Raw genomic sequence first — 228,478 nt, forward strand, 5'->3', positions numbered from 1 at the left:
TCTAAAGATCGATCTGATTCCCCACGCCACCCGATTCCCTTCCTGCGGCGGCTGCCAAAAACCTTGTTCAACCACTCATGAGTATTGCGAGCGAACCGTTCGTGATCTGCCCATTCTCGGTCGCGCGGTGCGCCTCAGCATTTTGCTCAGGCGTGTTGGCTGCCGCGACTGTGGAAAACGCATGGAGGCCGTCAGTTGGCTGGATCGCTATGCCCGCATGACGCGCCGCTTGGCCGAGGCGGTCATTCAGGCCTGCGAGCGCCTTCCCACCCTGCACGTGGCCCAGATGTTTGGACTGCATTGGGACACTGTTCGGTTGCTGGAGCGTCGAGCCTTGCAGGCGGTGTTGAGTGAGTTGCCGAAGGCGCAACCACGACGCCTGATCATGGACGAGTTCGCGTTATTCAAAGGTCATCGTTACGCCAGCGTTGTGCTGGATGCCGATACACGACGAGTGCTGTGGATCGGTGAAGGCCGTAGCCGAGCGGCAGTCAGGCCGTTCTTCGAGGAGCTGGGGCCGGAGGGCTGCGCTCGAATCGAAGCGGTGGCGATGGACATGAATACTGCTTTTGATCTGGAGGTTCGCCAGCATTGCCCGAAAGCGCGAGTGGTCTACGACCTTTTCCATGTGGTGGCCAAATATGGCCGAGAGGTGATTGATCGGGTCCGCGTCGACGAAGCTAATCGGCTGCGTCATAACAAGCCGGCTCGCAAGGTCATCAAGCAGGCACGATGGCTGTTGCTGCGTAACCCACAGAACCTGAAAACGCCGGAACAACAGGTCCATTTGCAGGATTTATTGGAGGCCAACCAATCGCTGATGACAGTTTATTTGATGAAGGCTGAACTCAAAACGCTCTGGACACCGAGCACTGCCTGGACCTGGAGATCGGCCTGGAAGCAATGGCTGCGCCATGCATATGAAAGTGAAATACCGGCTCTGATCCAGTTTGCCAAACGGCTAAAGGGTTATTGGCGGGGCATCGTCAGTCGGGTTCGCTGGCCGATGCACACCGGTCAGTTGGAAGGAATAAACAATCGAATAAAGGTCATCAAACGGATGGCGTACGGTTACCGGGATAGCGAATTCTTCTTCATGAAGATCAAGAGCGTCTTTCCCGGTAATCCGTGATGAACCAAAAAAAAGGGCGACCGAAGTCGCCCAAAATGCCTTGCGTGCTCATGTAACCCGGAAAGACCTAAGGTTTTTTACGCTTGTTCGCGTCTTTCCAGATAAAAAATCCAAACCCTACAAAAAACAGCACCATGAGGCTTACAGTCAGCACTCCGGCGAATACCACATTATCGATAAACATGACCGGCCTCCTGCACTTGCCTTGTTGCGATAGGGCTAAGTTAATGGAGAAGGCGGATTGAAAAATTGACGGGGATCAATGTCGCCCGCGACGGGGCGTAAAGAAGGGTAATAACTGACCTGCATCAATAGATGCAGGCCGTTTTAACGCTTTTTGGGTTTGTTCTTTGATTTTTTCTTGGCTTTGCCTAAAGGCATCGCCTGTTCAAACGCCTGGCGCACTTCATTCAGGCGCTTGTCATTCAGGTCATGCACGCGCTTGGCACGTTCGGCGTTCAGGTCGATCAGCTTGTCGTCATCACTCATGGCTTGGCTTACGTCGTGGCGAGTAAGGCTCAATAATGCGGACTCCTGCGCCCGACGGCAAATCAACCGGCGACAAAAGGCCGACCGACGCCCAAAATCGGCACTTTCCAACCACTCAAGGAGGCCCATTCAGGTGGCACTGCATAAGGATCTTCCGCCGCTGCTGGCCCTGCGCGCCTTTGAAGCCGTGGCCCGGCACTTGAGCTTTATCAAGGCAGCGCGGGAATTGTCGGTAACCCAGAGTGCCCTGAGCCATCAGGTACAAAAGCTCGAACAGCACCTGGGTAAATCGCTGTTTATCCGACGCACCCGCGCGATTGATCTGACCGCAGACGGCCAGCAGTATTACACTGAAATCCGCCCAGCTCTTGACGCCATCGCCGTCGCAACCCGCGCCCAACGGCTGGTACCCAGCGCCACGGTGTTACGTGTCGGCCTGCTGGCGTCTTTCGCCACCCTGTGGTTGGCGCCGCGCCTGGCCGGTTTTCTCAACCGCTATCCGCATATTCAGGTGGAGTTGCTGCCGGCGATTCAACTGGCCAACGTCGCCGCTGCTGAAGTCGACCTGGCTATTCGCTACGGCAAAGGCGATTGGCCCGACGTGCAGGCCACGCGACTGATGCCGGAGGTGATCTCACCGGTGTGCAGCCCGGCATTCAAGGCCAGCCAAGTGCACAACGCTGCGCTGTTGATGGCCACTTCGCACCGGCCTTTTGAGTGGACGGACTGGTCTGGGCATTATCAAGTCGACCTCAAGCACCACCCGCGCGTCATGCTCCACGACTACAACATCGTGGTCGAAGCCGCAGTGGCCGGCCAGGGCATTGCCATGGGCCGTCATCGCTTGATCCAACGCAGGCTGGATGATGGCAGCCTGGTAGAAGCCTTCGATTGGCCGCCCTATCACAGTGAAATAGGCTACTGGTTGATTGCAGCGCAAGGCCCTGCCAGCGACGCCGCGCGGTGTTTCAGCGAGTGGTTGAAGGACATCTGCCGCGACACGTGAGTTATTTCGATACGTCGAATGAGATCTATCCGTTTGTCGACACTCCCCCCTGCCCCACATGCTGAAACCTCCTGACCCCAGAGGATTCACCATGAGCGACTCCCTCCGCCACCGCGTGCAAGCCCTCGGCCTGACGCTGCCATCACCCAGCCAGCCGATTGCCAACTACATCAACCATGTGGTCAGCCAGAACCAGCTGTTTATCTCTGGGCAAATCCCGCTGATAGACGGCAAGCCTGCCTACGTGGGCCGCCTGGGCGAATCCCTCAGCGAGAAAGAAGGTGTCCAGGCCGCGGAACTGGCTGCACTGGGCTTGCTCGCGCAATTGAGCGACGCCCTGGGCGATGACCTGTCGCGCCTGGTGCGCATCCTGCGCCTGGGGGTGTTTATCGCCAGCAGCAGCGACTTCCAGCACCAGGGCGCCGTGGCCAATGGTGCGTCCAACCTGCTGGTGAATGCCCTCGGCGAAAAGGGCCGGCATGTGCGCACGGCAGTGGGTGTTTGCAGCCTGCCGGCCGGCGTGGCGGTGGAGGTTGACGGGATTTTCGAGTTGCAGCCGTGAGCCCGCTTGAGGTCCAACACCTGCGCGATGGCACTCCCGGCTGCCAGTCGGGCACCGTGCACTTCAACCCTGCCGGCGCCTCCTTGCCGAGCCAGGCGACCCTCGATGCCATCATCGGCCAACTGCAACGCGAAGCCCGCGACGGCCCGATGGAAGCCGGCGAACAGGGTGCCGTGCTGGTGGAGAAAGCTCGCCGCGCTGCCGCGCAGTTGCTCAACGCGCCCATCCCATCGATTGCCTTTGCCAGCAGCGGCTCGACCGCCTGGAGCATGGCGTTCCAGGCCTTGGGCCCGTGGCAGCCGGGCGACCGCATTCTGGTAGGACGCCACGAATGGGGCGGCAACCTGGCGAGCATGCAGTTGGCGGTGCAAGCCGGCGCGCGGGTGGACGTCATCCCCTGCGATGCCAACGGCGCGGTGTGCCCCGTGGCGTTGGAAGCCATGCTCGATTCAAGCGTAAAGCTCATCGACCTCACCTGGCTCCCCGCCAACGGCGGCCTGATCAACCCCGCCCAGGCCATCGGCGAAGTGGCCAGGCGTCATGCCATCGCCTACTTTATCGATGCCGGCCAAGCCGTCGGCCAGGTGCCGGTGGATGTGCAGGCGTTGCAGTGCGATGTGCTCAAGGCGGCCGGGCGCAAGCACCTGCGCGGGCCACGGGGGACGGCGCTGCTGTATGTGCGGCCGGATTTCCTCCCGAACTTGAACCCCGCCCAGCGCGACGTGTTTTCCGCCCCCTGGAGCGCCGACGGTTTCGACCTGCGCAACGACGCCCGGCGCTTTGAGACCAGCGAGGTGTCCTTTGCCCTGTTGGCAGGCCTGGGCAATGCACTGCAGGAGATGAATCAGCTGGGGATCGAGCGTGTGTGGGAAAAGGTCACGCACACCAGCAGGCGAATCCGCGAAGCATTGCGCGGGATTCCGGGTATTTCCCTGCATGACCTGGGCACGCTTCAATCGGGCTTGATCGCCTTCAACCTCGCCGGCTGGGACGCCTTCGAACTCAAACGGCAATTGGGATTGAAGCGGATCAACATCGGCGCCAACGGTGTGGCCTACACCCCGTTGGATATGCAGGCCCGGGGCCTGACCAGCATTGCGCGGATCTCCGTCAGCCCGCTCAACAACGATCACGACATCGAATTGCTGATGACCGCACTGCGGGAACTGCGGGGCTAAACCTCGACGTCCACCCACAAGCCCTGGCGCGGCGCGTCTTCGATCAGCGGCACAACCGGTACGGTGTTGTCGGCATTGAGCAGGTCGCCCGGGATCGCCAAGTGCTGATCCGGGTCCTCATCGGCTTCGCGCCGGCGTTTCTGCTGTTCCTGCTGGCGGCGTTGTTCCTCGCGCAGCAAAAAAGTCGACTGCTCGGCATCGCCCTTTTTCAGGTCGATGGTGCTTTCGTTGGAGCCCGCTTGCACAGGGACCACGGGCGGAATATCGGGTTTCTGGCGGACCGGGTCGAGTTGCGACGTAACCGGTACGACGCTGACGGGCAGCATAGGTGGAAGCATGATAGTTGTTCTCCTGTCAGCAGGCTGTCGGCGGGCCGCGCGACGACTTGAGCGCAGGTTCGCCAACCTGTGACCCAGTCGACACTCACAAGTGCCCTCCACCCGTCGATTGCGTGCTCACCCGGCCGCCCAAACGGAGTAGTTTTTGTCAGAGCCCTTGGGCGTGGGGCCTTGTTCCGTTAACATAGTCGGCTTTTTCACGGCGGGAGTCAGGCAGCATGGCGCAGCAGTATCAACCGGGGCAACGCTGGATTAGTGACAGCGAAGCAGAGCTGGGGTTAGGCACCGTTCTGGCACAGGACGGCCGCTTGTTGACCGTGCTCTATCCGGCCACTGGCGACACCCGCCAGTATGCGCTACGGAATGCGCCCCTCACCCGTGTGAGGTTCTCGCCGGGTGACTCCATCACCCATTTCGAAGGCTGGAAAATGACTGTGCAGGAAGTCGACGACGTCGACGGCCTACTGGTCTACCACGGCCTCAATGGGCAGAACGAGCAGGTCACCCTGCCGGAAACCCAGCTCTCCAACTTTATCCAGTTCCGCCTGGCCAGCGACCGTCTGTTCGCCGGGCAGATCGACCCGCTGGCCTGGTTCTCGCTGCGCTATCACACCCTTGAACACACCAGCCGCCAATTGCAATCCTCGCTGTGGGGCCTGGGTGGCGTGCGTGCGCAACCTATTGCCCACCAATTGCATATCGCCCGTGAAGTCGCTGACCGTATCGCACCACGGGTCTTGCTGGCGGACGAAGTGGGCCTGGGCAAGACCATCGAAGCGGGCCTGGTGATCCATCGCCAACTGCTGTCGGGCCGCGCCAACCGCGTACTGATCCTGGTACCGGAAAACCTGCAGCACCAGTGGCTGGTTGAAATGCGCCGCCGCTTCAACCTGCAAGTGGCGCTGTTCGATGAAGAACGCTTTATCGAAAGCGATGCCGCCAACCCGTTCGAAGACACCCAGCTGGCCCTGGTCGCGCTGGAGTGGCTGGTGGACGATGAGAAGGCCCAGGACGCACTGTTCGCCGCCGGCTGGGACCTGATGGTGGTCGACGAAGCCCACCACCTGGTCTGGCATGAAGACAAAGCCAGCCCGGAATACAGCCTGGTCGAACAACTGGCCGAGGTCATCCCGGGCGTGCTGCTGCTCACCGCCACTCCGGAACAGCTGGGCCAGGACAGCCACTTCGCGCGCCTGCGCCTGCTGGACCCGAACCGTTTCCACGACCTGCACGCCTTCCGTGCCGAAAGCGAGAACTATCGCCCGGTGGCCGAAGCCGTGCAGGAGCTGCTCGACAAGGGCCGCCTGTCGCCTGCCGCGCACAAGACTATCCAGGGTTTCCTCGGCAACGAAGGCGAAGCGCTGCTGACCGCCGTCAATGATGGCGACGCCGAAGCCAGTGCGCGCCTGGTGCGTGAACTGCTCGACCGCCACGGCACCGGCCGCGTGCTGTTCCGTAACACCCGTGCCGCCGTGCAGGGCTTCCCGGAGCGTAAGCTGCACGCCTACCCGCTGCCAAACCCGGACGAATACCTCGAGTTGCCCCTGGGCGAACACGCCGAACTGTACCCGGAAGTCAGCTTCCAGTCGCAACCGGACATCGACGAAGAAAACCGCTGGTGGCGCTTCGACCCGCGCGTCGAATGGCTGATCGACCAGTTGAAAATGCTCAAGCGCACCAAGGTCCTGGTGATCTGCGCCCACGCCGAAACCGCCATGGACCTGGAAGACGCCCTGCGCGTGCGCTCCGGCATCCCGGCCACGGTATTCCACGAGGGCATGAACATCCTCGAGCGTGACCGCGCCGCTGCTTACTTCGCCGATGAGGAATTCGGCGCCCAGGTGCTGATCTGCTCGGAAATCGGCAGTGAAGGCCGCAACTTCCAGTTCTCCCACCACCTGGTGCTGTTCGACCTGCCGTCCCACCCCGACCTGCTGGAACAGCGGATCGGCCGTCTGGACCGGATCGGCCAGAAGCATGTGATCGAACTGCACGTGCCCTACCTGGAAACCAGCCCGCAACAGCGCCTGTTCCAGTGGTACCACGAAGCCTTGAACGCGTTCCTCAACACCTGCCCGACAGGCAACGCCTTGCAGCATCAGTTCGGCCCGCGCCTGCTGCCGCTGCTGGAAAACGCCGACGACAGCGAGTGGCAAGCCCTGATCGACGAGGCCCGTGCCGAGCGCGAGCGCCTGGAGCAGGAACTGCACACCGGCCGCGACCGCCTGCTGGAACTCAACTCCGGCGGTGCCGGTGAAGGCGATGCGCTGGTGGAGGACATCCTCGAGCAAGACGACCAGTTCGCCCTGCCGATCTACATGGAAACCCTGTTCGACGCCTTTGGCATCGACAGCGAAGATCATTCGGAAAACGCGCTGATCCTCAAGCCCAGCGAGAAGATGCTTGACGCCAGCTTCCCCCTGGGCGACGACGAAGGTGTGACCATCACCTACGACCGTAACCAGGCGCTGTCCCGTGAAGACATGCAGTTCATCACCTGGGAACACCCGATGGTGCAGGGCGGCATGGACCTGGTGCTGTCCGGCTCCATGGGCAACACCGCCGTGGCGCTGATCAAGAACAAGGCGCTCAAGCCAGGCACCGTGTTGCTGGAACTGCTCTACGTCAGCGAAGTGGTCGCGCCGCGCGCACTGCAACTGGGCCGCTACCTGCCGCCGGCGGCGCTGCGCTGCCTGCTGGATGCCAATGGCAACGACCTGTCTGGCCGTGTCTCGTTCGAAACCTTGAACGACCAGCTGGAAAGCGTGCCACGGGCCAGCGCCAACAAGTTCGTGCAGGCCCAGCGCGATCAACTCACACCGCGGATCAACGCCGGTGAAGAGAAGATCACACCGCGTCATGCCGAACGTGTGGCCGAAGCCAAGCGTCGCCTGGCGGCAGACACCGACGAAGAACTGGCGCGCCTGACGGCCTTGCAAGCGGTCAACCCGACCGTCCGTGACAGCGAATTGGTTGCCCTGCGTAACCAACGCGAGCAAGGCCTGGCCATGCTCGACAAGGCGGCGCTGCGACTGGAAGCCATTCGGGTGTTGGTAGCGGGTTGATTACCGCCCTGCCCTGTTGAATAGAGGCCCGCGCAATGCGGGCCTTTTTTATTCACTTGAGAACAGCGTTGGCGTTGCGGGCCTCATCGGGGGCAAGCCCCCTCCCACAGTTGACCGCGTTGTCATGTCGGTCACCGATCAATGTGGGAGGGGGCTTGCTCCCGATGGAGTCACCGCAATTTCAAGCCGTCGCCGCCCCAGCCGGCACCTCAACAGCCACCAACCCCTCCTTCATCCGCTTGGCATCACGCACAAAACTGCGTGACGCCTGGAACAGGAACAACATGGTCAAGAACAACGCCACCGGAATCAGGTACATGGCGTCATGCAAGCCCACCGCCTTGTAAGCCTCGGTCATCTGCTCGGCCCCCGCCGCATACATCGCCGCATGGGCAAAGTGATCGGACAACCCGCCCACCACAATCGGCCCCATGCCTCCGCCCAGTAAGTACAAGCCGGCAAAGAACAACGCCATCGCCGTGGCCCGCAGGCGCGGCTCGACCACGTCCTGGATCGCCGTGTACACACAGGTGTAGAAGTTATACGCAAACAACCAGCCCACACTGAACAGCGCCACAAACACGCCGATCTCGATGCGCCCGACATGCAGGGCCCAGGCTGTAGTGACGGTGGAGATGATCAGGCTGCACGCCGCAAACAGCAGTCGGCCATTGGCAACACGTTGATGGATCTTGTCGGCAATCCAGCCCCCCAAGGTCAGGCCCACCAGGCCGGTCAACCCGACGATGACGCCGGTGGCGACCGCCGCGTCCTGCAATGGCATGAGGAAATAGCGTTGCAGCATCGGCACCAGGAACGAGTTGCACGCGTAGGTGGCGAAGTTGAAGCACAACCCGGCCAGCACCAGCCACAGGAAGGTCGGTACGGCAAGCACGCGGCGAATCGGGCGATCAACACGCTCCTGGGAGACTTGTACGGCTTCGGCGGCGCCGCGCTTGGGTTCCTTGATATAGAACATGAACACCGCAAGGATCAGCCCCGGCACGGCGGCGATAAAGAACGGCGCGCGCCAGCTGTCGAACGCCTTGACCATCCAGCCGATGGTGAAGAACGCCAGCAACAGGCCCAAGGGCAGGCCCAGCATGAAAATCCCCATTGCCCGGGCGCGACGGTGCGCCGGGAACAGGTCGCCAATCAGCGAGTTGGCAGCCGGCGCATAGCTGGCTTCACCGATACCGATGCCCATGCGCACCAGCAAAAACGTCCAGAAACTGCCAACCAGGCCGTTGACCGCTGTCAACCCGCTCCACGCGAACAGGCCCCAGCCCATCAGTTTGCTGCGCGAGCCGGTATCGGCCAGACGCCCCAGCGGCAGGCCGGCAATGGCATAAACGATGGTGAAGGCGGTGCCGATGATGCCGAGCTGGAAGTCGCTCAGGTGCCATTCCATGCGGATCGGTTCGATGATGATCGCCGGAATGGTGCGGTCGAAGAAGTTGAACAGGTTGGCGAGGAACAGCAGGAACAGAATGCGCCAGGCATTCGCCGCTTGGGTCGAGTTCTGCATGGGTCCGTCTCTTTTATTGTTATGAGAGCTGCGATGCCCGATGCATCCCGCCCGGTACCTGCAACATAGTCAGGCGAGCCGTGGTTGTCTGTAATGATTCGTAAAGCTGATAGGGCATGATTTCACCCGACAACACGGGACTTTGCCGACAAAAATATAAGTGCCTGCCCCCCTTCCCAACGGCCATGACCCGATTAGAATGGCGAGCCTTCCAGTAGTACCCCACTCTACTTTTCTTATCGATGACGCCCATGTCCGAAGCCAGTCCGTGTCTGAGTTGCGGTGCCTGCTGTTCACACTTTCGTGTGTCTTTCTTCTGGGGTGAGTGCGCCTCCTCGGGGGGGACGGTGCCTGATGACCTGGTGGTGCAGATCAACCCGACCCGCGTGGCAATGATCGGCACCGACCAGAAGCCCGCGCGCTGCTGCAGCCTTGAAGGCGAAGTCGGCAAAGGTACGAGCTGCTCGATTTATGAGCAGCGCTCAAGCCCCTGCCGAGAATTCGAAGCTTCATGGAGCCAGGGCGAGCAGAATGTCGATTGCGACGCTGCCCGTGCTGCGTTCGGCCTGCCGCCGTTACAAGCCCCGTTCGAGTTGGAATTGCCCATCAGTGCTTAGCACTAATTGCTATGCACGGCATGCCAAAATCATTCAGAGCAAAGTGCCATTATCGCTGGAAAATCCCGCCAGGCTTCTATACTCGACCTCATAGGTCATCGCCGTAGGCTGTGACGTGACGCTATGACGGGACATGCTATGGAATGGCTAGGTCTGCACTTTTTTACCGACCTCCCCGCAAACGGGCACTTATTACTCAATTGCAGTCATAACCCTTTTCTGGTGCTGCTGGCCTATCTGGTCGCCTGTGCGGCGGGTTTCGGCACCCTGGACATGGCCGAACGGGTTGGCCATGTCGAAGACCCTACCGCTCGCCGCCATTGGCGTTGGCTGGGTGCCGGTTGCCTGGCAGGTGGTATCTGGTCCACTCATTTCATCAGCATGCTGGCCTTCCAGGCCCCAATCGCGATTCACTACGACCTGCTCATGACGTTCGCCTCGCTGGTCATCGCCCTGATCGCCTCGTTGTTCGCCATGCAAACCCTAGGTCACACCAGACTGCGGTTTAACCAATACCTGCTGGCATCGCTGTGGATGGGCATCGGCATCGCCCTGATGCATTACGTCGGCATGTCGGCCATGCGTTCCCAGGCCCGGGCGTATTTCGAACCGGGGCTGCTCCTCGCCTCGGTGGGCATCGCCATTGGCGCCAGCCTGGCCGCATTGTTGCTGTCGAGCTACCTGCGCACCGGTGCCGGCGTCTTCCATCAACTGCTCAAATACGCCGCCAGCCTGATGTTGGGCGCAGGCATTATCAGCATGCACTTTACCGGCATGGCCGCCATGCAACTGATCGTCCCCACGGGGGCCGACCTCTCATTAGCGCTGGATAACAACCCCATCCAACTGGGCCTGTCGGTCGCCGTGATCACCCTGCTGGTGATCGGCAGCAGCATCAGCGCCGCGCTGGCGGATAAGAAGCTGCAGCACAAGGAGCGCGACCTGCGTCGGGTCAACGCGCTGCTCAGCGAACTGGACCAGGCCCGCGCCTCCCTGCAACAGGTGGCTCATTACGATGCGCTGACCGGCCTGCTTAATCGGCGCGGCTTCAATCAGATTTTCGCGGAAAAAATCGCCGAAAAAACGGCTTCAAACGGCATGATGGCGGTTATTTTCCTCGATATTGATCACTTCAAACGCATCAACGACAGCCTCGGCCATGACGCAGGGGATCAGTTGCTCAGTGTTCTCGCCAGCCATATCAAAGGCTCCGTGCGCAGCCATGCGGACGTGGTCGCACGGTTTGGCGGCGATGAGTTCTGCATCCTGATCAGCGTTCACCACCGCGACGAAGCGCGACACCTGGCCCAGCGCATCATGCAGAAGATGAAGGACCCGGTCGAACTCGCCGGCCGTCGTATGGTGATGACCACCAGCATCGGCATCAGCCTGTTTCCCGAGGATGGCCTGACCTGCGAAGAGCTGCTCAAAAACGCCGACCTGGCGCTGTACCAGTCCAAGGACATGGGACGCAATGGCCTGAACTTCTTCAGCTCCAACCTGAAGACCCGTGCCTTCCTCGAACTGCAATTGGAAGAAGAGCTACGCAGCGCCCTGCGCGCCCAGAACCAGTTAGTACTGTTCTACCAACCGATCTTTGACATGAAGCTGGGCAAAGTCACACGCCTGGAGGCCTTGGTGCGCTGGCAGCATCCGCAACACGGGCTGCTGACCCCAGACCGGTTTATCGGAATTGCCGAAAGCAACGGGCTGATCGCCGAACTCGACCACTGGGTCTTGCGCCAGGCCTGTCATGACTTGAGCCTGCTCTCCGACCGAGGCTATACCGAACTGACCATGACAGTGAATTGCTCGGCCCTGAACCTGGCCCGCGATGAGCTGGCGGATGAGATCGAAGATGCGCTGCGCTTCAGCGGGATCAGCGCCAACCGCCTGGAGCTGGAAGTGACCGAAAATGCCTTGATGGGCAATATCAGCAGCACCCTGGCCCTGCTGCGGCAAATCCGCGCGCTGGGCGTGTCGCTGGCCATCGACGACTTTGGCACCGGCTACTCCTCCCTCGCCTACCTCAAGCGCCTGCCGCTCAACACCCTGAAGATCGATCGCTCGTTTATCCAGGACATTCCCAAGTCGACCGCCGACATCGAGATCGTCCAGGCGATTATCGGCATGGCTCACACCCTGCACCTGCAGGTAGTGACCGAGGGAGTGGAAACCCAGGCTCAGTTCGAACTGCTGCTCAAACACGGCTGTGATTTCGTCCAGGGCTACCTGTTGAGCCCGGCGGTGGCCGCCAGTGAAATAATTGGCGCAATGCAAGATATCGACATACGCAATCCGCTCTACCCATTCAGCGTGGCGGGCACCAAGGACACTCGCCCGGCGAAAGAGTCCTCCCCAGGCCGCTCCGGATCGACCTCCATCGTCAGGCCAATTCGCTGACGTCGAATCTTTGGCATTTCGCCATCATTTACCTAAAGATCGCCGACAAACGGCCGATTCATCAGAGTCCGGCCAGGTTTTTCCTGAGCACACAGGGTCAGCCTGAGCGTTCCGGACAAGGACGCACTGTAAAGTCGCGAACTCCCATTCCGTGATGGCCATTTGATACTTTTCAGCCATCCTCCCAGGCACATGGCGCACAATGACTTCTAAAAATAACCCAGCCACCGTGGTATCCGATGTGTTGCTCCCAGCTCCTGCGGACAAGCCCTCAGGTTCAAAGTCATTGAGCACCGCCCGCCCGCTGGCTACCCAGCAATACCTGTACTTCACCGAAACCAATACCGACCGCATCCTCGATAACCTCGACGGCCTGCGCGACATGGTGTTCCCGCGCCCGCCTCACCTGGAAGGCGACAGCGAGCAGCACAGCGAGCAGGAATTCCCCTCGGTGTGCCTGATCGGCCTGGGCCGCTGCGGTTCGAACATCGCGCTGGACGTGGCGGAGCTGGTGTACAACGCGCGCAAGTTCTACCTCAACGAATTCAGCACCGAAGACAAATCCTTGGATAAGGGTTACAGCCCGGCCCAGTGGATTCGCAACAACCTGCGCCTGGGCGGCGGCAAGGCCAGCAAGCCGGTGTTCCTGGTGGAACCGCTGGTGATGCTCGGCGACCTGGACAAGGACATCGCCGGGCGTATCCGTTTCTCGCGCAAGGGCGAAAAAAGCGGCTTTCTGCGCGACTACAGCAAGATGAAAATCATGGACCTTTCCGAAGTCCATGCCGGTGGCGCCGGTAACGCGCCGATCCTCGGCCAGTACCTGGCCAAGATCATCCTCAACAAAGACACCCAGCGCTTTTCCAGCCCCGACTGGAAGATGATCCACTCGTACCTGATCGACTCCTGCGGCATCAAGGCCAACCAGTCGCGCCTGTACTTCTCGATCTTCAGCGCCGGCGGCGGTACCGGTTCGGGCATGGCCTCGGAATTCGGCCTGGCGCAGCAGCATTCGTACATGAACAAGACGTTCGACACCAAGCCCGCCGACGAGCACGACAGCAAGAGCGGTCACGCCTTCGTGTTCGAGCCGATCTTCACCAGCGGTATTTGCGTGCTGCCGAACATCTCCGACCACCGCAGCGAAATGTCCGAGGCGCTGCACATCAACGCCGGGCGACTGCTGTGCAAGTACCTGTCGGAAGAATGGGACTTCTCGTACAACTTCGACAATGAAGACAGCAGCGAAGCCAGCGTAAAGGGGCGTATCCGGCCGTGGAACGCGATGATGCTGATCTCCAACGACATCATGCGTTACGCCGAAGAGAGCGATGACGGCAATATCCAGAACATTGACGTCAATGCCATGGAAAAACACGCCAACCAGTACATTTCCCAGCAGATCTTCAACATCCTCACCGCCCAGGCCGTGACCACCGACTACGACCAGAACTACTTCCGTCGCGCCGGCATCGACATCGGCGAAACCATCCGCCTGGACGCCAATGATCTGTTCATGAGCCTGGCCGGGCCGGTGGCGATTGCCTACGCCGAATCCGTCGTACCGGAAACCCCGGCGCCGTCCAATGACAAGTTCAAAGTCTTCGAGAAAGAGCCCCAGCGCCTGAACATCGACGACCTGTTCTTCCGCTCCATCGACCTGCCGCATTTCAACAAGGTCACCCAGGCCATCGAAGGCATCAGCCTGTTGCCGATCGAGTCCAAGCGCTACAAGGCGTCCCTGGAGCAATACAAGAACTCCGGCTACGATGCTGCGGCGCTGCATGACCTGCACTTCTTCAAGAACTGCTCGTCGGTGGTGTCGATCGTCTCGCTGCCCAAGGACTACAAGCTGTCCTACATGGACCTGAACCGGCTCAAGACGCACCTCAACAGCCTGTTCCCCAACACCACCCTCAAGCGCTATGCCCTGGTGATCGGCGCGTCGGCCAACCTGTCGCTGACCACCCTGATCGCCAAGAGCCCGTGCCTGTCGGATGACTTCCTGACGCTGATCGTGGCTTTCATCAAGCGTTGCTTTGCGCGTAACCCGTACCGCTTCGACGACACCCTGGATAACTCGATCCTGGATTTCATCATCCACGAGGACTTCGACGAAGACCGCATCGACGAGCTGCTCAACGAGTTTGAAAACCCGGCGAAGATCCTCGATACCAACTGGTACGCGATCAAGCCGATGTATGAGAAGAAGTACCGCGAGTTGATCAACGACAAAGAGAAGTTCGTGTCGATCAATGACATTCGCCTGTCACGGGATTGTGTGAAGAAGGCGATCAAGTACCTGCGCGAGATTTATCGTCACAGGATCGGCAAGACCAAGGTTATCTCGTTGAACAACCATACCGGCAAGACCGGCTGACTTGAGGGGATGCCATCGCGGGCAGGCCCGCGATGGCGCTTTCAGTGACGACCAGATTCCACCTCATTGGCACACCCGGAAACAATTCCCCAGGCTTTCGGCGCGGCCTGAAACTGTTCCCGTGACGTGCACGTCACCCTTGGCTGTGACCTTTCTCCACGGCAAGATGCCATCACGCTGACAGCGGTTACTCCACTACACACTTCTTCGCGCGAAAAACACGCACCTTTTTCGTGCAGGCTTTTCTTACCCTGCCCTTTCCTGGATCAGAATCCACGGGGAAACCACCACCGCCCATAAGCTCGGATCGCGCTCCACCAGGTCCAATGCCCGCGGTGCAGACACTTCGCCAAGGCTGCCCGCGGCCAGCCAGGCAGCGACTTTGTCGCGATTGTCCTCGGCCATTCCCTCGGCGGCTTCGATCAAATCCAGGCTTGGGTCGACCCACAATAGGGCACCTTTGGCAAAGAACGGTTCAAGCTCTTTCCAGGAGATTTCGGCGGTTTCACCGAGCAGCTTGGCATAGAGGGTGCTAGGTTCTTGCGTCATGGGAGTTCACCTGAAGAAAAAATCGGCGCAATCATAACGTCACGCCTCAGGCAGAAAAACCCAGTTGCAAATGCGTTATCGATTGAAAGGGTCAGGAAAGCCAAGGAATGCGCGAGAGTCAGGCATTACCCCCGCCGCAATTCTGTCTTTTTCTTTCATTTAAGCGACACCCCCGGGGTTTGCCCCCGGCAGCCAGCTTTTCAAGCGATCAACCGGCGCTCTACACTGTACCGGTACAGTTGCCAGGCGGTTGCCGGGGGGATATCCGAGATATCCGATCCGGTTCAGCAGCTCACAAGGCCGCCAGAACTATAAAAAATACAACAGTAAGAGTGGAGCACTATGAATAAGGCTACTAAGCAGATTTCCAAACTGTTTGCCGCTATGGTCCTGGCTGGGGTTGCCGGCCATTCGTTCGCAGCCGACACCATCAAGATCGGCATCGCCGGTCCAAAGACTGGTCCTGTAACGCAATACGGCGACATGCAATTCATGGGTGCCAAGCAGGCCATCGCCGACATCAACGCCAAGGGCGGCGTCGACGGCAAGATGCTCGAAGCCAAGGAATACGACGACGCCTGCGATCCTAAACAAGCCGTGGCCGTAGCCAACAAAGTGGTCAACGACGGCGTCAAGTTCGTGGTCGGTCACCTCTGCTCCAGCTCCACTCAGCCAGCGTCCGACATTTATGAAGACGAAGGCGTGATCATGATTACCCCGGCAGCCACCAGCCCGGAAATCACCGCCCGTGGCTACAAGCTGATCTTCCGCACCATCGGCCTGGACAGCGCCCAGGGCCCGGCAGCCGGCAACTACATCGCTGACCACGTGAAGCCGAAAATCGTTGCCGTCCTGCATGACAAGCAGCAATACGGCGAAGGCATCGCCACCGCCGTCAAACAGACCCTAGAGAAGAAAGGCACCAAGGTTGCCGTCTTCGAAGGCCTGAACGCCGGCGACAAAGACTTCTCCTCGATCATCCAGAAGCTCAAGCAAGCCAACGTCGACTTCGTCTACTACGGCGGCTACCACCCGGAGCTGGGCCTGATCCTGCGCCAAGCCAAGGAAAAAGGCCTGAACGCCAAGTTCATGGGTCCGGAAGGTGTCGGCAACGACTCCATTTCGCAAATCGCCCAGGGCGCTTCCGAAGGCCTGCTGGTGACCTTGCCTAAATCCTTCGATACCGACCCGGCCAACAAGGCCATCGTTGAAGAGTTCGCCAAGAACAAGCAGGACCCAACCGGTCCGTTCGTGTTCCCGGCCTACTCGGCCATTGAAGTCATCGCCGGCGGCATCAAGGCCGCCAAGAGCGAAGACACCGCAAAAGTGGCCGAAGCCATCCACGCGGGCACCTTCAAGACCCCTACAGGCGAGCTGAGCTTCGACGCCAAGGGCGACCTGAAGGACTTCAAGTTCGTGGTCTACGAATGGCACTTCGGCAAACCAAAAACCGAAGTTTCCCCTCAGTAAGCCAGGCGTTACTGGTCCAACAAGCCCACTGTGAGAGCAGTGGGCTTTGTTTTACGAGGTTTATGGGCCTGTCACCCGCGATCCGGGCGCTGGCTCACCTGAAAATCTTAAAACCGTCACCAGCGGTTCGCTGGCAAACGCTTTGTGCAGATGTGCTCACAGAACACAGCACGGGGCCGGAACATGACTCCACCAGTGAAATGCGTATCGGGTTTTTAGGAGCGCTGTAATGCCTGAGATCTATCATTTTTTCCAACAGCTGGTTAATGGGCTGACCATTGGCAGCACCTATGCCTTGATAGCCATTGGCTACACAATGGTTTACGGCATCATTGGAATGATCAACTTCGCCCATGGCGAGGTATACATGATTGGTTCCTACGTGGCTTTCATTGCCCTCGCCGGGCTGGCCATGATGGGTATCCACTCCCTGCCGCTGTTGATGACCGCCGCGTTCCTGGCGTCGATCGTCGTAACCAGTGCCTATGGCTACAGTATCGAGCGCGTTGCCTACCGTCCCTTGCGTGGCAGCAACCGTTTGATCCCGCTGATTTCCGCCATCGGCATGTCGATTTTCCTGCAGAACACCGTATTGCTGTCCCAGGATTCCAAGGATAAATCCATCCCCAACCTGATCCCGGGGAGCTTCTCCTTCGGTCCGGGCGGTGCGGAAGAAGTGCTGATTTCCTACATGCAGATCCTGGTCTTCGTCGTCACCCTGGTGGCCATGCTGGGCCTTACCCTGTTCATCTCCCGCTCCCGTCTGGGGCGCGCCTGCCGGGCCTGCGCCGAAGACATCAAGATGGCCAACCTGTTGGGCATCAATACCAACAACATCATCGCCCTGACCTTCGTGATCGGTGCCGCGCTGGCAGCCGTCGCGGCGGTACTGCTGAGCATGCAGTACGGCGTGATCAACCCCAACGCCGGTTTCCTGGTAGGCCTCAAGGCCTTTACCGCAGCGGTATTGGGCGGCATCGGCAGTATCCCGGGCGCGATGCTCGGCGGCCTGGTGCTGGGGGTGGCCGAAGCGTTTGGTGCCGATATTTTCGGCGACCAATACAAGGACGTCGTCGCGTTCGGCCTGTTGGTCCTGGTGCTGTTGTTCCGTCCGACCGGCATCCTGGGCCGTCCGGAGGTTGAGAAAGTATGAGCAGATATCTTAAATCGGCGTTTTTCAGCGCCTTGCTGGTGTGGGCGGTGGCCTTCCCGGTACTCGGTCTCAAGCTGAGCATTGTCGGCATCAACCTGGAAGTGCATGGCACCGGCCCCGTGACGCTGACCATCATCGCCCTGTGTTCGGTGCTGATGTTCCTGCGCGTGCTGTTCACCCAGCAGGTCGGCGCCCTGTTCAAGCGCAACCGTGGCCCGCTGGTCTCGCCCAAGGTCAGCCAATTCCTGACCCTGCCACGCACTCAGCGCTACATCATCATCGGCCTGATCGTGGCCGCGTTGATCTGGCCATTCTTCGGCTCGCGCGGTGCGGTCGACATTGCCACCCTGATCCTGATCTACGTGTTGCTGGGCCTGGGCCTGAACATCGTGGTGGGCCTGGCCGGCCTGCTCGACCTGGGTTATGTGGGCTTCTACGCCGTGGGTGCCTACACCTACGCGCTGCTGTCGCACTACCTGGGCTGGAGCTTCTGGATCTGCCTGCCGCTGGCCGGCATGGCGGCGGCCACGTTCGGCTTCCTGCTGGGCTTCCCGGTATTGCGCCTGCGTGGTGACTACCTGGCCATCGTGACCCTGGGCTTCGGGGAAATCATCCGTCTGTTCCTGCGTAACCTGACCGACATCACCGGTGGCCCCAACGGCATCAGCAGCATCCCCAAGCCGACGTTCTTCGGGCTGTCGTTCGACCGCACCGCTGCCGAAGGCATGCAGACGTTCCACGAGTACTTCGGGATCGACTACAACCCGGTGAGCAAAGTGGTGTTCCTGTACCTGGTGGCGCTGTTGCTGGCGCTGGCGGCACTGTTCGTGATCAACCGCTTGCTGCGCATGCCTATCGGCCGTGCCTGGGAAGCGTTGCGCGAAGATGAAATCGCCTGCCGTGCCCTGGGCCTGAACCCGACCATCATCAAGCTCTCCGCCTTCACCCTGGGTGCCGCGTTCGCCGGTTTTGCCGGCAGCTTCTTCGCCGCTCGCCAAGGCCTGGTGACCCCGGAGTCGTTCACCTTCATCGAGTCGGCGATCATCCTCGCCATCGTGGTGTTGGGTGGCATGGGCTCGCAGCTGGGCGTGATCCTGGCGGCGATCGTGATGATCCTGCTGCCGGAAATGATGCGTGAGTTCAGCGAATACCGCATGTTGATGTTCGGCGCCATGATGGTGCTGATGATGATCTGGCGACCTCAAGGCCTGCTGCCCATGCAACGTCCACACATGGAGCTGCGCAAATGAGCCGCGAGATCCTGAAAGTCGAAAACTTGAGCATGCGCTTCGGCGGCTTGCTGGCGGTCAACGGCGTCGCCCTGACCGTGAAAGAGAAACAGGTGGTTGCGCTGATCGGCCCCAACGGCGCCGGCAAGACCACGGTGTTCAACTGCCTCACCGGTTTCTACAAGCCGAGTGGCGGCAGCATCCTGCTGGACGGCCAGCCGATCCAGGGCCTGGCCGGTCACGAGATCGCCCGCAAGGGCGTGGTGCGCACCTTCCAGAACGTACGGCTGTTCAAGGACATGACGGCGGTCGAGAACCTGCTGATCGCCCAGCATCGTCACCTGAACACCAACTTCTTTGCGGGCCTGTTCAAGACCCCGGCGTTCCGCAAGAGCGAGCGCGAGGCCATGGAGTACGCTGCGTACTGGCTGGACAAGGTCAACCTCACCGAGTTCGCCAACCGCCCTGCCGGCACCCTGGCCTATGGTCAGCAACGTCGCCTGGAAATCGCCCGCTGCATGATGACCCGCCCGCGGATCCTGATGCTCGACGAACCGGCCGCCGGCCTGAACCCCAAGGAAACCGAAGACCTCAAGGCGCTGATCGGCGTGTTGCGTGAGGAAAACAACGCCACGGTGCTGTTGATCGAACACGACATGAAACTGGTCATGAGCATTTCCGACCATATCGTGGTGATCAACCAGGGCACGCCGCTGGCGGACGGGACGCCGGAGCAGATCCGTGACAATCCTGAAGTGATCAAAGCCTATCTGGGGGAAGCGTAAAATGCTGCAATTCGAAAACGTTTCCACTTTCTACGGCAAGATCCAGGCCCTGCACAGCGTCAACGTGGAAGTGCGCCAGGGTGAGATCGTCACGCTGATCGGCGCCAACGGCGCCGGCAAGTCGACCTTGCTGATGACCTTGTGCGGCTCGCCGCAGGCCCACAGCGGCAGCATCCGCTACATGGGTGAAGAGCTGGTGGGCCAGCAGTCGTCGCACATCATGCGCAAGAGCATTGCCGTGGTGCCGGAAGGCCGGCGGGTATTCTCGCGCCTGACCGTGGAAGAAAACCTGGCCATGGGCGGGTTCTTCACCGACAAGGGCGACTACCAGGAGCAAATGGACAAGGTGCTGCACCTGTTCCCTCGCCTCAAGGAGCGCTTCAGCCAGCGCGGCGGCACCATGTCCGGCGGCGAGCAGCAAATGCTCGCCATCGGCCGGGCGCTGATGAGCAAGCCCAAGCTGTTGCTGTTGGACGAACCCTCCCTGGGCCTGGCACCGATCATCATCCAGCAGATCTTCGACATCATCGAACAGCTGCGCAAGGACGGTGTAACGGTGTTCCTCGTGGAGCAGAACGCCAACCAGGCGCTGAAGATCGCTGACCGTGCCTATGTGCTGGAAAACGGCCGGGTGGTGATGCAGGGCACTGGCGAGCAGCTGCTGACCGATCCGAAGGTACGTGAGGCGTACCTGGGCGGCTAAGAGACGGTTGCTGGATAAGCCGGATCTCATGTGGGAGGAAGCAAGTTCCCTCCCACATTTTTTTGCATTGTTTGAAATTATTTCGTCTGACCTTGTAACGAACATCCCCCTCCCGCCTCTAGTGGTGCAAGCAGGCATTCAAGCCTGCTCTTCAACCTACTGCTGGAGATCCACCATGACCACCAAACTGTCCGCCGCTAGCCTCGTCCTCGCCCTGAGTTCGGCCTTGAGCCTGTCCGCCCTGACCACCACCGCCCACGCTGCCGACGACATGCAGAAATGCTTCGGCGTCGCTGAAGCCGGCAAGAACGATTGCGCCGCCGGTGCCGGCACGTCCTGCGCCGGCACCTCGAAGACCAAGGATCAGGCCAACGCCTGGAAACTGGTCCCGGCCGGCACCTGCACCCAAACCCCAAGTTCCACCTCGCCGACCGGCTTCGGCCAGGAAGCCGCCTTCACCGCCAAGTCCTGACCCCTGCCTGGCCTGAGTACGGATGATGACGCTTTCACTCCTACCCGCAGTCTCACCGATTCAGATGCCCGGGCTCCCCTATCGGACCGGGCTGGGGCTGAAGCACGAGCACTTCAATGAAGTGCTCGATACTTCGCCCGACATCGGTTTTTTTGAAGTGCACGCCGAAAACTACATGGTGGCCGGCGGCCCGTTTCATCACTACCTGGGGTTGATTCGCGAACGTTACCCCCTGTCGTTGCACGGCGTGGGCCTGTCCATCGGTGGCGAAGGCCCGCTCAACCGTGAGCACCTGGGACGCTTGGCCGCACTGATCGAACGCTACCAACCCCACTCATTTTCGGAACACCTGGCCTGGTCCAGCCACGGCCCGGTGTTCCTCAACGACCTGCTGCCCCTGGCTTATGACGCCACCACCTTGAGTCGAGTGTGCGAGCACGTCGACCAGGTACAGAGCACCCTCAAGCGGCCGATGCTGCTGGAGAATCCATCGACCTACCTGCAGTTCCAGCGCTCGACCCTGGACGAGACCGACTTCATCAGCGAGATCATCCGCCGCACCGGCTGCGGCCTGCTGCTGGACGTGAACAACGTCTACGTGTCGTGCATCAACCACCAGCGCGACCCTCTGGCCTACATCCACGCCCTACCATTGCGCGCCGTGGGTGAGATTCATCTGGCCGGCTTCGCCGAAGACACCGACAGCCTGGGCGATCGCCTGTTGATCGATGACCACGGCGCGCCCATCGATAACGCAGTGTGGCTGCTGTACGAACACGTACTCGCGCTGACGGGCCCGGTCGCAACCCTGATCGAGCGCGACAACCAAGTGCCGGCCTTCAGCGTGCTATGCGCAGAAGCCCAGCAGGCTGAACGGTACTTATCGCAGGTCCACCCATGAGCCTTCACGACGCCTTTTCCAGCGCCTTGCTAGCGCCCGGCCAACCTTGCCCCGACGGCCTGTTCAGCAGCAACGGGGCCGACCCGGCCAGTCGTTTTGCGGTGTATCGCAACAATGTTCACAGTTCGTTGATCAATGTGCTGGCAACGGCTTTTCCCGTAACGGCGCAATTGGTCGGCGATGAATTTTTCCGCGCCATGGCCGGCATTTTCGTCCAGGCATCCCCGCCCGCCAGCCCGCTGATCAGCGAGTACGGCGGCACATTCGCCGACTTTATCCAAGGTTTTGAACCGGCCGCCAGCGTGCCCTACCTGGCCGATGTCGCCCGGTTGGAACGCTTGCGGGTTCGCGCTTATCACGCAGCTGATACAGCCGTGGTGGATCCGCAAGCCGTTCTGCAGCAACTGCAAGCCCACACGAAGCCGGGGGCGCTGCATCTGCAACTGCACCCGTGCGTTGGCACATTGAACTCCGCCTACGCAGTGGTTGCGGTATGGGCGGCCCACCAGACCGAGGGCGCCCTGGTCACTCTCGATCCCTGGCATGCCCAAGGCGCGCTGGTGTTGCGCCAAGGGTTGAGCGTCAAGGTCTTCGCCATCGACGGCGGCTCGGTCGCCTTTATCAATAGCCTGAAACAAGGCTCGGCACTGGAAATGGCCGTCGCCAATGCCCTCGAGGCCAGCGCCGAGTTCGACCTGTACCAATGCCTCACGCTGCTGATCAACCACGAAGCACTCACTCATCTGCTCCCAGAACAACAGGTATCACCATGAACACTTCCGCTTCGTGTCTGATCAAGCAGGCCATCGCGCTTTTCGAGAAAATTCCTTACAGCCTGATCGCGTTTATTGCGCGCTTCTCCATTGCGGCAGTGTTCTGGAAGTCCGGGCAAACCAAGGTCGAAGGCCTTGCCATTGACCTGATCAACGGCACGTTCGAATTCGGTACCCCCAAACTCGCCGCCTCGACATTGCCGCTGTTTCGCAGTGAATACCACGTGCCGTTGCTGTCGCCGGAAGTCGCCGCGCACATGGCGGCGTTTGCCGAGCACTTTTTCCCGGTGCTGATCCTGGTGGGCCTGGCCACGCGCTTCTCAGCCCTGGCCTTGATCGGCATGACCCTGGTCATTCAGTTGTTCGTGTACCCGGACGCCTACCCCACCCACGGCACCTGGATGGCGCTGCTGTTGCTGTTGGTCGCCAAAGGCCCGGGCAGCCTGTCCATCGATCACCTGATCGCGCGCCGCTACCGTTAAAGCCGATCCAGTGCCTCGCCGCTGCGCTTGAACCAGTCCACCAGGTAGTCGGCCAATACTTGGGTACGTCTCGGCAGGCCGCCTTGATAAGGATGGACCAGGTACATCGGCATACTCCGCGTCTGGTAATCACGCAGTAGCCAACACAATCGGCCGTCAGCCAATTCCGTCGGCAGCACGTAGGACGGCAAGCGGGCGATACCGGCACCGACCAGGGCAGCCTTCTTCAGCAAGTTGTAATGGTTGGAGGCAAAGGTGCCGCTCACCCTCACCCGCAACAACTCGTGCTGCTGGTGATACAGCCATTCCTCGCGACCGCTGTAGTGGCTGTTGAGTAAACAGGTGTGCGCCGCAAGATCCCCAGGGGTCAGTGGCTCGCCATGTTGCTCCAGGTAAGCGGGACTGGCACAGGTCATCTCGTGCCAGGCCAGCAGCGGCCTGGCCACCAGACGCTCGTTTTCAATCGACCCCGAACGCACCCCCAGGTCAAAGCCGTCTCGCGCCAGGTCTCGGTAGCTGTTGTTGAGCTCCAGCTCGATCTGCACCTGGGGATACTGCTTGGAAAACTCCAGCAACAAACCATCGAAGAAGGTTTCCCCTAATGAAACCGGAACTGTCATGCGCACCGGCCCGGCCAAATCGTCCTTGAGACGCGCCAATGCCTGACGGGCGCGATCCACCTGCACCACCAGCGCTTGCGCCTGGGGCAACAGCGCCGCACCGGCGGCGGTCAGGCTGAGCCTGCGTGTGGTGCGGTGCAGCAAGACCACGCTGAACTGTGCCTCCAAATGGCTGATGCGCTTGGACAGCTGGCCCTTGCTGCAACCCAGTTGCTCGGCCGCCACGGTAAAACTGCCGGCTTCAATCAGTACGGCAAAGGCCGCCAGGTCATCCATCTCGCTCATGGACTGTTTCCATTTGAAAACCAAAGGTTGCCTATTAGCACGTTTATCCGCTTAAAAAGCCACTCTAGACTTGATGCCTACCCCCCTACTGTAGGAGCGAGCTTGCTCGCGAAAATCGTCAACGATAACGCGCTCAGCCTGGTACACAGCGGCGCTTTTGCGTTTTTCGCGGGCAAGCCCGCTCCTACAGTTCCTGAGAAACCCAGAGGAACAGCACCATGAAAATCCTATTGATTGGCGCCAGTGGCACCGTCGGCTCGGCAGTCAAGGCCGAACTGGCCCAGCGTCACGAAGTGATCAGCATTGGCCGCAGCAGCGGCGACTTCCAGGTGGATATCAGCGACAGCACCTCGATCCGCAACCTGTTCGAGCAGACCGGCAAATTCGATGCACTTGTCTGCACTGCAGGCAACGTGAATTTCGTGGCGCTGGGGGATATGGGCGAAAGCGACTTTGAACTGGGCCTGCGTGACAAGCTGATGGGCCAGGTCAACCTACTGTTGATCGGCCGCGAGTATGCCAACGACGGCGCGTCGTTCACCTTCACCAGTGGCATTCTCAACCGTGACCCGATCCGTACTGGCGCTTCGGCTGCGCTGGTCAATGGCGCACTCGACGCGTTCATCAAAGCCGCGGCAATCGAATTGCCACGGGGGCTGCGCATCAACTCCGTGAGCCCGACCGTGCTGGTGGAGGCCATGGGCAGCTACGCACCGTACTTCCGTGGCTATAAACCGGTTCCGGGGGCCGATGTGGCATTGGCCTATGCAAAAAGCGTGGAAGGCTTACAGACCGGCCAGACATTTATTGTTGGCTGAATGTAACCATTGTAAGAATTGCCTGAAGCAGGGCTGCGGGGTTGTGATGCAACGCCAGCCTGCGTAACGTGGCGGCACTTGTCTGGAGACCCGATCATGCGTGCCGCCCGTACCCTCGCCCTGTTTGCCTTGCTTCCTGTGTTCGCCGCTTGCCAGATGTTCGAAAACGAGCCGACCAAGCCGTCTACCGCCGGGTTGACCCGCATGCAGGGCGAACTCACGGCGGTAGGTAGCAAGCTGCTGTTCCAGCCGTGCGACGATAAACGCAACTATGTCGTCAACGACACCAGTGGCACCAGCATCCTGCAGGAAGCGGCGTCCCTGGCCGGCCAGCAAGGGGCATTGTTTGCCGATTTGCGTGGCAAGTTCTCGGGCGTCGCCAGCGGCACCCAGGGCAGCGTCGACCTGCAACAACTCTATCGCGTAGAGCGCTCGACCTCTGCCTGCACCGACCCGGACTTCAAGCGCATGACCCTGCGGGCCAACGGCCACAAGCCAGCCTGGGCCATGAACGTCACCGCCAAGGGCATGGTGCTCGAGCGTGAAGGCCAGCCGCCACTGGCGGTGCCTTATGTCGAAGAGCAGATCGGCGACGGCCGCTTCAACCTGATGACCGAAGCCAACAACCAGCACATCGAACTGTGGGTCGCGCCGCAGCGCTGCATCGACAGTGTCAGCGGCAGCCTGCAACACATGACGGCGGAGTTGCGCGTCAACGGCCAGGTACAGCGCGGTTGCGCCGCGTTTGGTGGTTCCCGGGACGACTGATTCAGCGCTGCGCTGTTTTAACCTGACGGAAAACCGCCATTGGGGCTTATAATCGCCGGTTTGCAAAACAGCCGGCCTCTTTGTCCGCCGCCTACCGGATCCCGTCATGTTACGAATCACCGAACTCAAGCTGCCCATCGACCATCCCGAAGAAGACCTGCGGCCTGCCATTGTGCAGCGCCTGGGCATCGCCAGTGATGACCTGCTCGATTTCACCCTGTTCAAACGCAGCTACGACGCGCGCAAGAAGTCGTCGGAGCTGTGCTTCATCTACACCATCGACCTCAATGTGAAGGGTGAGGCCGCCCTGCTGCTCAAGTTCGCCGATGACCGCAACGTCAACCCCGCGCCGGACGTCAGCTACAAGGTCGTGGGCCAGGCCCCGGAAGGCTTGGTCGAACGGCCTGTGGTCGTCGGTTTTGGCCCGTGCGGTATCTTCGCCGGACTGTTGCTGGCGCAGATGGGCTTCAAGCCGATCATCCTCGAACGCGGTAAGGAAGTACGCCAGCGCACCAAGGACACCTGGGGCCTGTGGCGCAAAAGCGTGCTCAACCCCGAGTCCAACGTGCAGTTCGGTGAAGGCGGCGCCGGGACCTTCTCCGACGGCAAGCTCTACAGTCAGATCAAGGACCCGAAATTCCACGGCCGCAAAGTCCTGCACGAGTTCGTCAAGGCCGGCGCGCCGGAAGAAATCCTCTACGTCAGCAAACCCCACATCGGTACCTTCCGCCTGACCGGCGTGGTGGAAAACATGCGCGAGCAGATCATCGCCCTGGGCGGTGAAGTGCGTTTCGAGCAACGGGTGACCGACGTGCTGATCGAAGACGGCCAGTTGAATGGCGTGGTCATCGACGGTGGTGAGCAGATCCTCTCCAGGCATGTGATCCTGGCCCTCGGCCACAGCGCCCGCGACACCTTCCGCATGCTCCACGGCCGTGGCGTCTACATGGAAGCCAAACCGTTCTCGGTGGGGTTCCGGATCGAACACCCGCAATCGCTGATCGACGCCGCGCGCCTGGGCAAATATGCCGGGCACCCGAAGCTGGGCGCCGCCGACTACAAGCTGGTGCACCACGCCAAGAACGGCCGTTCGGTCTACAGCTTCTGCATGTGCCCGGGTGGCACCGTGGTGGCAGCGACCTCCGAGCCGAACCGTGTGGTGACCAACGGCATGAGCCAGTACTCGCGTAACGAGCGCAATGCCAACTCCGGCATCGTCGTCGGCATCACGCCGGAAGTGGATTACCCAGGCGGCCCGCTGGCGGGTATCGAGTTGCAGGAGCGCCTGGAGTCCCACGCCTACATCCTCGGCGGCAGCAACTACGAGGCTCCGGCACAGTTGGTCGGCGACTTTATCGCTGGCAAGCCGTCCACGGCGATCGGCAGTGTGGAACCGTCCTACAAGCCAGGGGTGGCCCTGGGTGACCTGGCCCTGGCCTTGCCGGACTTCGCCATCGAAGCGATCCGCGAAGCACTGCCGGCGTTCGAGAAGCAGATCAAGGGCTATTCGCTGCACGATGCCGTATTGACCGGTATCGAGACGCGCACCTCGTCGCCGCTGCGGATTACCCGTGACGAATCGATGCAGAGCCTGAACGTGAAAGGCCTGTTCCCGGCCGGTGAAGGCGCTGGGTATGCGGGTGGGATTCTGTCGGCCGGTGTCGACGGGATTCGGATTGCCGAGGCGTTGGCGCGGGATATGCTCGGCATCGAGGCCTGAGAACAGCGCAAATTAAATGTGGGAGGCGGCTTGCCCCCTCCCACATTTGGTTTGCATCGGATCAGATATTTGCGCGCAGGATGCTGGCGGGTAATGGCTCGCCCTGCTCCACACTGGCCGCCACGGCCGCGATCAACCCCTCGAGCGCATAGCCCTGCCCCGCCAACCACGCCTGGTCGTAATAGGTCGTTGCATACCGCTCGCCCCCATCACACAAGATCGCCACGATCGAACCTGAATCCCCCATCGCTTTCATCTGCTGCGCCGCCATTAATGCGCCAATCAGGTTGGTCCCGCTGGAACCGCCGACTCGCCGCCCCAGGCGCTCAGCCAGGTAATGCATGGCCGCCAGCGACAGCGCATCCGGCACCTTGACCATCGCATCAATCACCTTGGGCAAAAACGACGCCTCGACCCGTGGCCGGCCAATGCCTTCGATCCGCGAACCACAGTCCAGGCGCAGGCTGGCGTCACCGCTCTGGTAGAAATCGAAAAACACCGAGCGCTCGGCATCGGCACACAACACGCGGGTACAGTGCTGGCGATAACGCACATAACGACCCAGGGTGGCGGTGGTGCCGCCGGTACCGGGGCTGGAAATCAACCAGCTCGGTTCCGGGTGCCGCTCAAAGCGCATCTGCTGGAAGATCGACTCGGCGATGTTGTTGTTCGCCCGCCAGTCGGTGGCACGCTCGGCATAAGTGAACTGATCCATGAAATGACCGCCGCTTTCCTGGGCCAGGCGTTCGGACTCGGCGTAGATCTGCGTGGGATCCTGTACCAGATGGCTTTTGCCGCCGTAGAAGGCAATCTGCGCGATCTTTTCCTGGGACGTCGTGGCGGGCATCACCGCAATGAACGGCAGCCCGAGCAGCCGGGCAAAATACGCTTCGGAAATCGCCGTCGAGCCGCTGGATGCTTCAATCACCGGCGCGCCTGGCTTGAGCCAGCCATTGCACAGCGCATACAGGAACAGCGAACGGGCCAGCCGATGTTTCAGGCTGCCGGTGGGGTGGCTGGATTCATCCTTGAAGTACAACTCGATGCCCGGCAGGCCCGGCAGCGGTAACGGAATCAGATGCGTGTCAGCACTGCGCTGGAAGTCCGCTTCGATGATGCGAATGGCTTCGCGGGCCCAGGGACGGTGGTCGCTCATAAGGAAGAACTCTAAGGATTTCAGCACCGATCTTAGGATGTTTCCTACACTGCACACAGATACAGTGACGACTCAATTGGACACACAATTGCTAGGCTTTGGCGCTACGCCACCCTACACCATCTCTTATAACAAATAAGAATATAACTTTTGTTTTAACAACTAACGGTACGGGTTAGGGTACCCACCTATTGAACCTGGATTGGAGAGCATCCCTTGCCTCTGCGTAGCACTTTTACCCGTTTCTTCCAGCTGGAAGCCGCCAGCGGCCTGTTGTTGATCGCCGCTGCCGCCTTGGCGCTGATCATCAACAACTCTCCGTTGTCGCACCTGTATGGCGCGTTTCTCGACGTGCCGGTGGTGGCCCAGATTGGCGCGCTGCAAATCGCCAAGCCCGCACTGCTGTGGATCAACGATGGCCTGATGGCCCTGTTCTTCCTGCTGATCGGCCTGGAGGTCAAGCGCGAGCTGCTTGACGGCCACCTGTCCAAGCCTTCGCAAGTGGTGCTGCCAGGCGCAGCCGCCATCGGCGGCATGGTCGTGCCGGCGCTGATCTACTGGGCAATCAACAAGGACTACCCCGCCGCCCTCTCCGGCTGGGCAATCCCGATGGCCACCGACATCGCCTTCGCGTTGGGCGTCCTGGCACTGCTGGGCAAGCGGGTGCCGGTGTCGTTGAAGCTGTTCCTGATGACCCTGGCCATCATCGACGACCTGGGCGCGATCATTGTTATTGCAGTGTTCTATTCCGCCGACCTGTCCGGTGCGGCCCTGGCCGGCGCGGGCGCCTGCCTGGTTGCCTTGATTGCAATGAACCGCCTGGGCGTGATCAAGCTCGGGCCCTACCTGATCATCGGCCTGATCCTGTGGGTGTGCGTACTCAAGAGCGGCGTGCACGCCACCCTGGCCGGCGTGACCCTGGCGTTCTGCATCCCGATGCGCACCAGGAATGCCGAGCCCTCGCCGCTGCTTACACTGGAACACGCCCTGCATCCATGGGTGGCCTACGGCATCCTGCCGCTGTTCGCCTTCGCCAACGCCGGGGTGTCACTCACCGGGGTCAGCCTGGAAAGCTTCACCCACCACGTGCCGATGGGCATTGCCGCCGGCCTGCTGATCGGCAAGACCGTCGGCGTGTTCGGCCTCACTTGGCTGGCCATCAAGACCGGCCTCGCAGCACTGCCCAGCGGCGCCAACTGGGGCCAGGTCTTCGGCGTGGCGATCCTGTGCGGCATCGGCTTCACCATGAGCCTGTTCGTCGGCTCCCTGGCGTTTGTGCCGGGTGCCAGCGAGTTTGCCGGGGAGGATCGAATGGGGATTCTGACCGGATCGATACTTGCGGCGTGTATCGGGTACGTGGTGACGGCGATGGCGAGTCGCAAAAAAGCCTGAGCCGACTGAAACGCAGCCCATAAAAAACCCCAACCGGTCACCCGGTTGGGGTTTTCTTTTGCCTGCTGCTTACCGGTCAGCGAGTAACGCGGCTGGTGCCATCAACGGTCATGATGCGGACGCGATCACCGATGCGGAAGATTTCATTTTCCTGCACGGCTTGCACGTAGGCACGCATGCTGCCGTCGTCTTCGCGAACGGTGATTTCCACGCCCTGGGTGCGGGTCAGGCCTTCTTCGGTGGCCGAGCCCAGCAGGCCGCCGGCAACGGCGCCGATCACGGCAGTCACGATACTGCCACGGCCACCGCCGATGGCGCTGCCGCCCACACCACCGATGACCGCGCCGGCAGCGCCGCCGATTGGGGTCTTGGTGCCTTCGATTTTTACCGGACGCAGGGATTCAATGGTGCCCATGCGAACGGTCTGTACACGACGCGCTTCGTCACGGGAGTACGAGTCGCCGGTCAGACTCGAGGCGCAGCCACCCAGCAGCAACGACAGCGTGGTAAAGCAGGCAACCAGTAAAACGGACTTACGCATAGCATCAACTCCAAAGGACAGGTATTCATTAGACGCTGCAGCTTGACGCCTGTCACGACAAGCCCGGCAGGAAATTGCTTTCATTCAGCCTCAGTACAGACTGCCCGTAGCCAAAATACCGACCAACGGTAGCACTCTCATCGTAACCAGGAACTTCATGGACTATTTCATCATTGTAGTCACTACCGTCGCCGGCCTGTACTTCCATGGTTGGTTGTACCTGCGTATCCGACGCTGGATAGACCGCGACCTGGCACTGTCCCTGGCGGGAGACGACCTGCACAAGCGTGCCTTTATGCTGCAACAACTGGAGCAGGCGCGGATCTCGAAGATCAAGCGAAGCGAGTTGCCGCAGTGGCTGACGAACGCCGCACAACAGTACACAGCCGAAACCTCTTCAACAGAGACTTCGGCGTGATCGACATCATTCCAGTGGGGTGACGAAAGGTGCCGCTCAGGGCGCCAGGCGCTCGCGGGTCCATTCGGTCCCTTGCAGGCGGTAGTTCAGGCGGTCATGCAGGCGGCTGGCGCGGCCTTGCCAGAACTCGATGCGCTCCGGCAGCAGGCGATAGCCACCCCAATGCTCGGGGCAGTCGGGCTGGGTATCGCTGAAACGCTGTTCGGTGGCCTTGAGCAGGTCCTGCAGTTCTTCACGGTCACGAATGACCTGGCTCTGCGGGGAAGCCCAGGCGCCTAAACGACTGCCCAGGGGGCGGACCTGATAATAAGCGTCGGACTCCTCAGGGGTGACCTTGACCACCCTTCCTTCAATACGCACCTGGCGCTCCAGGGTCGGCCAGAAGAACGTCATGGCCGCAAACGGCCGCGCCGCGAGCTGTTCGCCCTTGGCGCTCTGATAGTTGGTGAAGAAGGTAAAGCCCTGCGCATCCAGGCCCTTGAGCAGCAGGATGCGGCAGTGCGGGCGACCGTCCTGGTCGACCGTAGCCAGGGTCATGGCATTGGCTTCCACCGGTGGCTGCTCGGTTTTCACCGCATCGGCAAACCACTGGTGGAACAACGCAAACGGCTCGTTCGGGGCTTGGGCCTCGCTCAAACCGTCCCGTGTGTAGTCACGGCGCATATCGGCCAGTGCCTGGGTCATGCGGCTTTATCCTTGTGGTTCAGCGGATCAGTTTTTCGCCTGGTCATTCGCAGCCGGTGCAGCAGCCTTGGCTTTGGCCGGGGCCGGTTTCTTCGCAGCGGGCTTGGCCGGGGCTTTTTTAGCCGCTGGCTTGGCAGCAGCCTTTTTAGCTGCGGGTGCCTTTTTAGCCGGTGCCTTGGCGGCCGGGGCCGGGGCTGGAACGTTCTGCACCGCAACCATTTCGGCTACAGGCGGGGTCTTGCCCGATTGATACTTGCTCAACAGCGCCAGCATGGTCGTGCGCTGGGTGAACATGATTTCCATGCGGCGGTTCAGCGCGCGGCCCTGGGTGCTGTCGTTGGCGGCACGTGGCATCAGGTCACCCATGCCACGCAGCATCAGGCGGTCCTGTTTCAGGCCGCTGAGGCTGAAGATCGAGGCGATGGACTGCGCACGCTCCTTGGTCAACGCCTGGCTGGCAGGCGCGGTACCGGTGGCATCCACGTGACCCAGCACCAGCACGGCGGTTTTTGGATCGGCTTCCACCGCCTTGGCGACGCGAGTGAACGGCCCCAGGGTAACCGGCAGCAGCATCGCCGGGCGTTTCGGGTTGTAGGAGCCGTCTACCGGAGCAATCACCACGAGTACGTTATCGCGACGTTCCAGCTGCAGGTTGCTGTCCTTGATGGCGGCGCGCAGGCGCGGCTCATAGTCGTCCAACCAGGCCTGGGTGATTTTCGGGTCAGGCATCGGCACATTGGTCACGTCGACCTTGGCCAATGGCTTGGGTTTGCTTTCGAACGGCCACCACCAGTGAGTTTCGCTGTCGGTCTTGGCGACGGCAGGCGCGGCGTCTGGAGCCGGGGTCGCGGCCTTGAGGTCGGCTTTCAGGTCAGCCTTGGCATCAGCGGCCTTCTCGTCGGCGCTCTTGGAGGAGAACGGCCACCAGCTGGAACCGGTGTCAGCCTTGGCGGCCGGCGCTGGCGCGGAGGCGACAGGCGCAGCAGCAGCAGCAGCAGCGGCTACAGGTGCGGCAGGCTTGGCGCCGGCAGCGGGCTTGGCGTCCGGCTTGGCGTCGGTTTGGGTCACTGCGTCCTTGGTCGTGGCCTTATCCGATCCAAATGACCACCAATGCCCACCCTCGGCATCATTTTGTGGAGTTTGTGCGCAACCGGTAATAGTGAGGCAAAGCGCCAGTGCCAAGGACTTGTTCGATAACATGAGATATCCACAAAATGAGAAAAGAAACGGGGGTCTCGATGACCCGTTAAACAGACGCTTACAGAACATTAAAGTTACATCATTTCGTTCAGCGCCTTCTTATAGTTGCCTTTGTAACAAAAAAATGTGAAACAGCAAGGGGTTTACAGACAACCGGCCAATATTCCGACCAACTTCTGTGCCCGTGGGTCCATAAGTACATAAGGCCCCAATGTATTAGTCACGAAACCAAACGCTACATCATGCTCAGGATCGGCAAAACCCACCGAGCCGCCGGCGCCTGGATGCCCGAACGCACGGGCGCCAAGGCCAAATGTAGCATTGGGCAACTGTGGTTGATCCAACATGCAGCCCAGCCCGAAGCGGGTTTGTGTCAATAATGTTTTATCCGGCCCGATACTGTGTTCACGGGTCAATTCTTCGAGCATGTCGGCTTCCAACAAACTACCGTCCAACAAACCACTATAAAAACCCGCCAGACTACGCGCATTACCGTGACCATTTGCCGCCGGCTGCTGCATGCGTCGCCATTCAGGTTTATTAGTACTGGTGAGAATAGACGGCGGGTTGGCAAATGCCCGCGTCGTCATGGCGGTGGGCTCGCGCATCATTACTTGCAGTAAACGCTGCGCGGCTTCATCGCCCATATTGCCTTTGCTGCGCGCTATATGTGCAACACGATAAAACTCTTCGTCGGCCAGGCCCACGTGGAAGTCCAGCCCCAGCGGCCGTGCCACCCGCGCCACAATGGACTCACCCGGCCCACGCCCATCGGCGCGGCGCAGCAATTCGCCGACCAGCCAGCCGTAGGTGATCGCCTCGTAGCCATGGCCCTGGCCCGGCGTCCACCACGGGGCTTCGGCTGCCAGGGTGTCGACCATCAATTGCCAGTCGTACAAGGCTTCGGTGGGCAGCATCTCGCGGATTGCCGGCAACCCGGCCTGATGGCAGAGCAATTGGCGCAGCGTAATGTTTTCCTTGCCGGCAGCAGCGAACTCAGGCCAGTACCTGGCCACTGGCGCGTCCAATTGCAACTTGCCCTCGGCCACCAGTTGCAGGGCCGTGACAGCGGTGAAGGTCTTGGTGCAGGAAAACAGGTTGACGAGGGTGTCGCTGTGCCAGGCCTCGGTACCGTCCTTGTCGGCGGTACCGGCCCACAGGTCAACGACGGTTTCGCCGCCGACCTGGATGCAGAGCCCGGCGCCACGCTCCTGCGGGTCATCGAACAACGCGGCGAACGCTTCACGCACCGCTTCGAACTGGAGCTCGTAATGACCCTGAACCTGCACCTAAGCCCCCTAGGAAAACACCGTAAAAAGTGGCCGACATTGTTCCAGCCATTGTGGGATTTGTGAACCCGTCAACAATGAATCAATGACCATTTCCCGAATGCCCACCGGCGTGTCCGGCGCCCTGTCCCGGGCCTTTGCCCTCACGTCCAGGTTTGCTGCCTTCGCTTTCATGAACCGTGCTGGCGGCCTTGGCCTTTTCCGCTTCCTTGCCCAGTTGATCCACCGCCGCCAGGTTGCTTCTACGCACACTGTCGACGAACCCCTGGAACGGTACGTCAGTGATGCCCACCAGGCCGAAGTGGCCGTTTTCACCGTCCAGCAAACGGCCGGTCACCGGCTGGTCCAGGTACTGGAACCAATGCACGCCGACAATGGACGGCTCGGCCATGGCTTGCTTGAGGAAGTTGGCATATGCCACGCCACGCTCTTCTTCCCTAGGCAACTGGGTCACGCCGCCCCAGAACGGGCCACGGTCCGCAGAGCCGAAGTTGAATTCAGTGATCAACACCGGTTTGTCCAGGGCGCGCAGCGCGGCAAAGTCATAGCCGTCCTGGGGTTTGAGCGTGTACATGTTGAAGCTCAGCACATCGCAATACTGCGCGCACGACGCCACGGCTTCAGGCGTACTCACCGCATAACGCCCGCCCAGCAGCAGTTGGTTGGGTGCGTGCCATTTCAGCGAGTCGGAGATGGTCTTGAAGTAGGCATCGGCGAAGGTCTTCTGGAAGTATTTGAAGTCAGCTTCGATTTCCGGGTGCTCAGGGTTGGGCATCGGCGGTTCGAAGCCCGGGTCTTCCATCAGCTCCCACCCCGCCAACTCGATGCCCCAGGCTTTCGACAGGCCTTGCTCGTTGCGATACTTGTCACGCAATTGCTTGAGGAACGCGCGCTTGGCCGGTACGTCGGTGGTCATGCGCAAGGTGCCGTAGGCCAGGGCGTAGCGGGATTTCGGATCATCGCCGGGGCCGGCCCAGGCCAGTTCGTTATCGGCAAAGAAGCCGATCAGCCAGGGGTCGTCGCGGTGGTCGCGGGCGGCAATGGCCACCGCGCGCTCGGTCGCCATGGCGAAACGCGGATCGAACGGATCGGGCATGCCGCCCCACCAGTCGGTGCCGGTGCTGATACTGGCGTAGTCGCCGACGATCGACAGCGGCAAGGTGTACGGCACACGATCGGCAGTGGCCAACGCGCCGTCGCTCCAGTTGCCGACGGTATTGAAACCCCAGGCTTGCAGGCGATCAAGGGTATGGGTCACCCAGCGTTTCTGGTCAAATCCTTCGCCGCCATAAGTACGCTGCAGGTTGGCGCCGTAGAAATCGTACCAACGCCCGGCAGCAAAGCCACGACCTTCACCCGCACCATTGCCGGTGCGGTTATCGCCGCTGCCGTAGTACTTGTCGAAGGGTTCACCGGCCTTTGGCAGCGCCGCGAACATCCACTCACGACCGGCCACGTAGGTCTGGCTGTTGTCCGGGGCCACGGTATTGACACCCAGGGAATAGAACGGATGGCCTTCCGGAGTCACCAGGTACCAGCGACCGTCACGCTTTTCGGTGCGGAAAAAGCCACTGGCCTTGAACGCCGGCCCTTTGTTCCAGCCGCCGAACGTGTCCAATGCGGATTTATCACGCGCGGCCAGCCAGCCCTGCAGTTGGGTTTGCTCCTTTGCCGCGGCCGCCTTGAGCTGTTCGTCGCTGCTGATCTTTTCCGGCCAGCGCGCGCGGGTGGACTGGCCATAGGTATCCACCAGTTCGCTGTAGGCCGCCTTCAGCACCGGCTCGCTGTCCTGCACACCAAAGCGTTCCAGCAGGATGCTTTGCGCGGCGTTGGGCTTGATCATCGACAGGGTCACCGAGACCACCTGGCTACGGTCGATCTCGCCGGCGCTGCTGGCCAGCAACACGCGCTGGCCATCCACGCTGATCGGCATCGGCGGGCCGGCCTTCATGCCCTGGCTCAACGGCGAGTTGGCTTGCAGCGGGACCAGCAAGGTCTGGGCGGGGCCGGCCGGCAGGTCGATGCGGCTGACCAGGGTCTTGCCATCGCTGCTCTGCACCTTGACGTAGAGGGTCAGCGCCCAGTCCATGGCACTCTGGATACGCAGGCTCATGGCGCCGGACTGCGACCAATCCCAGGCACCGGCCTGTGGGCTGAGCACCAGGCTCGGCTCGGCGGCCGGGTTGAAGGTGATGCGACGCAACACCTCGCCTTCGGGGGTTTGTTCGGCGTTGTATTGCGGCAGGCTGGCGTCCTGGGTCGCCACCTTGACCACATCGGCAGGCCGGACGAAGTTGAACAATGTCTGTTGCCCTGCGGGCGCGGCCATCAACGGCGCAGTGAACAGCAGGGCAAAAAGGGCGGGCAGCGTGCGAATCATACGAACAAGGTTCTCCCAAACGGCCGGTAAATAGCCTGATGACATAAATCGATAGCAGTGAGATAGACCACGAAGTGGGCGAATTCGCCCACGATGGCTTAAGAAATTTCGCGCCGGAAGGGCGGCAACGCATTCAGGATCGCCTTGCCGTAGCGCTGGGTCACCAGGCGGCGGTCGAGCAAGGTGATGGTGCCCCGGTCTTCCTCGGTACGCAGCAAGCGACCGCAGGCCTGCACCAGCTTCAAGGAAGCATCCGGCACCGAGATCTCCATGAACGGGTTACCGCCCCGCGCTTCGATCCATTCGGCCAATGCGGCCTCGACCGGATCATCCGGCACCGAGAACGGGATCTTGGCGATCACCACGTGTTCGCAGTAGGCGCCGGGCAAGTCCACGCCTTCGGCGAAACTCGCCAGGCCGAACAGCACGCTGGAATCCCCGCCATCGACACGCGCCTTGTGCTTGTTCAGGGTTTCCTGCTTGGACAGGTTGCCCTGGATAAACACCTGCTTGCGCCAGTCGCGGTCGAGGCCGTCGAACACGTCCTGCATCTGTTTGCGCGACGAGAACAACACCAGGGTGCCGCGCGAACCTTCCACCAGGGAGGGCAGGTCGCGGATGATCGCAGCGGTGTGCGCCGGCGCATCCCGTGGATCGGCCTTGAGATCGGGCACCCGCAGCACACCGGCGTCGGCATGATGGAACGGGCTTGGCACCACCGCCGTGACGGCCTTTTTCGGCAGCCCCGCGCGCATGCGGAAGCGGTCGAAGGTGCCCAGGGCGGTCAGCGTGGCGGAGGTCACCAGGCAGCCATACGCCACGTTCCACAGGTTGCGGCGTAGCATCTCGGCGGCAAGGATCGGGCTGGCGTTGACCTCGATATCAAACAACGCACCGCTTTCCGACAGGGTCAGCCAGCGGGCCATGGGCGGGTTGTCTTCGGGGTCTTCGACGGTAAAGGCCGTCCACAGCTCCCAGTTGCCCTGGGAACGGGACAACAGACTGCCGAACAGCGGATACCATTCCTCGGCCTGGTTGCTGGCGATGCCGATGTTGACCTCACCGTCCATGCCTTCCTTGAGCAAGTCAGTCAGGCGGGTGAACAGGTCGGTAAGACGGGAAAAGCCTTTCTTCAGCTCGATGCCCATTTCGCGCATATGCTCGGGGATCATCCCACCGACAAAACGGTGGCGCGGGCGCTCACGGCCTTCCACATCTTCGCCGGGCTTGAAGTCGGCCACCTGTTCGCAGGCGCTGAACATGAACTGTTGCTGGGTCTTGATCTCCCGCGCCAGCTCCGGCACCTGTTCGATCAGCTTGCCCAAATCGCCGGGCAGCGGGTGCTGGGCGAGCAATTTGGTGAGATTCTTCGCGGTGGTTTCCAGCCAATCGGCGGTGGAGCGCAGGCGCGTGTAGTGGGCGAAGTGGCCGATAGCCTTGTCGGGCAGGTGATGGCCTTCGTCGAACACGTAAAGGGTGTCACGCGGGTCCGGCAACACGGCACCGCCGCCCAGGGCCAGGTCGGCCAGGACCATATCGTGGTTGGTAACGATCACGTCGACCTTGCCCATGCCTTCGCGGGCCTTGTAGAAGGCGCACTGGCCAAAGTTGGGGCAATGGCGGTTGGTGCACTGGCTGTGGTCGGTGGTCAGGCGTGCCCAGTCGGCATCTTCGAGGGCGGTGGGCCAGCTGTCGCGGTCGCCGTCCCATTTATTGCCGGCCAGTTTCTCGATCATGCTGGTAAACAGCTTCTGGCTGACCTCATCCACTTCGATCTTGAAGCCTTCTTCCTCGAACAGCGACGCCGTGGCGGTTTGCGCGTGGCCTTCCTGCAGCAGCACGTCGAGCTTGGACAGGCACATGTAGCGGCCACGGCCCTTGGCCAGGGCGAAGGTGAAGTTCAGGCCGCTGTTGCGCATCAGGTCGGGCAGGTCTTTGTAGACGATCTGCTCCTGCAGGGCGACAGTGGCAGTGGCGATCACCAGGCGCTTGCCGGCGGCCTTCGCGGTCGGGATCGCAGCCAGGCTATAGGCCACGGTCTTGCCGGTACCGGTGCCGGCTTCGACGGCCACGACGGCGGGCTCACCTTCGCGGCGGCCTTCGTCATCGGTGTCGATATCCCCGAGGACCTTGGCCACTTCGGCGATCATCAGGCGTTGGCCGTAGCGCGGTTTCAAGCTCTTGGCTTCGAGAAAACGCGTGTAGGCGCCCTGGATCGTGGTTTTGAGTTCAGTGCTGATCATGGATAGTCGGGCGCAAAAAACGCTGGATAAATTTTCAGTGGTTCGGATCGGCAGCTATCATACCCCGCTAATTAATCCCGCGCAGAACGGAGTACCACAATGACCGCGTTTAGCCTCGTTTACACCCTGCATGTATTGGCCGCCCTGATCTGGGTCGGCGGCATGTTTTTCGCCTGGATGATCCTGCGCCCCGCCGCTATGGCGGCCCTTGAGGGCCCTGCCCGACTCAAGCTGTGGGCCAATGTGTTTCAACGTTTTTTCGTGTGGGTATGGGTGGCAGTGCTGGTTTTGCCGATCAGCGGCGTCGGCCTGCTGCACCTACGGTTCAGCGGGTTTGAAAGCGCACCGCGCTATGTGCAGGTGATGATGGGTTTGTATCTGGTGATGACGGCGTTGTTTATCCGCATCCAGGCGCTGAAGTTTCCGCAGCTGAAGGCGGCGGTGACGGCTGAGGATTGGCCGGCGGGTGCGGCTGCACTGGGGCAGATTCGCAAGCTGGTGGGGATCAACCTGATCGTGGGGTTGGTGGTGGTGGCGATTGCATCGGCTCGGCCGATGTTTTGAGTACAGCCACAAGCTGCAAGCTTGAAGCTTGAAGCTTGCAGCTCTTTAGAACTTAGAGCCGCTGAATAGTCACGGTACCCGCAGGCCCAGCTGGCCCCGGCTGCCCTTCCAACCCTGGGCGGCCCTTCTCGCCACCATCGGCGCGGTACACCAGGCAGCCTTTGGACTCCCCGCCTTTGCCCGGCTTGCCGGCCGTACCGGCCAAACCGCCAGCACCGCCATCCACCCAGACCTTGATGTGTTCCGCCGGGAAGTCCTTCGGCAATTCCACGCGAACCTGTGCACCCGCCCCACCCGGCAGGCCATCGCCGCCGTTATCGCCATTGAAACCGCGCCCCGCCGAGCCCCAGGTACACCCAGGATCCACGCCATTGGCGCCATCCAGCCCGGCATACCCTTGGGCACCGGCGCCGCCACGGGCATCCACCGAGAGTTCTTCAGCCGTCAGCGCGTTGATGCGCAAGGTCAGGTCACGCCCGGCCTTGGCCGGTTTTTCATGGGTACCGGGGGCACCGCGCGAGGTGATCTGGCTGCCATGCTCAAGGTGCGCATGCCGCACCTGCAATTGCAGCGCGGTATTGCCAGGAACAATCGCGATGCGTGCGTCGCGGCCCAGGTGCAGTTCATCCACCGTGACCTGGCTGATGGTGGCCGGAATCAGCAACGTGCCGTAGTCCGCCACGTCCAGGCGCTCCAGTTGCAACACACTGGTGCTGGAGGGAAGGCGCATCAATGAGTTCGTTTCGACACTGACGCTCTGGGCCAGGGCAACGGGGCTGACCAACAGGGCCAACAGAAAAACCTTACGCATCATGGGGCTCCTGAGTGTTTTCAAATTTTTCTTTGGACGCACAGTAACGACTTCTACAGGCGATTTGCCAGTGAAGGTTCAAAAAACTTGAGAGGGAGCGGTTCAAGCGAGGGTGGCCGGCAATGCCCCTGTGGATCCCACAGGGGCAAGGGCTGTCAGCGGTTGATCTGGATTTCCGTACGGCGGTTCAGGGCGCGGCCTTCAGCGGTCTTGTTGTCGGCGACCGGATGGCTTTCGCCCGCCCCGGTGACAGACACAAAGGCACTGCGGGGCACCCCGGCGCCGATCAGGTAATCGGTGACCGAATGGGCACGTTTTTCCGAGAGTTTCTGGTTGTAGGCGTCTTTACCGACGCTGTCGGTGTGACCACTGACCCGTAGCTGGGCGCTCGGGGCTTCCTGTTTCAGGCGCGTGGCAATGGTGTCGAGTTTGGTTTTATCCGCTGCCGTCAACTTGGCCGAGTCGAACTGGAAGTGCACATCGCGGATCACGATGGTTTCTTCCTTGACCACGACCACCTCCTCGACCACCGCCGCTGGCGGCGCCGGAGGGCAACCATTGGCGTCGACCTGCACACCTTTCGGGGTGCCCGGGCACTTGTCGCGGCTGTCCGGCACGCCATCGCCATCTTCGTCGCCATCGCCGTGCACCCAGCAATAGGCGCCGGCCATACCGCCGACCAGCAACGCGCCATAGCCTGCGTAGGCCGAGCTTTCAGTCGCACCGATCGCCGCACCGGTCACACCGCCAACAGCGGCACAGGTAGGCCAATCGGTTTTTTGCAAGCCTGCGCAACCTGTCAATACTCCGGTTAGCAGAACCAAGGGTAGAGCTGTCCGCATGATGCTCATCTGACTTTCTCCTGAGGGGATCGGCGAGGGCCGATGGGTGGAGTAAAGACCGCTCTTTTCAACTGCGCCACTACGCCAAGCCCCCGTATTCATTGGGGATCGCCGCCCACGTAGGACTTTTCGCAGCCACCCGCTCTAGGCCCGCACGCTCAGCCGCGCTAGTCTCTATGGTCCTGATGTGAGGATCTCTGATGACCGCTGGTATTTCTGCCCGTACTCCCCAGCAAGCGCTGGCCGCCTTGCTCGATCTGCACCAGCCCAAACGCCTGTTGCTGTTGGGTGCCAGCCAGTTCCCGGCGCTGGACGCCTTTAAGGACGCGCACCCTGACACCCAGGTGTTCTGCGCCGCGCCAGGGCCATTGCCGCAAGCGCTGGCGGCCCAGCGTTTTGACCTGGCGCTGGTGGTCGATTGCCTCGAGTACCTGCCAAAACCCCAAGGCCTGACCTTGCTCGGCGGCATCCGCAACCTCAACGCCAGCCGCATTGCGGTGCTGGTGGACCTGGGCGCCTGCGGCTGGAAGGAAACCGACTTTTTCTCCCTGGCCCTCCAGGCCGGCGAGCGTTTCCAGCGCGACGAGCAGGTGCTGACGCTGTTTACCTACGATCTGCTTGACTATAAACAGGTGCCGGACTGGCTCAACGCCCGTTTCTGGGCCAACCCGGAAAACTTCGGAAAGTATTGGTGGTAACCCGATGAGTACATCCATTTGCCCCTGCGGCAGTGGCAACCTGCTGGATGCCTGCTGCGGTCATTATCACGCCGGGCACCCGGCCCCCTGCGCCAGCGCCCTGATGCGTTCACGCTACAGCGCCTATGTGCTGGGCCTGGTGGATTATCTGGTCGCAACCACGTTGCCCGCGCAACAGGCCGGCCTGGACCGTGAGGCCATCGCCGCCTGGAGCGCCCAGAGCACCTGGCTCGGCCTGGAAGTTGAAAGTTCCGAGGTGTTCGGCGGCCAGCCGGAACACGCCTTCGTGACCTTCACCGCACGCTGGCATGACAGCACTGGCGAACATAGCCACCGCGAGCAGTCTTCTTTCGTACAGAATGAAGGGCGCTGGTACTTCATCGACCCCACGGTGGAAGTGAAAACCGGACGCAACGATGCGTGCCTTTGCGGCAGTGGGCAAAAATTCAAGAAGTGTTGTTCCAGCTATCTCTAACCACCACAGGACTCACGCCATGCTTCGGATCTGCAGCTTGATGCTGGCGTTAACCTTCGGCATGACCGGTTGCGCCTCCTGGTTCGAAGACGATTCGCCCCCGCCGCACGTTTCCCTGGTGAAAGTCGAAGTGGTGCGGGCCAAGCTGCTGGAGCAGAAATTCAAGCTGTACTTTCGCGTGGATAACCGCGACGACTCGGACCTGACCGTGCGTGGGCTGATCTACAAGGTCACCCTGGATGATTTTGTGCTCACCGAAGGCGAGTCCAATGAATGGCTGACGGTACCGCCCAAGGGCCATGCATTTTTCAAGGTGTCGGTGCGCACCAACCTCTGGCCGCAGATCCGCGATGTGGTGCAGATGCTGAAAAAACCCGACCAGCCTGTGCCGTATCGTCTGGAGGGTGAACTGAAAACCGGATTATTCATCGGTTATGACGTGCAGGTGAACCACAATGGCGAGATAATCCCCGGCGATTTTATTCCGGAGCGACATCGATGACTCAGCAACCCCATGTCCATGGTCCTGACTGCAACCACGATCACGATCACCATGATCACGACCACGGCCATGTCCACGGCCCGAACTGCGGCCACGCTCACCAGGAGCCGGTGCGCAATGCATTGAAGGACGTTGGTCGCAACGATCCTTGCCCGTGCGGCAGTGAGAAAAAATTCAAGAAGTGCCACGGGGCGTAAATCGCTCTGAAGGCCCCTGTGTGAGGGAGTTCGCTCCCTTCCACAGCTGCATCGCATTCCAAATCGAAAGCGTCTAAGGGTAGGCGCAAATGTTTGATTGAATTTTCCCCCTCCCACCTTTACCTATACCTACAGGCATTCGCTCAAGCATCACCACTTTTGGAGAGCTTCATGATCGACCTGTATTACTGGACCACCCCCAACGGTCACAAAGTATCGCTGTTCCTGGAAGAAGCCGGCCTGCCCTACAAAGTGCACCCGATCAACATTGGCCAGGGCGACCAGTTCAAGCCAGACTTCCTGAAGATTGCCCCCAACAACCGCATCCCGGCCATCGTCGATCAGAACCCGAGCGACGGCGGCGCGCCGATTTCGCTGTTTGAATCCGGCGCGATCCTACTGTACCTCGCGGAGAAAACCGGCCAGTTCATTCCAAAAAACCTGCGCAGTCGCCAGGAAGCGCTGCAATGGTTGTTCTGGCAAATGGGTGGTCTCGGGCCGATGGCGGGCCAGAACCATCATTTCAGCCAGTTTGCCCCGGAGAAAATCCCCTACGCGATCAAGCGCTACGTAGATGAAACCGCCCGTCTATACGGTGTGCTGGACCGACGTCTGGCGGACCGTGCGTTCGTGGCGGGTGAGGACTACAGCATTGCCGATATGGCGATCTATCCGTGGATCGTTTCCCACAAGTGGCAGAGCCAGCGCCTGGAAGATTTCCCACACGTTCAGCGCTGGTTCAATAGCATCAAGGAACGGCCAGCGACGGTTCGGGCGTATGAATTAGTCCAAAAGGTCAATCCGCCTAAATCCTGACCTGAAGTCGTACGCGGTCAACAGGTGAGAGAGGCGATGCGACTCAAGATCTAACGGTTTACCCAAACTCCTGCTTGCGTCGTTTCACCGCGCTCACTAACGTAGCGCCTTTACTGACGCTACCCCCCGCAGGAGCTTTGCCATGGCCTCGCCAGCCCTCTCACATTTTCTTCCCCGGTTCGGCGTTGCCGCGGCAGTGGCCAGTGCATTAAGCCTGGCCGGTTGCCAGCTCCAGAGCACCCAGGACACCCTGCCGCCAGTGGCCGGCGTGCAGCCGATCAAGGGCCTCGCACAGAATGTTTCGATACGCCGCAACGCCCAAGGCATGCCGCTGATCGAAAGCAATACCTTCCACGACGCACTGTTCAGCCTGGGTTATGTGCACGCCAGTGACCGCATCACCCAGATGGTCACCCTGCGCCTGCTGGCCCAGGGCCGCCTGGCTGAAATGTCCGGCCCTGAGGTGCTGGATGTGGACCGCTTCATGCGCGCGGTCAACCTGAAGAAAAGCGCCGGCGAGCTGTATAACGCCTCGTCGCCGCGCCTCAAGCGCTTCTTCGAAGTGTATGCCCGTGGCGTCAACGCCTACCTGTTCCGCTACCGCGACAAGCTGCCGCCGGATCTGGCCCAGACCGGCTACAAGCCTGAGTACTGGAAGCCGGAGGATTCGGCGCTGCTGTTCTGCCTGCTGAATTTCAGCGAGTCGGCCAACCTGCAGGAAGAGCTGGCGTCGTTGCTGCTGGCGCAAAAGGTCGGCGTGGACAAACTCGCCTGGCTGACACCGAGTGCGCCGGATGAGCCGATCCCCCTGGCCGAAGCCGAGAAACTCAAGGGCGTGAACCTCAGCCAGATCACCGGCCTGGCCGGGCTGGACACGGTCAGCCAGCAATTGAGCAGCCTCAACTCGCTGGCGGTTACCACGTCGAGCAACTGGGCCATCGGCCCGCAACGCAGTCGCAGCGGCAAGAGCCTGCTGGCAGGCGACCTCGCCGCCCAGCCGCAAGCACCGTCGCCGTGGAACTACGTGCAGATTCGCGCACCGAAATACCAGGCCGTCGGCGCCTCGATTGCCGGCCTGCCGACCCTGTTGTCCGGTTTCAACGGCAACGTGGCGTGGAGCATGAGCACGGTCAAGGGCGATACCCAGGACCTGTTCCTGGAGAAGGTCAAACGCCAGGGCAGCGCGCTGTACTACGAGAACAACGGAAAATGGCTGCCGGCAGCGGTGCGTAATGAAACCTTCTTCGTAAAGGGTCAACGCTCGATTCGCGAAGTGGTGTACGAAACCCGCCACGGCGCCCTGCTCAACAGCAGCCAGGCCCTGACCAGCGGTTTTGGCCTGGCCCTGCAAACCGCCGACTTCAAGGATGACAAGAGCCTCGACGCGTTCTTCGACCTGTCCCGCGCGCAAAACGCCGGCAAGGCCTCGGACGCAACCCGGAACATTCGCGCCATTGCCTTGAACATGGTCTTCGCTGACGCCGGCAGCATTGGCTGGCAGGTCACCGGCCGCTTCCCCAACCGCCGCGAAGGCGAAGGCCTGCTGCCCTCGCCCGGCTGGGATACGCGCTTTGACTGGGACGGTTACGCCGACGCGATGCTGCACCCCTATGACCAGGACCCGGCCCAAGGCTGGATCGGCACCGCCAACCAACGCACCGCGCCGCGCGGCTACGGCATGCAGCTGTCCAACTCCTGGGATGCGCCGGAGCGCAGCGAGCGCCTGGCGCAACTGGCCAATGCGGGCAAGCACGACAGCCGCAGCATGATCGCCATGCAATACGACCAGACCACCACCTTTGCCGCCAAGCTCAAGACCATGTTCCAGGCGCCGGGTATGGCCCAGCCATTGAAGCAGGCGATTGATGCGTTGCCGGCGGCCGACCAGGCCAAGGCACGGGAAGCACTGACGCGCCTGATGGCCTTCGACGGCCGCCTGGTGTCGACGTCCGCCGACGCGGCGCTCTACGAACTGTTTCTGCAGGAAAGCACCCGGCAGATATTCCTCGACGAACTGGGGCCGGAAAACAGCGCCAGTTGGAAAGCCTTTGTCAGCAACGCCAACCTGTCCTATGCCGCCCAGGCCGACCACCTGCTGGGCCGCGAAGACAGCCCGTTCTGGGACGACGTGCGCACCGCGCAGAAAGAAGACAAACCCGCCATCCTCGCCCGCAGCCTGGCCGCCGCGATCAGCGCTGGCGAGAGCCAACTGGGTGCTGACCACAAGACCTGGCAGTGGGGCAAGCTGCACAGCACCACCTGGAAAAACACCAGTGGCCAAGTGATTCGCGGCCCACTGGCGTCCGGTGGCGACCACAACACCTTGAACCCGGCACCGTACAGCTGGGGCCTGGACTTCAACACCACCCAGGTGCCGGCGCTGCGCATGATCGTCGACTTCGGCCAGGTGGAGCCGATGATGGGCCAGGGTGGCATCGGCCAGTCCGGCAACCCGGCAAGCCCGAACTACGCCAACGGCATCGACCCGTCGCTCAAGGCGCAATACCTGAGCTTCCCGATGCAGCCGCAGAACTTCGAGAAGGTATATGGGAAGGCCAGGTTGACCCTGACCCCAGGCAAGTGACCTGACTTCAACCTGACAAAACCTGATCCAAATGTGGGAGGGGCGGTGCGACGATTCGACTTGCCCCCTCCCACATTTGGCCCACATGCATTCAGATAGAACTTCTGCGCTCGCCCCCGCCTCATACCTGATAAGCCCATCGCCCCGGTCAGCCCATGGACCTTGTCATCGCCCGGCCCGAAGGCCTCTACTGCCCCGCCGGAGATTTCTACATCGATCCTTGGCGCCCGGTGGAACGCTCCGTCATCACCCACGCCCACGGCGACCACGCCCGCACGGGCAATCAACACTACCTGGCTGCCGCCCCTGGCGAAGGCATCCTGCGCTCGCGTCTGGGCCAGGACATCAACCTGCAAACCCTGGCCTATGGCGAAAAACTCGTCCACCACGGCGTGACCCTGAGTTTTCACCCGGCCGGGCATGTACTCGGCTCGGCCCAGGTGCGCCTCGAGTACCAGGGCGAAGTCTGGGTGGCGTCCGGCGATTACAAAGTGGAACCGGACGGCACCTGCGCGCCTTTCGAACCGGTGCGTTGCCATACCTTTATCACCGAATCCACCTTCGGCCTGCCGATCTACCGCTGGCAGCCCCAGGCGCAGATCTTCGCCGGGATCAACGACTGGTGGCAGGCCAATATCGCCGCCGGCAAAGCCAGCGTGTTGTTCTGTTATTCCTTCGGCAAAGCCCAGCGCATCCTGCATGGCATCGACGCCAGCATCGGGCCGATCCTCAGCCATGGCGCGGTCGAGCCGCTGAACCGGGTTTATCGCGAGGCCGGCAATTATATCCCCGAAACCCTCTACGCCGGCGATTTCAAAAAGACCGACCCATTGCTGCGCCAGGCCCTGATCATCGCGCCGCCTTCCGCCGGTGGCAGCAGTTGGATCAAGCGCTTCGGCGACTACAGCGATGCCTTCGCCAGCGGCTGGATGCGCCTGCGCGGTACGCGGCGGCGACGCGGAGTGGACCGGGGCTTTGTGCTGTCGGATCATGCGGACTGGCCCGGGCTGCTGTGGGCGATCGAACAAACCAGCGCCGAACGGGTGATGGTCACCCACGGCTCCGTCGGCGTATTGGTACGCCACCTGCGGGAAAAAGGCCTGGATGCCCAGGGCTTCACCACCGAATACGGTGATGACGAAGAGGAGGCCACGGCATGAAAGCCTTCGCCGAGCTGTACGCCAACCTCGACGCCACCACCTCCAGCAATGCCAAGCTCGCGGCCCTGCAAGCCTACTTCCTGCAAGCGCCGCCTGAAGACGCTGCGTGGGCGGTGTATTTCCTGTCCGGCGGACGACCGCGGCAATTGGTACCGACGCGTCTACTGCGGGACATGGCCACCGAAGCATCCGGCATCGAGCCGTGGCTGTTCGAAGAGAGCTACCAATCAGTAGGCGACCTGGCCGAGACGATTTCCCTGCTCCTGCCGGAATCCACCTACACCTCCGAGGACGGTCTCGCCGTATGGCTGGAAGAAAAACTCCTGCCGCTGCGTGGCCTGTCGCCCCTGGACCTGGCCGAACGGTTACCAGCGTTATGGGCGCAACTGGACCAGCCGAGTCTGATGGTGTGCATCAAGTTGATCACCGGCAGCTTTCGCGTCGGCGTGTCCAAATTGCTGGTCACCCGCGCACTCGCGGCCATGGCCGACCTCGACAGCAAGCGCGTCGCGCAGCGATTGGTAGGCTACACCGATTTATCCAACCGACCGACAGCCGAAGGCTACCTCAAGCTGATCGCCGCCGAATCATCCGACGAGCATGCGCAACGGGGCGGACAGCCTTATCCGTTTTTTCTCGCCCACGGGCTGGCGCAACCGGTGGAGCAATTCGACGCCTTGCTCGGTTCCCCCGCCAACTGGCAGGTGGAATGGAAGTGGGACGGCATTCGCGCGCAGTTGGTCAAGCGCGAAGGCCGGCTGTGGATCTGGTCGCGGGGCGAAGAGCTGGTGACAGAACGCTTCCCCGAACTGCACAGCCTGGTCAGTGGTTTGCCCGATGGCACGGTGATCGATGGCGAGATCGTGGTGTGGAAGGACTCGGTACAACCCTTTGCCCTTTTGCAGCAGCGCATTGGTCGCAAGACCCTGAGCAAAAAAGTGCTCGACGATGCCCCGGTTGCGCTCCTCGCCTACGACCTGCTGGAACATCAGGGCGACGACTGGCGCAACCACCCCCAGGCCGAACGTCGCGCCCAACTGGAACAGGTGATTGCCCAGTGCAACCACCCCTTGTTGCAGCCCTCGCCCCTGCTGACGGGCGCCACATGGCAGGACCTGGCACAGCAACGCGAAGCCTCCCGCAGCCTCGGCGTGGAGGGCATGATGGTCAAGGCTCGCGACGGCCTGTACGGCGTGGGCCGCACCAAGGACATGGGCCTGTGGTGGAAGTGGAAAGTCGACCCCTTCAGTGTCGATGCGGTGTTGATCTACGCCCAACGCGGCCATGGCCGGCGCGCCAGCCTCTACAGCGACTACACCTTTGCCGTATGGGATGGCCCACCCGGCAGTGAACGCACGCTGGTGCCCTTCGCCAAGGCCTATTCAGGGCTGACCGACGAAGAAATGCGCAAGGTCGACGCCATCGTGCGCAAGACCACCGTGGAGAAGTTCGGCCCGGTCAGCAGCGTGACGCCCAGCATGGTGTTCGAGCTGGGGTTTGAAGGCATTGCCCTGTCCAAGCGGCACAAGAGCGGGATTGCGGTGCGCTTTCCGCGGATGTTGCGTTGGCGCCAGGACAAGGCGGTGGATGAGGCGGATAACCTTGCCACCCTGCAGGACTTACTGGCCTGACCCAGAACACCGCCCCTCCACAATGGATCTCCAAATGTTCCGAAATAGTGCGTTCGATTTTCAATGCCCATTTTCGGGCATCTCCTACACTCATGACTCCCTTGTCCCACCTTTTAAAACGCTCATTCGGAACTATGGTGCAGAAATTGCTACTCGTGATCCGTCTGACACCGTTCAGTAACAGTCCTAAAACGCGCCACAAGCGCTTATCTTGGTTTCCAGGGATTAAATAATGAAAAAAGCATTGCTGACCCTTTCTGCACTGGCTCTGTGCATGGCCGCCGGTACCGCGTTGGCCAAGGAATACAAGGAACTGCGTTTTGGTGTCGATCCGTCCTACGCGCCGTTCGAATCCAAGGCGGCCGATGGCAGCCTGGTAGGCTTCGATATCGACCTGGGCAATGCGATCTGCGCCGAACTGAAAGTGAAGTGCAAGTGGGTCGAGAGTGACTTTGACGGCATGATTCCAGGCCTCAAAGCCAACAAGTTCGACGGAGTGATTTCGTCCATGACCGTAACCCCGGTGCGCGAGAAAGCCATCGACTTCTCCAGCGAACTATTCTCCGGCCCGACCTCGCTGGTGTTCAAGAAAGGCGCGGGGTACTCGACCCCAGAGTCCCTCAAGGGCAAATCCGTGGGCTACGAGCAAGGCACCATCCAGGAAGCCTACGCCAAGGCGGTACTGGATAAAGCCGGCGTGACCACCAAGGCCTACGCCAACCAGGACCAGGTTTACGCCGACCTGACTTCCGGTCGTCTCGACGCTTCCGTGCAGGACATGCTGCAAGCCGAACTGGGCTTCCTGAAGTCCCCGGCCGGTGCCGACTATGAAGTCAGCGCCGCCATCGATGACCCATTGCTGCCATCGAAAACCGCCATCGGTATCAAAAAAGGTAACACTGAACTGAAGGCCCTTTTGGATAAAGGTATCAAAGCGTTACACGATGATGGCACCTACGCCACCATCCAGAAGAAACACTTTGGCGATCTGAACCTGTACAGCGGCAAATAATGCCTGGGGCGCCCCTTCTCTCAAGGGGCGCTTTTTTATCGCCATAGGTCCTGATTTATGTTCGAAGAACTGTTGCAAACCCTCGGGCTGAGCGCACTCAGCCTGAAGGGTTTCGGCCCGTTGTTGCTGCAAGGCACCTGGATGACCATCAAGTTGTCGGTGCTGTCCCTGGTCGTCAGCGTATTGCTGGGCCTGCTCGGCGCCAGCGCCAAACTTTCCAGCCTGCCCTTCCTGCGCATCCCCGCCCAGCTCTACACCACCCTGATTCGCGGTGTACCCGACCTGGTGCTGATGCTGCTGATTTTCTACAGCCTGCAAACCTGGCTCACCGGCCTGACCGACTTCATGGAATGGGAATACATCGAGATCGACCCATTCAGCGCCGGGGTGATCACCCTGGGCTTTATCTACGGTGCTTATTTCACCGAGACGTTTCGCGGCGCGATCCTCGCCGTCCCCCGTGGCCAGCTGGAAGCCGCCACGGCCTATGGCCTCAAGCGCGGGCAACGCTTTCGCTACGTGACCTTCCCGCAGATGATGCGCTTTGCCCTGCCGGGTATCGGCAACAACTGGATGGTGATGCTCAAGGCCACGGCCCTGGTGTCGATCATCGGCCTGGCGGACCTGGTCAAGGCCGCCCAGGATGCCGGCAAAAGCACCTACCAACTGTTCTACTTCCTGGTACTCGCCGCGCTGATCTACCTGTTGATCACCAGCGCGTCCAACTTCGTCCTGCGTCGTCTTGAACGTCGCTACTCCGCAGGCTCACGGGAGGCGGTGCGATGATCGAACTCTTGCAGGAATACTGGCGCCCCTTCCTCTATAGCGACGGCCAGCACATCACCGGCCTGGCCATGACCCTGTGGTTGCTCAGCGCCGCCCTGGTCATCGGCTTTGTGGTGTCGATCCCGCTGTCCATCGCCCGTGTATCGCGCAACCCGCTGGTACGCTGGCCGGTGCAGTTCTACACCTACCTGTTTCGTGGCACGCCTCTCTATATCCAGTTGCTGATCTGCTATACCGGCATCTACAGCATCGCCGCCGTACGCGAACAACCGCTGCTGGATGCGTTCTTTCGCGATGCCATGAACTGCACGATCCTGGCATTCGCCCTCAACACCTGCGCCTACACCACGGAGATTTTCGCCGGGGCCATCCGCAGCATGGCCCACGGCGAAGTCGAGGCGGCCAAGGCCTACGGTTTAAGCGGCTGGAAGCTGTACGCCTACGTGATCATGCCCTCGGCGTTGCGCCGCTCGTTGCCCTACTACAGCAACGAAGTGATCTTGATGCTGCACTCGACCACGGTAGCGTTTACCGCGACGATCCCGGACATCCTCAAGGTGGCGCGGGACGCCAACTCGGCCACGTTCATGACGTTCCAATCATTCGGTATCGCCGCGCTGATCTACCTGACCGTGACCTTCGCCCTGGTCGGTCTGTTTCGTCTGGCGGAGCGCCGCTGGCTGGCGTTTCTCGGACCAAGCCATTAAGGAGCCTTCATGCGTCATCAGGTACACGATCTGATCGCACCGGTGCCAGGCACGGCGCGGCAGATTCACAGTTTCCACTTCGGCCCCGAACATGCCGAAGGCAAGGTCTATATCCAGTCATCGCTGCATGCCGATGAACTGCCGGGCATGCTGGTGGCCTGGCACCTGAAAGTGCGCCTGGCCGAGCTGGCGGCAGCCGGGCGGTTACTGAGCGAGATCGTGCTGGTGCCCATCGCCAATCCGGCAGGCCTGGAACAGGTGTTAATGGACACCCCGCTGGGCCGCTACGAGTTGGAAAGCGGGCAGAACTTCAATCGCCTGTTTGTCGACCTCAGCGATACCGTCGGCGATCAGGTCGAGGGCTCGCTCGGCGATAACCCGCAACAAAACGTCGAACTGATCCGCGCCGCCTTGAGCGCTGCCCTGGCCGTGCAAATCGCCGAGACCCAGTTGCACTCCCAACGCCTGGTGTTGCAACGCCTGGCCTGCGATGCCGACATGGTGCTGGACCTGCATTGCGACTTCGAAGCCGTGGCGCACCTGTACACCACGCCCGAAGCCTGGCCGCAGGTGGAGCCGCTGGCACGCTATATCGGCTCGGAGGCCAACCTGCTGGCTACCGACTCCGGCGGGCAGTCCTTCGATGAGTGTTTCACCCTGGTGTGGTGGCAGTTGCAGCAACGCTTTGGCGCGCGCTTCCCGATCCCCATGGGCAGTTTTTCGGTGACCGTCGAACTGCGTGGCCAGGGCGACGTCAACCATGGGTTGGCCGCCCTCGACTGCCAGGCAATCATCGACTACCTGATTCACTTCGGCGCGATTGCCGGCGACGCCGCACCGCTGCCCGAGCTGCCCTACCCCGCCACGCCGCTGGCGGGCGTCGAACCCGTGGCAACGCCGGTGGGCGGCCTGCTGGTGTTCAGCGCCCTGCCCGGTGAATACCTGGAAGCCGGGCAACTGATCGCCGAAATCATCGACCCCATTACCGACCGCGTAACGCCCGTGCACTGCCAGAAGGCCGGCCTGCTTTACGCCCGTTCGCTGCGCCGCATGGCCACTGCCGGGATGGTCGTCGGCCATGTCGCAGGCACCGAGGCCTACCGCAGCGGCTACCTACTTTCGCCTTGAGGATGCACGCCCCATGTACAAATTGACCGTTGAAGGCCTGCATAAAAGCTATGGCGACAATGAGGTGCTCAAAGGTGTCTCGCTCAAGGCCAGGACCGGTGATGTGATCAGCCTGATCGGCGCCAGCGGCTCGGGCAAAAGCACCTTTTTGCGTTGCATCAACTTCCTGGAAACCCCCAACGACGGCGCCATGACCCTCGACGGCCAGCCGATCCGCATGGTCAGCGACCGCCACGGCATGCGCGTGGCCGACGATGCCGAACTGCAACGCCTGCGCACACGACTGGCGATGGTGTTCCAGCATTTCAACCTGTGGAGCCATATGAGCGTGCTGGAAAACATCACCATGGCCCCGCGCCGGGTGCTGGGTTGCAGCAAAAAGGACGCCGAAGACCGCGCCCGTCGCTACCTGGACAAGGTGGGTTTACCGGCACGGGTAGCGGACCAATACCCGGCGTTCCTGTCCGGTGGCCAGCAGCAACGGGTGGCCATCGCCCGCGCCCTGGCCATGGAGCCGGAAGTGATGCTGTTCGACGAACCCACCTCGGCCCTTGACCCGGAGCTGGTGGGTGAAGTGTTGAAGGTGATCCAGGGCCTGGCCGAGGAAGGCCGCACCATGATCATGGTGACCCACGAAATGAGCTTTGCACGCAAGGTATCCAGCCAGGTGCTGTTCCTGCACAAGGGCCTGGTGGAAGAGCAAGGCGCGCCGGAGGATGTGCTGGGCAATCCGAAGAGCGAGCGCCTGCAACAGTTCCTGAGCGGCAATTTGAAGTAAACCTTTGCAACGCCTGGAGGGTCTGTGGAATAGACCCTCCAGAGCGTTCGCGGCCCCATGGCAAAACCCCTCGACTTCGCCAAAACGTGGTTTGCCGCCAAAGGCTGGAAGCCGTTCGCCTTCCAGAAAGACGTATGGACGGCGGTCAAGGACGGCCGCTCGGGCTTGCTGCACGCCAGCACCGGCGCCGGCAAAACCTACGCCCTGTGGTTTGCCGCCCTCAATCGTTTCGCGATCACCCGCCCGCCCGCCACCGGTAAACGCAAACCGCCGGCTGAGCCACTGACCGTGCTGTGGATCACGCCCATGCGCGCGTTGGCCGCCGACACCGCACGCGCCCTCGAAGCGCCGCTCGAGGCCTTGCAGATTCCCTGGAGCGTCGGCCTGCGCACCGGCGATACCAGCAGCAGCGAGCGTGCCCGGCAAACCCGACGCCAGCCCACCGCGCTGGTCACCACCCCGGAAAGCCTGACCCTGATGCTCGCCCGCGCCGACAGCGAAACGAGCCTGGCGCACCTACGCATGGTGGTGGTGGATGAATGGCATGAGCTGATCGGCAACAAGCGCGGCGTGCAGTTGCAACTGGCGTTGGCGCGGCTGCGGCGCTGGCATCCTGAACTGATGGTCTGGGGCATTTCGGCCACCCTCGGTAACCAGTCCCACGCCTTGGAAGTGCTGATCCCACAAGGGGACGGGATTAATGTGCAGGGACAAACGGTCAAGCAGTTGCACGTCGACACCTTGCTGCCGCCCATCGCCGAGCGGTTTCCGTGGGCCGGGCATATCGGCTTGAAGATGCTGCCGCAGGTGGTCGCCGAGGTCGACGCCAGCAGCAGTTGCCTGGTGTTTACCAACACGCGGGCGCAGTCGGAAATCTGGTATCAGGCGCTGCTCGAGGCCCGACCGGATTGGGCCGGGGTGATTGCCCTGCACCATGGTTCTCTGTCCCGCGAGACCCGCGACTGGGTGGAGCGGGCGTTGAAAGACGGTCAGCTCAAGGCGGTGGTGTGCACCTCCAGCCTGGACCTGGGGGTGGATTTTTTGCCGGTGGAGCGCGTGCTGCAAATCGGCTCGGCCAAAGGCGTGGCGCGCCTGATGCAACGCGCCGGGCGCTCCGGCCATGCACCCGGACGGCCGTCGCGGGTGACCCTGGTGCCGACCCACAGCCTGGAACTGGTGGAAGCCGCTGCGGCCCAGGACGCCATTGCAGCGCGGCGTATCGAAGCCCGCGAATCGCCCCACAAGCCGTTGGATGTGCTCGTACAACATTTGGTGAGCATGGCCCTCGGCGGTGGCTTTACGCCGCAGGCGCTGCTGGCGGAGGTCCGTGGCGCCTGGGCCTATCGTGACCTCACCGAGGCCGATTGGGCCTGGGCCCTGGGCTTTGTACGGCATGGCGGCTTATCGCTGACCGCTTACCCGGATTACCGCCGCGTGGAGCCGGACGCGCACGGCATTTGGCGCGTCCCCGATGCCCGGCTTGCGCGTCGCCATCGCATGAGCGTGGGCACCATTGTCAGCGACGCCAGCATCCAGCTGAAATTCTGGAGCAAGGGCGGCGGTGGCAAGAACCTGGGCAGTGTTGAAGAAGGCTTTATTGCACGCCTCAAGCCGGGTGATGGCTTCTTGTTTGCCGGGCGCCTGCTGGAATTGGTGCGGGTGGAAAACATGACCGCCTATGTGCGCCGTAGCAGCGCCAAAAAAGCTGCAGTACCGCGCTGGAATGGCGGGCGCATGCCCCTTTCCAATGAGCTGGCCCAAGCCGTGGTGGAGCGCTTCGATGCGGCCGCGCACGGGGTCTACGAGGGGCCGGAAATGCGGGCTGTGCAAACCCTGCTGCAGACACAGTTGCGCTGGTCCGGCCTGCCGACGCGCGAGCACTTGCTGGCCGAAGCCTTGAAATCGCGGGAGGGCTGGCACCTGTTCCTCTACCCGTTTGCCGGCCGCCAGGTGCACCTGGGACTGGCGAGTCTGCTGGCGTGGCGGGTCAGCCAGCAGCAGCCTGTGACCTTCTCGATTGCCGTCAACGATTACGGCTTGGAGTTGCTCAGCGCCACCGAGGTGGATTGGCCACGCTTACTGAATGGGGCGCTGCTGCGCCCGAAGCAGTTGCTGGCAGACGTGGCGGCCAGCCTGAACGCCGGGGAACTCGCCCTGCGCCGCTTTCGCGAGATTGCACGTATCGCCGGACTGGTGTTTGCCGGTTACCCCGGCGCGCCGAAAAGCACGCGCCAGGTGCAGGCATCCAGCGGGTTGTTCTTTGAAGTGTTCAAGCAATATGACCCGCAAAACCTGTTGCTGGCCCAGGCGGGGGAAGAAGTCCTGCGTGATGAATTAGATATTCGTCGGCTGGAAGAGACCTTGCTTCGCCTCTCGGCGCTGACACTGGACGTGCATATGATCGAACGTCCTACGCCCCTGGCCTTCCCACTGCTGGTGGAACGGATGCGCGAAAGCATGAGTTCGGAAAAACTCTCCGAGCGCATTGCGCGGATGGTCAAGGACTTGGAAAAAGTCGCCGATAACGGCAAACGCTGATGGTGTGCTCAGTGACGCTGGAGAGCGAAGAGCTGTGGCTGTTGGCGGATAAGGCGCTCTACTGGCCCGCGCGCCAGTGCCTGCTGATCGCCGATGCACACTTTGGCAAGGCATCGGCCTATCGCAGCCTGGGCCAGCCGGTACCGCAAGGCACCACCACCGAAAACCTGCAGCGCCTGGATCGGCTGTTGGCGGCCGTACCGTGCGCCCAGGTGATCTTTCTCGGCGACTTCCTCCACGGGCCCGGCTCCCACGCCAGCGGCACCCTCAGCGCCTTGAGGGCCTGGCGAGCACGTCATTGCGACCTGTCGATGACCTTGATTCGCGGTAATCACGATAAACGCGCGGGCGACCCACCGGCTGACTTGAGGATCGATGTGGTTCCGGAGCCACTGCTGATGGGCCCTTTCGCCCTGCAACACGAACCGCACGCCCATGCCAGCCACCATGTGCTGGCGGGGCATGTGCACCCGGTGTATCGCTTGCGCGGCAAGGGCCGGCAGAGCCTGCGCCTGCCGTGTTTCCAGTTCGGCACGCGCGTCAGCCTGCTGCCGGCGTTTGGGGCGTTTACCGGGGGGCATACGGTGGAGCAGGACAATGACCGCCGAATCTTTGTTATCGGCGATCACCAGGTGTGGCAGGTTCGCTGACCGGCCTTGCGGGTATCAGGCGACCGGTGCGGGAGGCGGCTCGTCCGGAAGGGTCGGCTCACCGGGTTCGGTGGGCTGCTGTGGCCAATCTTCATCCGGTTGGCCGGGGATGCCGCCTGCATAGGCGGGATCAGCCATCAGGGACCAGGCCAGAACGCCAATCTGGTTGGGTTCAAGCCGGGCAAGTTCTGCGCTGATTCGCGGGTCAATCTTCATAAGGCACTCCTCAAGCGTGGCTCGGTGCGTTTTGCACGCACCGAGGCAGTACACCCAATAGAGTCACTTTCTGCGGACTAATTCCCTTTACGCGTAGGACCTTTCGATCAAGCGCGTGGCAAGGTGACGCCGCGCTGGCCCTGGTACTTGCCGGCGCGGTCTTTGTAGGACACTTCACAGGCCTCGTCAGACTGCAAGAACAGCATCTGCGCCACGCCTTCGTTGGCGTAGATTTTCGCCGGCAGGGTGGTGGTGTTGGAGAATTCCAGGGTCACGTGGCCTTCCCACTCAGGCTCAAGTGGCGTCACGTTGACGATAATGCCGCAGCGCGCGTAGGTGCTTTTACCCAGGCAGATGGTCAGCACGTCGCGGGGAATACGGAAGAATTCCACGGTGCGTGCCAGGGCAAAGGAGTTCGGCGGGATAATGCACACGTCGCTTTTCACATCGACGAAGCTCTTTTCGTCGAAGTTCTTCGGATCCACGATCGCCGAGTTGATGTTGGTGAACACCTTGAACTCGTCGGCGCAGCGCACATCGTAGCCGTAGCTGGAAACGCCGTACGAGATCACGCGGTCATCGCCTTCACCACGAATCTGACGCTCGACGAACGGTTCGATCATGCCGTGCTCTTGCGCCATGCGGCGAATCCACTTGTCCGATTTGATGCTCATGGCGGGTGTCCTGAATAGCGAGGTGGAAAAATTCTGTGGGGCATCTTACCGGGGCCGGCGTTGGGGTTCAAAGGGCGTCGGGCTTTTCTTGATGAACGCACCGGCTGCCATAAGGCGCGGCCAGCGGGGCCGGGCCCCGTATTGCCGCAACCGGTGTGTGTAAATACCACCGCCAGTCACGAAAATAGAGAAACCTTCGGAAATACCATTGGCACGTTCCGGAAAAAGGGTTAAGGTGGCGCCACTGTGCTGCTTGTGTCACTGAGAATCTCTACACGATATGTTGAATTTCGATCCAACCATCTCCAAGAATTTTTCCTGCTCTTTGCACTCAGTCTCGGCCAGGGCTTTTCCTGAGTCGCAGTTAACTTTGTCCAAGGAGATACACCATGTCTAATCGCCAAACTGGTACCGTTAAGTGGTTCAACGATGAAAAAGGCTTCGGCTTCATCACTCCACAATCCGGTGACGACCTGTTCGTTCACTTCAAAGCTATCCAATCCGACGGCTTCAAAAGCCTGAAAGAAGGCCAACAGGTTTCTTTCATCGCTACCCGCGGTCAGAAAGGCATGCAAGCTGAAGAAGTTCAAGTTATCTAACTTGTACTGACTCAGTCGAAAAGACCCCGCCCTTAAAAGCGGGGTTTTTTTATGCCTGGGATTTGGGCATACATGAATAAAATGTCGTGCGCAAAAAATGTGGGAGGGGGCTTGCTCCCGATAGCGGCGTGTCAGTCGATACATCCAGTGACTGAACTACCGCTATCGGGAGCAAGCCCCCTCCCACATTCAAGCATTCAAGCGGCGTCGTTATTGAAACAACGACTCACTCGACAAGCCATTCTTCTCCAGGATCTCGCGCAAGCGCTTGAGCCCTTCCACCTGGATCTGCCGCACCCGCTCACGGGTCAGGCCAATCTCCAGGCCTACGTCCTCCAGCGTGCTGCTCTCATGGCCACGCAGGCCGAAGCGGCGAATCACCACCTCACGCTGCTTGTCCGTGAGCTCCGACAGCCACTGGTCAATGCTTTGGGAAAGATCATCGTCCTGCAGCAGCTCGCAGGGATCCGTAGGACGATCATCCGTCAGGGTGTCCAGCAGGGTTTTATCCGAGTCCGGACCCAGCGAGACGTCGACCGAAGACACACGCTCGTTAAGACCCAGCATGCGCTTGACCTCCCCTACCGGTTTTTCCAGCAGGTTGGCGATTTCTTCGGGCGAGGGTTCATGATCGAGTTTTTGAGTGAGCTCACGTGCCGCCCGGAGGTAGACGTTGAGTTCCTTGACCACATGAATCGGCAACCGGATCGTGCGGGTCTGATTCATGATCGCCCGTTCGATGGTCTGGCGAATCCACCAGGTGGCATAGGTCGAGAAGCGGAAGCCCCGCTCAGGATCGAACTTCTCCACCGCCCGGATCAAGCCCAGGTTGCCCTCCTCGATCAGGTCCAACAAGGACAGCCCACGATTGACGTAGCGTCGGGCGATTTTCACCACCAGGCGCAGGTTGCTTTCAATCATGCGCTTGCGCCCAGCCGGATCACCCTTTTGCGACAAGCGCGCAAAATGGACTTCTTCTTCGGGAGTCAGCAGAGGGGAAAAGCCGATTTCATTGAGGTACAACTGGGTCGCATCGAGCGCCCGCGTGTAATCAATGTATTTGTGTTGCTTTAACGCGGTGGAGTTCTTGGATTTGGTGCGAACTGAAGGTACAGCAGGTCCCTCATTCGACATCGATTCCGTAGCGATGCCGGTCTCCATAAGGAGAACCTCATCGTCGATGTCAAACTCCGGCGCTTCTTTACTGAGAGCCATTGTTATAGTCCTTTGGTGAGTTCGACCTCAAGCTCAAGCGACGCCTTTATCCTTGGCAACGCTGGAGCCTGTTCCTTCTACGTGAGGAACAGGCTGTGCAACATATCAACGACGGGGTAGGAATTGCAGTGGATCTACAGGCTTCCCTTGACGGCGAATCTCAAAGTGCAGTTTCACCCGGTCCGTACCAGTTGACCCCATTTCGGCAATTGTCTGTCCGACTTTGACCTGCTGCCCCTCCCGAACCAACAGCCTACGGTTGTGGCCGTAAGCACTGACGTAGGTATCGCTGTGTTTGATGATGACCAGTTCGCCGTAGCCCCGCAAACCACTCCCGGCGTACACCACCGTCCCATCAGACGCAGCTAAAACAGGCTGTCCCAAATCCCCGGCAATATCAATGCCTTTATTCAAACTGCCGTTTGAAGAGAATTTTCCAATTAACACTCCATTTGAGGGCCATCCCCAACCGGTCGGCGCAGGCCCTGCGGGGGGCAACGGCGCGGGTGCCGGCTTGTTCGCAGCACTCGGCGCAGCGGTACCCGCAGGCCGGGTAATGATGGTGGTTTTGCTCGAAGACGACGGCGAAGATCCGGTGTTTGTCACAACTGCCGTAGGGGTAGAACCGGTGCGACCGTCAAAGCGAATCGTCTGACCCGGATGTATCGTGTAGGGCACAGGAATATTGTTACGGGCTGCGAGGGCCTTGTAGTCCCAGCCATAACGGAAGGCAATCGAGAACAAGGTGTCGCCCTTGCGCACGACATACTGCCCGGTGGTCACCGTCGGCTTTTGTGGTGCAGCGTTATTGCGGTCAACCACCCGTGCACCGCTGCTTGGCGAGCTGGAACACCCTACCAGAAGGGAACCAAAGACAAGGCCAAGCACCAGTCGCTGAAAACTTGTTCTACTCATACGCTGCGCAAGACCTGTGAGACTCACCCGCCGCTCCCTTTGTGGTGGCTGAACATGAATGCCTGTATCAGGCTTGAAATATGACGCAAGTATAACTGGGCATTGAAGTTTTACCGTCACGCGACTGAAACGAATCATTCAGCGCGTTGAATCGCCCCGCCCATCATGTTGACTTGATAGACCCCGCCGTAAGACACATCCTCACCAACAGAATTCACTGCCCGCGAAAAATGATCAGGCCAGCGGGCCATTGAGCAACGGCACAAAACGCACGGCGCCGAGTACATGCCGGGAAAAACCATCGTCTTCACGGACAATAAGCATCAATTGTTGCACTTCACCTGACCCCACCGGAATGACCAGCCGCCCTCCCGGGGCCAGTTGATCGAGCAGTGCCTGCGGCACATCGGTGGCCACGGCAGTGACGATAATCCCGTTGTAGGGCGCCAGCGCCGGCCAGCCTTCCCAACCATCGCCCCAGCGGAATACCACGTTGCGCAGGTTCAGCTCCACCAGGCGTTCCTTGGCGCGGTCCTGCAGCACCTTGATGCGCTCCACCGAGAACACCCGCTCCACCAGTTGCGACAGCACCGCCGTCTGGTAGCCGGAACCGGTGCCAATCTCCAGCACCTTGTCCAACGGCCCCGCCGCCAGCAGCAGCTCGCTCATGCGCGCAACCATATAAGGCTGGGAGATGGTCTGGTTATGGCCGATGGGCAATGCCGTGTCTTCGTAGGCACGATGGGCCAAGGCTTCATCGACAAAGAGGTGCCGAGGCGTACGCCGGATCACTTCCAACACCTGGGCGTTGGAAAGCCCCTCTTCGTACAGGCGCTGGATCAAACGCTCACGGGTGCGCTGGGAGGTCATCCCGATGCCCCGGCGCAGCAGGTCGTCTTGTTCACGAGCCATCAGCGCAGCCCCTCCAGCCAGCCATCGAGACCACTGAAGGCATCACTGAAGGTGCGATCAAGTTGCAACGGGGTAATCGACACATAGCCTTGCATCACCGCGTGAAAGTCCGTGCCTGGGCCACCGTCTTCGGCATCGCCCGCTGCCGCGATCCAGTAGCCTTCCTTGCCACGCGGGTCGACGACCTTCAACGGCGCTGCCGCGCGGGCGCGATGGCCCAGGCGTGTAAGCTGGATACCGCGAATGTGGTCGAGGGGCAAATTGGGAATGTTGACGTTGAGCACCGTGCGCGGCGGCAGGTCCAGGGCGCCATGGGCCTCCACCAGCTTGCGCGCGAAATAGGCCGCGGTGGGCAGGTTGTCCAGTTGACGCGATGCCAACGAAAACGCAAACGAGGTCCGGCCGAGGAAGCGTCCTTCAAGCGCCGCCGCCACCGTGCCGGAATACAGCACGTCGTCGCCAAGGTTGGCGCCGAGGTTGATGCCCGACACCACCAGGTCCGGCTCCTGGTCCAACAAACTGTTGATCGCCAGGTGCACGCAGTCGGTGGGGGTGCCGTTCACACTGATGAAGCCATTGGCCAGAACCTGCGGGTGCAGCGGACGGTCGAGCGTCAGCGAACTGCTGGCGCCGCTCTTGTCCTGGTCGGGGGCAACCACCACGCACTCGGCGTAATCCTGCAGCGCAGCATAGAGCGCGGCAAGACCGGGTGCGGTGGCACCGTCATCGTTTGATATCAGAATACGCATGGGCTGTCCGTCTGCCCCACCGGCACCAGATCAACAAGCTCGCGCACCAAGACAGTGGCGAAGCATCCGGCCGGCAGGACGAATTCCAATTGCAGAATGTCAGGCCCGGGATAATGCCACGTCAACCCGCCAATGGGCAGTCGCAGAATGCGACGTTCCTGGCTCATGCCGGCACTCACCAGCCAATCACGCAGGTCGGCTTCACCGGCGGCAACCGCCTGCTCCAACTCAAACGTGGCGCCTGTCGCCGGAGAATCGCCCTCGCCCCACTGCGGCCCGGTGGGGTGCAGGTCCAGGATCGCCAGGCGCGGGTCGCTGCACTCAGCCTCCCCCGCCGGAAAAAAGCTGCGGCTGTCGGTAAACGCCAGCAGATCACCCACTTGCGCGCGCTGCCAGGAACCGTCGGCGACACGTGCCGCCAACACTTTGTTGAAGAGGAAGCTACGCGCGGTGGACAACAACCGCGAACGCACATTGCGTTGCTCCGGCAGGGCCTTGCGCGCGGCCCATTCGCGGGCGTCGACGACATTGCCACCGTTGTGGCCAAAACGCTGGGTGCCGAAATAGTTGGGAATGCCGTACTGGGCAATCAATTGCAGCCGCGCGTCGATGGCGGCGGTATCACCGGCCAATTGGGTCAGGCGCAAGGTAAAGCCGTTGGCCGAGTGCGCGCCACGTTGCAGCTTGCGCTTGTGGCGGGCGGTTTTCAGGATCCTGAAGGTGTCGTTTTCCGCAGCACCCATGTCCGGATCGGCCTTGCCCGGCAGTTGTACGCTGAACCACTGGCGGGTCAACGCCTGACGGTCCTTGAGCCCGGCATAGCTGACGGTGCGCAACGGCACGCCAGCCGCCTTGGCGATACGCCGCGCGGCTTCCTCAGTATTGAGCCCGCGCTTCTCAACCCACAACCACAGGTGCTCGCCTTCGCCGGTAAGCGGAATATCGAGCACTTCGTCGACCTGGAAATCTTCAGCCGTGGCCTTCAGGACCGCGCTGCCCAGGGCCTCGCCATAGGCACGCGGGCCCAGCAGTTGCAGGTCGTTCATGCGCGCAGCAACAAGGCGACGGAGTGCACCGCGATGCCCTCTTCACGACCGGTGAACCCGAGTTTTTCGGTGGTGGTGGCTTTCACGTTGACTTGATCCAATTCAATTTGCAGGTCTGCGGCAATCAGTGCGCGCATGGATTCGATGTGCGGGGCCATTTTCGGCGCCTGGGCCACGATGGTGTTATCGACATTGCCGACCTTCCAGCCCTTGGCATGGATCAGGCCGACCACATGGCGCAGCAGGACACGGCTGTCCGCGCCCTTGAAGGTGGGATCGGTATCCGGAAAGTGCTTGCCGATATCGCCCAGTGCCGCCGCGCCGAGCAAGGCGTCGCTCAAGGCATGCAGGACAACGTCGCCGTCGGAATGAGCCAGCAACCCATGGTGGTGCGCAATGCGCACGCCGCCCAGGGTGATGAAATCGCCTTCAGCGAAACGGTGCACATCGTAGCCGTGGCCAATACGCATAAAAAAACGCCCCGATTTAATTCAGGGCGTGATTCTACCTACTTTTGCCTCACATTAACCGAGCAAAGCACGACCATGATGTCGCAAATGGTCTTCGATGAAGCTGGCGATAAAGAAGTAGCTGTGGTCGTAGCCAGGCTGCAGGCGCAGTTCCAGCGGATGGCTGGCCGCCTTGGCCGCTTGCTGCAAGGCTTCGGGCTTGAGCTGCACGGCAAGGAAATCGTCGCGGTCGCCCTGGTCCACCAGCAACGGCAGCTTTTCCGAGGCTTCGCCGATCAGCACACAGGCATCCCATTCACGCCATTTGGCGCGCTCTTCACCCAGATAACGGGAGAAAGCTTTCTGGCCCCACGGGCAATCCATCGGATTATTGATCGGCGAAAACGCCGACACCGACAGGTAACGCCCAGGGTTGCGCAGGGCACACACCAACGCACCGTGGCCGCCCATGGAGTGGCCGCTGATACCCCGTTTGTCCGAAGCCGGGAAATGCGCTTCAACCAATGCCGGCAATTCCTGCACCACGTAGTCATGCATCCTGTAGTGCTTGGCCCAAGGTTCCTGGGTGGCATTCAGGTAGAAGCCGGCACCCAGGCCAAAATCCCAGGCGTTGTCCGGGTCGCCCGGCACACCGGCGCCACGGGGGCTGGTGTCGGGCGCGACAATGATAAGCCCCAGTTCTGCAGCCATGCGCTGAGCACCGGCTTTCTGCATGAAGTTCTCATCGGTGCAGGTCAAGCCGGACAGCCAGTACAGCACCGGCAATTTGCTGCCCTGCTCCGCTTGCGGCGGCAGGTAGACGGCGAAAGTCATGTCGCAGCCGAGCACGTGGGAACTGTGTTTGTAGCGTTTGTGCCAGCCGCCAAAACTCTTCTGGCAGGAGATATTTTCCAGGGTCATGGGAGTGCTCCCAGCTGCAAGTTGCAAGCCTCAAGCGGCAAGTAAGGCGTACACCCACTTGCTGCTGATAGCTTGCCGCTTGCCGCTGCTTCAAAAGTGAATGACGGTACGAATGCTCTTGCCTTCATGCATCAGGTCAAACGCTTTGTTGATGTCTTCCAGGCCCATGGTGTGGGTGATGAAAGTGTCCAGCGGAATCTCGCCGGTCTGGGCCATTTCCACGTAGCTTGGCAATTCAGTACGGCCGCGTACGCCACCGAACGCCGAGCCACGCCAGACACGACCGGTCACCAGCTGGAATGGGCGGGTGGAGATTTCCTGGCCGGCACCGGCAACCCCGATGATCACCGATTCACCCCACCCCTTGTGGCAGCACTCGAGCGCGGCACGCATCAGTTGCACGTTGCCGATGCACTCGAAGGAAAAGTCCACGCCGCCGTCAGTCAAATCGACAATCACGTCCTGGATCGGACGGTCATAGTCTTTCGGGTTGATGCAGTCGGTGGCGCCCAGTTGCTTGGCGATCTCGAACTTGGCCGGGTTGATGTCAATCGCAATGATACGGCCGGCCTTAGCCTTGACCGCACCGATCACGGCCGACAGGCCAATACCGCCAAGACCGAAGATCGCCACGGTGTCGCCCGGCTTGACCTTGGCGGTGTTGAGCACCGCACCGATGCCGGTGGTGACGCCACAGCCGAGCAGGCAGACCTTCTCCAGCGGCGCTTCTTTAGGAATCTTGGCGACGGAAATTTCCGGCAGCACGGTGTACTCGGAGAACGTCGAAGTCCCCATGTAGTGGAAAATCGGCTGCCCCTTGTAGGAAAAGCGCGTGGTGCCATCCGGCATCAGGCCTTTGCCTTGGGTGGAACGAATGGCCTGGCACAGGTTGGTCTTACCCGACAGGCAGAACTTGCACTTGCCGCACTCCGGGGTGTACAGCGGGATCACATGGTCGCCCACCGCCACCGAAGTCACGCCCTCGCCGATGGCTTCGACCACCGCACCGCCTTCATGGCCAAGGATGGACGGGAAGATGCCTTCCGGGTCGGCGCCGGAGAGGGTGTAGGCGTCGGTATGGCAAACCCCGGAGGCGACCACACGCAACAGCACTTCGCCCGCCTTGGGCATGGCCACATCGACTTCCACGATCTCGAGGGGTTTCTTGGCTTCAAAGGCAACGGCAGCGCGGGACTTGATCATCCAGGTTTCTCCAGGGCGTTAAAAATGATGGAGAGAGTGTAAAACATGGCTCCATGATTAATAATCCAGGCAAAAGCAAAACTTTATTGCTGTACAGGGATAATCGCCATGCTGGAGAACCGCTGGGAAGGCATCGATGAATTCGTTGCCGTCGCCGAATGCAGCCAATTTACGGCGGCTGCCGAGCGGCTGGGTGTGTCTTCGTCCCACATCAGCCGCCAGGTGGCACGCCTGGAAGAGCGCCTGCAAACGCGGTTGCTGTATCGCAGTACCCGTAAGGTGACGCTGACTGAAGCGGGTCAGACCTTTCTGCAACATTGCCAGCGCCTACAGGACGGCCGCGAAGAAGCCCTGCGCGCCGTGGGTGACCTGACCAGCGAACCGAAAGGCATGTTGCGCATGACCTGCGCGGTGGCCTATGGCGAGCGGTTTATCGTGCCACTGGTGACGCGGTTCATGGGCCTGTACCCACAATTGCGGGTGGACATCGAACTGAGCAACCGTCAATTGGATCTGGTGCACGAAGGACTCGACCTGGCGATTCGCCTGGGGCGATTGCAGGATTCGCGCATGGTCGCCAGCCGCCTCGCGCCTCGGCGCATGTACCTGTGCGCGTCGCCGTCCTACCTGGCCCGGTATGGTCGGCCACATAGTTTGTCGGAATTGAGTCGGCATAATTGCCTGATCGGCAGCTCGGACATTTGGCAACTGGCCCAGGACGGGAGGGAATTTTCCCAGCGAGTGCAAGGCAACTGGCGCTGCAACAGTGGGCAAGCGGTGTTGGATGCGGCGTTGCAAGGGGTGGGATTGTGCCAACTGCCGGACTATTACGTACTGGAGCATCTGCACAGCGGCGCGCTGGTGTCGCTGCTGGAGGCGCATCAGCCACCGAATACGGCGGTGTGGGGGCTGTATCCGCAACAACGGCACTTGTCGCCGAAGGTCAGGAAGTTGGTGGATTTCTTGAAAGAGGGCTTGGCCGAGCGGCCGGAGTACAGCGGTTGATTAACGACGATTCGCCCACCGCAACCGCAGCCACTCCAGGTCTTCCGGCCGGGTCACCTTGATATTGTCCGAGCGCCCTTCGATCAAGCGCGGCGCCTGCCCGGACCACTCCATGGCCGAGGCTTCATCGGTGATCACTGCATCGGCCACCAGGCTATCAGCCAATGCGCGGTGCAAGGCCCCGAGGCGGAACATCTGCGGTGTATAGGCTTGCCAGATCAAGCTGCGGTCGACGGTTTCCACCACCCGCCCCTGCTTGTCGACGCGCTTGAGGGTATCGCGGGCCGGCACGGCCAGCAGACCGCCGACCGGGTCGTTCGCCAGTTCGGTGAGCAACTTATCCAGATCATCGCGACTCAGATTCGGCCGCGCCGCATCGTGGACCAGTACCCAATCGTCATCGCTGGCGCCCAGGGCATTGAGTTGCAGCAACGCATTGAGCACCGAGCCAGAACGCTCCGAACCACCGTCCGCACGCACGATACGCGGGTCAGCGGCACATGCCAGGCTTGGCCAATACGGGTCATCAGCAGCAAGACTGACCACCAACCCCTTGAGGTTGGGATGATCGAGAAAACAGCCAAGGCTGTGTTCGAGAATAGTGCGCCCGCCCAACTGCAAGTATTGCTTGGGACGGTCCGCGGCCATACGGGCACCGACGCCCGCGGCAGGTATCACGGCCCAGAAGGCCGGCAAACGGTAACTCATTGGGCCAACTGGTAGAGGGTTTCGCCCTCCTTGACCATGCCCAACTCATGACGGGCCCGTTCTTCAACGGTCTCGGTACCCTTTTTCAGCTCAAGCACTTCGGCATCGAGGACGCGGTTGCGCTCCAGCAGGCGTTCGTTCTCGGCGTGCTGGTCGGCAATTTGCTGGGTCAGGTCTTTTACCTGCGCAAAGCTGCCATTACCTACCCATAGGCGGTACTGCAGGCCAGCCAGCAACAAGAGCAAGACGAGGAACAACCAATTGGGACTGCGCATCGAATATCGGGTATCCAGTGGAAAAACACGCCATGCAAAACTTTTACAGCAACTGATAGCACGAAGCCTGGAAGAACCAGGCTTGTGCTTGATCGCCATCAGATTAGCGTCGAAACTCGCACCTTCGTGATCTTTCCGACGCAATCCACCGACTTTTTACCACTTACCGATCAGCCGCGAAACTCGCCGCGACCGTTGTACTTGGCTTTGCCGGCCAGTTGCTCTTCGATACGCAGCAATTGGTTGTACTTGGACACACGGTCAGAGCGGCACAGGGAGCCGGTCTTGATCTGGCCCGCCGAAGTGCCCACGGCCAGGTCGGCGATGGTCGAATCTTCGGTTTCGCCGGAGCGGTGCGAGATCACGGCAGTGTAGCCCGCAGCCTTGGCCATCTGGATAGCTTCCAGGGTTTCGGTCAGGGTGCCGATCTGGTTGAACTTGATCAGGATCGAGTTGGCGATCTTTTTGTCGATGCCTTCTTTCAGGATCTTGGTGTTGGTCACGAACAGGTCGTCACCCACCAGCTGGACTTTTTCGCCGATCTTGTCGGTGAGGATCTTCCAGCCATCCCAGTCGGACTCGTCCAGGCCGTCTTCGATCGAGATGATCGGGTAGCGCTGGGTCAGGCCCTTCAGGTAGTCGGCAAAGCCTTCGGAGTTGAACACCTGGCCTTCACCGGACAGGTTGTATTTGCCATCTTCGTAGAACTCGCTGGCAGCGCAGTCCAGGGCCAGGGTCACGTCGGTGCCCAGTGTGTAGCCGGCGTTGGCCACGGCTTCGGAGATCACTTTCAGTGCATCTTCGTTGGACGCCAGGTTCGGTGCGAAACCACCTTCGTCACCCACGGCAGTGCTCAGGCCACGAGCTTTCAGCACAGCTTTGAGGTGATGGAAAATCTCGGTGCCCATGCGCAGGCCTTCGGAGAAGGTCTTGGCGCCGACCGGCTGCACCATGAATTCCTGGATGTCGACGTTGTTATCGGCATGCTCGCCACCGTTGATGATGTTCATCATCGGAACCGGCATCGAGTAGACACCCGGCGTACCGTTCAGGTTGGCGATGTGGGCGTAAAGCGGCAGGTCCTGGTCCTGGGCGGCGGCCTTGGCAGCAGCCAGGGACACGGCGAGGATGGCGTTGGCGCCGAGGCTGCCTTTGTTTTCAGTGCCGTCGAGCTTGATCATCGCGTGGTCCAGGGCTTTCTGGTCCAGCGGGTCCTTGCCCAGCAGCAGGTCACGGATCGGGCCGTTGATGTTGGCTACAGCCTTGAGGACACCCTTGCCCAGGTAACGGCTCTTGTCGCCATCACGCAGTTCCAGCGCTTCGCGCGAACCTGTGGAGGCACCGGACGGCGCGCAGGCGCTGCCGATGATGCCGTTATCGAGAAGCACGTCGGCTTCGACGGTGGGGTTACCACGGGAGTCGAGAACTTCACGACCTTTGATGTCGACGATTTTTGCCATTGTTGTAAACACTCCAAAGTTGACGAAAACGACGCAGCTGAAGGAAATCTTTTGACCGACCGCAAGGGTGGAACAACGGGGCAGGCTTGCAGGCGACAAGGCTCAGGCCCGTAGGCCTGAGCGTAAAGCGTGGGAAAGTCTACCGGAGAATCAACGCTTACGCGGTCTCTACCGTCGGAAAACTCTTGACCAGTTCGTCCAACTGCTTGAGCTGGGCCAGGAACGGCTCCAGCTTGTCCAGGCGCAGGGCGCATGGGCCGTCGCATTTGGCGTTGTCCGGGTCCGGGTGGGCTTCGAGGAACAGGCCCGCCAGGGACTGGCTGATGCCGGCCTTGGCCAGGTCCAGTACCTGGGCACGGCGCCCACCGGCGGAATCGGCACGACCACCGGGCATTTGCAGCGCGTGGGTCACGTCGAAGAACACCGGGTATTCGAACTGCTTCATGATGCCGAAACCGAGCATGTCCACCACGAGGTTGTTGTAGCCGAAGCTAGAACCACGCTCGCAGAGGATCAACTGGTCGTTACCCGCTTCCACGCACTTGTTCAGGATGTGTTTCATCTCCTGGGGCGCGAGGAACTGGGCTTTCTTGATATTGATCACCGCACCGGTCCTGGCCATCGCGACCACGAGGTCGGTCTGGCGCGACAGGAAGGCCGGCAGCTGGATGATGTCGCACACCTCGGCGACCACGGCAGCCTGTTCAGGCTCGTGGACGTCGGTGATGATCGGCACGCCGAAGGCTTGCTTGATGTCCTGGAAGATCCGCATGCCTTCTTCAAGGCCCGGGCCGCGATAGGAGGTCACGGACGAACGGTTGGCCTTGTCGAAGCTGGCCTTGAACACGTAGGGGATACCCAGTTTCTCGGTAACCTTGACGTACTCTTCACAGACCTGCATCGCCATGTCACGGCTTTCCAGCACGTTCATGCCGCCGAACAGCACCATGGGCTTGTCGTTGGCAATTTCGATGTCGCCTACGCGAATGATCTTCTGGGCCATCAGGTTTACGCCTTCTTCTGGTGTTGCGTCAGTGCAGCCTTGACGAAACCGCTGAACAACGGGTGACCGTCGCGCGGTGTCGAGGTGAACTCAGGGTGGAACTGGCAAGCGACGAACCATGGATGATCCGGGGCCTCGACCACTTCAACCAGCGCGCCATCACCGGAGCGACCGGAGATTTTCAGGCCAGCCTCTTTGATCTGCGGCAGCAGGTTGTTGTTCACTTCGTAGCGGTGACGGTGACGTTCGACGATCACGTCCTTGCCATAGCAGTCGTGAACCAGGGAACCCGGCTCCAGCAGGCAGTCTTGCGCGCCAAGGCGCATGGTACCGCCCAGGTCGGAGCTTTCGGTACGGGTTTCGACGGCGCCGGTGGCGTCTTCCCACTCGGTGATCAGGCCCACGACCGGGTGGCCGCTCTTGCTATCGAACTCGGTGGAGTTGGCGTCTTTCCAGCCCATCACGTTACGGGCGAACTCGATAACGGCCACTTGCATGCCCAGGCAGATGCCCAGGTACGGCACCTTGTTCTCGCGAGCGTACTGCACGGCAGTGATCTTGCCTTCCACGCCACGCAGGCCGAAACCGCCTGGAACGAGGATCGCATCGACACCTTCGAGCAGCGCGGTGCCCTGGTTCTCGATGTCTTCGGAATCGATGTAGCGCAGGTTGACCTTGGTACGGTTGCTGATACCCGCGTGGCTCATCGCTTCGATCAGCGACTTGTACGCGTCCAGCAGTTCCATGTACTTGCCGACCATGGCGATGGTGACTTCGTGCTCAGGGTTGAGCTTGGCGTCAACCACGGCTTCCCACTCGGACAGATCCGCGCCGTTGCACTGCAGGCCGAAACGCTCGACCACAAAATCATCCAGGCCTTGCGAATGCAGGATGCCCGGGATCTTGTAGATGGTGTCGGCGTCTTCCAGGGCGATCACTGCACGTTCTTCAACGTTGGTGAACTGCGCGATCTTGCGACGCGAGGAAATATCGATTGGGTGGTCGGAGCGGCACACCAGCACGTCCGGCTGCAGGCCGATGGAACGCAGTTCCTTGACCGAGTGCTGGGTAGGCTTGGTTTTGGTTTCGCCGGCGGTGGCGATGTAAGGCACCAACGTGAGGTGCATCAGCATCGCGCGCTTGGCGCCGACTTCGAAGCGCAGCTGGCGGATGGCTTCGAGGAACGGCTGGGATTCGATGTCACCCACGGTGCCACCGATCTCGACCATCGCCACGTCGGCATCGCCTGCACCCTTGATGATACGGCGCTTGATTTCGTCGGTGATGTGCGGGATCACCTGGATGGTTGCACCCAGGTAGTCACCACGGCGCTCTTTGCGCAGCACGTGCTCGTAGACGCGGCCAGTGGTGAAGTTGTTGTTCTGGGTCATGGTCGTGCGGATGAACCGCTCGTAGTGGCCCAGGTCCAGGTCGGTCTCGGCGCCGTCGTGTGTGACGAACACTTCACCGTGCTGGAACGGGCTCATGGTGCCCGGGTCGACGTTGATGTACGGGTCCAGCTTGAGCATGGTGACTTTAAGCCCCCGCGCCTCCAGGATGGCCGCCAATGAAGCGGAGGCAATGCCTTTCCCCAATGAAGAAACAACACCGCCCGTGACGAATATGTAGCGCGTCATGAAAAACCCTAGAAGTCTGCGTTAAAGCGGTCCGAGCCGCCGGGGAAAGCGAAGAGAGGCCGAAGCCCCCGATCACCTGCATTAATCACAGTGCACCTTTCAAAAAAACCGCCGCGTTGTGACAGACCAGCAGTGAAACTGCCGGTACGTTGATCGCTACACATTTTTTGGAATCGCCCAGCAAAGACTGCTTGGTAATCGGCAACTGCTGCGATTCAGGCGAATCCACAGAAGTTGTATCAAGAAGGGAGCGTAGTCTACCGGAAAGGCGCTATCAGCTCAAACCTTGATCGCAGCTCCGTGGCATCCAATGTAATTGCCAAGCTTCACTCGGTGCGGCCCAGAGTCCAGCGAGGAGGGGCACACCGAGCAATTGCTCGCCCTGATACAGCAGCGGCAATCTGCCACGGATGAAGCCCGGCACCCCCTGTTCATTAAGCAGGCGCTTCAAGTCACGCCGGCCTCGGCCTGGTAGTTCAAGCATTTCGCCGCCCTGGCGATAACGGACCTCCAGCGGGCCTTCCGGCACCTCGCCGCTCATTTCCAGCAGGCCATTACCGGGTAACTCTAGTGGCTTTTGCGGATCAGGCCAGCTCACCGATGCGTGGGAAAACTCCGACCAGCCGCGAGGCAACCACCAGATGCGTGCGCCACAACGTTGCAAATCTCCATCAGCCAGACGCCATAAGGGCTGTGCGTCGCCCTTGGCGTCGCGCAGGGAATACCAGCCGGCCCAATGGTCGCTGTCGGGTAACCGGGTCAACGGCGCCAGCCAATGTCGCAGGACATTGCGCTGACGAGCATCGGAAAGTTCGCGCAGTGGACCAAGGACCAATGATGGCACCGCCAGCCAAGGAAACCGCGAAGGCTGATCGGCGGCTTGCAGGTCCATGCAGGCCAATTCACCCAGCAGCGCCTGGGCGTCACCGAGGTGGTCGGCAGTCCGGGCCAGACTGGAGATGGCTTGGGGCCAACGCGCCGTCAGCGTCGGGATCACGCGGTGACGCAGGTAATTACGGGAGAAACGTGGATCGGTGTTGGAAGGATCTTCAATCCACTTGAGTTGATGCTCATCGCCGTAGGCTTCCAGCTCGGCGCGCGAGAGCTCCAGCAACGGCCGCACCAGGAAACCACCTGCCAACGGGCGATGCGCAGGCATTGCGGCGAGCCCTCGCACTCCGGCACCGCGCAGCAGACGGAATAGCAGCGTTTCGGCTTGATCATCGCGATGCTGGCCGGTGAGTAACACTTCCCCTGCCCCGATCACCTCGGTAAACGCCCGGTAACGCGCATCACGCGCTGCACGCTCAAGACTGGCGCCGGGCTGCACGTGCACGCGCATGACCCGCAAGGGGACGCCCAGGCTGTCGCACACCGACTGGCAATGACCTGGCCAGGCGTCGGCGACAGCCTGCAGGCCATGATGGACATGGACAGCGCTTAGAGGCGGAAGGGCTTCGGCGTTGGCCAGGAGATGCAGCAGGACAGTGGAATCAAGACCACCAGAGAAGGCGATATGCCAAGCCGGGGCGTTGCGCCAGGGGGCCAGGGCGTGCAGGAGCTTGGCGGATAAAGTCGGTTTCATCACAGGTTACCGCCGCAAATCTGGAATACCCAAGCCAAGCATACACAAAGCAAATGTGGGAGGGGGCTTGCCCCCCGATAGCGGTGCACCAGCCAGTGAATACAGTGACTGACACTCAGCAATCGGGGGCAAGCCCCCTCCCACATTAGTGCTGCTGCGACCTTAGAGACCGTAGCTCATCAGGCGCTCGTAGCGACGGGCCAGCAGCGCTTCGTTATCCAGCTTTTTGAGCATCGCCAGTTGCGAACCCAGTTCGGCACGGATAGTGGCAGCGGCGGCGGCCGGATCGCGGTGGGCGCCGCCCAATGGCTCGGCGATCACTTTGTCGACGATACCCAGGCCCTTGAGGCGATCGGCAGTGATGCCCATGGCTTCGGCAGCGTCCGGCGCCTTTTCTGCGGTTTTCCACAGGATCGAGGCGCAACCTTCCGGCGAGATCACCGCGTAGGTCGAATATTGCAGCATGTTCAACTGATCGCAGACGCCAATGGCCAGTGCACCGCCGGAACCACCTTCACCAATCACGGTAGCGATGATCGGGGTTTTCAGGCGGGCCATCACTCGCAGGTTCCAGGCAATCGCTTCGCTCTGGTTGCGCTCTTCGGCATCGATACCCGGGTAAGCACCCGGGGTGTCGATGAAAGTCAGGATCGGCATCTTGAAGCGCTCGGCCATTTCCATCAGGCGGCACGCCTTGCGGTAGCCTTCCGGACGCGGCATGCCGAAGTTGCGGCGTACTTTCTCGCGCACTTCACGGCCTTTCTGGTGACCGATGACCATGACCGGCTGGTCGTCCAGGCGAGCGATACCGCCCACGATGGCCGCGTCGTCGGAGAAATGGCGGTCGCCGTGCAGCTCGTCGAACTCGGTGAAGATGTGCTGAATGTAGTCCAGGGTATACGGACGGCGCGGGTGGCGAGCCAGGCGCGCGATCTGCCAGCTGGTCAGCTTGCCGAAGATGTCTTCGGTGAGCGTGCTGCTCTTGTCTTGCAGGCGAGCGATCTCATCGCCGATATTCAGCGAATTGTCATTGCCGACCAGGCGCAGCTCTTCGATCTTGGCTTGCAGGTCAGCGATCGGCTGTTCGAAATCAAGAAAATTCGGGTTCATAAGCGTCCGTCTTGGGTCGACGGCCAAGGGTTGCCTGGCCAGCCGGTTGTCTATTCGCGCCCTACCTTAAGGGAGAGGCGCGTTTAGGTCGAGATTAAATGTTCAGCCGAGGTCAGGCGTTCTGACCGTCAACGGTATTGGAGGAAGACGTTGTCACGGCCGAACTGGTCACGCAAAGCTTGAATCAAGCCGTCAGCGGGATCAATTCGCCACGTCTCGCCAAACTGCAACATGGCCTTGGCGTCGTTGCCGGTGTACTCCATGGTCACCGGGCAGGCGCCACGATGACGCTTGAGCAGGTCACCCAACCAGCGTAGCTGATCGCCCTTGAGGGCTTCGGTCTTCACCTTCAGGCGCAGGCTTTCGGCCAGGTTGGTGCGCGCATCTTCCATACTCATCACCCGCTTGATCCGCAGGCGCAAGCCGCCGGAGAAGTCATCGTTGCTGACCTCCCCTTCCACCACCACCATGGCGTCGGTTTGCAGCAGCGATTGCGCAGAGTGAAAGGCGTCGGCAAACAGCGACGCCTCGATCCGGCCCGAGCGGTCGTCGAGGGTGATAAAGCCCATCTTGTCGCCCTTTTTGTTTTTCATCACCCGCAGGGCGATGATCATGCCGGCGACGGTCTGGGTATCCCGCGCCGGTTTCAGGTCGATGATGCGTTGACGAGCGAAACGACGGATCTCGCCTTCATATTCGTCAATCGGGTGACCGGTGAGGTACAGGCCCAAGGTGTCTTTCTCACCCTTGAGGCGCTCCTTGAGGGTCAGTTCCTTGGCCTTGCGGTGGTTGGCGTACACATCCGCATCTTCTTCGACGAACAACCCGCCAAACAGGTCGGCGTGGCCGCTGTCGTGGGTGCGGGCGGTCTGTTCGGCGGCCTTGATCGCTTCTTCCATGGCGGTGAGCAGCACCGCGCGATTGCGATCGATATTCGCCTGATACGCCTTCGGCTCATCGTGGAAATACGGCCCGAGACGGTCGAGCGCACCGCTGCGGATCAGGCCATCGAGGGTACGTTTGTTGATGCGCTTGAGGTCAACCCGTGCGCAGAAGTCGAACAGATCCTTGAACGGCCCGTCCTGGCGCGCTTCGGTGATGGCTTCCACCGGGCCTTCGCCCACGCCCTTGATCGCGCCCAGGCCATAGATGATGCGACCTTCGTCGTTCACCGTGAACTTGAACTCCGAGGCGTTCACGTCCGGTGCGTCGAGGCGCAGCTTCATGGTGCGCACTTCCTCGATCAAGGTCACGACCTTGTCGGTGTTGTGCATATCCGCCGAGAGTACCGCAGCCATGAACGGCGCCGGGTAGTGGGCTTTCAGCCAGGCCGTCTGGTACGACACCAGGCCGTAGGCGGCGGAGTGGGATTTGTTGAAGCCATAACCGGCGAATTTTTCCACCAGGTCGAAAATGTTACCGGCCAGGTCGGCGTCGATATTGTTGGTGGCGCACCCTTCAATGAAACCGCCGCGTTGCTTGGCCATTTCCTCGGGCTTTTTCTTACCCATGGCCCGCCGCAGCATGTCCGCGCCACCGAGGGTGTAGCCGGCCATCACCTGGGCGATCTGCATCACCTGTTCCTGGTACAGGATGATGCCGTAGGTCGGCGCCAATACAGGCTTGAGGCCTTCGTACTGGTAATCGGAGTGCGGGTACGCCAACTCGGCGCGGCCGTGCTTACGGTTGATGAAGTCATCCACCATGCCCGATTGCAGCGGGCCCGGACGGAACAGGGCCACCAGTGCGATCAAGTCTTCCAGGCAGTCGGGCTTGAGCTTTTTGATCAGCTCTTTCATGCCGCGGGATTCAAGCTGGAACACCGCCGTGGTTTCGGCTTTTTGCAGCAAGGTGTAGGTCGGCTTGTCGTCCAGCGGGATGAAGGCGATATCCAGCGGTTCTTCGTTGACCTTGGCGCGGTCGCGGTTGATGGTCTTGAGCGCCCAGTCGATGATCGTCAGGGTGCGCAGGCCGAGGAAGTCGAACTTCACCAGGCCGGCCGCCTCCACATCGTCCTTGTCGAACTGGGTGACCAGGCCGCCGCCCTCTTCATCGCAATAGATAGGCGAAAAATCAGTCAGCTTGGTCGGCGCGATCACCACGCCACCGGCGTGCTTACCGACGTTACGCACAACGCCCTCGAGCTTGCGCGCCATCTCCCAGATTTCGGCGGCCTCTTCATCGACCTTGATGAAGTCGCGCAGGATCTCTTCCTGCTCGTAGGCTTTTTCCAGGGTCATGCCGACTTCGAACGGGATCATCTTCGACAGGCGGTCCGCCAGGCCGTAGGACTTTCCCTGCACCCGCGCTACGTCACGGATAACCGCCTTGGCCGCCATGGAACCGAAGGTGATGATCTGGCTCACGGCGTTGCGGCCGTATTTCTCGGCCACGTATTCGATCACACGGTCGCGGCCGTCCATGCAGAAGTCGACGTCGAAGTCGGGCATGGAGACCCGTTCCGGGTTCAGGAACCGTTCGAACAGCAGGTCATATTCCAGGGGGTCGAGGTCGGTGATCTTCTGTACATAGGCGACCAGCGAGCCGGCACCCGACCCCCGGCCCGGACCTACCGGCACGCCGTTGCTCTTGGCCCACTGGATAAAGTCCATCACGATCAGGAAGTAACCGGGGAACCCCATCTGGATGATGATATCCAGCTCGAAATTCAGCCGATCGACATAGACCTGGCGCTTGGCCTCGTAATCTTCGGTGGTGTCCTTGGGCAGCAGGACGGAGAGACGCTCCTCCAGACCATCAAACGACACCTTGCGGAAATACTCGTCGATGGTCATGCCATCGGGAATCGGGAAGTTGGGCAAAAAGTGCTTGCCCAGCTTCACTTCGATATTGCAGCGCTTGGCAATCTCGACGGAGTTTTCCAGGGCCTCGGGCAGGTCGCTGAACAGCTCGGCCATTTCGTCCGCGCTCTTGAGGTACTGCTCTTCGCTGTAGTTCTTGGAACGACGCGGGTCATCCAGGGCCCGGCCTTCACCGATGCACACGCGGGTTTCGTGGGCCTCGAAATCTTCCTTCTTGATAAAGCGCACATCGTTGGTCGCCACCAAGGGCGCGCCCAGCTTGTCGGCCAGGGCTACGGCGGCGTGCAGATGCTCTTCATCGTTGGGGCGGTTGGTGCGCTGGACTTCCAGGTAGAAACGGTCGGGGAAGACCTGCATCCACTCCCTCGCCAGCACTTCGGCTTCATGGGGATTGCCACCCAGCAGTGCGATACCGATCTCGCCCTCCTTGGCGGCCGACAGCATGATCAGGCCTTCGCTGGCCTCGGCGACCCATTCGCGCTCGATGATGATCGAGCCGTTGCGCTGGCCGTCGATAAAGCCACGGGAAATCAATTCGGTGAGGTTGCGATAACCCACGCCATTCATCGCCAGCAGGCTGATGCGGCTCAGGGGGTTATCCGGGTCTTTGTTGGACAGCCACAGGTCGGCGCCGCAGATCGGCTTGATGCCGGCGCCCATGGCGTTCTTGTAGAACTTGACCAGGGAGCACATGTTGTTCTGATCGGTAACCGCGACCGCAGGCATGTTCATGCCCACCAGGGTCTTGACCAGCGGTTTGATCCGTACAAGGCCGTCGACCAGGGAGTATTCAGTGTGCAGGCGCAGGTGAACGAATGAAGCCGGCATAGTGATCCTGTCCAGAAACTTAGAAACAACAAGGCCCGGGATTGTACCGGGCCTTGGCAAAAACATCAGCCTTGCGACTAAACCTCGCTGAGGTTCTCGCGCAGCTCATAAGCCTGGCGCACCGGGGCAAACGAGCGCCGATGGATCGGCGTTGGGCCGAGACGGGCCAGGGCTTCCAGATGAACGGGCGTCGGATAGCCTTTATGGCCCCCGATGCCGTAGCCGGGGTAAATCAATTCGAAGGCAGCCATTTCACGGTCTCGGCTGACCTTGGCCAGGATCGACGCGGCGGCAATGGCTGGAACCTTGCTATCGCCCTTGACCACCGCCTCAGCCGGCATCGCCAGCTTCGGGCAACGGTTGCCGTCGATCATCGCCAGTTTTGGCGTGATATGCAGGCCTTCAACGGCACGCTGCATGGCCAGCATCGTGGCGTGCAGGATGTTCAATTCGTCGATTTCTTCGACTTCGGCCCGAGCGATATGCCAGCTCAAGGCCTTTTCACAGATTTCGTCGTAGAGTTTTTCACGACGCGCTTCGGTGAGTTTTTTCGAGTCGTTGAGGCCCAGGATCGGGCGGTTCGGATCCAGGATCACGGCCGCCGTCACCACCGCGCCACACAGCGGGCCGCGCCCCACTTCGTCAACGCCGGCCACAAGTTCGTGGGTTTGGGCAACCAGGCTGAAATCCAGGCCTATTTGCGTGCTCATAAAGCTTCCTGTTTTTGGCCGATCAAGGTCAATACGGCGTCGGCCGCCTGGTTCGATGCATCACGGCGCAGGGTGCGGTGAATGTCGTCAAAACCGCGGGTCTGTTCTTCGCCGCCGTCGATCAAGGGTAGTAGGGTTTGCGCGAGGGCTTCGGGCGTTGCATCGTCCTGCAACAACTCCGGCACCAACAGACGCTGGGCCAGCAAGTTGGGCAAGGAGATGTAGGGACTTTTGACCATGCGCTTGAGAATCCAGAAAGTCAGTGGCGCCAGGCGATAGGCCACGACCATCGGGCGCTTGTAGAGCAGGGCCTCCAAGGTCGCGGTACCTGAAGCGATCAGCACCGCATCACAGGCCGCCAGGGCCAGGTGCGACCGACCGTCGAGCAGGGTCAATGGCAGATTGCGACCGACCAGCAGTGTCTCGATTTGTGCACGCCGTTGCGGGCTGGCGCAGGGCAACACGAACCGTACCCCGGGCTTCAAGGCTTGAAGGCGCTCGGCAGCATCGAAAAACACGCTGGCAAGACGGCCCACTTCGCCGCCTCGACTGCCAGGCATCAGCGCAACGAGCGGGCCTTCGGGCAACCCCAGTTCGGCACGCGCGGCTGCGCGGTCAGCCTGCAAAGGAATGCTGTCGGCCAGGGTATGCCCGACAAACCTTACCGGCACGCCCTTCTCCTCGTAGAACCTGGCTTCGAACGGCAACAGGGTCAACATCAGGTCGCAGCCTTCGCGGATCTTCAACACACGCTTCTGCCGCCACGCCCACACAGAGGGGCTGACGTAGTGCACGGTCTTGATCCCGGCCTGACGCAACTTGAGTTCGATATTGAGGGTGAAGTCCGGCGCATCGATGCCGATAAAGACATCGGGCTTTTCTTCGATCAACGTCTGGATCAGCAGCTTGCGACGAGCCAGGAGCTCACGCAGGCGACCCAGCACCTCGACCAGGCCCATGACCGACAGACGCTCCATAGGGAAGTACGACGTCAGGCCTTCGGCCTGCATCAGCGGGCCGCCGACGCCGATAAACTCCACCGCAGGGTGCCGGGCCTTGAGAGCCCGCATCAGACCTGCGCCCAAAATGTCGCCGGAAGCTTCTCCGGCCACCAGCGCGATACGCAGAGTAGCCATGATCAGCGGGTGATGCCGCGGGTCGACGCCTGGATCGAGTCACGGAACACCGCGACTTCCGGAAACAACGCTGCCGGCTCGGCCAGTTGGATCAACGCCTGGTCCACCGTCAGCCCCTGACGGTAGACCACCTTGTAGGCGCGGCGCAGGGCGTGGATCGCCTCTTCGCTGAAGCCACGACGGCGCATGCCTTCGAAGTTCATGCTGCGGGCTTCGGCCGGGTTGCCGAACACCGTGACGAACGCCGGAACGTCCTTGCCGATGGCAGTGCCCATGCCGGAAAAGCTGTGGGCGCCGATATGGCAATACTGATGCACCAGGGTAAAACCGGACAGGATCGCCCAATCGTCAACGTGTACATGGCCAGCCAACGCGGTGTTGTTGACCAGGATGCAGTGGTTGCCGATCACGCTGTCATGACCGATATGGGCATAGGCCATGACCAGGTTGTGATCACCCAGCGTGGTCTCGGCACGATCCTGCACGGTGCCACGGTGAATGGTCACGCCTTCACGGATGATGTTGTGATCACCGATTACCAGGCGGGTTTCTTCACCCTTGTACTTCATGTCCGGGGTGTCTTCGCCTACCGAGGAAAACTGGTAGATGCGGTTATGTTTGCCAATGCGGGTCGGACCCTTGAGGATCACGTGCGGCCCGATGACAGTCCCCTCGCCGATTTCCACACCTGCGCCGATGATCGACCAGGGGCCGACCTCAACGTCGGCGGCCAGTACGGCCGACGGATCGATGATTGCGCGAGGGTCAATCAAACTCATAGTTTGCGTTCCGCACAGATGATCTCGGCAGAGCAAACCGGCTTGCCATCTACCGAGGCCTGGCATTCGAACTTCCAGATCTGGCGCTTGCAGCTGATGAACTTGGCTTCCAGGATCAACTGGTCACCCGGGGTAACCGGGTTGCGAAAGCGCAACTTGTCGGAGCCGACGAAATAGTAAAGCGTGCCGTCGGCAGGCTTGAGGTCGAGCATTTTGAAACCAAGGATACCGGCAGCCTGGGCCATTGCTTCGATGATCAATACGCCCGGCATGATGGGATGCGCGGGAAAGTGACCGTTGAAGAACGGTTCGTTGATGCTGACATTCTTGTAGGCACGAATGCGCTTTTCCTCAACATTGAGGTCCACTACACGGTCCACCAGCAGGAACGGGTAACGGTGAGGCAGGTATTCGCGAATCTCGTTGATGTCCATCATTTCGGGGGGAAGCCTGTAATAAAGATTGGGGGCGGGCGACTAAACGCACGCCCCGCTAGCAAATCAAGGAGGCAGTCTAGCGGCTGTGCACACTTGATATGGAAATGGTATCAGCCTTCTGATGAAGCATTACCGCCAGGGGTCACGTCCCCAACACGCTTTTCCAGCTGTTTGAGACGTCGAGCCATGTCGTCGAGCTGCCTCAAACGTGCTGCGCTCTTGCGCCATTCAGCTGCGGGCTGCATGGCGGTACCAGATGAGTAGGCCCCCGGTTCGGTAATCGAGTGGGTCACCATGGTCATACCGGTGATGAAAACGTTGTCGCAAATATCGATATGCCCCACCAGCCCTACGCCACCGGCGAGCATGCAATGCTTGCCGATCCGGGTGCTGCCGGAAATGCCTACACACGCGGCCATGGCGGTGTGATCGCCAATCTGCACGTTGTGGGCGATCTGGATCTGGTTGTCGAGCTTCACGCCGTTACCGATCACGGTATCGGCCAGGGCTCCGCGATCGACAGCCGTGTTGACACCGATTTCCACGTCGTCGCCGATCAATACACCGCCGACCTGGGCAATCTTGTGCCAGACGCCCTTGGCGTTGGCAAAACCGAAGCCTTCACCACCGATCACGGCACCCGACTGAATGACCACACGTTCACCGATGCGCACGTCGTGGTACAGGGTCACGCGAGGTGCCAGCCAACCGTCGGCGCCGATTACACAGCGAGCGCCGATAAAGCAATGCGCACCGACCGTTACACCGGCCGCGATGCGTGCACCGCTCTCGATCACCGCAAACGCACCGATGCTGGCCGCAGGGTCAACCTGGGCATCATCGGCGATAACCGCAGACGAATGAACACCACCTGCTGCCTTGGGCTTCGGGTCGAACAGATGCGACGCCTTTGCGTACGACAGGTAGGGGTCAGCCACTACCAGGGCATCCCCGGCATAACTCTCGGCGTCAGCGGCCTTCAGCAACACGGCTGCGGCCTGGCAGTCGACCAGGTATTTACGGTATTGGGGGTTTGCGAGGAAGCTCAACTGAGCTGGGCCAGCCTCCTGCAAGGTGGCTAGCCCAGTAATTTCCTTCTCCGGGGAACCACGCAAGGTGGCTCCCAGGAACTCGGCCAACTCGCCGAGCTTGATAGTCGCGGTCATGGCTTACTTCAGCTGGTTCATGCGCTCGATCACCTGACGGGTGATGTCGTATTGAGGCTTGACGTCAATCACTGCGCCACGCTCGAACACCAGGTCAAAGGCACCTTTCTTGATGACTTCTTCCACGGCGCTGTCGAGTTTAGGCTTCAGCTGTTTCAGCATTTCACGGTCGGCAACAGCCTTGGCTTCGTTCAGCTCCTTGGATTGGAACTGGTAGTCACGGGCCTTTTGCTTGAACTCAAGCTCCAGACGCTCGCGCTCGCCTTGCTGCATCTTGTCGCCACCCGCTACCAGACGGTCCTGGATACCCTTGGCGCTGCTTTCCAACGTCTTGAGCTTGGTCAGTTGCGGACCGAATTTTTTCTCGGCATCCACGGCGTATTTCTTGGCCGCATCGGATTCCAGCAGGGCCATCTGATAGTTCAGGACGGCGATTTTCATTTCGGCGAAGGCCGGGGTGGCTACCAGCACGGTGGCCAGCAGAACCAATTGAGTCAACTTACGCACGATGTACTCCTACAGAATCCGTTGTCGTTATCTTGGGTCAGACGCTTAGAACGTCTGGCCGAGGGAGAATTGGAAAATCTGGGTTTCAGCGTTATCCGGTTTCTTGATCGGCATGGCCAGAGCAAAGCTCAACGGGCCAAGCGCAGTCACCCAGGTCACACCGACACCCACCGAGCTCGCCAGGTTGCTGAGGCTCACGTCGTTGCACTCAGTCCGTGACTTCACGCCGCTTGGGTTGGTGATCTGTTCGCACTTGGAGTCGAAAACGTTACCCACATCCCAGAAGACCGAAGTACGCAGGGACCGCTGATCCTTGACGAACGGCAGCGGGAACAGGATTTCCGCACCACCCTGGATCAACACGTTACCACCGAATGGCAGCGGGTCGTTGTCGGAGTCAGCTACGGTGCCCTGGTTACCGGTCACACCAACGCCACGGCTCGGTGTACCACGTGGACCCAGGGTGCTGTCCTTGAAGCCCCGCACGGAGTTGAAGCCACCCGCGTAGTAGTTCTCGTAGAACGGCAGCCCATTGGTGGAACCATAACCGTCGCCATAACCCAGCTCGGTGTGCAGGCGCATGGTGTAGTTATCGCTCAGCGGCTGGAACAACTGGCCACGGTAATCGAGCTTGAAGAACGACAGGTCGCTGCCCGGCGTCGTTGCTTCCAGCGTCAGGCTCTGGGAATGGCCACGGGTGGCAAGCACGCCTTTGTTCAGGGTCGACTCGGACCAGCCGGCGGACGCCTTGAAGTTCAGGAACTTGTCGCCTTCCTTGCGAGTGAAGTCGAAGATCTCGTCCACGGTGTACACACCGGTCTTGATCTCATCCTGTTGCGCAGTCAGGCCGAAGGTCAGGCGCGAGGTCTCGCTGATCGGGTAACCGATGTTGGCGCCTACGCCCAGGCTGTCGATTGCATAGCTGGCTACGTCGACGTCAAGGTCTTTGTAGTCGGTGGTGCGATAGAAGGCGTTGTAGCCCAGGCTGACACCGTCCGCGGTCCAGTAGGGGTCGACATAACCGAAGTTATAACGGCTCTGGTATTCGCTTCGGGTCAGGCCGATGGACACCTTGTTACCGGTACCCAGGAAGTTGTTCTGGGTGATGGAACCACCGAGGATCAGGCCGGCACTCTGTGCGAAACCGACACTGGCGGTGATCGAACCCGACGCTTGCTCTTCCACGGCGTAGTTCACGTCAACCTGGTCATCCACACCCGGTACGGCTGGCGTTTCGACGTTCACTTCCTTGAAGAAGCCCAGGCGCTCAAGACGGGTCTTGGACTGGTCGATCAGGTAAGTCGATGCCCAGCCACCTTCCATCTGGCGCATTTCGCGGCGCAGCACTTCGTCCGCGGACTTGGTGTTGCCACGGAAGTTGATGCGGTTCACGTAGGCACGCTTGCCTGGGTCGACGACAAAGGTGATGTCCACGGTGTGGTCTTCATCGTGGGGGGTAGGCACGCCGTTGACGTTGGCGAAGGTATAGCCTTCGTTACCCAGGCGACGGGTGATCAGTTCGGACGTGGTGGTCATCAGCTTGCGCGAGAACACCTGGTCTTTCTGCACCAGCAACAGGGCCTTGACCTGGTCTTCAGGCACTTTCAAGTCGCCGCTGAGCTTCACGTCACGAACCTTGTACTTCTCGCCTTCGTTGACGTTGACAGTAATGTAGACGTGCTTCTTGTCCGGGGTGATGGACACCTGGGTCGAAGCGATATCCATGTTGATATAGCCACGGTCCAGGTAGTAGGAACGCAGGCGTTCCAGGTCACCGGAGAGTTTTTCGCGGGCGTACTTGTCATCGTTCTTGAAGAACGACAACCAGTTGGTGGTCTTGAGCTCGAACAGGTCGATCAGGTCTTCATCAGCGAACTTGGTGTTGCCCACCACGTTGATGTGCTGAATGGCCGCCACGGTACCTTCGTTGATGTTGACCTTGAGGCCGACACGGTTACGAGGCTGCGGCACGACTTCCGTTTCCACGGTCGCGGAGTAGCGACCCTGGGCAACGTACTGGCGCTGCAGTTCGTTACGCACACCTTCAAGGGTGGCGCGCTGGAAGATCTCGCCCTCGGCCAGGCCGGATTGCTTCAAGCCTTTCATCAGGTCTTCAGTGGAGATCGCCTTGTTGCCTTCGATCTCGATACTGGCGACGGAAGGTCGCTCGACGACGGTGATGACCAGGACGTTACCTTCGCGACCCAGTTGGATGTCTTGAAAGAACCCGGTTTTGAACAGCGCACGAGTGGATTCCACCAGGCGACGGTCATCAGCCTGTTCCCCGACGTTCAACGGCAAGGCACCAAAGACACTACCCGCGGAAACCCGCTGGAGGCCGTTGACGCGAATATCGGAGATGGTGAAGGACTCGGCGTGAACTTCGGCGATCATCAATACGGTGAGAACCGCAGTTAGCAGCAGACGTTTCATGAAGTCCTTTCTTATTCCAACTGGCAATAAACAAACTGCCGCAAAATGCGGCAGATTCGCAATTCAGCGAAGCGTTACAGTCGACCCAGATCGTTGACCAAGGCTAATAACATCACCCCGACCACCAAGCTGATACCGATCTGTATCCCCCAACCCTGCACCCGATCCGACAAGGGGCGACCACGCACCCACTCGACCAGATAAAACAACAGATGCCCCCCATCCAATACTGGAATGGGCAGCAAATTCAGAACACCCAGGCTGATACTCAGATAAGCCAGGAAATTCAGGAAATCCGCGACACCCGACTGGGCAGAAGCGCCCGCCACTTTAGCAATGGTTATCGGTCCACTCAAGTTTTTTACCGAGAGCTCGCCGAACAACATTTTCTTGAGGGATTCGAGGGTCAGCACACTCATGGTCCAGGTGCGTTTTGCACCCTCGCCAATGGCCGCCAGCGGCCCGAAACTGACCTCACGCACCATCGAGGGCGGCCACTCCGGACTCTTGACGCCTGCACCCAGGTAACCCCCGGCCGCCTTGGCTTCCCCACGTACCGCCAGGGTCACGGGGACGTCAATTTGAGCACCGTCACGCTCAATTTTCAGCACAATCCTTGTATCAGGGCGTACGCGCACCAGGTCGACTACCTGCTGCCACTCACCCAACGCCTGGCCATCGAGGGCCAGCAAGCGATCGCCGGTTTTCAGACCCGCGGCCTGGGCCGGACCCTTCGGATCCAGCTCGGCAAGCACTGGCGGCAGCGCAGGACGCCATGGACGGATGCCCAGGGACTTGATCGGATCAGGCTCGTCAGCGCCCTTGAGCCAATGGTCCAAGGCCAACGTGCGCGGGGTCTCGGCACTGGAATCCTGCTCACGCACCACGACGTTGACGGTGCCGCTTTCACCCAAACGACGTACCAGCTGCAAATTGACCGCGCCCCAACCCGTCGTCGGCTCACCATCAATGGAAACAATTTCCTGCCCTGCGACCAGACCTGCCTTGGCGGCGATACTGTCCGCCTCGACCGCGCCGATGACAGGACGCACCTGCTCGCTGCCGAGCATGGCCAGGACCCAGAAAAACAGCATCGCCAGGAGGAAGTTGGCGATCGGACCGGCCGCAACAATGGCGATACGCTGACGAACGGTCTTGCGATTGAAGGATTGGTCCACCTGATCGGCCGGCACTTCGCCTTCACGCTCATCGAGCATCTTGACATAGCCACCCAACGGGATGGCCGCGATCACGAACTCGGTGCCGTGCCGGTCGTGCCAGCGAACCAGCGGCATGCCGAAGCCGACGGAAAAGCGCAGTACCTTGACGCCGCAACGACGTGCCACCCAGAAGTGGCCGAATTCGTGGAAGGTAACCAGCACACCCAGAGCAACCAGGGTGCCGACAATCATGTAAAGCGCACTCATCTAATTTCTCCGCATTCCAATCCAGTGCCCCAAGGCTCAATCGCGCCCACAAGACTAACGCGCGTTGCGGTCCAACCATTGCTCGGCCAAGGCGCGCGCCTTGGTGTCCGCCTCGAATACCGCGCCGAGGTCGTTCACCGCGACCACGGGCTCAAGACTCAGGACGTCCTCGATGATACTCGCGATCTGCGGAAAGCGGATGCGCCGTTCGAGAAACGCCGCCACGGCCACTTCATTCGCCGCATTGAGCATCGCCGGCGCGCTGTTACCCGCCTCCGCGGCCTCACGTGCCAGACGCAGGCACGGAAAACGTTGCTCGTCCGGCGCCTCGAAGTCCAAGCGGGCAATGGCAAACAGATCCAGTGGCGCCACGCCGGAATCAATTCGCTCCGGCCAGGCCAGGGCATTGGCGATCGGGGTGCGCATATCCGGATTGCCCAATTGGGCCAATACCGAGCCATCCACGTAGTCGACCAGTGAATGAATCACACTTTGCGGGTGAATCACCACCTCGACCTGATCCGGTCGCGCATCGAACAACCAGCAGGCTTCGATCAACTCCAGGCCTTTATTCATCATGCTTGCCGAGTCCACGGAGATCTTGCGCCCCATCGACCAGTTAGGATGAGCGCACGCCTGGTCCGGAGACACCTGCTCCAACTCCCCCAAGGGAGTTTGCCGGAAAGGACCACCCGACGCGGTCAGCAGAATCCGACGCACACCCACCTGTCCCAGGCCGCGAGCAAAGTCGCCGGGCATGCATTGGAAGATCGCATTGTGTTCACTGTCGAGGGGCAGCAGTACGGCGCCGCTCTTGCGCACCGCCTGCATGAAGAGCGCGCCGGACATCACCAGCGCTTCTTTGTTGGCCAGCAGGATCTTCTTGCCCGCATCCACGGCAGCCAAGGTCGGACGCAAGCCGGCGGCACCGACGATAGCGGCCACCACCGTATCCACCTCGGCATCGGCCGAGACCTGGCACAACCCCTCCTCCCCCACCAGCACCTGAGTGGCCAGCCCGGCAGCCCGCAGATCATCCTGCAGGCTCCGTGCCGCCGAACGCCCGGGCACCACGGCAAAGCGCGGCACGTGACGCACGCACAGTGCCAGCAGTTCGCTGAGGCGGGTGAACCCGGTCAGGGCAAACACTTGATAGCGGTCAGGATGACGAGCGATCACATCCAGGGTGCTCAACCCTACCGAGCCGGTTGCACCCAGCACGGTCACTTGTTGCAGGCGGCTCACGAAGCGGTCATCCACAACAGCACGGCAAAGATCGGGATGGCTGCGGTAAGGCTATCGATACGATCCAGCACCCCGCCATGACCCGGCAGCAGGTTGCTGCTGTCCTTGATCCCGGCCTGGCGCTTGAACATGCTTTCGGTGAGATCACCGACCACCGAGATAAATACGACGATGGCCGTGCCCAGCAGGGCCAGGAAGATTTCCTTCGCCGACCAGTCGCGCACCAGACCCACCACAAGCGTGATCACCAGCGTCAACGCCAGGCCGCCATACACGCCTTCCCAACTCTTGCCCGGACTGACTGACGGCGCCAGCTTGCGCTTGCCGAATGCCCGGCCAGAGAAGTAGGCGCCGATGTCTGCCCCCCAGACCAGCACCATCACCGCCATGATCAGCCAGTTACCCATCGGCGAATTCTTGATCTCCACCAGCCCTTGCCAGGCAGGCAACAGAATCAACAAGCCAATCACCAGCTTGCTGGCGACACTGGACCACTGGCCACTGCTGCGCGGAAAAGTCAGCACCAGGTAGGTCGCAAGCGCCCACCACAGCACCGCTGCCCCCAACACCCAGGGCACGATAATGCTCGACAGGGTATGCATCAGAAACAGCAGTACCGCCACCACGAGGGCATACGCCACACGCGGCAGCTGCGCATTGAAACCTGCCAATCGCGCCCATTCCCAGGCACCCAGGGTGACCACCAGGCCGATAAACAGCGCAAAGCCGGAGCCATCCAGCAGGAAAAACCCGCACAAGGCAATCGGCAACAGTATCAGTGCTGTGATGATTCGTTGTTTAAGCATTTAAACCCGGGCTCCAGCTTCGATCTGCTCACTCGTTTTACCGAAGCGACGCTGACGGGAAGCGAAATCGGCCAGCGCAGTGCGCATGGCATCGTGTTTGAAGTCCGGCCAGAACAGGTCGGAGAAGTACAGCTCGGTATAGGCCAATTGCCATAAGAGGAAATTGCTGATGCGATGCTCACCACCGGTACGGATACACAAGTCAGGCAACGGCAGGTCGCCGGTCACCAGGCAGGTCTGTAACAGTTCAGGCGTGATGTCGTCCGGCCGCAGATGACCGGCCTGCACTTCGCGGGCCAGTCGCTGCGCAGCCTGGGCAATGTCCCACTGGCCACCGTAATTGGCGGCGATTTGCAGCACAAAGCGGTCAGTGCCGGCAGTGATCGCCTCGGCTTCACGCATGGCCGCCTGCAGTTCCGGGTGAAAGCGCGAGCGGTCGCCGATGATGCGCAGGCTGATGTTGTTGTCATTCAGGCGCTTGGCCTCACGACGCAGGGCCTTGAAGAACAGATCCATCAAGGCACTGACTTCTTCGGCGGGCCGCTGCCAGTTTTCACTGGAGAACGCGAACAGGGTCAATACCTCGACCTTGGCCTCGGCACACACCTCGATCACGGCCCGTACCGCATCGACACCCGCCTTATGCCCGGCAACACCCGGCATAAAACGCTTCTTCGCCCAGCGATTATTCCCATCCATGATGATCGCGACATGGCGCGGCACCACGGAGGGCACAGTCTGCTTGGTCTTTTCCATGAAGGCGTCCTGACCCCTTATACGGCCATCAGGTCCTTTTCTTTTTCTTCGGTTGCCTGGGTGATCTTCGCCTCGGCTTCCTTGGTCAGCTTGTCGATATCGGCGACGGCACGACGCTCTTCGTCTTCGCTGATTTCCTTGTCCTTGACCAACTTCTTCAGCTCGCCCAAGGCATCACGACGAATGTTACGCACTGCAACACGCGCATCTTCAGCCGCGCTGCGGGCCTGCTTGGTGAAGCCCTTGCGGGTTTCTTCAGTCAGGGCCGGCATGGAGATCAACAGCAACTCACCCAGGTTGGTCGGGTTGAGGTTCAGGCCGGCGCTCTGGATGGCCTTGTCGACTGCAGCGAGCATGTTGCGCTCGAAAGCCACGACCTGCAGGGTGCGCGAATCCTTTACGGTAACGTTGGCCACGCCGCTCAGCGGGGTATCAGCGCCGTAATAAGGCACCATCACGCTGCCCAGGATGCTCGGGTGCGCCTTGCCGGTACGAATCTGGCCAAATGCGTGGCTCAGAGACTCCAGGGATTTCTGCATACGCGCTTGGGCGTCTTTCTTGATTTCGTTGATCATTGTTGGCCTTCCTCGATCAGAGTCCCTTCCGCGCCGCCGTGTACGATATTCAGCAGGGCACCGGGCTTGTTCATGTTAAATACGCGCAGCGGCATCTTGTGGTCGCGGCACAGGCAAATAGCCGTCAGGTCCATCACGCCCAGCTTGCGATCCAGCACTTCATCGTAGGTCAGATGATCGAACTTCTCGGCATGCGGGTCTTTGAATGGGTCTGCGGTGTACACGCCATCTACCTTGGTCGCCTTGAGCACCACGTCGGCATCGATCTCGATGGCGCGCAGGCAAGCAGCCGAGTCCGTGGTGAAGAACGGGTTGCCGGTACCGGCAGCGAAGATCACCACCTCTTTGGCGTTCAGGTGGCGCATGGCTTTGCGACGATCATAGTGATCGGTCACACCCACCATGGAAATAGCCGACATCACGATAGCCGAGATATTGGCACGCTCCAGGGCGTCACGCATGGCCAGGGCGTTCATCACAGTGGCCAGCATGCCCATGTGGTCGCCGGTGACCCGATCCATGCCGGCCGCACTCAGTGCTGCGCCGCGGAACAGGTTACCGCCACCGATCACCAGGCCGACCTGTACGCCGATGCCGACCAACTGGCCGACTTCCAGCGCCATGCGGTCGAGTACCTTGGGGTCGATCCCGAACTCTTCCGAGCCCATCAGGGCCTCGCCGCTAAGCTTGAGTAGAATGCGTTTATAGCGAGCCTGATAACCACTGCCCTGCTGAGCCATTGCGAATCTCTCCTGCGGCGTATTTTTAAAAAATTCTTGGCGAGCCGTTTACGGCTTGCGTTCACTCTAGCTGGACGCTCTCACAGCGCCATCGGAACACGGCTTTGTAAGCCAGTTCCGAGGGTAAGCCAAATTAAATCGGCCTGCCCATTTGAAAAGAGGCTGCGCGCGTGAGCGGGCAGCCTCTTTCGGGCGACAGTTAAAAACTGTCTTATTGCTTGGCGGCAGCCAGCTGGGCAGCAACTTCTTCAGCGAAGTTGTCGACCGGCTTCTCGATGCCTTCGCCTACCTTGAAGTAAGTGAAGGAAACGATTTCAGCACCGGCTTTCTTGGCCAGTTCGCCAACCTTGACTTCAGGGTTCTTGACGAACGCCTGCTCAACCAGGCTTGCTTCGGCCAGGAACTTGCTGATACGGCCCTTGACCATGTTCTCAACAATGTTTTCTGGCTTGCCTTTGATTTTTTCTTCGTTCAGCTGCAGGAACACAGCTTTTTCACGCTCGATCGCTTCGGCAGAAACTTCCGAAGGCAGCAGGAACTCAGGGTTGCTGGCCGCTACGTGCATAGCGATGTCTTTGGCCAGCTCAACGTTGCCGCCCTTCAGGACCACTGCAACGCCGATCTTGTTGCCGTGCAGGTAACCACCGACAACATCACCTTCAACGCGTACCAGGCGACGGATGTTGACGTTTTCGCCAACCTTGCCGACCAGTACCAGGCGATCAGCTTCTTGAGCGGCGATCAGCGGAGCGACGTCAGTCAGCTTGTCGGCGAACGCTTTTTCAACGCTGGCAGCAACGAATGCCTTGAAGTCGTCCTGCAGGGCCAGGAAGTCGGTCTGGGAGTTCACTTCCAGCAGAACAGCAGATTTGCCGTCTTCTTTCAGAGCGATAGCGCCTTCAGCAGCCACGTTGCCTGCTTTCTTGGCAGCCTTGATGGCGCCGGAAGCACGCATGTCATCAATGGCTTTTTCGATGTCGCCGTCAGCCTTTTCCAGGGCTTTCTTGCAATCCATCATGCCTTCGCCGGTACGCTCACGCAGTTCTTTAACCAACGCTGCAGTAATTGCTGCCATTTTCAAATTCCTCTTGGATAGGTTTTCAACCATTCCACCCGATCGAACGGGGGATCAATTCTTCCCGAACCACCCTTGTTAGCCGCTGCACGTTACAGGTGATGTAGCTGCGCTGCTGACAAATGGTTTTCGAGGTGGCAAAAAGGGGGCCAAGCCCCCTTTTTGCTTACTGAGTCAACGCCAGGGCGTCAATTACTCAGCTGCGGCTACCGGAGCTTCTTCAACGAACTGCTCGGTGCCACCAGCAACGTGGTTGCGACCACGGATGACAGCGTCAGCCATCGAACCCATGTACAGCTGGATGGCGCGGATGGCGTCATCGTTGCCTGGGATGATGTAGTCAACGCCTTCCGGGCTGCTGTTGGTATCGACTACGCCGATAACAGGAATGCCCAGCTTGTTGGCTTCGGTGATCGCGATGCGCTCGTGATCAACGTCGATAACGAACAGTGCGTCAGGCAGACCGCCCATGTCCTTGATACCACCCAGGGAACGATCGAGCTTTTCCAGGTCACGAGTGCGCATCAGCGCTTCTTTCTTGGTCAGCTTGGCGAAAGTACCGTCTTCGGCCTGCACTTCAAGGTCACGCAGACGCTTGATGGAAGCACGGATGGTTTTGAAGTTGGTCAGCATGCCGCCCAACCAGCGGTGATCGACGTACGGCGAACCGCAACGTGCTGCTTCTTCAGCAACGATCTTGCCAGCGGAACGCTTGGTGCCGACGAACAGGATCTTGTTTTTGCCCTGGGCCAGGCGCTCTACGAAAGTCAGAGCTTCGTTGAACATTGGCAAGGTTTTTTCAAGGTTGATGATGTGGATCTTGTTACGCGCGCCGAAAATGTACTTACCCATTTTCGGGTTCCAGTAACGGGTCTGGTGACCGAAGTGCACACCGGCCTTCAGCATATCGCGCATGTTGACTTGGGACATGATAGTTCCTTAATAAGTCGGGTTTGGCCTCCACGTATCCCAATGACCAACCAGCGGCATCAAGGCCTCCGGCACCCAGGTCATCGTGTCGACACGTGTGTGGATTTAAGCTTTTCGGGGTATCCCCGGAAAGCGGCGCATTTTATACCACACGAAGGGCGAAAACGAAACACGCAATCACATTTGGCGTGGGCGACGTGTACGCAACCCTTTGAATAGAGCCGATATAACCCCATTTGATAGAGAGAAGCGATCGTCGGGGGCTCATGATTTGCCGCCCGCGTCTGTTAGAATCGCGTTTTTTGGCGCTTGTGCGAACTCTGCAACCTTTTGTCGCACGCCCGTAAACCGTATTGATTTCAGCGCATCGCGCTAGAGAGAGCCTGTATGACCGTTAGTTTGAAAACCGCCGAAGACATCGCCGGCATGCGCATTGCCGGCAAACTGGCTGCCGACGTGCTGGAAATGATCGCCGAGCACGTCAAGCCCGGCGTTACCACGGAAACCCTGAACCAGATCTGCCACGACTATATAGTCAATGTGCAGGGCGCCATTCCTGCGCCGCTGAACTACAAGGGCTTCCCCAAGTCGATCTGTACTTCGGTCAATCACGTGGTCTGCCACGGGATTCCGGGCGACAAGCCGTTGAAGGACGGCGACACCCTGAACATCGACGTCACCGTGATCAAGGACCGCTACTTCGGCGACACCAGCCGCATGTTCCACGTCGGCACCGTGCCGGTGTGGGCCGAGCGCCTGTCCCAGGTCACCCAGGAATGCATGTACAAGGCCATCGAGATCGTCAAGCCTGGCTGCCGCCTGGGCGACATCGGTGAAGTGATCCAGAAGCACGCCGAAAAGAACGGTTTCTCGGTGGTGCGCGAATTCTGCGGCCACGGTATCGGCACGGTCTTCCACGAAGAACCGCAGATCCTTCACTACGGCCGCGCCGGCACCGGCATGGAGCTCAAGGCAGGCATGACCTTTACCATCGAGCCGATGATCAACCAGGGCAAGGCCGACACCAAGGTGCTGGGCGACGGCTGGACCGCCATCACCAAGGACCGCAAGCTCTCGGCCCAGTGGGAACACACCCTGCTGGTCACCGAGACCGGCTACGAGATCTTCACCCTGCGCGCCGACGACACGATCCCACGCGTTTCGGCGTGAAGGGCTGCCAAGGTTTTCCCAAACTGTGTTGTGACTGACTGATAGATAGAAAGGAAAGCCGATCAATGCCCCAGGTGGATCCCGAACTCTTCGACCGTGGCCAGTTCCAGGCCGAGCTGGCACTGAAAGCGAGCCCCATCGCCGCATTCAAAAAGGCGATCCGCCAGGCCCGCGAGGTGCTCGACGAGCGCTTTCGCAGCGGCCGGGACATCCGCCGGCTGATCGAAGACCGCGCCTGGTTCGTCGATAACATCCTGCAAAAAGCCTGGGAACAGTTCAGTTGGAGCGAAGACGCCGATATTGCCCTGGTGGCGGTCGGCGGCTACGGTCGTGGCGAGCTGCACCCGTACTCCGACATCGACCTGCTGATCCTGCTGGACAGCGCCGACCATGAGATCTTTCGCGACTCCATCGAGCGCTTTCTGACACTGCTGTGGGACATCGGCCTGGAAGTCGGCCAGAGCGTGCGCTCGGTGGATGAGTGCGCCGAAGAGGCCCGCGCCGACCTGACCGTCATCACCAACCTGATGGAAAGCCGCACCATCGCCGGCCCCGAGCGCCTGCGCCAGCGCATGCTCGAAGTCACCAGCACCGCGCACATGTGGCCGAGCAAGGATTTCTTCCTGGCCAAGCGTGCCGAGCAGAAGGCCCGGCACCACAAGTACAACGACACCGAATACAACCTCGAACCCAACGTCAAAGGCTCGCCGGGCGGGTTGCGCGACATCCAGACGATTCTGTGGGTCGCACGTCGCCAATACGGCACCCTGAACCTGCGCGCCCTGGCCGGCGAAGGCTTCCTGGTAGAGAGCGAAAATGCCCTGCTGGCGTCGTCCCAGGAATTCCTGTGGAAAGTGCGCTACGCCCTGCACATGCTCGCCGGGCGCTCCGAAGATCGCCTGCTGTTCGACCACCAGCGCTCCATCGCCACCCTGCTGGGGTTTGAAGGCGAAGACGCGAAGACCAGCATCGAAAGCTTCATGCAGCAGTACTACCGGGTGGTCATGAGCATTGCCCAGCTCAGCGACCTGATCATCCAGCATTTCGAAGAAGTGATCCTCGCTCCGGAAGACGAAGCACCGCCGCAGCCGATCAATTCGCGCTTCCAACTGCACGACGGCTATATCGAGGCACGCAACGACAACGTGTTCCGCCGCACTCCGTTCGCCATGCTGGAAATCTTCGTGCTGATGGCCCAGCAGCCGGAAATCAAGGGCGTACGCGCCGACACCATCCGCCTGCTGCGGGAAAACCGTCACCTGATCGACGACGACTTTCGCAACGACATTCGCAACACCAGCCTGTTTATCGAGCTGTTCAAGTGCAAGATCGGCATCCATCGCAACCTGCGGCGCATGAACCGCTATGGCATCCTCGGGCGTTACCTGCCGGAGTTCGGGTTTATCGTCGGGCAGATGCAGCACGACCTGTTCCACATCTACACCGTGGACGCCCACACCCTCAACCTGATCAAGCACTTGCGCAAGTTGCAGTACACCCAGGTATCAGAGAAATTCCCGCTGGCCAGCAAGCTCATGGCCAAGCTGCCCAAGCCGGAGTTGATCTACCTCGCCGGCCTGTACCACGACATCGGCAAGGGCCGGCATGGCGACCACTCGGAAATCGGCGCGGTGGATGCCGAGGCGTTCTGCCAGCGCCACCAGTTGCCACTGTGGGACAGCCGCCTGATCGTGTGGCTGGTGCAGAACCACCTGGTGATGTCGACCACTGCCCAGCGCAAGGACTTGTCCGACCCGCAGGTGATCCACGACTTCGCCGGGATCGTCGGCGATGAAACCCGCCTCGACTACCTGTACGTGCTGACCGTCTCCGACATCAACGCCACCAACCCGACCCTGTGGAACTCCTGGCGCGCCAGCCTGTTGCGCCAGCTCTACACCGAGACCAAGCGCGCGCTGCGCCGTGGCCTGGAAAACCCGGTGGACCGCGAAGAGCAGATCCGCCGCACCCAAAGCGCCGCCCTGGACATCCTGGTGCGCGGCGGCAACGACCCGGACGACGTCGAGCAGTTGTGGTCGCAATTGGGGGACGATTACTTCCTGCGCCACACCGCCGGCGATGTCGCCTGGCACAGTGACGCGATCCTGCAGCAGCCGGCCGATGGCGGCCCGCTGGTGTTGATCAAGGAAACCACCCAGCGCGAATTCGAAGGCGGCACGCAGATCTTCATCTATGCACCCGACCAGCACGACTTCTTCGCCGTGACCGTGGCGGCCATGGACCAGCTCAACCTGAATATCCATGACGCCCGGGTCATCACCTCCAGCAGCCAGTTCACCCTCGACACCTATATCGTGCTCGACACCGAAGGCGAGTCCATCGGCGATAACCCGGCGCGGGTGAAAAAGATCCGCGAAGGCCTGACCGAAGCCCTGCGTAACCCCGACGACTACCCGACGATCATCCAGCGCCGGGTACCGCGTCAGCTCAAGCACTTTGCCTTTGCGCCCCAGGTGACCATTTCCAACGATGCACAGCGCCCGGTGACCGTACTGGAACTCAGCGCGCCGGACCGGCCAGGCCTGCTGGCGCGGATCGGCGGCATTTTCCTGGAATTCGATTTGTCACTGCAGAACGCCAAGATTGCGACCCTCGGCGAGCGGGTGGAGGACGTGTTCTTTATTACCGATGCCGATAACCAGCCGCTGTCCGACCCGGAGCTGTGCCTGCGCTTGCAGGCGGCGATCGTGCAGCAGTTGAGCGTGCCCCAGGAACCCGGTGTCGAGCTGACGCGCCTGACGATTTGATACCAGGAGCGGCCCACCGCTCCCTCCCAGTTTTTAACGCCTTGCACGAGATCCACCGATGAACAACGCCCTGAACCAGCTCCAGCCCTACCCGTTCGAAAAGCTGCGCGCCCTGCTGGGCAGCGTCACGCCGAACCCGGACAAGCGCCCGATCGCTTTGTCCATCGGCGAACCCAAGCACAAATCGCCGCAGTTCGTTGCCGATGCCCTGGCTAACAACCTCGACCAGATGGCGGTCTACCCCACCACCCTGGGCATCCCGGCCTTGCGCGAGGCCATCGGTGGCTGGTGCGAACGCCGCTTCGACGTCCCCAAGGGCTGGCTGGATCCGGCGCGCACTATCCTGCCGGTCAACGGCACCCGTGAAGCGTTGTTCGCCTTCACCCAGACCGTGGTCAACCGGGGCGATGACGCGCTGGTGGTCAGCCCGAACCCCTTCTACCAGATCTACGAAGGCGCCGCGTTCCTGGCCGGGGCCAAGCCGCACTACCTGCCATGCCTGGATGAAAACGGCTTCAACCCGGATTTCGACGCGGTATCGCCAGACATCTGGAAACGCTGCCAGATCCTGTTCCTCTGCTCCCCCGGCAACCCGACCGGTGCACTGATCCCGGTCGACACCCTGAAAAAACTCATCGCCCTGGCCGACGAATATGACTTCGTTATCGCCGCCGACGAATGCTACAGCGAACTGTACTTCGACGAACAAACCCCGCCACCGGGCCTGCTCAGCGCGTGCGTCGAGCTGGGCCGCCAGGACTTCAAGCGTTGCGTGGTGTTCCACAGCCTGTCCAAGCGCTCCAACCTGCCAGGCCTGCGCTCCGGTTTTGTTGCTGGCGACGCCGAGATCCTCAAGGGTTTCCTGCTGTACCGCACTTACCATGGCTGTGCGATGCCGGTGCAAACCCAGCTGGCAAGCATCGCGGCCTGGCAGGACGAGGCCCATGTGCAGGCCAACCGCGACCTGTACCGCGAGAAGTTTGATGCCGTGCTGGCGATCCTCAAGCCGGTGCTGGACGTACAGGCCCCGGACGGCGGCTTCTACCTGTGGCCGAATGTGCAAGGCGATGATGCCGCGTTCTGCCGCGATTTGTTCGTGGAGGAACACGTGACCGTGGTGCCGGGTTCGTACCTCTCCCGGGAAGTGGATGGCGTGAACCCCGGCGCCGGGCGCGTACGCCTGGCGTTGGTTGCGCCGCTGGCCGAATGTGTGGAAGCGGCTGAGCGTATTCGGGACTTCATTCAGCGTCGTCGATAGGCAACCGGGTCATTTCATCTGGCCCAGATTCGCCTCACTCATATCCAGCTCCGCCAACACTTCCCTCAAAACGTCATCACCAATTTGGTGATGACGGCTCAAGCTGTACAACTCCAAGCGTTGCGCACGCAGGGCCTTGAGCCGCAGTTTTCGCTCAAGCAGGTCCATCTGCATCGCGAGCGCCTGGGCTTCGGCCGAGTCGTTGAACACTTCCAACTGATGGCGGTATTCCGACATCAACCGTGCCTTTAGCTCCGTAGCCAGCGCCGCCTGGGCGGCGTCGGACGTTTCCGAGTCTAAGGGCTCTTCCGCCTCCAGTGCGTGAATCGCTGCCACGGCGGTTTTTTTCCAGGCCTCGCGCACTTCGTTATGGCGCTTTTCATCCGGACTCTTTTCAACGCCCCGCAAGAGCAGCGGCAGGGCGATGCAGGCGGCGATCAGTGACAGCAGGATCACACCGGCCGCGATAAAGATCAGCAGGTCGCGCTCGGGGAAATCCTGGCCTGGCACCAGCAGCAATGGCACCGACATTACACCGGCCAGGGTCACCGCACCGCGCACACCGCCCACGGTCAACAGCCAGCAGGAACGCGCAGTGGGCACCAGGGTCAACTCACTTTTCCCACGCAGCCGCCGGAGCAAACCCGATAGGCGCCAGATGCTCTGCACCCAGATAAAACGCAGCACCACCAACACCAGGAAAATCGCAGTCACATCCAGGCAGCGATACAACAAGGTGGGCCACAGCGTCGGCTCATGACTGGCCACGGCCTTGATGATGTCCGGCAATTGCAGGCCCAGCAGCAGGAAGATCAGGCCATTGAAGGCAAATTCCAGCAATGACCAGACACTGCGATTGAGCAGGCGCGTACTGGTCTGGCGAGGCAGCAGGTCGAGCCAGCTTTGCATCATGCCCGCCGCGACCGCCGACAAGATGCCCGAGGCGCCGAGCCGTTCGGCCAACACGTAGGCCGCAAACGGCAACAGCAACATGAACACCACATGCGTTGCCGGGTCGTCCCAGCCCCGGGCAATCATCCAGGCACGCAGGCGGCCGACCAGCCAACTCAGCGCCACCCCCACCGCCAGGCCGCCCAAGGCCACCAAGACAAAGGTCAGGCTGGCATCGGCCAACGAGAACACACCGGTCAACGCGGCCGCCAAGGCGAACTTGAAGGTCACCAGGCCCGAGGCGTCATTCATCAACGCTTCGCCCTGAAGCATATGCATCAGCGGCGTCGGCAAGCGGTTCTGGGCAATTGCCGACACGGCCACGGCATCTGTCGGCGACAACACGGCCGCGAGGGCGAAGGCCACCGGCAGCGGGATCGTCGGCAATAGCCAATGAATGAAGTAGCCAGCACCGACCACGGTGAACAGCACCAACCCGACGGCCAGCGTCAGGATCGGCCCACGCAGGCGCCACAATTCGCGCTTGGGCATGCGCCAGCCATCGGAGAACAGCAGCGGTGGCAGGAACAGAAACAGGAACAACTCCGGGTCCAGCGCCACGTGCAGCCCCAGCGTGGGCCAGGCCAGCAAGGCGCCGGCGGCAATCTGCACCAGGGGTAACGGCAGAGGGATGACACGCCCGACCAGACGCGAAACGCTGACCAGCATCAGCAGGATAAGAACGGTGTAGGCGGTTTGCATAACGCGGGTTTCCCGGACGATCGGCTTGCAACGACACACATCAGGCAACAACTGGCCGTTGAAGTGCCATATTACCCGGCTATCTTACCGGCCTATGCTGCGCGCTGGCTTTTGCACAAAAGTCGCACGCTGCTGACGAGCGGCACCCAAAATCTCTGGGCGTGGCATAATCCGTGACCTTTCATTTTCATTGGCACTTGCATCAGTAAAGCAGGGGGGGCAATTCCTTGACCGCTTCAAGCAAAACGTTGCACCTTTTCGGCATCAAAGCCTGCGACACCATGAAAAAGGCGCGCACCTGGCTCGATGAGCACGCGGTGAGCTATGCGTTCCACGACTACAAAACGGCCGGTATCGACCGCGAACACTTGACCCAATGGTGCAACGAGCACGGTTGGCAGGTGGTTTTGAACCGTGCGGGCACCACCTTTCGCAAACTCGAAGACGAACGCAAAGCCGATCTCGATCAGTCGAAAGCCATTGAATTGATGCTCGCGCAACCTTCGATGATCAAGCGCCCGGTGCTTGATCTCGGTAACAGAACCCTGATTGGCTTCAAGCCAGATAGTTATTCGGCGGCCCTCAAGTAGGCCAGCCCTTCCATTTTTGTAGAGGTAACAGCATGTCCAATTCCCTGTTCAGCCTGGGCTTCGGCGTCGGCACTCAGAACCGCCAAGGTGCTTGGCTGGAAGTGTTTTACGCACAACCCTTGCTCAATCCATCGGCTGAAATCGTTGCCGCCATCGCGCCGATCCTCGGCTACAGCGAAGGCAACCAGGCGATCACCTTCACCGTCGCCCAGGCCCTGCAACTGGCCGACGCGCTCAAAGGCGTCGACGCCACCCAAGCCGCCCTGCTGAGCCGCCTGGCTGAAAGCCACACACCGCTGGTCGCCACCTTGCTGGCCGAAGACGCCGCACTGACGTCCACCCCAGAGGCCTACCTCAAGCTGCACCTGCTGTCCCATCGCCTGGTCAAGCCACACGGCCTGAGCCTCGCCGGTGTGTTCCCGCAACTGCCGAACGTGGCCTGGACCAGCCAGGGCGCAATCGACATCAATGAGCTGGCCGAACGCCAACTGGAAGCCCGCCTGCGTGGCGAGTTGCTGGAAGTGTTCTCGGTGGACAAGTTCCCGAAAATGACCGACTACGTGGTACCGAACGGCGTGCGTATCGCTGATGCCGCGCGTATCCGCCTCGGCGCCTATGTGGGCGAAGGCACCACCGTGATGCACGAAGGTTTCGTCAACTTCAACGCCGGCACCGAAGGCCCGGGCATGATCGAAGGCCGTGTATCGGCTGGCGTGTTCGTCGGCAAGGGTTCGGACTTGGGCGGCGGTTGCTCGACCATGGGCACCCTGTCGGGCGGCGGCAACATCGTGATCAAGGTCGGCGAAGGCTGCCTGATCGGCGCCAACGCCGGTATCGGTATCCCATTGGGCGACCGCAACACCGTGGAATCGGGCCTGTACGTCACCGCCGGCACCAAGGTTGCGCTGCTGGACGAGTCGAACCAACTGGTCAAGGTGGTCAAGGCGCGTGAGCTGGCCGGCCAACCGGACCTGCTGTTCCGCCGTAACTCCGAGACCGGTGCCGTGGAGTGCAAAACCCACAAATCGGCCATCGAACTGAACGAAGCGCTGCACGCTCACAACTAAGCAGCCACTCGATGCCACTAGCGGGCCCCGACCCTGGGGCTCGCTTATACGAGTCTTGAACACCATGCTTGTGCCCTCCCCCTGGCGCGCCGACTTTCCGGCCATCGCCACCCTGCAACGGCAAGACCAGACCTACCTGGACAACGCCGCGACGACGCAAAAACCCCAGGCCCTGCTGGATGCCATCAGCCATTACTACGCCAATGGCGCCGCCAATGTGCACCGTGCCCAGCATTTGCCGGGCGCCCATGCGACCCAGGCCTTCGAGGACAGTCGCAGCAAGGTTGCGCAGTGGTTGAATGCAGGTGACAGCGGGCAAATCGTGTTCACCCACGGCGCGACGTCAGCGCTGAACCTCCTGGCTTATGGCCTTGAGCACTTATTCAATGCGGGCGATGAGATTGTCATCAGCGCCCTGGAACACCACGCCAACCTGTTGCCGTGGCAGCAACTGGCCAAGCGTCGCGCGCTCACCCTGGTGGTATTGCCTCTCGACGATGACGGCGTGACCGACCTGCAAGCCGCCGCCGAGTTGATCGGCCCGCGTACGCGCCTGCTGGCGGTGAGCCAACTGTCCAACGTGCTTGGCACCTGGCAGCCGCTGCCGGCCTTGCTGGCGCTGGCCCAGGCCCACGGCGCCCTGACCGTGGTCGATGGCGCCCAAGGCATCGTCCACGGCCGCCACGACGTGCAGGCCCTGGGCTGCGATTTCTATGTATTTTCCAGCCATAAGCTGTACGGCCCGGACGGCGTCGGCGTGCTGTACGGCAGCCACGCAGCCCTGCATCACCTGCGCCATTGGCAATTCGGTGGCGAGATGGTGCAACAGGCCGACTACCACAGCACCAGCTTCCGCCCGGCACCGCTGGGGTTCGAAGCCGGCACCCCGCCGATTGCCGGCGTGATCGGCCTGGGCGCGACCCTGGACTATCTGAGTTCGCTGGACCCACAGGCGATTCTCACCCATGAAGCGGCCCTGCATGACTACCTGTTGCGCGGGCTGAACGCGCGCAATGGCGTCCGTGTGTTGGGGTCGCCGCAGGCGGCGCTGGTCAGTTTCGTGGTCGAAGGCGTGCACAACGCCGACCTCGCGCACCTGCTGACCGAACAAGGCATTGCCGTACGTGCCGGCCATCATTGCGCGATGCCGCTGCTCAAGGCGATGCACTTGTCGGGGGCGATCCGCGTCTCCCTGGCGCTGTATAACGATTCCGATGACCTGGAACGCTTCTTTGAAGCGCTGGACCGGGCGCTGGATATGCTGCGATGAGCCTGCCGGTGGTTGCAATTGCTGCGCTAGAAGCCTTCCAGTCAGTAGGCAGCTGGGAGCAACGCGCTCGAATGCTGATGCAGTGGGGTGAACGCCTGCCCGTATTGGCGGATGAGGAGAAGGTCGATGCCAACCTGGTGCAGGGCTGTGAGAGCCTGGTGTGGTTGGTGGGGCGCTTGCACGATGGCCACTGGCAGTTCGCCGCGAGCAGCGATGCGCGGATGATTCGTGGCTTGGTGGCATTGCTGCTGGCACGGGCCAATGGGCTGTCGGCGGACGAGTTGCAGGCGGTCGACTTGCCTGACTGGTTCAATCAGCTAGGGCTTTCCCGTCAACTGTCGCCGTCGCGCAGCAATGGGCTGAATGCAGTCCTGCAGCGCATGCGAACGCTAAGCCATACACAGGACTAAATGTGGGAGGGAGCAAGTCGAATCGTCGCACCGCCCCTCCCACATTTGAACCGTCTAAAGTTCTGAGACTCAGGTCGGTTTGACCCGTTCCGAGGGCCTGCGCACCCCGGCCACAATCTTGTCCACCGCCTTGGTCGCCGCGACCATGCCGAAAGTCGCCGTCACCATCATCACCGCGCCAAACCCGCCGGCGCAGTCCAGCTTCACCCCATCACCGACAAAACTCTTCTGCAAACAGATGCTGCCATCCGGCTTGGGGTAGCGCAGTTGCTCGGTGGAAAACACGCACGGCACGCTGTAGTGGCGGGTCACGGTGCGGGAAAAGCCGTAGTCACGGCGCAAGGTGGAACGCACTTTCGACGCCAAGGGATCATTAAAGGTGCGGTTCAGGTCGCAGACCTGGATCAGCGTCGGGTCGATCTGCCCACCGGCGCCACCGGTGGTGATGATCTGGATCTTGCGGCGCTTGCACCAGGCAATCAGTGCGGCCTTGGCGTTAACCGCGTCGATGCAGTCGATCACGCAATCGATGTTGGGCGTGATGTACTCGGCCATGGTGTCGCGGGTGACGAAATCCGCTACCGCATGCACCGTGCAATCCGGGTTGATCGCGCGCAGGCGCTCGGCCATCACCTCGACCTTGGGCTTGCCCACGGTACTGTCCAAGGCGTGCAGCTGGCGGTTGCTGTTGCTGACGCAGACGTCGTCCAGGTCGAACAGCGAAATCTCGCCCACCCCGCAACGGGCCATGGCTTCCGCCGCCCACGAGCCGACGCCACCGACGCCGACGATCGCCACATGGGCCGCTTTCAAGCGCTCCAGGCCTTCAATGCCATACAAGCGGGCGACGCCTGCAAACCGCGGATCTTCTGTACTCATGACCATTACCCCAAAAACCGGCGCGCATTATAGGACTACGCAGCGACAAGTTTTAAGCTACAAGCTACAAGTTAAGAACTTAGATGTACTTTCGCTGCCCAATGTCCGGTTTTTCTCGGCTTGCTGTACGGTCAGGGAAAGGCCGGTGTAGGATGCGCGCCGTTCGGTGCAGGCCGACACCTCTTTTCGTTCCACACCCTTTGGAACCCGACATAACCATGGCATCGCGTAAATTTGGACTCAACCTGGTGATAGTGCTGGCAATTGCCGCGCTGTTCACCGGCTTCTGGGCGCTGATCAACCGCCCGGTCACTGCTCCCAACTGGCCCGAGCAGATCTCCGGTTTTTCCTACTCGCCGTTCCAGCAAGGCCAGTACCCGCAGAAAGACCAGTACCCCACCGACGAGCAGATGCGTCGCGATCTGGAGATCATGAGCAAGCTGACGGATAACATCCGCACCTACTCGGTCGACGGCACGCTGGGGGACATTCCCAAGCTGGCCGAAGAGTTCGGCCTGCGCGTAACCCTGGGGATCTGGATCAGCCCGGACCTGGAGCGTAACGAGCGCGAAGTCCAGCGGGCCATCGAGATCGCCAACAGCTCGCGCAGTGTCGTGCGGGTTGTGGTCGGTAACGAGGCGCTGTTCCGTGAAGAGATCACCCCTGAAGCCCTGATCGTGCTGCTGGACCGGGTGCGCGGCGCCGTGAAAGTACCGGTGACGACCTCCGAGCAATGGCATATCTGGGAAAAGAACCCGCAACTGGCCAAGCACGTCGACCTGATCGCCGCGCACATCCTGCCGTTCTGGGAGTACATCCCGATGGACAAGGCCGGCCAGTACGTACTCGACCGCGCCAAGGACCTGAAGAAACTGTTCCCGAAAAAGCCGCTGCTGCTGTCGGAAGTGGGCTGGCCAAGTAACGGCCGGATGCGCGGCGGGAATGAAACGTCCCCCGCAGACCAGGCCATTTACCTGCGTACGCTGGTGAACAAGCTGAACCGCCAGGGCTACAACTACTTCGTGATCGAGGCCTTCGACCAGCCGTGGAAGGTCAGCGACGAAGGCTCGGCCGGCGCGTATTGGGGCGTCTACAACGCCGCGCGCCAGCAGAAATTCAACTTCGAAGGGCCGGTGGTGGCAATCCCGCAGTGGCGCGTCCTGGCGATCGGCTCGGTGGTGCTCGCCTTGCTGTCCCTGACCCTGCTGATGATCGACGGCTCATCCCTGCGCCAGCGTGGCCGCACCTTCCTGACCTTTATCGCGTTCCTCTGCGGTTCCGTACTGGTGTGGATCGGCTACGACTACAGCCAGCAATACAGCACCTGGTTCAGCGTGACCGTCGGCATCTTGTTGGCCTTGGGCGCCCTGGGCGTGTTCATTGTGTTGCTGACCGAAGCCCACGAACTGGCGGAAGCGGTATGGACCCACAAGCGCCGGCGTGAATTCCTGCCGGTGGAAGGGGAATCGGACTACCGCCCGAAAGTGTCGATCCATGTGCCGTGCTACAACGAGCCGCCAGAGATGGTCAAACAGACCCTCGACGCCCTGGCGGCCCTCGATTACCCGGACTATGAAGTCCTGATCATCGACAACAACACCAAGGACCCGGCGGTATGGGAACCGGTGCGCGACTACTGCGAAACCCTGGGCCCGCGCTTCAAGTTCTTCCACGTCGCACCCCTGGCCGGTTTCAAGGGCGGTGCACTGAACTACCTGATCCCGCACACCGCCAAGGATGCCGAAGTGATCGCGGTAATCGACTCGGACTACTGCGTGTCGCCGAACTGGCTCAAGCACATGGTGCCGCACTTCGCCGACCCGAAAATCGCCGTGGTGCAGTCGCCGCAGGACTACCGCGATCAGAACGAAAGCACCTTCAAGAAGCTCTGCTACGCCGAATACAAAGGCTTCTTCCATATCGGTATGGTCACCCGTAACGACCGCGACGCGATCATCCAGCACGGCACCATGACCATGACCCGTCGCTCGGTGCTCGAGGAACTGGGCTGGGCCGACTGGTGCATCTGCGAAGACGCCGAACTCGGCCTGCGGGTATTCGAGAAAGGCCTGTCGGCGGCGTACTACCACGACAGCTACGGCAAGGGCCTGATGCCGGATACCTTTATCGACTTCAAGAAACAGCGTTTCCGCTGGGCCTATGGCGCGATCCAGATCATCAAGCGTCACACCGCCAGCCTGCTGCGCGGCAAAGACACCGAGCTGACCCGTGGCCAGCGCTACCACTTCCTCGCGGGCTGGTTGCCGTGGGTGGCGGACGGCATGAACATCTTCTTCACCGTCGGCGCGCTGTTGTGGTCGGCGGCGATGATCATCGTGCCGACGCGGGTCGACCCGCCGCTGTTGATTTTCGCGATCCCGCCGTTGGCGTTGTTCGTGTTCAAGGTGGGCAAGATCATCTTCCTCTACCGCCGCGCGGTAGGTGTGAACCTCAAGGATGCGTTCTGCGCCGCCCTGGCTGGCCTGGCGTTGTCCCACACCATCGCCAAGGCGGTGCTGTATGGCTTCTTCACCACCAGCATTCCGTTCTTTCGTACCCCGAAAAACGCGGATAACCACGGCTTCTGGGTAGCGATTTCCGAAGCCCGCGAAGAAATGTTCATCATGCTGCTGTTGTGGGGCGCGGCGCTGGGGATCTACCTGGTGCAAGGCCTGCCGAGCAATGACATACGTTTCTGGGTGGTGATGCTGCTGGTGCAATCGCTGCCGTATGTGGCGGCGTTGATCATGGCGTTCCTGTCGTCGCTGCCGAAACCAGCCGTGGCACCTGAGCCTGCACCTGTGGCTTAAAAACTTGCGCAATGCACTAAACGGCGGCCTCTGGCCGCCGTTTTGCTATAAGATAACGGCCGTTTTGTCCGCCCGCCCCGCTCTTCCAGACATGCTTCCCGGAGTTTTCCCATGACGGCCCATGCCGACCTTTCGCCGACCCTTCAACTTGCCATCGACCTGATCCGTCGCCCCTCGGTCACGCCGATCGACGCCGATTGCCAGAAGCTGATGATGCAGCGCCTGGGCGACGCCGGTTTTGCGCTGGAGCCGATGCGCATCGAGGACGTGGACAACTTCTGGGCCACCCATGGCAAGCACGACGGCCCGGTGCTGTGCTTCGCCGGCCACACCGACGTGGTTCCCACCGGTCCGGTGCAAGCCTGGCAGAACGACCCGTTCGACGCATTGATCGACGAAAACGGCATGCTCTGCGGGCGTGGCGCGGCCGACATGAAGGGCAGCCTGGCCGCCATGCTGGTGGCGGCCGAGCGCTTCGTCAGCGACTACCCGGACCACAAGGGCTCGGTCGCGTTCCTGATCACCAGCGATGAGGAAGGCCCGGCGCACCATGGCACCAAGGCCGTGATCGAACGCCTGGCCGCGCGCAAGGAGCGCCTGGACTGGTGCATCGTCGGCGAACCGTCGAGCACCACCCTGGTGGGTGACGTGGTCAAGAACGGCCGTCGCGGCTCCCTCGGTGCCACCCTGACCGTGCGCGGCGTACAGGGCCATGTGGCCTACCCGCACCTGGCGAAGAACCCGATCCACCTGGCCGCGCCGGCCCTGGCCGAACTGGCCGCCGAGCACTGGGACAACGGCAACGCCTTCTTCCCGCCGACCAGCTTCCAGATCTCCAACCTCAACTCTGGCACCGGCGCCACCAACGTGATTCCGGGTGACCTGACGGCGGTGTTCAACTTCCGTTTTTCCACCGAATCCACTGTCGAAGGCCTGCAACAGCGCGTTGCGGCGATTCTCGACAAGCATGGCCTGGACTGGCATGTGGAGTGGGCGCTGTCGGGCCTGCCGTTCCTCACCGAGCCGGGCGCATTGCTCGATGCGGTGTCGGCCAGCATCAAGGCGATCACCGGGCGTGAGACCCAGGCCTCCACCAGTGGCGGTACCTCCGATGGGCGCTTCATCGCGACCCTTGGCACCCAGGTGGTCGAGTTGGGCCCGGTGAACGCGACGATCCACCAGGTCAACGAGCGGATCCTGGCCAGCGACCTCGACGTGCTGACCGAAATCTATTACCAGACCCTGATCAAGTTGCTCGCCTGATGCTGGCCTGCCCGATTTGCAGCGCCCCGCTCAACGCGGTGGACAATGGCGTGGCGTGCCCGGCCGGGCACCGTTTCGACCGCGCGCGCCAGGGTTACCTGAACCTGCTGCCGGTGCAGCACAAGAACAGCCGCGACCCGGGCGACAACCTGGCCATGGTCGAGGCGCGCCGTGACTTTCTCAACGCCGGGCACTACGCCCCGGTGGCCAAGCGCCTGGCCGAGCTGGCCGCCGAACGCGCACCTCAGCGCTGGGTGGACATCGGTTGCGGCGAGGGTTACTACACCGCGCAAATCGCCGCGGCCCTGCCCCATGCCGATGGCTACGCGCTGGACATTTCCAAGGAAGCGGTCAAGCGCGCGTGCAAACGCGACCCGGCGCTGACCTGGTTGATCGCCAGCATGGCCCGCGTGCCGTTGGCCGACGCCAGCTGCCAGTTCCTCGCCAGTGTGTTCAGCCCGTTGGATTGGCAAGAGGCCAGGCGCCTGCTCAGTCCCGGCGGCGGCCTGATGAAGGTCGGCCCGACCAGCGGCCACCTGATGGAACTGCGCGAGCGCCTGTACGACGAAGTGCGCGAGTACACCGACGACAAGCACCTGGCCCTGGTGCCGGACGGCATGAGCCTGGCCCACAGCGAAACCCTGGAATTCACCTTGAGCCTGGCCGAGCCCCGGGACCGCGCCAACCTGCTGGCCATGACCCCTCACGGCTGGCGCGCCAGTGCCGAGCGCCGTGCCGAGGTGATCGAGGCGGCCGAGCCGCTGCTGGTCACGGTGTCGATGCGCTACGATTATTTCGTGCTTCAATAACCGACTTTTAACCATCCGCGAATGGATTTTCGAATCCCGCAACGAGGAATATCCATGCGCCAACCCGATATCGAGATTTACCTGAAGGACGCCGACGTCGACTACAAGGCCATCGCCGCCTGGCTGGGCGCTGCCCTGGGCCCTTGCAGCGACTGGGTCCAACGTGGCCAGACCTACAAGTGCAAGGCCGGCAATGTGCCCGTCACCTGGCTGCCGAAAGCCGTAGGCAAGTGGAACAGCCTGTACCTGGAAAGTGACCAGACACCGTGGGAAGACGACATTGCCTGTGCCCGCGCTGCGTTTGCTGCGCTGAATGTTGAAGTACGTTGCGCACCGGGTAGCTGGATCGAGGAAGAAGGTGAGGAAAGCGCCGACACCTGGATCCGCATCAGCGCGGACGGTGAAGAGCAGATCACCTGGAAAACAGCTTAAAAAGCAGCTTCAAGCTGCAAGCTGCAAGTCATAGCGCTTGCAGCTTGTAGCTTGCCGCTCGGCCTACAGGCCGACCACATCCTCCGCCTGCAACCCCTTCTCGCCGCTTACCACGGCGTATTCCACTTGCTGGCCCTCGGCCAACGAACGGTGGCCGTCGCCGCGAATGGCGCGGTAGTGCACAAACACATCCTTGCCATCTTCACGCTGGATAAAGCCATAGCCCTTGGCGTCGTTGAACCACTTCACATTGCCTGTCTCGCGCGTTGCCATCTGTTCACTCCCACTTGATTGTTATTGTTGAGCCGATCGCGTTGAACTGCCGAGTATAAGACAGGCTCAAAAACGATCAACTCAAGTTTACATCGCTGCTTTTTTGCCGATTTTCGGCGAATACGGCACACTACCCGCCCGAGCGCCTGCTCGGTTTTTCCCACTTGAAGCAGCTCGCCTATGACCCGCTCCCCGTTCCGCCGTCTGGTGTTTGGCACCTTGCGCCGACTGCTGTACCTCTGGGTTCGCTCGGAGACGATCAACCAGTCGTCCCTTACCCTCAACCTGGACCGCAGCCGGCCGGTGTTTTACGTCCTGCAATCGCCCTCCCTCACCGAATTGGCCGTGGTCGATGCCGAGTGCACCAAGGCCGGCCTGCCGCGCCCGGTACTACCGGTATCGGTAGGCCCGCTGATGGAACCCGCGGCGTTCTTCTACCTCACACCCGAGCCGGACTGGCTGGGGCGCCAGGACAAGCGCGGCGCGCCGCCGACCCTGACCCGCCTGGTCAACACCCTCAGCGAACACGCCGAAGAGAATGCACAAATCATTCCGGTCAGCGTGTTCTGGGGACAAACCCCTGCGAGCGAGTCCAGCCCGTGGAAACTGCTGTTTGCCGACAGCTGGGCGGTCACTGGGCGTCTACGCCGGTTGTTGAGCATCCTGATCCTGGGGCGCAAGACCCGCGTGCAATTCTCCGCGCCCATCAACCTGCGTGAATTGATCGAGCACAATAAAGGCCACGAACGCACCGTGCGCATGGCCCAACGTATCCTGCGCGTGCACTTTCGTAACCTGAAGACGGCGGTGATCGGCCCCGATTTGTCCCACCGGCGCAATCTGGTGAAAGGCCTGGTCAACATGCCATTGGTGCGCCAGGCCATCCTTGACGAAGCCGAACGGGAAAAAATCAGCCCGGAAAAAGCCAAGGCCCTGGCCCTGCGCTACGGCAACGAGATCGCCTCGGACTACACCTACACCGCGATCCGCTTCCTGGAAGTGGTGTTGAGCTGGTTCTGGAACAAGATCTACGACGGCATCAAGGTCAATAACATCGAGGGCGTGCAACAGGTTGCCCAGGGCTACGAGGTAATTTATGTGCCTTGCCACCGCAGCCATATCGACTACCTGCTGCTGTCCTACCTGCTGTTCAAGAACGGCCTGACCCCGCCGCATATCGCCGCCGGCATCAACCTGAACATGCCGGTAATCGGCAGCCTGTTGCGCCGTGGCGGTGCGTTTTTCATGCGCCGCACCTTCAAGGGCAACCCGCTGTACACCTCGGTGTTCAACGAATACCTGCACACCTTGTTCACCAAGGGCTTCCCGGTGGAGTACTTCGTCGAAGGCGGGCGCTCGCGCACCGGGCGCATGCTGCAGCCGAAGACCGGGATGCTGGCGATTACGCTGCGCAGTTTCCTGCGCTCCTCGCGCATGCCGATCGTGTTCGTGCCGGTGTATATCGGCTATGAGCGCGTGCTCGAAGGCCGCACCTACCTCGGTGAGCTGCGGGGTGCGAGCAAGAAGAAAGAGTCGATCTTCGATATTTTCAAAGTGGTCGGCGCGCTCAAGCAGCGCTTTGGCCAGGTCGCGGTCAACTTCGGCGAGCCGATCAAGCTGGCCGAGTTCCTCGACGCCGAGCAACCGGACTGGCGCAGCCAGGAACTGGGCCCGAACTACAAACCGGCCTGGCTCAACGAAACCACCAATCGCCTCGGCGAACAGGTGGCCCGCCACTTGAACGAAGCCGCCGCCGTGAACCCGGTGAACCTGGTGGCCCTGGCGCTGCTGTCGACCACGCGCCTGGCCCTGGATGAACAGGCCATGGCCCGCCAGTTGGACCTGTACCTGGCGCTGCTGCGCCGCGTGCCTTATTCGCCCCACACCACCTTGCCCGAAGGCGACGGCCTGGCGCTGATCAAGCACGTCAAGGACATGGACCTGCTGTCGGAACAGAGCGATGCCTTGGGCAAGATTCTGTACCTGGACGAGCAGAACGCCGTCCTGATGACCTACTACCGCAACAACGTACTGCACATCTTCGCCCTGCCGGCGCTGCTGGCCAGCTTCTTCCAGAGCAGCTCGCGGATGAGCCGCGAGCAGATCCTGCGCTATACCCACGCGCTGTACCCGTACCTGCAATCGGAGCTGTTTATCCGCTGGTCGCTGGAAGAGTTGGATACGGTGGTCGATCAATGGCTGGACGCGTTCGTCGAACAAGGCCTGCTGCGCTTCGAAAACAATGTGTTCCTGCGCCCGGCACCAAGCTCGCGACACTTCGTACTGCTGACCCTGCTGTCCAAGACCATCGCCCAGACCCTGCAACGCTTCTACATGGCGATCTCGCTGCTGCTCAACAGCGGCCAGAACAGCATCAGCGCCGAAGAACTGGAAGACCTGTGCACGATCATGGCCCAACGCCTGTCGATCCTGCATGGCCTCAACGCCCCGGAGTTCTTCGACAAGAGCCTTTTCCGACATTTCATCCAGACCTTGCTGGAACAAGATGTGCTGCGTCGCGACGAGGCCGGCAAGTTGAGCTACCACGACCTGCTCGGCGAACTGGCCGAAGGCGCGGCCAAGCGCGTGTTGCCCGCGGAGATTCGCCTGTCGATCCGCCAGGTGGCCCTGCACCGTGTGGATGGCGCAGCCGAAGCGCCGGTGGAAGCGGAAGAAACACGCTAGATTGAACAAGGCGCCAGTTGGATGCTGGCGCCGTTGAAAAGGAGCTGCACCATGAAAAAGATCATTCTCCTGGGCCTCACCGCCCTGCTCGGAGCCTGCCAATCCATGCATCCAGCGCCCAAGGCCAGCCTCGACGGCGAGGTGTTCTACCTGCAACGCATTGCCCTGCCGCCCGCCGCCACCTTGAGCGTGAGCCTGCAGGACGTGTCCCTGGCGGATGCGCCTGCGGTGACGTTGGCCGAGCAGAAAGGCCCGGTCAAAGGCCAGGTGCCGCTGCCGTTTCACCTGACCTACGACCCCGCACAGGTCAAGCCAGGCCACAGTTATTCGGTGAGCGCTCGCATCGAGCTGGATGGCAAGCTACTGTTTATCACCACCGAACGGCACACGGTGCAGCTCAACGGCCAGGATCCACAGCCGGTGCGCGTGCGCGTGAACGCCGTAGCACCCTGAACTCGAACATAAGGACGCTCCCATGCTCCGCAACTCCCTTCGCCTCACTGCCCTGTGTGCCGGCCTGCTGTTCGGCGCCAATGCCATGGCCCTGGACCTCAGTAGCCTGTCCCAGGGCGACGCCAGCGGCGGCCTCAAGGACGCCCTGACCCAAGGCGCACAGATCGCCGTGAAACAACTGGGTGTACCCGGCGGTTTCAGCAACAACCCTGAAGTGAAGATCGGCCTGCCGGGCAAGCTGGGCAAAGTCGCCGACAAGCTGAAAATGTTCGGCATGGGTGACCAGGTCACGCAGTTGGAAGACAGCATGAACAAAGCCGCTGAAACCGCCGTGACCCAGGCCCAGCCGATCCTGGTCAACGCGGTGAAGAACATGAGCGTGACCGACGCCAAGGGCATCCTCAGCGGCGGCCAGGACTCCGCCACCCAGTACCTGAACAAAAGCAGCCGCGAAGCCATCCGCGCCAAGTTCCTGCCGATCGTCAAGGCCGCTACCGACAAGGTGGGCGTGGCCCAGCAGTACAACGCCCTGGCAGGCAAGGCCGCCGCATTTGGCGCCGTGGATGCCAAGAGCGCCAACGTCGAAAGCTACGTGACCGAACAGGCGCTGGATGGTTTGTTCAAGATGATTGCGCAGCAGGAAGAGACGATTCGCAAGAACCCGGCGGCTGCGGCGACCAGCCTGGCGAAGAAGGTGTTTGGCGCCTTGTAATAGCTGTGATGCCCACGTTTCAGCGAGACGTGGGCATTGGGAAGCCGCTCAATGAGAAGCCTTTAACCAGTTCTTTTGTATTTCTGCTTGATCTCGCATTGAAAAGAACCATTCGCGGCCGACCTTCTTTTTGACAAATATATTCAAGTCGACTAGACCGTTCAGCACGGCCGATGCCGTATTGTAAGAACAGCCTAGATTTTCCTTCACATTGACGGCTGTGAACTGTTTGGCGGTACCGCTCTTGGCGACCTGAAATACCGTCTTTTGTTTCTCATTCAGTTCCTTATAAAGTCCTGACTCCCATAACCAACGCTCAAACGCCTCGGCCTCTCGGACACTTATCTCGTAAGACTGCTTAAATCCATCAACTGCGCGTTGCACGATGGAGCACTGATAGTCGATGAAGTAAGTCAGATCGAGTTCATCCGTCTCCGTATACAGATAAGACATACCGTATTGAACAGCCGCATTCTTCAGCAAGACACTGATGGAGATATACCTGAATGCCGCGTAATCGCTTTTAAACATGAACCAATAAAACAACGCACGCGCAACACGACCATTGCCATCCCGAAAGGGATGCTCGTAACCCAAGGCAAAGTGCAGAGAAATGCCTTTGATCAGTGGATGCAGGTAGCGGGTGGCCGTAGCATCGTCGTGACAAGTATTGATCCAATCAGCCAACCGCTCCAGCCGAGTGATGATCCCTTCTGCGGGAGGTGGCGAATGCACAACATTGCCATCACCATCCTGGACAACCACCTCATCGTTTAAACGAAAGCTGCCAGGAGAATATTTATCATCGTCAATGCCCTGAACACCTACTTCGTGCATGTCCGCGATCAACTCCACACTGAGCGGCTCGTTTCTCTTATCCCAAGCGAAACGCATCATTCGGTAATTGCCGATGATCATTTTTTCATCTGGCGTTCTGGGCAGTCGCTCTCGCTTCAACATATCTTTTGCAACGAGCGTCGTGGTTGCCGCGCCCTCCAACTGGCTGCTACTGATGGCCTCATCTTCAATCAGGTCGTTGAGCAAATACTTTATATGAGCAGCCTTCCCGACCTTGCTGCTCATGTACTCAAGTGCGGCAGTCGAGGCATATCTGTCGACCGTGGAGACCACGCGTTGTGCGGTTGGCGTTAATACAAAGTTGCACCAGACCTCATGCGTACCTACGGGCACTATTTTCTGATACAGACGGGAGCGCTCGTACTTTACGATCCCCCAGCATATCGCTTGATCCAAGTGCTGAGGAAAACGGTGGCGTAGCTGATCAAAGTGCAAATAGCGGCCCCGACTGTCTGTTGGCTGAGACAGCTTCATATAGTCAGATAGATGCTGAAGATGGGGCTCCTGGCCAATGAGAACAAAAACCCGTTCCGGCACCTTGGGTGGCAGTTTAATCATCAAAATCTCAATTTTTGATTTCTGAGACTTGAGTACAGCAGAAAACCCCACCTATCTCAATAACCACGAAAATTGAGACATGCCTTTCTTCAATGCAGTACCGACTCAGCCAATCGCCCCACCGTCAACGTTGCAAAGCCCCCCAAGGCCAGCGCCGTCGCACGGTTGATCTTCAAGGGTGTCAGCCAGGCTTTTTGCAGCCCTTCGAAGCGACTGCCGAATACGATCCACGCAGACCCTACCGGTATCACCACCAATGCCAGTGTGGCCATGAACCCGGCATAGCCTTGCCATGCGGCAAAGGTGCCGGCCGGCGCAATAAACGACACGATCAACAGCCCCTTGGGGTTCATCAGTGTCAACCAGAAAAAACTCCACCCACTGAGGCGGTCACGGCCAGGGTCGACGGTGCTGTTTTTGCGTTGCCAGAGCTTGTACGAGACATACAGCAGGTATCCGGCCGCCGCCAATTGCGTGAACTTCGACGCCCAAGGCGAATAGGCCGCCAGGTAGAGCAGTGCAACACCCCATATCGAAACCTGAAGCACGTAAGCCAGGCACTCGACAAATGCCAACCACCAGGACGCACGATAGCCAAACAATACGCCGGCACGAAACAGCAAGGTATTGGTGGGACCGGGGGCAAGCAGTAGCAACATCAGGGCTGGAATGCAGGCGAACATGCAGGTTTTCCTCAAGAGTGACGACCCAAAGTCGTTCCCCCCATCGAAACTGACGCGTCAACATGGATGGCCCGGCGACAGTGGCCATCATCAAACTCGCGAAGTCTACTGCAAGTACCCGCAAGATGCCCTCACCGGGAGGGCATGCAGATTCGTTCCAGCGGTTAAACCAGACAACTACAGGAAAGCGCCCACGACAAAAGTCGTCGTTGTTGCCACGCCATAACCAATACTCATGGGCGGCTCGGCCGAACGCATTGAACAAGGGAGTGGCCTCGCGGGACTGGGCTCAGGCCAGCAAGGGCTAGGCGGTTTTGCGTAGCAAGGCCGGGGCGGCGGCGGGCAAGGTCGGGGTGGCGGCTCTTGCGGGCAAGGACCGCTTACCGGGGGTCTTTGAGGCATCGACAGCGCAGAAAAAAAGCACTTGAAGGGGCAAAAAAACATAAAGTATTCCTTAAGTCCAAAGAGATGAGTCCATTTACCGTTGTCGTCAACAACTGACATCGACAAATCCATACCTGTGATCAGGTAGTCTCTAAGTGGCAGGAATGCAGGAAGCGTTCCCGGCTCCTGCCACCCGTTTCGACACTCAAATATTGGCCCTTACCCCTCTATGCCGCCTTCCGAACCTTGAACCACGCCGCGTAGAGCGCCGGCAAGAACAACAGGGTCAACGCCGTCGCCACGATCAAGCCACCCATGATCGCCACTGCCATCGGCCCGAAGAACACGCTGCGTGACAGCGGGATCATCGCCAGCACCGCCGCCAGGGCGGTCAGCACAATCGGGCGGAAACGCCGTACGGTGGCTTCGATAATTGCCTGCCACGGCGCCAGCCCGGCCTTGATGTCCTGTTCGATCTGGTCCACCAGGATCACCGAGTTGCGCATGATCATCCCAGACAACGCGATGGTCCCGAGCATGGCCACGAAGCCGAAGGGCTGGCGGAACACCAGCAGGAACAGCGTCACGCCAATCAGGCCCAACGGCGCGGTCAGAAACACCATCGCCGTGCGTGAGAAGCTGCGCAATTGCAGCATCAGCAAGGTCAGCACCACCACGATAAACAGCGGCACGCCGGCCTTCACCGAGTTCTGCCCGCGGGCGGAGTCTTCGACGGTGCCACCGACTTCCAGCAGGTAGCCATCCGGCAATTCGGCGCGCACACCCTCAAGGGTTGGCAGGATTTGCTGGACCAACGTTGCCGGTTGTTCCTTGCCGTAGATATCGGCGCGCACGGTCACCGTCGGCAAGCGGTTGCGGTGCCAGATAATGCCCTCTTCAAAGCCGTATTCGAGGGTGGCGATCTGCGACAGGGCCACGCTTTTACCGTTGTCGGTCGGTACCGCCAGGCTGGGCAGCAGCGACAACTCGGTGCGCTCGTGGACGGTGCCGCGCAGGAGAATTTCGATCAACTCGTTGTCCTCCCGATATTGACTGACGCTGGAACCGGTCAGTGAGCTTTGCAGGAATTTCGACAGGTTGGCGGTACTGACACCGAGGGCGCGGGCGCGGTCCTGGTCGATATTGAGGTAGACGATCTTGCTCGGCTCTTCCCAGTCCAGGTGCACATTGACCACATGGGTATTTTCGCGAACCTTGGCCGCGACTTTCCGCGCAAGGGCGCGGACTTCCTCGATGTGTTCGCCGGTTACGCGAAACTGCACCGGATAGCCCACGGGAGGGCCATTTTCCAGGCGGGTAACGCGTGAGCGCAGGTCGGGGAATTGTTCGTTGAGGGTTTCGATCAGCCAGGTGCGCAGGCTTTCGCGGCCCTCGATGGTCTTAGCCAACACCACGAACTGCGCAAAACTGGCCGCTGGCAGTTGCTGGTCCAGCGGCAGGTAGAAACGCGGCGAACCGGTGCCGACGTAGGCCACATAGTTATCAATGCCGGCGTGTTCCTTGAGCAAGGCTTCCAGGCGCTTGACCTGGTCGGCGGTGTTGCTCAGGGAAGCGCCTTCGGCCAGTTTCAGGTCGACCATCAATTCCAGGCGGCCTGAGGCCGGGAAGAACTGTTGCGGCACAAAGCGAAACAACCCCACCGAGCCGATAAACAGCAGCAACGTCAGGACAATCACGGTTTTGCGCCGACGCACGCACCACTCCACCAAACGTCTTACACGTTGGTAGAACGGCGTACCGTAGGGATCCGGGCCATCGATGCCATGTTTGGCCGCGTGAATCTTCGCCAGGTCCGGCAGGAGTTTTTCCCCCAGGTACGGCACAAACACCACGGCGGCGATCCATGAGGCGAGCAACGCGATCGTCACCACCTGGAAGATCGAGCGTGTGTATTCACCTGTGCTCGACTGCGCGGTGGCAATCGGCAGGAAGCCGGCCGCCGTGATCAGCGTGCCGGTGAGCATCGGGAAGGCGGTGCTGGTCCAGGCAAAACTGGCCGCCTTGAGCCGGTCGTAGCCCTGCTCCATTTTGATTGCCATCATTTCCACGGCAATGATCGCATCATCCACCAGCAAGCCAAGGGCCAGCACCAACGCACCGAGGGAAATCTTGTGCAGGCCGATGCCGAGGTAATACATGGTGGCAAAGGTCATCGCCAGCACCAGCGGAATCGCCAGTGCTACGACCATGCCAGTGCGTATGCCGAGGGAGAAGAAACTCACCAGCAAGACAATCGCCAATGCCTCGGCCAACACCTGCACGAATTCGCCGACACCGGTTTTCACCGCTGCCGGTTGGTCTGACACCTTGCGCAGCTCCATGCCCGCCGGAAGGTTCTTTTGCAAGCGTGCGAATTCGCCTTCGAGAGCCTTGCCCAGCACCAGGATGTCGCCACCGTCGCGCATGGCCACGGCCAGTCCGATAGCATCCGCCCCCATGTAACGCATGCGCGGCGCCGGTGGATCGTTGAAGCCGCGGTGAATATCGGCAACATCACCGATGCGGAAGGTTCGATCAGCGACACGAATAGGAAAGTCGCGGATTTCTTCCACCGTCTTGAAATTACCCGACACGCGCAGTTGCACACGCTCGCTCGGGGTTTCAAAGAAGCCGGCAGTGGAGACCGCGTTCTGCTCCTGCAACGCCTGCTGCACAGCGGCCAACGGCAGGCCAAGGGTGGCGAGCTTGAGGTTGGACAGCTCGATCCAGATCTTCTCATCCTGTAGGCCAAGTAACTCGACCTTGCCCACATCCGCCACCCGTTGCAGCTGAATCTGGATGCGGTCGGCGTAGTCCTTGAGTACGGCATAGTCGAAGCCGTCGCCGGTCAGGGCGTAGATATTGCCGAAGGTGGTACCGAACTCGTCGTTGAAAAACGGCCCCTGGATATCCGGCGGCAAGGTCTGCCGGATGTCGCTGATCTTCTTGCGCACCTGGTACCACAACTCAGGAATCTGCACAGAGTGCATGGAGTCGCGCGCAATGAAGGTGACGGTGGACTCGCCCGGGCGAGAGAAAGAGACAATGCGCTCGTATTCGCCGGTCTCCATCAGTTTTTTCTCGATACGCTCGGTGACCTGGCGCGAGACTTCCTGGGCCGTAGCGCCGGGCCAGTTGGTCTTGATCACCATGGCCTTGAAGGTAAACGGTGGATCTTCGCTTTGCCCCAGTTTGGTATAGGACAAAGTACCGACCACAGCCAGCAGGATCATCAGGAACAGTACAATCTGGCGGTTACGCAACGCCCATTCGGAAAGATTGAAAGCCATCGGGGACTACTCCTTGGCCGCCAGGTTCACTATACGGTTGGAGCCATCCACCGCGCGCACTTGCTGGCCCTCGTGGAGCACATGCACGCCTGCTGCGACCACCCAGTCGTTGGGGGTCAAGCCTTCCAGCACCGGCACGGTTTTTTCGCCAAAGGCGCCGATGCGTACCGGCGTGCGCTTGAGGGTGTTGTCCTGCTCTACACGCCAGACGTAGGACGCACCGTTCTCCGCACTCAGGGCAGACAGCGGTACCGACAGCGGAATAACGCCGTCGGCCTGTATGAATACGCGAGCGCTTTGCCCCAGTTCCGCCGGGACTTTGCCGCCGGTGAAGGCAACGCGAGCGGCGAAGGTGCGCGATTTTGGATCAGCCGCAGGCGACAGTTCACGAATGCGCCCGGTGAAACGCTGGCCCGGCTGGCTCCACAACTCCACCGCGACCGGCTGACCGATCTTGAAGCGACCAAACCCTTGTTCGGGCAGGCTGATAAGCACTTCGCGCTCGCCATCGGTGGCCAGGGTGAACACGGTCTGGCCAGCGGATACCACTTGGCCGACTTCCACCGCGCGCTTGGCGACGACGCCATCCTGAGGGGCGCGCAATACGGCGTAACCGGCCTGGTTACTGGCCACGTCGAACTCGGCCTTGATCTGCTTGAGGCGCGCTTCACCGGAACGGTAAAGGTTTTCGGAATTGTCGTACTGGGAACGGCTGACCATCTGACGGTCCATCAGGGTCTTGTAGCGATCACGCTCAGCGCGTACCAGGCGCAGGTTGGCCTCGGCAGCGGCGACCTGGGCACGGGCGGCCTCCAGTTGCAGGCGCACATCCTGAGGGTCAAGTTCCGCCAGTGCCTGGTTGGTCTTGACCCGCTCGCCCTCCTCCACCAGACGCTTGCTGACTTTGCCACCGATGCGAAAGGCCAGGTCCGGCTCATAGCGCGCGCGTACTTCACCGGGGTAGCTGTCCGTCGACTGCGCCGAGGGTTGCGGCTGCACCACCATGGCCGGGCGGACGGTGGTCTGGACCGCTTCTTCCTGGCCGCAGGCGGCCAACAGGAAGACCAGGCAGACAGGCAACGCAAAGGGCAGGAAAGTGCTGCGCATGCTGAAGGACCTTTCGCAAATGGAGCTAGGAATAATTATACTGGCCGGTATGTTATTAATACCAAACTCGCCAGTCCAGTATTAAAGGTAGAAATGTCCGACAATCGTGTAAGCACCAATAGCCCCGGGCGTCCCAAGGACATGGCAAAACGCCAGGCTATCCTCTCGGCAGCGAAAATCCTGTTCTTGAGCAACGGCTACGCCAACACCAGCATGGATGCCGTGGCCCTTGAGGCCGGCGTATCGAAACTGACCGTCTACAGCCACTTCACCGACAAAGAAACCTTGTTCACCGCCGCCGTGGTGGCCAAGTGCGAGGAACAGTTGCCGGTGATGTACTTCGAACTGCCCGAAGGCATGCCGGTGGAAACGGTATTGTTGAATATCGCCCGGGGGTTCCATCGACTGATCAACAGTGAAGAGTCGGTTAACCTGCATCGCCTGATGATGACCACCGGCAATCAGGACGTGAAACTCTCACAGATCTTCTTCGAAGCCGGGCCCATGCGGATGCTCCAGGGCATGGAGCGCCTGCTCGGCAAGATCGACCAGAGCGGCGCGCTGAGCATCGACAGACCGCTTACGGCAGCCGAGCACTTCTTCTGCCTGCTCAAGGGCACCGCGAACTTCTGCCTGCTGTATGGCTGCGGCGGGCAACTGAGTGAGGAAGCCGCCGAAGCCCATGTGCAGGAGGTGGTGGGGTTGTTTATGCGGGCCTATAGGAGAGATGCGGCTGCAAGTGGTTAGCTGCAAGCAGCAAGTGAAAAGCGCTTTTGCTTGCAGCTTGTGGCTTGTGGCTTGTGGCTTGTGGCTTAAGACTTGAGCGCTTTCTTGGGATAAATGTCATACCGGCTGGACTTGCCATCCAGCGCATGGCTCGGCTTGGGCCCTTCGATGCAGGGCGCCTTGCGCGGGCGCTTGACCACCACGCGGTGGCTGGCCAGGGCCAGGGCGGCGGCCAGCAGGGCCGGTGCATCCGGATCATCGCCCACCAGTGGCCGGAACAAGCGCATTTCTTTCTTCACCAGGGCGGTTTTCTCACGGTGGGGGAACATCGGGTCGAGGTAGATCACCTGGGGTGGCTCCCCTTGCCAATTGAGCATCACGTCAATGGAGTTGCCCTTGAGCAGCTTCATGCGCGCCACGATGGGCGCTACGTCAAAATCCTGCGTAGCGCGCGCCAGGCCATCCTCGAGCAAGGCACCGATCAGCGGTTGGCGCTCGATCAGGCTCATCTCGCAGCCCAGGCTGGCCAGCACGAACGCGTCCTTGCCCAAACCGGCCGTGGCGTCCAGCACACGGGGACGCACGCCTTGGGCAATGCCCACGGCCTTGGCGATCATCTGTCCGCTGCCGCCGCCATACAGCCGACGGTGAGCCGCGCCGCCTTCGACGAAGTCCACCCGCACCGGTCCCGGCGCGTCAGGTCCAAGCTGCTGCAGTTGCAGGCCGTGTTCCCCCACTTGCAGGGAAAAATCCGCATCCGCGAGCTGTAAAGGCAAGCCGAGCTGTGCAGCCCACTGCTCGGCCCGCGCCTGGAAACCTTCGCCCAAGGCCTCGACCTGGATGCGGCTGGCCGCTGGTTGTTCGCTCATCAATCGCTACGCTCAAAAATATTAAGGATCGGCAAACAACGGCCGATAAAAACAACAGTCAGGTATTTTGCCAGAGCTGAGCGTCGACCGAGAAAAATGTCAGACATTCTCCCCCTAACCATCGGTGTACTGCCGACCCATAACCACTACGGCCTGCGCAATACTCAAGCGCTGGCCGGGGTGAGCCATGTGTGGCAGGACTTCTTCGCCCGGGCGCTGGCCGAGCAGCTCGGTGAAACGCCGGACGCGCTCGCCGCCAAGGCGCCGGCACCGGCGGACCCGACGGTAGAGCCCAGCGCCGGTGCCGACCTGTTGTCGCAGATCCTCACGCAGCGTGAGTGCGACGTCAAAGACACCGAGATTGCGCCACCTGAACCACTGTTCCTGCCTATCGCCGAATTCGAAACCGAGTTGCTGCCACCGGCCGCCACGCCATTCCCACAGGAAGAAATCGTCGCGCAGCAGCGCCAGCAGAATTTCGAAAGCGCTTGGGTTCGCCCGATCGTCCTCACGGCCGGCCAGCCATTGCCTGAGCCCGGCCCGGCGCCGGAACCACGCCCTCTGCACTTGCCGATTGCCGAGTTCGAACTGGACCTGTTGCCACCACCCGCCACGCCTTACCCAACCGAAGAACTGCTGGCGCAACAGAAGGCGCTGGACTTCGACTACCACTGGGCACGCCCACTGATCACCCACAACCTGCGCCTGGCGGCCTAGCGACACACCCACCAACGCCCCATGTCCAGATGGAAATGGTTGCGGTGCGCGGCGTTGTAGTCCGGGCTCAACACCACATTGAAATCATCACAGGCGCCATCGCGCACCTGGCGCAGGAACCGCGCGCTGTCGCCCTCCCCGGACCAATCCTTGAGCACGCTGATACTGCGCCCATCCGCCAGGCGAAACCCGGCGATATCCAAGGCATTGGCCGACGCATGCTGGCTGAGCCGCCCTTCGGCACGGTTATACATGTTGCGACAGGCAAAGCTGCCCAGGTGATCGACCCGTGTCACCGCCTGGCCGAACACCGCCTGGGCTGCCGGTTGCAGGCTGTGACGCTCGAACAGCGCGAATGCCACGGCCAACGGGCAACTGGCGAGAAAGCTGCTGCTTAATGCCACGTCTGCACCCTGCACGCGCAAGGTATTGCGCAGAGGACAGGCAGCGTCAGCGGGCGTGTCAGCCTGATGGCTGACACGCAAACCAGAGGTTTTCAGCACTTGGTCGCAGAGCTCGGGGTCATCCTGCAGGCGTCCCAGCTTGTAGCGGGTCAACAGGTTCGGGCTGGACCGTACGTCCAGCGGCGACCAGGGGTTCCATTCGGCCGGCAACGGCAGCCAGCCACGCCATACACCCACGGCAAATGCACCACTGAGCACCAGCAGAGCACCCAGCAGTTTGAAAAAACGCACGGCTCAGTCCTTGAAGAACTGATTGGCCTGGCTGAAGGGCATCGAGCGCTCGGTAAAGCTGAAGGTGCCCAGCTCATAGACTTCCTGGGCCGCTCGGTAGAATTCACCATAGGCCGCCAGTGCCATGGCCGAGCCCACGCTGATGCGCTTTACCCCCATCGCGCTCAATTGCGCCACACTGAGTTTCAGGCCGCCGGACATCAACACGTTCACCGGCTTTGGCGCCACGGCCTTGACCACCGCCAGCACGTCCTCAGCACTGCGCAGGCCCGGCGCATAGAGCACGTCGGCGCCGGCTTCGGCGTAGGCCTGCAGGCGGCGAATAGTGTCGGGCAGATCCAGGCGACCATGCAGGAGGTTTTCCGCGCGGGCCGTCAGTGTGAAGGGGAATGGCAAGCTGCGGGCAGCGGCGACGGCGGCTTCCACGCGCTCTACGGAAAGGTCGAAGGGATAGATCGGGTCGACGGCAACGCCGGTGGCATCTTCGATAGAGCCCCCCACGATACCGCTGGCCGCCGCCCGCAAGATGGTTTCGGCACAGCCTTCAGGGGTATCGCTGAAGCCGTTTTCCAGGTCGGCCGCCACCGGCAGCGCGGTGGCCTTGGCGATCATGGCGGCATTGAGCAACGTGTCTTCAAGGGACAACGCGCCTTCCGCGTCCGGGCGCCCCAGGCTGAACGCATAACCCGCACTGGTCGTGGCAAGGGCTTCAAAGCCAAGGCTGGTGAGCATCACCGCGGAGCCGGCATCCCAAGGGTTAGGCATCACGAAGGCGCGGTCGCGCTCATGCAGGGACTTGAAGGTTTCGGCGCAAAGGGCTTGGGCATCCATGACTGACTCCTGGCGGGAAAAGGAGCCCTAGAGTAACCCCAGTTGTTCCGCTTCGGGTTGCCGATCCAACGTCGGCAGCGCCGGAAGGCCGGGCAGGCGCACCATCAACTTGGCGTGGAAACGCAGGGCCAGTTGTGCGGCCAGGCGGTTGTCCGAGGTGTGCAGGAACACGTAGGGTGTGCGGCCTTCTTCGATCCAACCCGCGATTTTTTCCACCCACGGCACCAGGAACGGGTCATTGGCCTCAAGCTCCGGATGACCGATAAAACGCACTTGGGGAAACTGGGTCAGCGCTGCCGGACGGGGTGGCACCTTGGGCTTTTTCGATTGTGCGTGCAGTACCGCCGCCGAGGTCGACGTGCAACTGAACAACGCGCGCGGGTCGAGGCAGATGCGCTCGACACCCCGATCCCGTAACAAACGGTTGAGCGTGCGCTCGGCATCGCCCTTGGCGAAGAACTCAGGGTGGCGTACTTCCACCGCCATCGGGCGTTCCAGGCCATCGATAAAACCGGCCAGTTCAGCCAGGCGTTGCGGCGAAAAACTCGCCGACAGTTGCAGCCACAGCGGCGAAACACGTTCACCGAGCGGGCTCATCAAACCGACAAAACTTTCCGCCGCCGGCAATTGCTCGCGCAAGTCGCCACCGTGACTGATGTCACCGGGGAATTTTGCAGTGAAGCGAAAATCGTCGGGCATGATGTCGACCCAGCGCTGCACGGTAGCGGCCGAGGGGCGAGCGTAGAACGTGGTATTGCCCTCAACGGCGTTGAAGACCTGGGAATAAAGGGCAAGGTAATCGCTGGAGCGGGCGTCGACTGGGTACAGGTACTCGCGCCAGGCGTTTTCACTCCAGGACGGGCAGCCGAGGTAGTAAGGCAGGCGCATCAGATGTGGATGTCGAGACCCAGCACTTCCATATCCCATTCGACAAATCCGGCGGTGGTCAGGTAGCTGGCCAGGGCGGTGGCAACGCTTTTGCTCATGGAGCGCGGGAAGACCATGTCTTGCTGACGGGCGGGAACGCCGCTGATGCGGGCTTGTGAACTGGCCTGCGCATCGGATTGGACCTCAATGAAGTCCGGCGAATCCTCGACGGAGTCGTCCACCGTGGCGTTTGCCTTACGCGGCTTGCGCTTGATCGGGTACGACTGTGAGGAAAATCCATCTATACGCATAGGCGCGAACTCGCTATCAGTAATGGCATTTTGGCAGCACTGTCCGTCGCGCGCAAATGCTCTGGTGATAACTAGAACACATAATTTGAAAAAGGTTTAAAAACCCGGGCAAATTCTGACGATTGGCGACTTTTGCCTCAAATTGCCATCATTTTTGGCGTCAAATAATCCCTCTTTCCGCCTTGGTCTGCGCGACTTTATCGCGCAGGTAAACCGGTGCGGCCTGATCCGCAGGAATAGCCTCGCCACGTTCGAACGCAAAGCGCGCCAGGGTCAGCAGATCTTCGGCGTGAGGCAACAGGGTGGCGTCCTGGCCAGCGGGTTGAACGCCGATACGCTCGCCATAACCCCAACCGGTGCCAGCGCCGAACCAGTCACCGCTGGCATCGCCCGGCAATACCGCCGATTCCGGTGGCTGCACCGCTTCCACGCCGACAAGGCGCATTTCGCCAGCCGTTTCGCGGTAGCAACCCCAATACACTTCGTCCATACGCGCATCGATCGCCGCCGCCACCTGCTGGGCGCCGTGTTCGCGCAAGGCACGTTGGGCCAGTACGGCAAGGTTGGAGACCGGCAGCACCGGGCATTCCAACGCAAAGGCCAGGCCCTGGACCACGCCAATGGCGATGCGCACCCCGGTGAACGCCCCCGGGCCACGGCCGAAGGCGATGGCATCCACGGCCGACAGGGTGGTGCCCGCGTCTTCAAGCAGCTGCTTGATCATCGGCAACAGCTTCTGCGCATGCAGGCGCGGGATCACCTCGTAGTGGCTTGTGACCTTGCCATCGTGCAGCAAGGCAACGGAGCAAGCTTCAGTCGCGGTGTCCAGGGCCAGCAGGGTGCTCATCGGTGTGGGTGTCCAAGTCGAAAAAAAGTGCGCCAGTATAAACAACAACGGCCCGCAAGCGGGCCGTCGTCTATCAAGCCGATAAAGGATCAGCTCAGTGCTTGCAGGACCTTGGCGGTGATCGCTTCCACCGAGCCGACGCCTGGGATATGGCTGTACTTCGGCTTGCCCTGGGCTGCGGACAGCTTCTGGTAGAAATCCACCAGCGGCTTGGTCTGGGAATGGTAGACCGACAGGCGATGACGCACGGTTTCTTCGGTGTCGTCCTTACGCTGCACCAGGTCTTCACCGGTGACATCGTCCTTGCCTTCAACTTTAGGCGGGTTGTAGACGGTGTGGTACACGCGGCCCGAGGCTTCGTGGACGCGACGACCGGCAATACGCTGGACGATTTCTTCATCTTCAACCGCGATTTCCACCACCGCGTCCAGCTCGACGCCGGCTTTCACCAGGGCTTCGGCCTGGGGAATGGTGCGTGGGAAACCGTCGAACAGGAAGCCGTTCTTGCAGTCTTCCTGGCTGATGCGTTCCTTGACCAGGTTGATGATCAGGTCATCGGAGACCAGGCCGCCGCTGTCCATCACGCTCTTGGCGATCAGGCCCAGCTCGGTGCCGGCCTTGACGGCTGCGCGCAGCATGTCGCCGGTGGAGATTTGTGGAATGCCGAATTTTTCAGTGATGAACTTTGCCTGAGTACCTTTACCGGCCCCGGGAGCTCCCAGCAGAATGACGCGCATCGATGTGCTCCTCAATTTTTTATAGAGATGACGCTCGGATTCGCCGCGTGGGGCCAATCTCGTAAAAATAATATAGGGCTCATGAAACTATGGGCCCAGGCCGCCCAAACGGCCAAAGGCTGATCAAGATACACAGCGGGCCCTAACCACACAAGCCGCCAAAAGTCGCAGGAACCCGCGCCACGCGTACGTCATAGGTAGGGTGTGCCTGAGTGCAACCAGCGCTGTAAACGCCGACCACCCCTTTCAGGGCGGCCGTCGTGGTTTATCCGCAAGCTTTTGAGAACACGCAAAAAACCTCAGCCGGTGTTGCGCAGGCCGGCGGCAATACCCGCCACGGACACCAGCAACGCCTGTTCCAGAGGGCTGTCCTGCGCGGCTTCCTGGCGACGCGAGCGCGCGAGCAACTCGGCCTGCAACAGGTGCAAGGGGTCGAGGTAGGTGTTGCGCAGGCGGATGAACTCCAGGGTGTCAGGGCTATGGGCCAGCAGTTGCGACTGGCCGGTCAGGCCAAGCACCACGTCGCATGCCTGCGACAATAGGTCGCGTAAGTGCGCGCCCAATGGCAACAGGTCCGGCTGCACCAGGCGCTCGTCATACAGGCGCGCAATATCGGCATCGGCCTTGGCCAGGACCATTTCCAGCATATCGATGCGGGTGCGGAAGAACGGCCACTGTTCGCGCATCTGCCCCAGCAGTTCCCCTTCGCCGCGCTCCAGGGCCTTGCTCAATGCGGCTTCCCAACCCAGCCAGGCCGGCAGCATCAGGCGAGTCTGGGTCCAGCCGAAGATCCACGGAATGGCGCGCAGGCTTTCTATACCACCGGCGCGACGCTTGGCCGGGCGACTGCCCAGAGGTAGCCGGCCCAGCTCCTGCTCCGGGGTGGATTGGCGAAAATACTCGACGAATTGCGGATTTTCCCGCACCACCGCACGGTAAGCGCTGACGCCGTCGGCCGCCAATTCATCCATCAAATGGCGCCACGCCGGCTCCGGTGGCGGCGGTGGCAGCAATGTCGCTTCCAACACGGCGGCCAGGTAGAGATTGAGGTTCTGTTCAGCAATGTCCGGCAAGCCGAACTTGAAGCGAATCATCTCGCCTTGCTCGGTGGTACGGAAACGCCCCGCCACCGAACCCGGCGGTTGCGACAGGATCGCCGCGTGGGCCGGGCCGCCGCCACGCCCGACGGTGCCGCCGCGACCGTGGAACAGCAGCAATTCCACCTGTTGCTCACGGCAGATATCCACCAGCCGCTCCTGGGCCCGGTACTGCGCCCAGGCGGCGGCGGTGGTGCCGGCGTCCTTGGCCGAGTCGGAGTAGCCGATCATCACTTCCTGCGGGCCCTGCAAGCGCGCCCGGTAGCCTGGCAGCAGCAACAGTTGTTCGATCACGGGACCGGCGTTATCCAGGTCGGCCAGGGTTTCGAACAGCGGCACCACGCGCATCGGCCGTTGAACGCCCGACTCTTTAAGCAGCAGCTGCACCGCCAATACGTCCGACGCGGCACCGGCCATGGAAATGACATACGAGCCTAACGATGCGGCAGGCGCGGCGGCCACTTCCTTGCAGGTATTGAGCACTTCGGCCGTATCGGCCGATGGCTTGAAATAGCCCGGCAACAGCGGTCGACGGTTGGCCAGCTCCTTCATCAGGAAGCTGATGCGCATGTCTTCGTTCCAGTCCTCGTAACGGCCCAGGCCCAGGTAATCGGTGATTTCAGTCATCGCCGCCGAATGACGACTGGAATCCTGGCGCACATCCAGGCGCACCAGAAATAGACCAAAGGTTACGGCCCGGCGCAGGCAATCGAGCAGCGGGCCGTCGGCGATCACGCCCATGCCGCACGCGTGCAACGACTGGTAGCACAGCTCCAGTGGCTCGAGCAGATCGCGGTTGTTCTGCAACACCTCGGCAGGCGCCGGCGTGCTGCTGCTCAACGCGGTATGGGCCCATTGGCGCGTGGCGCGCAGGCGTTCGCGCAGTTGCTTGAGCAGGGCACGATAAGGTTCGACGCTGTCGCCGACCTTGGCCTGCAACGCCGGGCTGGCCTGTTGCATCGACAGTTCGGAGGCCAGGTGGTCGATATCGCGCAGGTACAGGTCGGCCGCCATCCAGCGCGCCAGCAGCAACACCTCGCGGGTGACCGGCGCGGTGACATTCGGGTTGCCGTCACGGTCGCCGCCCATCCACGACGCAAAGCGGATCGGCGCGGCTTCCAGCGGCAAACGCAGGCCCGTCGCAGCGTGTAACGCCTGGTCGGCCTTGCGCAAGTAATTGGGGATGGCGTGCCACAACGAATGCTCGATCACCGCGAAGCCCCACTTGGCTTCATCCACCGGGGTGGGCCGAGTGCGGCGGATTTCTTCGGTGTGCCAGGCTTCGGCGATCAAGCGCTGCAGGCGCTGGCGGATCTGCTCGCGCTCAGCACTGGTGAGGTCGCGATGATCCTGCAGCGCCAGTTGCGCGGCGATGGCGTCGTATTTCTGGATCAGGGTGCGGCGTGCCACTTCGGTGGGGTGGGCGGTGAGGACCAGTTCGATGTCCAGGCGCCCCAACTGGCGGGCGAGGGACTCATTGCTGTGGCCCTCGCCCTGCAGGCGAGCCAGTAACTCCGGCAATACGCGGGACTCGAACGGCGCCGGTTGCGACTCGTCGCGCCGGTGAATCAACTGGTACTGCTCGGCGATATTGGCCAGGTTGAGGAACTGGTTGAAGGCCCGCGCCACCGGCAGCAGTTCGTTTTCCTGCAACTGATTGAGGCTGGCGCTCAGTTCATCACCCGCGGCTTTGTCCGGGGCGGCTCCGCGGCGGTCGGCCTTGGCGCCTTTGCGGATCTGTTCGATCTTGGCGAGAAAATCATCGCCGTACTGCTCTCGAATGGTGTTGCCCAACAGTTCACCGAGCAGGTGAACATCCTCACGCAAGCGTGCATCGATATCACTCATCAGCCAATCTCCAGCCAGAAATCCGGGACGCGCAGGTGTGTCAGAGTGCCGCCGGCATCGTTTTATGACAAGACTTTAAACCTTGTGACTTGCAGCTAGTCTCAAGTGTGAGCCGCCGCGTTTATCCACGCGCACGGCTGGTCACTCATCACCGCCTGCCACCGCAGGCTTTATTGAGGTTGCCATGAAAATTCGAGAACTGGCCCAGCATTGGGAAGAGAACGCCAAGGGTCGCCTGACCAAGACCGAGTACGCCATCCATCTGGATGTGGAGGCTGCTGCACGGCTGGCAGCCATCGCCGAGATGTACCCCAAGCGCCACACCGAAGAACTGCTCGGCGAGCTGATCGGTGCCGCCCTTGAGGAGCTGGAAGCCAGCTTTCCCTACATCAAGGGACAACAGGTCATCGCCACCGATGAAGAGGGCGACCCGCTCTATGAGGACGTCGGGCCAACGCCGCGGTTCCTGACCTTGTCCCGTCGCTATCTGCATGATTTGTCTGCCAGTGCCGACGACCAAAAGCACTGACGGACTCGATTGACACCCATCTGAACCCCGTATTCCGGGCCTCTGCCGAGGCTCGGAGTACCCCTGCACGTGGCAAAAGTTCCAACTTTTTACCCTGACCAATCAGTCAGATATTTTTTTAGGCAAATCGCCATCTCTTCTGAACTTTTGAAAAAAGCCTCCGGTCACAGCCAGTAAGCCATCACTTGGAACGGCCGTTTGAAAGGGCCTGTCGCGCTTTACCGCCGCGCCCAAAGCCGTTCACCGACTGCGATGGATTTTGATGTTTTTAGGAGCTATCCAATGGAGTTGAAGACGATGAAGACCAGCACTGCCAAATCCACGTTTAACCACCTGCGCGGGCTTAAATTGGCCGCGCTGGCAATCGGCACCAGCTTCGTTTTGGCTGGCTGCGCCGGCAACCCGCCAACCGAGCAGTACGCGGTGACTCAGTCCGCGGTCAACAGCGCAGTGAGCGCCGGCGGTACCGAGTACGCAGCAGTTGAAATGAAATCGGCCCAGGACAAGCTCAAGCAAGCCGAAATCGCCATGCACGACAAGAATTATGACGAGGCGCGTCGCCTGGCCGAACAGGCTGAATGGGATGCTCGCGTTGCAGAGCGCAAGTCCCAGGCGGCCAAGGCCGAACAGGCTGTGAAGGATTCCCAGAAAGCTGTTCAGGAGCTGCGTCAGGAAGGTATGCGCCCGGCTGCTATCCAGCAGAAATAAAGCGCCGCGCCTGATTGCACTGCACCCGATATCGAATTGAAAGGACGACACGACTATGCGTAAACAATTGATGATCCCTGCCCTGCTGGCGATGAGCGTTGCCCTGGCGGCCTGCTCTACCCCGCCCAACGCGAACCTGGAAAACGCACGGACCAACTTCTCGTCCCTGCAAACCAACCCGCAAGCCACCAAGCTTGCCGCGCTGGAAACCAAGGATGCCAGCGATTGGCTGGACAAGGCTGACAAGGCCTACCGCGACAAGGAAGACCAGAAGAAGGTCGATCAACTGGCCTACCTGACCAACCAGCGCGTTGAAGTGGCCAAAGACACCATCGTGCTGCGCGAATCCGAAGCCAAGCTGAAAAACGCCGGCGACGAACGCGCCCGTGCCCTGCTCGAGGCCCGTGATGCGCAGATCAAGCAGCTGCAGGACAGCTTGAACGCCAAGCAAACCGAGCGCGGTACTCTGGTGACCTTTGGCGACGTGCTGTTTGCCACCAACAAGGCCGACCTGAAGTCCAGCGGCCTGGTCAACATCAATAAGCTGGCGCAGTTCCTTCAGGAAAACCCGGATCGCCAGGTGATCGTTGAAGGTTACACGGACAGCACAGGCAGCGATGCCTACAACCAGAGCCTGTCGGAGCGACGTGCCGCTTCTGTGCAGGTTGCGCTGATCAAGATGGGCGTTGACCCACGCCGCATCGTGACCACCGGCTATGGCAAGGAATACCCGGTTGCCGACAACGGCAGCGTCTCGGGCCGTGCCATGAACCGCCGCGTTGAAGTGACCATCTCCAACGATAACCAGCCGGTCAAGCCACGCTCGTCCGTCGCCAACTGATTGATTGATGCTGGATAAGAAAACCCACCTTATGGTGGGTTTTTTTTGGGCTCGCCGAATTGGACAGGACGGTTTGTGTCCTCCGCTGGCAGCTCAATCTTCGGGGCATGGGCCTGTTTCGGCAAATGCTCCATCAGTTGCTTTTTCTGCTCCCGAGCTTGCTGCCGTTCCAGATCCTCATGACACCTGACCATATCCCGCATGTTGCGTAATGCCGGACTTTCAGGAGCTGCAGGATTTGCAGGATTTGAAAAAATAGATATCGCCACTTTCTCGGCCCTGAAGTGTGTAAGTTACACCGCTTTCTGTGGCGTCTTGCGCGATATGGTTCCAAATAAATCCCGCCCCCCTGTGGACATTGAGCGGGCCGTGGCTAACCTGACCCCGGATACACAAAAACCCGCCTATGGCAGGCGGGTTTTTCCACGGGTGGGCAATCAGGTGTTGATCGAGCCCCCCCCCTGATAGTCGGGTTGCGGAATCTGGCCATTGCCCTGGCCGCCTTCGCCGCCTTGGCCGCCCTGTGCACCTTGTTGCTGCAGTTGTGCAAGCAGCTTCTTCAGTAGCTCCTTCAGGTCCTCGAGACTCTCTCCGCCGCCGGCCCCACCGCTTCCCTGCCCACCCTGGGAGCCTTGTGACTCCATTTGGTTAATTTTGCTTTTTACGTCATCAATCTGTTGGTTGAGGTCTCCCTGGGAGCTCCCGCCGGCGCCATAGCTGCCCGTATTCACTGGAGACTGTGTTCCGCTGATGCTTGTCATAAATGTCGACTCCACAATAACTAACGAAAAGGACCGATCAGTCACACCGATCAGTCCATAGTCTGTGGCGGGCAAATAGAGATGGTTCCGGCCTGGGAAGACTCGGACCTGCACCAAGGGACGAATCCCCAGGCTGAGTGGCGTTTTCCCACGGACTCGACGCGCTGGCTTACTGCTGCAGTTGCGGGGTTTCCTGGCCCATGCAACGCACCGCCTGCTTCTTATTATTGACCAACACACCACTCAAGCCTTTTTGTTCGGTATCGAACATGACCAGCACGCCATCGACGCACTGCGCCACTTGAGCGGCCGGGGTCAGGGAGATCTTGTAGTCCTCGCCCGGCACGGTCTTGAGCATGGTGAAGTCGCTGAGCAGCAACGCATCCTCAGGCTTGGCGAAGTGCAAATAGCCGTAGTACCACAGGCAGCCGACGGTGCCGATGATGGTGCCGATACCGGTGAGGATCAGCGGGATCATGTTGCGTTCTTCACTCATTGCGGGCTCTCTGATGGATCAACTTTAGGAATGGGGTAATTCGGAATCTCGCCCAGGCGGCGCAGGCCGTTGAAGTGCTGCGGGTCGTCCAGATAGCGCAGCATCACGGTTTGCCAAGTCTTGTCGGCAAAGGTCTGCACATGGCCGCCGCGGGTCAACTGCAATACCCGTGGCGGCGGCGCGGCCTGATACAGGCGGATACCGTTGGCCACGGGCACGATCGGGTCATCCAGGCTGTGGAACAGCAATTTCGGCACGCCGGTCAGTTGCGGCATGGCATTGATCGCGCTGTCGGCGTCGGGCACCAGCCAAGACAAGGGCACCTGGAAGGGCCATGTTAACCAGGAGGTGCTCAGGGCGAATTGTCCTACGTCACGATAACTGGCCGGCACGCCGTCCAGTACCAGGGCCTTGAGTTGGACTTGACGCTGCGGGTGTTCCGCCAGGTAATGCACCGCCAGCGCACCGCCGAGGCTTTGACCGAGGACGATCAACGGCTGGCCCTGGGTTTCGGGCGCCTGGTCGAGCCAGTTGAACGCCGCGTCCACGTCCTGATAGATCGCCGGCAGTGAGGGCTTGCCTGCCGACAGCCCGTAACCGCGATAGTCCAGCAGCAGTACCTGGTAGCCCTGCTCCGGCAACCACCAACTGCCGCCCAGGTGCCAGGCCAGGTTACCGCCGTTGCCGTGCAGGTGCAGCACCGTCCCTTTGACGGGTACTCCGGCCTTGGCCGGCAGCCACCACGCGTGCAGCTTCACACCGTCGGCGGTGGTGAGGGTGACATCGCGGTATTGCAAGTGCGCTTTTTCGGGCGTGAACGGCAGGCCGGGTTCGGGGTAGAACAGCAGCGAGCTGCAACCGTTCAATGTGAGTAGCAGGCACAGAATGCCGAGGATTCTCATCCGTTGAAGCCTCGTGAATAACAACGTTTAAAGGATATTGGAGTAATCCGCCTCGATCCGGTCCAGGCTCAAGTGGTTGAGGAAGTTGGAGAAACACATCCACGCCGCCAGTGCATTCATGTCGCGGAACTGCTCCGGCAGGTACTTGGGCGGCACCACCAGGCCTTCGTCCACCAGTTGGCGCAAGGTGCGCATGTCTTCCAGGGTGGTCTTGCCGCAGAACAGCAGCGGCACTTGCTCCAGCTTGCCTTTGCGCACGGCCAGCTGGATGTAGTTGTAGACCATGATAAAGCCCTTGAGGTAGGACAGATCCTTGGTAAACGGCAGGCCGTTCGGCACCGAGCCACGGAATACCCGGCTGGCGTTGCCATAGCTTTCGGCCATTTCAAAGCCTTGCTCGCGGAAGAACTCGAACACCTGCAGGAAGTCGGCACCCTCTTCCACCATGTGGATCGCACGGGTGCGGTTGGTCAGCTTGCGCAAGCGGCTCGGGTAGGAGGCGAACGTAATGATCTCCATGAGGATCGCCAGGCCTTCCTGGGTCACGGTGGACGACGGCGGGCCCTTGGACAGGAACGTGCAGATCGGCTGGTTCTGGCCGTTGAGCGTGGTACCGACATGCACCAGGCCTTCGTGGACTTCCAGCGCACGCACGTCGCGGTCGTTGAACATCGCGTCGGCGCGGATCTTGATGTAGTCGGCGCCCGCTGCGGCATCGGCAACGATGCCGTCGGACTCAAACACCCGGATGGTCTCTTCGGCTTCGCCAAATACCTTGTTCAGGCGGGTTTGCAGCAGGGCCACGGCGTCCTTGGCGGTCAGGGTCTTGGCTTCGTCCTTGAGGTCGCCACGGCCGTCGATATTGTTCAGGTAGTCGGAGAGCATCAGGCCCAGGTCAGCCAGGGTCGGGTCGCCGGCGTGGAAGGCGTCGGAGGCGGCGCCGTACAGCTCCTGGGAAATCAGGCCGAAGTCCTCGGTGCCGCGGGCTTCGAGCATGCGCACCACCATGCGGTATTCGCGGCACATGCGGCGCATGATCTGCCCCACCGGGCTGAACTGGCCGAGGCGGCGAGTGATGTCGCGTTCGATGTTCTGGAATTCCAGCTTTACCGCGCTGGAGTCGAACGACAGCGGCCGGTTCAGGTAATAGTCGCGATCCACGGCGGGCATGGCCTTGCCCTTGGCCTTGAGGAATCCCTGGCGAATGTTGTCGTCCCACTTCACGGCGTCGAGGACGCGAATCGGTGTTTGCGCCAGCACAATGCGATCGGACAAGCTGCGTATCGTCTGCTGGTAATCGTCCACCCGGTGCTTCCTCTCTAAACGTTATTTGCCCGCACGCTGGTAGCGCACGGCTTCAACGAACACATCGGCATTGGCCGGATCATCCAGGTAGGCAAACACCTGGCTCATGGAACTGTCGACCCGTACGCCGGCGCCTTCGACGGTATCCACGCTGCTGCCCTGCAGCACCTGTTGCCCGATGGCCTGGTGAATCTGTTCGAGGTCGAGGTTATAGACCACCAATTCGTGCTTATCGTCGAACTCGAACCCCGCCAGGAAGTAATGCCCTCCGAACCGGGCCGGCAACGGTGCCGACAGGTACCAGCGGTTGCCATGACGCGAAACGGTAAACAGGTACTCATCGCGCTGGGCCGGCGTGGCTTTAGGGTAGCTCACCGCCTTGTAGCGGTGCTCACCGGCACGGCTGATGCGCAGATTGAGCGGTTCGCCCCAGGCATTCCTGCTGGTCCAATGGCCCAGCAACTCATCCGGTGCCGCCTCATGGGCGGGCAACGGGTCCTTGAACGTGACCAGGCAACCGCTGAGCAACAGGAACGACAAGGCGATTACCGCCACACGCCAGGTTTTCATTGGACTCCCCCGGTGTCAGACCGAGGCCAACACCAAATGCATGTAACGCTTGAGGATCTCAAGCATCTCTTCACCGGTCAGAGGCTCTGCGCCGCCCAGCAGGCCCTGATATTCCATCCGACTGATAATCGCCGTCAACACCTTGGCGTCCTGTTGCGGCTCGCGGGAGCCCAATACCTGGAAAAACTGCCCCGTGCCCTGCAACAGGATCTGCTGGTGGGAACGCACCAGCTCAGCCAGGCGCGGGTTGAGCAAGGCTTCCTGGCGAAAGGCCTGTTCGGCCATCAAATGCTCGCGGCGGTTGGTCAACTGGCGCAGCACATAGTCGGCGGTCAGCCGCGCGATGTCATCGGCCAGTTGCGAGCGCGATTCCGGGCTGCCATCGCCATAGGCGACCATCTCACGCAGCAGGCCTTCGTTACGCACCCATAGCTTGCCCATGAAGGCGGCGCTGCGTTCAACGTACTGGGCGAAGGTATCGGTGAGCAGGTCATCGATGTCCTTGAAGTAATAGGTAGTGGCTGACAACGGCACACCGGCCTCGGCCGCCACGGCCCGATGGCGCACGGCCCGCACGCCATCGCGCACCACGATGCGCATGGCTGCATCGAGAATGTCTTGCCTGCGTTGCTCGCTGCCCCGACGGCTGGCCTTACGGCCCTGGTACTGGACGCTTTCAGCCACGGCAGCGGCAATGCCGGCGGCACCTTCTTGAGCGGTTACGCGGTTCACGACACACATCCTTGAATAGATCAAAACCTGGCGCTGTTTGCTTGACGCTTAAAAACGCCACATAAAAAAGCCGCCTTATAAAAGGCGGCTTCGGATTTCGCTACATTTACGCTTGTGGCCGCATGTGCGGGAACAAGATCACATCGCGGATCGACGGCGAGTTGGTCAACAACATCACCAGGCGGTCGATGCCGATACCTTCACCGGCCGTTGGCGGCATGCCGTATTCCAGGGCACGTACGAAGTCGGCGTCGTAGTGCATGGCTTCGTCGTCGCCAGCGTCCTTGTCGGCCACCTGGGCCATGAAGCGCTCGGCCTGGTCTTCGGCATCGTTAAGCTCGGAGTAGGCGTTGGCGATTTCGCGGCCGCCGATGAACAGCTCGAAACGGTCGGTGACGTTCGGGTTGTCGTCGTTGCGACGGGCCAGCGGCGACACTTCGAACGGGTACTGGGTAATGAAGTGCGGCTGTTCCAGCTTGTGCTCCACCAGCTCTTCGAAAATCATCACCTGCAGTTTGCCCAGGCCTTCGAAACCGAGCACCTTGGCACCGGCTTTCTTGGCGATGGCGCGGGCCTTGTCGATGTCGTTGAGGTCGTCTGCGGTCAACTCAGGGTTGTACTTGAGGATCGAGTCGAACACCGACAGGCGCACGAACGGCTCGCCGAAGTGGAACACCTTGTCGCCGTACGGCACGTCGGTAGTCCCGAGGACAAGCTGCGCCAGCTCGCGGAACAGTTCCTCGGTGAGGTCCATGTTGTCTTCGTAGTCGGCGTAGGCCTGGTAGAACTCCAACATGGTGAATTCCGGGTTGTGCCGGGTCGAGACGCCTTCGTTACGGAAGTTGCGGTTGATCTCGAACACCTTCTCGAAGCCACCGACCACAAGACGCTTGAGGTACAACTCAGGCGCGATACGCAGGAACATTTCCAGGTCCAGTGCGTTGTGGTGGGTTTCGAACGGCTTGGCTGCGGCACCACCCGGGATGGTCTGCAGCATCGGGGTTTCCACTTCCAGGAAGTCACGCTGCATCAGGAAGCTGCGGATGTGCGCGATGACCTGCGAACGCACGCGGAAGGTCTGGCGCACGTCTTCGTTGACGATCAGGTCAACGTAGCGCTGGCGGTAACGCTGCTCGGTGTCGGTCAGGCCGTGGTGCTTGTCCGGCAACGGGCGCAGGGACTTGGTCAGCAGGCGCACGCTGGTCATTTCCACGTACAGGTCGCCCTTGCCGGAACGGGCCAGGGTGCCTTCGGCGGCGATGATGTCGCCCATGTCCCAGGTTTTCACCGAGGCCAGGGTTTCTTCGGACAGGGTCTTGCGGTTGACGTAGACCTGGATACGCCCGGTCATGTCCTGGATCACCATGAACGAGCCACGGTTGAGCATGATGCGACCTGCCACCTTGACCGGGATCGCCGCTTCTGCCAGCTCTTCCTTGGTCTTGTCCGCGTACTGCTTCTGCAAGGCATCGCAGTAGTTGTCGCGACGGAAGTCGTTGGGGAAGGCATTGCCCTTGGCGCGCTCGGCAGCCAGCTTTTCCTTGCGCAGGGCGATCAGGGAGTTTTCTTCCTGTTGCAGGGCTTGCGGGTCGAGTTGTTGGTCGCTCATGTCTTTAAATTTTCCATCAGGTTCGTTGTCCCAGGCGTAGGCCGGGGATCGCCGGCAAGGACCAGGCGTCCCCCCGGTTCCTACAAGGGGTTACAGGCCAGATTTCAGGCTGGCTTCCAGGTATTCGTCAATGTCACCGTCGAGCACCTTGTCGCAGTCGCTGCGTTCGATGTTAGTGCGCAGATCCTTGATCCGCGACGCATCGAGCACATAAGAGCGGATCTGGTGACCCCAGCCGATATCCGACTTGGTGTCTTCCAGGGCCTGGGAAGCGGCGTTGCGCTTCTGCATTTCCTGCTCGTACAACTTGGCCCGCAGCATTTTCATGGCGGTGTCCTTGTTCGCGTGCTGGGAGCGTTCGTTCTGGCAGCTCACCACGGTGTTGGTCGGTACGTGGGTAATACGTACAGCCGAATCGGTGGTGTTTACGTGCTGGCCACCGGCACCGGAGGAGCGGTAGGTGTCGATACGCAGGTCGGCCGGGTTGATCTCGATTTCCACCTTGTCATCGATCTCGGGCGAGACGAACACCGCAGAGAACGAGGTGTGGCGACGGTTGCCGGAGTCGAACGGGCTCTTGCGCACCAGGCGGTGTACGCCGATCTCGGTACGCAGCCAGCCAAAGGCGTATTCACCCTTGATGTGCACGGTCGCGCCCTTGATGCCGGCGACTTCACCAGCCGACAGTTCCATGATGGTGGCGTCGAAACCGCGTTTGTCGGCCCAGCGCAGGTACATGCGCAGCAGGATGTTGGCCCAGTCCTGGGCTTCGGTGCCGCCGGAACCGGCCTGGATGTCCAGGTAGGCGTTGTTCGGGTCCATTTCGTGGCTGAACATGCGACGGAATTCAAGCTTGGCGAGGTTTTCCTCGAGACGGGCCAGCTCGGCGACGACATCGCCCACTGCGCCTTCGTCGTTTTCCTCGACGGCCATGTCCAGCAGGTCGCGGCAATCGGCCAGGCCGGTATTCAGTTCGTCGAGGGTGTCGACGATCTGCGCCAGCGCAGCGCGCTCGCGCCCCAGTTCCTGGGCGTATTCAGGTTTGTTCCAGACACTCGGATCTTCAAGCTCGCGATTGACTTCGGTCAGGCGCTCATGCTTTTGATCGTAGTCAAAGATACCCCCGAATAGTTTCGGAGCGCTCGGACAGGTCCTTGATGGTGTTAAGGATCGGGTTGATTTCCATGGCGGGCAGCACTCGTTGGCGAACTTTTGAAAGCCGGCGAGTATAACGGCAAACGGGGGGGAGCGGCAGCCCGCCTGGCGAAAAGGCAGGCTACGCAGGGTTAAATGTGGGAGGGGGCAAGCCCCCTCCCACATTTTGATCTGTTGCGGCCTCGAGTCACTCGATGCCGACCAGGTTTCGCCCGTTGTGCTTGGCCGTATACAAGCCCTTGTCCGCCGCCATGATCAACTGGCGGCAATCGGTACCCTGCACCGGCGTCATGGTCGACAGCCCGATGCTGATGGTCAGGCTCGAGCCTTCCGCCGGGGCGATATGCGGGATTTTCAGTGCGGCGACGGCCATGCGCAGCTTTTCCGCCACCAGGCGTGCCCCACCCGGCGAGGTGTTCGGCAACACCAGGGCAAACTCTTCGCCGCCGTAGCGTGCCGGCAGGTCCGAGGGGCGGCTGCTGGCTTCGCGGATAGTGTTGGCGACCTTGCGCAAGGCTTCATCACCCTCGACGTGGCCAAAGCTGTCGTTGTAGGTCTTGAAGAAATCCACGTCGATCATCAGCAATGACAGCTGGGTCTGATCACGCATGGCGCGGCGCCATTCCAGCTCCAGGTATTCGTCGAAGTGGCGGCGGTTGGACAGCCCGGTCAGGCCATCGGAGTTCATCAGCCGTTGCAGCACCAGGTTGGTGTCCAGCAGCTGTTGCTGGCTGACCCGCAGCGCACGGTAGGCGGCATCGCGCTGCAACAGGGTCATGTAGGAACGCGAGTGATAGCGGATGCGCGCCACCAGTTCGATGTTGTCCGGCAGCTTGACCAGGTAATCGTTGGCCCCCGCCGAGAACGCCGCGCTCTTGATCAGCGGGTCTTCCTTGGTGGAAAGCACGATGATCGGGATGTTCTGCGTGGCCGGGTGGTTGCGGTATTCGCGCACCAGGGTCAAGCCGTCGAGGCCCGGCATCACCAGGTCCTGCAGGATCACCGTGGGCTTGATGCGGATGGCCTGGGCAATCGCCTGGTGCGGGTCGGCACAGAAGTGGAAGTCGATGTTTTCTTCGTGGGCCAGGCCGCGCCGGACGGCTTCGCCGATCATGGCCTGGTCGTCGACCAGCAACACCATGGCGGCGTTTTCGTCGGTCTTGATGTCGTCGATCTGTAAATCATTCATGTGCAGTCACCTGAATTACTGCCTGCAAGCCAACACCGCGGAAGGTCATGATCATTTTGCAAAGACCTCCAGCAATCGGGGCGCAATTCTATCCAGTGGGCGAATTTCAACAGCAGCATCAATCGCCGCCGCCGCTTTGGGCATGCCATACACCGCCGAGCTTTGCTGATCCTGGGCGATGGTCAAATAACCTTGTTCACGCATTAGCTTGAGCCCCTGGGCCCCGTCACGCCCCATACCCGTCAGCAGTACGCCGACGGCATCGCCATTCCAGTGGCTGGCCACGCTTTCGAAAAACACGTCGATCGAAGGCCGGTAAATCTCGTTCACCGGCTCTGCGGTATAGGCTAGCGTGCCATTCTTCAATAAACGAATGTGGTGATTGGTGCCGGCCAGCAGCACCACCCCGCTTTGCGGCGGTTCGCCTTCGCGGGCCAGGCGTACCGGCAGGCCGGAGGCGCTGCTCAGCCACTCGGCCATGCCGGCGGCGAAGACCTGATCCACATGCTGCACCAGCACAATGGCGGCGGCAAAGTCCCGGGGCAATCCCTTGAGCAGGGTTTCCAGGGCAGCCGGGCCACCCGCCGAAGAACCGATCGCCACCAGGCTCTGGCGTTCGCCGGTGCTGCGCTCCGGGGTGGTTTCGGCGCGCACACGGCTGCCGCGCTGGCCGATCAGCCAGCCGATGTTGAGGATCTTGCGCAGCAACGGCGCCGCCGCATCCTTGGGGTTGCCCACGCCGAGCGCCGGCGTGTCCACCACATCCAGGGCGCCGTGGCCCATGGCTTCGAACACCCGGCTCACATTGGCCTGGCGGTCGACGGTCACCAGCAGGATCGCGCACGGGGTCTCGGCCATGATCTGCCGCGTGGCCTCCACGCCGTCCATCACCGGCATGATCAGGTCCATCAGGATCAGGTCCGGGGTCAATTCGGCGCAGCGCTGCACCGCCTCCAGGCCATTGCTGGCCACCCACACAACCTGGTGCGCGGGCTCGAAGCTCAAGGCACGGCGCAGGGCCTCCACGGCCAGGGGCATGTCATTGACGATCGCAATCCTCATGACCGCGCGCCTCCGATCAGCTCCACCACGGCATCCAGCAGCGCGTCATCGTGGAAACTGGCCTTGGCCAGATAATAATCGGCCCCAGCATCCAGCCCGCGACGGCGGTCTTCTTCACGGTCTTTGTACGACACCACCATCACCGGCAACGATTGCAGGCGACTGTCACGGCGCAGGAGTGTGACCAATTCAATACCGTCCATACGAGGCATATCGATATCAGTGATAAGCAGGTCGAAGTCTTCGGAGCGCAAGGCGTTCCAGCCGTCCATGCCGTCAACCGCGACGGCCACTTCGTACCCGCGATTGAGCAGCAGTTTGCGTTGCAACTCCCGCACAGTGAGCGAGTCGTCCACCACCAGTACCCGCTTGCGCGGTGCCTCGGTGGCCTGCTGGCTGCGCCGGGCGATGCGTTCCAGGCGCCCGGTGTTGAGCAGCTTGTCCACCGAGCGCAGCATATCTTCCACATCGACGATCAATACCACCGAGCCGTCGTCCAGCAAGGCACCGGCGGAAATATCCTGGACCTTGCCCAGGCGATCATCCAGCGGCAACACCACCAGGGTGCGTTCGCCGATAAAGCGTTCCACGGCGATCCCGTAAACCGCATCGCGCTCGCGGATCACCACCACCTTCAAGGTTTCGTCATTGCTCTGCCCCAATGGGCGCTGCAACAGCTGGCTGGCGGCGACCAGGCCCACATGCCGACCTTCGTGCCAGAAATGCTGGCGGCCTTCCAACTGCACAATGTCGTCGGGTGCCAGGTCGCACATGCGCTCGATATGCGCCAGCGGGAACGCATAGGCTTCCTCGCCGACTTCCACCACCAGGCTGCGCACCACCGACAGGGTCAGCGGCACCTCCAGGTGGAAGCGACTGCCCTGCCCTGCCGCCTGCTCCAGCACCACCGCGCCGCGCAGTTGGCGAACCATATGCTGCACCGCATCCAGCCCGACACCGCGCCCGGACACTTCGGTGACCTTGTCGCGCAGGCTGAACCCCGGCAGGAACAGGAACGTCAGCAGCTCCTCTTCACTCAGGTTCAGGGCCGTCTCCCAGGTTGAAAGATGCCGATCGACGATGGTGCCGCGCAGACGCTCCAGGTCGACGCCATTGCCGTCGTCACTCAGCTCCAGCACCAGCAGACCGGCCTGATGGGACGCGCGCAGGCGGATCAGGCCTTCGGCAGGTTTGCCTGCCAGCAGGCGTTGCTCGGGCATTTCGATGCCGTGGTCGACGGCATTGCGCAATAAATGGGTGAGTGGCGCTTCGAGCTTTTCCAGCACGTCGCGATCGACCTGGGTCTTTTCTCCCTCGATCTCCAGGCGCACTTGCTTGCCCAGGCTGCGGCCGAGGTCGCGCACCATGCGCACCTGACCGGCCAGCACGTCGGCAAACGGGCGCATGCGACAGGCCAGCGCAGTGTCGTAGAGCACCTGGGCACGCTGGCCGGCCTGCCAGCCAAACTCATCCAGCTCGGCGGTCTTTTCCGCCAGCAGCGCCTGGGCTTCGCTCAGCAGGCGGCGGGTATCGGCCAGGGCTTCCTCGGCTTCGAGGCTCAAACCCAGGGTCTTGAGCTGGCCATCCAGGGTATCCAGGGCGCGTACGCTTTGGCTTTGAATCCGTTTGAGACGCTGCATGCTGGCCAGGTAGGGCTTGAGCCGCTGGGTTTCCACCAGAGACTTGCTCGAGAGGTCCAACAGGCTGTTCAAGCGCTCGGCGGTCACGCGCAATACGCGTTCGCCACCTTCAGTCATGCGCCGGCCCTGACGCGGCGGATCACTGGCGACGTGCGGTGCGGGCTCAGGCTCCGGCGGCAGCTCTTCGATGAGCGGCGCCGGGGCGGGCTCAGGCGCAGCGGGCAGCGGCGCGACGTAGGCACTGGGCTGGGATGGATCCAGCAGGCGCTCCATCAACGCCACATAGGCATCGATGTCCGCCGTGCCGACATCGTTGCCAGGGGTGGCGATACGCATCAGCAAGTCGGTGCCTTGCAGCAACGCGTCGATATGTTCGGGTTGCAGGTACAGGCGGCGTTCCTGGGCGCTGACCAGGCAATCCTCCATGACATGGGCCACGCTGACCCCGGCGTCCACCCCGACGATGCGCGCCGCGCCCTTGAGCGAATGCGCGGCACGCATGCAGGCTTCAAGCTGGTCGGCCTGGGTAGGGTTGCGCTCCAGGGCCAGCAGGCCCGCGCTCAGCACCTGGGTCTGGGCATCGGCTTCCAGGCTGAACAGCTCCAGCAGCGAGGCGTCGCGCATCTGGTCGGGGGTCATGTGAGGCTCCGGGTCACGGCGGACAACAATTGCGCCTCGTCCAGCCACCGCAGGCTACGGCCTTTCCACTGCAACACACCCTGGGTGTAGCGCGCGCTGGCCTGGGTACCCGAGGCCGACGCCGCCTTCAGGGTGCGCTCATCGATGGCATGGATGCCATCCACTTCGTCCACCGGCACCACCACCGGGCCATCCTGCGCGGCGATGATCAGCATGCGCGGCATGATCCGCCCACCGCTGGCGCCCTGATGGGTTGTTTCCAGGCCAAGCAACTCCACCAGCGACAGGCACGCCACCAGCGCACCACGCACATTGGCCACACCGAGCAAGGCACGGGAGCGCTGGTGCGGCAGCGAGTGAATCGGTTGCAACGGCGCCACCTCCACCAGGCAGCGGGTGGCGATGCCCAGCCATTCCTCGCCGAGGCGGAACACCAACAGCGAGCGGGTGACGATCTTTTCGTCAACCTCGGCAGCCGCCACCGGACGACGGTCGTCCTGCTGCAAGGCATAGCGGTCCAGCAAGCGCGTGGCGGCAGCCGAGTACACCGAACAGTTACGGCAGTGGATATGCTCCACAAGCAACGGGCACGACTTGTCGCCATGGATACCGATACGGTTCCAGCAGTCGTCGATGGCTTGGGTGTCGGCCAGGGTCAGGTCCAGGCCTGCGGTGTTGAGCGCCTCGGTGCTACTCATCGTTTGGACTCACTGTCTGCTCGCTGCGGGCGGCCCGCGCCTGTAAACGGCGCGCCCCCGCACTGTCGCCCTGGGACTCGAGCAAGGCGGCCAGGTGCATCAAGGCCTGCGGGTGCTGGGGTTCCAGGTACAAGGCTTTACGATAAAACCCCTGGGCTTCCAGGGCGCTGCCGGCCACGTCGCTGAGCAACCCCAGCCAGTAGAACACCTGGGCGGCCGGCGGGTGACTGTTCAGATACTGCTCGCAGGCGGCGCGGGCCTCGGCACTTTTGCCTTCGTTGGCCAGGCTGGCGATGCGGCTGAGCAAGGTGCCCGCATCGGAGGGCGGCGCCTTGATCGGCCCCGCCTGGGTGCTGGCCGTGCTGAACGGTCGCGGCTTGACCGGGACCGGCGCGGCGCGGCGCGGTGGCGTCGGCATGGGCACGAATACCGGCTCAGGCTTCACCGGTTCGGCATGCCGGCTGAAGGCAAATGACTGCGGCACCCCAATCGAGCGCATGCCGTGGCGCCCCAGCAAGCTGCCCTCGGCGGGACCGATAAACAGCACGCCGTCCACATGGGTCAGGCCCTTGAGCACATCGAAGACTTGTTTCTGGGTCGGCTGGTCAAAGTAGATCAGCAGGTTGCGGCAAAACACGAAATCGTAGCTCGCCTCGTTCGCCAGCAGCGTCGGGTCGAGCAGGTTGCCGACTTGCAGGCGCACCTGTTCGCGCACGCGGTCGGCGATGTGGAACCCGTCGCCGTATTCCGTGAAGTGGCGGTCGCGAAAGGCAATATCGCCACCGCGAAACGAGTTCTTGCCATACACCCCACGCCGGGCGCGCTCCACCGACAGCGGGCTGACATCCAGGCCCAGGACCTTGAACTGGTGCGGCGCCAGCCCGGCATCCAGCAAGGCCATGGCAATGGAATAGGGTTCTTCGCCGGTGGAACACGGCAGGCTGAGAATGCGCAGGGCGCGCATCTGCTTGATCTCGGCCAGGCGTGCAAGCGCCAGTCGGGCCAGGGTCGCAAAGGATTCGGGGTAACGGAAAAACCAGGTCTCGGGGACGATCACGGCTTCGATCAGCGCGTGTTGCTCGTCCTCGGAGCTTTGCAGGTGCTGCCAGTACTGCCCTGGCGTTTGCGCCTGCACGGCCTGGCTGCGCTGGCGTACGGCGCGCTCGATGATGGCCTCGCCGACCGACGCGACGTCCAGGCCGATACGTTCTTTCAAGAAGGCAAAGAAACGCGGGTCGTTGCTCATAGGCTCAGCTCGGCAGAAAACAACAGGGCGCGCACATCATCGGTGAGCACGTCATTCACGCCAATCCACTGCATCAGGCCCAGGGCATCCTCACGCACCGGCCCCAGGTACCGCGCCTGGCGGTTATCCAGGCCGTAAGGCTGGAATTCGGCCGGGTCGCACCGCAGGGTGTCCGTGGCCTGCTCGAGGATCAGCCCGAGCCAGCGCGATTCGACCCAGGTGTGCGGCTGGTAATTGACCAGCACCAGGCGCGTACTCGTACGCGCCTGGGCCGCTGTGCCGAAGGTCAGCGCACTCAGGTCGATGACCGGCACCAACGCCCCGCGATGGGCAAAGATGCCCGCCACCCACAGTGGCGCGTGGGCGATAGGCTTGAGCGGCAGGCGTGGCAACACCTCGGCCACCTCCGTGGCCTTGAGCGCAAAGCGTTCGCTGCCGATGTGAAACACCAGGAACAAGGCTTTTTTCGCTGCCGGAACGGCGCCGCGTTTAGCCGCAAGGTCGCTCATCAGACTTTGAAACGCGACACGCCGCTGCGCAGACCCACCGCAACCTGGCTCAGTTCATCGATGGCAAAGCTGGCCTGGCGCAGGGACTCCACCGTCTGGCTGCTGGCATCGCCCAGTTGCACCAGGGCATGGTTGATCTGCTCGGCGCCGGTGGCCTGGGCCTGCATGCCTTCGTTGACCATCAACACCCGCGGCGCCAGGGCCTGTACCTGATGGATGATCTGCGACAGTTGCTCGCCTACTTGCTGCACTTCGAACATGCCTCGACGGACTTCTTCGGAGAACTTGTCCATGCCCATCACGCCCGCCGAAACCGCTGACTGGATTTCACGCACCATCTGCTCGATGTCGTAGGTGGCCACGGCGGTCTGGTCGGCCAGGCGCCGCACTTCGGTGGCCACCACGGCAAAACCGCGCCCATATTCACCGGCCTTTTCGGCTTCGATGGCGGCATTCAGGGACAGCAGGTTGGTCTGGTCGGCGACCTTGACGATGGTCACCACCACCTGGTTGATATTGCCGGCCTTCTCATTGAGGATCGCCAGCTTGGCGTTCACCAGGTCGGCGGCGCCCATCACCGAGTGCATGGTTTCTTCCATGCGCGCCAGGCCTTGCTGGCCGGAACCGGCGGCCACCGAGGCCTGGTCGGCGGCGGTGGACACTTCGGTCATGGTGCGAACCAGATCCTTGGAAGTGGCAGCGATCTCCCGTGAAGTGGCACCGATCTCAGTGGTGGTGGCCGCGGTTTCAGTGGCAGTGGCCTGCTGCTGCTTGGAGGTGGCCGCAATCTCGGTGACCGAGGTGGTGACCTGCACCGAAGAGCGCTGGGCCTGGGACACCAGGGCCGTGAGCTCGGTCATCATGTCGTTGAAGCCGGTTTCCACCGCACCGAACTCGTCCTTGCGCTCCAGGTTCAAGCGTTTGCTCAGGTCACCGGTGCGCATGGTCTGGAGGATCTCGACGATGCGTTGCATCGGCGCCATGATCGCGCGCATCAGCAGCAGGCCACACAGGCCGGCGGCGAGAATGGCCACGGCCAGCGACAGGAACATGCTGACCTTGGCCGAGGCAACGGCGTCGTCAATGGCGGCCGTTGCCCTGTCGGACACGGCCTTGTTTTCCGTGATGATGTCATTGAGCTTCATGCGCCCTTCGGTCCAGATCGGCGTCAATTGCTCTTCCAGCAGCTCGCGGGCGGCCGGCAGGTCATTGGCTTCGACGCGCTCAAGCACCTCGGCCAGGACCTTGTTGTAATTGATGTGGGCGGCCTTGAAGTTATCGAACTCCATGCGATCGGCCTGGCTATGCACGGTTTTTTCGTAATTGGCCATCTGCTGTTCGATACGCGCCTCGAAGGCCTTGTAATCCGACTTATCGCTATTGGTGAAGGTTTTATCCTCGCGCAGACCAATGATATCGATGGTCTGCAAATAGCTGTCGACCCACGCGCTGCGGATCATCGAACTGAGGTAAACCCCCGGCACCGCGTCGTCACGCACCGATTCCTGGCTGGCTTCGATCTTCAGCAACCGTGAGTAGGACACCACAACCATCAGCAGCATGATCGCGATAATGACCGCAAAGCTCGCCAAAATCCGCTGGCGCAAGGTCCAATTCTTCACAGTGTTTCCTCGAAGGGCCATTCAAATGGAGGGGAGTATAGCTGAGCAGAAGCCCTCATTTATCAATGGGTTTTGGTGTTGTGCCGACATATATGCAAAAACACCTGTGGGAGGGGGCTTGCCCCGATTGCGGTAGACCAGTTGGAGTATTTGCAGCTGTTCCACCGCAACCGGGGCAAGCCCCCTCCCACATCTATGGTTTGCGTACACTCGTCGGTTATTGGTTAAGCCGTACCTGCTTTTCCAGTTCCAGCTTCAAGCCCGGCTCGAGCTTGAGTTGGCGGGCCAATTCGTCCAGATACGCCTTTTCCATAAAGTTCTCCTCGTCCACCAGCATCACGCTGGCGATGTACATCTCGGCAGCCATTTCCGGGGTGCCGGCGGCGCGGGCGACGTCGGCCGGGTCCAGCGGCTTGTTCAATTCGGCGTGCAGCCAGCTTTGCAGTTCGCGGTCGTTGTCCAGCTTGGTGAATTCACCTTCGATCAATGCGCGTTCACGCTCATCCACATGGCCGTCGGCCTTGGCGGCGGCGACCAATGCCTTGAGGATCCCCTGGCTGTGCTGCTCGACCTGGGCCGGTGGCAGGCGGTCGATGGTTTGCGGTTCGCCCTGAGGCGCGTTGGCCTGCTTGGCCTGCCAGTTGCCGTAGGCTTTGTAGGCAATCACGCCCAACGCGGCCAGCCCGCCATAGGTCAGGGCCTTGCCGCCAAACTTGCGCGCCTTCTTGTTGCCCAGCAACAGGCCCATGGCTCCCGCCGCCAGGGCGCCACCGCCCGCACCGCCGAGCAGGCTGCCGAGACCGCCGCCGCCGAGGGCGCCTTTATCGTCCTGCTTGCGCTGGCCGCCGGTTTTGTTCTGCAACATGTCCTGGCCGGACTTGAGCAACTGATCGAGCAATCCACGGGTATTCATTCGTAGCCTCCAGACACTAGTGTTCATAGGACCAATAGGCCCTCAGCGTAAAACTAAGTGCCAAAAAGCCGCGATCTAGAGTGCTTCCAGATGTAACGCCGCTGCCCTTCGCTTAAATCGATATACACTCGGATAAATCTATAAAAACACCCCACTGGTAATTCCAGCATGATGACCTTGCGTCAAATCCGGCATTTTATCGCCGTGGCCGAGACCGGTTCGATCTCCGCCGCCGCGCAGACCGCGTTCATTTCCCAGTCCACCCTGACCCTGGCGATCCAGCAACTGGAGCAGGAAATCGGCGTCACCCTGTTCAACCGCCACGCCAAGGGCATGACCCTCACGCACCAGGGCCATCAGTTCCTGCGCCAGGCGCACTTGATCCTCGCCACCGTCGACAATGCCAAGCGCAGCCTGCAACAGAGCACCGACCAGGTCGCCGGGCAGTTGATCATCGGCGTGACCAGCCTGGTCGCCGGCTACTACCTGGCGGATTTGCTCACCCGCTTCCAGCGCGCCTACCCCAACGTGGAGATCCGCGTGATGGAAGACGAACGCCCGTATATCGAGCATTTGCTGGTCAGCGGCGAGATCGATGTGGGCGTGCTGATCCTCTCCAACCTGGAAGACCGCCACGCCCTGCAGACCGAAGTCCTCACCCACTCGCCCCACCGCCTGTGGCTACCGGCGCAACATCCGCTGCTGGAGCACGACAGCATCAACCTCGCCGACGTGGCAAGCGAGCCGTTGATTCAGCTGAACGTCGACGAAATGGGGCATAACGCCCAGCGCCTGTGGGCAGCAGCCGGCCTGCAACCGCGCGTGACCCTGCGCACCGCCTCCACCGAGGCCGTGCGCAGCCTGGTGGCCGCAGGCCTGGGCGTATCGATCCAACCGGACATGACCTACCGCCCCTGGTCCCTGGAGGGCGACATTATTGAAGCGCGGCCGATTGCCGACCTCAGCCAGACCCTGGACGTCGGCCTGGCCTGGCGTCGAGGCACCGCGCGACCGGCCTTGGTGGATCCGTTCCTCACCGTTGCGCGGGAACAACCACACCCGCGCAAGCCATCTATTTAATCGAATGCTGCATTCAGTATTTAGTATTTGTTGTCCTCACGCCTGACCTCTAGTCTCTGTCTATGCATAAGAGAAGGTAAGGCGACTTGTAAGAGAACGCCCATGACCACACAAGAAAAGAGATCACGAAAAATGTCCGGCGCGCCAACCCCGCTGCTCACTGCGTTGCTGATCGACGGCGAACTGGTCCAGGGCCAGGGCGTTGCCGAGCCGATCCTCAACCCGGCCACCGGCGAAGTGCTCACCCAGATCGCCGAAGCCAGCACCGAGCAGGTCGAAAGTGCGATCCTCGCCGCACACCGCGCTTTTGCCGGCTGGTCGCGGACCACGCCGCAACAACGCTCCAACATCCTGCTGGGCATCGCCGACGCCATCGAGAAACACGCCGACTATCTGGCCCGCCTGGAATCGCTTAACTGCGGCAAGCCGTTGCACCTGGCGCGCCAGGACGACTTGAGCGCCACCATCGATGTGTTCCGCTTCTTCGCCGGCGCCGTGCGCTGCCAGACCGGCCAGCTCAGCGGCGAATACCTGCCGGGCTACACCAGCATGGTGCGCCGCGATCCGATTGGCGTGGTGGCCTCGATTGCGCCGTGGAACTACCCGCTGATGATGGCCGCGTGGAAGATCGCCCCGGCGCTGGCGGCCGGTAATACCTTGGTGTTCAAGCCGTCGGAACACACGCCGCTGTCGATCCTCGCATTGGCCCCGGTCCTGAAGGACGTGTTACCACGCGGGGTCATCAACATTCTGTGCGGTGGCGGTGAAGGCGTCGGCAGCCATTTGGTCAGCCACCCCAAGGTGCGCATGGTCTCGCTGACCGGCGACATCGTCACCGGCCAGAAAATCCTGCAGGCCGCCTCCAAGACCCTCAAACGCACACACCTGGAATTGGGCGGCAAGGCGCCGGTGATCGTGTGCAACGACGCCGATCTGCAAGCCGTGGTCGAAGGCGTACGTGCCTACGGTTACTACAACGCCGGCCAGGACTGCACCGCGGCGTGCCGCATCTATGCCCAGGCGGGCATCCACGACAAATTGGTCGCCGAGCTGGGCGCAGCCGTCAGCAGCCTGCGCTTCGCCGGCAAGCGCGATGCCGATAATGAACTCGGCCCGCTGATCAGCACACGCCAGCGCGACCGCGTGGCCAGCTTTGTCGAGCGCGCCCTGGGCCAGCCGCATATCGAGCGAGTCACCGGCGCGGCCGTGCATTCCGGGGCCGGCTTCTATTACCAGCCGACGCTGCTCGCCGGTTGCAAGCAGAACGATGAAATCGTCCAGCGCGAAGTGTTCGGCCCGGTGGTCACCGTGACCCGCTTCGACGAACTGGAACAGGCGGTGGACTGGGCCAACGATTCCGAATACGGCCTGGCCTCCTCCGTCTGGACCCAGAACCTGGACAAGGCCATGCAGGTCGCCGCGCGCCTGCAATACGGCTGCACCTGGATCAACAGCCATTTCATGCTGGTCAGCGAAATGCCCCACGGCGGCTTGAAGCGCTCGGGGTATGGGAAAGATCTGTCCAGCGATTCGCTACAGGACTACAGCGTGGTGCGCCACATCATGGCCCGCCACGGCCAGCATCTTTAAAACAACAACTAAGCTCATGCGTCACGGCTTCACACACTGCCCCGACCATAATTAAAGAAGAGGGAATCCCCATGTCTGCGCATAAGACCGCACTGCTCAGTGCCTTGACCACCGCGCTGCTGGCCAGCGTCAGTATCCAGGCCGCCGAACCGCTCAAGGCGGTGGGCGCTGGTGAAGGCCAGTTGGATATCGTCGCCTGGCCCGGCTATATCGAACGTGGCGAAAGCGACAAGGCCTACGACTGGGTCACAGGTTTCGAGAAGGAAACCGGCTGCAAGGTCAACGTGAAAACCGCCGCCACCTCTGACGAAATGGTCAGTTTGATGGCCAAGGGCGGTTATGACCTGGTCACCGCGTCCGGGGATGCGTCGCTGCGGTTGATCGTTGGCAAGCGTGTGCAACCAATCAACACGGCGTTGATCCCCAACTGGAAGAACATCGACCCGCGCCTCAAGGATGCGCCGTGGTACGTGGTGGGCCAGCAGACCTACGGCACCCCGTACCAGTGGGGGCCGAACGTGCTGATGTACAACACCACCGTGTTCAAGACCGCGCCCACCAGCTGGAATGTGCTGTTCGATGCGCAGAACCTGCCGGACGGCAAGCCGAACAAAGGTCGCGTGCAGGCCTATGACGGTCCGATCTACATCGCCGATGCGGCGCTGTACCTCAAGAGCACCCAGCCGGAACTGGGGATCCAGAGCCCCTATGAACTGACCGAAACCCAGTACAAGGCCGTGCTCGACCTGTTGCGCGCGCAGCAGCCGTTGATCCACCGCTACTGGCATGACACCACCGTGCAAATGAGCGACTTCAAGAACGAAGGCGTGGTGGCCTCCAGCGCCTGGCCGTATCAGGTCAACGGCCTGCAGAACGAGAAGCAGCCGATTGCTTCGACCATTCCCAAGGAAGGCGCCACCGGCTGGGCCGACACCACCATGTTGCACAGCGAGGCCAAGCACCCGAATTGCGCCTACAAGTGGATGGACTGGTCGCTGCAGCCGAAAGTCCAGGGCGATGTCGCCGCCTGGTTCGGCTCGCTGCCGGCGGTGCCCGCAGCCTGCAAGGAAAGCGAACTGCTCGGCGCCGAGGGTTGCAAGACCAACGGCTTCGATCAGTTCGACAAGATCGCCTTCTGGAAAACCCCGCAGGCCGAGGGCGGCAAGTTCGTGCCGTACAGCCGCTGGACCCAGGACTACATCGCGATCATGGGCGGGCGCTAAGCCATCTGACCCTCAGGGGCCGCTTCGCGGCCCAACGCAGCCTCGTGCCTCGGCAGCTGCTACGGATCTTTACTGCTCCTACACCGTTGGTAGGAGCTGTCGAGTGAAACGAGGCTGCGATTTCTGAGCACCTCCTACGATTTTATTTTTATCCAAAACGCGCCTTTTTGGAGCACCGCACCATGACGCTTGCAGTCCAATTCACCCACGTTTCCCGTCAGTTCGGCGAAGTGAAGGCCGTTGACCGGGTTTCCATCGATATCCAGGACGGCGAGTTCTTTTCCATGCTCGGCCCATCCGGCTCGGGCAAGACCACCTGCCTGCGCCTGATCGCCGGTTTCGAGCAACCGAGCGCAGGCTCGATCCGCATTCATGGCGAGGAAGCCGCTGGCTTGCCGCCGTATCAGCGTGACGTAAACACGGTATTCCAGGATTACGCACTGTTCCCCCATATGAACGTGCGCGACAACGTCGCCTATGGCCTCAAGGTCAAAGGCGTGGGCAAGACCGAACGCCTCAACCGCGCCGAAGAAGCCTTGGGGATGGTCGCCCTCGGTGGCTACGGCGAGCGCAAGCCGGTACAGCTCTCCGGCGGCCAACGCCAACGAGTGGCCTTGGCCCGTGCCCTGGTCAATCGCCCCCGGGTGTTGCTGCTCGATGAACCCTTGGGCGCCCTCGACCTCAAGCTGCGCGAACAGATGCAAAGCGAGCTGAAGAAGCTGCAACGCCAGCTCGGCATCACCTTTATCTTCGTCACCCACGACCAGACCGAAGCGCTGTCGATGTCCGACCGTGTGGCGGTGTTCAACAAGGGCCGTATCGAACAGGTCGACACCCCGCGCAACCTGTATATGAAACCGGCCACCGCGTTCGTCGCCGAGTTCGTCGGCACCTCCAACGTGATTCGCGGCGAGTTGGCCCAGCGCCTCAGCGGCAGTGCGCAGCCGTTTTCGATTCGCCCGGAACACGTACGGTTTGCCGAGGGCCCGCTGGGCGCCGGCGAAGTGGAAATCAGCGGCCTGCTGCACGACATCCAGTACCAGGGCAGCGCCACCCGCTATGAACTGAAACTGGAAAACGGCCAGGCGCTGAACATCAGCCAGGCCAACAACCAGTGGCTGGACATCAGCAGCGGCCATCAGGTCGGCCAGTCCATCACCGCCCGCTGGGCGCGAGAAGCCATGACGCCGCTGACTGACCGCGCAGGCGAGGTGTGACATGAGCCTGGCCCTTTCCCAACCGCCGATGCGCTGGTTTTCCAACCTGCTGTACCGCAAGCCCAACCTGTACCTGGCGATGCTGCTGGTTCCGCCGCTGATCTGGTTCGGCGCGATCTACCTGGGTTCGTTGCTGACCCTGCTATGGCAAGGCTTCTATACCTTTGACGACTTCACCATGGCGGTCACCCCGGACCTGACCCTGGCCAACTTCGCCGCGCTGTTCCAGCCGTCGAACTTCGACATCATCCTGCGCACCCTGGGCATGGCGATCGTGGTGTCGATCGCCAGCGCCATCGTCGCCTTCCCGATCGCCTACTACATGGCGCGCTACACCACGGGCAAGACCAAGGCGTTCTTCTATATCGCGGTGATGATGCCGATGTGGGCCAGCTACATCGTCAAGGCGTATGCCTGGACGTTGCTGCTGGCCAAAGGTGGAGTGGCGCAGTGGTTCGTGCAGCACCTGGGCCTGGAACCGGTATTGCAGTTCGTGCTGGGCATTCCCGGCGTGGGCGGCAGCACCTTGAGCACCTCGCACCTGGGGCGTTTCATGGTGTTCGTCTATATCTGGCTGCCCTTTATGATCCTGCCGATCCAGGCGTCCCTGGAGCGCTTGCCGCCGTCGCTGCTGCAAGCCTCCGCCGACCTCGGCGCCAAGCCGCGCCAGACCTTCATGCAGGTGATCCTGCCACTGTCGGTGCCGGGGATTGCCGCCGGTTCGATCTTCACGTTTTCGCTGACCCTGGGCGATTTCATCGTGCCGCAACTGGTGGGTCCGCCGGGTTACTTCGTCGGCGGAATGGTCTACGCCCAGCAAGGCGCCATCGGCAATATGCCCATGGCGGCGGCGTTCACCCTGGTACCGATCGTGCTGATCGCGGTTTACCTGTCCATCGTCAAACGCCTGGGGGCCTTCGATGCACTCTGAGAAATCATCATTAGGCTTGAAGATCGCAGCCTGGGGCGGGTTGGTATTCCTGCACTTCCCGATCCTGATCATCTTCCTCTACGCCTTCAACACCGAAGAAGCCGCGTTCAGCTTTCCGCCCCAGGGCTTTACCCTGAAGTGGTTCAGCGTGGCCTTCGCCCGGCCGGATGTGCTGGAAGCGATCAAGCTGTCGTTGCAGATCGCCGCCATCGCCACCCTGATTGCCATGGTGCTGGGCACCCTGGCCTCGGCGGCGCTGTATCGCCGCGAGTTCTTTGGCAAGCAAGGCGTGTCGCTGATGTTGATCCTGCCGATTGCGCTGCCGGGGATCATCACCGGTATTGCACTGCTGGCGACGTTCAAGACATTAGGCATCGAGCCGGGGATGTTCACCATCATCGTCGGCCACGCGACGTTCTGCGTGGTGATCGTCTACAACAACGTCATTGCCCGCCTGCGCCGTACGTCCCACAGCCTGATCGAAGCCTCGATGGACCTGGGCGCCGACGGCTGGCAGACCTTCCGCTACATCATCATGCCCAACCTCGGCTCGGCGCTGCTGGCCGGCGGCATGCTGGCGTTTGCGCTGTCGTTCGACGAAATCATCGTCACCACTTTCACCGCCGGCCACGAGCGTACGTTGCCGCTGTGGTTGCTCAACCAATTGAGCCGGCCACGGGATGTGCCGGTGACCAATGTGGTCGCGATGCTGGTGATGCTGGTGACGATGTTCCCGATCCTGGGCGCCTATTACCTGACCCGCGGCGGTGAAAGCGTGGCCGGGAGTGGTGGTAAATAATTTTTTATTGAAGACACCGAGCCCTCTCCCACATTCAGAGCCGGTTTATTCAGTGACATAACGATCGCTTTTTGGAGGACTGAACCATGCAAACCAAACTCTTGATCAACGGCCACCTCGTCGAAGGCGAAGGCCCGGCGCAAGCGGTGTTCAACCCGGCATTGGGCCGCGTGCTGGTGGAAATCAAAGAAGCCAGCGAAGCCCAGGTCGACGCCGCCGTACGCGCCGCCGATGCGGCCTTCGAAGGCTGGTCGCAAACCGCGCCCAAGGATCGCTCGCTGTTGCTGCTGAAACTGGCCGACGTGATCGAAGCCCACGGCGAAGAACTGGCCAAGCTGGAATCCGACAACTGCGGCAAGCCCTACAGCGCCGCGCTGAACGACGAGATCCCGGCGATTGCCGACGTGTTCCGCTTCTTCGCTGGCGCCAGCCGTTGCATGAGCGGTTCGGCCGGCGGTGAATACTTGCCCGGCCACACCTCGATGATCCGTCGCGACCCGGTGGGCGTGATCGCGTCCATCGCGCCGTGGAACTACCCACTGATGATGGTCGCCTGGAAAATCGCACCGGCCCTGGCCGCGGGCAATACCGTGGTGCTCAAGCCGTCGGAGCAAACCCCGCTGACCGCGTTGCGGATGGTCGAGTTGGCGTCGGAGATTTTCCCGGCCGGAGTACTCAACCTGGTGTTCGGCCGTGGGCCTACCGTGGGCAGTCCGCTGGTGAACCACCCGAAAGTGCGCATGGTGTCGCTGACCGGTTCCATCGCCACCGGTGCGAATATCATCTCCAGCACCGCCGACAGCGTGAAGCGCATGCATATGGAGCTGGGCGGCAAGGCGCCTGTGATCATCTTCAACGATGCGGATATCGATGCAGCGGTGGAAGGCATTCGTACCTTTGGCTTCTACAATGCCGGCCAGGACTGCACCGCAGCGTGCCGGATTTATGCGCAGGCGGACATCTACGACGCCTTTGTGGAGAAGCTCGGCGCGGCGGTCGCCAGCATCAAATACGGCTTACAGGATGACCCGGCCACTGAGCTGGGCCCGTTGATCACCGCGCAACACCGCGACCGGGTTGCCGGGGTTGTCGAACGCGCCGTGGCGCAGCCGCATATCCGCCTGGTCACCGGTGGCAAGGCGGTGGAAGGCAATGGTTTCTTCTTTGAGCCGACCGTGCTCGCCGATGCGCAACAGGACGATGAAATCGTGCGCCGCGAGGTGTTCGGGCCGGTGGTGTCGGTAACCAAATTCACCGATGAGGCGCAGGTACTGGGCTGGGCCAATGATTCGGACTACGGGTTGGCGTCGTCGGTATGGACCGCCGACGTAGGACGCGCCCACCGCCTGGCCGCGCGTTTGCAGTACGGCTGCACCTGGGTAAACACCCATTTCATGCTCGTCAGCGAAATGCCTCACGGTGGTCAGAAACTGTCGGGGTATGGCAAGGATATGTCCATGTATGGCTTGGAGGACTACACCACGGTTCGGCATGTGATGTTCAAGCACTGATCGCCCAAGTGCCGTAACGCTTTATTGTAGGAGCGAGCTTGCTCGCGAAGAACGCAAGAGCACCGCGGTTAATCAGAATGTCCGCGTTATCGTTGACGTTCTTCGCGAGCAAGCTCGCTCCTACATTTGGATCTTCATAATTCGTGGGTAATGTGTTCACTCACAGCGTCGGAAATGTCTTGTCGCATTTGCAATGCAATCACCCCGCCATCAATCAATTTTCCTACGTCATCGAACCGCTTAAGCTATCCGGCGTCTGTTTAATGTCCGTTGTGTTTGGCCGAAGGCATGTCCGAACCGTAATTTCTGATCCAGCACGTGCCAGGAACGGCGCGGGATTTGCTCACGACAGGTTGTCTCTATGCACCGCAGGAATTTGCTCAAAGCCTCCATGGCCATTGCGGCCTACACCGGTTTATCGGCCAGCGGCCTGCTTGCCGCGCAGGCCTGGGCCGGGAACCGTGCCGCCGATGGCAAGGCCGTGGCGTTCGATTTTGAAACGCTCAAGGCCCAAGCCAAACAACTCGCCGGAACCGCGTATAAAGACACCAAACAGGTGCTGCCGCCCACCCTGGCGACCATGACCCCGCAGAATTTCAACGCCATCGGCTACGACGGCAACCATTCGCTGTGGAAGGAATTGAACGGCCAACTCGACGTGCAGTTCTTCCACGTAGGCATGGGCTTCAAGACGCCGGTGCGCATGCACAGCGTCGACCCCAAGACCCGTGAAGCCCGGGAAGTGCATTTCCGCCCCTCACTGTTCAATTATGAAAAAACCACCGTCGACACTAAACAGCTGACCGGCGACCTGGGTTTCTCCGGCTTCAAGTTGTTCAAGGCGCCGGAACTGGATCGCCATGACGTGCTGTCGTTTCTCGGCGCCAGCTACTTCCGTGCGGTGGATTCCACCGGCCAGTACGGCCTTTCCGCACGCGGACTGGCGATTGATACCTACGCGAAGAAACGCGAGGAGTTCCCCGACTTCACGCAGTTCTGGTTCGAGACCCCGGACAAGAACGCGACCCGCTTTGTGGTCTACGCCCTGCTCGACTCGCCGAGCGCCACCGGCGCCTATCGCTTCGATATCGACTGCCAGGCCAACCAAGTGGTGATGGCCATCGACGCCAACATCAATGCCCGCACCGCCATCGAACAGTTGGGCATCGCCGCCATGACCAGCATGTTCAGTTGCGGCACCCACGAACGCCGCATGTGCGACACCATCCACCCACAGATCCACGATTCGGACCGCCTGGCGATGTGGCGGGGTAATGGCGAGTGGATTTGCCGCCCGTTGAATAACCCGGCCAAGCTGCAGTTCAATGCGTTCGCCGACACCGACCCGAAAGGTTTCGGCCTGGTGCAGACCGACCATGAGTTCGCCAGCTACCAGGACACCGTCGACTGGTACAGCAAGCGTCCAAGCCTGTGGGTCGAACCGACCACCGCCTGGGGCGAAGGCTCGATCGACCTGTTGGAAATCCCCACCACCGGTGAGACCCTGGACAACATCGTGGCCTTCTGGACCCCGAAAAAGCCGGTGGCGGCCGGCGACTCACTCAACTATGGCTACAAGCTGTACTGGAGCGCCCTGCCCCCGGTCAGCACGCCGCTGGCGCAAGTCGACGCGACCCGTTCCGGCATGGGCGGTTTTACCGAAGGTTGGGCACCGGGCGAGCACTACCCGCCAGTGTGGGCGCGCCGCTTTGCCGTGGACTTCAAGGGCGGCGGCCTGGACCGTTTGCCGGCCGGCACCGGGATCGAGCCGGTGGTGACCTGCTCCCACGGCGAAGTGAAAGACTTCAGCGTGCTGGTGCTCGACAACATCAAGGGCTACCGCATCCTGTTCGACTGGTACCCGACCAGCGACAGCGTGGAGCCGGTGGAACTGCGGCTGTTTATTCGCACCCAGGACCGCACCCTGAGTGAAACCTGGTTGTATCAGTACTTCCCGCCGGCACCGGAGCAGCGCAAGTACACCTGATCCAGATCGTTCCCACGCTCGCGTGGGAACGATCCTCGCGCACAGCATCAGAACCGCGACACACTCTTCATCGCTCCAATCAGATACCGCATCGCCACCTGATCGCTTTCGGTCAGGGCGCGATACTGCGCCAGTAATTCGGCTTCGTCCGAACTCAACCTGCGGCCACGCAAGGACACCCTGCGGGTAAAAAAAGACACCACCGCACCCGCTACACCATAGGACTTGGCCATGGACTGTTTCTCCTGATATCGATCAAAAACTCCTGTGCCCACAAACCGTTTCCCGGGGAGCGCAATGCCTCGCTGTACAAACAGACTGACTCCCTGGGCCAGAAATCAGTCGTACCCTAAGCGTAGAAACAATCTCGTTACGTGTGGGATTTTTTTAGAGCATTCACTTAAAAAATCACTTCGGTAACAAATACCTACAACCCCATCCCACAGCAGCAGGCAAAAAAAACCCACCGGTTCAAGGTGGGTTTCGAGGGCGCCGACGCAGGATCAATCCCTCAAGTCAGACTCATGAATCGGTTGGTCCCGATGGGTCGCTCGTTGGTACTGAGCCGGCCAAATGGCCTTGCGCCCACCCAGATCATCATCGGCATGCAACGGCCAGTAAGGGTCACGCAGCAGTTCACGCGCCAGGAAGATGATGTCGGCCTGGCAGGTACGCAGGATGTGCTCGGCCTGGGCCGGCTCGGTGATCATGCCGACGGTGCCGGTGGCGATGCCCGATTCCTTGCGTACACGCTCGGCAAAGCGCGTCTGGTAACCGGGGCCGGTGGGGATTTCGGCGTTGGCGGCAGTGCCACCGGAAGACACGTCGATCAGGTCCACGCCCAGGTCTTTGAGACGGCGCGCGAGCTCCACGGTTTCATCAGGGTTCCAGCCGTCTTCCACCCAGTCGGTGGCCGACACCCGCACGAACAGCGGCAGCTCCTGGGGCCAGGCTTCGCGCACCGCCTGGGTCACTTGCAGCACCAGGCGGATACGGTTCTCGAAGGAGCCGCCGTACCGGTCCTGACGCTGGTTGCTGATGGGCGAGAGGAATTGATGCAGCAGGTAACCATGGGCGGCGTGGATTTCCACCACTTCAAAACCGGCGGTCAGGGCGCGCCTGGCGGCGGCGACAAAGTCGGCGATCACTTGCTGGATCTGCGCCTCATCCAAAGGCTTGGGTTGGGTGTGCTGCGGGTCAAAGGCAATCGGCGACGGCCCCACCGGCACCCAGCCACCGTCTTGCGGCTTGACGCTGCCGTGCTTGCCGATCCATGGCCGGTGGGTGCTGGCCTTGCGCCCGGCATGGGCCAGCTGGATGCCCGCCACCGCGCCCTGGGCGGCGATAAACCGTGTGATGCGCCGCAGGGGTTCGATCTGTTCGTCGTTCCACAGGCCCAGGTCTTCGGCCGTGATGCGGCCATCGGCGGTTACGGCGGTAGCTTCGGTGAATATCAGCCCGGCGCCACCGACCGCGCGGCTGCCGAGGTGGACGAGGTGCCAGTCGTTGGCCAGGCCATCGACACTTGAGTACTGACACATCGGCGACACGGCGATGCGGTTGAGCAGGGTCAATTGGCGCAGGGTATAGGGTTCGAGCAGCTGACTCATGGCGCACCTCTTCTTGGCTTTTGGGCACTTTTGTAGGAACGAGCTTGCTCGCGAAGGCCTCATAGGCGCCGCGTTTATCCAGGATTAACGCGTTACCGTGACGTTTTTCGCGGGCAAGGACCAGGCGTCCCCCCCGCTCCTACACAACAGTGCTTAGAGCCTAGTCGACAACCGTGGATTGCACAGGGTTCAGACGTAAAGCGGGAGCCGATTGCCGGCTCCCGTACCGCGCAGGCTTACATTTCGACCTGGGTGCCCAATTCGATCACTCGGTTGACCGGGAGCTTGAAGAACCGCAGGTTGCCGTTGGCGTTCTTGAGCATGAATGCAAACAACGCTTCGCGCCAACGGGCCATGCCCTTGATGCGGGAGGCGATGACGGTTTCACGGCTGAGGAAGTACGTGGTGCGCATCGGACTGAAATCCAGGCCGTCCAAATGGCACAGCTTCAAGGCTTCGGGGACATCCGGCTCATCGGTAAAGCCGAAGTGCAGGATCACGCGAAAGAACCCTTCGCCGTAGGAATCCACCTCGAAGCGCCGTGAGGCCGGGACACGCGGGATGTCTTCGTAGACCACTGTCAGCAACACCACCTGTTCATGCAGCACCTGGTTATGCAACAGGTTGTGCAACAGCGCATGGGGCACGGCGTCCGGGCGCGCGGTAAGGAACACCGCCGTGCCCTGCACGCGATGCGGCGGCTGCACGCGGATGCTGCTGATGAAGATCGGCAACGGCAGGCCACCTTCGTCGAGGCGGTCCACCAGCAATTGCTTGCCGCGCTTCCAGGTGGTCATCAGCACGAACAGCACAATCCCCGCCAATACCGGGAAGGCGCCACCCTGGATGATCTTCGGCACGTTGGCCGCGAAGTACAGCCCGTCCACCAACAGGCAGCAGACCAGGACCGGTACGGCCAGAATCGGTGGCCATTTCCACAGCAACAGCATGACTGCCGACACCAGGATGGTGGTCATCAGCATGGTCCCCGTCACCGCCACGCCGTAGGCCGACGCCAGTGCGTTGGAGGACTCGAAACCCAGCACCAGCAGGATCACGCCGACCATCAGCGACCAGTTCACCGCACCGATATAGATCTGGCCCTGTTCGGCGCTTGAGGTGTGCTGGATATGCATACGCGGGATATAACCCAACTGGATCGCCTGGCGCGTCAACGAAAACGCACCGGAAATCACCGCCTGGGACGCAATCACCGTGGCCAGGGTGGACAACACCACCAGCGGGATCAGCGCCCAACTTGGCGCCAGCAGGTAGAACGGGTTGCGTGCGGCTTCCGGGTCGCCCAGCAGCATGGCGCCCTGGCCGAAATAATTGAGCACCAACGCCGGCAACACCAGGATGAACCAGGCGCGGGCGATGGGTTTGCGGCCGAAGTGGCCCATGTCGGCATACAGCGCCTCGGCACCGGTCAACGCCAGCACTACCGCACCGAGGATCGCCACGCCAATGCCAGGGTGGGCCTCGAAGAAACGCACGCCCCACATCGGGTTCAGGGCATTGAGCACTTCAGGGTGCAGGGTAATGCCATACACACCGAGGCCACCCAGCACCAGGAACCAGGTCACCATCACCGGCCCGAACAGCTTGCCGATGCGGTCGGTACCGTGCTTCTGGATCAGGAACAGCGCCACCAGCACCACCAGGGCGATCGGCACCACCCATTTTTCCAGGCCGTCGAACGCCAGCTCCAGGCCTTCAATGGCCGACAGCACCGAAATCGCCGGGGTAATCATGCTGTCGCCATAGAACAGCGCAGCACCGCACAGGCCGCACACCACGAGGAAACTGCGTAACTTCTTGCGCTCCCCCGCCGCCCTTCGCGCCAACGCGGTCAGGGCCATGATGCCGCCTTCGCCCTGGTTATCGGCGCGCAGCACGAACAGCATGTACTTGATCGACACCACCCAGATCAACGACCAGAAGATCAGCGCCAGGATCCCCAGCACACCGTCATGGTTGACCTGCACCCCATAACCGCCGTTGAACACCTCTTTGAGGGTATAGAGCGGGCTGGTCCCGATATCGCCGTAAACCACCCCGACCGCTGCCACCAGCATGCCGATCGGCTTTGCGTTGGAATGCTCGGCACCTGCTGCCTGACTACTTGCCTGACCCATCAACCACTCCTGCCCTTTGACCTGAGGTCTCTTATAAACAGCGCGTCTAAGCTGACCCTAGCATGCGCTGTTTTACTTCTCGTAACAGACGTTTTATTGACCCAAGGGTTTTCCCCGTGCGCAACGGCGCGAAGCATAGCGCAGCAGTCGTCGTATTTCCCTGCATAAAGCTGGAGTCTTTTTGCCTGCATTGACGTCATTTAGTTCCCACGCTAGGTTTTTCGCTTTTTACGGACTTCGCGATTTCCGACGCATGGGTTGCATAGCGGCGTGCTGGGAACAAAAAGCGTTTGATCAAATTTGATGGGCTGTCTCATACTCTGGCTGTAGCCACAACGTAGCTACAACTTTGAGAGGGAGTCATGATATGCCTGCATTACTGAAGACTACTGACGTGCGATGCCGCATCGATGAGGATTTGAAGGAGCGTGCCACTGCTGTGCTCAATGCCTGTGGGCTTAGCCTCAGTGACGCCATGCGTCTTTTCCTCCGCCAGGTCGTGACAACACAGGGAATACCGTTTGAGGTGCGGGTTCCTTCGCAGAAAACCGCTCGTGCCATGGCACAAGCGCATGCGATACGTCGCCAGTTTGACTCGATCGACGACATGCTAAGGGACACTGATGGCGAAAGAGGAGAAGAAACAAAAGCGCGCTGACCTGCCAAAACAATGCGCGCAGACGCCTGAGTTTAAAAAGTCTGGGAACGCTACAAACGTGCCGGGCGTCGGGATATGAATGAGGTCCGGGTGGTGATGGTGATGCTTTTTTTAGGCGAACAACTACCCGCCGAGTATCGAGACCATGCGCTTACCGGGAATTGGGACGGTTTCAGAGAGTGCCACATCGGCGGTGATTTTCTGATGATTTATGAACAATCGCGGGCTGACCTGACCACCTTTGTGGACTTGGGGAGTCACGCGGAATTGTTCGCGTAGTGATTGGCGAATCGAATGACGCAGCACTCGTCGCATTTCCCTGCATAAAGCTGGTCAAGTGCGTTGCCCGTCGCTAGAATTGCGCACTTTTTGATCAGAGGCGCGGCAAGCGCCCGTCCGCAGCCCTGTCGTGCCCGACTGGCGGCGTCATTCAATACCGAGGTTAGACATGTCCACCACCATCGCAAAAGCCAACCCCAAGGTTGGCTTTGTTTCCCTGGGTTGCCCGAAGGCGCTCGTCGATTCCGAACGCATCCTCACGCAACTGCGCATGGAAGGCTATGACGTGGTGTCCACTTACCAGGACGCCGATGTGGTGGTGGTCAACACCTGCGGCTTTATCGACTCGGCCAAGGCAGAGTCCCTGGAAGTGATCGGCGAAGCCATCAAGGAAAACGGCAAGGTCATCGTGACCGGCTGCATGGGTGTGGAAGAAGGCAATATCCGCAACGTGCACCCCAGCGTACTGGCCGTGACCGGCCCGCAGCAGTACGAGCAAGTGGTCAATGCCGTGCACGACGTAGTGCCGCCGCGCCAGGATCACAACCCGCTGATCGACCTGGTACCGCCCCAAGGCATCAAGCTGACCCCGCGTCACTATGCGTACCTGAAGATTTCCGAAGGCTGCAACCACAGCTGCAGCTTCTGCATCATCCCGTCGATGCGCGGCAAGCTGGTCAGCCGTCCGGTGGGTGACGTACTCGACGAGGCCCAGCGCCTGGTCAAATCCGGCGTCAAGGAGCTGCTGGTGATCTCCCAGGACACCAGCGCCTACGGCGTCGACGTGAAATACCGCACCGGCTTCTGGAACGGCGCGCCGGTGAAAACCCGCATGACCGAACTCTGCGAAGCCCTCAGCAGCCTGGGCGTGTGGGTGCGCCTGCACTACGTCTACCCGTACCCGCACGTGGACGAGCTGATCCCGTTGATGGCCGCCGGCAAGATCCTGCCGTACCTGGACATCCCGTTCCAGCACGCCAGCCCGAAAGTGCTCAAGGCCATGAAACGCCCAGCCTTCGAAGACAAGACCCTGGCGCGCATCAAGAACTGGCGCGAGATCTGCCCCGAGCTGATCATCCGTTCGACCTTCATCGTCGGCTTCCCCGGCGAAACCGAAGAAGACTTCCAGTACCTGCTGGACTGGCTGACCGACGCGCAACTGGACCGTGTGGGTTGCTTCCAGTACTCGCCCGTGGAAGGTGCCCCGGCCAACCTGCTGGACCTGGCCGTGGTCCCGGATGACGTCAAGCAGGACCGTTGGGAGCGCTTCATGGCGCACCAACAGGCAATCAGCTCGGCGCGCCTGCAACTGCGTATCGGCAAGGAAATCGAAGTGCTGATCGACGAAGTCGACGAGCAAGGCGCAGTCGGCCGTTGCTTCTTCGATGCACCGGAAATCGACGGTAACGTGTTTATCGACGATGCCAGCGGCTTGAAGCCGGGTGACAAGGTCTGGTGCACCGTGACCGACGCTGATGAGTACGATCTGTGGGCTGAAAAGCGCGACTGATCGAAAAAACTTGAAAAGCCCTGCTTCTGGACAAGATGCGGGGCTTTTTTAGGTCTATCTTTTGCCCATCAGCGCCAATCATCGCAAGGGGCAGCGGGCATGCGTCAGCATTCGGTTATCCACACACCTAAAGCCAGCGACTACGCGGAGTTGGCGCGCATCTGGGAGGCCTCGGTGCGGGCCACCCATGATTTTTTGCCGGACAGTTACATCATATTGCTGAAAAACCTGCTGCTGACCCGCTACCTGGATTCGGTGATGCTGATCTGCACCAAAGACGCACGCCAGCGTATTACCGGGTTTGCCGGGGTGGCGTGCGGTAAGGTGGAGATGCTGTTTATCGACCCGCAATACCGCGGGCAAGGCCTCGGCCGGCAGTTGCTGCGTTATGCAATCGAGCGCATGAACGCCGACGAACTCGACGTTAACGAGCAGAATCCCCAAGCCTTGGGGTTCTATTTCAAGCAGGGTTTCGAAGTGGTCGGACGCACCGAGCATGACGGCCTGGGCCAGCCCTATCCGTTGCTGCACCTGCGCCTGCGCCAGCAACAACAAAACGCCCGTCAGGGCTAAATGAAATGGGGCCGGGATTAACCGCGCCCACACAGGTACAATAGCCGCCCCCTTTTGTTACGGCCCTTGTCATGACTGACCCCATACGCCTCTCCAAACGCCTTATCGAACTGGTCGGTTGCTCCCGTCGGGAGGCTGAGCTGTTTATCGAAGGCGGCTGGGTCTCGGTGGACGGTGAAGTGATCGACGAGCCGCAATTCAAGATCACCACCCAGAAGGTCGAACTGGACCCGGAGGCCAAGGCCACTGCGCCAGAGCCGGTGACCATCCTGTTCCACGCCCCGGTTGGTGTCGATGCCGAGACGGCAATGGCCTCGATCAGCGCCGAAACCCTCTCGGAGGAACACCGCTTCAGCAAGCGTCCGCTCAAGGGCCACTTCCTGCGCCTGACCGCCAGCGCCGACCTGCAGGCCAAGGCCAGCGGCCTGCTGGTGTTTACCCAGGACTGGAAGATCCTGCGCAAGTTGACCGCCGATGCCGCCAAGATCGAGCAGGAATACGTGGTGGAGGTTGAAGGCGACATGGTTGCCCACGGCCTCAACCGCCTGAACCACGGCCTGACCTACAAAGGCAAAGAGCTGCCAGCCGTAAAAGCCAGCTGGCAGAACGAAAATCGCCTGCGATTTGCGATGAAAAACCCGCAACCAGGCGTGATCGCCCTGTTCTGCGAAGCCGTTGGCCTGAAAGTCGTGGCTATCCGCCGCATTCGCATCGGCGGCGTGTCCATCGGCAAAGTGCCGGTTGGCCAATGGCGTTATCTGTCCGGCAAAGAAAAGTTCTAAACAGCCTCCCCCTTTCCAGGCACCGCCCCACCCGGCGGCGCCCACCGTTGAAAACCAGGATTGCCCACCATGATTCACAACGACGTACTGCGCAGCGTGCGCTACATGCTCGACATCAGCGACAACAAGATGGTCGAGCTTATCAAGCTCGGCGGCATGGACGTGACCAAGGAAGACCTGCTGACCTACCTCAAGAAAGACGAGGAAGAAGGCTTTGTGTTCTGTCCGGATGAGGTCATGGCCCACTTCCTCGATGGCCTGGTGATCTTCAAGCGCGGCAAGGACGAAAGCCGTCCGCCGCAGCCGATCGAAACCCCGGTGACCAACAACATCATCCTCAAGAAACTGCGTGTGGCCTTCGAACTGAAGGAGGACGACATGCACGCCATCCTCAAGGCTGCCGAATTCCCGGTGTCCAAGCCTGAGCTGAGCGCGCTGTTCCGCAAGTTCGGCCACACCAACTACCGCACCTGTGGCGACCAGTTGCTGCGTAACTTCCTCAAGGGCCTGACGCTGCGCGTCAGAGCTTAAGAACAGCCATAAGCTTCAAGCTGCAAGTTAAAAGCTTGTGGCTTGCGGCTTGCAACTTGAGGCTCCAGTCATGGCCTACCAGGTCTCGCCCGTCGGTTTCGTACGCTCCTGCTTCAAGGAGAAGTTCGCCATTCCGCGCCAACCGCAACTGGCGCCTGCCGCGCGGGGCGTGCTGGAGTTGGTGGCGCCGTTCGACCAGGGCGAGGCGGTACAGGGCCTGGAGCAGGTCAGCCATGTGTGGCTGTTGTTTCTGTTCCACCAGGCCCTGGAGGACAAGCCCCGCCTGAAAGTGCGCCCGCCCCGCCTGGGCGGCAACACGTCCATGGGCGTGTTTGCGACCCGCGCGACTCATCGGCCCAACGGGATTGGCCAGTCAGTGGTCAAGCTGGACAAGGTGGAGCCAGGCCGGCTGTGGATCTCCGGGATCGATTTGCTCGATGGCACCCCGGTATTGGATATCAAGCCGTATGTGCCCTACGCCGACATCATCGACACAGCCACCAACAGCATCGCCAGTGGTGCGCCGCAGCTGATTCCCGTGCAGTGGCTGAAGAGCGCACTGCAGCAGGCACAAGGCCACGCCCAGCGCCTTGGGGAACCGTTGGTGGAGTTGATCGACCAGTGTCTGGCACAGGATCCACGGCCGGCATACCAGACGCCAGGGCCTGAACGCGAATACGGGGCGCAGTTCTGGGATGTGGATGTGCGCTGGCACTATCCAGAGGCCGGGATGATTTGTGTGTTGGAAGTGGTGCCAGCGGGATAAACCGGAAACCCAATGTGGGAGGGGGCTTGCTCCCGATGGTGGTGGATCAGTCAACGTGTATATCGACTGACCCATCGCCATCGGAGCAAGCCCCCTCCCACATTTTTTACCGCAGTTATTTCTCGACGAACGCGCGCTCGATCAAGTAATCACCCGGCTCACGCATGCGTGGCGAAACTTTCAGGCCGAAGCTGTTCAGCACTTCGCTGGTCTCGTCCAACATGCTTGGGCTGCCGCACAACATGGCGCGGTCGTCCTCGGGGTTGATCGGTGGCAGGCCGATGTCGCTGAACAGCTTGCCGCTGCGCATCAGGTCGGTCAGGCGGCCTTCGTTTTCGAACGGCTCGCGGGTCACGGTCGGGTAGTAGATCAGCTTCTCACGCAGGGCCTCGCCGAAGAATTCGTTCTGCGGCAGGTGCTCGGTGATGAATTCGCGGTAAGCGACTTCGTTGACGTAGCGCACGCCGTGGCACAGGATCACTTTTTCAAAGCGCTCGTAGGTTTCCGGGTCCTGGATCACGCTCATGAACGGAGCAAGGCCAGTACCGGTGCTGAGCAGGTAGAGGTGTTTGCCCGGCTTCAAATCGTCAAGCACCAGGGTGCCTGTCGGTTTTTTGCTGATGATGATCTCGTCGCCTTCCTTCAAGTGCTGCAATTGGGAAGTCAGCGGGCCATCCGGCACCTTGATGCTGAAGAACTCCAGATGCTCTTCCCAGTTCGGGCTGGCAATGGAGTAAGCGCGCATGAGCGGGCGGCCGTTGGGCTGTTGCAGGCCGATCATCACGAACTGACCGTTCTCGAAGCGCAGGCCCGGATCGCGGGTGCACTTGAAGCTGAACAGAGTGTCGTTCCAGTGATGAACACTGAGGACACGCTCGTGGTTCATGTTGCTCATGTACGGGGGACTCCTGGAAATGGGTCTGCGCCAAAGATGAAGTGCGCAATTGCACAGCATTCTAATGGCGGCGACAATATCTGTTAACTGGATTATTAAGATAAGGGTTATCGGTTATATCGATATGCGATTTACTCTCCGTCAACTGCAAGTCTTCGTCGCCGTCGCCCAGCAGGAAAGCGTCTCTCGCGCTGCTGGCCTTCTGGCCTTATCTCAATCCGCCGCCAGCACCTCGATTACCGAGCTGGAGCGCCAATCCAGCTGCCAATTATTCGACCGTGCCGGCAAGCGCCTGAGTCTCAACGCCTTGGGCCATCAGCTGTTGCCTCAAGCGGTGGCGCTGTTGGACCAGGCCAAGGAGATCGAAGACCTGCTCAACGGTAAGTCCGGCTTCGGCTCCCTGGCGGTCGGCGCTACCCTGACCATTGGCAATTACCTGGCCACCCTGCTGATCGGCAGCTTCATGCAGCAGCACCCCGAAAGCCAGGTGAAGCTGCATGTGCAGAACACTGCCAATATCGTGCACCAGGTTGCGCACTACGAAATTGACCTGGGTCTAATCGAAGGCGACTGCAGCCACCCGGATATCGAGGTGCAAACCTGGGTGGAAGATGAGCTGGTGGTGTTTTGCGCGCCTCAGCACCACTTGGCCAAACGCGGCGTGGCCACCCTGGAAGAGTTGACCCATGAGGCCTGGATCCTGCGGGAACAAGGCTCCGGCACGCGCCTGACCTTTGACCAGGCCATGCGCCATCACCGCAGCGCGCTGAATATCCGCCTGGAGCTGGAGCACACCGAGGCGATCAAACGGGCGGTGGAATCGGGTTTGGGCATTGGGTGTATTTCTCGGCTGGCGCTGCGCGATGCATTTCGCCGTGGCAGCCTGGTGCCGGTAGAAACCCCGGACCTGGACCTGGCCCGGCAGTTCTACTTCATCTGGCATAAACAGAAATACCAGACCTCCGCCATGCGCGAGTTCCTGGAGCTGTGCCGCGCCTTCACTGCCGGGGTTCAGCGCAGCGACGAGATCGTGCTGCCGAGCATTGCCTGATCGTCAGGTCAGAATCACGGCCCACACCAGGGTGATCATGGTCAGTGCCACAAATTGCGCGGCGCTGCCCATGTCCTTGGCGTTTTTCGACAGGGGGTGGCGGTCGAGGGAAATACGGTCGATCGCCGCTTCTACCGCCGAATTGAGCAATTCAACGATCAAGGCCAACAGGCACACCGCAATCAGCAGCGCGCGCTCAACACGGCTGACGTGCAGGAAAAAACTCAGCGGGATCAGGATGACGTTCAACAAGACCAGTTGACGGAACGCCGCCTCACCGGTGAAAGCCGCGCGCAGGCCATCCAGGGAATAGCCCCCTGCATTGAAGATACGTTTGAGACCGGTTTGACCCTTGAAAGGCGACATAGACGTAGGCAACTGAACCAAAGGAGTGGGGAAACTAGATCACGCAAAGTCAAAAAAGCGTGAATCGGTAACAACTTAATGCTGAGCAATTGACTCAAGTTGTTGCAAGAGCAGCGCCGCCTGGGTCCGCGTACGCACCCCCAATTTGCGAAAGATTGCCGTGACATGAGCCTTGATGGTCGCTTCCGACACACTCAGCTCATAGGCGATCTGCTTGTTCAGCAAACCTTCGCAGACCATGGTCAGCACTCGAAACTGCTGGGGTGTCAGGCTGGCCAAGCCATCACGGGCGGCCTTGGCTTCGTCGGACACGTTGATGTGTTCAAACGCTTGCGGCGGCCAGGACACATCACCGTCCAACACTGCGCGCACGGCCTTCTGAATATCTTCCATCGCGCTGGACTTTGGAATGAAGCCGCTGGCGCCAAACTCCTTGGAACGCACCACCACGTCGGCATCTTCCTGGGCAGAGACCATCACCACGGGGATCTGCGGGTATTGCCCACGCAGGAGCACCAGCCCCGAAAAACCGTAGGCGCCGGGCATGTTCAGGTCGAGCAGCACCAGGTCCCAATCGGATTTTTCGGTAAGGCGGGCTTCCAGCTCGGCAATGCTGGCCACTTCAACCAGGCGCACGTCCGGGCCAAGGCCCAGGGTCACGGCCTGATGGAGCGCACTGCGAAACAGCGGGTGGTCATCGGCTATCAGGATTTCGTATGTGGCCATTGATTAAATGATCCTGTTTTTTATGGCAGCCCCGATGGGTTCGGGGTTCACCAATACACAAGGCGACGGCCAGGCAGCCATCGCCACAGGGTACGTTCAACGTCAAAAGCACTTGGAACGACGTCGAAAACTCACGGTTGCACCCCAATCGGCGCTCAGCATGCCCAGCGCAGCCTGGGGGGTCAAGCACTACGCCCATGGGCATTTTAGCGGCATGCAGGTTTACGGTGCCATCATGCAAACGTCGTCTGGCTATAGCGTGGCTATATAGGGTGCAAGACGAGTATGGACGCTGTCGGTCGGGTCCAATGGCAGCTGGAACTTGGCGGCCAGGTAATGGGTGCTGAATACGTCGAGGTAGGCGTCCAGCACTTCGCTGGCAGCGGTGTCATCGGCCAGTTCCAGGCACAGGGCGGCGACTTCGGCGGTGCAGAAATGGTCATCACGCTTGGAGCGGCGCAGTTTGTAGCGCGAAAGCTGCTCAGGCGCCAGGCTCAATACCGGCAGATACTCCAGATAGGGACTCTTGCGGAACATCTTGCGCGCTTCGCTCCAGGTGCCATCCAGCAGGATGAACAGCGGGCGCCTGCCTTCTGCCACCGTCACGGTACTGACGACACGCTCGGGCGCCACGAATTCGCCGGGGAACACGATGTAGGGCTGCCACTGCGGGTCAGCTAGCAGGGTGAGCAAATCCGGGTCGACTTCGGTGCGCGACCAGGCGAATGCCGTGGTGTCCTCGACCACGTCGGCGATCAGCCAGCCGGTGTTGCTGGGTTTCATCGGTTCGACATCGTGCATCAGCAGGCACATGGCGGACCTGGCCGCGACCTGGGGGCGCCAGGCGCACAGGCAATACTCGGGGATGACCCGGCAGCCGGGGCAGCGTTCAGCACGTGAGCCTCGATTGACGAAGGGCTTGATCGCGCGTGCCAGGCGCTGTGTGCGCAGGCGGGAGACGGCATGGCTCATCGGATGCGCCGTACAGAGGGGTAGATCGACACGGAGAAAACTCGTGGAAGGCTGAAGTGACCGCAGTTTACCAGCGATACGCCTGGCTGTAGTGGCAAGGGGTCACCTATAATTGCGCGCCACTGAACGCACAGCGCAGTGGCTGGTCTATGCACCAGTAACCGAATCAGGAGAGTTTCATGCTGCGTTCCATGCTGCGTCTTGCCGCCCCATCCATCGCACTTGCGCTGGTACTGCCCGTGGGCGCCCAGGCGGCCTCGCTGCTGGAGGCCCAAATGAACCGGAAGCTGCAAAGCGTCGCGACTGAAAGCAACAAGGACCTGCCGCGGGAAATCGACGAAAAAACCCTGGAAGTGGCCTACACCGTTGAGGGCATGCAACTGATTGATCACCTCAGCGTATTGCCTGATCGCGCCGAACAGATGCGCGCCAACCCCAAGGCGGTGTACTTCCAGCTGGGGCAAAGCGTGTGCCTGAACAAAGGTTATCGCGAGCTGATGGCCAAGGGCGCAGTGATGCGCTATGAAATCACCGAGAACAAGACCAATCGTCCTGTGGCATCGGTGAAATTCGTGGAAGCGGATTGCCCGGCACCGGCTGCCGCCAAGAAGAAAAAGTAATCTTCGCTTGCCCTTCGCGCGCTGCTGTCCAGTAGCGCGCACTCCCCTGCTTCATTTCCCTGCAGGCGGCTAAACTCCCTGCTGAGTGACCAATAAGCGGTTGCCAGCCAAGGGTTTTTCGGCCCATGATCAAGTCATCCCGACCGCCCGTTCATCACGGCTTCCACGCCGTTCTGTAACATTTCCAGGGCAAAAGAGGGTTGCCCTCCTGTGACGTGCAGTGCAAAGGTTTTTTAAATCACAAGGAATATACAGAGCCCGTTTGCTGCCTGGCGAACACGTGCAATGCCTTGGTATGCAGCGACACATGCAGTGTCGTGGCCCCCGGACGAATCTCTCGCCGTTGGCCCAGCCTCTGTGAAGAAGGAGAAGTTGAATGCCTTACGAACCGAATGACCGCCTGCTCCGGCATTTTGAAGAAAACGGGGCCGACCTTACGCAACAGGTTGAAGCTCAGCTCCAGCAGATCGCCCCCAACAGCCCGAATATCCCCCTGTATCGCGACATGATCCTGACCGTGCTGCGCATGGCCCAGGACGACCGCAACCGCTGGAACGCCAAGATCACCTTGCAAGCCATTCGCGAACTGGACCACGCCTTCCGCGTACTCGAACAGTTCAAGGGGCGCCGCAAGGTCACGGTGTTCGGCTCGGCACGCACCCCGGTGGAAAGCCCACTGTACGCCTTGGCCCGCGAGGTGGGTGCCGCACTGGCCCGTTCGGACCTGATGGTAATCACCGGTGGTGGCGGCGGCATCATGGCGGCGGCCCACGAAGGGGCAGGCCTGGAGCACAGCCTGGGGTTCAATATCACCCTGCCGTTTGAACAGCATGCCAACCCGACCATCGATGGCACCGAGAACCTGCTGTCCTTCCACTTCTTCTTTACCCGCAAGCTGTTCTTCGTCAAGGAAGCCGATGCGCTGGTGTTGTGCCCGGGTGGTTTCGGCACCCTGGATGAAGCCCTGGAAGTATTGACCCTGATCCAGACCGGCAAAAGCCCGCTGGTGCCGGTAGTGTTGCTGGATGCGCCCGGTGGCGGTTTCTGGCAAGGCGCCCTGGACTTTATCCGTAGCCAGCTGGAAGCCAATCGCTACATCCTGCCCACCGACCTCAAGCTGGTACGCCTGGTGTACAGCGCTGAAGAGGCAGTGGAAGAGATCAATCAGTTCTATGCCAACTTCCATTCCACGCGCTGGTTGAAACGTGAGTTTGTGGTGCGCATGAATCACCCGCTCAGCGATCGAGCGCTGGCTCATTTGCAGAGTGAATTTGCCAGCCTGCGGTTGAGCGGAGAATTCCAGCAGCTTGCCTATACCGGTGAGGAGCATGATGAGCCGAAGTTCAGCCATTTGACGCGGTTGGTGTTCAACTTCAATGGCCGCGACCAGGGCCGGTTACGGGAGCTGGTGGATTACATCAACTTGCCGGAGAACTGGGCGCAGGCTCAGGGGAAGACGCAACAGCGGGTAGCGCCGCAGCCGGCGTGAAATCCAGAAACGCAGGATCCAGAAACGCAAAAAGGCCCGCTATTTTCATAGCGGGCCTTTTTTGGGGACTTCAGGTTTGGTGTTTCAGGTTTAGATCGAAGGTGAGGCTATTGGGGCTGCTTCGCAGCCCAGCGCGGGGCAAGCCCGCTCACCACAAGCAAGCCCGCTCGCCATAACAAGCCCATTCACCACACAACAAGGCCGTTCACCGCACAACAAGGTGTTCAGTCATCCATGTCTCGGCCACTTAATAAGCGGCTGATCATTTCCATCGAAAAACCGCGATAACTCAAGAAGCGTCCCTGCTTGGCGCGTTCCCTGGCATCAATGGGGAGATGACCCGAGAATTTGCGGCGCCAGGTGTCCTCCAACTGCGCCTGCCAACTGATACCGCACTCACGCAAGGCAAGGTCGATATCGGCGCGCTGTAAACCGCGCTGGCTCAGCTCTTCGCGAATACGCGCCGGGCCATAGCCGGACCGGGCTCGGTAGGAGACAAAACTTTCGAGATAACGGGATTCCGAAAGCAGCCCCTCTTCCGTCAATCGGTCAAGGGCGGTTTCGATCATCTCAGGTTCCGCACCGCGCTGACGCAGTTTACGCGTCAGCTCGACTCGACCATGCTCGCGGCGAGCGAGCAGGTCCATTGCGGTGCGCCGAACAGCGACAAGTGTATCCAGTACAACGGTCATCGTTTATTTCAGATGTCAGTGTCGGCTTCTTCTACTTCTTCAACCGGCTCGCGGTTGGCGGCAGCTTTCACGTCTGGTGTTGGGGTCAGCAGTTTGTCGCGGATCTGCTTCTCAAGCGTGGCAGCGATGTCCGGGTTGTCCGCCAGGAACTTGGCCGAGTTGGCCTTGCCCTGACCGATCTTGCTGCCATTGTAGGCATACCAGGCACCGGACTTTTCGACGAAGCCGTGCAGCACGCCCAGGTCGATCATCTCGCCGTTCAGGTAGATACCCTTGCCGTAGAGAATCTGGAATTCAGCCTGGCGGAAAGGCGGAGCCACTTTGTTTTTCACGACCTTGACGCGGGTTTCGCTACCCACAACCTCGTCACCCTCTTTCACCGCGCCGGTACGGCGGATGTCCAGGCGGACCGACGCGTAGAACTTCAGCGCGTTACCACCGGTGGTGGTTTCCGGGCTGCCAAACATCACGCCGATCTTCATGCGGATCTGGTTGATGAAGATCACCAGGCAGTTGGCGTTCTTGATGTTACCGGTGATTTTACGCAGCGCCTGGGACATCAGGCGGGCTTGCAGGCCCACATGCATGTCGCCCATTTCGCCTTCGATTTCAGCCTTGGGTACCAGGGCTGCCACGGAGTCGACCACGATCACGTCGATGGCGTTGGAGCGCACCAGCATGTCGGTGATTTCCAGGGCTTGCTCACCGGTGTCCGGCTGGGACACCAGCAGGTCATCAACGTTGACGCCCAGCTTGCCGGCGTATTCAGGATCCAGGGCGTGCTCGGCGTCGACGAACGCGCAGGTGGCGCCCATTTTTTGCGCCTGGGCAATCACCGACAGGGTCAGGGTGGTTTTACCGGAAGATTCAGGACCGTAGATTTCAACGATACGACCTTTTGGCAGGCCGCCAATGCCGAGCGCGATGTCCAGACCCAGAGAGCCAGTGGAAATAGCCGGGATCGCCTGACGGTCGTGATCGCCCATACGCATTACGGCACCCTTGCCGAATTGACGTTCGATCTGACCCAGGGCCGCAGCCAAGGCTTTCTTCTTGTTGTCGTCCATTAAAGTCCTCACGTAATCAATAAGGCCTGACGGCCAACACCTGTATAAGTAGACAGTATTGTTCCACAAAGATCGGAGATCGCCTACCCCTGATTTTCTATTTCTGCTGCAGCTCGTCGCAACAAGCCCTCCAGCGCGGCCTTCACCGTTTGTCGGCGGACCTCATCGCGGTTGCCGGAGAAGTGCGCAAGCTCGGCCGTGACCTCCTCGCCAACGCCAAAGGCCAGCCACACGGTGCCCACCGGCTTGTCCACCGAACCACCATCGGGCCCCGCCACACCGCTGACCGCCACGGCAAAGCGCGCCAGGCTTTTCTCCTGGGCGCCGCGCACCATGGCCTCCACCACTTCCTGGCTGACCGCCCCAACCTTTGGAAACAAGGTTTCCGGCACATTCAACTGCCGGGTCTTCTGCCTATTGGAATAGGTGACATACCCCGCCTCGAACCAGGCCGAACTCCCCGGGATCCGCGTAATGGCCTCGGCGATACCGCCACCGGTACAGGATTCGGCCGTGGTGACGTGGGCATTGAGCATCTGCAGGCGGCGGCCCAGGTCAGCGGCAAGTTGAGTGATTTCCTTCACGACGGTCTCCAGAAGTGGGCGGGGGTTTGCCTACCCTACAGGAGCAAATCGCTCATGCAAGCGACAGACTGGAACAAGAGATTAGCGGGCGACAGCGTGCACATACGCCTGGCAAGCGCGCAAGGCGATCAGTCCTTGGTCGCCGGCATCGGTGATGCCGATAATTCGCTGAGCATGCGCCGGGTCAAGTCGGGCTCGTGCGGCTGCATGAACCAGGCCGCCGGTGGTGGTGGTACTTGGCACTGCGCAGCCATCGGCGGCTTCGGTGGCGTCGAGAAGGACTGACAACCGCACATCAGCAGTGGCCAGACGGTCGCGCAGAGCAGCCTGGTTACGTTGGGCATCGCTCAACTCCCGAGCATGGTGTTGGTCGCTGGCACTGAGCTGTTGCTCCAGGGCCAGCCGTTTGTCCTGTTCAGCCTGTTGTTGATGCAAGACCGCCTGGCTTTGCTGGCTGAGCGCCTGTGCATGGACAGAAGCCTGGCGCTCAAGCTGTACCCCCAAGCGCCAGGCCTGGACCTGCCAGGTCACCGCCACCAACAGGCAAGCACCGATCAGTTGGTAGGCCCCTAGGAAACGCATAACACCGCCTTCGCCCGCGCCCACAGCCGCAAGCGATCCTCCAGCCCATTCAGCCCGCCATTGATACGCCGTGTAATGGTGGTGAACTGGTCCTTGTCGGCCAGCTCATTCAGGCCATTGACCTGCCAGAACCAGGCGGCCGACTCAGCCGCCCCTTGCGGTTGCTCCAGCAACATCGGCTCCCGTAAAAGACGATCATCACCAAACAGCGCCTGGCTGCATGCCAGGTAATTGCGCCGACCGGTGATCTGGATCAGTCCTCGGCCACGGTACAACTGGCCATCGCCATCCGCTTCGGGGCTATTGCCCAGGCGCGCGGCCAGGCTGCCGGTGTCGTATTTGCTCAGGTAGTAATCGCTGCCCAGTTCACGGACGTAACGCAGTTCGGCGGATTCGTGGCCAATCTGGGCGAGGAAGGCGGCGATGCGCTTCGCACAGTTGATCTCGAAACGAACGAAAGCCGCATTCAAGGGCATTAAAAAAACGCCGGCTCTAAGGCGGGCATCCGGCATAACGTCAAGCAGCTGGGGCAGTGTTATCACCATTGGTTTTACTCTCGAAAAGTAGCTATATCGACAACCCACCGGCCGTGATCGAACTGCGGTATCCCGTCGCCGGGTCGCCGACATGAACCACCTGCTTTATCGACCATCGCCCCCGCATATAGGACGGCCAGCTTTCATCCAGCACTAACAGGCCTTCCGCGGCCAACAATGGATTGCCCGGGCAATCGATCAGCAACTTCAAATTTTCACGCCCCACACGACGCAGTTCACCTTCGGCAACGGCGCGGGCTTCGGCTTCGTTCTGGTAGCGTTGGCGCAAGGTTTTGAACGGTGCATTCCCCACCTGGACGACGCGCTGCTTGCCGGCGGAGACATCCCACCAACTGGCACGGCAGCCTTGGTATTTCGAGCGGGATTTTTCGTCGAGCTTGGCGGTGATAAAGCCTTGTTCACCGGGGCGGGGTTTACACCGGTGATCTGGATACTCGGGGCGAGGGTGACTTGCACGTTATCCGTGCGCGCCGCATTGAGTTCCTTGCTCACCGCATTGGGTGCAGGCAGGCGATCCGTTGAGCCGAACAGTTTGTCACCGAGCCAACTGCCTGCCTCGCTGCCGAGCAAACCACCGATTGCGCCACCGACAGCGGTGCTGAGGCCTGAGCCGACGGCGTTTACGCCACCGCTGCGTACGCCTTGAACCACATTGACTTGAAGAGAAATTTCTCAGCCATAACAGACCACCGAGCAGAACAGTGCCGGTACCGCCAAGCCACGCGAACGTGTGCCTGGCCCCAGGTCGTTAGGATCCATCGCCACTCCATAGAGAAAGGTGGCCGAAGTACGACCTGTACAAATGAGTTAGCCCCAGCAGCACTCCCAGCTTGGAGCAATGGGTGTGGTGGAGCCGAAAACGAAAAGGCCCCCCACGATGGCGGGGGTATTGGAAAGATTCACGTGGCTTACGTAACAAACAAGATGGCCGACTCTAGAGTCGGCCAGGTCTCGCTTATGGCAGCAGATCGTAGGTCAGGAACAGCGAGGATGAGCCCGAGTTAGTGGCGATCCAAAGCCCATACCCCGCCGGTAAAGTGACGGGGAACTGCAAGGCATTGTAGGTCGCCGCTACCGAAGCCAAAACAACAGGCTTCGTCTTGTCGGTGGCCCCGGTGACGGGGGTTGTGCCAGTTGCGAGGATCGAATACTGCGTACCGAGGAAAGAAGCCGTTCGAAGCACTGCTCCATTGGTGTTCATCGCAGGATTGATGACTTGAACTACGCTGGCACTGTATTCGCCAGAAAACAATTTAGAGCCGATTGGTTGTGCGTCCATGTTTTCACCTGTTGAGTCGAATGATTTGTCGCGGAGGATTCCGCTTTCATGTCGCTCAAAGGCGATTGCTCGAGGCTCGTGGCCTTCCCATGATTCAACGTCCCGCATCGGGAACATTTGATCTGGAGCTCTGTAAACCCACCCGTACGGGCGAGAAGTCTTTTGCAGTTACCGCATCTGAATTCTTTCAACATCTGCAAGTCCGTTTATTTATCTGCTAGGCTCCGTCCCGCTCGTGCGAGCAGTGAGGGCCCTGGCTGGCTTGCAGGCTAGATCTGCGATCTGGCGTCTCCTTAGGGTGTTAGTGCACCCTCTGGAGTCGCCCTCTCTTTTTTCGATCTCAACAAAAAGCCCTGAACTTGTCGGGGCTTTTTGCTTTCTTCCGGGCACAAAAAATCCGACACAATGGCCGTTTTTTGTGAATCATCATGATCGGCCTCAAGGGCTCGAGTATCTGCAGTTGCGCGCACCGGCGCTGTGGAACGCATAGTCGATCCAACTTGGGTTCACGCGGCCGTCCAAGCAAGGGCAGGAGTCGGCGTAGGTTTGCAGCAGTTGCTGCGCGGCCGCTTGGGTCAGCAGTCCGCTTTCGTTGTCGAGGCTGACCTTGAGTCTGGCCGCGCTCTGCGGCGCGCGGGTGGCGACGTAGTCGACGACAAACGCCTTGAACTCCGCCAGCAGTGGTTCGAACTCATCGACCGCGATAATCGCCGGCTCCGCCAGTTGGTTCTGGCCTGGGATCAGCATGCTCATGTCACAACCTCGAAGGATTGTTGGCGGTTTTTCCAGGTGCCGGCAAAACGCAGCAATAACCCGGCGCCCTGGCGGGTGGCGACGATGACCTGGGGCTGGAAGTCGACAATGCCGTTCTGGCTGTTGTAGAACGCTTGCGCGGCGTGGCTTTGGGCGAGGATCAACAGGTCATCGCCAAGGTTCTGGCCGAGCAGTTGCGGGATCATCGAGCCGTTAATCCAGTTGAAGGTGTGGCTGGCATCGTCGTAGTCGCTTTGGGTGCCATCCTGATGGCGCCGCCGGGTCAGCGAGGCCACGCTGGACACCGGTGGAAACAGACTACTGTTCAGCCCGAACAGCGCCACAGACTGCATGCCCCCTTCCCCACCACCGTAGTTGAGCAACAGGCATTGCTCGCCCACCGACGGAATACGGGTTTCGGTCTGCGCACCGGCGCTGGGGTTGAAGAACCGAATCGCCGGGGTAAGCAACTCACCATGGCTGACCTTGCAGGTATTGCTGGCAGCGTCGACCTCCTGGCACACGCCAATGCGGCAGAAACTGTCCGCGCGTCGATACAGGTCTTCGAGCTGGGCTTCCATTTCCGCCAGGCGCTCGACAATCGGCCCCAGTTGCATGCGTAACAATGCGTCGAACATGGACTACTCCTGCAGGGGCCGATATTGATCCGGATCGTCGATGTCCGAGACTTCCCAGGTGCGGGCAAACAGCGGTGTGCCGGTGGGGTCTTCGAGCAACGACGGGCCGAGATAGAGGGTTTGGGTGAAGGACACGGTCCAGGTGTCGTAGTCCGTTTCGGCGCTGGCGAGCCCAGAGGGCGCCGCGACGACGGCCGTGGGTAAATCGCACTGGTCCGACGGCAGGCCCCAGCGGTTATCCAGGGCCAGGTCCATCAATTGGCTGGCCAGGTCGCACGCGTCAAAAGGCGCCGCCGCACTGGCGACCGTAACCCTGAGTGATACCGACAAGGCATGCGCCTTGCGCCCTTCACGGGAACGCACACCGGGGCCGTTGCGTTCCACGCTGATCAAGCACGCCAGTGTGATCCCCGGCGCCGCCAACGTCCTGGTGGTTGCCTACCTGTAATTGTGGGAAGGCACGCTTCAGCGCCCCCTCAATGGCTACAGGCAGTTGGGAGGGTTTTTCGATAAGTGTCATCAGTTGCGTCCTTGCAGCAGTTACTGCTGATCCGAGCGGGATGTCGGCGCTTCGTTGACCCCGATGCGCTTGGCCGCCCAGCGTTCATAAAGGCCGATGGCGACGTCTGCGCCGGCCATGGCCGTCAGGCAACCAATGGCGCCGGCGGTCCAGATCGACATGCCGGCGGCGTAGCACAGCATCAATGCCGAAACCCCGCAGACCATGCACGCCCCGGACCGCAGGGCCAGACGCCGGACCAGCGACCAACCGCGGGCGCCCTCCTTGTCGGCACGCCACATTTCGCCGGATACGCCGCCAATCAGCGCCAGTGCGATCACCAGCCAGATAGGCATTTCCGCTAACGCTTGCTGCTCGTTTGTCATGTCACGCCTCCTGGCTGAGCAATGCCGGCAACGCACCGGCTTTTGGGTAAATCCATGTATAGGTAGGCATTCCAAAAAGCCCGGTTGCCCAGGCTTTTCAGTAATGCGGTCCAGCGTCGATCTTTCGGCGCTACTGGCGCGGTACGGATCTTTCCTCGATGTTTTTCCGACCACGATCCCTGTCTGCCGGATAACTGCTTCTGGTGCTTTACGCTGCACACCCGGGTCAGTTGCCAACCCTCTGAACCGTTAAGGCCGGTTCATCGCTGCCTGTCGCTGAAGCGGTGTCACTAAAGAGCGTCGGCATCCTTGCCGGTGTTGCCTGGCATCCCTGCCATCGCTCTGATGGCGTCCTTGCCGATGTTGCGTGCCTTCCTTGTCTTCCTTGGCAGCATCCTTGCCGCCTCCACCAGGCCTTGTTGGCTGGCTTGAGATGAAGGATATGCATGTATGCATATACAGTCAATGCACAAATGCATTTATTTCACCATGACAATGCACTGATGCATTTCATGCCTTGCGGGCAAAGGGTTTGGCGATTTTCCACGGGCGAAAAAAAGCCCGCTCGATGGCGGGCTCTCTCTTACGCAAGGAGGTTAACGGGCGTACATCCCCCACCAGAACACATGCCCAAGGATGCTGATCTGCTCATCCTGGATATCCTGGAAGCTGTAGTCCTCATCCGGGTGTTCATCGCGATTGAAACTGCGCAGGCGAATCCCGGAAGGCAGGCGATAGAGCTGTTTAACCCGCAGCTGGCCATTGTGATTGATGGCATACAAGTCGCCATCGACGATGTCGCCGATGCCACTTTTGCCAGCATTCACGCCGACCGTCGCGCCGTCGCGCAGTACCGGCAACATACTGTTGCCGCGCACCGTCACACACTTGGCCTGGTCGAACTGCACACCGTTATGTCGCAGGCTGCGCTTTCCAAAACGCAGGCTGGCCTTCTCGCTTTCCTCGATGACGAATCTTCCTGATCCAGCAGCCAATTCAACCTCGCGCAGAAAGGGGATCGACACCTCGTCATCATTAACGGGGGTGTCATCGTCCCACAGGCTTATATCCTTGAGTTCCGAATGCGTCGGGTCGCGCCCGTCATCGCGCAAAGCCCCCACCGCCGCACGCCCGCGCAGTTGATCGGTGCTGACGCGGAAGTACTCGGCGATACGCGAGATGTGTTTATCCGACGGATCAACGATCTTGCCGCTGAGAATCCGGGACAACGTGGATTGAGGCACGCCAGTACGCCGATGAAGCTCCGTGGGGGAGATCCGGTCGCGGTCCAGCAGTTCTCTTAAGACGATAGAAACGTTGCGTTTTTGCATAGCGGCGATAGTGACGGGAGTTTTTGGGGTTGGCAAATGCTAATTTGCATCATTCATGCATTAATTATGCACTCGCAATACCTTTCAGTGGACCTGCTTCAATCGAAAGCGCATCTTCAGCGCGGGATTCATTGTGCTCGGCAGCGCCTTATATCTGCAAAGGGACCGCCTCTGCTATCGTGCGGCCTCTCACAGAAATGGAAGCATCGAAGAATGGGCTCATGGAAGACGCTGGCGATCGCTGCCGTGGCAGTGATCGGCAACCCGGTAGCGGCGGCTGAAAACGCCAACCCTTTCGATAAAGCGCTGATGTACACGACGTTCGTGCCCACCATCCTGATTGGGGGAGCCAGCGTTCTCACGACCGATGCGCCAAAGCTTTTCACATCCTCCAAAACCGATGCCCTCGCCTTTATCGGTTCGGACGGCGAGATCCGCGGTGCTGAGTTCGAACAGGCATCTCGGTACTATCGCGCGACCTACGCCTCGCCTCTTATGTCCGACATGCAACTGGCCAAGGCGATCGCCTCATCGTACTGAGGGAGGCATTTTCGGCTGCGCGCCAATAGCGACACGTCCCTGCGCATTTAAACAAATGCGCCATCCCACTTTGCGTTTTACCTATCCGTTTGCGACCTGCGAAGGGCCGACCTCGCGTGTTAACCTTGCAGCCATTGCAAAATCAGCAGGGCCGAGCGCCCCACCTTTGCCCCACTCCTTTCAACGAATTTGCCTATTATCCAATGAGTAAAAACACGTCCGATCTGTCCTCCCACACGCCGATGATGCAGCAGTACTGGCGCCTGAAAAACCAGCACCCTGATCAGTTGATGTTCTATCGCATGGGCGACTTCTACGAGATCTTCTATGAAGACGCGAAGAAGGCCGCCAAGTTGCTGGACATCACCTTGACCGCGCGCGGGCAGTCGGCGGGGCAGTCGATTCCGATGTGCGGGATTCCTTACCACTCGCTGGAGGGTTACCTGGTCAAGCTGGTGAAGCTGGGCGAATCGGTGGTGATCTGCGAGCAGATCGGCGATCCGGCCACCAGCAAGGGCCCGGTGGAACGCCAGGTGGTGCGCATTATTACGCCGGGGACGGTGAGTGATGAGGCGCTGCTGGATGAGCGTCGCGATAACCTGATCGCTGCGGTGCTGGGCGATGAGCGCTTGTTCGGGCTTTCGGTACTGGACATCACCAGCGGCAATTTCAGCGTGCTGGAGATCAAGGGCTGGGAAAACCTGCTGGCGGAGCTGGAGCGCATCAACCCGGTGGAGTTGTTGATCCCGGATGATTGGCCGAAGGATCTGCCTGCGGAAAAACGCCGTGGGACCAAGCGTCGCGCGCCGTGGGATTTCGAGCGTGACTCGGCACTGAAAAGTCTATGCCAGCAGTTCTCGGTGCAGGACCTTAAAGGCTTCGGTTGCGAAACCCTGACCCTGGCCATCGGCGCTGCGGGTTGCCTGCTCAGCTATGCCAAGGAAACCCAACGCACCGCCCTGCCGCATTTGCGCAGCCTGCGCCATGAGCGCCTGGACGACACCGTGGTGCTCGATGGCGCGAGCCGTCGCAACCTGGAACTGGACACCAACCTGTCCGGCGGGCGTGACAACACCCTGCAATCGGTGGTCGACCGCTGCCAAACCGCCATGGGCAGCCGTCTGCTGACCCGCTGGTTGAACCGTCCGTTGCGGGATTTGACGGTGCTGCAGGCGCGCCAGACGTCGATTACCTGCCTGCTGGACGGCTATCGCTTTGAAAAGCTGCAGCCGCAGCTGAAGGAAATCGGCGACATCGAGCGCATCCTGGCGCGGATCGGCCTGCGCAATGCGCGACCCCGTGACCTGGCGCGTCTGCGCGATGCCCTCAGCGCCCTGCCGCAACTGCAAGTGGCAATGACCGAACTGGATACGCCGCACCTGCAACAGCTCGCCGTAACGGCCGGTACCTACCCGGAACTGGCAGCGCTGTTGGAAAAGGCCATTATCGACAACCCGCCGGCGATCATCCGTGACGGCGGCGTGCTCAAGACCGGCTACGACAGCGAACTGGACGAACTGCAGTCCCTGAGCGAAAACGCCGGGCAGTTCCTGATCGACCTGGAAGCCCGCGAAAAAGCTCGCACCGGCCTGGCCAACCTGAAGGTGGGCTACAACCGCGTGCATGGCTACTTTATCGAGTTGCCGAGTAAGCAGGCCGAGTCGGCGCCCATCGACTATCAACGCCGCCAGACACTCAAAGGTGCCGAGCGTTTTATCACCCCGGAGCTGAAGGAGTTTGAAGACAAGGCGCTGTCGGCCAAGAGCCGTGCCCTGGCCCGGGAAAAGATGCTCTACGAGGCGTTGCTGGAAGACTTGATCAGCCAGTTGGCGCCGCTGCAGGACACCGCCGCCGCCCTGGCGGAGCTGGATGTGCTGAGCAACCTCGCCGAACGGGCGCTGAATCTCGACCTGAACTGCCCACGGTTTGTCAGCGAGCCGTGCATGCGCATCGTGCAGGGGCGCCACCCGGTGGTGGAGCAGGTGCTGACCACGCCGTTCGTCGCCAACGACCTGTCGCTGGACGATGATACGCGCATGTTGGTGATCACCGGTCCGAATATGGGTGGTAAATCCACCTATATGCGTCAAACCGCGTTGATCGTACTGCTGGCGCATATCGGCAGTTTTGTGCCGGCAGCCAGTTGCGAGCTGTCCCTGGTGGATCGCATCTTCACCCGGATCGGCTCCAGCGATGACCTGGCCGGTGGCCGTTCGACCTTTATGGTGGAAATGAGCGAGACCGCGAATATCCTGCACAACGCCACCGAGCGCAGCCTGGTGCTGATGGACGAAGTGGGTCGCGGCACCAGTACGTTTGACGGCCTGTCCCTGGCATGGGCGGCGGCCGAACGGTTGGCGCATCTGCGTGCCTATACGCTATTTGCCACCCACTACTTCGAACTGACGGTGCTGCCGGAAAGCGAGCCGCTGGTGGCCAACGTGCATCTGAATGCCACCGAGCACAACGAGCGCATCGTATTCCTGCACCACGTGCTGCCAGGGCCGGCCAGCCAGAGTTACGGGCTGGCCGTGGCGCAATTGGCCGGCGTGCCGAACGACGTGATCACCCGTGCCCGCGAGCACCTCAGCCGCCTGGAAACCACGGCCCTGCCCCATGAAACCGTGGTGGCCAGCCCTGCCAAGGCCAGCCGCAAACCTGCTGCGCCGCACCAGAGCGATATGTTCGCCAGCCTGCCCCATCCGGTGCTGGATGAATTGGCAAAGCTTGACCTGGACGACTTGACGCCGCGAAAAGCGCTGGAAATGTTATATGCACTGAAGACTCGGATATAACGCTCACGCTTGCAAGCTGATAGACTCTCGCGCGGTTTGGGATGCTGCTGGCTCTTAGCCTGGCCTGCAGACTATCGCTCCCGAACCTCGCGAGCCCTACCACAAAGGGTTTCGCTGCCGCCGCCTGAGGAGAGAATTAGAAATGACCTTCGTCGTCACCGACAACTGCATCAAGTGCAAGTACACCGACTGCGTAGAAGTGTGTCCGGTGGACTGCTTCTACGAAGGCCCGAACTTCCTGGTCATCCACCCGGACGAGTGCATTGACTGCGCCCTGTGTGAACCTGAATGCCCGGCCGTCGCCATTTTCTCCGAGGACGAAGTCCCGGCGGGCATGGAACAGTTCATTCAGTTGAACGTTGAATTGGCTGAAATCTGGCCAAACATCACCGAGAAGAAAGACTCGTTGCCGGATGCCGCCGAATGGGATGGCAAACCCAACAAGATTGAGCAACTAGAGCGCTAAAAGCGCCGCTGCCCAACAAAAAAAGGCCCTTCAAGGGCCTTTTTTGCGTTCCGGGGAACGCATTCACTTTTCTATAGACGAAAAAAGGGGCGGTATGACCCGCCCACATTTTTTCCCTAGTCCCTGTGTTCCTTTTCATCATCCTGATGAATCGCATCCTGCGACGTTCCTTCAACCATCGTTCCTTGATGGCTGTGTCAATCCGTGGACACAGGGCTGATGTTAGAGAGTTCCGAGGGAAGTTCAACGGGATCCAAACTTGGCACTGACAGTTTCCAGCGCCCAGACAAAGATAAATAATTGTTATATTTCAATTAGATAGAAAACTCCCTCAAGGATTAGAGACGCACACCCCCGGCAAAAAAACCAAACACTTACGAGAAAGTAAGCGAATGCTTACGCGCGCCATTGCGTAAAAGCGTAAAAGAAACCCATTGACCGATCTCCAGACAAGAAAAAGCCCCGACAAGTCGAGGCTTCTTGTCCTTCAGCGAGTTCAGTCGTCGCTGACCGTAATGGTCGGCATTGCCGGGGCCGCCGCTTCCTGCAGGACGATCCGGGCGCCCACATGGCGAGCCAATTCCTGGTAGATCATGGCGATCTGGCCATCGGGCTCTGCCGCTACGGTGGGCTTGCCGCCGTCGGCCTGTTCACGAATGCCCATCGACAATGGCAACGAGGCCAGTAGTTCAACGCCGTACTGGGTCGCCAGCTTCTCGCCACCGCCTTCACCAAACAGATGCTCTGCGTGGCCGCAGTTGGAGCAGATGTGCACCGCCATGTTCTCCACCACACCCAGCACCGGAATGTTGACCTTGCGGAACATCTCCACGCCCTTCCTGGCGTCCAGCAACGCCAGGTCCTGGGGCGTGGTCACGATCACCGAGCCGGCCACCGGGACTTTCTGTGCCAGGGTCAGTTGGATATCGCCGGTGCCTGGCGGCATGTCGATCACCAGGTAATCCAGGTCGCCCCAGGCGGTCTGGGTGACCAACTGCAGCAACGCGCCGGACACCATCGGCCCGCGCCACACCATCGGCGTGTTGTCATCGGTCAGGAACGCCATGGACATGACCTCCACGCCCATGGACTCGATCGGCACGAACCACTTCTGGTCCTTGACCTTCGGCCGCGTGCCTTCGGCGATGCCGAACATCACGCCCTGGCTCGGGCCGTAGATATCGGCGTCGAGAATACCCACGCGCGCGCCTTCACGGGCCAGGGCCAGGGCCAGGTTGGCTGCGGTGGTGGATTTGCCCACGCCGCCCTTGCCGGAAGCGACTGCCACCACGTTCTTGACGTTGGCCAGGCCCGGGATCTGCGCCTGGGCCTTGTGCGGGGCGATCACGCACTGGATGTCGACCTTGGCGGCACGCACACCATCAAGGCCTTCGATGGCCATTTGCAGCATCTGCGCCCAACCGCTCTTGAACAGGCCGGCGGCATAACCCAGCTCCAGTTGGACCGAAACCTGGTCACCCTGGACCTCGATGGCGCGTACACAGCCGGCGCTGACCGGATCCTGGTTCAAATAGGGGTCGGTGTACTGGCGAAGAACGGCTTCCACCGCTGCGCGATTGACGGCGCTCATGGGCAACTCCCGAAAAAAGACTGACTGAAACAGGCGGCTATCCTAACCGTTCCAGCAGCGTTACGGCATGCTTTCGCAGGTGCGGAAGATTCTGAAACAGCACCACGGGGTGAAATAAATTTCCCGGCGCTTTATAGTGGCCGACCTCCGTTTCATCAAGTAGCCGAGCCCCATGTCCGAGCCACGCAAGATCCTCGTCACCAGCGCCCTGCCCTATGCCAATGGTTCCATCCATCTTGGCCATATGCTTGAGTACATCCAGACCGATATGTGGGTGCGCTTCCAGAAGCATCGCGGCAATCAATGCATCTATGTCTGCGCGGACGACGCCCACGGTTCGGCCATCATGCTGCGCGCCGAAAAGGAAGGCATCACCCCGGAACAGCTGATCGCCAATGTGCAGGCTGAACACAGCGCCGACTTTGCCGAGTTCCTGGTGGATTTCGACAACTTCCACTCGACCCACTCCGCCGAAAACCGTGAGCTGTCGAGCCAGATCTACCTGCGTTTGAAGGACGCCGGGCACATTGCCACGCGCTCGATCACGCAGTATTTCGACCCGGAAAAGAAAATGTTCCTGGCCGACCGCTTCATCAAGGGCACCTGCCCGAAATGCGGCACTGAAGACCAGTACGGCGACAACTGCGAAAAATGCGGTGCCACCTACGCACCGACTGACCTTAAGAACCCGCGCTCGGCTATCTCCGGCGCCATCCCGGTACTCAAGGATTCCCAGCACTTCTTCTTCAAGCTCCCGGATTTCCAGCAGATGCTGCAAACCTGGACCCGCAGCGGCACCCTGCAGGACGCCGTGGCCAACAAGATCGCCGAATGGCTGGATGCAGGCCTGCAACAGTGGGACATCTCCCGCGATGCACCGTACTTCGGCTTCGAGATCCCAGGCGAGCCCGGCAAATACTTCTATGTATGGCTGGACGCGCCGATCGGCTACATGGCCAGCTTCAAGAACCTCTGCGACCGTACGCCGGAGCTGGACTTCGATGCGTTCTGGGGCAAGGACTCCACCGCCGAGCTGTACCACTTCATCGGCAAGGACATCGTCAACTTCCACGCCCTGTTCTGGCCAGCCATGCTCGAAGGTTCGGGCTACCGCAAGCCAACCGGCATCGCGGTACACGGCTACCTGACGGTCAATGGCCAGAAGATGTCCAAGTCCCGTGGCACCTTTATCAAGGCACGCACCTACCTGGACCACCTGTCGCCGGAATACCTGCGCTACTACTACGCCTCCAAGCTGGGCCGTGGCGTCGACGACCTGGACCTGAACCTGGAAGACTTCGTCCAGAAGGTCAACTCGGACCTGGTTGGCAAGGTGGTCAACATCGCCAGCCGCTGCGCCGGTTTTATCCACAAAGGCAACGCCGGCCTGCTGGTGGCCGAGAACGCCGCGCCGGAACTGACCGACGCGTTCCTGGCTGCCGCCCCAAGCATCGCCGACGCCTATGAAGCCCGCGACTTTGCCCGCGCCATGCGCGAGATCATGGGCCTGGCCGACCGCGCCAACGCCTGGATTGCCGACAAGGCGCCCTGGTCGCTGAACAAGCAGGAAGGCAAGCAGGACGAGGTCCAGGCGATCTGCGCCACCGGCGTCAACCTGTTCCGCCAGCTGGTGATCTTCCTCAAGCCCGTGCTGCCATTGCTGGCCGCCGACGCCGAGGCGTTCCTCAATGTCGCGCCGCTGACCTGGAACGACCACGCCACGTTGCTCAGCAACCATCAGTTGAATGAATTCAAGCCTCTGATGACCCGCATCGACCCGGTCAAGGTCCAGGCCATGACCGACGCATCTAAAGAAGACCTGGCTGCCAGCCAGACCGATACCGGCGAATCGAAACCGGCCGGTAACGGCGAGTTGGCCAAGGACCCGCTTTCCCCGGAAATCGACTTTGACGCCTTTGCTGCCGTGGACCTGCGCGTGGCGCTGATCATCAAGGCCGAAGCCGTGGAAGGGGCCGACAAACTGCTGCGCCTGACCCTGGATATTGGTGACGAACAACGCAACGTGTTCTCCGGAATCAAGAGCGCCTATCCGGACCCATCCAAGCTCAATGGTCGCCTGACCATGATGATTGCCAACCTCAAGCCGCGGAAAATGAAGTTCGGTATCTCCGAAGGCATGGTGATGGCGGCTGGCCCTGGCGGCGAAGAGATCTACCTGCTGAGCCCGGACAGCGGCGCCAAGCCGGGTCAACGTATCAAGTAAGCGCTGCAAAACAGCCCTGTCGTTTCGGCGACGGGGCTTTTCAACTAGTCCCCCCTTCTCGCTTGCCGGATAATCAAACCCTGTTTGTTCAACCGGCACGCCAATGATCACTCCATGAATCTGATTCAACGTATCGACGCGCTGCTGCCGCAGACACAATGCGGCAAATGTGGGCACCCGGGCTGCAAGCCTTACGCCGAGGGTATCGCCCGGGGCGAGGCAATCAACAAATGCCCGCCCGGAGGACAGGAGACGATCACCGGCCTTGCGCTATTACTGCGTGTACCCATTCTGGAGCTGGATACCAGCCGTGGGGACGCCCCGGCCCAGGTCGCCTACATCCGCGAGGCCGAGTGCATCGGCTGCACCAAATGCATCCAGGCCTGCCCGGTGGACGCGATTGTCGGCGCCGCCAAGTTGATGCACACCGTTATCATCGATGAGTGCACCGGTTGCGACCTGTGCGTCGCGCCCTGCCCCGTCGACTGCATTGAGTTACGCCCACTGGTCACAGGGCTGCCGATCGTCGGCGGCCTGGCAGCGAACGAAAACGAACGCCGTGAACGAGATTTCAAGCGCGACCGTGCCCGGCAACGCTTTGAACAACGCAATGCGCGCCTGCAACGGGAAGAAGAGCACAGGATTGCCCAACGTGTGGCGCGGCCTCAGCGTTCAGCACCAACTCCCCCTTTGCCACTTGACGCAGCGCGAGCCGCCCAGGATGCGGAGGTGAAAAAAGCCAAGATCAATGTGGCCATGAGCCGCGCCCAATTGCACAAATCCTTGCAGGCTTTTGGGCACCCGCCGACCTTTGAACAACAATCCCAACTGATCGCCCTGCAACAGCAGTTCGAGGCAGCGGAGCAGGCGTTGGCAGCCCTGGGCCAGCATCACACACCCGCGACACCACTGCCTGCCGTCAACAACGCCGACCTCAAGCGCGCCAAAATCCAATTGGCGATGCGCCGGGCCGAGTTGAAGAAAGCCCTCGACCAACAGGCGGATCCGCAACAATTAGCCGACGCGCAACACAAGCTCGATGATGCGCAGCGCCAAGTAGACGCCCATGGCACATGACTGATAATCCTGGGGGTTGTTACAGTCCATCGCCGACACCACATTGATATCGTCGGGTTGTCCTGCTCGCAGGACTCCAGGCCTGGACCCACTATTCGAAACTACGCTGACTGCCCGAAAGGAACCTTCCGCCCCATGAACGCTGCAAAACGCCTGGAAATTTTTCGCAGGCTTCACGAAGACAATCCGGAACCCAAGACCGAACTGGCCTACTCCTCGCCGTTCGAGTTACTGATTGCGGTGATCCTGTCGGCCCAATCCACGGACGTCGGCGTCAACAAGGCCACGGCCAGGCTGTATCCCGTGGCAAACACGCCAGAGGCGATTTACGCCCTGGGCGTGGACGGGTTATCGGAGTACATCAAGACCATCGGCCTCTACAACAGCAAGGCCAAGAATGTCATCGAGACCTGCCGCTTGCTGATAGAACGGCACAATAGCGAAGTGCCAGAAACCCGCGAAGCACTGGAAGCCCTGCCGGGGGTGGGCCGTAAAACCGCTAACGTGGTGCTCAACACCGCATTCAGGCAACTCACCATGGCCGTGGATACCCATATTTTTCGGGTCAGTAATCGAACCGGAATAGCCCGCGGCAAGAACGTGGTCGAAGTGGAAAAGCAGCTCATGAAGTTCGTGCCCAAACCGTACCTGCTTGACTCCCACCATTGGCTGATCCTGCACGGACGCTATGTTTGCCAGGCCCGCAAGCCGCGCTGCGGCAGCTGCCGCATTGAAGACCTGTGCGAATACAAGGACAAGACGTCGGACGATTGAGGGTTCATTGGTTTTCTCGATCAGTCGATTGAAAAAATCTTTTTTACCCATTCATGGATTATCGTTATAAGGAGCGCCAACGGCAGTCTTACTCCGGAGTTAACGTTATGAGCACTGACAAAGAACAGTTGGATGTGGAAGACGACCTCGTTGAATCGGAGGACGATGGCGTGGAAGCACCTGTGGCGGAGGTCGCCAAGACCAATCTGAGCAAACGCCGTACTATCGACAACCTTCTGGAAGAACGACGCTTGCAAAAACAACTGGCCGACTACGACTTCGACCTCTGATCAAGCGGTCGACGGCCGGAAGCCTCCCTGTCGGAGGCTTTTTTCTGCCGGTTGTGCGGCCTATGCGCAGTGCTGTGCCCTCACCTATACCAAGCCGTTACGCTGGGCCAGCTCGATCAAGTCCACGAGAGAGCGGGCATTGAGCTTGAGCAGCAGACGAGTCTTGTAGGTGCTGACGGTCTTGTTGCTGAGAAACATACCGTCGGCAATCTCCTTGTTGGTCCTGCCCCGGGCCAACTGCTGCAACACCATCATCTCCCGGCCGGACAGACGCTCGACCATATCGGCCTCACTGGCATTGCCCATGGTGGAGCGTACCGAGTTGAGTGCCTGGTTTGGGAAATAGCTGTAACCCGACAACACCGCCTTGATCGCGCTGAGCAATTCAGTCAGGTCCTGTTGCTTGCACACATAGCCAGCAGCACCCGCCTGCATGCAACGCATCGAAAAGTGACCTGGAGCCTGGGAGGTGAGCACCAGGACCTTGAACGGGACAGCCTGCTTGGTAGACGAAAGTCGGCAAATAACTTCCAGGCCATCGAGCTTGGGAATCCCAATATCCAGTATGACAATGTCCGGCATATGCTCCCGCGCAAGTTGCAACGCATCGACACCGTTATTGGTCTCTGCAACGACCTCATAACCATGACGCTCCATTAGCATACGCACAGCAAGACGAATGACGGGATGATCATCTACGATCAGCACTTTATTCATGAGAAAGTCCAATTTCGCTGTTCGAATTATTTAGAGCAAACACAATAGCCTAGTCGTTTCCTAGTTGGCATAGCGTTCCCCCCCGAGCAACAGCAAGCAGAGACCCAACCCACAGAGATAAAGGAAACGCCCTACAAAAAAACACCGATACAGATGTTTCCAGTTTTATGAGGCCCTTCAGAACTTTCCGGGACCTCACATATTTTGAGTGAAATTTCCAACCCCCCCAGGGGATAAGGTAAACGTGCCGCACGCAACTATCAGGAAATGCCCCTTGCCTGTCGACTGCAGGTAGCGGAGCTGGCAGAGAAAAATCGGTAGTTTCAGTTCCATTTAACATATTTACTTACATCCTTATTTCCTACAGAATTTTTGGCTTCTTACATACTCCTCGCACCTACATGAGTGAATTATCTGTAAGACTGGTTCCTACACAAATGATAAAAAACATTCCCCCGACAAAAAACCAGCGTCCCCATCATCAAAAACACTGATTAAACAAGTTTAAAGAAAGTGGACTTAATCAAGAATTCAAGACAAAAAAATGGCCCCTTGAACAAGGGGCCATTTTTACAACCGGCTTGACACTCAGAACAACGAACGACCTTTGTTGGCAGCAATGCGCATGCGCAATGCATTCAACTTGATAAAGCCCGCTGCGTCGGCCTGGTTGTAGGCGCCGCCATCTTCTTCGAAAGTGGCGATGTTGGCGTCGAACAGCGAGTCATCCGACTTACGGCCGGTAACGATCACATTGCCCTTGTACAACTTCAGACGCACAACGCCATTCACGTGGGCCTGGGAAGCATCGATCATCTGTTGCAGCATCAGACGCTCAGGGCTCCACCAGTAGCCGGTATAGATCAGGCTGGCGTACTTGGGCATCAGCTCGTCTTTGAGGTGAGCCACTTCACGGTCCAGAGTGATGGACTCGATGGCGCGGTGGGCACGCAGCATGATGGTGCCGCCCGGGGTTTCGTAGCAGCCACGGGACTTCATGCCCACATAGCGGTTCTCGACGATGTCGAGGCGACCGATGCCGTGTTCGCCACCGATACGGTTCAGCGTCGCCAATACGGTGGCCGGGGTCATTTCGACGCCGTCCAGCGCGACGATGTCGCCATTACGGTAGGTCAGTTCCAGGTATTGCGGCTTGTCTGGAGCGTTCTCCGGGGAGACGGTCCATTTCCACATGTCTTCTTCGTGCTCGGTCCAGGTGTCTTCCAGCACGCCGCCTTCATAGGAGATGTGCAGCAGGTTGGCGTCCATCGAGTACGGGGACTTTTTCTTGCCATGACGCTCGATCGGGATCGCGTGCTTTTCAGCGTAATCCATCAGCTTTTCACGGGACAGCAGGTCCCATTCACGCCAGGGGGCAATCACTTTCACGCCGGGCTTGAGCGCGTAGGCACCCAGTTCGAAACGCACCTGGTCGTTGCCCTTGCCGGTGGCGCCATGGGAAATGGCATCAGCGCCGGTTTCGTTGGCGATTTCGATCAGGCGCTTGGCGATCAGCGGACGTGCGATGGAAGTACCCAGCAGGTACTCGCCTTCGTAGACAGTGTTGGCGCGAAACATCGGGAAGACGAAATCGCGGACGAATTCTTCGCGCAGGTCGTCAATGTAGATCTCTTTCACGCCCATGGCTTGCGCCTTGGCACGTGCAGGTTCGACCTCTTCGCCCTGACCCAGGTCAGCGGTGAAGGTCACCACTTCACAGTTATAAGTATCCTGCAGCCACTTGAGGATCACCGAAGTGTCCAGGCCGCCGGAATACGCGAGAACGACCTTGTTTACGTCGGCCATGCCATCACTCCACGGGGTTGTACGGAAAGGCGTCGATTCTACCGATCAAAACCGTGGATTTACAGGGGCGCGACAGCAAATGAAGATAAAGCGACAGATTATGTCGAGCGAGCGACCGATGGTCGCACTTCAGGAGGTGTGTGCCGGGTTGCTCGGCCCCGTGGCCTGGGGGGCCGGTTTCTCAGGGGCAGCCGCGCGTTCGAGCTGAATATTCACACGGCGGTTACGGGCCCGGTTGGCGGCAGTGGTGTTGGGCGCCAAGGGGTAGCTTTCACCATGGAACCGCAGGGTGATCTGAGACTCAGGAATACCGTTGGCCTTGAAGTAGTCCATCACCGCCAGCGCACGACGGCGTGAAACATCACGGTTGCTCAGGCGATTGCCGCTGTTGTCCGAGTGGCCGTTCAATTCGATATGGTTGACGGTAGGGTCCGCCTTCATGAATTCGAGAATCACCGCCAGCTTCTGCTTTGCCGCAGCGTCCAGCTCGATGCCGCCACCGGGGAAGCCCACTTCGGTCTGCTTGACCTGATCGTAATTCATCGGCAGCAACTTGGCGGTGCACAGTTGATAGTCGCTGTAGGCCTTGTTGAATTTCACCGGCAGCAGGCGAATCTCCGAATAGCCACCCTCGCGTCCATAGTGCCGCACAGTGGGCGAGCGTCCATCGAGCAAACCATTGAATAGACGCCCGGCCTGGGCCTGAGAGCTGTTGAACAGCACATCACCGCTGCCGGCACGTACGGCGCCGAGATTGATGTCACCCCGACCGGGCTGCCAGGGGGCTGCGGCGGCCAACAAGGTGGCCGACCCTGCGCCCAACGACCCGTTATAGGCTTTCAGACGAAACGTCGCCTGCTCGCCGGCCCGGCGCACGAACTCACCCGAACCGAAGTCGGTGATCGGTTGGCTCAGGCGGCACTCGAACTTGTCCCCCTCTACCTTCCACTCAATGTTCTCCAGACGTGTCTGGAACGTGAGGGCCATAGCAGGCAGGCTGGCGAACACACTGAGCAGGGCTAGATAATGCTGGCGCACGGGAGGCTCCACTGGTTTCTACAACACTTCAAAGCGTCATACATCGATAAGGCATACGAAAGGCTATCGGATGCATCCTGCAAAACTTGATAGCGAGTGCCTGCAAGAGTCTTTTCCGGTAGCATTCCCACCAGATTGACCCGCCTGGAATCCCCAATGTCCGACCGCCTGACCCTGCTGCGTCCCGACGACTGGCATATTCATCTTCGCGATGGTGCTGCGTTGCCCCAAACCGTGGCCGATGTAGCGCGTACGTTTGGCCGCGCCATCATCATGCCTAACCTGGTACCACCGGTGCGTAATGCCGCCGAAGCCGACGCCTATCGCCAGCGCATCCTCGCTGCACGGCCGGCCGGCAGCCGCTTCGAACCGTTGATGGTGCTCTACCTCACCGACCGTACCCAGCCCGAAGAAATTCGCCAGGCCAAGGCCAGCGGTTTCGTGCACGCCGCCAAGCTGTACCCGGCCGGTGCGACCACCAACTCCGATTCCGGCGTGACCAGCATCGACAAGATCCTGCCGGCCATCGAAGCCATGGCCGAAGTCGGCATGCCGCTGCTGATCCACGGTGAAGTCACCCGTGGCGACGTGGACGTGTTCGATCGCGAGAAAATCTTCATCGACGAGCACATGCGCCGCGTGGTCGAGCTGTTCCCGACCCTCAAGGTGGTGTTCGAGCACATCACCACGGCCGATGCCGTGCAGTTCGTCACCGAGGCCTCGGCCAACGTCGGCGCAACCATCACCGCCCATCACCTGCTGTACAACCGCAACCACATGCTGGTGGGCGGGATTCGGCCGCACTTCTATTGCCTGCCGATCCTCAAGCGCAACACCCACCAGGTGGCCTTGCTGGATGCCGCGACCAGCGGTAATCCGAAGTTCTTCCTCGGCACCGACTCTGCGCCCCACGCCCAGCACGCCAAGGAAGCCGCGTGCGGTTGTGCCGGTTGCTACACCGCGTTTGCCGCCATCGAGCTGTATGCCGAAGCGTTCGAACAGCGCAACGCCCTGGATAAACTCGAAGGTTTCGCCAGCCTCAATGGCCCGCGATTCTATGGCCTGCCGGCGAATACCGACCGTATCACCCTGGTCCGTGAAGACTGGACCGCCCCCGCCAGCCTGCCATTTGGCGAGCTGACCGTTATCCCGCTGCGCGCCGGTGAAACACTGCGCTGGCGCCTGCTGGAGGAAAGCAAGTGAGTGAAGACCATTACGATGACGACCAGGAACACGGTGGCGGTGGTGGTTCGCGCCACCCGATGGCCGAACGTTTCCGCGGCTACCTGCCTGTCGTTGTCGACGTAGAAACCGGCGGCTTCAATTGCGCCACCGATGCACTGCTGGAAATCGCCGCAACGACTATCGGCATGGACGAACAGGGCTTTGTGTATCCGGAGCACACCCACTTCTTCCGCGTCGAGCCGTTTGAAGGTGCCAATATCGAAGCGGCAGCCCTGGAGTTTACCGGGATCAAGCTGGATCACCCCCTGCGCATGGCCGTCAGCGAAGAGGCGGCACTCACCGATATCTTCCGTGGCGTACGCAAGGCCTTGAAGGCCAACGGCTGCAAGCGCGCGATCCTGGTCGGGCATAACAGCAGCTTCGACCTGGGCTTCCTCAACGCCGCCGTGACGCGGCTGGACATGAAGCGCAATCCGTTCCACCCGTTCTCCAGTTTCGACACCGCCACCCTTGCTGGCCTGGCCTATGGCCAGACCGTCTTGGCCAAGGCCTGCCAGGCGGCCGGCATCGACTTCGACGGTCGCGAAGCCCACTCGGCCCGCTACGACACCGAGAAGACCGCCGAGCTGTTCTGCGGCATCGTCAACCGCTGGAAGCAGATGGGCGGCTGGGAAGACTTCGGCGACTGAGGTCAAATCCCGCGCATGAAAAAACCGGCCTTCTCAGGCCGGTTTTTTTGTCCCGCGAATCCGGCTTACAGCTTGCCAGCGTTCTCGGTCAGGTAAGCCGCAACGCCTTCAGGCGAAGCGTTCATGCCTTTGTCGCCTTTTTTCCAGTTGGCAGGGCAGACTTCGCCGTGCTCTTCGTGGAATTGCAGGGCGTCGACCAGACGGATCAGCTCTTCCATGTTACGGCCCAGCGGCAGGTCGTTGATGATCTGGGAGCGCACAACGCCCTTGTCATCGATCAGGAACGCGCCGCGGAACGCCACGCCACCTTCGGACTCAACGTCGTAGGCCTTGGCGATGTCGTGCTTCATGTCGGCAGCCATGGTGTATTTGACTTTGCCGATGCCGCCATCGTTGATGGCCGTGTTGCGCCAGGCGTTGTGGGTGAAATGGGAGTCGATGGAAACGGCAACCACTTCAACGTTACGCGCCTTGAAATCGTCCATGCGGTGGTCCAGAGCGATCAGCTCCGAAGGGCAGACGAAGGTGAAGTCCAGCGGGTAGAAGAACACCAGGCCGTATTTGCCTTTGATGGCTTCAGACAGTTTGAAGCTGTCAACGATTTCGCCATTGCCGAGCACGGCAGGTACGTCGAAATCCGGGGCTTGTTTGCCGACGAGTACGCTCATTGGGTATCTCCTGATGTAAGGGTGACGATTGAAGTAAAAGGACCGGCCTTGAGTCTGCCGCATTCAAGCGACAGCCCTGTGACGCAGTCACGCTTCGTGAAGACCGACCATCATACACTGAAAAAACCGTTCGTCAGCGTGAGGGCGGTGCAGGCCAATACCCTACGAATCTACTTTGACAATCATTCTCGTTAACATTAAGATCCATCGCACTTAAGCCTTAAACCCGCGACGGTTCTCCCTTATGTATGTGTGCCTGTGTACCGGCGTCACCGACGGACAAATCCGCGAAGCAATCTATGAAGGTTGCTGCAGCTACAAGGAAGTGCGTGAAACCACCGGCGTTGCCAGTCAATGTGGTAAATGTGCTTGCCTCGCCAAGCAAGTGGTACGGGAGACCCTGACGCAGCTGCAAACAGCACAGGCCGCTGTTCCCTACTCAGCAGAATTTACACACGCCTAAATAGGCGTGTTTTGAAGAACCGGACCGAGTGTCCGGTTTTTTTATGCCTGTAATTCAACTAGTTAGCGCTAAGACGCGGAACACAAACATTCTTATTCCGATTAATTTTCATTTATTATTCAATAACTTAGGTTTGACACTAGGGTTTTCGCCGCTCAAACTCCGCCTTATACACAGCTACTACAGGGCAGGACCCCAGTCATGAAAGGCGACATCTCAGTCATCCAGCAACTCAACAAAATCCTTGCCAATGAACTGGTCGCGATCAATCAGTACTTCCTGCATGCGCGCATGTACGACGATTGGGGCCTGGAAAAGCTTGGCAAGCGTGAATACAAAGAATCCATCAAGGCCATGAAGGACGCCGACGCGCTGATCAAGCGCATCCTGTTCCTCGAAGGCCTGCCGAACGTACAGGACCTGGGCAAGCTGAACATCGGCGAGCACACCCAGGAAATGATCAGCAGCGACCTGGGCTTTGAACGCAAGAGCCACAGCGACCTCAAGGCCGCCATTGCACATTGCGAGACCAAGGGCGACTTCGGCAGCCGCGAACTGCTGGAAGACATCCTGGAAGACCAGGAAGAACATATCGACTGGCTGGAAACCCAACTGGGCCTGATCGATAAAGTCAGCCTGGAAAACTACCTGCAATCGCAGATGGGCGAATAATCCCGTCGCCAGGTACAAAAAAGCCCCGCTCTCTCACGAGAAGCGGGGCTTTTTATTACAGGCGAATCAAGCGTCGGTCTTGGCCGCCGCGTTTGCTGCTGCATCTTTGATCAACGCCTGCAACGAACCATCAGCTGCCATTTCGGTGATGATATCGCTACCGCCGACCAGCTCGCCGGCTACCCACAGTTGCGGGAAGGTAGGCCAGTTGGCGTACTTCGGCAGGTTGGCGCGGATTTCCGGGTTTTGCAGGATATCCACGTAAGCGAACTTCTCGCCACACTGCATAACAGCCTGGGAAGCCTTCGCGGAGAAACCGCACTGAGGAGCGTTAGGTGCGCCCTTCATGTAAAGCAGAATGGTGTTGTTGGCAATCTGCTCTTTGATCGTTTCGATGATATCCATGGAACACCTCGGCTGGAACTTTGCGACTCACAGGTCGGCACGGTGGCGCATTGTAACGCAAAATTCCAACGCGGTGCTCGGGCTCCTTATGCGGCAGCGACTTGGACAGGTACGCCATTCAAGGCCGCATTGCCCGACAACTCATCCAATTGCCGCTCGTCGGTCAAGTCATTCGCGCTCGCCCCGGGTTGCTCGCTGGCGATGGTCATCTGGACGCCAGGACGGCCGTGACCCCAACCATGGGGCAGGCTGACCACGCCGGGCATCATGTCCAGGCTGGCGACCACCTCCACCTCGATCATGCCGATACGTGAACTGACGCGCACCCACTGCCCATCTGCCAACTGGCGACTGGCCAGGTCATCGGGATGCATATGCAACTGGTGCCGAGGCTTGCCCTTCACCAGCCGGTGATAGTTATGCATCCAGGAATTATTACTGCGCACATGGCGACGGCCGATCAGCAGCAACTCGTCAGCCACAGGCATCGGCTGCGCCGCAAAGCGCGCCAGATCCGCCAGAATCACTGCCGGTGCCGCCTGCACCTTGCCATCCACGGTTTTCAACCGCGCGGCGAGATTTGGCTTGAGCGGCCCCAGGTCCATGCCATGGGGATGGTCCGCCAGCTTCGCCACCGACAACTGATGGCTCGACGCATCACCATAAGCGCCGGCGCGCAGGCCGAAGTCGATCATTTGCGCAGGCGGCATGGTGGGCTTGAGCGCCATACCGGTGTGCGCAGCGAATGCCGTGGCCAAGCCGACGAAGATCTCCCAGTCATGCAACGCACCCTCAGGCTTGGGCAGGATCGCGCGATTGAAACGGGTGACATTGCGCACGGCGAACATGTTGAACGTGGTGTCGTAGTGGTCGTTTTCCAGCGCCGAAGTGGACGGCAGGATCAGATCGGCATAACGCGTGGTCTCGTTGATATAGAGGTCGATGCTGACCATGAACTCCAAGCCGTCCAGGGCCTGCTCCAACTGGCGGCCATTGGGGGTCGACAACACCGGGTTGCCCGCCACCGTCACCAGCGCGCGGACCTGTCCTTCGCCGCCGGTGAGCATTTCTTCGGCCAATACAGACACTGGCAACTCGCCGCCGTACTCCGGGCGCCCGGACACGCGACTCTGCCAGCGATTGAAATGCCCGCCACCGGTGGACGCGACCAAGTCCACTGCCGGACTGGTGCATAACGCACCGCCTTCGCGGTCGAGGTTGCCAGTGACCAGGTTGATCAACTGCACCAGCCAATGACACAGCGTACCGAACGCCTGGGTCGACACCCCCATGCGCCCGTAGCACACCGCTTTATCCGCAGCAGCGAAATCCCGTGCCAACTGGCGAATCTGCCCGGCGGGTACGGCACACTGGCGGCTCATGGCTTCGGCGGTAAAGCCGAGGATCGCACGGCGCACATCCTCAAGGCCCTCTACCGGCAAATGACTGTCACGCGTCAGGTTCTCGGTGAACAGTGTGTTGAGTACCCCGAACAGCAACGCCGCATCCCCGCCAGGCCGCACGAACAGATGCTGATCAGCGATCGCCGCCGTCTCACTGCGCCGAGGATCGACCACCACCACCTTGCCACCCCGGGCCTGGATAGCCTTGAGACGCTTCTCCACATCGGGCACGGTCATGATGCTGCCGTTGGAGGCCAGCGGGTTGCCGCCCAGGATCAGCATGAAGTCGGTGTGGTCGATGTCCGGAATCGGCAGCAACAGGCCGTGGCCGTACATGAGGTGGCTGGTGAGGTGATGGGGCAACTGGTCTACGGAGGTGGCAGAAAATCGGTTGCGCGTCTTGAGCTGGCCGAGGAAGTAGTTGCTGTGGGTCATCAGCCCATAGTTGTGCACGCTGGGGTTGCCCTGATACACCGCCACTGCATTCTGTCCATGCCGCGCCTGGATGCCCGCCAGCCGCTCGGCGACCAGGGCAAACGCCTCATCCCACGGGATTGGCTGCCATTCGCTGCCCACCCGCAACATGGGCTGGTGCAGGCGGTCAGGATCATTCTGTATGTCCTGCAACGCCACGGCCTTGGGGCAGATATGGCCGCGACTGAAGCTGTCCAGCGTGTCGCCCTTGATCGAGGTGATCGCCAGGCTGCCGTCTTCGGCTTGGGTGGTTTCCAGGGTCAGGCCACAAATGGCTTCGCACAGGTGGCAGGCACGGTGGTGGAGAGTCTTGGTCATGGCCAGTCTCTTTATTGGGCTTTGGCCTGACTATGGGCCGTGACCATGACAGGCACCAGCATCGTTCGCCCTGTGAATCGATAGCCATCAGGCCAGGCCATGAGCAAACATGAGCAAATGTTACAGAGCCTGTAACCCACGTCTAAAACCGACACAGCCCGGCCTGGGCCCGCCCCTGCACATTGCAAATGGTTGCGAGGCCAGTGTACAAATGACCTGCTGCTGTCTGGAAACCGTCTTCGAATGCGCTCTTGCGCCCTTCTTGAACACCCATAAAACCGTAGCCCTATTGGTAAGACGCGACATTTAATTATAAGATCGCGCCTTCCCCTATTTCGTCGCCCCGTGCGGCTTTCGCCGCAGGTCTCGCCCGTTGTCACAATAAACAAGGCTTTGAGTATCTGCGGTCTGTTGCAAAAAGGTAGTTAATGATGAGCGCAAGGCACTTTCTCTCCCTGATGGATTGCACGCCCGAAGAGCTGGTCAGCGTGATCCGTCGAGGCATTGAGCTTAAAGACCTGCGTAACCGCGGCGTACTGTTCGAGCCTTTGAAAAACCGCGTGCTCGGGATGATTTTCGAGAAGTCGTCGACCCGCACTCGCCTGTCGTTCGAAGCGGGCATGATCCAGCTGGGTGGCCAGGCCATCTTCCTGTCGCCGCGTGACACCCAACTGGGCCGTGGCGAGCCGATCAGCGACTGCGCGATCGTCATGTCGCGAATGCTCGATGCGGTGATGATCCGTACCTTCGCCCACAGCACCCTGACCGAATTCGCCGCCAACTCGCGCGTGCCGGTAATCAACGGCCTGTCCGATGACCTGCACCCATGCCAGTTGCTGGCCGACATGCAGACCTTCCTTGAGCACCGTGGCTCGATCCAGGGCAAGACCGTGGCCTGGATCGGTGACGGCAACAACATGTGCAACAGCTATATAGAAGCGGCGATTCAGTTCGACTTCCACCTGCGCATCGCCTGCCCGGAAGGCTTCGAACCGGCCGCCGAGTTCCTGGCCAAGGCCGATGGCCGTGTGCAGATCCTGCGCGATCCAAAGGATGCAGCGATCGGCGCCCACCTGGTCAGCACCGACGTCTGGACCTCCATGGGCCAGGAAGACGAAACCGCCAAGCGCCTGGCCCTGTTCGCGCCCTTCCAGGTGACCCGCGCCCTGCTCGACATGGCCGCGCCGGACGTGCTGTTCATGCACTGCCTGCCCGCCCACCGGGGTGAAGAAATCAGCCTCGACCTGCTCGATGACCCACGCTCCGTGGCCTGGGACCAGGCAGAGAACCGCCTGCACGCGCAAAAAGCCCTGCTCGAATTCCTCGTCGAACCGGCGTACCACCACGCATGAGCCAGCCATTACTGCTGAACTTGCGCAATCTGGCATGCGGCTACCAGGATCAACGGGTGGTGCAGAACCTCAATCTGCACCTCAACGCGGGCGATATCGGTTGCCTGCTGGGTTCTTCGGGCTGTGGCAAAACCACGACCTTGCGCGCGATTGCCGGTTTTGAGCCGGTGCACGAAGGCGAAATCAGCCTCGCGGGCGAAGTGATCTCCAGCGCCGGTTTTACCCTGGCGCCGGAGAAACGTCGTATCGGCATGGTGTTCCAGGACTACGCACTGTTTCCCCACCTCAGCGTGGCCGACAACATCGCCTTCGGCATTCGCAAACACCCGCAAAAAGACCGTGTGGTCGCCGAACTGCTGGAGCTGGTCAACCTCAAGAACCTGGGCAAGCGCTTCCCCCACGAACTGTCGGGTGGCCAGCAACAACGCGTCGCCCTCGCCCGCGCCCTGGCGCCGGAGCCACAACTGTTGCTGCTGGACGAACCGTTCTCCAACCTCGACGGCGAACTGCGGCGCAAGCTCAGCCACGAGGTACGCGACATCCTCAAGGCACGGGGCACCAGTGCGATCCTGGTCACCCATGACCAGGAAGAGGCGTTCGCTGTGAGTGATCACGTCGGAGTGTTCAAGGAAGGGCGCCTGGAGCAGTGGGATACCCCCTACAACCTCTATCACGAACCCCTGACGCCGTATGTCGCCAGCTTTATCGGCCAGGGTTATTTCATTCGTGGCCAGTTGAGTTCGCCCGAGTCCGTCCACACCGAACTGGGCGACCTGCGCGGAAACCGCGCCTACACCTGGCCTACGGGGGGTGCCGTGGACGTCTTGCTGCGCCCGGACGACATCGTCTACGCGCCGGACAGTGCCTTGAAAGCGCGGATCGTCGGCAAGACCTTCCTCGGCGCATCAACCCTGTACCGCCTACAACTGCCGACGGGTGCGCAGCTGGAGTCGATTTTCCCCAGCCATGCCGACCATCAGGTGGGCGCACAAGTGGGCATTCGCGTGGCCGCGGAGCATCTGGTGCTGTTCCAGGCCTCAGGCAGCGTCGCGGCGCAGGTTCCTCACGCCGAATCCGGCGTACGGCGCTACAGCCCGGCTGGCTGAGTCAATGATCAACGTGTGGGAGAGGCAAGCCCCCTCCCACATTGATTCTCCAGCATACCGGGATTACACCCGGCCAATTTCTGCGAATTTGGCCTGGGTATGTTCCGCCAGCACCGCGGCGGACAACTCCACTTCCAGCCCGCGCCTCCCCGCACTCACAAAAATTGTCGCGAACGGCTGCGCCGTTACATCGATAAATGTGCGCAGCCGCTTCTTCTGCCCCAGTGGGCTGATGCCTCCCAGCAGGTAACCGGTGGAACGCTGCGCCGCTGCCGGATCAGCCATTTCGACTTTTTTCACACCCGCCGCATGAGCCAGGGCCTTGAGGTCCAGACTTCCGACGACCGGCACCACAGCCACCAATAATTCGCCTTTTTCACTGCTGGCCAACAAGGTCTTGAACACCTGCGCCGGGTCGAGGCCCAATTTCTCTGCGGCCTCCAGGCCATAGGAGGCCGCCTTGGGGTCGTGTTCATAACTGTGGACGCGATGTTCGGCGCGAACTTTTTTCAACAAATCCAATGCGGGGGTCATGACCTCTCCGAGCGTGGCAAACAGACGGCCAATTCTAGGCCAAGCCCGCATAAAACGCTCTAGTCCGCCCTCCCCGTCCACAATACTTAACGTGGCGAGCGTGATCATTCATCAAACCAATAGTTGGAAAGTGACCGACAGTTCACTTTCGACCTTTGACAGCCGTCATTCTTGTCTATATTTTTTCGTTTCCGAATACTGTAGGAATACACCTGCAGCGTTCCAGCAGTAAGCCGTGTCTTGGATGGGGATCCTGTCACGGTGAAAATCGCGCAACCGTCCGTTGAGGCAGTGCGCCAGACAAGAACAACAATCGAGGTTTTCCATGACAACTGCTCTTCAACAGCCTTCACTTTCAAGCCAATGCATGGCCGAGTTCCTGGGGACTGCGCTGCTGATCTTCTTCGGTACAGGCTGCGTTGCTGCGCTCAAGGTCGCGGGTGCCAGCTTCGGGTTGTGGGAAATCAGCATCATCTGGGGGATCGGCGTCAGCATGGCGATCTACCTGAGCGCCGGTATTTCCGGGGCCCACCTCAACCCGGCGGTCAGTATCGCCCTGTGTATTTTTGCCGACTTCGACAAGCGCAAACTGCCGTTCTACATCCTGGCCCAAATCGCCGGTGCCTTCTGCTCGGCGGCGCTGGTGTACACGCTCTATAGCAATCTCTTTTTCGATTACGAACAAACCCACCATCTGGTACGCGGCACCCAGGCCAGCCTGGAATTGGCCTCGGTGTTCTCCACCTACCCCCATGCACTGCTGAGCACGGCGCAGGCCTTCCTGGTGGAAATGGTCATTACCGCGATCCTGATGGGCGTGATCATGGCCCTCACCGATGACAACAACGGCCTGCCGCGCGGCCCGCTGGCGCCACTGTTGATCGGCCTGCTGATTGCGGTCATCGGCAGTGCCATGGGCCCGCTGACCGGCTTTGCGATGAACCCGGCGCGGGATTTCGGGCCCAAGCTGATGACCTTTTTCGCTGGCTGGGGTGAAATGGCCTTTACTGGCGGCCGCGATATTCCTTACTTCCTGGTTCCGATTTTCGCGCCGATTGTCGGCGCATGCCTCGGTGCTGCGGCCTATCGCGGGCTGATTGCCCGCCACTTGCCGAGCGCCGCACCTGCTATAGCGGAAACAACTGACACGGCTGTCAACGGCAAGACTCGTATTTCCTGAAAGCGCCAGCCTGGTCCCCTGCCCTATGCGGCCCCGGCTGATTTCTGACTTCCTTATTTCGTCCAAGGCAATTGACATGACCGACATCGAGAATAAGAACTACATCATTGCCCTTGATCAGGGCACCACCAGTTCCCGGGCAATCATCTTCGATCGCGACGCCAACGTGGTCTGCACCGCCCAACGTGAATTCACCCAGCACTACCCGCAAGCCGGCTGGGTCGAACATGACCCGATGGAAATCTTCGCCACCCAGAGCGCGGTGATGGTCGAGGCCCTGGCACAGGCCGGCCTGCACCATGACCAGGTCGCCGCCATCGGCATCACCAACCAGCGTGAAACCACCGTGGTCTGGGATAAGGTCACCGGCCGCCCGATCTACAACGCCATCGTCTGGCAGTGCCGCCGCAGCACCGAAATCTGCCAGCAGCTCAAGCGCGACGGCCACGAGCAATACATTAACGACACCACCGGCCTGGTCACCGACCCGTACTTCTCCGGCACCAAGCTCAAGTGGATCCTCGATAACGTCGAAGGCAGCCGCGAGCGTGCGCGCAACGGCGAGTTGCTGTTCGGCACTATCGACAGCTGGCTGATCTGGAAATTTACCGGCGGCAAAACCCACGTCACCGACTACACCAACGCCTCGCGCACCATGCTCTTCAACATCCACACCCTGGAGTGGGATGCGAAGATGCTGGAGATCCTCGACGTTCCGCGGGAAATGCTGCCGGAAGTGAAGTCTTCCTCCGAGATCTACGGCCGCACCAAAAGCGGCATCGCCATCGGCGGTATCGCCGGTGACCAGCAAGCGGCACTGTTCGGCCAGATGTGCGTTGAGGCCGGCCAGGCCAAGAACACCTACGGCACCGGCTGCTTCCTGCTGATGAATACCGGCGACAAAGCGGTCAAGTCCAAGCACGGCATGCTCACCACCATCGCCTGCGGCCCCCGTGGCGAAGTGGCCTATGCGCTGGAAGGCGCGGTGTTCAACGGTGGCTCCACCGTGCAATGGCTGCGTGACGAGCTGAAAATCATCGCCGATGCCACCGACACCGAATACTTCGCCGGCAAGGTCAAGGACAGCAATGGCGTGTACCTGGTCCCGGCCTTCACCGGCCTGGGCGCCCCCTACTGGGACCCGTATGCCCGTGGCGCACTGTTTGGCCTGACCCGCGGCGTACGCGTGGATCACATTATTCGTGCCGCCCTGGAGTCGATTGCCTACCAGACCCGCGACGTGCTCGACGCCATGCAACAGGACTCGGGCGAACGCCTCAAGGCCCTGCGTGTGGACGGCGGTGCGGTGGCCAACAACTTCCTGATGCAATTCCAGGCCGACATCCTCGGCACCCAGGTCGAGCGCCCGCAAATGCGCGAAACCACCGCACTCGGCGCCGCCTACCTGGCCGGTCTGGCCTGCGGCTTCTGGGGCAGCCTCGACGAGCTGCGCGGCAAGGCCGTGATCGAGCGCGAATTCGAACCGCAGCTGGAAGAAGCCGCCAAGGAAAAACTCTACGCCGGCTGGCAAAAAGCGGTGAGCCGCACCCGCGACTGGGAACCCCACGAAGGCGCCGAATAAGCCATGCGCGGGCCCCATATCGGGTTGTAACTGGCAGGGAGCAGATTCCTGCGTCATCATGGGCCACTTTTGTATGGCAGCCCAAAGGACGCCCCATGAATCTGCCTCCCCGCCAGCAGCAAATCCTCGAACTGGTCCGCGAACGCGGCTACGTCAGTATCGAGGAAATGGCGCAGCTATTCGTTGTCACCCCGCAAACCATCCGCCGCGATATCAACCAACTGGCGGACGCCAATCTGCTGCGCCGCTACCACGGCGGCGCGGCCTATGACTCCAGTGTCGAGAACACCGCGTACGCCATGCGGGCCGACCAGATGCGCGATGAGAAACAACGCATCGGCGAAGCCATCGCGGCACAAATCCCCGATCACGCCTCGTTGTTCATCAATATCGGCACCACCACGGAATCCATTGCCCGTGCGCTGCTCAATCACAATCACCTGAAAATCATCACCAATAACCTCAACGTCGCCACCATGCTTAGCGCAAAGGACGACTTCGATGTATTGCTGACCGGCGGCAATGTGCGCCGTGACGGCGGTGTGGTGGGTCAGGCCAGTGTCGATTTCATCAACCAGTTCAAGGTCGACTTCGCGCTGGTGGGTATCAGCGGCATCGACGAGGACGGCAGCCTGCTGGACTTCGACTACCAGGAAGTCCGGGTTTCCCAGGCGATCATCGCCAATGCACGCCAGGTGATCCTGGCGGCGGACTCGAGCAAATTCGGGCGCAATGCCATGATTCGACTGGGGCCGATCAGCCTGGTGGACTGCCTGGTGACGGATCAGGAGCCCGTGCCGGCGCTGGTGCAGTTGCTGAACCAGCACAAGGTTCGCCTGGAAGTCGTATAGCGTCTGCACTGAAGCCATCGGGGGCAAGCCCCCGGTGGCGATTTATCCAGCGCCTTTTTCTCGGGCCTTGCCCAGGCTTATGTTCACAAATTTTCCTTTTCCCGCCCTTCGATGAGTTTTTTCAATCGAAGTCGGCTGGCTGTGCCCACGTTTATCAGCTACCATTTTCGCAAATGAACATTAATGTTCGAATTCCAATACGAAAAAGCTCCCGAGGCCAGTCGATGAACCCTTCTACCTTGCCTGCTCCACCGCTTGCCGAAGTCTATGACGTTGCCGTAATCGGTGGCGGGATCAACGGCGTCGGCATTGCAGCAGACGCAGCCGGTCGCGGTTTGTCGGTATTCCTTTGCGAAAAGGACGACCTGGCCAGCCACACCTCCTCCGCCAGCAGCAAACTGATCCACGGCGGCCTGCGCTACCTCGAACATTACGAATTCCGCCTGGTACGCGAAGCCCTGGCTGAACGTGAAGTGCTGCTGGCCAAGGCCCCGCACATCGTCAAACAGATGCGCTTCGTCCTGCCACACCGCCCCCACCTGCGCCCGGCGTGGATGATCCGTGCCGGCCTGTTCCTCTATGACCACCTGGGCAAGCGCGAGAAACTCGCCGGCTCCAAGAGCCTCAAGTTCGGCCCTGACAGCCCGCTGAAAAGCGAAATCACCAAAGGCTTCGAATACTCCGACTGCTGGGTCGACGACGCCCGCCTGGTCGTCCTCAACGCCATGGCGGCCCGTGAAAAGGGTGCGCACATCCATACCCAGACCCGCTGCATCAGTGCCCATCGCAGCAATGGCATGTGGGACATGAACATGGAACGCGCCGATGGCAGCCTGTTCTCGATCCGTGCCCGCGCCCTGGTGAACGCCGCCGGCCCGTGGGTCGCCAAGTTCATCAAGGACGACCTGAAGCTGGACTCGCCCTACGGTATCCGCCTGATTCAGGGCAGCCACCTGATCGTGCCGAAGCTGTATGAAGGCGCCCACGCGCACATCCTGCAGAACGAAGACCAGCGCATCGTCTTCACCATTCCGTACCTGAACCACCTGACCATCATCGGCACCACCGACCGCGAATACACCGGCGACCCGGCGAAAGTGGCGATCACCGAAGGTGAAACCGACTACATGCTCAAGGTGGTCAACGCGCACTTCAAGAAACAGCTGAGCCGCGACGACATCGTCCACACCTACTCGGGTGTGCGCCCACTGTGCAACGACGAGTCGGACAACCCGTCGGCCATCACCCGTGACTACACCCTGTCGCTGTCCGGTGGTACGGGCGAGGCGCCGATCCTGTCGGTGTTCGGCGGCAAGCTGACCACCTACCGCAAGCTCGCCGAATCGGCAATGGCGCAACTGGCCCCGTACTTCACGCAGATGCGTCCCAGCTGGACCGCCACCGCCAGCCTGCCCGGCGGCGAGGACATGACCACCCCAGAAGCCCTGGCCGAGGCCATTGGCAGCAAGTTCGACTGGTTGCCGAGCGAGATCGCGCGCCGCTGGTCCACCACCTATGGCAGCCGCACCTGGCGCCTGCTCGAAGGCGTGCAGTCGCTGGCTGACCTGGGTGAACATTTGGGCGGCGGCCTCTACACCCGCGAGGTCGATTACCTGTGTGCCGAGGAATGGGTAACCCAGCCCCAGGACGTGCTATGGCGCCGGACCAAACTCGGCCTGTTCACCACCCCACAGGAACAGGATAACGTGCAACGCTACCTGTCCAAGGTTGAGCAGACCCGCAGCAAGATCGAAGCGGCCTGACAGGCCCATCGCACAAAAGCCCCTGCGCCGTAAGGCCCAGGGGCTTTTTTATACCGCCTGGCATTCGGTTTTCCGAACGCCACAGGCAAGCCTATTCGGTTTACCGGATCAAACGGTTACATATTTGTCGTCATACAAAATTAATCATCATATAAATCAACTTGTTAAGCTTTTATTTTCGGTCTGGCACGACTCATGCTCTACACTCCCAGACGATTGCCTGGGACGCTTCAGGAGCCGTCACGGGCATTCGCTGTACAAGAGAGCCGTCTAGCCGGCTTCATAAAAAAAACAAATGTCGAGGAAGTATTGATGCGCATCGTTCCCCATATCCTGGGCGCAGCTATCGCTGCTGCTCTGATCAGCACTCCAGTCTTTGCCGCCGAACTCACCGGCACACTGAAGAAAATCAACGACTCCGGCACCATCACCCTCGGGCACCGCGACAGTTCCATTCCGTTTTCCTACATTGCGGATGGTTCGGGCAAACCTGTGGGCTACTCCCACGACATTCAGCTGGCCATCGTCGAAGCCCTGAAAAAAGACCTGAACAAACCCGATCTGCAGGCCAAGTACAACCTGGTCACCTCGCAGACCCGTATTCCGCTGGTTCAGAACGGCACCGTCGACATCGAGTGCGGTTCCACCACCAACAACGCCGAACGCGCCCAGCAAGTCGCCTTCACCACCAACATCTTCGAAATCGGCACTCGCCTGCTGGTCAAGAAAGACAAGGAAGGCAAGCCTAGCTACGCCGACTTCGCCGACCTGAAAGGCAAGAACGTCGTGACCACCGCCGGCACCACGTCCGAGCGCATCATCAAGGCGATGAACGCTGACAAGCAGATGGGCATGAACGTCATCTCCGCCAAAGACCATGGCGAGTCCTTCCAGATGCTGGAAAGCGGCCGTGCCGTAGCCTTCATGATGGACGACGCCCTGCTGGCCGGTGAAGAAGCCAAGGCCAAGAAGCCGGATGACTGGGTCATCACCGGTACTCCACAGTCCTTCGAAGCCTACGCGTGCATGGTTCGCAAAGAAGATCCTGCCTTCAAGAAAGCGGTGGATGACGCCATCGTTGGCCTGTACAAGTCCGGCGAAATCAACAAGATCTACGCCAAGTGGTTCGAAAGCCCGATCCCACCAAAAAACCTGAACCTGAACTTCCCAATGAGCGACAAGGTTAAGGAACTGATCAAGAACCCGACCGACAAGCCGGCGCCTGAAGTAAAAATCTGATTCCTGACTAACCTTATCGCCTGAGGGAGCCAACCCTCCCTCAGGCGTCTGTTACTACCTGCTGGCTATACTTTGGAACACTCGACCGGGCGGTTTTCGAGCCGATCGCGTGTGCCTGGCGTTCATCGCCAGGCGGGAATGGACTTTCCCCAAGCGGGTGCTTGTACATCGATCGATCTCGAGGGGAGACCCTAATGAATTACAACTGGGACTGGGGCGTGTTCTTCAAGTCCACCGGCGTGGGCAGCGAGACTTATCTCGACTGGTACATCGCCGGCCTGGGCTGGACCATCGCCATCGCTGTCGTGGCATGGATTATCGCCTTGCTGCTGGGCTCCATTCTGGGGGTCATGCGCACTGTGCCAAACCGCCTCGTATCGGGCATCGCGACCTGCTACGTGGAACTGTTTCGTAACGTGCCGCTGCTGGTGCAGCTGTTCATCTGGTACTTCCTGATACCCGACCTGCTGCCGCAGAACCTGCAGGACTGGTACAAGCAGGACCTCAACCCGACCACCTCGGCCTACCTGAGCGTTGTCGTGTGCCTGGGCCTGTTCACCGCTGCCCGCGTGTGCGAGCAAGTGCGTACCGGTATCCAGGCGCTGCCACGGGGCCAAGAGGCCGCTGCACGTGCCATGGGCTTCAAGTTGCCGCAGATCTACTGGAACGTGCTGCTGCCCCAGGCCTACCGGATCATCATTCCGCCGCTTACCTCGGAATTCCTCAACGTCTTCAAGAACTCCTCCGTGGCGTCCTTGATCGGCCTGATGGAACTGCTGGCGCAAACCAAACAGACCGCCGAGTTCTCGGCCAACCTGTTTGAAGCCTTCACCCTGGCCACGCTGATCTACTTCACCCTGAACATGAGCCTGATGCTGCTGATGCGCGTGGTCGAGAAGAAAGTCGCAGTGCCCGGCCTGATCTCCGTGGGGGGTAAATAATGGAACTCGATTTCAGCGGCATCATCCCCGCCATCCCGGGCCTGTGGAACGGCATGGTCATGACCTTGAAGCTGATGGTCATGGGCGTGATCGGCGGTATCGCGCTGGGTACGATCCTGGCACTGATGCGCCTGTCGTCCAGCAAACTGCTGTCCCGGGTGGCCGGCGCCTATGTGAACTACTTCCGCTCGATCCCGCTGCTGCTGGTGATCACCTGGTTCTATCTGGCGGTGCCGTTCGTGTTGCGCTGGATCACCGGCGAAGACACGCCGATCGGTGCGTTCACCTCCTGCGTCGTGGCGTTCATGATGTTCGAAGCGGCGTACTTCTGTGAGATCGTGCGGGCCGGCGTGCAGTCGATCCCCAAGGGCCAGATGGCGGCGGCACAAGCGATGGGCATGACCTATGGCCAGACCATGCGCCTGATCATCCTGCCCCAGGCGTTCCGCAAGATGACCCCGTTGCTGCTGCAACAGTCGATCATCCTGTTCCAGGACACCTCGCTGGTCTACACCGTGGGCCTGGTGGACTTCCTCAACTCCGCCCGCTCCAACGGCGACATCATCGGGCGCTCCAATGAGTTCCTGATCTTCGCCGGTGTCGTCTACTTCATCATCAGCTTTTCCGCCTCGCTGCTGGTCAAGCGTCTGCAAAAAAGGTTTGCCGTATGATCTCTATCAAGAACATCAACAAGTGGTATGGCGACTTCCAGGTGCTGACCGATTGCAGCACCGAGGTTAAAAAAGGCGAAGTGATCGTGGTGTGCGGGCCATCGGGCTCGGGCAAGTCCACCCTGATCAAGTGCGTCAACGCGCTGGAACCGTTCCAGAAAGGTGACGTGATCGTCGACGGCACCTCCATCGCCGACCCGAAGACCAACCTGCCGAAACTGCGTTCGCGCGTGGGCATGGTGTTCCAGCACTTCGAGCTGTTCCCGCACCTGACCATCACCGAAAACCTGACCATCGCACAGATCAAGGTGCTCGGCCGCAGCAAGGAAGAAGCCACCAAGAAAGGCCTGCAACTGCTTGAGCGCGTCGGCCTGTCGGCGCACGCCCACAAGCACCCGGGCCAGCTTTCCGGTGGCCAGCAGCAACGTGTGGCGATTGCCCGCGCCCTGGCCATGGACCCGATCGTCATGCTGTTCGACGAACCGACCTCGGCCCTCGACCCGGAAATGGTCAACGAAGTACTGGACGTGATGGTGCAACTGGCCCAGGAAGGCATGACCATGATGTGCGTCACCCACGAAATGGGCTTTGCCCGCAAAGTAGCCGACCGCGTGATCTTCATGGACGCCGGCAAGATCATCGAAGACTGCCCGAAGGAAGAGTTCTTCGGCGACATCAGCGCCCGCTCCGAGCGCGCGCAGCACTTCCTTGAGAAAATCCTGCAGCACTAAAAACAGCCTCACTCCCACCCTGTAGGAGCGAGCTTGCTCGCGAAGAACCCAAGAGCACCGCGGACATCCAGGATGCACGCGTCATCGTTGACGTTTTTCGCGAGCAAGCTCGCTCCTACAGTTGGCCGGAGGGCGGTAGCTGACCCAAGGCATCTGTGATGAAATGCGACCCCAACCTCTATCGCGCCGCACCGCCATCACTTGCCGTGAAACCTCGTCTGATTCGCCAACTGTTCCTGCCGCCGTTGATCATCGCCCTGATGATCGGCCTGGGTTATATCGGCTTCTGGATCAGTGAGTACTACGGCATCCGCACCCTCAGCGACAACGGCGAACGCCAGCTGGAGCTGCATGCCCGCACCGTCGAAAGTGAAATCAGCAAATACACCTACCTGCCCAGCCTGCTGGAGCTGGAGTCGAGCGTCTCCAAGCTGCTGGCCGAGCCGAACCAGGAAACCCGCAAAACGGTCAACGACTACCTCGAAGGCCTGAACCGACGCAGTCGCAGTCGGGCCATCTACGTGATGGACACCACCGGCCGTGTGCTGGCCACCAGTAACTGGCGCGATGCCGACAGTTACCAGGGTGAAGACCTGTCCTTTCGCGCCTATTTCCAGAATGCCGTGCGCGGCCAGCCCGGGCGTTTCTACGGCATCGGCAGCACCAACGGCGAACCCGGCTACTACCTGGCCCATGGCCTGGAGGAACACGGCAAGATCATCGGCGTGGCGGTGGTCAAAGTGCGCCTCGAAGCCCTGGAAGAGCGCTGGCAACGCGCGCGCCTCGAAGCCTTTGTGAGCGACGAGAACGGCATCATCATTCTCTCCAGCGACCCGGCTCGACGCCTCAAGGCGGTGCGACCGCTGAGCGACGAGACCAAGGATCGCCTGGCCCACAGCCTGCAATATTACTGGGCCACGCTCAACGAACTGGAACCCCTGGCCCGTGAGCGCTTGAATGAACGCAGCGAGAAGCTGACTTTCCCGGCCAACACTGAAGTGGTCAACGACGAGCACGAAGTCAGCTACCTGGCGCAAACCCGCCCACTCAATGACACACCGTGGAATTTCACCCTGCTCACCCCGCTCAACGACCTGCGTCGCGCGGCGATCAACCAGGGCATCCTGGTGGCTGTCGCGTTTGGCCTCGTCGCGTTTTTGCTGATTGCCTGGAACGAGCGGCGCAAAGTCATCGCCACCCGCCTCGCGGCGCGGGAAGCCTTGCAGGAAGCCAACAGCCAGCTGGAACGGCGGATCGCCGAACGCACCGCCGACCTGCGCGCCAGCAACGAGCGGCTCAAGGGCCAGATCCGCGAACGGCGCCAGGCCGAAGAAACCCTGCGCCGCGCCCAGGATGAACTGGTACAGGCCGGCAAGCTGGCGGCCATCGGCCAGATGTCCACCAGCATCGCCCATGAACTGAACCAGCCGTTGGCCGCGCTGCGCACCTTGTCCGGCAACACCGTGCGCTTCCTCGAACGCGGCGCGCTGGACACCGCCAGCGCCAACCTCAAGACCATCAACGAACTGATCGACCGCATGGGCCGTATCACCGCCAGCCTGCGCTCCTTTGCCCGACGCGGCGATGACCAGGGCGAAGCCAGCCTGGCCAAGGCGGTGGACGCCGCGTTCCAGGTCCTGGGCCCACGCCTGGACAGCCTGCCGCTGAGCCTGCACCGCGACTTTGCCCCGGCCCAATTGCAGATCGACCAGACCCGCCTGGAACAGATCCTGGTCAACCTGATCGGCAACGCCCTCGACGCCATGCAGGCACAACCGGCTCCCGAGTTGTGGCTGGAAGGCAGCGCCGCCGAGGGCAAATACCGCCTGCTGGTGCGCGACAACGGCCACGGCATCGACGCCGAGGCGCGCAAGCATCTGTTCGAACCCTTCTTCACCACCAAACCCGGCGAGCAAGGCCTGGGCCTGGGCCTGACCCTCTCCGCCAGCCTCGCGGCAGCCACCGGCGGCACCCTCGCCGTGGAGCACCCGGCCGGCGGTGGCACTGCCTTTGTCCTGAGCCTGCCGCTGGTGGGCGCTCAACAAGCTGAGTCGACATGAATATTGATCCTCAAGACCTCACCGTGCTGATCGTCGAAGACGACCCCCATGTGCTGCTCGGCTGCCAACAGGCGCTGGCGCTGGAAGATATCCCAAGCGTGGGCGTGGGCAGTGCCGAGGAGGCATTGAAACGTATCGGCGAGAACTTCGCCGGCATTGTGATCAGCGACATTCGCCTGCCGGGCATTGACGGCCTGGAACTGCTCACCCGTCTCAAGGCCCTGGATAAAAGCCTGCCGGTGGTGCTGATCACCGGGCATGGCGACATCTCCATGGCGGTCGGCGCCATGCGCAATGGCGCCTACGACTTCATGGAGAAACCCTTCTCCCCCGAGCGCCTGGTCGACGTCGCCCGCCGCGCCCTGGAACAACGCGGGCTGGCGCGGGAAGTCTGGTCGCTGCGCCGTCAGTTGGCTGAGCGGGATTCGCTGGAAGGCCGCATCATCGGTCGCTCGCCGGCCATGCAGAACCTGCGCGAGCTGATCGCCAACGTCGCCGACACCTCGGCCAACGTGCTGATCGAAGGCGAGACCGGTACCGGCAAGGAGCTGGTCGCGCGTTGCCTGCATGATTTCAGCCGCCGGCATGCCCACCAGTTCGTCGCCCTCAACTGCGGCGGCCTGCCGGAGAACCTGTTCGAAAGCGAGATTTTCGGCCACGAAGCCAACGCCTTTACCGGCGCCGGCAAGCGCCGTATCGGCAAGATCGAACACGCCCATGAAGGCACGCTGTTCCTCGATGAAGTGGAAAGCATGCCGATCAACCTGCAGATCAAATTGCTGCGAGTGCTGCAGGAGCGCACCCTGGAACGCCTGGGCTCGAACCAGAGCGTGGCCGTGGATTGCCGGGTGATCGCCGCCACCAAGTCCGACCTCGACGAACTGAGCCGCGCCAGCCAGTTCCGCAGCGACCTGTACTACCGCCTCAACGTGGTGACCCTGGAACTGCCGCCCCTGCGCGAACGCCGCGAAGACATCCTGCAGCTGTTCGAACACTTCCTGCAGCAGTCGTCGCTGCGTTTTGACCGCACCGCGCCGGAACTGGACAACCAGACCCTCTCCAGCCTGATGAGCCACGACTGGCCCGGTAACGTACGCGAACTGCGCAACGTCGCCGAACGCTTCGCCCTCGGCCTGCCCGCCTTCAAGAAAAGCGGGGCCAGCAGCGGCAGCCAAGGCCTGGCGTTCACCGAAGCGGTGGAAGCCTTTGAACGCAACCTGCTCAGCGATGCCCTGCAACGCAGCGGCGGCAACCTGACCCAGGCCAGCCAGGAACTGGGCATGGCCAAGACCACCTTGTTCGACAAGGTCAAGAAATACGGGTTGAGCCACTGATGGATCTTTTTTTGAAAGCCGCCCTGGGCGCGGCGGTGGTGCTGATCCTGGCGGCGCTGGCCAAGACCAGGAACTACTACATCGCCGGGCTGGTGCCGCTGTTTCCGACCTTTGCGTTGATCGCCCATTACATCGTCGGCAAGGGCCGTTCGCTGGACGATTTGAAGACCACCATCCTGTTCGGGATGTGGTCGATCATTCCCTACTTTGTGTATTTGGCGACGTTGTATGTGATGGTGGACCGCATGCGGCTGGAGGCCTCTTTAGCCGTCGCAGCGGTAGCGTGGCTGATGGCAGCGACGATCCTGGTGAGTATCTGGGTACGCTTCCATACCTGACCCGACTCGGTCAAAAAATGTGGGAGGGGGCTTGCCCTAATGCCAGTCATTTAAGGCTTTTTGTAGGAGCGAGCTTGCTCGCGAAAAACTCACAGGCGCCGCGTTCATTCAGGAAGCACGCGTTATCGTTGACGTTTTTCGCGAGCAAGCTCGCTCCTACAGGAGGCGATGTACGCTTAACTGACTGACATTAGGGCAAGCCCCCTCCCACATTTTAATCAGCGGACTATTTTGTCGACCTGGATGCCCAGTTTCTTCAGGCGATACCAAAAGCTCCTCTCGGAAATCCCGATCTTCGCCGCCGCCGCAGCCTGCACGCCATTGCTCTCCTGCAACGCCGCGAGGATATAGGCCTTCTCCACCTCCGCCAGCGCCGCGTCCAGGTCCTGGGGAATCCCCGGCCCGTCGCTGAGGATCGCGGTCACGCCGCCTTCGCTGGGTTTGGAAGCAAACAGATAGCCCGGCAAATCAATGTCTTCGATCACAGGCGTGGCGGCCACGATGGTCGCGCGCTCCACACAGTTTTGCAGCTCACGGATATTGCCCGGCCAGTGATACGCGGCCATGGCCTGCAACGCTTCAGGGCTGAAGCCGGTAATACGCTTGCCGGCAGTGGCGCTGAGGGTCCGGGCAAAGTGACGGGCCAGGGGCGCGATGTCTTCCACGCGTTCACGCAGGGCCGGCAGCGGGATCGGGAACACATTGAGGCGGTAATACAAGTCTTCGCGAAACTCCTTGTTGGCCACCGCCTCCAGCAGGTTCTTGTTGGTGGCGGCGATCACCCGCACATCCACCTTGCGCTCGCGGGGGTCGCCCACAGGCTCGATCACCCGCTCCTGCAAGGCGCGCAGGATCTTGGCCTGCAATGCCAGGGGCATATCGCCCACTTCATCGAGAAACAGCGTGCCCTTGTCGGCCTGCTGGAAGCGCCCGACCCGGTCAGACACGGCGCCAGTAAACGCGCCCTTGCGATGGCCGAACATTTCGCTTTCCAGCAGCCCTTCGGGGATCGCCGCGCAGTTGACCGCCACAAACGGCTTGTCGGCACGGCTGCCGTGCTTGTGGATGGCGCGGGCGACCATTTCCTTGCCGGTGCCGCTTTCGCCGGTCAGCAGGATGGTGGTGCTGCTGTCGCGCACCGAATCCACCGCCTGCAGCACTTTGCGAAACGCCGGGCTGTCGCCCACCAGGCTGTCGAACTGCGCCTGCTCATCCAGCTCGGCGCGCAGGCGCGCGTTGTCGCGCATGATGTCGCGAAACTGCAGGGCCTTGGCCACGGTGATGTCCAGCTCGTCGATATCGAACGGTTTGGCAATGTAGTCGTAGGCACCGTTGCGCATCGACTGCACGGCGTTTTTCACCGTGCTGTAGGCGGTCATCACGATCACCGGCACGTGGGGATAACGCACCTTGATCTCGGCCAACAAGGCCGGCCCGTCCATGCCCGGCATGCGCCAGTCACTGATCACCAGGTCGATGTCTTCCTGTTCCAGCACCTTGAGCGCATGCAGGCCGTTGCCCGCAATGAACACCTGCACGCTGTTCTGGCCCAGGGCCGACGCCAGCAGGTCGCAGAGCTTGGGTTCGTCGTCGACTACCAGAATGTTATGCGTCATGACTGTCCTCGTCGTCTTCGCCTGTCGCTGGAATGTACAGGCTGAAGGTGGCGCCGGCATCGTTTTCGCTGGCGCATTCGATGCTGCCGTCGTGACTTTCCATGATCGAATAGACTTTGGCCAGGCCCAGGCCCGTGCCAGAGGCCTTGGTGGTGACGAATGGCGTAAAGATGCGCTCGATCATCTCCGGCGCGATGCCCTGGCCGGTGTCGGCGATGGTGATGACGGTGTTGTGGCCCTCGCTGCGAATCCCCAGGGTCAGGCGCCCGCCTTCAGGCATGGCATCGATGGCGTTGAGAATCAGGTTGAGGCAGGCCTGCTTGAGTTGCTTGGCGTCGGCGTAGATCGTCGCCCCCGGCGCCTGGTCGTCGATCTGCGCGTCGATGTTATGGCTGGCCAGTTCCGGCGCACAGAAGCCCAGGATCTCCTCCACCAATGGACGGGCCGGCTGCAGCACGCGCAACGGTGGGTTGGGTTTGGCAAAATCGAGGAACTCGGTGATCAAGTCGTTGATGCGGCTGACTTCGCTGATCACATATTCCAGGTGGCGCTTGTCGGCGTCCGGCAGATCAACGCGGCGGTGCAACAACTGGGTGGCCGTCTTGATGATGCCCAACGGGTTACGGATCTCGTGGGCCAGGCCCATGGCGACTTCGCCCAGGGCATGCAGGCGATCGCGCCGGCGCAGTTGGGCTTCGAGGTGGTGCAACTCGCCCAGGCGCTCGGTCATATGGTTGAAGGTGCTGCTCAATTGCGCCAGTTCATCGCCGCCGCTGACCAGCACGCGGTGCGCGTAGTTGCCTGAGATCACCGCGCTCACGCCTTCGGACAAGTCCCGCAACGGCTTGGTCAGGCGCCGTGACACCAGCACCCCGGCCGCGAGGGACAATGCCGAACTGAGCAGGAAAATCAGCACGAACAGGTTGCTCTGGTTCACCAGCCCCACCAGGCTGGTATGGCGCAACAGTCCGCTGAAAATCACGCCTTGGAGGTCACCGGCGTCGTTGAAAATCGGCCAGTACAACCCGCTGTAGCTGTTGGTGAACTGCTCGCTGGGCTGCTTGGTACTGCGCATCGCGGTCTCGACACTTTTCGGGATACGCGCCGGGTGATCCACGAAGCGCTGGGTCGAAAATATCTCCGAGAACCCCTCGGGGTTGGCCAGGTACAGGCGCAGGTCGAGGGAATGCACATCGGCCACGCTGGTGAGAAAGCTGCTGTCCAGGTAGGTCGCCACCAACAGGCGGTAGTCGACGCCGTCCTGGCTGGTTTCGAAGGTCGAGACCACAATCCCGGTACTCACCCCCGCCACTTGCACGGTCTGCAGCACCGCGTTGCTGGTCAGGCTGATCTGTTTGACGATGTCATCGGAGGCGGTGCTGAACACCACCTTTTGATCGCTGGTGCGGATCAGCGCCACCACGTCGATGTCGGTGGCATCGGCGATGTCCGCGGTCAGCCGGTCATGCTTGGCCGCCTGCCGGCTCGAGGGCGGGCTGGTGTAGCGCAGGAACAGCTTGGCCATGCGCGCGTTGTCGTGAAGGATGTCGCCGATCTCGTCCTTGACGATCTTGGTCGATTCCTGCAGCCAGATACGCACGTTGCTGTCGAAAATCTGCGACAGCGTGGTCGCCGCCAGCTCCGCCGCGATCATGGTGGGAATCACGCTGACCAGCCAGAACGCCAGCACCAGCTTGCGCTGGACGCTCCAGCGCGAAATGGCAAAGGGGCGGGCTTTCTGGCGGGTCTTGGTGATCATCAGGTTTCGCTTATCGCAGCAGCCATGGCAGGGTCGGAACGATCCGGTCGAATAAACAGTTTTACAAGCGTGAGCAGGCCGTTGACCAGCCGGTTGCGGTGGCGGAAAAACACACTGTTGCCCTGGAACTCGCAGCCCAGGCGCAGCTTACTGGCATACCCGGCCTGGCCGCACTCATACACCGCAATATTGTGTTGAATACAGTAGTCGACGTTGGTCAGCCAGCTGCGGAAGTACAGGTTGTAGTCACGGCTGAACGCAACGTCATGGGCGAAAAACTTGTCCACCAACCGGTGCTCGTCCAGCAGCAGCAGGTTGAACGCCACCAACTGCTCGTCGACCCAGTAAAGAACACAGACGGCGCGATCGCCAAGGCGTTCCAGCACGCCGGTGAAATAGCCGGCAGGCAGGTGTTCGAACTGCAACTCGGCCCGCTTCAGCGTGGCTTCGTACAGGCCCATGACCTCGGGCAGCACGTCGTCGATATTGCCGCGCCATTCCACCCGTGGTCCCGGTGCACGCAGCTTGCGGCGCAAGTCCTTGCGGGTGGATTTGCCCAGCGAGCCGAGGTAGGCGTCCACCGAGCCGTACGGCAGCGGCAACACCCCGGTGGGCAAGCCCGGCATGCTTTGAAAACCCGCCACCCGGCAACTGTCGAGCCAATGGGGATCCTGGCTGGGTGCATCCTTGACCGCCAGCAGGCCGATACCGAAATCATCGGCATCCTGGCGCGCGGCTTCCAGCAAGTGTTTGAGCAACAACGGGCGACGCGACTCGGGCACGCCACTGGCCACCCCGGCGTCGCAACGCTCGGCTACCGGGGAGCCAATGGCATACAGGCCCAATTGCAAAACACCCGGCCACAGCCGCTCCACACGTTCGGCCAAACGCTTGCCGGCGCCCGACACCGTGGTGTCGAGGCGATAATGGGTGATGAAGGCGGCGGCCACGGCCACCAGCGTTCCATTGTCGTAAACCGCCAGGTAGCGCCATTGGAAGTCATCGATGGCGGCGTTTTCCACGGCGACGTAATAGTCCCAGTCTTCCAGGGCACCGGGAAAACAGTCGTTCCAGGCGCTACGCTGGAGGGCCCGGATGGTCGGGAAGGCTTGGGTGGTGATCACATCGTTTCCCTTGTTATGGCTGGCGAGCTTGTTGTGGCGAGCGGCTCATTGTGGTGAGCGGGCTTGCCCCGCGCCGGGCGGCGAAGCCGCCCCAAACCCAGGCACCTCAGTTCTAACTGGACGCATGCAGTGTCAGTGATGGGGCGGCTTCGCCGCCCGGCGCGGGGCAAGCCCGCTCACCACAGCAAGCTGGCTCACCACAACAAGCCCGCTCACCACAAAGTAAGCCGGCGTCCACAAACGCGGTGTGCCGCTCGACAAAGTCGGCACTCAACTCGATCACCCGGCGGTATTGCAGGTCGACGGTGATCATGTGGTAGCAGTTGTCCAGCAGGATCTTGGTCACCGGGCCGCCCAGGTGACGCTCCACGTAATCGGCGTTCCAGCGGCTGGTGATGTCGTCTTCGAGGGAGTGCAGCACCAGGGCCGGCACCTTGACCTTGGGCATGCGTTTCCTGACCACGGCATTCATGCGGTGCAACTCGCGCACCGTGATGCCTTCCATGGTCAGCAAACCGGCTTCGCTGCTCTGCCCTTCCTTCATCTGCCGCTCGACGATTGCCCGCAGGCGTTCGTTCTTGATGCCGTAGGGCGGCTTCTCTTCGAAGCGGCAGATATGCACGCCGAACGGAATCTTCATCAGCAACGGCGTGAGGAACGCCAGTTTGTTGATGCTCCAGCCGTCGTACTTGAGGGTGGTGGAATACATCAACAGCCCGGCAACTTGCCCAGGGTGCTCGGCAGCCACGTACATCGACATCACCGCACCCATGGACAAACCACCGACAAACACCTGCTCGTGGCGTTGCCTGACCTGCACGAAGGTCTTGCGCACGCCCTCGTACCAGTCCAGCCAGCCGGTGGCCTGCAGGTCGCTGTTGTCACCGCAGTGCCCGGCCAGGGTGGGCACGTACACCGTGCAGTTACCCGCCTTGACCAGGCCCTTGGCGACCTGGCGCAACTCCGTCGGGGTGCCGGTCAGGCCGTGGATCAACAGGATCCCGACCGGACCTTCACCGAGAACGAAACCGGCACTGCCTTCACCGAGGTCGATCCCGGCGGCGCTCACCGTTGGGTCGCCCGTACCAGCAGTTGCTCGAGCAGCTTCAGGCCCAGTTCGATTTCCGGGTAGCTGATTTCCAGGGACGGTGCCAGGGTGATCACGTTTTTGTAGTAGCCGCCCACGTCGAGGATCAGGCCGAGTTTGCGGCCATCGACGACCATGTCGCCTTTCATGCCTTCTTCGACCATGTAGTCCAGGGTCGCCTTGTCCGGCGTGAAGCCGTCCGGGCCGCAGATTTCGCAGCGCAGGGCCAGGCCCAGGCCGTCGACGTCGCCGATGATCGGGAACCGTTTCTGCAGGTCCTGCAGGCCTTCGAGGAAGAATTTGCCCTTGGCCATGACCATCGCGCCGTAGTCGACTTCGTTGGTCATCTTGAACATTTCCAGGCCCACCGCCGTGCCCAATGGGTTGGAGGCGAAAGTGGAGTGGGTCGAACCTGGCGGGAAGATCTTCGGGTTGATCAACTCTTCACGGGCCCAGATGCCGCCCAGTGGGTTGAGGCCGTTGGTCAGCGCCTTGCCGAACACGATCACGTCCGGTTGTACGTCAAAGTGCTCGATGGACCAGAGTTTGCCGGTGCGGTAGAAGCCCATCTGGATTTCGTCGGACACCATCAGGATGCCGTGCTGATCCAACACATGCTTGAGTTCGCGATAGAAGTTCATCGGCGGGATCACGTAGCCGCCGGTGCCCTGGATCGGCTCGACGTAGAACGCGGCGTATTCGCTCTGGCCGACTTTCGGGTCCCACACACCGTTGTATTCGGTCTCGAACAGGCGCGCGAATTGCTGCACGCAATGGCTGCCGTACTCTTCCTTGGTCATGCCCTTGGGGCCACGGAAGTGGTACGGGAACGGGATGAACTGCGCGCGCTCGCCGAAGTGGCCATAGCGACGACGGTAGCGGTAGCTGGAAGTGATCGACGAGGCGCCGAGGGTCCGGCCGTGATAGCCGCCTTCGAAGGCGAACATCAGGCTTTTGCCGTTGGTGGCGTTACGCACCACCTTGAGGGAGTCTTCGATCGACTGCGAACCGCCGACGTTGAAGTGCACGCGACCGTCGAGGCCGAATTTCTTCTTGGCGTCCACCGCGATCATTTCCGACAGCTCGATCTTGCCTTTGTGCAGGTACTGGCTGGCGATTTGCGGCAGGGTGTCGATCTGCTGTTTCAACGCATTGTTCAGGCGCGGGTTGGCGTAGCCGAAGTTGACGGCCGAGTACCACATTTGCAGGTCGAGGTAGGCCTGGTCTTCGGTGTCCCACACGTAGGAGCCTTCGCAACGGCTGAAAATACGCGGTGGCTCGATGTAGTGAACGGTGTCGCCGTAGGAGCAATACTTGGCTTCTTTATCCAGGAGGATCTGGTCTTCGGCGGTAGCGATGCGGATATCAGACATGGTGGAAGAGTTCCTGATTGTCAGAAGAGGTATTGAAGGTGGTGGCGTTGGCGGCGATGCCCTGAGGCAGGCGGGCCAGCAACGCAGGCACTTCGGCGAAGGTGTCGAAGCGCGCGTGAGGGATGTTGTTGGCTGCGCAGTACTGGGCGAGGCTGTCTTTGGCGAACACGAAGTCGGCGGTGGAGGCCACGCACATGTCCGACTTGCCGTCGCCGATCACCAGCACGCGCTTGTTGCGCGGGGTGGATTTGCACTTGCAGTTGCCGGAAGCGGCGCGGCAGGCATCGCTGGCATACGGGAAGTCGATGCGCCAGCTGTTCTGGTCGACCTGGCGCAGGCGGTTGGCAAGGATCGGCAGTAACGTCACGTAGTTGCGCGACAGGATCCGCGCAATCCCCTGTTCGATACCGTCGCTGACCACTTCGAGGGAAGCGCCCAGGCCGAGCACGTGATCGACGAAGTCGGGGAAATCCGGGTCGATCTCGACACTGTCGAAATACGCCAGCAGTTCACTTGGGGTGGCCTTGATCAGCGCCAGTTGACGGCTCAGGCATTCGCGGGAACCGATATGCCCATCCAGCCATTCCTGTTCGATGGTTTCCCACTCGGGGCCGGCGAAGCGTTGGAGGACGTTGTCGATGACATCGGTGGGGGTAATGGTCCCGTCGAAGTCACACACGATATGCCAGTGGATCATCTGCGTTTACCTTGAGGAGCGCGCTGTGTGCGCTTGCCCAAGGGGTAGAGCAGGGAGTGTGCCAACTGGCTGAAGCCCAGCCGGGCTGGGGGTTCTGGCGTTAGCGGTGGAGATATGTGTCGTGCAAGCTACAATTTTTGTAGCTCGCTACAAACAAGATGAGTGCTTGCGCAAGGGATGCCCTTCGCGCGTTCATGCGCGCATGTCCAGATAAGGAACCTGCTCCATGCTCAAACTCACTTGCGCTGTATTCGCCGGTTTACTGGGGCTGTGGGGCATTGCCGACACCGCCCTGGCAGCCCCGGTCACCGGTGAAGCCGGCGCGGGCCTCAGTTATCAACCCCACGACCCCACCGGCAGCCGCTACGAAACCCGCCCCGTGCCCTACCTGGACCTGGACTGGGGCAACGTCAGCCTGAGCACCGATGACGGCCTGACCTGGAGCGCCCTGAACACCAACGGTTTTACCGCCGGCCCCTATATCAACTACCTGCAGGGGCGTACCTCCAACGGTGAGCTGCAAGGCCTGCGCAATGTGTCGGACATGGCGGAAGTGGGCGGCTTCATCCAATACGCGCCGGCCGACTTCTGGCGCGTGTACGCCCGGATGGGCCAGGCCGTGGGCGGCGGGCACTCGCAGAGCGGCGCGCTGGGCAAGGTCGGCGGCGAGTTGGGCTACCCCCTGGGTGGCGGGGTGATCGGCAGCAGCGGCCTGGCGGCGAATTTCGCCGATGCGCGCCAGACCCAGACTTATTTCGGGGTGGACGCCAATGAATCCGCGGCCTCTGGTATTCGTCCGTATAACGCCAACGGCGGCTTCCAGAACCTCACGTTGACCCAGAGTTTCGAATTCCCCCTGGCCTCCAATTGGTCACTGCTGACCAGCGCCAGCTGGGTGCACCTGGTGGGTTCGGCGGCCAACAGCAGCATCGTCAAGGAGACCGGCGACGTGAACCAGGGCCAGGTACAAACGGCGATCAGCTACAAGTTTGATTGATCACTTCGAACAAAATATGGGAGGGGCAAGCCCACTCCCCATGAATTCGTGTTTCAGTTTTCTTCGCCTTCGGCCAGCAGCGCTATCCCGCCGATGATCACCGCCACGCCTACCCAGTGCAGCGGGCTGATATGTTCCCCCAGCCCCAGCCACGAACCCAGCAACACCACCACAAACACCAGCGAACTGAGCGGAAACGCCAGGGACAGGCTGCTGCGCCGCAGGATCAGCATCCACACGAAAAACGCGCCGATGTAACTGGCGATCGCCGCCAGGATCCCCGGGTTACGCGCCACCTCGGACAACCACTGCCAGTTGAAATCCATCTGCCCCAGTTGGTCCCCTGCAACTTTGGTAAACAGCTGCCCGGCACTCTCGGTGCAGATCAGCAAGGCCCACAGCACCACCGTGCCCAGGCGCCCATGCAACCAACCGGTATGCATCGTTTGCGTACTCATGCCTGACTCCCAGCAATCGCTACCAGCATCACACCCAAGGTAATCACCAGCGTGCCCAGCCAACGACGTCGGCTGACGGTTTCGCCCAGTACCACCTTGCCCGCCAGCACCACCCCGCAATAAGCCAGGGCCGCCGCCGGGAATAACAGGCTCAACGGCGCACGAGACAGCGCTTCGAGCCACACGAAAAACTCGATTACATAGGCACCGATCCCCGCCCACAGCAACGGCGCATTGAACACCTGGCCCCAGAACGCATTCAGGCGAAAGCCGCCCTCCAACTCCGGCAAACGGTCCAGGCCGAGCTTGAAACACAGTTGGCCGATCACATCGAGCACGATGGAAAACGCCACGAGTAACACCACGGTCAGGCTCACGGGAACAGCTCCTCAAACAGGTCGATCAGGGCTTCATTGGTGGCGGCGTTGCGCTGCAGATCCTCCGGGCTCCAGCGCTCCGCGGGCGGCTGGTCGGACTTGGCTTCCCAACGCTTGAACGCGTTGCTGAACGCCGGCGTGGCGAACTCGCCGCACACGTCGATGCCGATGATGCGCTTGCGCGCCGCCAGCGCCCGCAGGGCTTGCAGCAGGTGGGTCAGGCGCATGCCGCCCTGGTCCCAGTTGGTGGCGGCGTCTTCACTGGCGAGCACGTCTTTGTCGATGGTGATCCAGATCGCTTCGGTGGGCAGGCTGCCGATCATCTGCTCGAGAAACGCCGGCCAGTCCAGCTCCGCCAGGTTGCGCCAGTGCAGGTGGTTTTCCTGCTGCTGGTGGCCGGCGCCATCGCCGACCCGGCCCCAGACTTTCGACGGCGGGTGCTGCCAGGGGAACAGTTGCAGGCGCCCGCGCTTGAGGGCACCGAGGTTGCCGCCACGCAGTTGCGGGTTATGCAGGTCATCGCTGCAGGGGCCGAGGGTGACGATGCGTTTGATCGCCGGCATGTTCAATGCGCGGTTGACCCACGAGCCACAGTGGCGTCTGGGCGCAAAGCGCACCCAGTCGGGGTGGTTGTCGAAGTGGATCAGGCTGATGGGTTCTTTCAGGTCGGCCAGAAACGCCGGCGTCAGGTGGTGATAATCGCCGGAACCGACGAACAGGATTTCCGGACGCGCATCCGTGGGCCGGGGCCGCCGGGCCAGGCGTTCGGCGAAGCGCTTCCAGGTTTTTTCGGTGGACCACAGGCGCAGCTTCGGGCCCAGGTCCAGCAGGTCGATACGCGTGGCACGGCCACTGGCCAGACGCCGGGCAATCGGTGCCTGACCGGTGAGGCTGTGGTCGAGGTCGAGAATGTTCAAGGTCATGTTTCCCCTATGGCTTTAGGGGGTCGATGCAAGGGGCGGGCCAGCGCTTACCTCAAGGACAGTGAGAAACAAATGTGGGAGGGGCAAGCCCCCTCCCACATTTGGATCAGTGTCCGATTTTAGTTTTTAGCTTCGTTGATGATCTGGCGAATCGCGCCCACAAAGGCTTCCGCCGGCTGGCCACCGCTGACGGCGTACTGGTCGTTGAACACGATGGTCGGCACTGACGTCACCCCACGGGAGGTCCACAATTGCTCTTGCTCGCGGACTTCGGCGGCGTATTCATCGCTGGCGAGAATCTCGGCGGCGCGCTGGATATCCAGGCCGACGCTTTCGGCGATGATCGCCAGGGTGGCGTGATCGGAAGGGTCCTGGCCATCGCTGAAGTAGGCCTTGAACAACG

Annotated in this window: 215 protein-coding genes and 6 pseudogenes (1 of these 221 cut by a window edge); 102 read left to right on the forward strand and 119 right to left on the reverse strand. The window is 60.7% G+C overall.

The window, feature by feature from the left end:
* The first annotated feature begins 16 nt into the window (after nt 1-16).
* Nucleotides 17-1,132 carry an ISL3 family transposase gene (locus BFQ01_RS18570; RefSeq protein WP_256097652.1) on the forward strand — a complete coding sequence of 372 codons (1,116 nt, stop codon included), beginning with the start codon at nt 17-19 and terminating at the stop codon, nt 1,130-1,132.
* Between the two features lie 67 nt (nt 1,133-1,199).
* Here the strand turns inward: BFQ01_RS18570 and ccoM are convergent, their stop codons facing one another.
* Nucleotides 1,200-1,316: a cytochrome c oxidase subunit CcoM gene (gene ccoM / locus BFQ01_RS33210; RefSeq protein ID WP_017530457.1), complete on the reverse strand. Its 117-nt coding sequence runs from the start codon at nt 1,314-1,316 to the stop codon at nt 1,200-1,202.
* A 143-nt stretch (nt 1,317-1,459) separates the two neighbouring features.
* Nucleotides 1,460-1,654: a hypothetical protein gene (locus BFQ01_RS32385; protein ID WP_131697188.1), complete on the reverse strand. Its 195-nt coding sequence runs from the start codon at nt 1,652-1,654 to the stop codon at nt 1,460-1,462.
* A 100-nt stretch (nt 1,655-1,754) separates the two neighbouring features.
* On the opposite strand from BFQ01_RS32385, the gene BFQ01_RS18575 reads away from it, so the two are divergent.
* The 3 genes from BFQ01_RS18575 (at nt 1,755) to BFQ01_RS18585 (ending at nt 4,367) form a co-directional block, all read left to right on the forward strand.
* Nucleotides 1,755-2,627, forward strand: coding sequence for a LysR substrate-binding domain-containing protein (locus BFQ01_RS18575; protein ID WP_065926409.1), 873 nt, complete (start codon nt 1,755-1,757; stop codon nt 2,625-2,627).
* A 91-nt stretch (nt 2,628-2,718) separates the two neighbouring features.
* Entirely contained in the window at nt 2,719-3,189 is a 471-nt protein-coding gene (locus BFQ01_RS18580; RefSeq protein WP_065926410.1) for a RidA family protein, read from the forward strand.
* The gene (locus BFQ01_RS18585) at nt 3,186-4,367 is read left to right on the forward strand and encodes an aminotransferase class V-fold PLP-dependent enzyme (protein ID WP_065926411.1); all 1,182 of its coding nucleotides are present in this window, start codon (nt 3,186-3,188) and stop codon (nt 4,365-4,367) included. The genes BFQ01_RS18580 and BFQ01_RS18585 overlap by 4 nt, the downstream gene beginning before the upstream one ends.
* Here BFQ01_RS18585 and BFQ01_RS18590 read toward each other — a convergent pair.
* The gene (locus BFQ01_RS18590; protein ID WP_065926412.1) at nt 4,364-4,705 is read right to left on the reverse strand and encodes an aspartate-semialdehyde dehydrogenase; all 342 of its coding nucleotides are present in this window, start codon (nt 4,703-4,705) and stop codon (nt 4,364-4,366) included. The two genes, BFQ01_RS18585 and BFQ01_RS18590, sit on opposite strands and share 4 nt — an antisense overlap.
* Before the next feature lie 218 nt (nt 4,706-4,923).
* On the opposite strand from BFQ01_RS18590, the gene rapA reads away from it, so the two are divergent.
* Entirely contained in the window at nt 4,924-7,770 is a 2,847-nt protein-coding gene (gene rapA / locus BFQ01_RS18595; RefSeq protein ID WP_065926413.1) for an RNA polymerase-associated protein RapA, read from the forward strand.
* Between the two features lie 181 nt (nt 7,771-7,951).
* Here rapA and BFQ01_RS18600 read toward each other — a convergent pair whose 3' ends face one another.
* Entirely contained in the window at nt 7,952-9,298 is a 1,347-nt protein-coding gene (locus tag BFQ01_RS18600; protein WP_065926414.1) for a spinster family MFS transporter, read from the reverse strand.
* 251 nt (nt 9,299-9,549) lie between these two features.
* Between BFQ01_RS18600 and BFQ01_RS18605 the strand changes: the two genes are divergently transcribed.
* The 3 genes from BFQ01_RS18605 (at nt 9,550) to BFQ01_RS18615 (ending at nt 14,698) form a co-directional block, all read left to right on the forward strand.
* Complete coding sequence (locus BFQ01_RS18605; RefSeq protein ID WP_027604417.1) at nt 9,550-9,915, forward strand: YkgJ family cysteine cluster protein; 366 nt, start codon at nt 9,550-9,552, stop codon at nt 9,913-9,915.
* Nucleotides 9,916-10,053: 138 nt separating this feature from the next.
* Nucleotides 10,054-12,318 carry a putative bifunctional diguanylate cyclase/phosphodiesterase gene (locus tag BFQ01_RS18610; protein ID WP_065926415.1) on the forward strand — a complete coding sequence of 755 codons (2,265 nt, stop codon included), beginning with the start codon at nt 10,054-10,056 and terminating at the stop codon, nt 12,316-12,318.
* Nucleotides 12,319-12,520: 202 nt separating this feature from the next.
* Nucleotides 12,521-14,698: a hypothetical protein gene (locus BFQ01_RS18615; RefSeq protein WP_065926416.1), complete on the forward strand. Its 2,178-nt coding sequence runs from the start codon at nt 12,521-12,523 to the stop codon at nt 14,696-14,698.
* A 246-nt stretch (nt 14,699-14,944) separates the two neighbouring features.
* On the opposite strand, the gene BFQ01_RS18620 is transcribed toward BFQ01_RS18615, so the two are convergent.
* Nucleotides 14,945-15,247, reverse strand: a complete 303-nt coding sequence (locus BFQ01_RS18620) for a DUF2288 domain-containing protein (RefSeq protein WP_065926417.1) — start codon at nt 15,245-15,247, stop codon at nt 14,945-14,947.
* A 342-nt stretch (nt 15,248-15,589) separates the two neighbouring features.
* On the opposite strand from BFQ01_RS18620, the gene BFQ01_RS18625 reads away from it, so the two are divergent.
* From BFQ01_RS18625 to BFQ01_RS18665, 9 genes are all read left to right on the forward strand, one after another.
* Nucleotides 15,590-16,717, forward strand: coding sequence for a branched-chain amino acid ABC transporter substrate-binding protein (locus tag BFQ01_RS18625; RefSeq protein ID WP_027604422.1), 1,128 nt, complete (start codon nt 15,590-15,592; stop codon nt 16,715-16,717).
* Between the two features lie 229 nt (nt 16,718-16,946).
* Nucleotides 16,947-17,870, forward strand: coding sequence for a high-affinity branched-chain amino acid ABC transporter permease LivH (gene livH, locus BFQ01_RS18630; RefSeq protein ID WP_003172375.1), 924 nt, complete (start codon nt 16,947-16,949; stop codon nt 17,868-17,870).
* Entirely contained in the window at nt 17,867-19,120 is a 1,254-nt protein-coding gene (locus BFQ01_RS18635; RefSeq protein ID WP_027604423.1) for a high-affinity branched-chain amino acid ABC transporter permease LivM, read from the forward strand. Before livH ends, BFQ01_RS18635 begins: the two co-directional genes overlap by 4 nt.
* Nucleotides 19,117-19,884 carry a high-affinity branched-chain amino acid ABC transporter ATP-binding protein LivG gene (gene livG, locus BFQ01_RS18640; RefSeq protein ID WP_027604424.1) on the forward strand — a complete coding sequence of 256 codons (768 nt, stop codon included), beginning with the start codon at nt 19,117-19,119 and terminating at the stop codon, nt 19,882-19,884. The genes BFQ01_RS18635 and livG overlap by 4 nt, the downstream gene beginning before the upstream one ends.
* A gap of 1 nt (nt 19,885) precedes the next feature.
* On the forward strand, nt 19,886-20,587 hold the full coding sequence (locus BFQ01_RS18645; RefSeq protein ID WP_017844798.1) for an ABC transporter ATP-binding protein: 702 nt from the start codon (nt 19,886-19,888) through the stop codon (nt 20,585-20,587).
* A 175-nt stretch (nt 20,588-20,762) separates the two neighbouring features.
* Complete coding sequence (locus tag BFQ01_RS18650) at nt 20,763-21,059, forward strand: BufA1 family periplasmic bufferin-type metallophore (RefSeq protein WP_027604425.1); 297 nt, start codon at nt 20,763-20,765, stop codon at nt 21,057-21,059.
* Nucleotides 21,060-21,081: 22 nt separating this feature from the next.
* Complete coding sequence (locus BFQ01_RS18655; protein WP_065926418.1) at nt 21,082-21,960, forward strand: MNIO family bufferin maturase; 879 nt, start codon at nt 21,082-21,084, stop codon at nt 21,958-21,960.
* Nucleotides 21,957-22,733: an HvfC/BufC N-terminal domain-containing protein gene (locus BFQ01_RS18660; RefSeq protein ID WP_065926419.1), complete on the forward strand. Its 777-nt coding sequence runs from the start codon at nt 21,957-21,959 to the stop codon at nt 22,731-22,733. Before BFQ01_RS18655 ends, BFQ01_RS18660 begins: the two co-directional genes overlap by 4 nt.
* Nucleotides 22,730-23,215: a DoxX family protein gene (locus BFQ01_RS18665; protein WP_065926420.1), complete on the forward strand. Its 486-nt coding sequence runs from the start codon at nt 22,730-22,732 to the stop codon at nt 23,213-23,215. Before BFQ01_RS18660 ends, BFQ01_RS18665 begins: the two co-directional genes overlap by 4 nt.
* Here BFQ01_RS18665 and BFQ01_RS18670 read toward each other — a convergent pair.
* Complete coding sequence (locus BFQ01_RS18670) at nt 23,212-24,120, reverse strand: LysR family transcriptional regulator (RefSeq protein ID WP_065926421.1); 909 nt, start codon at nt 24,118-24,120, stop codon at nt 23,212-23,214. The genes BFQ01_RS18665 and BFQ01_RS18670 overlap by 4 nt on opposite strands.
* Nucleotides 24,121-24,338: 218 nt before the next feature.
* Between BFQ01_RS18670 and BFQ01_RS18675 the strand changes: the two genes are divergently transcribed.
* From BFQ01_RS18675 to BFQ01_RS18685, 3 genes are all read left to right on the forward strand, one after another.
* Complete coding sequence (locus BFQ01_RS18675; RefSeq protein WP_065926422.1) at nt 24,339-24,938, forward strand: short chain dehydrogenase; 600 nt, start codon at nt 24,339-24,341, stop codon at nt 24,936-24,938.
* 96 nt (nt 24,939-25,034) lie between these two features.
* Entirely contained in the window at nt 25,035-25,706 is a 672-nt protein-coding gene (locus tag BFQ01_RS18680; RefSeq protein ID WP_065926423.1) for a COG3650 family protein, read from the forward strand.
* Between the two features lie 106 nt (nt 25,707-25,812).
* Nucleotides 25,813-27,426: an NAD(P)/FAD-dependent oxidoreductase gene (locus BFQ01_RS18685; RefSeq protein WP_065926424.1), complete on the forward strand. Its 1,614-nt coding sequence runs from the start codon at nt 25,813-25,815 to the stop codon at nt 27,424-27,426.
* 61 nt (nt 27,427-27,487) lie between these two features.
* On the opposite strand, the gene BFQ01_RS18690 is transcribed toward BFQ01_RS18685, so the two are convergent.
* A complete protein-coding gene (locus BFQ01_RS18690) occupies nt 27,488-28,582 on the reverse strand; it encodes a PLP-dependent cysteine synthase family protein (RefSeq protein ID WP_065926425.1) in 1,095 nt (364 codons plus the stop codon).
* Between the two features lie 216 nt (nt 28,583-28,798).
* Between BFQ01_RS18690 and nhaA the strand changes: the two genes are divergently transcribed.
* Nucleotides 28,799-29,974, forward strand: a complete 1,176-nt coding sequence (gene nhaA / locus BFQ01_RS18695) for a Na+/H+ antiporter NhaA (RefSeq protein ID WP_065926426.1) — start codon at nt 28,799-28,801, stop codon at nt 29,972-29,974.
* 76 nt (nt 29,975-30,050) lie between these two features.
* Here nhaA and BFQ01_RS18700 read toward each other — a convergent pair whose 3' ends face one another.
* Entirely contained in the window at nt 30,051-30,515 is a 465-nt protein-coding gene (locus tag BFQ01_RS18700) for a glycine zipper 2TM domain-containing protein (RefSeq protein WP_003189251.1), read from the reverse strand.
* A gap of 157 nt (nt 30,516-30,672) precedes the next feature.
* On the opposite strand from BFQ01_RS18700, the gene BFQ01_RS18705 reads away from it, so the two are divergent.
* On the forward strand, nt 30,673-30,933 hold the full coding sequence (locus tag BFQ01_RS18705) for a hypothetical protein (protein WP_065926427.1): 261 nt from the start codon (nt 30,673-30,675) through the stop codon (nt 30,931-30,933).
* A gap of 36 nt (nt 30,934-30,969) precedes the next feature.
* Here the strand turns inward: BFQ01_RS18705 and pdxH are convergent, their stop codons facing one another.
* The 5 genes from pdxH to dinG all read right to left on the reverse strand — a co-directional run bounded on the left by pdxH (nt 30,970) and on the right by dinG (nt 38,729).
* Nucleotides 30,970-31,617: a pyridoxamine 5'-phosphate oxidase gene (gene pdxH, locus BFQ01_RS18710; RefSeq protein WP_027604436.1), complete on the reverse strand. Its 648-nt coding sequence runs from the start codon at nt 31,615-31,617 to the stop codon at nt 30,970-30,972.
* A 27-nt stretch (nt 31,618-31,644) separates the two neighbouring features.
* A complete protein-coding gene (locus tag BFQ01_RS18715) occupies nt 31,645-32,817 on the reverse strand; it encodes an OmpA family protein (RefSeq protein WP_083244909.1) in 1,173 nt (390 codons plus the stop codon).
* Between the two features lie 143 nt (nt 32,818-32,960).
* A complete protein-coding gene (locus BFQ01_RS18720) occupies nt 32,961-34,106 on the reverse strand; it encodes a serine hydrolase domain-containing protein (protein WP_065926429.1) in 1,146 nt (381 codons plus the stop codon).
* Between the two features lie 82 nt (nt 34,107-34,188).
* Nucleotides 34,189-36,486: a beta-galactosidase gene (locus BFQ01_RS18725; RefSeq protein WP_065926430.1), complete on the reverse strand. Its 2,298-nt coding sequence runs from the start codon at nt 36,484-36,486 to the stop codon at nt 34,189-34,191.
* Between the two features lie 98 nt (nt 36,487-36,584).
* Complete coding sequence (dinG, locus tag BFQ01_RS18730) at nt 36,585-38,729, reverse strand: ATP-dependent DNA helicase DinG (RefSeq protein ID WP_027604440.1); 2,145 nt, start codon at nt 38,727-38,729, stop codon at nt 36,585-36,587.
* 99 nt (nt 38,730-38,828) lie between these two features.
* Here dinG and BFQ01_RS18735 point away from each other — a divergent pair, with 99 nt between their 5' ends.
* Nucleotides 38,829-39,293 carry a CopD family protein gene (locus tag BFQ01_RS18735; RefSeq protein WP_065926431.1) on the forward strand — a complete coding sequence of 155 codons (465 nt, stop codon included), beginning with the start codon at nt 38,829-38,831 and terminating at the stop codon, nt 39,291-39,293.
* A 52-nt stretch (nt 39,294-39,345) separates the two neighbouring features.
* On the opposite strand, the gene BFQ01_RS18740 is transcribed toward BFQ01_RS18735, so the two are convergent.
* Nucleotides 39,346-40,104 carry a collagen-like triple helix repeat-containing protein gene (locus BFQ01_RS18740; RefSeq protein WP_065926432.1) on the reverse strand — a complete coding sequence of 253 codons (759 nt, stop codon included), beginning with the start codon at nt 40,102-40,104 and terminating at the stop codon, nt 39,346-39,348.
* A gap of 155 nt (nt 40,105-40,259) precedes the next feature.
* Nucleotides 40,260-40,955, reverse strand: coding sequence for an OmpA family protein (locus tag BFQ01_RS18745; RefSeq protein ID WP_027604443.1), 696 nt, complete (start codon nt 40,953-40,955; stop codon nt 40,260-40,262).
* A 191-nt stretch (nt 40,956-41,146) separates the two neighbouring features.
* Between BFQ01_RS18745 and BFQ01_RS18750 the strand changes: the two genes are divergently transcribed.
* The 15 genes from BFQ01_RS18750 to pdeM all read left to right on the forward strand — a co-directional run bounded on the left by BFQ01_RS18750 (nt 41,147) and on the right by pdeM (nt 56,608).
* On the forward strand, nt 41,147-41,644 hold the full coding sequence (locus tag BFQ01_RS18750) for a DUF6231 family protein (RefSeq protein ID WP_065926433.1): 498 nt from the start codon (nt 41,147-41,149) through the stop codon (nt 41,642-41,644).
* 4 nt (nt 41,645-41,648) lie between these two features.
* Nucleotides 41,649-42,119, forward strand: a complete 471-nt coding sequence (locus tag BFQ01_RS18755; RefSeq protein WP_065926434.1) for a YchJ family protein — start codon at nt 41,649-41,651, stop codon at nt 42,117-42,119.
* A 19-nt stretch (nt 42,120-42,138) separates the two neighbouring features.
* Complete coding sequence (locus tag BFQ01_RS18760) at nt 42,139-42,621, forward strand: LEA type 2 family protein (RefSeq protein WP_065926435.1); 483 nt, start codon at nt 42,139-42,141, stop codon at nt 42,619-42,621.
* Nucleotides 42,618-42,818 (forward strand): SEC-C metal-binding domain-containing protein, encoded by a 201-nt coding sequence (locus BFQ01_RS31725; RefSeq protein WP_003189235.1) that lies wholly within the window; start codon nt 42,618-42,620, stop codon nt 42,816-42,818. The genes BFQ01_RS18760 and BFQ01_RS31725 overlap by 4 nt, the downstream gene beginning before the upstream one ends.
* A gap of 171 nt (nt 42,819-42,989) precedes the next feature.
* Nucleotides 42,990-43,634, forward strand: a complete 645-nt coding sequence (locus BFQ01_RS18765; protein ID WP_065926436.1) for a glutathione S-transferase N-terminal domain-containing protein — start codon at nt 42,990-42,992, stop codon at nt 43,632-43,634.
* Between the two features lie 142 nt (nt 43,635-43,776).
* Nucleotides 43,777-46,218 carry a penicillin acylase family protein gene (locus BFQ01_RS18770; protein ID WP_065926437.1) on the forward strand — a complete coding sequence of 814 codons (2,442 nt, stop codon included), beginning with the start codon at nt 43,777-43,779 and terminating at the stop codon, nt 46,216-46,218.
* Between the two features lie 155 nt (nt 46,219-46,373).
* A complete protein-coding gene (locus BFQ01_RS18775; protein WP_065926438.1) occupies nt 46,374-47,378 on the forward strand; it encodes a ligase-associated DNA damage response exonuclease in 1,005 nt (334 codons plus the stop codon).
* A complete protein-coding gene (locus BFQ01_RS18780) occupies nt 47,375-49,009 on the forward strand; it encodes an ATP-dependent DNA ligase (RefSeq protein ID WP_065926439.1) in 1,635 nt (544 codons plus the stop codon). Before BFQ01_RS18775 ends, BFQ01_RS18780 begins: the two co-directional genes overlap by 4 nt.
* 232 nt (nt 49,010-49,241) lie before the next feature.
* Nucleotides 49,242-50,021, forward strand: a complete 780-nt coding sequence (locus BFQ01_RS18785; protein ID WP_065926440.1) for a transporter substrate-binding domain-containing protein — start codon at nt 49,242-49,244, stop codon at nt 50,019-50,021.
* 57 nt (nt 50,022-50,078) lie between these two features.
* Nucleotides 50,079-50,807, forward strand: a complete 729-nt coding sequence (locus tag BFQ01_RS18790) for an ABC transporter permease (protein ID WP_065926441.1) — start codon at nt 50,079-50,081, stop codon at nt 50,805-50,807.
* A complete protein-coding gene (locus BFQ01_RS18795; RefSeq protein ID WP_027604453.1) occupies nt 50,804-51,514 on the forward strand; it encodes an ABC transporter permease in 711 nt (236 codons plus the stop codon). The genes BFQ01_RS18790 and BFQ01_RS18795 overlap by 4 nt, the downstream gene beginning before the upstream one ends.
* A 9-nt stretch (nt 51,515-51,523) precedes the next feature.
* On the forward strand, nt 51,524-52,642 hold the full coding sequence (locus BFQ01_RS18800; protein ID WP_065926442.1) for a succinylglutamate desuccinylase/aspartoacylase family protein: 1,119 nt from the start codon (nt 51,524-51,526) through the stop codon (nt 52,640-52,642).
* A gap of 13 nt (nt 52,643-52,655) precedes the next feature.
* Nucleotides 52,656-53,420: an ABC transporter ATP-binding protein gene (locus BFQ01_RS18805; protein ID WP_016973168.1), complete on the forward strand. Its 765-nt coding sequence runs from the start codon at nt 52,656-52,658 to the stop codon at nt 53,418-53,420.
* 57 nt (nt 53,421-53,477) lie between these two features.
* On the forward strand, nt 53,478-55,958 hold the full coding sequence (locus BFQ01_RS18810) for a ligase-associated DNA damage response DEXH box helicase (RefSeq protein WP_065926443.1): 2,481 nt from the start codon (nt 53,478-53,480) through the stop codon (nt 55,956-55,958).
* Complete coding sequence (gene pdeM / locus BFQ01_RS18815) at nt 55,958-56,608, forward strand: ligase-associated DNA damage response endonuclease PdeM (RefSeq protein WP_065926444.1); 651 nt, start codon at nt 55,958-55,960, stop codon at nt 56,606-56,608. Before BFQ01_RS18810 ends, pdeM begins: the two co-directional genes overlap by 1 nt.
* A gap of 15 nt (nt 56,609-56,623) precedes the next feature.
* Here the strand turns inward: pdeM and BFQ01_RS18820 are convergent, their stop codons facing one another.
* Nucleotides 56,624-56,824, reverse strand: a complete 201-nt coding sequence (locus BFQ01_RS18820) for a hypothetical protein (protein ID WP_027604457.1) — start codon at nt 56,822-56,824, stop codon at nt 56,624-56,626.
* 107 nt (nt 56,825-56,931) lie between these two features.
* Nucleotides 56,932-57,498, reverse strand: coding sequence for a dCTP deaminase (dcd, locus tag BFQ01_RS18825; RefSeq protein WP_003172320.1), 567 nt, complete (start codon nt 57,496-57,498; stop codon nt 56,932-56,934).
* 389 nt (nt 57,499-57,887) lie between these two features.
* On the opposite strand from dcd, the gene BFQ01_RS18830 reads away from it, so the two are divergent.
* Entirely contained in the window at nt 57,888-58,097 is a 210-nt protein-coding gene (locus BFQ01_RS18830; RefSeq protein WP_002554837.1) for a cold-shock protein, read from the forward strand.
* A 210-nt stretch (nt 58,098-58,307) separates the two neighbouring features.
* Here BFQ01_RS18830 and rpoS read toward each other — a convergent pair whose 3' ends face one another.
* The 8 genes from rpoS to BFQ01_RS18870 form a co-directional block, all read right to left on the reverse strand.
* Nucleotides 58,308-59,312, reverse strand: a complete 1,005-nt coding sequence (gene rpoS / locus BFQ01_RS18835) for an RNA polymerase sigma factor RpoS (RefSeq protein WP_025855149.1) — start codon at nt 59,310-59,312, stop codon at nt 58,308-58,310.
* A gap of 105 nt (nt 59,313-59,417) precedes the next feature.
* Complete coding sequence (locus BFQ01_RS18840) at nt 59,418-60,254, reverse strand: peptidoglycan DD-metalloendopeptidase family protein (RefSeq protein WP_065926445.1); 837 nt, start codon at nt 60,252-60,254, stop codon at nt 59,418-59,420.
* 207 nt (nt 60,255-60,461) lie between these two features.
* Nucleotides 60,462-61,097, reverse strand: coding sequence for a protein-L-isoaspartate(D-aspartate) O-methyltransferase (locus BFQ01_RS18845; protein ID WP_169899534.1), 636 nt, complete (start codon nt 61,095-61,097; stop codon nt 60,462-60,464).
* A gap of 41 nt (nt 61,098-61,138) precedes the next feature.
* Nucleotides 61,139-61,888, reverse strand: coding sequence for a 5'/3'-nucleotidase SurE (gene surE / locus BFQ01_RS18850; RefSeq protein WP_065926446.1), 750 nt, complete (start codon nt 61,886-61,888; stop codon nt 61,139-61,141).
* Complete coding sequence (gene truD, locus BFQ01_RS18855; protein WP_065926447.1) at nt 61,876-62,934, reverse strand: tRNA pseudouridine(13) synthase TruD; 1,059 nt, start codon at nt 62,932-62,934, stop codon at nt 61,876-61,878. The genes surE and truD overlap by 13 nt, the downstream gene beginning before the upstream one ends.
* Complete coding sequence (ispF, locus tag BFQ01_RS18860) at nt 62,931-63,404, reverse strand: 2-C-methyl-D-erythritol 2,4-cyclodiphosphate synthase (protein WP_012722614.1); 474 nt, start codon at nt 63,402-63,404, stop codon at nt 62,931-62,933. The genes truD and ispF overlap by 4 nt, the downstream gene beginning before the upstream one ends.
* A gap of 54 nt (nt 63,405-63,458) precedes the next feature.
* Entirely contained in the window at nt 63,459-64,304 is an 846-nt protein-coding gene (gene fghA, locus BFQ01_RS18865; RefSeq protein ID WP_065926448.1) for an S-formylglutathione hydrolase, read from the reverse strand.
* Nucleotides 64,305-64,394: 90 nt separating this feature from the next.
* Nucleotides 64,395-65,507, reverse strand: coding sequence for an S-(hydroxymethyl)glutathione dehydrogenase/class III alcohol dehydrogenase (locus BFQ01_RS18870; protein WP_065926449.1), 1,113 nt, complete (start codon nt 65,505-65,507; stop codon nt 64,395-64,397).
* Nucleotides 65,508-65,615: 108 nt separating this feature from the next.
* On the opposite strand from BFQ01_RS18870, the gene BFQ01_RS18875 reads away from it, so the two are divergent.
* Entirely contained in the window at nt 65,616-66,512 is an 897-nt protein-coding gene (locus tag BFQ01_RS18875; RefSeq protein ID WP_065926450.1) for a LysR substrate-binding domain-containing protein, read from the forward strand.
* On the opposite strand, the gene ispD is transcribed toward BFQ01_RS18875, so the two are convergent.
* From ispD to rpsB, 23 genes are all read right to left on the reverse strand, one after another.
* A complete protein-coding gene (gene ispD, locus BFQ01_RS18880) occupies nt 66,513-67,220 on the reverse strand; it encodes a 2-C-methyl-D-erythritol 4-phosphate cytidylyltransferase (protein WP_065926451.1) in 708 nt (235 codons plus the stop codon).
* Complete coding sequence (gene ftsB / locus BFQ01_RS18885; RefSeq protein WP_003172294.1) at nt 67,217-67,495, reverse strand: cell division protein FtsB; 279 nt, start codon at nt 67,493-67,495, stop codon at nt 67,217-67,219. Before ftsB ends, ispD begins: the two co-directional genes overlap by 4 nt.
* A 170-nt stretch (nt 67,496-67,665) precedes the next feature.
* A complete protein-coding gene (eno, locus tag BFQ01_RS18890) occupies nt 67,666-68,955 on the reverse strand; it encodes a phosphopyruvate hydratase (protein WP_027604464.1) in 1,290 nt (429 codons plus the stop codon).
* Nucleotides 68,956-69,112: 157 nt separating this feature from the next.
* Nucleotides 69,113-69,958, reverse strand: a complete 846-nt coding sequence (gene kdsA / locus BFQ01_RS18895) for a 3-deoxy-8-phosphooctulonate synthase (protein WP_027604465.1) — start codon at nt 69,956-69,958, stop codon at nt 69,113-69,115.
* Between the two features lie 5 nt (nt 69,959-69,963).
* Nucleotides 69,964-71,595, reverse strand: coding sequence for a CTP synthase (locus BFQ01_RS18900; RefSeq protein ID WP_053137224.1), 1,632 nt, complete (start codon nt 71,593-71,595; stop codon nt 69,964-69,966).
* 274 nt (nt 71,596-71,869) lie between these two features.
* Nucleotides 71,870-73,180: a tRNA lysidine(34) synthetase TilS gene (gene tilS, locus BFQ01_RS18905; protein ID WP_065926452.1), complete on the reverse strand. Its 1,311-nt coding sequence runs from the start codon at nt 73,178-73,180 to the stop codon at nt 71,870-71,872.
* Between the two features lie 162 nt (nt 73,181-73,342).
* Nucleotides 73,343-74,290 (reverse strand): acetyl-CoA carboxylase carboxyltransferase subunit alpha, encoded by a 948-nt coding sequence (locus tag BFQ01_RS18910; RefSeq protein WP_016976871.1) that lies wholly within the window; start codon nt 74,288-74,290, stop codon nt 73,343-73,345.
* A gap of 128 nt (nt 74,291-74,418) precedes the next feature.
* Entirely contained in the window at nt 74,419-77,940 is a 3,522-nt protein-coding gene (gene dnaE, locus BFQ01_RS18915) for a DNA polymerase III subunit alpha (protein WP_065926453.1), read from the reverse strand.
* A gap of 77 nt (nt 77,941-78,017) precedes the next feature.
* Nucleotides 78,018-78,650 carry a ribonuclease HII gene (gene rnhB / locus BFQ01_RS18920; protein WP_027604470.1) on the reverse strand — a complete coding sequence of 211 codons (633 nt, stop codon included), beginning with the start codon at nt 78,648-78,650 and terminating at the stop codon, nt 78,018-78,020.
* Nucleotides 78,647-79,786 (reverse strand): lipid-A-disaccharide synthase, encoded by a 1,140-nt coding sequence (gene lpxB, locus BFQ01_RS18925; protein ID WP_065926454.1) that lies wholly within the window; start codon nt 79,784-79,786, stop codon nt 78,647-78,649. Before lpxB ends, rnhB begins: the two co-directional genes overlap by 4 nt.
* Nucleotides 79,787-79,788: 2 nt before the next feature.
* Complete coding sequence (lpxA, locus tag BFQ01_RS18930; RefSeq protein WP_027604472.1) at nt 79,789-80,565, reverse strand: acyl-ACP--UDP-N-acetylglucosamine O-acyltransferase; 777 nt, start codon at nt 80,563-80,565, stop codon at nt 79,789-79,791.
* Entirely contained in the window at nt 80,562-81,002 is a 441-nt protein-coding gene (fabZ, locus tag BFQ01_RS18935) for a 3-hydroxyacyl-ACP dehydratase FabZ (RefSeq protein WP_003172281.1), read from the reverse strand. The genes lpxA and fabZ overlap by 4 nt, the downstream gene beginning before the upstream one ends.
* Nucleotides 81,003-81,112: 110 nt before the next feature.
* Nucleotides 81,113-82,168: a UDP-3-O-(3-hydroxymyristoyl)glucosamine N-acyltransferase gene (gene lpxD, locus BFQ01_RS18940; protein ID WP_065926455.1), complete on the reverse strand. Its 1,056-nt coding sequence runs from the start codon at nt 82,166-82,168 to the stop codon at nt 81,113-81,115.
* Nucleotides 82,169-82,171: 3 nt separating this feature from the next.
* Nucleotides 82,172-82,675 carry an OmpH family outer membrane protein gene (locus tag BFQ01_RS18945; RefSeq protein WP_003219314.1) on the reverse strand — a complete coding sequence of 168 codons (504 nt, stop codon included), beginning with the start codon at nt 82,673-82,675 and terminating at the stop codon, nt 82,172-82,174.
* 45 nt (nt 82,676-82,720) lie between these two features.
* Nucleotides 82,721-85,108 carry an outer membrane protein assembly factor BamA gene (gene bamA / locus BFQ01_RS18950; protein WP_053137245.1) on the reverse strand — a complete coding sequence of 796 codons (2,388 nt, stop codon included), beginning with the start codon at nt 85,106-85,108 and terminating at the stop codon, nt 82,721-82,723.
* A 74-nt stretch (nt 85,109-85,182) separates the two neighbouring features.
* Nucleotides 85,183-86,535, reverse strand: a complete 1,353-nt coding sequence (gene rseP, locus BFQ01_RS18955; RefSeq protein ID WP_065926456.1) for a sigma E protease regulator RseP — start codon at nt 86,533-86,535, stop codon at nt 85,183-85,185.
* A gap of 54 nt (nt 86,536-86,589) precedes the next feature.
* The gene (gene ispC, locus BFQ01_RS18960) at nt 86,590-87,780 is read right to left on the reverse strand and encodes a 1-deoxy-D-xylulose-5-phosphate reductoisomerase (protein ID WP_065926457.1); all 1,191 of its coding nucleotides are present in this window, start codon (nt 87,778-87,780) and stop codon (nt 86,590-86,592) included.
* Nucleotides 87,777-88,586, reverse strand: a complete 810-nt coding sequence (locus BFQ01_RS18965; RefSeq protein WP_065926458.1) for a phosphatidate cytidylyltransferase — start codon at nt 88,584-88,586, stop codon at nt 87,777-87,779. The genes ispC and BFQ01_RS18965 overlap by 4 nt, the downstream gene beginning before the upstream one ends.
* Complete coding sequence (gene uppS, locus BFQ01_RS18970; RefSeq protein ID WP_027604478.1) at nt 88,587-89,342, reverse strand: polyprenyl diphosphate synthase; 756 nt, start codon at nt 89,340-89,342, stop codon at nt 88,587-88,589.
* 17 nt (nt 89,343-89,359) lie between these two features.
* Nucleotides 89,360-89,917: a ribosome recycling factor gene (gene frr, locus BFQ01_RS18975; protein ID WP_065926459.1), complete on the reverse strand. Its 558-nt coding sequence runs from the start codon at nt 89,915-89,917 to the stop codon at nt 89,360-89,362.
* On the reverse strand, nt 89,914-90,657 hold the full coding sequence (pyrH, locus tag BFQ01_RS18980; RefSeq protein ID WP_003172271.1) for a UMP kinase: 744 nt from the start codon (nt 90,655-90,657) through the stop codon (nt 89,914-89,916). Before pyrH ends, frr begins: the two co-directional genes overlap by 4 nt.
* Nucleotides 90,658-90,868: 211 nt before the next feature.
* Nucleotides 90,869-91,732, reverse strand: coding sequence for a translation elongation factor Ts (gene tsf / locus BFQ01_RS18985; RefSeq protein WP_065926460.1), 864 nt, complete (start codon nt 91,730-91,732; stop codon nt 90,869-90,871).
* Nucleotides 91,733-91,924: 192 nt separating this feature from the next.
* Nucleotides 91,925-92,662 carry a 30S ribosomal protein S2 gene (gene rpsB, locus BFQ01_RS18990; protein ID WP_003219330.1) on the reverse strand — a complete coding sequence of 246 codons (738 nt, stop codon included), beginning with the start codon at nt 92,660-92,662 and terminating at the stop codon, nt 91,925-91,927.
* Between the two features lie 387 nt (nt 92,663-93,049).
* Here rpsB and map point away from each other — a divergent pair, with 387 nt between their 5' ends.
* The 3 genes from map (at nt 93,050) to dapC (ending at nt 97,858) form a co-directional block, all read left to right on the forward strand.
* The gene (gene map, locus BFQ01_RS18995) at nt 93,050-93,832 is read left to right on the forward strand and encodes a type I methionyl aminopeptidase (protein WP_012722594.1); all 783 of its coding nucleotides are present in this window, start codon (nt 93,050-93,052) and stop codon (nt 93,830-93,832) included.
* A 65-nt stretch (nt 93,833-93,897) separates the two neighbouring features.
* Entirely contained in the window at nt 93,898-96,600 is a 2,703-nt protein-coding gene (locus BFQ01_RS19000) for a [protein-PII] uridylyltransferase (RefSeq protein WP_027604481.1), read from the forward strand.
* A gap of 58 nt (nt 96,601-96,658) precedes the next feature.
* Nucleotides 96,659-97,858, forward strand: coding sequence for a succinyldiaminopimelate transaminase (gene dapC, locus BFQ01_RS19005; protein WP_065926461.1), 1,200 nt, complete (start codon nt 96,659-96,661; stop codon nt 97,856-97,858).
* A 9-nt stretch (nt 97,859-97,867) separates the two neighbouring features.
* Here the strand turns inward: dapC and BFQ01_RS19010 are convergent, their stop codons facing one another.
* The gene (locus BFQ01_RS19010; protein ID WP_065926462.1) at nt 97,868-99,511 is read right to left on the reverse strand and encodes a Na+/H+ antiporter; all 1,644 of its coding nucleotides are present in this window, start codon (nt 99,509-99,511) and stop codon (nt 97,868-97,870) included.
* A 281-nt stretch (nt 99,512-99,792) separates the two neighbouring features.
* Between BFQ01_RS19010 and BFQ01_RS19015 the strand changes: the two genes are divergently transcribed.
* From BFQ01_RS19015 to BFQ01_RS19030, 4 genes are all read left to right on the forward strand, one after another.
* Nucleotides 99,793-100,101: an arsenate reductase gene (locus BFQ01_RS19015; protein WP_256097763.1), complete on the forward strand. Its 309-nt coding sequence runs from the start codon at nt 99,793-99,795 to the stop codon at nt 100,099-100,101.
* Nucleotides 100,102-100,133: 32 nt separating this feature from the next.
* Nucleotides 100,134-101,168 (forward strand): 2,3,4,5-tetrahydropyridine-2,6-dicarboxylate N-succinyltransferase, encoded by a 1,035-nt coding sequence (dapD, locus tag BFQ01_RS19020; RefSeq protein ID WP_065926464.1) that lies wholly within the window; start codon nt 100,134-100,136, stop codon nt 101,166-101,168.
* Nucleotides 101,169-101,232: 64 nt separating this feature from the next.
* On the forward strand, nt 101,233-102,438 hold the full coding sequence (locus BFQ01_RS19025; protein WP_065926465.1) for an aminotransferase class V-fold PLP-dependent enzyme: 1,206 nt from the start codon (nt 101,233-101,235) through the stop codon (nt 102,436-102,438).
* Nucleotides 102,435-102,848 (forward strand): SufE family protein, encoded by a 414-nt coding sequence (locus BFQ01_RS19030; protein WP_065926466.1) that lies wholly within the window; start codon nt 102,435-102,437, stop codon nt 102,846-102,848. The genes BFQ01_RS19025 and BFQ01_RS19030 overlap by 4 nt, the downstream gene beginning before the upstream one ends.
* A gap of 69 nt (nt 102,849-102,917) precedes the next feature.
* Here the strand turns inward: BFQ01_RS19030 and tcdA are convergent, their stop codons facing one another.
* Nucleotides 102,918-103,727, reverse strand: coding sequence for a tRNA cyclic N6-threonylcarbamoyladenosine(37) synthase TcdA (gene tcdA / locus BFQ01_RS19035; protein WP_046036662.1), 810 nt, complete (start codon nt 103,725-103,727; stop codon nt 102,918-102,920).
* 218 nt (nt 103,728-103,945) lie between these two features.
* Here tcdA and BFQ01_RS19040 point away from each other — a divergent pair, with 218 nt between their 5' ends.
* The 4 genes from BFQ01_RS19040 (at nt 103,946) to BFQ01_RS19055 (ending at nt 109,041) form a co-directional block, all read left to right on the forward strand.
* Nucleotides 103,946-106,537, forward strand: a complete 2,592-nt coding sequence (locus tag BFQ01_RS19040) for a glycosyltransferase (protein ID WP_065926467.1) — start codon at nt 103,946-103,948, stop codon at nt 106,535-106,537.
* A 111-nt stretch (nt 106,538-106,648) separates the two neighbouring features.
* Nucleotides 106,649-107,800, forward strand: coding sequence for a succinyl-diaminopimelate desuccinylase (gene dapE / locus BFQ01_RS19045; protein WP_027604490.1), 1,152 nt, complete (start codon nt 106,649-106,651; stop codon nt 107,798-107,800).
* On the forward strand, nt 107,800-108,609 hold the full coding sequence (locus BFQ01_RS19050; RefSeq protein WP_065926468.1) for a putative RNA methyltransferase: 810 nt from the start codon (nt 107,800-107,802) through the stop codon (nt 108,607-108,609). Before dapE ends, BFQ01_RS19050 begins: the two co-directional genes overlap by 1 nt.
* A gap of 54 nt (nt 108,610-108,663) precedes the next feature.
* Nucleotides 108,664-109,041, forward strand: coding sequence for a hypothetical protein (locus tag BFQ01_RS19055; protein WP_065926469.1), 378 nt, complete (start codon nt 108,664-108,666; stop codon nt 109,039-109,041).
* Between the two features lie 63 nt (nt 109,042-109,104).
* Here BFQ01_RS19055 and BFQ01_RS19060 read toward each other — a convergent pair whose 3' ends face one another.
* Nucleotides 109,105-109,314, reverse strand: a complete 210-nt coding sequence (locus BFQ01_RS19060; protein ID WP_017529713.1) for a cold shock domain-containing protein — start codon at nt 109,312-109,314, stop codon at nt 109,105-109,107.
* A gap of 180 nt (nt 109,315-109,494) precedes the next feature.
* Here BFQ01_RS19060 and plsB point away from each other — a divergent pair, with 180 nt between their 5' ends.
* From plsB to BFQ01_RS19075, 3 genes are read left to right on the forward strand one after another with little or no spacing between them, the layout of a single operon-like run.
* On the forward strand, nt 109,495-111,999 hold the full coding sequence (plsB, locus tag BFQ01_RS19065; protein ID WP_065926470.1) for a glycerol-3-phosphate 1-O-acyltransferase PlsB: 2,505 nt from the start codon (nt 109,495-109,497) through the stop codon (nt 111,997-111,999).
* Nucleotides 112,000-112,050: 51 nt separating this feature from the next.
* Entirely contained in the window at nt 112,051-112,452 is a 402-nt protein-coding gene (locus BFQ01_RS19070) for a YbaY family lipoprotein (RefSeq protein WP_065926471.1), read from the forward strand.
* A gap of 22 nt (nt 112,453-112,474) precedes the next feature.
* The gene (locus BFQ01_RS19075) at nt 112,475-113,164 is read left to right on the forward strand and encodes a DUF4197 domain-containing protein (RefSeq protein WP_065926472.1); all 690 of its coding nucleotides are present in this window, start codon (nt 112,475-112,477) and stop codon (nt 113,162-113,164) included.
* 48 nt (nt 113,165-113,212) lie between these two features.
* Here BFQ01_RS19075 and BFQ01_RS19080 read toward each other — a convergent pair whose 3' ends face one another.
* The 4 genes from BFQ01_RS19080 to BFQ01_RS19095 form a co-directional block, all read right to left on the reverse strand.
* Nucleotides 113,213-114,577, reverse strand: a complete 1,365-nt coding sequence (locus tag BFQ01_RS19080; protein ID WP_065926598.1) for a Fic family protein — start codon at nt 114,575-114,577, stop codon at nt 113,213-113,215.
* Nucleotides 114,578-114,669: 92 nt separating this feature from the next.
* Entirely contained in the window at nt 114,670-115,263 is a 594-nt protein-coding gene (locus tag BFQ01_RS19085) for a LysE family translocator (RefSeq protein WP_065926473.1), read from the reverse strand.
* 611 nt (nt 115,264-115,874) lie between these two features.
* Complete coding sequence (locus tag BFQ01_RS19090) at nt 115,875-118,937, reverse strand: efflux RND transporter permease subunit (RefSeq protein ID WP_065926474.1); 3,063 nt, start codon at nt 118,935-118,937, stop codon at nt 115,875-115,877.
* Nucleotides 118,938-118,943: 6 nt separating this feature from the next.
* Nucleotides 118,944-120,044, reverse strand: coding sequence for an efflux RND transporter periplasmic adaptor subunit (locus BFQ01_RS19095; protein ID WP_065926475.1), 1,101 nt, complete (start codon nt 120,042-120,044; stop codon nt 118,944-118,946).
* Nucleotides 120,045-120,137: 93 nt separating this feature from the next.
* On the opposite strand from BFQ01_RS19095, the gene BFQ01_RS19100 reads away from it, so the two are divergent.
* Entirely contained in the window at nt 120,138-120,791 is a 654-nt protein-coding gene (locus tag BFQ01_RS19100; protein ID WP_065926476.1) for a TetR/AcrR family transcriptional regulator, read from the forward strand.
* 65 nt (nt 120,792-120,856) lie between these two features.
* Here BFQ01_RS19100 and BFQ01_RS19105 read toward each other — a convergent pair whose 3' ends face one another.
* Nucleotides 120,857-121,639, reverse strand: coding sequence for a class I SAM-dependent methyltransferase (locus BFQ01_RS19105; RefSeq protein WP_065926477.1), 783 nt, complete (start codon nt 121,637-121,639; stop codon nt 120,857-120,859).
* A gap of 96 nt (nt 121,640-121,735) precedes the next feature.
* Between BFQ01_RS19105 and BFQ01_RS19110 the strand changes: the two genes are divergently transcribed.
* Entirely contained in the window at nt 121,736-122,356 is a 621-nt protein-coding gene (locus BFQ01_RS19110; RefSeq protein ID WP_065926478.1) for an energy transducer TonB, read from the forward strand.
* Here BFQ01_RS19110 and BFQ01_RS19115 read toward each other — a convergent pair.
* The 7 genes from BFQ01_RS19115 to ppc form a co-directional block, all read right to left on the reverse strand.
* Nucleotides 122,353-123,051 carry an extensin-like domain-containing protein gene (locus BFQ01_RS19115; RefSeq protein ID WP_065926479.1) on the reverse strand — a complete coding sequence of 233 codons (699 nt, stop codon included), beginning with the start codon at nt 123,049-123,051 and terminating at the stop codon, nt 122,353-122,355. The genes BFQ01_RS19110 and BFQ01_RS19115 overlap by 4 nt on opposite strands.
* A 3-nt stretch (nt 123,052-123,054) precedes the next feature.
* Nucleotides 123,055-123,882, reverse strand: coding sequence for an isocitrate lyase/PEP mutase family protein (locus BFQ01_RS19120; protein ID WP_065926480.1), 828 nt, complete (start codon nt 123,880-123,882; stop codon nt 123,055-123,057).
* Between the two features lie 27 nt (nt 123,883-123,909).
* The gene (locus BFQ01_RS19125; RefSeq protein ID WP_065926481.1) at nt 123,910-124,770 is read right to left on the reverse strand and encodes a DUF72 domain-containing protein; all 861 of its coding nucleotides are present in this window, start codon (nt 124,768-124,770) and stop codon (nt 123,910-123,912) included.
* Nucleotides 124,770-125,060, reverse strand: coding sequence for a hypothetical protein (locus BFQ01_RS19130; protein WP_065926482.1), 291 nt, complete (start codon nt 125,058-125,060; stop codon nt 124,770-124,772). Before BFQ01_RS19130 ends, BFQ01_RS19125 begins: the two co-directional genes overlap by 1 nt.
* 160 nt (nt 125,061-125,220) lie before the next feature.
* A complete protein-coding gene (tsaB, locus tag BFQ01_RS19135; protein ID WP_065926483.1) occupies nt 125,221-125,907 on the reverse strand; it encodes a tRNA (adenosine(37)-N6)-threonylcarbamoyltransferase complex dimerization subunit type 1 TsaB in 687 nt (228 codons plus the stop codon).
* Nucleotides 125,908-125,996: 89 nt separating this feature from the next.
* Entirely contained in the window at nt 125,997-126,644 is a 648-nt protein-coding gene (adk, locus tag BFQ01_RS19140; RefSeq protein WP_010212617.1) for an adenylate kinase, read from the reverse strand.
* A 299-nt stretch (nt 126,645-126,943) separates the two neighbouring features.
* Nucleotides 126,944-129,589 (reverse strand): phosphoenolpyruvate carboxylase, encoded by a 2,646-nt coding sequence (gene ppc / locus BFQ01_RS19145; RefSeq protein WP_065926484.1) that lies wholly within the window; start codon nt 129,587-129,589, stop codon nt 126,944-126,946.
* 184 nt (nt 129,590-129,773) lie between these two features.
* Between ppc and BFQ01_RS19150 the strand changes: the two genes are divergently transcribed.
* From BFQ01_RS19150 to BFQ01_RS19160, 3 genes are all read left to right on the forward strand, one after another.
* Entirely contained in the window at nt 129,774-130,118 is a 345-nt protein-coding gene (locus BFQ01_RS19150) for a hypothetical protein (protein ID WP_027604509.1), read from the forward strand.
* A 282-nt stretch (nt 130,119-130,400) separates the two neighbouring features.
* Nucleotides 130,401-130,826, forward strand: coding sequence for a DUF4398 domain-containing protein (locus tag BFQ01_RS19155; protein ID WP_027604510.1), 426 nt, complete (start codon nt 130,401-130,403; stop codon nt 130,824-130,826).
* A gap of 55 nt (nt 130,827-130,881) precedes the next feature.
* The gene (locus BFQ01_RS19160) at nt 130,882-131,667 is read left to right on the forward strand and encodes an OmpA family protein (protein WP_027604511.1); all 786 of its coding nucleotides are present in this window, start codon (nt 130,882-130,884) and stop codon (nt 131,665-131,667) included.
* 437 nt (nt 131,668-132,104) lie between these two features.
* On the opposite strand, the gene BFQ01_RS19165 is transcribed toward BFQ01_RS19160, so the two are convergent.
* From BFQ01_RS19165 to BFQ01_RS19240, 16 genes are all read right to left on the reverse strand, one after another.
* Entirely contained in the window at nt 132,105-132,428 is a 324-nt protein-coding gene (locus BFQ01_RS19165; protein ID WP_065926485.1) for a hypothetical protein, read from the reverse strand.
* A 169-nt stretch (nt 132,429-132,597) separates the two neighbouring features.
* Nucleotides 132,598-132,924, reverse strand: coding sequence for a hypothetical protein (locus tag BFQ01_RS19170; RefSeq protein WP_003172217.1), 327 nt, complete (start codon nt 132,922-132,924; stop codon nt 132,598-132,600).
* Nucleotides 132,921-133,826 (reverse strand): alpha/beta hydrolase, encoded by a 906-nt coding sequence (locus BFQ01_RS19175; RefSeq protein WP_027604512.1) that lies wholly within the window; start codon nt 133,824-133,826, stop codon nt 132,921-132,923. Before BFQ01_RS19175 ends, BFQ01_RS19170 begins: the two co-directional genes overlap by 4 nt.
* A gap of 27 nt (nt 133,827-133,853) precedes the next feature.
* Entirely contained in the window at nt 133,854-135,131 is a 1,278-nt protein-coding gene (locus tag BFQ01_RS19180) for a flavohemoglobin expression-modulating QEGLA motif protein (protein ID WP_027604513.1), read from the reverse strand.
* A 21-nt stretch (nt 135,132-135,152) separates the two neighbouring features.
* Entirely contained in the window at nt 135,153-135,701 is a 549-nt protein-coding gene (locus BFQ01_RS19185; protein ID WP_065926486.1) for a hypothetical protein, read from the reverse strand.
* A 15-nt stretch (nt 135,702-135,716) separates the two neighbouring features.
* Nucleotides 135,717-136,433, reverse strand: coding sequence for a TetR/AcrR family transcriptional regulator (locus BFQ01_RS19190; RefSeq protein WP_027604515.1), 717 nt, complete (start codon nt 136,431-136,433; stop codon nt 135,717-135,719).
* A gap of 106 nt (nt 136,434-136,539) precedes the next feature.
* Nucleotides 136,540-138,042, reverse strand: a complete 1,503-nt coding sequence (gene lysS / locus BFQ01_RS19195) for a lysine--tRNA ligase (protein ID WP_065926487.1) — start codon at nt 138,040-138,042, stop codon at nt 136,540-136,542.
* 90 nt (nt 138,043-138,132) lie between these two features.
* Nucleotides 138,133-139,228, reverse strand: a protein-coding gene (gene prfB, locus BFQ01_RS19200; protein WP_098465888.1) for a peptide chain release factor 2 whose coding sequence is annotated in 2 segments (ribosomal slippage) — nt 138,133-139,155 and nt 139,157-139,228 — 1,095 coding nt in all. Because the reading frame shifts where the segments join, the coding sequence is not laid out codon by codon here.
* A 156-nt stretch (nt 139,229-139,384) separates the two neighbouring features.
* Nucleotides 139,385-140,386, reverse strand: coding sequence for a response regulator (locus BFQ01_RS19205; protein ID WP_065926488.1), 1,002 nt, complete (start codon nt 140,384-140,386; stop codon nt 139,385-139,387).
* A gap of 51 nt (nt 140,387-140,437) precedes the next feature.
* Nucleotides 140,438-141,448, reverse strand: coding sequence for a chemotaxis response regulator protein-glutamate methylesterase (locus tag BFQ01_RS19210; RefSeq protein ID WP_065926489.1), 1,011 nt, complete (start codon nt 141,446-141,448; stop codon nt 140,438-140,440).
* On the reverse strand, nt 141,445-143,727 hold the full coding sequence (locus tag BFQ01_RS19215; RefSeq protein WP_065926490.1) for a hybrid sensor histidine kinase/response regulator: 2,283 nt from the start codon (nt 143,725-143,727) through the stop codon (nt 141,445-141,447). Before BFQ01_RS19215 ends, BFQ01_RS19210 begins: the two co-directional genes overlap by 4 nt.
* Nucleotides 143,724-144,425 carry a chemotaxis protein CheW gene (locus BFQ01_RS19220; protein ID WP_027604520.1) on the reverse strand — a complete coding sequence of 234 codons (702 nt, stop codon included), beginning with the start codon at nt 144,423-144,425 and terminating at the stop codon, nt 143,724-143,726. Before BFQ01_RS19220 ends, BFQ01_RS19215 begins: the two co-directional genes overlap by 4 nt.
* Nucleotides 144,418-145,671, reverse strand: coding sequence for a CheR family methyltransferase (locus tag BFQ01_RS19225; protein ID WP_065926491.1), 1,254 nt, complete (start codon nt 145,669-145,671; stop codon nt 144,418-144,420). Before BFQ01_RS19225 ends, BFQ01_RS19220 begins: the two co-directional genes overlap by 8 nt.
* Nucleotides 145,668-146,180 carry a chemotaxis protein CheW gene (locus BFQ01_RS19230; RefSeq protein ID WP_027604522.1) on the reverse strand — a complete coding sequence of 171 codons (513 nt, stop codon included), beginning with the start codon at nt 146,178-146,180 and terminating at the stop codon, nt 145,668-145,670. The genes BFQ01_RS19225 and BFQ01_RS19230 overlap by 4 nt, the downstream gene beginning before the upstream one ends.
* Nucleotides 146,180-147,823: a methyl-accepting chemotaxis protein gene (locus tag BFQ01_RS19235; RefSeq protein ID WP_370671268.1), complete on the reverse strand. Its 1,644-nt coding sequence runs from the start codon at nt 147,821-147,823 to the stop codon at nt 146,180-146,182. The genes BFQ01_RS19230 and BFQ01_RS19235 overlap by 1 nt, the downstream gene beginning before the upstream one ends.
* A gap of 196 nt (nt 147,824-148,019) precedes the next feature.
* Nucleotides 148,020-148,715, reverse strand: a complete 696-nt coding sequence (locus BFQ01_RS19240) for a tellurite resistance TerB family protein (RefSeq protein WP_065926493.1) — start codon at nt 148,713-148,715, stop codon at nt 148,020-148,022.
* Between the two features lie 168 nt (nt 148,716-148,883).
* Here BFQ01_RS19240 and BFQ01_RS19245 point away from each other — a divergent pair, with 168 nt between their 5' ends.
* From BFQ01_RS19245 to BFQ01_RS19280, 8 genes are all read left to right on the forward strand, one after another.
* Complete coding sequence (locus BFQ01_RS19245) at nt 148,884-149,795, forward strand: LysR family transcriptional regulator (protein ID WP_065926494.1); 912 nt, start codon at nt 148,884-148,886, stop codon at nt 149,793-149,795.
* A 132-nt stretch (nt 149,796-149,927) separates the two neighbouring features.
* On the forward strand, nt 149,928-151,385 hold the full coding sequence (locus tag BFQ01_RS19250; RefSeq protein ID WP_065926495.1) for a gamma-aminobutyraldehyde dehydrogenase: 1,458 nt from the start codon (nt 149,928-149,930) through the stop codon (nt 151,383-151,385).
* Between the two features lie 71 nt (nt 151,386-151,456).
* Nucleotides 151,457-152,608: a putative ABC transporter substrate-binding protein YdcS gene (gene ydcS / locus BFQ01_RS19255; RefSeq protein WP_065926496.1), complete on the forward strand. Its 1,152-nt coding sequence runs from the start codon at nt 151,457-151,459 to the stop codon at nt 152,606-152,608.
* A gap of 182 nt (nt 152,609-152,790) precedes the next feature.
* Nucleotides 152,791-153,825, forward strand: coding sequence for an ABC transporter ATP-binding protein (locus BFQ01_RS19260; RefSeq protein WP_065926497.1), 1,035 nt, complete (start codon nt 152,791-152,793; stop codon nt 153,823-153,825).
* 1 nt (nt 153,826) lies between these two features.
* Nucleotides 153,827-154,756, forward strand: a complete 930-nt coding sequence (locus BFQ01_RS19265) for an ABC transporter permease (RefSeq protein ID WP_065926498.1) — start codon at nt 153,827-153,829, stop codon at nt 154,754-154,756.
* Nucleotides 154,746-155,555 (forward strand): ABC transporter permease, encoded by an 810-nt coding sequence (locus BFQ01_RS19270; protein ID WP_025856826.1) that lies wholly within the window; start codon nt 154,746-154,748, stop codon nt 155,553-155,555. The genes BFQ01_RS19265 and BFQ01_RS19270 overlap by 11 nt, the downstream gene beginning before the upstream one ends.
* A gap of 86 nt (nt 155,556-155,641) precedes the next feature.
* The gene (locus BFQ01_RS19275; RefSeq protein ID WP_065926499.1) at nt 155,642-157,066 is read left to right on the forward strand and encodes a gamma-aminobutyraldehyde dehydrogenase; all 1,425 of its coding nucleotides are present in this window, start codon (nt 155,642-155,644) and stop codon (nt 157,064-157,066) included.
* Between the two features lie 361 nt (nt 157,067-157,427).
* Complete coding sequence (locus BFQ01_RS19280; protein ID WP_065926500.1) at nt 157,428-159,053, forward strand: glucan biosynthesis protein D; 1,626 nt, start codon at nt 157,428-157,430, stop codon at nt 159,051-159,053.
* A 47-nt stretch (nt 159,054-159,100) separates the two neighbouring features.
* On the opposite strand, the gene BFQ01_RS19285 is transcribed toward BFQ01_RS19280, so the two are convergent.
* The 3 genes from BFQ01_RS19285 to BFQ01_RS19295 form a co-directional block, all read right to left on the reverse strand.
* On the reverse strand, nt 159,101-159,286 hold the full coding sequence (locus tag BFQ01_RS19285) for a hypothetical protein (protein ID WP_065926501.1): 186 nt from the start codon (nt 159,284-159,286) through the stop codon (nt 159,101-159,103).
* 270 nt (nt 159,287-159,556) lie between these two features.
* On the reverse strand, nt 159,557-160,663 hold the full coding sequence (locus tag BFQ01_RS19290; protein ID WP_065926502.1) for an NADH:flavin oxidoreductase/NADH oxidase: 1,107 nt from the start codon (nt 160,661-160,663) through the stop codon (nt 159,557-159,559).
* A gap of 236 nt (nt 160,664-160,899) precedes the next feature.
* The gene (locus tag BFQ01_RS19295; RefSeq protein WP_027604535.1) at nt 160,900-162,801 is read right to left on the reverse strand and encodes a potassium transporter Kup; all 1,902 of its coding nucleotides are present in this window, start codon (nt 162,799-162,801) and stop codon (nt 160,900-160,902) included.
* A 367-nt stretch (nt 162,802-163,168) separates the two neighbouring features.
* Between BFQ01_RS19295 and BFQ01_RS19300 the strand changes: the two genes are divergently transcribed.
* The 7 genes from BFQ01_RS19300 to tsaA all read left to right on the forward strand — a co-directional run bounded on the left by BFQ01_RS19300 (nt 163,169) and on the right by tsaA (nt 167,900).
* Nucleotides 163,169-163,459, forward strand: a complete 291-nt coding sequence (locus BFQ01_RS19300; RefSeq protein ID WP_065926503.1) for a type II toxin-antitoxin system RelB/DinJ family antitoxin — start codon at nt 163,169-163,171, stop codon at nt 163,457-163,459.
* A gap of 75 nt (nt 163,460-163,534) precedes the next feature.
* Nucleotides 163,535-163,738 (forward strand): type II toxin-antitoxin system YafQ family toxin, encoded by a 204-nt coding sequence (locus BFQ01_RS32600; protein ID WP_065926504.1) that lies wholly within the window; start codon nt 163,535-163,537, stop codon nt 163,736-163,738.
* A gap of 169 nt (nt 163,739-163,907) precedes the next feature.
* Nucleotides 163,908-165,248 (forward strand): 30S ribosomal protein S12 methylthiotransferase RimO, encoded by a 1,341-nt coding sequence (rimO, locus tag BFQ01_RS19310; RefSeq protein WP_065926505.1) that lies wholly within the window; start codon nt 163,908-163,910, stop codon nt 165,246-165,248.
* Between the two features lie 99 nt (nt 165,249-165,347).
* Complete coding sequence (locus tag BFQ01_RS19315) at nt 165,348-165,821, forward strand: GNAT family N-acetyltransferase (protein ID WP_065926506.1); 474 nt, start codon at nt 165,348-165,350, stop codon at nt 165,819-165,821.
* 71 nt (nt 165,822-165,892) lie between these two features.
* Nucleotides 165,893-166,603 carry an rRNA pseudouridine synthase gene (locus tag BFQ01_RS19320; protein ID WP_027604539.1) on the forward strand — a complete coding sequence of 237 codons (711 nt, stop codon included), beginning with the start codon at nt 165,893-165,895 and terminating at the stop codon, nt 166,601-166,603.
* A 69-nt stretch (nt 166,604-166,672) separates the two neighbouring features.
* Nucleotides 166,673-167,134, forward strand: coding sequence for a DUF1456 family protein (locus BFQ01_RS19325; protein ID WP_065926507.1), 462 nt, complete (start codon nt 166,673-166,675; stop codon nt 167,132-167,134).
* 70 nt (nt 167,135-167,204) lie between these two features.
* Complete coding sequence (tsaA, locus tag BFQ01_RS19330) at nt 167,205-167,900, forward strand: tRNA (N6-threonylcarbamoyladenosine(37)-N6)-methyltransferase TrmO (protein WP_065926508.1); 696 nt, start codon at nt 167,205-167,207, stop codon at nt 167,898-167,900.
* A 115-nt stretch (nt 167,901-168,015) separates the two neighbouring features.
* Here tsaA and fpr read toward each other — a convergent pair whose 3' ends face one another.
* On the reverse strand, nt 168,016-168,795 hold the full coding sequence (gene fpr, locus BFQ01_RS19335) for a ferredoxin-NADP reductase (RefSeq protein ID WP_003172178.1): 780 nt from the start codon (nt 168,793-168,795) through the stop codon (nt 168,016-168,018).
* A gap of 124 nt (nt 168,796-168,919) precedes the next feature.
* Between fpr and BFQ01_RS19340 the strand changes: the two genes are divergently transcribed.
* Nucleotides 168,920-169,846 (forward strand): LysR family transcriptional regulator, encoded by a 927-nt coding sequence (locus BFQ01_RS19340; RefSeq protein WP_027604543.1) that lies wholly within the window; start codon nt 168,920-168,922, stop codon nt 169,844-169,846.
* 3 nt (nt 169,847-169,849) lie between these two features.
* Here BFQ01_RS19340 and BFQ01_RS19345 read toward each other — a convergent pair whose 3' ends face one another.
* The 3 genes from BFQ01_RS19345 to BFQ01_RS19360 all read right to left on the reverse strand — a co-directional run bounded on the left by BFQ01_RS19345 (nt 169,850) and on the right by BFQ01_RS19360 (nt 171,910).
* Complete coding sequence (locus tag BFQ01_RS19345; protein WP_065926509.1) at nt 169,850-170,212, reverse strand: diacylglycerol kinase; 363 nt, start codon at nt 170,210-170,212, stop codon at nt 169,850-169,852.
* A 75-nt stretch (nt 170,213-170,287) separates the two neighbouring features.
* Nucleotides 170,288-170,938: a response regulator transcription factor ErdR gene (gene erdR / locus BFQ01_RS19350; RefSeq protein WP_065926510.1), complete on the reverse strand. Its 651-nt coding sequence runs from the start codon at nt 170,936-170,938 to the stop codon at nt 170,288-170,290.
* 252 nt (nt 170,939-171,190) lie between these two features.
* The gene (locus tag BFQ01_RS19360; protein WP_065926512.1) at nt 171,191-171,910 is read right to left on the reverse strand and encodes a tRNA-uridine aminocarboxypropyltransferase; all 720 of its coding nucleotides are present in this window, start codon (nt 171,908-171,910) and stop codon (nt 171,191-171,193) included.
* Nucleotides 171,911-172,089: 179 nt separating this feature from the next.
* Here BFQ01_RS19360 and BFQ01_RS19365 point away from each other — a divergent pair, with 179 nt between their 5' ends.
* Both BFQ01_RS19365 and BFQ01_RS19370 read left to right on the forward strand, forming a co-directional pair.
* On the forward strand, nt 172,090-172,530 hold the full coding sequence (locus BFQ01_RS19365) for a PA3611 family quorum-sensing-regulated virulence factor (protein ID WP_027604548.1): 441 nt from the start codon (nt 172,090-172,092) through the stop codon (nt 172,528-172,530).
* Between the two features lie 376 nt (nt 172,531-172,906).
* The gene (locus BFQ01_RS19370) at nt 172,907-174,019 is read left to right on the forward strand and encodes an LOG family protein (protein ID WP_065926513.1); all 1,113 of its coding nucleotides are present in this window, start codon (nt 172,907-172,909) and stop codon (nt 174,017-174,019) included.
* A 224-nt stretch (nt 174,020-174,243) separates the two neighbouring features.
* On the opposite strand, the gene recX is transcribed toward BFQ01_RS19370, so the two are convergent.
* The 15 genes and pseudogenes from recX to BFQ01_RS19430 all read right to left on the reverse strand — a co-directional run bounded on the left by recX (nt 174,244) and on the right by BFQ01_RS19430 (nt 182,387).
* Nucleotides 174,244-174,711, reverse strand: coding sequence for a recombination regulator RecX (gene recX / locus BFQ01_RS19375; protein WP_012722522.1), 468 nt, complete (start codon nt 174,709-174,711; stop codon nt 174,244-174,246).
* 8 nt (nt 174,712-174,719) lie between these two features.
* Nucleotides 174,720-175,778, reverse strand: a complete 1,059-nt coding sequence (gene recA / locus BFQ01_RS19380; protein ID WP_065926514.1) for a recombinase RecA — start codon at nt 175,776-175,778, stop codon at nt 174,720-174,722.
* 83 nt (nt 175,779-175,861) lie between these two features.
* Complete coding sequence (locus BFQ01_RS19385; protein ID WP_065926515.1) at nt 175,862-176,362, reverse strand: CinA family protein; 501 nt, start codon at nt 176,360-176,362, stop codon at nt 175,862-175,864.
* An 81-nt stretch (nt 176,363-176,443) separates the two neighbouring features.
* On the reverse strand, nt 176,444-176,944 hold the full coding sequence (locus BFQ01_RS19390; protein ID WP_065926516.1) for a lysis system i-spanin subunit Rz: 501 nt from the start codon (nt 176,942-176,944) through the stop codon (nt 176,444-176,446).
* Complete coding sequence (locus tag BFQ01_RS19395; RefSeq protein ID WP_065926517.1) at nt 176,932-177,489, reverse strand: glycoside hydrolase family 19 protein; 558 nt, start codon at nt 177,487-177,489, stop codon at nt 176,932-176,934. Before BFQ01_RS19395 ends, BFQ01_RS19390 begins: the two co-directional genes overlap by 13 nt.
* Nucleotides 177,490-177,511: 22 nt before the next feature.
* Nucleotides 177,512-177,910, reverse strand: a pseudogene (locus BFQ01_RS19400) (phage late control D family protein); the annotation flags it as partial.
* A 231-nt stretch (nt 177,911-178,141) separates the two neighbouring features.
* Nucleotides 178,142-178,260: pseudogene (locus tag BFQ01_RS31745) on the reverse strand (chemotaxis protein); the annotation flags it as partial.
* Between the two features lie 196 nt (nt 178,261-178,456).
* Nucleotides 178,457-178,780 (reverse strand): hypothetical protein, encoded by a 324-nt coding sequence (locus BFQ01_RS31750; RefSeq protein ID WP_074844189.1) that lies wholly within the window; start codon nt 178,778-178,780, stop codon nt 178,457-178,459.
* Complete coding sequence (locus tag BFQ01_RS31755; RefSeq protein ID WP_242001045.1) at nt 178,723-178,974, reverse strand: zinc finger domain-containing protein; 252 nt, start codon at nt 178,972-178,974, stop codon at nt 178,723-178,725. Before BFQ01_RS31755 ends, BFQ01_RS31750 begins: the two co-directional genes overlap by 58 nt.
* 373 nt (nt 178,975-179,347) lie before the next feature.
* Nucleotides 179,348-179,533 (reverse strand): annotated as a pseudogene (locus BFQ01_RS19410) (baseplate J protein); the annotation flags it as partial.
* Nucleotides 179,530-179,745: pseudogene (locus tag BFQ01_RS32605) on the reverse strand (phage baseplate protein); the annotation flags it as partial. The pseudogenes BFQ01_RS19410 and BFQ01_RS32605, both read right to left, overlap by 4 nt.
* Nucleotides 179,743-180,171 (reverse strand): annotated as a pseudogene (locus BFQ01_RS19415) (phage baseplate assembly protein V); the annotation flags it as partial. The pseudogenes BFQ01_RS19415 and BFQ01_RS32605, both read right to left, overlap by 3 nt.
* 3 nt (nt 180,172-180,174) lie before the next feature.
* Nucleotides 180,175-180,691, reverse strand: a pseudogene (locus BFQ01_RS19420) (hypothetical protein).
* Nucleotides 180,692-180,711: 20 nt separating this feature from the next.
* Nucleotides 180,712-181,056, reverse strand: a complete 345-nt coding sequence (locus tag BFQ01_RS19425) for a phage holin family protein (RefSeq protein ID WP_027604569.1) — start codon at nt 181,054-181,056, stop codon at nt 180,712-180,714.
* Nucleotides 181,057-181,652: 596 nt separating this feature from the next.
* Nucleotides 181,653-182,387, reverse strand: a complete 735-nt coding sequence (locus BFQ01_RS19430; protein WP_083221282.1) for a LexA family transcriptional regulator — start codon at nt 182,385-182,387, stop codon at nt 181,653-181,655.
* A gap of 213 nt (nt 182,388-182,600) precedes the next feature.
* Here BFQ01_RS19430 and BFQ01_RS19435 point away from each other — a divergent pair, with 213 nt between their 5' ends.
* From BFQ01_RS19435 to fdxA, 3 genes are all read left to right on the forward strand, one after another.
* Nucleotides 182,601-182,927 carry a DUF2388 domain-containing protein gene (locus tag BFQ01_RS19435; RefSeq protein WP_065926521.1) on the forward strand — a complete coding sequence of 109 codons (327 nt, stop codon included), beginning with the start codon at nt 182,601-182,603 and terminating at the stop codon, nt 182,925-182,927.
* 203 nt (nt 182,928-183,130) lie between these two features.
* Entirely contained in the window at nt 183,131-185,722 is a 2,592-nt protein-coding gene (gene mutS / locus BFQ01_RS19440; RefSeq protein WP_065926522.1) for a DNA mismatch repair protein MutS, read from the forward strand.
* A gap of 142 nt (nt 185,723-185,864) precedes the next feature.
* Complete coding sequence (fdxA, locus tag BFQ01_RS19445; RefSeq protein WP_027604581.1) at nt 185,865-186,188, forward strand: ferredoxin FdxA; 324 nt, start codon at nt 185,865-185,867, stop codon at nt 186,186-186,188.
* Between the two features lie 496 nt (nt 186,189-186,684).
* Here fdxA and apbC read toward each other — a convergent pair whose 3' ends face one another.
* Nucleotides 186,685-187,779, reverse strand: a complete 1,095-nt coding sequence (gene apbC, locus BFQ01_RS19450) for an iron-sulfur cluster carrier protein ApbC (protein WP_027604582.1) — start codon at nt 187,777-187,779, stop codon at nt 186,685-186,687.
* Nucleotides 187,780-187,951: 172 nt separating this feature from the next.
* On the opposite strand from apbC, the gene metG reads away from it, so the two are divergent.
* From metG to BFQ01_RS19470, 4 genes are all read left to right on the forward strand, one after another.
* Nucleotides 187,952-190,003 (forward strand): methionine--tRNA ligase, encoded by a 2,052-nt coding sequence (gene metG / locus BFQ01_RS19455; RefSeq protein ID WP_065926523.1) that lies wholly within the window; start codon nt 187,952-187,954, stop codon nt 190,001-190,003.
* A gap of 114 nt (nt 190,004-190,117) precedes the next feature.
* The gene (rsxB, locus tag BFQ01_RS19460; RefSeq protein WP_065926524.1) at nt 190,118-191,080 is read left to right on the forward strand and encodes an electron transport complex subunit RsxB; all 963 of its coding nucleotides are present in this window, start codon (nt 190,118-190,120) and stop codon (nt 191,078-191,080) included.
* 135 nt (nt 191,081-191,215) lie between these two features.
* Entirely contained in the window at nt 191,216-191,854 is a 639-nt protein-coding gene (gene nth / locus BFQ01_RS19465) for an endonuclease III (RefSeq protein ID WP_027604585.1), read from the forward strand.
* Nucleotides 191,855-191,961: 107 nt separating this feature from the next.
* Entirely contained in the window at nt 191,962-192,144 is a 183-nt protein-coding gene (locus BFQ01_RS19470; protein WP_027604586.1) for a PA3496 family putative envelope integrity protein, read from the forward strand.
* An 84-nt stretch (nt 192,145-192,228) separates the two neighbouring features.
* Here BFQ01_RS19470 and BFQ01_RS19475 read toward each other — a convergent pair whose 3' ends face one another.
* From BFQ01_RS19475 to BFQ01_RS19485, 3 genes are all read right to left on the reverse strand, one after another.
* Nucleotides 192,229-192,861 carry a response regulator transcription factor gene (locus BFQ01_RS19475; protein WP_027604587.1) on the reverse strand — a complete coding sequence of 211 codons (633 nt, stop codon included), beginning with the start codon at nt 192,859-192,861 and terminating at the stop codon, nt 192,229-192,231.
* 588 nt (nt 192,862-193,449) lie between these two features.
* Complete coding sequence (locus BFQ01_RS19480; protein WP_012722490.1) at nt 193,450-194,667, reverse strand: argininosuccinate synthase; 1,218 nt, start codon at nt 194,665-194,667, stop codon at nt 193,450-193,452.
* Between the two features lie 129 nt (nt 194,668-194,796).
* The gene (locus tag BFQ01_RS19485) at nt 194,797-195,705 is read right to left on the reverse strand and encodes a flagellar protein MotY (RefSeq protein ID WP_065926525.1); all 909 of its coding nucleotides are present in this window, start codon (nt 195,703-195,705) and stop codon (nt 194,797-194,799) included.
* Between the two features lie 156 nt (nt 195,706-195,861).
* Here BFQ01_RS19485 and pyrC point away from each other — a divergent pair, with 156 nt between their 5' ends.
* Both pyrC and rnt read left to right on the forward strand, forming a co-directional pair.
* Nucleotides 195,862-196,908, forward strand: coding sequence for a dihydroorotase (gene pyrC / locus BFQ01_RS19490; protein WP_027604589.1), 1,047 nt, complete (start codon nt 195,862-195,864; stop codon nt 196,906-196,908).
* Nucleotides 196,905-197,579 carry a ribonuclease T gene (gene rnt, locus BFQ01_RS19495; protein WP_027604590.1) on the forward strand — a complete coding sequence of 225 codons (675 nt, stop codon included), beginning with the start codon at nt 196,905-196,907 and terminating at the stop codon, nt 197,577-197,579. Before pyrC ends, rnt begins: the two co-directional genes overlap by 4 nt.
* Before the next feature lie 65 nt (nt 197,580-197,644).
* Here rnt and BFQ01_RS19500 read toward each other — a convergent pair whose 3' ends face one another.
* Nucleotides 197,645-198,247 carry a peroxiredoxin gene (locus BFQ01_RS19500; RefSeq protein WP_003172097.1) on the reverse strand — a complete coding sequence of 201 codons (603 nt, stop codon included), beginning with the start codon at nt 198,245-198,247 and terminating at the stop codon, nt 197,645-197,647.
* 244 nt (nt 198,248-198,491) lie between these two features.
* On the opposite strand from BFQ01_RS19500, the gene BFQ01_RS31760 reads away from it, so the two are divergent.
* Both BFQ01_RS31760 and bfr read left to right on the forward strand, forming a co-directional pair.
* Nucleotides 198,492-198,710, forward strand: a complete 219-nt coding sequence (locus tag BFQ01_RS31760) for a bacterioferritin-associated ferredoxin (protein WP_074844072.1) — start codon at nt 198,492-198,494, stop codon at nt 198,708-198,710.
* Nucleotides 198,711-198,911: 201 nt separating this feature from the next.
* Nucleotides 198,912-199,382, forward strand: a complete 471-nt coding sequence (gene bfr, locus BFQ01_RS19505) for a bacterioferritin (RefSeq protein WP_012722487.1) — start codon at nt 198,912-198,914, stop codon at nt 199,380-199,382.
* Between the two features lie 66 nt (nt 199,383-199,448).
* On the opposite strand, the gene grxD is transcribed toward bfr, so the two are convergent.
* Both grxD and BFQ01_RS19515 read right to left on the reverse strand, forming a co-directional pair.
* Entirely contained in the window at nt 199,449-199,787 is a 339-nt protein-coding gene (gene grxD / locus BFQ01_RS19510; protein ID WP_027604591.1) for a Grx4 family monothiol glutaredoxin, read from the reverse strand.
* Between the two features lie 86 nt (nt 199,788-199,873).
* Complete coding sequence (locus tag BFQ01_RS19515) at nt 199,874-201,982, reverse strand: molybdopterin oxidoreductase family protein (RefSeq protein ID WP_065926526.1); 2,109 nt, start codon at nt 201,980-201,982, stop codon at nt 199,874-199,876.
* A 431-nt stretch (nt 201,983-202,413) separates the two neighbouring features.
* On the opposite strand from BFQ01_RS19515, the gene argF reads away from it, so the two are divergent.
* Complete coding sequence (argF, locus tag BFQ01_RS19520) at nt 202,414-203,334, forward strand: ornithine carbamoyltransferase (protein ID WP_027604593.1); 921 nt, start codon at nt 202,414-202,416, stop codon at nt 203,332-203,334.
* Nucleotides 203,331-204,440 carry an ABC transporter ATP-binding protein gene (locus BFQ01_RS19525; protein ID WP_065926527.1) on the forward strand — a complete coding sequence of 370 codons (1,110 nt, stop codon included), beginning with the start codon at nt 203,331-203,333 and terminating at the stop codon, nt 204,438-204,440. The genes argF and BFQ01_RS19525 overlap by 4 nt, the downstream gene beginning before the upstream one ends.
* Before the next feature lie 63 nt (nt 204,441-204,503).
* Here the strand turns inward: BFQ01_RS19525 and ybaK are convergent, their stop codons facing one another.
* On the reverse strand, nt 204,504-204,974 hold the full coding sequence (gene ybaK, locus BFQ01_RS19530) for a Cys-tRNA(Pro) deacylase (RefSeq protein ID WP_065926528.1): 471 nt from the start codon (nt 204,972-204,974) through the stop codon (nt 204,504-204,506).
* A gap of 325 nt (nt 204,975-205,299) precedes the next feature.
* Here ybaK and BFQ01_RS19535 point away from each other — a divergent pair, with 325 nt between their 5' ends.
* The 11 genes from BFQ01_RS19535 to BFQ01_RS19585 all read left to right on the forward strand — a co-directional run bounded on the left by BFQ01_RS19535 (nt 205,300) and on the right by BFQ01_RS19585 (nt 217,664).
* On the forward strand, nt 205,300-206,154 hold the full coding sequence (locus BFQ01_RS19535) for an MIP/aquaporin family protein (RefSeq protein ID WP_027604596.1): 855 nt from the start codon (nt 205,300-205,302) through the stop codon (nt 206,152-206,154).
* A 76-nt stretch (nt 206,155-206,230) separates the two neighbouring features.
* The gene (gene glpK / locus BFQ01_RS19540) at nt 206,231-207,736 is read left to right on the forward strand and encodes a glycerol kinase GlpK (RefSeq protein ID WP_065926529.1); all 1,506 of its coding nucleotides are present in this window, start codon (nt 206,231-206,233) and stop codon (nt 207,734-207,736) included.
* Between the two features lie 95 nt (nt 207,737-207,831).
* A complete protein-coding gene (locus BFQ01_RS19545; RefSeq protein ID WP_027604598.1) occupies nt 207,832-208,587 on the forward strand; it encodes a DeoR/GlpR family transcriptional regulator in 756 nt (251 codons plus the stop codon).
* Nucleotides 208,588-208,811: 224 nt separating this feature from the next.
* Nucleotides 208,812-210,350, forward strand: a complete 1,539-nt coding sequence (glpD, locus tag BFQ01_RS19550; protein WP_027604599.1) for a glycerol-3-phosphate dehydrogenase — start codon at nt 208,812-208,814, stop codon at nt 210,348-210,350.
* A 312-nt stretch (nt 210,351-210,662) separates the two neighbouring features.
* Nucleotides 210,663-211,589 carry a glutamate/aspartate ABC transporter substrate-binding protein gene (locus BFQ01_RS19555; protein WP_027604600.1) on the forward strand — a complete coding sequence of 309 codons (927 nt, stop codon included), beginning with the start codon at nt 210,663-210,665 and terminating at the stop codon, nt 211,587-211,589.
* Between the two features lie 194 nt (nt 211,590-211,783).
* Nucleotides 211,784-212,530, forward strand: a complete 747-nt coding sequence (locus BFQ01_RS19560; protein ID WP_024073702.1) for an amino acid ABC transporter permease — start codon at nt 211,784-211,786, stop codon at nt 212,528-212,530.
* A complete protein-coding gene (locus BFQ01_RS19565; protein ID WP_027604601.1) occupies nt 212,530-213,201 on the forward strand; it encodes an amino acid ABC transporter permease in 672 nt (223 codons plus the stop codon). Before BFQ01_RS19560 ends, BFQ01_RS19565 begins: the two co-directional genes overlap by 1 nt.
* Nucleotides 213,198-213,932 carry an amino acid ABC transporter ATP-binding protein gene (locus tag BFQ01_RS19570; protein ID WP_065926530.1) on the forward strand — a complete coding sequence of 245 codons (735 nt, stop codon included), beginning with the start codon at nt 213,198-213,200 and terminating at the stop codon, nt 213,930-213,932. The genes BFQ01_RS19565 and BFQ01_RS19570 overlap by 4 nt, the downstream gene beginning before the upstream one ends.
* 158 nt (nt 213,933-214,090) lie before the next feature.
* Nucleotides 214,091-215,992: a sensor histidine kinase gene (locus tag BFQ01_RS19575; RefSeq protein WP_065926531.1), complete on the forward strand. Its 1,902-nt coding sequence runs from the start codon at nt 214,091-214,093 to the stop codon at nt 215,990-215,992.
* Nucleotides 215,989-217,326 (forward strand): sigma-54-dependent transcriptional regulator, encoded by a 1,338-nt coding sequence (locus BFQ01_RS19580; RefSeq protein WP_065926532.1) that lies wholly within the window; start codon nt 215,989-215,991, stop codon nt 217,324-217,326. Before BFQ01_RS19575 ends, BFQ01_RS19580 begins: the two co-directional genes overlap by 4 nt.
* Nucleotides 217,326-217,664 carry a GlpM family protein gene (locus BFQ01_RS19585; protein ID WP_065926533.1) on the forward strand — a complete coding sequence of 113 codons (339 nt, stop codon included), beginning with the start codon at nt 217,326-217,328 and terminating at the stop codon, nt 217,662-217,664. The genes BFQ01_RS19580 and BFQ01_RS19585 overlap by 1 nt, the downstream gene beginning before the upstream one ends.
* A gap of 218 nt (nt 217,665-217,882) precedes the next feature.
* On the opposite strand, the gene BFQ01_RS19590 is transcribed toward BFQ01_RS19585, so the two are convergent.
* The 6 genes from BFQ01_RS19590 to BFQ01_RS19615 form a co-directional block, all read right to left on the reverse strand.
* Nucleotides 217,883-219,280 (reverse strand): sigma-54-dependent transcriptional regulator, encoded by a 1,398-nt coding sequence (locus BFQ01_RS19590; RefSeq protein WP_065926534.1) that lies wholly within the window; start codon nt 219,278-219,280, stop codon nt 217,883-217,885.
* Complete coding sequence (locus BFQ01_RS19595) at nt 219,270-221,039, reverse strand: HAMP domain-containing sensor histidine kinase (RefSeq protein ID WP_065926535.1); 1,770 nt, start codon at nt 221,037-221,039, stop codon at nt 219,270-219,272. Before BFQ01_RS19595 ends, BFQ01_RS19590 begins: the two co-directional genes overlap by 11 nt.
* Nucleotides 221,039-222,163 (reverse strand): GNAT family N-acetyltransferase, encoded by a 1,125-nt coding sequence (locus BFQ01_RS19600; protein WP_065926536.1) that lies wholly within the window; start codon nt 222,161-222,163, stop codon nt 221,039-221,041. The genes BFQ01_RS19595 and BFQ01_RS19600 overlap by 1 nt, the downstream gene beginning before the upstream one ends.
* 112 nt (nt 222,164-222,275) lie before the next feature.
* Nucleotides 222,276-223,232 (reverse strand): alpha/beta hydrolase, encoded by a 957-nt coding sequence (locus BFQ01_RS19605; RefSeq protein ID WP_065926537.1) that lies wholly within the window; start codon nt 223,230-223,232, stop codon nt 222,276-222,278.
* A complete protein-coding gene (locus BFQ01_RS19610) occupies nt 223,229-224,623 on the reverse strand; it encodes an aspartate aminotransferase family protein (protein WP_027604609.1) in 1,395 nt (464 codons plus the stop codon). The genes BFQ01_RS19605 and BFQ01_RS19610 overlap by 4 nt, the downstream gene beginning before the upstream one ends.
* Entirely contained in the window at nt 224,616-225,320 is a 705-nt protein-coding gene (locus BFQ01_RS19615; RefSeq protein WP_065926538.1) for an MtnX-like HAD-IB family phosphatase, read from the reverse strand. Before BFQ01_RS19615 ends, BFQ01_RS19610 begins: the two co-directional genes overlap by 8 nt.
* 226 nt (nt 225,321-225,546) lie before the next feature.
* On the opposite strand from BFQ01_RS19615, the gene BFQ01_RS19620 reads away from it, so the two are divergent.
* Nucleotides 225,547-226,317 carry a MipA/OmpV family protein gene (locus BFQ01_RS19620; protein ID WP_065926539.1) on the forward strand — a complete coding sequence of 257 codons (771 nt, stop codon included), beginning with the start codon at nt 225,547-225,549 and terminating at the stop codon, nt 226,315-226,317.
* A 53-nt stretch (nt 226,318-226,370) separates the two neighbouring features.
* On the opposite strand, the gene BFQ01_RS19625 is transcribed toward BFQ01_RS19620, so the two are convergent.
* The 4 genes from BFQ01_RS19625 to BFQ01_RS19640 all read right to left on the reverse strand — a co-directional run.
* Nucleotides 226,371-226,775, reverse strand: coding sequence for an EamA family transporter (locus BFQ01_RS19625; protein ID WP_065926540.1), 405 nt, complete (start codon nt 226,773-226,775; stop codon nt 226,371-226,373).
* Nucleotides 226,772-227,152: a transporter gene (locus BFQ01_RS19630; RefSeq protein WP_065926541.1), complete on the reverse strand. Its 381-nt coding sequence runs from the start codon at nt 227,150-227,152 to the stop codon at nt 226,772-226,774. The genes BFQ01_RS19625 and BFQ01_RS19630 overlap by 4 nt, the downstream gene beginning before the upstream one ends.
* On the reverse strand, nt 227,149-228,069 hold the full coding sequence (locus tag BFQ01_RS19635) for an arginase (RefSeq protein WP_065926599.1): 921 nt from the start codon (nt 228,067-228,069) through the stop codon (nt 227,149-227,151). The genes BFQ01_RS19630 and BFQ01_RS19635 overlap by 4 nt, the downstream gene beginning before the upstream one ends.
* A 125-nt stretch (nt 228,070-228,194) precedes the next feature.
* Nucleotides 228,195-228,478 carry the final stretch of a DsbA family oxidoreductase gene (locus BFQ01_RS19640; RefSeq protein ID WP_065926542.1) on the reverse strand. It continues 370 nt past the right edge of the window, so the window shows 284 of its 654 coding nt (coding positions 371-654); the start codon falls outside the window, past its right edge; the stop codon is at nt 228,195-228,197.

This window comes from Pseudomonas sp. 8 R 14 (assembly GCF_900005955.1).
GTDB lineage: Bacteria > Pseudomonadota > Gammaproteobacteria > Pseudomonadales > Pseudomonadaceae > Aquipseudomonas > Aquipseudomonas marginalis.

Bases quoted from the DNA above. Each gene is read 5' to 3' on its own strand.
- BFQ01_RS31760 (WP_074844072.1), top strand. From the start codon at position 198,492: ATGTATGTGTGCCTGTGTACCGGCGTCACCGACGGACAAATCCGCGAA.
- BFQ01_RS19165 (WP_065926485.1), bottom strand. From the start codon at position 132,428: ATGACAAGCATCAGCGGAACACAGTCTCCAGTGAATACGGGCAGCTAT.
- BFQ01_RS18810 (WP_065926443.1), top strand. From the start codon at position 53,478: ATGGCAAAACCCCTCGACTTCGCCAAAACGTGGTTTGCCGCCAAAGGC.
- BFQ01_RS18660 (WP_065926419.1), top strand. From the start codon at position 21,957: ATGAGCCTTCACGACGCCTTTTCCAGCGCCTTGCTAGCGCCCGGCCAA.
- BFQ01_RS19250 (WP_065926495.1), top strand. From the start codon at position 149,928: ATGTCCGGCGCGCCAACCCCGCTGCTCACTGCGTTGCTGATCGACGGC.
- BFQ01_RS19625 (WP_065926540.1), bottom strand. From the start codon at position 226,775: ATGAGTACGCAAACGATGCATACCGGTTGGTTGCATGGGCGCCTGGGC.
- BFQ01_RS18620 (WP_065926417.1), bottom strand. From the start codon at position 15,247: ATGACGCAAGAACCTAGCACCCTCTATGCCAAGCTGCTCGGTGAAACC.
- BFQ01_RS19155 (WP_027604510.1), top strand. From the start codon at position 130,401: ATGGAGTTGAAGACGATGAAGACCAGCACTGCCAAATCCACGTTTAAC.
- BFQ01_RS19050 (WP_065926468.1), top strand. From the start codon at position 107,800: ATGCTGGCCTGCCCGATTTGCAGCGCCCCGCTCAACGCGGTGGACAAT.
- BFQ01_RS18690 (WP_065926425.1), bottom strand. From the start codon at position 28,582: ATGAGCGACCACCGTCCCTGGGCCCGCGAAGCCATTCGCATCATCGAA.
- ispF (WP_012722614.1), bottom strand. From the start codon at position 63,404: ATGCGTATTGGCCACGGCTACGATGTGCACCGTTTCGCTGAAGGCGAT.
- dnaE (WP_065926453.1), bottom strand. From the start codon at position 77,940: ATGCCGGCTTCATTCGTTCACCTGCGCCTGCACACTGAATACTCCCTG.
- BFQ01_RS19470 (WP_027604586.1), top strand. From the start codon at position 191,962: ATGAGCACTGACAAAGAACAGTTGGATGTGGAAGACGACCTCGTTGAA.
- rimO (WP_065926505.1), top strand. From the start codon at position 163,908: ATGTCCACCACCATCGCAAAAGCCAACCCCAAGGTTGGCTTTGTTTCC.
- map (WP_012722594.1), top strand. From the start codon at position 93,050: ATGACCGTTAGTTTGAAAACCGCCGAAGACATCGCCGGCATGCGCATT.
- BFQ01_RS19425 (WP_027604569.1), bottom strand. From the start codon at position 181,056: ATGACAAACGAGCAGCAAGCGTTAGCGGAAATGCCTATCTGGCTGGTG.
- pdeM (WP_065926444.1), top strand. From the start codon at position 55,958: ATGGTGTGCTCAGTGACGCTGGAGAGCGAAGAGCTGTGGCTGTTGGCG.
- BFQ01_RS19280 (WP_065926500.1), top strand. From the start codon at position 157,428: ATGCACCGCAGGAATTTGCTCAAAGCCTCCATGGCCATTGCGGCCTAC.
- BFQ01_RS19610 (WP_027604609.1), bottom strand. From the start codon at position 224,623: ATGTCTGATATCCGCATCGCTACCGCCGAAGACCAGATCCTCCTGGAT.
- truD (WP_065926447.1), bottom strand. From the start codon at position 62,934: ATGAACGACCTGCAACTGCTGGGCCCGCGTGCCTATGGCGAGGCCCTG.
- BFQ01_RS18675 (WP_065926422.1), top strand. From the start codon at position 24,339: ATGAAAATCCTATTGATTGGCGCCAGTGGCACCGTCGGCTCGGCAGTC.
- BFQ01_RS19040 (WP_065926467.1), top strand. From the start codon at position 103,946: ATGGCATCGCGTAAATTTGGACTCAACCTGGTGATAGTGCTGGCAATT.
- BFQ01_RS18650 (WP_027604425.1), top strand. From the start codon at position 20,763: ATGACCACCAAACTGTCCGCCGCTAGCCTCGTCCTCGCCCTGAGTTCG.
- BFQ01_RS19090 (WP_065926474.1), bottom strand. From the start codon at position 118,937: ATGGCTTTCAATCTTTCCGAATGGGCGTTGCGTAACCGCCAGATTGTA.
- nth (WP_027604585.1), top strand. From the start codon at position 191,216: ATGAACGCTGCAAAACGCCTGGAAATTTTTCGCAGGCTTCACGAAGAC.
- rpsB (WP_003219330.1), bottom strand. From the start codon at position 92,662: ATGTCCCAAGTCAACATGCGCGATATGCTGAAGGCCGGTGTGCACTTC.
- BFQ01_RS19565 (WP_027604601.1), top strand. From the start codon at position 212,530: ATGGAACTCGATTTCAGCGGCATCATCCCCGCCATCCCGGGCCTGTGG.
- lpxD (WP_065926455.1), bottom strand. From the start codon at position 82,168: ATGACCGCGACTATCAAGCTCGGCGAGTTGGCCGAGTTCCTGGGAGCC.
- BFQ01_RS19100 (WP_065926476.1), top strand. From the start codon at position 120,138: ATGTCCGACAATCGTGTAAGCACCAATAGCCCCGGGCGTCCCAAGGAC.
- frr (WP_065926459.1), bottom strand. From the start codon at position 89,917: ATGATCAACGAAATCAAGAAAGACGCCCAAGCGCGTATGCAGAAATCC.
- BFQ01_RS18610 (WP_065926415.1), top strand. From the start codon at position 10,054: ATGGAATGGCTAGGTCTGCACTTTTTTACCGACCTCCCCGCAAACGGG.
- BFQ01_RS18745 (WP_027604443.1), bottom strand. From the start codon at position 40,955: ATGAGCATCATGCGGACAGCTCTACCCTTGGTTCTGCTAACCGGAGTA.
- recX (WP_012722522.1), bottom strand. From the start codon at position 174,711: ATGACCGTTGTACTGGATACACTTGTCGCTGTTCGGCGCACCGCAATG.
- rnhB (WP_027604470.1), bottom strand. From the start codon at position 78,650: ATGAGCACGCAAATAGGCCTGGATTTCAGCCTGGTTGCCCAAACCCAC.
- BFQ01_RS18820 (WP_027604457.1), bottom strand. From the start codon at position 56,824: ATGAAGATTGACCCGCGAATCAGCGCAGAACTTGCCCGGCTTGAACCC.
- rpoS (WP_025855149.1), bottom strand. From the start codon at position 59,312: ATGGCTCTCAGTAAAGAAGCGCCGGAGTTTGACATCGACGATGAGGTT.
- lpxB (WP_065926454.1), bottom strand. From the start codon at position 79,786: ATGGCTACTCTGCGTATCGCGCTGGTGGCCGGAGAAGCTTCCGGCGAC.
- BFQ01_RS19000 (WP_027604481.1), top strand. From the start codon at position 93,898: ATGCCCCAGGTGGATCCCGAACTCTTCGACCGTGGCCAGTTCCAGGCC.
- BFQ01_RS19210 (WP_065926489.1), bottom strand. From the start codon at position 141,448: ATGAGGATTGCGATCGTCAATGACATGCCCCTGGCCGTGGAGGCCCTG.
- BFQ01_RS19170 (WP_003172217.1), bottom strand. From the start codon at position 132,924: ATGAGTGAAGAACGCAACATGATCCCGCTGATCCTCACCGGTATCGGC.
- BFQ01_RS19150 (WP_027604509.1), top strand. From the start codon at position 129,774: ATGAAAATTCGAGAACTGGCCCAGCATTGGGAAGAGAACGCCAAGGGT.
- BFQ01_RS19075 (WP_065926472.1), top strand. From the start codon at position 112,475: ATGCTCCGCAACTCCCTTCGCCTCACTGCCCTGTGTGCCGGCCTGCTG.
- BFQ01_RS18685 (WP_065926424.1), top strand. From the start codon at position 25,813: ATGTTACGAATCACCGAACTCAAGCTGCCCATCGACCATCCCGAAGAA.
- BFQ01_RS18900 (WP_053137224.1), bottom strand. From the start codon at position 71,595: ATGACGCGCTACATATTCGTCACGGGCGGTGTTGTTTCTTCATTGGGG.
- BFQ01_RS19185 (WP_065926486.1), bottom strand. From the start codon at position 135,701: ATGAAAACCTGGCGTGTGGCGGTAATCGCCTTGTCGTTCCTGTTGCTC.
- BFQ01_RS19535 (WP_027604596.1), top strand. From the start codon at position 205,300: ATGACAACTGCTCTTCAACAGCCTTCACTTTCAAGCCAATGCATGGCC.
- BFQ01_RS19270 (WP_025856826.1), top strand. From the start codon at position 154,746: ATGCACTCTGAGAAATCATCATTAGGCTTGAAGATCGCAGCCTGGGGC.
- rseP (WP_065926456.1), bottom strand. From the start codon at position 86,535: ATGAGTGCGCTTTACATGATTGTCGGCACCCTGGTTGCTCTGGGTGTG.
- BFQ01_RS18605 (WP_027604417.1), top strand. From the start codon at position 9,550: ATGTCCGAAGCCAGTCCGTGTCTGAGTTGCGGTGCCTGCTGTTCACAC.
- pyrH (WP_003172271.1), bottom strand. From the start codon at position 90,657: ATGGCTCAGCAGGGCAGTGGTTATCAGGCTCGCTATAAACGCATTCTA.
- apbC (WP_027604582.1), bottom strand. From the start codon at position 187,779: ATGAGCGCCGTCAATCGCGCAGCGGTGGAAGCCGTTCTTCGCCAGTAC.
- BFQ01_RS19110 (WP_065926478.1), top strand. From the start codon at position 121,736: ATGTCAGACATTCTCCCCCTAACCATCGGTGTACTGCCGACCCATAAC.
- BFQ01_RS19025 (WP_065926465.1), top strand. From the start codon at position 101,233: ATGCTTGTGCCCTCCCCCTGGCGCGCCGACTTTCCGGCCATCGCCACC.
- BFQ01_RS19015 (WP_256097763.1), top strand. From the start codon at position 99,793: ATGAAAAAGGCGCGCACCTGGCTCGATGAGCACGCGGTGAGCTATGCG.
- BFQ01_RS19285 (WP_065926501.1), bottom strand. From the start codon at position 159,286: ATGGCCAAGTCCTATGGTGTAGCGGGTGCGGTGGTGTCTTTTTTTACC.
- kdsA (WP_027604465.1), bottom strand. From the start codon at position 69,958: ATGGCCCAGAAGATCATTCGCGTAGGCGACATCGAAATTGCCAACGAC.
- argF (WP_027604593.1), top strand. From the start codon at position 202,414: ATGAGCGCAAGGCACTTTCTCTCCCTGATGGATTGCACGCCCGAAGAG.
- BFQ01_RS19030 (WP_065926466.1), top strand. From the start codon at position 102,435: ATGAGCCTGCCGGTGGTTGCAATTGCTGCGCTAGAAGCCTTCCAGTCA.
- dcd (WP_003172320.1), bottom strand. From the start codon at position 57,498: ATGAGCATCAAATCGGACAAGTGGATTCGCCGCATGGCGCAAGAGCAC.
- adk (WP_010212617.1), bottom strand. From the start codon at position 126,644: ATGCGCGTCATTCTGCTGGGAGCTCCCGGGGCCGGTAAAGGTACTCAG.
- BFQ01_RS19215 (WP_065926490.1), bottom strand. From the start codon at position 143,727: ATGACCCCCGACCAGATGCGCGACGCCTCGCTGCTGGAGCTGTTCAGC.
- BFQ01_RS18725 (WP_065926430.1), bottom strand. From the start codon at position 36,486: ATGATTCGCACGCTGCCCGCCCTTTTTGCCCTGCTGTTCACTGCGCCG.
- ppc (WP_065926484.1), bottom strand. From the start codon at position 129,589: ATGAGTGATATCGATGCACGCTTGCGTGAGGATGTTCACCTGCTCGGT.
- BFQ01_RS18785 (WP_065926440.1), top strand. From the start codon at position 49,242: ATGAAAAAAGCATTGCTGACCCTTTCTGCACTGGCTCTGTGCATGGCC.
- BFQ01_RS32600 (WP_065926504.1), top strand. From the start codon at position 163,535: ATGAATGAGGTCCGGGTGGTGATGGTGATGCTTTTTTTAGGCGAACAA.
- mutS (WP_065926522.1), top strand. From the start codon at position 183,131: ATGAGTAAAAACACGTCCGATCTGTCCTCCCACACGCCGATGATGCAG.
- rsxB (WP_065926524.1), top strand. From the start codon at position 190,118: ATGAATCTGATTCAACGTATCGACGCGCTGCTGCCGCAGACACAATGC.
- BFQ01_RS19120 (WP_065926480.1), bottom strand. From the start codon at position 123,882: ATGGATGCCCAAGCCCTTTGCGCCGAAACCTTCAAGTCCCTGCATGAG.
- BFQ01_RS18735 (WP_065926431.1), top strand. From the start codon at position 38,829: ATGACCGCGTTTAGCCTCGTTTACACCCTGCATGTATTGGCCGCCCTG.
- pyrC (WP_027604589.1), top strand. From the start codon at position 195,862: ATGTCCGACCGCCTGACCCTGCTGCGTCCCGACGACTGGCATATTCAT.
- BFQ01_RS18750 (WP_065926433.1), top strand. From the start codon at position 41,147: ATGACCGCTGGTATTTCTGCCCGTACTCCCCAGCAAGCGCTGGCCGCC.
- BFQ01_RS19370 (WP_065926513.1), top strand. From the start codon at position 172,907: ATGCCTTACGAACCGAATGACCGCCTGCTCCGGCATTTTGAAGAAAAC.
- BFQ01_RS19295 (WP_027604535.1), bottom strand. From the start codon at position 162,801: ATGGGTCAGGCAAGTAGTCAGGCAGCAGGTGCCGAGCATTCCAACGCA.
- BFQ01_RS19580 (WP_065926532.1), top strand. From the start codon at position 215,989: ATGAATATTGATCCTCAAGACCTCACCGTGCTGATCGTCGAAGACGAC.
- BFQ01_RS31725 (WP_003189235.1), top strand. From the start codon at position 42,618: ATGACTCAGCAACCCCATGTCCATGGTCCTGACTGCAACCACGATCAC.
- BFQ01_RS18580 (WP_065926410.1), top strand. From the start codon at position 2,719: ATGAGCGACTCCCTCCGCCACCGCGTGCAAGCCCTCGGCCTGACGCTG.
- BFQ01_RS19085 (WP_065926473.1), bottom strand. From the start codon at position 115,263: ATGTTCGCCTGCATTCCAGCCCTGATGTTGCTACTGCTTGCCCCCGGT.
- tsf (WP_065926460.1), bottom strand. From the start codon at position 91,732: ATGGCAGCAATTACTGCAGCGTTGGTTAAAGAACTGCGTGAGCGTACC.
- BFQ01_RS19275 (WP_065926499.1), top strand. From the start codon at position 155,642: ATGCAAACCAAACTCTTGATCAACGGCCACCTCGTCGAAGGCGAAGGC.
- BFQ01_RS19175 (WP_027604512.1), bottom strand. From the start codon at position 133,826: ATGAGAATCCTCGGCATTCTGTGCCTGCTACTCACATTGAACGGTTGC.
- BFQ01_RS31755 (WP_242001045.1), bottom strand. From the start codon at position 178,974: ATGTTGAAAGAATTCAGATGCGGTAACTGCAAAAGACTTCTCGCCCGT.
- BFQ01_RS19130 (WP_065926482.1), bottom strand. From the start codon at position 125,060: ATGCGTATAGATGGATTTTCCTCACAGTCGTACCCGATCAAGCGCAAG.
- BFQ01_RS19585 (WP_065926533.1), top strand. From the start codon at position 217,326: ATGGATCTTTTTTTGAAAGCCGCCCTGGGCGCGGCGGTGGTGCTGATC.
- BFQ01_RS19070 (WP_065926471.1), top strand. From the start codon at position 112,051: ATGAAAAAGATCATTCTCCTGGGCCTCACCGCCCTGCTCGGAGCCTGC.
- uppS (WP_027604478.1), bottom strand. From the start codon at position 89,342: ATGGAAAAGACCAAGCAGACTGTGCCCTCCGTGGTGCCGCGCCATGTC.
- BFQ01_RS19430 (WP_083221282.1), bottom strand. From the start codon at position 182,387: ATGCAAAAACGCAACGTTTCTATCGTCTTAAGAGAACTGCTGGACCGC.
- glpK (WP_065926529.1), top strand. From the start codon at position 206,231: ATGACCGACATCGAGAATAAGAACTACATCATTGCCCTTGATCAGGGC.
- bamA (WP_053137245.1), bottom strand. From the start codon at position 85,108: ATGAAACGTCTGCTGCTAACTGCGGTTCTCACCGTATTGATGATCGCC.
- ybaK (WP_065926528.1), bottom strand. From the start codon at position 204,974: ATGACCCCCGCATTGGATTTGTTGAAAAAAGTTCGCGCCGAACATCGC.
- BFQ01_RS18625 (WP_027604422.1), top strand. From the start codon at position 15,590: ATGAATAAGGCTACTAAGCAGATTTCCAAACTGTTTGCCGCTATGGTC.
- BFQ01_RS19560 (WP_024073702.1), top strand. From the start codon at position 211,784: ATGAATTACAACTGGGACTGGGGCGTGTTCTTCAAGTCCACCGGCGTG.
- BFQ01_RS18775 (WP_065926438.1), top strand. From the start codon at position 46,374: ATGGACCTTGTCATCGCCCGGCCCGAAGGCCTCTACTGCCCCGCCGGA.
- BFQ01_RS18845 (WP_169899534.1), bottom strand. From the start codon at position 61,097: ATGACCTCCCAGCGCACCCGTGAGCGTTTGATCCAGCGCCTGTACGAA.
- BFQ01_RS19300 (WP_065926503.1), top strand. From the start codon at position 163,169: ATGCCTGCATTACTGAAGACTACTGACGTGCGATGCCGCATCGATGAG.
- BFQ01_RS19435 (WP_065926521.1), top strand. From the start codon at position 182,601: ATGGGCTCATGGAAGACGCTGGCGATCGCTGCCGTGGCAGTGATCGGC.
- grxD (WP_027604591.1), bottom strand. From the start codon at position 199,787: ATGGATATCATCGAAACGATCAAAGAGCAGATTGCCAACAACACCATT.
- BFQ01_RS19480 (WP_012722490.1), bottom strand. From the start codon at position 194,667: ATGGCCGACGTAAACAAGGTCGTTCTCGCGTATTCCGGCGGCCTGGAC.
- BFQ01_RS19500 (WP_003172097.1), bottom strand. From the start codon at position 198,247: ATGAGCGTACTCGTCGGCAAACAAGCCCCGGATTTCGACGTACCTGCC.
- BFQ01_RS19315 (WP_065926506.1), top strand. From the start codon at position 165,348: ATGCGTCAGCATTCGGTTATCCACACACCTAAAGCCAGCGACTACGCG.
- BFQ01_RS19545 (WP_027604598.1), top strand. From the start codon at position 207,832: ATGAATCTGCCTCCCCGCCAGCAGCAAATCCTCGAACTGGTCCGCGAA.
- BFQ01_RS18770 (WP_065926437.1), top strand. From the start codon at position 43,777: ATGGCCTCGCCAGCCCTCTCACATTTTCTTCCCCGGTTCGGCGTTGCC.
- metG (WP_065926523.1), top strand. From the start codon at position 187,952: ATGTCCGAGCCACGCAAGATCCTCGTCACCAGCGCCCTGCCCTATGCC.
- BFQ01_RS19235 (WP_370671268.1), bottom strand. From the start codon at position 147,823: ATGGCCCTTCGAGGAAACACTGTGAAGAATTGGACCTTGCGCCAGCGG.
- BFQ01_RS18795 (WP_027604453.1), top strand. From the start codon at position 50,804: ATGATCGAACTCTTGCAGGAATACTGGCGCCCCTTCCTCTATAGCGAC.
- tsaB (WP_065926483.1), bottom strand. From the start codon at position 125,907: ATGAGCACCCTGCTGGCCCTGGACACCGCGACTGAAGCTTGCTCCGTT.
- ccoM (WP_017530457.1), bottom strand. From the start codon at position 1,316: ATGTTTATCGATAATGTGGTATTCGCCGGAGTGCTGACTGTAAGCCTC.
- BFQ01_RS31750 (WP_074844189.1), bottom strand. From the start codon at position 178,780: ATGGACGCACAACCAATCGGCTCTAAATTGTTTTCTGGCGAATACAGT.
- dapC (WP_065926461.1), top strand. From the start codon at position 96,659: ATGAACAACGCCCTGAACCAGCTCCAGCCCTACCCGTTCGAAAAGCTG.
- BFQ01_RS19390 (WP_065926516.1), bottom strand. From the start codon at position 176,944: ATGCGTTTCCTAGGGGCCTACCAACTGATCGGTGCTTGCCTGTTGGTG.
- BFQ01_RS19220 (WP_027604520.1), bottom strand. From the start codon at position 144,425: ATGAGTAGCACCGAGGCGCTCAACACCGCAGGCCTGGACCTGACCCTG.
- BFQ01_RS19260 (WP_065926497.1), top strand. From the start codon at position 152,791: ATGACGCTTGCAGTCCAATTCACCCACGTTTCCCGTCAGTTCGGCGAA.
- BFQ01_RS19475 (WP_027604587.1), bottom strand. From the start codon at position 192,861: ATGAATAAAGTGCTGATCGTAGATGATCATCCCGTCATTCGTCTTGCT.
- BFQ01_RS18655 (WP_065926418.1), top strand. From the start codon at position 21,082: ATGATGACGCTTTCACTCCTACCCGCAGTCTCACCGATTCAGATGCCC.
- BFQ01_RS19570 (WP_065926530.1), top strand. From the start codon at position 213,198: ATGATCTCTATCAAGAACATCAACAAGTGGTATGGCGACTTCCAGGTG.
- BFQ01_RS19160 (WP_027604511.1), top strand. From the start codon at position 130,882: ATGCGTAAACAATTGATGATCCCTGCCCTGCTGGCGATGAGCGTTGCC.
- BFQ01_RS18715 (WP_083244909.1), bottom strand. From the start codon at position 32,817: ATGTTATCGAACAAGTCCTTGGCACTGGCGCTTTGCCTCACTATTACC.
- plsB (WP_065926470.1), top strand. From the start codon at position 109,495: ATGACCCGCTCCCCGTTCCGCCGTCTGGTGTTTGGCACCTTGCGCCGA.
- tsaA (WP_065926508.1), top strand. From the start codon at position 167,205: ATGGCCTACCAGGTCTCGCCCGTCGGTTTCGTACGCTCCTGCTTCAAG.
- BFQ01_RS18665 (WP_065926420.1), top strand. From the start codon at position 22,730: ATGAACACTTCCGCTTCGTGTCTGATCAAGCAGGCCATCGCGCTTTTC.
- BFQ01_RS19595 (WP_065926535.1), bottom strand. From the start codon at position 221,039: ATGATCACCAAGACCCGCCAGAAAGCCCGCCCCTTTGCCATTTCGCGC.
- BFQ01_RS18910 (WP_016976871.1), bottom strand. From the start codon at position 74,290: ATGAACCCGAATTTTCTTGATTTCGAACAGCCGATCGCTGACCTGCAA.
- BFQ01_RS19340 (WP_027604543.1), top strand. From the start codon at position 168,920: ATGCGATTTACTCTCCGTCAACTGCAAGTCTTCGTCGCCGTCGCCCAG.
- lysS (WP_065926487.1), bottom strand. From the start codon at position 138,042: ATGAGCGACCAACAACTCGACCCGCAAGCCCTGCAACAGGAAGAAAAC.
- BFQ01_RS19010 (WP_065926462.1), bottom strand. From the start codon at position 99,511: ATGCAAACCGCCTACACCGTTCTTATCCTGCTGATGCTGGTCAGCGTT.
- BFQ01_RS18700 (WP_003189251.1), bottom strand. From the start codon at position 30,515: ATGCGTAAGTCCGTTTTACTGGTTGCCTGCTTTACCACGCTGTCGTTG.
- BFQ01_RS19265 (WP_065926498.1), top strand. From the start codon at position 153,827: ATGAGCCTGGCCCTTTCCCAACCGCCGATGCGCTGGTTTTCCAACCTG.
- BFQ01_RS18615 (WP_065926416.1), top strand. From the start codon at position 12,521: ATGACTTCTAAAAATAACCCAGCCACCGTGGTATCCGATGTGTTGCTC.
- BFQ01_RS19105 (WP_065926477.1), bottom strand. From the start codon at position 121,639: ATGAGCGAACAACCAGCGGCCAGCCGCATCCAGGTCGAGGCCTTGGGC.
- BFQ01_RS18635 (WP_027604423.1), top strand. From the start codon at position 17,867: ATGAGCAGATATCTTAAATCGGCGTTTTTCAGCGCCTTGCTGGTGTGG.
- BFQ01_RS19325 (WP_065926507.1), top strand. From the start codon at position 166,673: ATGATTCACAACGACGTACTGCGCAGCGTGCGCTACATGCTCGACATC.
- surE (WP_065926446.1), bottom strand. From the start codon at position 61,888: ATGCGTATTCTGATATCAAACGATGACGGTGCCACCGCACCCGGTCTT.
- BFQ01_RS18830 (WP_002554837.1), top strand. From the start codon at position 57,888: ATGTCTAATCGCCAAACTGGTACCGTTAAGTGGTTCAACGATGAAAAA.
- BFQ01_RS19320 (WP_027604539.1), top strand. From the start codon at position 165,893: ATGACTGACCCCATACGCCTCTCCAAACGCCTTATCGAACTGGTCGGT.
- BFQ01_RS19525 (WP_065926527.1), top strand. From the start codon at position 203,331: ATGAGCCAGCCATTACTGCTGAACTTGCGCAATCTGGCATGCGGCTAC.
- BFQ01_RS19590 (WP_065926534.1), bottom strand. From the start codon at position 219,280: ATGACGCATAACATTCTGGTAGTCGACGACGAACCCAAGCTCTGCGAC.
- tcdA (WP_046036662.1), bottom strand. From the start codon at position 103,727: ATGAGTACAGAAGATCCGCGGTTTGCAGGCGTCGCCCGCTTGTATGGC.
- BFQ01_RS18875 (WP_065926450.1), top strand. From the start codon at position 65,616: ATGCTGGAGAACCGCTGGGAAGGCATCGATGAATTCGTTGCCGTCGCC.
- BFQ01_RS18705 (WP_065926427.1), top strand. From the start codon at position 30,673: ATGGACTATTTCATCATTGTAGTCACTACCGTCGCCGGCCTGTACTTC.
- BFQ01_RS18805 (WP_016973168.1), top strand. From the start codon at position 52,656: ATGTACAAATTGACCGTTGAAGGCCTGCATAAAAGCTATGGCGACAAT.
- BFQ01_RS19345 (WP_065926509.1), bottom strand. From the start codon at position 170,212: ATGTCGCCTTTCAAGGGTCAAACCGGTCTCAAACGTATCTTCAATGCA.
- BFQ01_RS19125 (WP_065926481.1), bottom strand. From the start codon at position 124,770: ATGCGCCTGCCTTACTACCTCGGCTGCCCGTCCTGGAGTGAAAACGCC.
- ydcS (WP_065926496.1), top strand. From the start codon at position 151,457: ATGTCTGCGCATAAGACCGCACTGCTCAGTGCCTTGACCACCGCGCTG.
- dapD (WP_065926464.1), top strand. From the start codon at position 100,134: ATGTCCAATTCCCTGTTCAGCCTGGGCTTCGGCGTCGGCACTCAGAAC.
- BFQ01_RS19240 (WP_065926493.1), bottom strand. From the start codon at position 148,715: ATGAATACCCGTGGATTGCTCGATCAGTTGCTCAAGTCCGGCCAGGAC.
- rapA (WP_065926413.1), top strand. From the start codon at position 4,924: ATGGCGCAGCAGTATCAACCGGGGCAACGCTGGATTAGTGACAGCGAA.
- BFQ01_RS19515 (WP_065926526.1), bottom strand. From the start codon at position 201,982: ATGACCAAGACTCTCCACCACCGTGCCTGCCACCTGTGCGAAGCCATT.
- BFQ01_RS18870 (WP_065926449.1), bottom strand. From the start codon at position 65,507: ATGATCAAGTCCCGCGCTGCCGTTGCCTTTGAAGCCAAGAAACCCCTC.
- BFQ01_RS19365 (WP_027604548.1), top strand. From the start codon at position 172,090: ATGCTGCGTTCCATGCTGCGTCTTGCCGCCCCATCCATCGCACTTGCG.
- BFQ01_RS19290 (WP_065926502.1), bottom strand. From the start codon at position 160,663: ATGAGTCAGCTGCTCGAACCCTATACCCTGCGCCAATTGACCCTGCTC.
- eno (WP_027604464.1), bottom strand. From the start codon at position 68,955: ATGGCAAAAATCGTCGACATCAAAGGTCGTGAAGTTCTCGACTCCCGT.
- BFQ01_RS19620 (WP_065926539.1), top strand. From the start codon at position 225,547: ATGCTCAAACTCACTTGCGCTGTATTCGCCGGTTTACTGGGGCTGTGG.
- glpD (WP_027604599.1), top strand. From the start codon at position 208,812: ATGAACCCTTCTACCTTGCCTGCTCCACCGCTTGCCGAAGTCTATGAC.
- fabZ (WP_003172281.1), bottom strand. From the start codon at position 81,002: ATGATGGACATCAACGAGATTCGCGAATACCTGCCTCACCGTTACCCG.
- BFQ01_RS19555 (WP_027604600.1), top strand. From the start codon at position 210,663: ATGCGCATCGTTCCCCATATCCTGGGCGCAGCTATCGCTGCTGCTCTG.
- BFQ01_RS18740 (WP_065926432.1), bottom strand. From the start codon at position 40,104: ATGCGTAAGGTTTTTCTGTTGGCCCTGTTGGTCAGCCCCGTTGCCCTG.
- livG (WP_027604424.1), top strand. From the start codon at position 19,117: ATGAGCCGCGAGATCCTGAAAGTCGAAAACTTGAGCATGCGCTTCGGC.
- BFQ01_RS19245 (WP_065926494.1), top strand. From the start codon at position 148,884: ATGATGACCTTGCGTCAAATCCGGCATTTTATCGCCGTGGCCGAGACC.
- BFQ01_RS18645 (WP_017844798.1), top strand. From the start codon at position 19,886: ATGCTGCAATTCGAAAACGTTTCCACTTTCTACGGCAAGATCCAGGCC.
- BFQ01_RS18760 (WP_065926435.1), top strand. From the start codon at position 42,139: ATGCTTCGGATCTGCAGCTTGATGCTGGCGTTAACCTTCGGCATGACC.
- BFQ01_RS18590 (WP_065926412.1), bottom strand. From the start codon at position 4,705: ATGCTTCCACCTATGCTGCCCGTCAGCGTCGTACCGGTTACGTCGCAA.
- BFQ01_RS18600 (WP_065926414.1), bottom strand. From the start codon at position 9,298: ATGCAGAACTCGACCCAAGCGGCGAATGCCTGGCGCATTCTGTTCCTG.
- BFQ01_RS19395 (WP_065926517.1), bottom strand. From the start codon at position 177,489: ATGGTGATAACACTGCCCCAGCTGCTTGACGTTATGCCGGATGCCCGC.
- tilS (WP_065926452.1), bottom strand. From the start codon at position 73,180: ATGAAACCGACTTTATCCGCCAAGCTCCTGCACGCCCTGGCCCCCTGG.
- BFQ01_RS18800 (WP_065926442.1), top strand. From the start codon at position 51,524: ATGCGTCATCAGGTACACGATCTGATCGCACCGGTGCCAGGCACGGCG.
- BFQ01_RS18670 (WP_065926421.1), bottom strand. From the start codon at position 24,120: ATGAGCGAGATGGATGACCTGGCGGCCTTTGCCGTACTGATTGAAGCC.
- BFQ01_RS19055 (WP_065926469.1), top strand. From the start codon at position 108,664: ATGCGCCAACCCGATATCGAGATTTACCTGAAGGACGCCGACGTCGAC.
- fpr (WP_003172178.1), bottom strand. From the start codon at position 168,795: ATGAGCAACATGAACCACGAGCGTGTCCTCAGTGTTCATCACTGGAAC.
- recA (WP_065926514.1), bottom strand. From the start codon at position 175,778: ATGGACGACAACAAGAAGAAAGCCTTGGCTGCGGCCCTGGGTCAGATC.
- BFQ01_RS19060 (WP_017529713.1), bottom strand. From the start codon at position 109,314: ATGGCAACGCGCGAGACAGGCAATGTGAAGTGGTTCAACGACGCCAAG.
- dapE (WP_027604490.1), top strand. From the start codon at position 106,649: ATGACGGCCCATGCCGACCTTTCGCCGACCCTTCAACTTGCCATCGAC.
- BFQ01_RS19360 (WP_065926512.1), bottom strand. From the start codon at position 171,910: ATGAGCCATGCCGTCTCCCGCCTGCGCACACAGCGCCTGGCACGCGCG.
- dinG (WP_027604440.1), bottom strand. From the start codon at position 38,729: ATGATCAGCACTGAACTCAAAACCACGATCCAGGGCGCCTACACGCGT.
- erdR (WP_065926510.1), bottom strand. From the start codon at position 170,938: ATGGCCACATACGAAATCCTGATAGCCGATGACCACCCGCTGTTTCGC.
- BFQ01_RS19575 (WP_065926531.1), top strand. From the start codon at position 214,091: ATGAAATGCGACCCCAACCTCTATCGCGCCGCACCGCCATCACTTGCC.
- ftsB (WP_003172294.1), bottom strand. From the start codon at position 67,495: ATGCGCAGTCCCAATTGGTTGTTCCTCGTCTTGCTCTTGTTGCTGGCT.
- BFQ01_RS19205 (WP_065926488.1), bottom strand. From the start codon at position 140,386: ATGAATGATTTACAGATCGACGACATCAAGACCGACGAAAACGCCGCC.
- BFQ01_RS18680 (WP_065926423.1), top strand. From the start codon at position 25,035: ATGCGTGCCGCCCGTACCCTCGCCCTGTTTGCCTTGCTTCCTGTGTTC.
- fghA (WP_065926448.1), bottom strand. From the start codon at position 64,304: ATGACCCTGGAAAATATCTCCTGCCAGAAGAGTTTTGGCGGCTGGCAC.
- fdxA (WP_027604581.1), top strand. From the start codon at position 185,865: ATGACCTTCGTCGTCACCGACAACTGCATCAAGTGCAAGTACACCGAC.
- livH (WP_003172375.1), top strand. From the start codon at position 16,947: ATGCCTGAGATCTATCATTTTTTCCAACAGCTGGTTAATGGGCTGACC.
- BFQ01_RS19095 (WP_065926475.1), bottom strand. From the start codon at position 120,044: ATGCGCAGCACTTTCCTGCCCTTTGCGTTGCCTGTCTGCCTGGTCTTC.
- pdxH (WP_027604436.1), bottom strand. From the start codon at position 31,617: ATGACCCAGGCACTGGCCGATATGCGCCGTGACTACACACGGGACGGT.
- BFQ01_RS18780 (WP_065926439.1), top strand. From the start codon at position 47,375: ATGAAAGCCTTCGCCGAGCTGTACGCCAACCTCGACGCCACCACCTCC.
- BFQ01_RS18790 (WP_065926441.1), top strand. From the start codon at position 50,079: ATGTTCGAAGAACTGTTGCAAACCCTCGGGCTGAGCGCACTCAGCCTG.
- BFQ01_RS18965 (WP_065926458.1), bottom strand. From the start codon at position 88,586: ATGCTTAAACAACGAATCATCACAGCACTGATACTGTTGCCGATTGCC.
- BFQ01_RS19615 (WP_065926538.1), bottom strand. From the start codon at position 225,320: ATGATCCACTGGCATATCGTGTGTGACTTCGACGGGACCATTACCCCC.
- BFQ01_RS19230 (WP_027604522.1), bottom strand. From the start codon at position 146,180: ATGAGCGACCTTGCGGCTAAACGCGGCGCCGTTCCGGCAGCGAAAAAA.
- BFQ01_RS18755 (WP_065926434.1), top strand. From the start codon at position 41,649: ATGAGTACATCCATTTGCCCCTGCGGCAGTGGCAACCTGCTGGATGCC.
- BFQ01_RS19225 (WP_065926491.1), bottom strand. From the start codon at position 145,671: ATGAGCAACGACCCGCGTTTCTTTGCCTTCTTGAAAGAACGTATCGGC.
- bfr (WP_012722487.1), top strand. From the start codon at position 198,912: ATGAAAGGCGACATCTCAGTCATCCAGCAACTCAACAAAATCCTTGCC.
- lpxA (WP_027604472.1), bottom strand. From the start codon at position 80,565: ATGAGTTTGATTGACCCTCGCGCAATCATCGATCCGTCGGCCGTACTG.
- BFQ01_RS18765 (WP_065926436.1), top strand. From the start codon at position 42,990: ATGATCGACCTGTATTACTGGACCACCCCCAACGGTCACAAAGTATCG.
- ispD (WP_065926451.1), bottom strand. From the start codon at position 67,220: ATGAGTTACCGTTTGCCGGCCTTCTGGGCCGTGATACCTGCCGCGGGC.